This is a genomic window from Cedecea sp. Ae19-4, from assembly GCF_059801165.1.
On sequence record NZ_JBCHWG010000002.1, the window covers coordinates 399,399 to 630,084 of the forward strand.

Genomic DNA, 230,686 nt, shown 5'->3' on the forward strand with positions numbered 1-230,686 from the left:
GAAGTCGGCGACTTTGATATTTCCGTTGCGGCCTATCCGGAAGTCCATCCCGAAGCCAAAAGCGCCCAGGCGGATTTACTCAGCCTGCGCCGTAAAATTGAAGCCGGTGCTAACCGCGCGATTACTCAATTCTTCTTTGATGTTGAAAGCTATCTTCGCTTCCGCGATCGCTGCGCGGCCACAGGCATTGATGTCGAGATAATCCCGGGTATTCTGCCTGTCTCAAACTTCCGGCAGGCGAAGAAATTTGCCGATATGACTAACGTGCGTATTCCGTCGTGGATGGCACAAATGTTTGAAGGCCTGGATAACGATGCCGAAACCCGCCAGTTGGTGGGCGCGAACATTGCCATGGATATGGTGAAAATCCTGAGCCGGGAAGGCGTGAAGGATTTCCACTTCTACACGCTTAACCGGGCGGAAATGAGCTATGCGATCTGCCACACTTTAGGCGTTCGACCCAAGCTGTAGACATTGATTTCACATAAAAAAGCCCCGTTCAACTGTGAGCGGGGCTTTTTACTTTACGGGCTAAAAGCGTTACTGATTACTGCCGCTATCGCCGTAAGGCAGCGCATCGTAATCCCGCAGCGCATTTTTATCATACGGGTTACCAATCCAGCGGGTCGCTTCGACAAACTGCGGGCTGGTGATGGCCCGTGTTGCGTCGTAGCCGTCATAGCTTAAACCGGCTAAATCAGACCAGGTATGAATCAGTTCTGAGCTGCTGTATTTGCGGTTTATATCTCCCGAGAAGTCACGCGGGTGGGCCTGCTGCCAGGTCGGTGACGTCCAGACGATGAACGGGATGGTGTACATATGACGCGTAGGTTTGTTTTCGTTACGCCCCTGGGTCTGATGCGGCGGTGTGTCGTAAACCTCTTCCCCGTGGTCAGAGAAATAGAGCAGGAAGCCGTTAGGATCGCTGGCCTTGTAGTCTTTGATCAGCGTGGAAACCACGTGGTCATTAAACAGGTTGGCGTTATCGTAACTGTTGTAGGATTCTTGCTGATCTTTGGTTAATCCAGCCGGTAAATCGTCCGTTTTACCATCAAACTTGTTCCAGTTTTCCGGGTAGCGGAAGTCATACCGAATATGCGTGCCGAGCAGGTGCACAATAATGAATTTTTTCGGTGCAGGGTCGGCCAGAACCTCTTTAAACGGCGCGAGGACGTTCGTGTCGTATTCGCGCGCGCTCTGGGTACGCTGCTGGTTCATATAATATTGTTTGTCGGTCTGCTTCGAGAATACGGCCAGCATGGTGTTGCGTTCGGTCATGGTCTGCTGGTTAGTGATCCAGAAGGTTTTGTACCCGGCCTGCTTCATCAGGTTCATCAGCGAAGGCTTAGTCAGGTAGAGGTCCGGATCTTTCTCGTCTGCAAACGTCAGCGCCTGCTGCAGAATTTCAATGGTGTAAGGACGTGAAGTGACGACGTCATTAAACACCGTCATTTGCGGGTCAGTTTTATGCAGCTCATCCAGCTCTGGCGTTGTCTGGCGGTGGTAGCCGTACAGGCTCATGCGGCCACGCTGCGTTGACTCACCAATAACCAGTACCAAAGTGCGCGGCGCATTACCAGAGGCGTCTTTCAGGTTAGCCAACGGCGGCAGCGCATTGTTGGACGTTAGCAGGTTATTCAGGCTGTCCAACTGCTGGCGATATTCGGTATAGGCGACGATAAACTGCCAGGGGGCCGCAGGCTCAAGGCGATAAGAAATACTGGAGAAGGATTCGCCAAGGCTGCGTTTGTTGATAAGCCACTCTTTACCCACCGGATTGAGCACCAGGCCGAACAGGATGGCGAAGGAAACCAACCAGCGCCACGGGTTTGGAATATAAACCGGGCGCAGACGGGTCCAAAGAAAGATGGCACCCAGCGTATAGGCAACCGCAATGAGCAGCAGCTTCAGGCTGAAATACTGACTCAGGTATTCGCTGGCCTCGCTGGCGTTTGTTTCGAACATCACAAACAGAACGCTTTGCGAGAACTCCTGCCCGTAGACGACGTAGTAACCCAGGGCGGCGATTGAGGCTGCCCAAAGGATAACGCCAATAACGGCGGCAATAATGCGCGTACGCTGTGGAAACAGAAATACAGGAATAAACCACAGAGAGCTAAACAGTAAGGAGTCACGCAGCCCCGTTGTACCGCTGTAGCCTGTTGTTAAGATGGCAATCTGCAAAACCGAGGAAAAATACCAAAAGTAGAGTAAAACCCATCCAAGGGCTTTAATGCTGAACTTACGTTCAGACTGTTTCAATGTGAAGTGCATACTCTTGCCTGTGCTATTAAATTATCATTAACCGTAATGAGAAAACCTTAAGTAAGCCTTAGTTATGAACGCTACGATGGCTTGTACTCACGAAAAAAGTCACCCATTGCTGGGTGACTTTTGCGCACAATATAGAAAATGTGTCGGAATAATGACAGCGTAATTTCAGGCTTGTTCCGGGGATATTTATACGGCCAATGCTTTTGGTTTTTTGTTGTTTATTTGTTGAAGATGGCGGGGGCAACAAACGTGTTAAGTACGTTGAGTGCCGATGAGCGTTTTCACTAGTTAGAAATAAAAACCCCCGCGTTTGCGGGGGAAATGACGAAGCTAAAAAATCTTAGCCGGTATTACGCATCCCGGCGGCAACCCCGGCGATGGTGACCATCAGGGCTTGCTCTACGCGGGCATCAGGCGCTTCGCCTTTCTCTTCCGACTGGCGCGAGCGGTGCAGCAGTTCGGCCTGCAGGACGTTCAGCGGATCGGTATAGATATTACGCAGGGTAATCGACTCGGCAATCCACGGTAAATCTTCCATCAGGTGTGAGTCGTTGGCGATATCCAGCACGACTTTGATGTCGGCTTCCAGCTGGTCACGTAGCTGTTTGCCCAGTTTCCACAGCTCTGGCTTCACCAGGCGCTGATCGTAGTATTCCGCCAGCCAAAGGTCGGCTTTGGCAAACACCATCTCCAGCATGCCAAGGCGAGTGGAGAAGAACGGCCAGTCGCGGCACATTGTTTCCAGCTCGCTTTGCTTGCCTTCTTCCACGACCTTTTGCAGCGCCGCGCCTGCGCCCAGCCAGGCCGGCAGCATCAGGCGGTTTTGGGTCCAGGCGAAGATCCACGGGATCGCACGTAAAGATTCTACCCCGCCGTTTGGACGACGTTTAGCTGGGCGAGAGCCCAACGGCAGTTTGCCCAATTCCAGCTCCGGCGTGGCGGAACGGAAATACGGCACGAAGTCTGTGTTCTCGCGAATATAGCCGCGATACATCTCGCAGGACGTCGCAGAAAGTGAGTTCATGATCTGAATCCACTCTTTCTTCGGCTCTGGCGGCGGCAGCAGGTTAGCTTCAAGGATCGCGCTGGTGTAGAGCGACAGGCTGCTGATGGTGATTTCTGGCAGGCCGTATTTAAAGCGAATCATCTCACCTTGCTCGGTGACGCGCAGGCCACCTTTCAGGCTGCCTGGTGGCTGAGAAAGCAGAGCTGCGTGCGCTGGCGCACCGCCACGGCCAATGGAGCCGCCGCGCCCGTGGAATAACGTCAGGGCGATACCGGCTTTCTCACAGGTTTTGATCAGCGCATCTTGCGCTTCATATTGCGCCCAGGATGCGGCCATCACGCCAGCATCTTTCGCCGAGTCGGAATAGCCAATCATCACCATCTGTTTGCCCTGGATAAAGCCACGGTACCAGTCGATATTCAGCAACTGGGTCATGACGTCGTCGGCGTTATTCAGGTCGTCGAGGGTTTCAAACAGCGGCGCAACCGGCAGGGCGAAGGTACAGCCCGCTTCTTTCAGCAGTAGGTGAACGGCCAGCACGTCTGACGGCGTCTTGGCCATCGAAATAACGTAGGCAGCAATGGAACCGCGTGGCGCTTCGGCTACCACTTTGCAGGTTTCCAGCACTTCCTGAGTGTCAGCGCTTGGCTCCCACTGGCGAGGCAGCAGAGGGCGCTTGGAGTTCAGTTCGCGGATCAGGAAGGCTTGTTTATCAGCCTCTGACCAGCTTTCGTAGTCGCCGATGCCAAGATAGCGGGTCATTTCGCCCAGCGCTTCGCTGTGGCGCGTGCTTTCCTGGCGAATATCAATGCGTACCAGCGGCACGCCGAAGCATTTCACGCGGCGCAGGGTGTCCAGCAACTGCCCGTTAGCAATGATGCCCATGCCGCAGGCCTGCAGGGATTGATAACAGGCGTAGAGCGGATCCCAAAGCTGCTCGTTTTGAATGAGCAGACCTTCCGGCTTCGGCAGACGCTGGCCTTTCAGGCGGGCTTCAAGCCAGGCCTGGGTGGAGAGCAGCTGCTGGCGCAGGCCTTTCATGATGTGGCGGTAAGGTTCCTGGCCGGCATCCGGCCCTGCCAGTTCGCTAAGCTCCGCCGTGCATTCCACCATCGACAGCTCGGAAACCAGGACCGCGATATCGCGCAGGAACAGGTCGGTGGCTTTCCAGCGGCTGAGAAGCAGGACGTGACGGGTGATTTCGGACGTTACGTTCGGGTTGCCGTCGCGGTCGCCGCCCATCCAGGAGGTAAAGCGTACCGGGACGAAGTCCACCGGCAGTTTGTAATTCAGATTCTCTTCGAGCTGTTCGTTAAGCTCACGCAGGTAGTTTGGCACCCCTTCCCACAGACTGTTTTCTACCACCGCGAAGCCCCATTTGGCTTCGTCGACCGGGGAAGGGCGATGCTTACGAATTTCGTCGGTATGCCATGCCTGAGCAACCAGCTGACGCAGGCGGCGCATGATTTGGTTGCGCTCGTAGTCGGCGAGATCGCTGTGGTCGAGCTGCTTCAGACAGCTGTTCACTTCAACCAGTTTATGAATCAGGGTACGGCGAGTGATCTCGGTAGGGTGAGCGGTGAGCACCAGCTCCAGAGAGAGAGACTCAACGGCTGCCCGAATGTCTGCTTCGCTGATGCCCGGCTGACTTTTCAGTTTTTGCAGCGTTTTAGCGATGACTTCTGGGTTGCTGGCCGCTTCGCCCGTCGCGGAGATACTGTGGTACTGCTCTGCGGTGTTGGCAAGATTAAGAAACTGGCTAAAGGCGCGGGCGACGGGCAGCAGTTCATCATTTGAGAGGTTCTGCAGCGTGCTCAGCAGCTCCTGACGATTGGCTTCATTACCGGCGCGGGAGGACTTGGATAACTTACGGATCGTTTCTACGCGGTCGAGGATATTTTCTCCCAGCGCATCTTTGATGGTATCTCCGAGCAGTTTTCCGAGCATGCTGACATTACTTCGCAAAGCAGAATAGCGTTCGTTCATATGACTCCAGCCCAATCTATTATGTAACTTAATTTCACCCGTGAAGGTTCAACACCGCCTTTTATAAAGCCACGTCATAAACCATTCGTCAATTGCTACGAAATCGTTTCAGCAAACGAGGAAATGACGCGAATTTATGAAATTTAATTACCAACTTCGCATATAAGCATTTCTTATAGGAATACTGATTATTCCAGATTAAAAAGGGGGTAAAACCCCCTTTTACCGCGATTAATTAATGCCAACAAAAATGATGCACTACCTGAGTGATTAACTCCCGGGTTGGCTTGATGAAGCGGGTATCGATGTATTCATCCGGTTGGTGAGCCTGGTTGATGGAGCCAGGACCAAGCACCAGCGTTGGGCATACGGTCTGGATAAACGGTGCTTCGGTGCAGTAGTTCACCACTTCCGTTTGAGCGCCGAGCAGTTTCTCAACGACCTGCACGAGCTGGTGGTCCGGCGGGCATTCGTAGCCTGGGATCGGCGGATGAAGTTCAGAGACCGTCAGGCGACCAGGCCAGCGCTGGCTTACCGGTTCTAATGCTTCGGTCAGTAAACCGTTCAGATCGTTTAATGTCATACCCGGCAGCGGGCGAATGTCCATGTGAAGTTCGCAACATGCACAAATGCGGTTTGCCGCGTCGCCGCCGTTAATGTGCCCTAAGTTGAGGGTTGGATACGGCACGGTGAAGGCGTCATGGTGATAGCGATCTTTCAGCGTATTGCGCAGCGTGAGAATGTGGCCGATGGCATCATGCATCAGTTCAATGGCGTTAACGCCTCGCGCCGGATCGCTCGAGTGGCCGGACTGCCCCAGAATACGAATGGCGTTAGACAAGTGTCCTTTGTGCGCACGTACCGGCTGTAGCGATGTCGGTTCACCGATGATCGCACAGTCCGGGCGAAGCGAGGTTGTTTCAGCGAAATAGCGTGCACCTGCCATGGTGGTCTCTTCATCGGCGGTGGCCAATATGTAGAGCGGCTTTTTCAGGGTTGTCACATCCACGTCGCGCAGGGCATCCAGAATGAACGCGAAGAACCCTTTCATGTCGGCGGTACCCAGGCCGTAAAGCTTGTTGTCGTGCTCGGTCAGGGTAAACGGGTCCCGCGTCCAGCGGCCATCGTCGAACGGCACAGTATCGGTGTGCCCTGCCAGTAACAGGCCGCCAGCGCCCTGGCCGCTGCTCGCCAGCATATTGAATTTATTGCGAGTGCCTGGCACAGGCTGAATTTCGACGTTAAAACCGAGGTCGCGGAACCAGCCCGCCAGTAAATTGATTAAAGACTCATTGCTTTGATCCAGCGCGCTGTCGGTGGCGCTGATGGAAGGTGTCGCGATCAGGGCGCGGTAGATCTCGATAAAAGGCGGTAATTTCATCTTCACTGTTGACAGGCCTTAGGTTAGGATAGTATCAATATTCATGCATTAATTGTGAATAAAAATACAATAACGTTGAGCGTAAAGGAACAGTTAAGCGTTCCGGTGAATAAAAAACCACGCTAACGGACGTGGGTGAAAGCGTCAGGCTGGCACTCTGAGCAGACCGAAAAGACAAGGTGAACGACCCAGATGTTGAATACGCTGATTGTGGGTGCAAGCGGTTATGCAGGCGCAGAGCTTGTAAGCTATTTGAATCGCCATCCTAATATGAACATAACCGCTTTGACGGTTTCAGCGCAAAGTTCAGATGCAGGAAAATTGATATCTGATTTGCATCCGCAGTTAAAGGGCATTGTTGATCTGCCGCTGCAGGCGATGTCCGACATCAGCGAGTTCAGCGAGGGTGTGGATGTGGTGTTCCTCGCCACCGCCCACGAAGTCAGCCACGATCTGGCTCCGCAGTTCCTGGCGGCAGGCTGCGTGGTGATCGATCTCTCAGGCGCGTTCCGCGTTAACGACCCGGCGTTCTATGAACGTTATTACGGTTTTACCCATCAGCATCCTGAGCTGCTGGAAAAAGCGGTTTATGGCCTGGCCGAATGGCAGGGTGCTGCGCTCAAAGAGAGCAATTTAATTGCCGTGCCGGGCTGCTATCCGACGGCGTCTCAGCTGGCGCTGAAGCCGCTGATTGATGCCGATCTGCTGGATTTGAACCAGTGGCCGGTGATCAACGCCACCAGCGGCGTCAGCGGTGCCGGGCGCAAGGCCGCGATTTCCAACAGCTTCTGCGAAGTTAGCCTGCAGCCTTACGGCGTGTTTAATCATCGCCATCAACCAGAAATCGCTACCCATCTTGGCGCGTCGGTGATTTTCACCCCGCACCTCGGCAATTTCCCGCGTGGCATTTTGGCGACGATTACCTGTCGCCTGAAAGCTGGCGTTACGCAGCAGCAGATTGCGGAGACGTTTAGCCAGGCTTACGGCGACAAGCTGCTGGTTCGCCTGTACGAAAAAGGCGTTCCGGCGCTGAAAAATGTGGTTGGCCTGCCGTTCTGCGACATCGGCTTTGCCGTGCAGGATGAGCACCTGATTGTTGTTGCCACCGAGGATAACCTGCTGAAAGGTGCCGCGGCGCAGGCAGTACAGTGTCTTAATATTCGTTTTGGCTTCGCCGAAACGCAGTCCCTTATTTAACCGTCGGTCGGGTGAAATGATGAATCCTTTAATTATCAAATTGGGCGGCGTGCTGCTGGATAGCGAAGAGGCGTTGGAGCGCCTGTTTACCGCGCTGGTGAACTATCGCCAGTCCCATCAGCGTCCGCTGGTGATTGTTCACGGCGGCGGTTGCCTGGTGGATGAGCTGATGAAGAAGCTGGCGCTGCCGGTACAAAAGAAAAACGGCCTGCGTGTGACGCCTGCCGACCAGATTGACATTATTACCGGTGCGCTGGCGGGCACGGCCAACAAGACGCTGCTGGCCTGGGCGAAGAAGCATGGCATTAACGGCGTTGGCTTGAGCCTCGGTGACGGGGATAGCGTTACGGTGACTCAGCTTGACGAAGCGCTTGGTCACGTCGGCCTGGCTAAACCGGGTTCGCCAAAACTGATTAATACGCTGCTGGAAAACGGCTTCCTGCCGATTGTTAGCTCCATCGGTGTGACCACTGAAGGCGAGTTGATGAACGTCAATGCGGATCAGGCGGCAACGGCGCTGGCCGCAACGCTCGGCGCGGATTTGATTCTGTTGTCCGATGTGAGCGGTATCCTGGACGGTAAAGGTCAGCGCATCGCTGAGATGACGGCGGCCAAAGCCGAACAGCTGATTGAGCAAGGCATTATTACCGACGGCATGATTGTGAAAGTGAACGCGGCGCTGGATGCGGCCCGTACCCTGGGACGCCCGGTGGATATTGCCTCATGGCGCCACGCGGATCAGCTACCCTCTTTATTCAACGGTGTGGCTATCGGCACCCGGATTCTGGCATAGACAAAGAATAGTTTTAACAAGGACAAGACAATGCAAAATCACGGCATCAAAAAAATCGTTCTCGCATACTCTGGCGGCCTCGACACTTCAGCCATCATTCCATGGCTGAAAGAGAACTACGGCGGCTGCGAAGTGGTCGCCTGCGTGGTGGATATCGGTCAGGATCGTGAAGATCTGAAAGGCGTTGAGCAGAAAGCGCTGCGCTCCGGGGCGTCTGAGTGCTACGTGGTCGATGCACGTGAAGAGTTTATCAGCGACTATGTTTACCCTGTACTGCAGACCGGGGCGCTGTATGAAGGCAGCTATCTGCTCGGCACTTCTATGGCGCGTCCGCTGATCGCTAAAGCGCTGGTGGATGTGGCGAATAAAGTGGGCGCAGATGCGCTGTGCCACGGTGCAACCGGTAAAGGTAACGACCAGGTGCGTTTTGAATCTACCTGGGCCGCGCTGGCTCCTCATCTGAAGGTTGTTGCCCCGTGGCGTGAGTGGAACCTGCGTTCCCGTGAAGCGCTGCTCGATTACCTGAAAGAGCGTGATATCCCGACGACGGCCTCACTGGAAAAAATCTACAGCCGTGACGAAAACGCCTGGCACATTTCTACCGAAGGCGGCGTGCTGGAAAGCCCGTGGAATGCCCCGAACAAAGACTGTTGGGTGTGGACCGTTGACCCGCAGGAAGCGCCGGATCAGGCTGAACAGGTCACTGTGACCGTTAAGCACGGCAAAGTTGTGGCCGTGAACGGCGAAGCGATGAGCCCATTCAAGTGTCTGGAAACCCTGAACGCTATCGGGGCCAGGCACGGTATAGGCCGTATCGATATCGTTGAAAACCGTCTGGTGGGTATTAAGTCTCGTGGTTGCTATGAAACCCCAGGGGGCACCATTATGATGGCTGCTCTGCGTGGCGTTGAGCAGCTGGTGCTGGATCGTGACTCTTTCAAATGGCGTGAGCAGTTGGGTCTCGAAATGTCCTACGTCGTGTACGATGGCCGCTGGTTTGCACCTCTGCGTAAATCTCTGCAGGCATCTGCCGAGTCGCTGGCGGAAGAAGTGAACGGCGAAGTTGTGCTGCAGCTGTATAAAGGCCAGGTGACGGCGATTCAGAAAAAATCCCCGAACAGCCTCTACAGCGAAGAGTTTGCGACCTTTGGCGAAGATGAAGTTTACGATCACAGCCACGCGGGCGGCTTTATCCGTCTGTTCTCGCTCTCTTCCCGTATCCGTGCGCTGAACGAACTTAAGAAGTAATTTTTTACCCTCACGTGTTCCCAGGCCGGGAATGCGTGAGGGGCAAACGAATATCAATATGATGAATGGAGCATGATTATGGCACTTTGGGGTGGGCGTTTTACTCAGGCAGCCGATCAACGGTTTAAGCAATTCAATGACTCTTTACGCTTTGACTATCGCCTGGCTGAGCAAGACATCGTAGGTTCTGTCGCCTGGTCCAAAGCGTTGGTCACCGTGGGCGTGCTGACTGAAGCTGAGCAACAGCAGCTTGAGCAGGCCCTGAAAGTCTTGCTGGAAGAAGTGCAGGTTAACCCGCAGGCTATTCTGGAAAGCGACGCGGAAGATATTCACAGCTGGGTGGAAGGCAAGCTGATCGATAAAGTCGGTGCGCTGGGTAAAAAACTCCACACTGGCCGTAGCCGCAACGATCAGGTCGCCACCGACCTGAAGCTGTGGTGCAAAATGCAAATCAGCGAGCTGCTGGCTGCCACCCGCCAGGTACAGCAAGCATTAATTGAAACAGCCGAAGCCAATCAGGATGCGGTGATGCCGGGTTATACACACCTGCAGCGCGCGCAGCCGGTCACTTTTGCTCACTGGTGCCTGGCGTACGTCGAGATGCTGGCGCGCGATGAAAGCCGTTTGCAAAGCACTCTGCAGCGCCTGGACGTCAGCCCTCTGGGCAGCGGCGCGCTGGCAGGCACCGCCTATGAAATTGACCGCGAACAGCTTGCCGGCTGGTTAGGTTTTGCTTCCGCGACCCGCAATAGCCTCGACAGCGTTTCTGACCGCGATCATGTGCTGGAACTGCTGTCCAACGCTTCTATCGGCATGGTTCACCTGTCCCGTTTTGCAGAAGATCTGATCTTCTTCAACACCGGGGAGGCCGGTTTTGTTGAGCTGTCCGATCGCGTGACTTCTGGTTCCTCCCTGATGCCGCAGAAGAAAAACCCGGATGCGCTGGAGCTGATCCGCGGCAAGTGCGGCCGCGTGCAGGGCGCCCTGACCGGTATGATGATGACCCTCAAAGGCCTGCCGCTGGCGTATAACAAAGATATGCAGGAAGACAAAGAAGGCCTGTTCGACGCCCTCGATACCTGGCTTGATTGTCTGCATATGTCCGTGCTGGTGCTGGACGGCATTCAGGTTAAACGTCCTCGCTGCCAGGAAGCCGCTGAGCAAGGCTATGCCAACGCCACCGAGCTGGCGGATTACCTTGTTGCTAAAGGCGTGCCGTTCCGTGAAGCTCACCACATTGTCGGCGAGGCTGTCGTGGAAGCGATTAAACAAGGTAAAGCGCTGGAAGCCTTAACCCTGGCCGACCTGCAGAAATTCAGCGCGGTTATTGGCGACGACGTTTATCCGATTCTGTCGTTGCAATCCTGCCTCGACAAGCGCGCCGCGAAAGGCGGTGTTTCACCTAAGCAGGTTGCTCAGGCTATCGCCGACGCGAAACAGCGCCTGGTCTAATCCCCTCGAAATTTGAACAAAAAAAAAGCGGACATACTGTCCGCTAAAAGTTCACGTTGGCTTTAATAATTCGTCAGGTTCAGAGAACAGAGAGTCTCTGCAGCCGCGCGTCGTTCCGGGGTAAGTCAGAGCGATGCGCCTTGCTGTTGCTGGCTATTATTCACCAACATTGCTTGATAGGGATAATCGTTCGTTGCTATGCTATCTATCGCCATGAACTATCGTGGCGCAGGAGGATAGAGAATGAATATTCGAGATCTTGAATACCTGGTGGCGCTGGCCGAGCACCGCCATTTTCGTCGGGCAGCGGATGCCTGTCACGTTAGCCAGCCGACCCTGAGCGGCCAGATTCGCAAGCTGGAAGATGAACTGGGCGTTATGCTGCTGGAGCGTACCAGCCGTAAAGTGCTGTTCACCCAGGCGGGGTTGCTGCTGGTGGATCAGGCGCGGACGGTGCTGCGTGAAGTCAAAGTACTGAAAGAGATGGCAAGCCAGCAGGGCGAAGCCATGTCCGGCCCGCTGCATATTGGCCTGATCCCAACCGTGGGGCCTTACCTGCTCCCGCAAATTATTCCTATGCTGCATCAGACTTTCCCTAAGCTGGAAATGTATCTGCATGAAGCCCAGACCCATCAGCTGCTGGCGCAGCTCGACAGCGGCAAGCTGGACTGTGCCATTCTGGCGCTGGTAAAAGAGAGCGAAGCGTTTATCGAGGTGCCGCTGTTTGATGAGCCGATGGTGCTGGCGGTTTATCAGGATCACCCATGGGCGAACCGTGACCGTGTGCCGATGTCCGATCTGGCCGGTGAAAAGCTGCTGATGCTGGAAGACGGGCACTGCCTGCGCGATCAGGCTATGGGCTTTTGCTTTGAAGCGGGCGCGGATGAAGATACCCATTTCCGGGCAACAAGCTTAGAGACGCTGCGTAACATGGTGGCTGCAGGAAGTGGCATCACGCTTTTGCCAGCCCTGGCTGTGCCGCATGAACGCCAGCGAGACGGCGTAGTTTATCTGCCGTGTTATAAACCAGAACCGCGTCGTACCGTCGGCCTGGTTTATCGTCCGGGATCGCCGCTGCGCAGCCGCTATGAGCAGTTGGCAGAGGCCATCCGCACGCAGATGGATGGCCATTTCGACTCAGCGCTAAAACAGGCGATTTAAGCCGTTAAGCGCCGCTACCCGATAGGCTTCTGCCATTGTTGGGTAGTTAAAGGTGGTGTTAACGAAGTACTCAATGGTGTTACCGCCACCTTTCTGCTCCATAATCGCCTGGCCGATGTGAATGATTTCGGCCGCGCGCTCGCCAAAGCAGTGGATCCCCAGAATCTCTTTCGTCTCACGGTGGAACAGAATTTTCAGCGTCCCAACGTTCATACCCACGATTTGCGCCCGCGCGAGATGTTTAAACTGCGCCCGGCCCACTTCGTAAGGTACTTTCATCGAGGTTAGCTGTTGTTCCGTTTTGCCCACGGAGCTGATTTCTGGAATGGTGTAGATGCCGGTCGGAATGTCTTCGATCAGATGCCCCGTGGCTTCCCCTTTCACCAGCGCCTGAGCGGCGATACGGCCTTGATCGTAGGCTGCTGAAGCCAGGCTTGGATAACCGATCACGTCACCCACCGCGTAAATATGCGGCAGCGCGGTCTGGTACATGCTGTTGACCTTGATGAGTCCACGGCTGTCGGCTTCGAGCCCGATATTTTCCAGCGCCAGTGAATCTGTATTCCCGGTACGTCCGTTGGCGTAAAGCAGGCAATCCGCCTTCACTTTTTTGCCGGACTTCAGAGAGACAATCACGCCGTCGTCCACGCCTTCAATCTTCTCAAACTCTTCGTTGTGGCGAATAACCACGCCGCTGTTCCAGAAGTGATAGGAAAGTGAATCCGACATTTCCTGATCGAGGAAAGCCAGCAGGCGATCGCGAGTGTTGATCAGATCAACTTTGACGTTCATCCCGCGGAAGATCGATGCGTACTCACAGCCGATCACCCCGGCACCATAGATGATCACGTGGCGCGGTTCGTGATGCAGGCTGAGAATTGAGTCGCTGTCGTAGATACGTGGGTGGGTAAAATCAACTTCTGGCGGGCGGTAAGGGCGAGAACCGCAGGCAATGACAAACTTCTCGGCGGTGTAGGTTTCGACCGACCCATCGTGGCACAGAAGTTCGACAGTGTGCTCATCCACAAAGTGCGCATCGCCCTGCAGCATCTCGCAGCGGTTACGCTCGTAAAAGCCCTGGCGCATGCGGGTTTGCTGGTTAATCACGCTGTCGGCGTGGTTCAGGATGTCGGCAAAAGAGGAGCGAAGAAGGTGAGTGTGGTCGCTGTATAACGGGTTTTGATTGAATTCAATAATGCGGCTGACGGCGTGGCGGAGGGCTTTCGAAGGGATGGTGCCCCAATGGGTGCAACCGCCGCCGACATTGTGGTAGCGCTCAATCACCGCTACCCTGGCTCCTTGTTTCACCAGCCCCATGGCGGCACCTTCGCCTCCGGGACCGGAACCAATCACTATTGCGTCATAATCGTAGGTTTGTGGCATGGTAAGGCTTACCTGTTTTTATACATAAAGGCAACACGATGGTAACATCAACCAGGAATTTCCCCAATTCTCGTTGTGCTTTTTCCCGCCTGGGCAGGTCAATGTTCCGTAAACAATCATTCACAATACACTATAAAAGCGGTAGCTTGATTCTCTGATATAGTTCCAGCTCTGTTTGAAGGATTCAGGCAATATGATGGGTGTAAGAGCGCAACAAAAAGAGAGAACCAGGCGTTCTTTAGTCGAGGCAGCATTTAGCCAGCTAAGCGCCGAAAGAAGCTTTGCCAGCCTGAGCCTGCGTGAAGTTGCCCGCGAAGCCGGTATTGCGCCAACGTCATTTTATCGCCATTTCCGCGATGTTGATGAACTCGGTCTTACAATGGTAGACGAAAGTGGCCTGATGCTGCGGCAGTTAATGCGGCAGGCGCGGCAGCGCATCGCCAAAGGCGGCAGCGTGATCCGTACCTCAGTGTCAACGTTCATGGAGTTTATCGGCAATAACCCTAACGCTTTCCGCCTGTTGTTGCGTGAACGTTCAGGCACGTCTGCGGCGTTTCGTGCCGCGGTTGCCCGTGAAATTCAGCACTTCATTGCGGAACTTGCCGACTATTTAGAACTCGAAAATCGCATGCCTCGCAGCTTCACCGAAGCGCAGGCGGAAGCGATGGTCACGATTGTTTTTAGTGCAGGTGCCGAAGCGCTGGACGTTGATATTGAACAGCGTCGCCAGCTCGAAGAGCGACTGGTGTTGCAGCTACGTATGATCTCGAAAGGGGCTTACTACTGGTATCGCCGGGAACAAGAAAAAATGGCACTGGCTCATTTATCCGAAGAGTGAAGGAACGAGCAATGAAACAGTTACAAGATAGAGGTACGCTGGCGCTGGCGTTAATCGCTGGTCTGTCGATTAACGGATCTTTTGCCGCGCTGTTCAGCTCGGTTGTTCCGTTCTCGATATTTCCTATTATTGCTCTGGTGCTGGCGGTTTGTTGCCTGCATCAGCGCTATCAGAACCGTACGATGCCGGTTGGGTTACCGAGCCTTGCTGCAGCCTGTTTTGTGTTAGGTGTGTTGCTTTATAGTTCAGTGGTTCGCGTTGAATACCCGGCGATTGGCTCTAACTTTATCCCTTCGATTCTGTCGGTGGTTGTGCTGTTCTGGATTTTGTTTAAAGTTCGCTCCCGCAAATCAGAAGCGGCTGAGTAAGCCCGATAAATAGCAAAAAGGACGCCGAGGCGTCCTTTTTCTATTTGCGCGTGAGCAGTACGCCGCATTCCATGTGATGCGTGTACGGGAACTGGTCAAACAGCGCCAGACGGGTGATGCTGTGAGTCTGGGATAATGTTTCCAGGTTCTCGCACAGCGTCTGTGGATTGCAGGAGATATAAAGGATGTGCGGGTAGGCCTGAACCATTTTTACCGTGTCAGCATCCAGGCCGCTGCGCGGCGGATCGACAAAAATGGTTTCGCACTGATAGCTTTTGAGATCGATTCCCTGCAGGCGGTTAAACTCCCTTACGCCGTTCATCGCCTGGGTAAACTCTTCCGCCGCCATGCGGATAATCTGCACGTTATCAATATTGTTGGCTGCGATGTTGTACTGCGCCGCAGCCACGGACGGTTTAGCGATTTCGGTCGCCAGCACACGGTCGAAGTTGCGGGCCAGAGCCAGCGAGAAGTTGCCGTTCCCGCAGTAGAGTTCCAGCAGGTCGCCGCTTGAATTTTCTGTCGCGCTCAGCGCCCATTCCAGCATCTGAATATTCATGGCCGCGTTTGGCTGAGTGAAGCTGTTCTCAACCTGGCGGTAAATCATCTCTTTACCGGCAACCGGCAGGCGTTCGTCGATAAAATCCTGGTCCAGCTCAATCTTGGTTTTTGTTGCACGGCCAATCAAATGCACGTTAAAGCCGCGGGCGCGCAGGCTGTCGCGCAGCGCCTCGGCATGCTGCTGCCATTCATCATCCAGCTTGCGGTGGTAGAGCAAAGACACCACGGCCTGATTGCTCAGGGTAGTCAGGTAGTCAATCTGGAACAGCTTGTGGCGCAGGGCTGGAATATCGCGGACGCCATCCAGCATAGCTGGCATCAGGGCGTTAATCAGCTCGCTGGCCGCCGGGAAGCTGTTGACCCGGATACGGCTTTTAGTCTGCTGATCGAACATGATGTGATACAGGTCATCACCTTCATGCCAGATGCGGAACTCAGCTCGCATGCGGTAGTGACTTACCGGTGAGCGGAATACCTCCGGGGCCGGTGCGGCAAAAGGCGCCATCATGCCTTCGAGGCGAGTGACTTTTTCCGCCAGTTGCGCGTCGTACTGATCTGTCGGGAGGTGTTCAGGGGTCATGGCTAGCCATCCAGTCGGTCAATGAATACAAACTACGCGGCGATTGTAGGGATTCGCCCCGGGATGTCCAGCCCGATCGTGTTAAGAAGTTCAGCCGGAAGTCTGGACATCCGTATAAGCCTAACGGTAGCATGGCTTTTCCGGCCTCCTGAGAGTGAAAAGGGAACCCAGTGTGATTCTGGGGCTGACGCGCAGCGGTAAGGAACGGCAAGATGAACGCACTCAGCAGACACTGCTTTATTATATAAGCGGGAAGTCCTCATCTTATTTAAGCCCCCAAGCCCGAAGACCTGCCGGAACGACGTCGCAAGTGATATGGCTATCGCGTGCTATTTGCCATATCTGCGGCATCCTGGTCGAAAGCGGGTGCTTATATAAATGATGATAAAGAAGGTTTCGCTGTTGACGGCTCTGTCCGCAACGGCTTTTTCAGTTTGGGCGCAGGAAAGCAACACTGACAATACCCTGGTAGTGACTGCGAATCGTTTTCAGCAGCCGGTGAATAGCGTTCTGGCGCCGACTTCGGTGGTCACGCGTGAAGATATTGATCGCTGGCAGTCAAAAGATTTAAACGACGTGATGCGAAGATTGCCGGGCGTGGATATTGCTCAGAACGGCGGCCTTGGTCAGCTCTCCTCAGTGTTTATTCGCGGGACTAATTCCAGCCATGTGCTGGTGCTGATTGACGGCATCCGCCTTAATCAGGCCGGCGTGACCGGCTCTTCCGACCTCAGCCAGATTCCAGTCTCTCTTGTTCAGCGCGTAGAGTACATCCGTGGGCCTCGTTCAGCTGTCTATGGCTCTGATGCTATCGGCGGTGTCATCAACATTATCACCACCCGAGATAAAGACGGCACAACGCTGACGGCGGGAGTGGGCTCAAACGGCTACCAGAACTATGACGCCAGCACGCAGCAAAAGCTGGGGGATAGCACTCGCGTGACTCTGGCTGGCAACTATGAGTACACCAAAGGTTTTGACGTTGTGGCTGAGGGTAATACCGGCGGCCTGCGTCAGCCCGATCGCGACGGCTTTATGAGTAAATCTCTTTACGGAGCGCTTGAGCACAGCTTTTCTGAGCAATGGAGCGGCTTTGTGCGTGGCTACGGCTACGATAACCGTACGGCCTATGACGGCCTTTATAGCAGCTTTACGCCAAACCAACTGGTGGACACCCGTCAGCTCTACAGTCAGACATGGGACGCGGGACTGCGCTTTAATAACGATATCTTCCACTCACAGCTGATTTCCAGCTACGGCCATAGCAAAGATTACAATTTCGATCCGCGCCTCGGTCGCTACGACTCAAGCGCTACCCTGGATGAAATCAAGCAGTACAACCTGCAGTGGACTAACTCTGTTGATCTCGGCGCAGGAAATGTTGGGGCGGGCGTTGACTGGCAGAAGCAAAGCACTGAACCGGGTACTAACTATGTAACTGACGGCTACGACCAGCGTAATACCGGCGTCTATCTGACAGCGCTGCAAAAGCTGGGTGATTTCACCTTTGAAGGCGCCGCGCGTAACGATAACAACTCAGAGTTCGGTAATCACGGCACCTGGCAGAGTAGTGCGGCATGGGAATTTGTTGAGGGGTATCGCTTTATTGCCTCCTACGGTACGGCGTTTAAGGCGCCAAACCAGGGGCAGCTGTTTGGCTTCTACGGGAACAGAGATCTGAATCCAGAAGAAAGCCGTCAGTGGGAAGGCGCATTTGAAGGGTTAACTTCCGGTGTGAACTGGCGCGTTTCGGGTTACCGCAACCTTGTTGATAACCTGATCGACTTCAACAGCGGGACGAACAGCTATTACAACGTAGGCAAGGCCAATATCAAAGGCATTGAAGGGACGGCTTCCTTTGATACCGGGCCAGTGCAGCACAGCGTTAGCTATGACTATGTTGACGCTCGCAATGGCCTGACCGATGCACCGCTGGCGCGTCGCGCTAAGCAACAGGTGAAGTACCAGCTTGACTGGGCGCTCTACGATCTGGACTGGAGCGTAACTTATCATTACCTGGGCTCACGCTACGACACCGATTTCAATACCTATCAAACCGTGAAAATGGGCGGTGTCAGCCTGTGGGATGTTGCCTTGTCGTATCCAGTCACGTCACAGCTGACCGTTCGTGGTAGAATAGCTAACCTGTTCGATAAAGATTACGAGACGGTTTATGGCTACCATACTGCAGGACGGGAATACTACTTGTCTGGCAGCTACACCTTCTGATGCACATCCCACCGTGCTGGTTTTTGACTCCGGCGTTGGTGGGCTGTCCGTCTACAATGAGATTCGGCAGCTTCTGCCGGATCTTCATTACATCTACGCCTTCGATAACGTGGCGTTTCCATACGGCGAAAAGAGCGAAGAGTTTATCGTCGACCGGGTGGTCTCAATAGTGACTGCTGTCCAGCAGCATTATCCTTTATCCCTCGCTGTTATTGCCTGTAATACCGCAAGCACTGTTTCCCTCCCTGCTTTACGCGAAAAGTTCGACTTCCCTGTTGTTGGCGTTGTGCCTGCGATTAAACCGGCTGCGCGTTTGACGACAAATGGGGTTGTGGGTCTGTTGGCAACACGCGGCACGGTCAAGCGTCCTTATACCCACGAGCTTATCTCCCGATTTGCTACCGAATGCAAAATTGAGATGCTGGGGTCTGCCGAACTGGTGGAGTTGGCGGAGGCGAAGCTTCATGGTGAGCCTGTACCGCTGGACGAGCTGCGTAAAATCCTGCGGCCGTGGTTACGGATGTCGGAGCCGCCGGATACCGTTGTATTAGGCTGCACGCATTTCCCTTTATTACAGGAAGAACTGTTGGAAGTGTTACCTGAGGGGACGAGGCTGATCGATTCCGGTGCCGCGATTGCAAGGCGTACCGTTTGGTTACTGGAACATGAAGCGCCTGAAGCGGCGTCTGCAGATCCGAATATTGCCTATTGTATGGCATTCACGCCTGAAACTGCGCAATTAATGCCCGTTTTACAACGTTACGGCTTTGAAAGGCTCGAAAAACTGTCACTTTAGTGCCGTTTTGAGTAAAAAAACGACGCTTGAAAGTTTTTTTCAAATTAGGGGTTGTCAGGCTCTGAGAACTCCCTATAATGCGCCTCCACTGACACGGTGAAGCGGCTTCGAAAGCGGCTTCACAACCCGGTAGTCAGTCAGACGAAAGCGAAAATAAACGCTTGACTCTGAAAGAGGAAAGCGTATTATACGCCACCTCGAGTTAGCAAGCGAAAGCGACTGACTCACTGCTCTTTAACAATTTATCAGACAATCTGTGTGGGCACTCGCAGGATTGATATCTCAGCATCTTCGGATGCAAACAAATATCAAGTCTTGAAGAGTGACTACTGATTTTATAAACAGTTTTAATTCTTTGAGCATCAAACACTTTTAAATTGAAGAGTTTGATCATGGCTCAGATTGAACGCTGGCGGCAGGCCTAACACATGCAAGTCGAGCGGTAGCACGGGGAGCTTGCTCCTGGGTGACGAGCGGCGGACGGGTGAGTAATGTCTGGGGATCTGCCTGATGGAGGGGGATAACTACTGGAAACGGTAGCTAATACCGCATAACGTCGCAAGACCAAAGAGGGGGACCTTCGGGCCTCTTGCCATCAGATGAACCCAGATGGGATTAGCTAGTAGGTGGGGTAATGGCTCACCTAGGCGACGATCCCTAGCTGGTCTGAGAGGATGACCAGCCACACTGGAACTGAGACACGGTCCAGACTCCTACGGGAGGCAGCAGTGGGGAATATTGCACAATGGGCGCAAGCCTGATGCAGCCATGCCGCGTGTATGAAGAAGGCCTTCGGGTTGTAAAGTACTTTCAGCGAGGAGGAAGGCATTAAGGTTAATAACCTTGGTGATTGACGTTACTCGCAGAAGAAGCACCGGCTAACTCCGTGCCAGCAGCCGCGGTAATACGGAGGGTGCAAGCGTTAATCGGAATTACTGGGCGTAAAGCGCACGCAGGCGGTTTGTTAAGTCGGATGTGAAATCCCCGGGCTCAACCTGGGAACTGCATTCGAAACTGGCAAGCTTGAGTCTTGTAGAGGGGGGTAGAATTCCAGGTGTAGCGGTGAAATGCGTAGAGATCTGGAGGAATACCGGTGGCGAAGGCGGCCCCCTGGACAAAGACTGACGCTCAGGTGCGAAAGCGTGGGGAGCAAACAGGATTAGATACCCTGGTAGTCCACGCCGTAAACGATGTCGACTTGGAGGTTGTGCCCTTGAGGCGTGGCTTCCGGAGCTAACGCGTTAAGTCGACCGCCTGGGGAGTACGGCCGCAAGGTTAAAACTCAAATGAATTGACGGGGGCCCGCACAAGCGGTGGAGCATGTGGTTTAATTCGATGCAACGCGAAGAACCTTACCTACTCTTGACATCCAGAGAACTTTCCAGAGATGGATTGGTGCCTTCGGGAACTCTGAGACAGGTGCTGCATGGCTGTCGTCAGCTCGTGTTGTGAAATGTTGGGTTAAGTCCCGCAACGAGCGCAACCCTTATCCTTTGTTGCCAGCGGTTCGGCCGGGAACTCAAAGGAGACTGCCAGTGATAAACTGGAGGAAGGTGGGGATGACGTCAAGTCATCATGGCCCTTACGAGTAGGGCTACACACGTGCTACAATGGCGCATACAAAGAGAAGCGACCTCGCGAGAGCAAGCGGACCTCATAAAGTGCGTCGTAGTCCGGATTGGAGTCTGCAACTCGACTCCATGAAGTCGGAATCGCTAGTAATCGTAGATCAGAATGCTACGGTGAATACGTTCCCGGGCCTTGTACACACCGCCCGTCACACCATGGGAGTGGGTTGCAAAAGAAGTAGGTAGCTTAACCTTCGGGAGGGCGCTTACCACTTTGTGATTCATGACTGGGGTGAAGTCGTAACAAGGTAACCGTAGGGGAACCTGCGGTTGGATCACCTCCTTACCTAAAAGATACAACCCGCGTAGTGCTCACACAGATTGTCTGATAGATGTAGAGAAGCAAGGCGTCTTGCGATTGAGACTTCAGTGTCCCCTTCGTCTAGAGGCCCAGGACACCGCCCTTTCACGGCGGTAACAGGGGTTCGAATCCCCTAGGGGACGCCACTTGCTGGTATGTAAGTGAAAGTTGCGTGCCGAACTATCTCAAAGCTGACTTGAAAGAGTCATGTTTGAGATATTTGCTCTTTAACAATCCGGAACAAGCTGAAAATTGAAACGACATGTCGTCTTATTCTTCCGTAATAAAGAATGAGGTTAAGACATGTTCGAGTCTCTCAAATTTTCACAATATCGATTGTGTCTTACGAGACACCTTCGGGTTGTGAGGTTAAGCGACTAAGCGTACACGGTGGATGCCCTGGCAGTCAGAGGCGATGAAGGACGTGCTAATCTGCGATAAGCGTCGGTAAGGTGATATGAACCGTTATAGCCGGCGATTTCCGAATGGGGAAACCCAGTGTGATTCGTCACACTATCATTGCGTGAATACATAGCGTAATGAAGCGAACCGGGGGAACTGAAACATCTAAGTACCCCGAGGAAAAGAAATCAACCGAGATTCCCCCAGTAGCGGCGAGCGAACGGGGAGCAGCCCAGAACCTGAATCAGTTTGTGTGTTAGTGGAAGCGTCTGGAAAGTCGCAGGGTACAGGGTGATACTCCCGTACACTAAAATGCACATACTGTGAGTTCGAAGAGTAGGGCGGGACACGTGGTATCCTGTCTGAATATGGGGGGACCATCCTCCAAGGCTAAATACTCCTGACTGACCGATAGTGAACCAGTACCGTGAGGGAAAGGCGAAAAGAACCCCGGCGAGGGGAGTGAAAAAGAACCTGAAACCGTGTACGTACAAGCAGTGGGAGCCTCATTTATGGGGTGACTGCGTACCTTTTGTATAATGGGTCAGCGACTTATATTCTGTAGCAAGGTTAACCGTATAGGGGAGCCGCAGGGAAACCGAGTCTTAACTGGGCGTTAAGTTGCAGGGTATAGACCCGAAACCCGGTGATCTAGCCATGGGCAGGTTGAAGGTTGGGTAACACTAACTGGAGGACCGAACCGACTAATGTTGAAAAATTAGCGGATGACTTGTGGCTGGGGGTGAAAGGCCAATCAAACCGGGAGATAGCTGGTTCTCCCCGAAAGCTATTTAGGTAGCGCCTCGTGAACTCATCTTCGGGGGTAGAGCACTGTTTCGGCTAGGGGGCCATCCCGGCTTACCAACCCGATGCAAACTACGAATACCGAAGAATGTTATCACGGGAGACACACGGCGGGTGCTAACGTCCGTCGTGAAGAGGGAAACAACCCAGACCGCCAGCTAAGGTCCCAAAGTCATGGTTAAGTGGGAAACGATGTGGGAAGGCACAGACAGCCAGGATGTTGGCTTAGAAGCAGCCATCATTTAAAGAAAGCGTAATAGCTCACTGGTCGAGTCGGCCTGCGCGGAAGATGTAACGGGGCTAAACCATGCACCGAAGCTGCGGCAGCGACACTATGTGTTGTTGGGTAGGGGAGCGTTCTGTAAGCCGTCGAAGGTGAACTGTGAGGTTTGCTGGAGGTATCAGAAGTGCGAATGCTGACATAAGTAACGATAAAGCGGGTGAAAAGCCCGCTCGCCGGAAGACCAAGGGTTCCTGTCCAACGTTAATCGGGGCAGGGTGAGTCGACCCCTAAGGCGAGGCCGAAAGGCGTAGTCGATGGGAAACAGGTTAATATTCCTGTACTCGGTGTTACTGCGAAGGGGGGACGGAGAAGGCTATGTTAGCCGGGCGACGGTTGTCCCGGTTTAAGCATGTAGGCGGAGCGTTTAGGTAAATCCGGACGCTTATTAACGCTGAGGTGTGATGACGAGGCACTACGGTGCTGAAGTAACAAATGCCCTGCTTCCAGGAAAAGCCTCTAAGCATCAGGTAACATTGAATCGTACCCCAAACCGACACAGGTGGTCAGGTAGAGAATACCAAGGCGCTTGAGAGAACTCGGGTGAAGGAACTAGGCAAAATGGTGCCGTAACTTCGGGAGAAGGCACGCTGTCGGTAAGTGAAACCCCTCGCGGGTGGAGCTGAAGGCAGTCGAAGATACCAGCTGGCTGCAACTGTTTATTAAAAACACAGCACTGTGCAAACACGAAAGTGGACGTATACGGTGTGACGCCTGCCCGGTGCCGGAAGGTTAATTGATGGGGTTATCCGCAAGGAGAAGCTCTTGATCGAAGCCCCGGTAAACGGCGGCCGTAACTATAACGGTCCTAAGGTAGCGAAATTCCTTGTCGGGTAAGTTCCGACCTGCACGAATGGCGTAATGATGGCCAGGCTGTCTCCACCCGAGACTCAGTGAAATTGAAATCGCTGTGAAGATGCAGTGTACCCGCGGCAAGACGGAAAGACCCCGTGAACCTTTACTATAGCTTGACACTGAACATTGAGCCTTGATGTGTAGGATAGGTGGGAGGCTTTGAAGCGTGGACGCCAGTCTGCGTGGAGCCAACCTTGAAATACCACCCTTTAATGTTTGATGTTCTAACGTAGACCCGTGATCCGGGTTGCGGACAGTGTCTGGTGGGTAGTTTGACTGGGGCGGTCTCCTCCTAAAGCGTAACGGAGGAGCACGAAGGTTAGCTAATCACGGTCGGACATCGTGAGGTTAGTGCAAAGGCATAAGCTAGCTTGACTGCGAGAGTGACGGCTCGAGCAGGTGCGAAAGCAGGTCTTAGTGATCCGGTGGTTCTGAATGGAAGGGCCATCGCTCAACGGATAAAAGGTACTCCGGGGATAACAGGCTGATACCGCCCAAGAGTTCATATCGACGGCGGTGTTTGGCACCTCGATGTCGGCTCATCACATCCTGGGGCTGAAGTAGGTCCCAAGGGTATGGCTGTTCGCCATTTAAAGTGGTACGCGAGCTGGGTTTAGAACGTCGTGAGACAGTTCGGTCCCTATCTGCCGTGGGCGCTGGAGAATTGAGGGGGGCTGCTCCTAGTACGAGAGGACCGGAGTGGACGCATCACTGGTGTTCGGGTTGTCATGCCAATGGCATTGCCCGGTAGCTAAATGCGGAAAAGATAAGCGCTGAAAGCATCTAAGCGCGAAACTTGCCCCGAGATGAGTTCTCCCTGACCCTTTAAGGGTCCTGAAGGAACGTTGAAGACGACGACGTTGATAGGCTGGGTGTGTAAGCGTAGCGATACGTTGAGCTAACCAGTACTAATGATCCGTGAGGCTTAACCTTACAACACCGAAGGTGTTTTCAGAGACGAAAGATTTTCAGCTTAGTTCAGGATTAGATTGATGGTTATATAGAGATATAACGGTCAATAACAGAATTTGCCTGGCGGCCGTAGCGCGGTGGTCCCACCTGACCCCATGCCGAACTCAGAAGTGAAACGCCGTAGCGCCGATGGTAGTGTGGGGTCTCCCCATGCGAGAGTAGGGAACTGCCAGGCATCAAATTAAGCAGTAAACCGGGGCAACAAACCGGTGGTTGTAGAAAAATTCGGTGGAGCGGTAGTTCAGTCGGTTAGAATACCTGCCTGTCACGCAGGGGGTCGCGGGTTCGAGTCCCGTCCGTTCCGCCACTTATTAAAATTAAGCCTGCTCTTTAAGCAGGCTTAATAGTAGGAAAATTTAGGGGCGTAGCTCAGTTGGTAGAGCACCGGTCTCCAAAACCGGGTGTCGCGAGTTCGAGTCTCTCCGCCCCTGCCATATATAATCCTTTGCTTAGGCAAAGGATTTTTTTTGTCCAAAATTCCTCTCTTTTATATTCTTAGCTATTAAAAGCGCATTACTGCGCCTTTAATGGTGTCTTCAATAATTCTTTGATAACACTCTGTTTGTCCGTGTTTTGTAACCAGACAGCATACAATGGTCTGGAAAGCGTTGTGCTTTCGGGGACAGGCCAGATCCCGGGCTGTTCTTTTGCCCACTCAATCGGCAGGAAGGTGCAACCGTTAAGTTCAGAGATCAGCTTGCAGGCTATTTTTGCTGAACTGGTAGTTAATACCGGAATATCATCACTTCCAATGAGCTCGGCCTCATGTTGGTGAAAATCCGCACCCCACTCGATGCGTAAATAGTTGAGTGAAGCTTTACGGCTTTCCGCGGCAGGACCATAAAGCCCCATGCTGAAGTAACCTAGCAACTGGCTGGCAAATTCGTCCATTTTTGGCGCTTCAGTTGTGAGCAATAAATCCAGCTGGCGCTCATGAAGCTGTTTAACGAGTGACTGACGTTGTGCAATTCGTGCTTCGAACTGCAGGCCATTATGCTGTTGATAAAGCGCAATGAGCCATTCAGAAAGCATACATTCCCAAAGCGATGCGCTGGCACCAAGCGTGAGCTGATTATGCTGAGAAGTATGTGATACCTCTTTTTTCGCTGCTAACCACGTATTCATCAGGTTTTCTGCGTAGGGCAACAGGCGCTCCCCGGCAGTTGTCAGCCGTATGTTATTGCGGTGGCGGGTAAAAAGGTTTACACCAAGCTGATTTTCGAGCTGTCGGATGCGAAAGCTTACCGCAGACTGGGTCAAATAAAGTGCTTCTGCAGCGCGACCAAAGTGCCGTGTTCTGCTAACTTCCAGGAAGGTTTTAAGTAATTCGGTGTCCACGGCTTACTCCAAAAAATAATTTGTCGTTATGATTTAAATGTTTTGTTTTACACTCTGTCAAGCGTAACTAATACTCCGCGCCATAAATAGCTCGGCCAAGAAAATCAGGAGCGTGTAGGATGGCGGAAAGCTTTACGACGACTAATCGGTTTTTCGACAATAAACATTATCCACGTGGGTTTGCTCGTCATGGTGATTTCACCATCAAAGAGGCACAGCTGTTAGAACGTCATGGTTTTGCGTTCAATGAGCTGGATCTCGGTAAGCGCGAACCAGGCACTGAAGAAGAAGTGCAGTTTGTTGCCGTATGCCGTGGTGTGCGCGAGCCTGCTACTGAAGCGGAACGTGTCTGGAGCAAGTACATGTCGCGTATTAAGCGTCCAAAACGTTTTCATACCCTGTCTGGCGGTAAACCGCAGATGGATACGGTTGAAGACTACAGCGATAGTGATGATTAAAAAATGGGGCGAAAGCCCCGTTTTTTATTCTGTCAGTCTGTGCAAATGCAGGAGCAGCCGATCAATAGTTCGATAGCTCAGTGCTTCCTGGAGATGTGCCCGAGTAATACTCTCGCAATGCTCGATATCCGCGATGGTACGAGAGACTTTCAGAAGACGTTGCCATGCCCTGACCGACAGGCCCAGTTTGAGTAATGTTTCCTCCAGCCAAACTGCATCATTCGGCACAAGTTCACAGTGTTCGCGGATCTCATGATTGCTGAGTCGGGCATTCAGCTTGTTCTGCCGGGAGAGTTGCCTGTCGCGTGTCTCTATTACCCTTTCCCTTATTCTCTCGCTTTTTTCTTCCTGATGGTTCGTTTTACTCAGCATTCCTGCCGGGAGAAGCGGGATATCCACTGAGAGGTCGAAGCGGTCGAGAAAAGGGCCCGAGAGTCGATTCATATAGCGTAAAGTCTGCTGGGGCGTGGCACGGTTATGTTTGCCTTCATAGTGCCCCGTAGGACTGGGATTCATCGCCGCGATAAGCTGAAAATCCGCGGGGTAGGTGATTTTTGCCCGGGTGCGAGAGATATGAATCTCACCTGATTCAATAGGTTCCCTAAGCGAGTCCAGTACGCGGCGCTCAAACTCAGGTAATTCGTCCAGAAATAACACGCCGTTGTGCGCTAACGAAATTTCTCCTGGCTGCGGGATAGCCCCGCCGCCAACGACGGAAGTTAACGAGGCACTGTGATGGGGAGCCCTGAACGGACGCTGACGCCAATGGCGATGAAGATGCGAAGATTGTACCAGGCTCAGAATGGCAGCGCTCTGTAATGCTTCAACATCGTTCAAAGGAGGAAGGAGCGTATTGAGCCGGCTCGCCAGCATGGTTTTACCCGTTCCTGGTGGGCCTATCAGTAAGAGGTTATGCCCGCCAGCCGCCGCAATTTCCAGCGCTCGTTTTCCCTGATTTTGCCCAATAATCTCGTTCATGTCTTCCAGGCTATCAGCTTGCCACAGCGCAGGGCTAACCGGGGTGCGGAGGTCGTGTTTTCCTTCCAGCCAGGCGCATACCTCGGTCAGATGCGTGGCCACAAAGCAGCCCGGTTTAGCGATCAGGGCTACTTCTTCTTCATTTTCTGCGGCAACCACGACTTCTCGCCCCGCATTCAAAGCCTCCATAGCGGATGATATGGCCCCAGAAACCCCACGTAGCTCCCCGGTCAGCGCAAGCTCGCCGATAAACTCAAGCTGGGCCAGCTTGGGCGTATTTAGCTGCTCAGAGGCAACCAGCAGCGCCAGAGCAATCGGCAAATCGTATCTGCCACCTTCTTTAGGAAGATCTGCCGGAGCAAGGTTAATAGTGATTTTACGCGCTGGAAATGTGTAGCCGCTATTGATCAATGCGCTTCTGACTCGATCCCGGGCTTCTCTCACGGTAGTTTCAGGCAGGCCGACAAGCGTAAGCCCTGGTAAACCAGCACTGATATGCACTTCAACCGTAACCTGTGGGGCGTGAACGCCGAGTGCTGCTCTGGTATAGACAACCGACAGTGACATTTTTCCTCCGTGAAAAACTTCATTCTGCCGCGCCAATAAAAGATTAAATATTGTTCGTTTTATGCACCGGGAAGCACCTCCCTGACTTTTTTATCCGCTTTCTTTTTTACAGCTCTGGCTGCGAAGCCGATCGCAGAACAATAAATTTTTACTGGTATTACGCAGAAAATACCCTCAGCAGACCAGTTTTATGAATTATTTTCACTTTCTCGTTATGCACTGAAATTAAATAGTTTTTATGCTAATTAATTTCAACGACGATCTTTTCGTCATAAAAAAATATTGTGCTTTACGTCAACTCTGTGATAACTCTGTAGGCATTACTTCGAACTAGACGTTAGAACATACAAAAAATGACAGCCCTTCTACGAGTGATTAGCCTGGTCGTGATTAGCGTGGTGGTGATTATTATCCCACCGTGCGGGGCTGCACTTGGAGAAAGAAAGGCTTAAAAATCAAGCCTGAATCGAAAAGAACCCCCGCACCGAAAGGTCCGGGGGTTTTTTGTTGACTGAAGAATGTGAAGCGAGGAACAGAGTATGTGTTGCAGAATAAAATGCTGTTTCTCCGGTAATGAGACGGGGAACTAACTATGAATGGTGCACAGTGGGTAGTACATGCGTTGCGGGCGCAGGGTGTTGAAACAGTTTTCGGTTATCCTGGCGGCGCGATTATGCCGGTGTACGATGCGTTGTACGACGGTGGTGTGGAACATCTACTGTGTCGCCATGAGCAAGGTGCAGCCATGGCGGCTATTGGTTATGCCCGCTCAACGGGCAAAACCGGTGTGTGTATTGCCACTTCTGGCCCCGGTGCGACAAATCTGTTAACTGGCCTTGCTGACGCACTTTTAGATTCTGTTCCTGTGGTTGCCATCACCGGCCAGGTGGCTGCACCTTTGATCGGGACTGACGCTTTCCAGGAAGTTGACGTCCTCGGCCTGTCGCTTGCCTGCACCAAACACAGTTTCCTCGTCGAATCCCTTGATGAATTGCCGCGTGTCCTTGCCGAGGCATTTGAGATTGCTAATTCTGGCCGTCCAGGCCCCGTTCTGGTCGATATTCCAAAAGATATTCAGTTGGCTATTGGTGAGCCTGAGGCCTGGTTATCTGCCGTTGAAGATGATGCTGACCTACCGTTGGCTGAATTGCAGCAGGCCCGTGAAATGCTCGCTCAGGCCAAAAAGCCGATGCTTTACGTTGGCGGCGGCGTTGGGATGGCGCAGGCGGTTCCAGCGCTCCGTGAGTTTATTTCCGTCACGGGCATGCCTTCCACAGTCACTCTGAAAGGGCTGGGTGCCGTCCCGGCCGACCATGCGTTTTATACCGGTATGTTGGGAATGCACGGCACCAAGGCGGCGAACCTCGCCGTTCAGGAATGCGATCTGCTGTTGGCCGTTGGAGCCCGTTTCGATGACCGCGTCACCGGGAAGCTGAATACCTTTGCTCCGCACGCCAAAGTTATCCACATGGATATCGATCCTGCGGAGCTGAGCAAGCTGCGCCAGGCGCATGTCGCGTTGCAGGGGCCGCTGAATCAGCTTTTACCGGCCTTGCAACAGCCGTTGCACATTGCCTCCTGGCAGCAGCATGTCGCCGCCCTGAACGAAGAACACCAGTGGCGCTACGATCATCCGGGTCAGGCTATCTATGCCCCCTTGCTGCTGAAGCAGCTCTCCGAGCGCAAATCAGCAGAAGCCGTTGTGACCACCGACGTAGGCCAGCATCAGATGTGGACCGCACAGCACATGACCTTCACTCGCCCTGAGAACTTCATCACTTCCAGCGGGCTTGGCACGATGGGCTTTGGTTTACCCGCCGCCGTTGGTGCTCAGGTTGCAAGGCCGGAAGATACGGTTATTTGCGTCTCCGGCGATGGCTCTTTCATGATGAACGTTCAGGAGTTAGGCACCATCAAGCGCAAACAGTTGCCGGTCAAAATCCTGCTGCTCGATAACCAACGCCTGGGCATGGTGAGACAGTGGCAGCAGCTGTTTTTTGAAGAGCGCTACAGTGAAACCACCCTGACCGACAACCCTGATTTCCTCACGCTGGCCAGCGCCTTTGGCATTCCAGGTCAGCACATCACCCGTAAAGACCAGGTAGAAGCCGCGTTAGACGCCCTGCTGAACAGCGACGGCCCGTACATGCTTCACGTCTCGATCGATGAGTACGAAAACGTCTGGCCGTTGGTACCACCCGGTGCCAGTAACTCGCAAATGCTGGAGAAATTATCATGATGCAACATCAGCTCGCAGTGCAGGCTCGCTTCCGCCCGGAAACGTTAGAACGTGTTTTACGCGTAGTGCGCCATCGTGGATTCCAGATCTGCGCGATGAATATGGCCGCGGCGGGGAATACCGACAATATTAATATTGAATTGACCGTTGCTAGCCTGCGGCCAGTCGAATTACTGTTTACTCAATTAAGCAAGCTGGTTGACGTTGCCTGCGTTGAAATCCAGCCACAAACATCACAACAAATCCGCGCCTGAGCGTAAAAGGAAGAGAACAATGACGACCAAGAAAGCTGATTACATCTGGTTCAATGGCGAGATGACTCCGTGGGGAGAAGCGAAAGTTCACGTAATGTCCCACGCGCTGCACTACGGTACTTCGGTCTTCGAAGGCATCCGTTGCTACGACTCGCACAAAGGGCCAGTGGTGTTCCGTCATCGTGAACACATGCAGCGCTTGCGTGACTCAGCAAAAATCTATCGCTTCCCGGTATCGCAAAGCGTGGATGAGCTGATGGAAGCCTGCCGTGCGGTTATCCGTAAAAATAATCTCACCAGCGCTTACATTCGCCCTCTGGTCTTTGTTGGCGACGTAGGTATGGGCGTTAATCCGCCGGAAGGGTATACCACCGACGTGATCATTGCGGCTTTCCCGTGGGGCGCTTATCTGGGCGCTGAAGCGCTGGATCAGGGGATTGATGCAATGGTCTCTTCCTGGAATCGTGCGGCACCAAACACCATTCCTACCGCGGCCAAAGCGGGCGGTAACTACCTTTCTTCTCTGCTGGTCGGCAGCGAAGCACGCCGCCACGGCTATCAGGAAGGGATTGCGCTCGATGTGAACGGCTTCCTGTCTGAGGGCGCGGGTGAAAACCTGTTCGAAGTAAAAGACGGCGTGATCTACACCCCGCCATTTACCTCTTCAGCGCTGCCGGGGATTACCCGCGATGCAATCATCAAGCTGGCAAAAGACCTGGGCATTGAAGTCCGTGAGCAGGTGCTGTCGCGCGAATCTCTGTACCTGGCCGACGAAGTCTTTATGTCCGGTACCGCCGCTGAAATCACCCCGGTACGCAGCGTAGACCGCATTCAGGTGGGCGAAGGCCGCTGTGGCCCGGTCACCAAACGTATTCAACAGGCATTCTTTGGCCTGTTCACCGGCGAAACCGAAGACAAGTGGGGCTGGTTAGATCAGGTAAACCCGTAAGCCTTAAACAAAAATATAATCAGGCGGGCGGCAACTGACCGCCTGCTACCCGACAGACTGGAGTAAATAAAGCATGCCTAAGTATCGTTCCGCCACTACAACCCACGGCCGCAATATGGCGGGTGCCCGCGCGCTGTGGCGCGCAACGGGGATGACCGACGCCGATTTTGGCAAACCGATCATTGCGGTCGTCAACTCCTTTACCCAATTCGTACCGGGCCACGTTCACCTGCGCGACCTGGGTAAACTGGTTGCCGAGCAAATCGAAGCCTCCGGCGGCGTAGCGAAAGAGTTCAACACCATTGCGGTGGATGACGGTATCGCGATGGGGCACGGCGGTATGCTCTATTCCCTGCCGTCCCGCGAGCTGATTGCCGACTCGGTTGAGTACATGGTGAACGCCCACTGCGCCGATGCCATGGTTTGTATCTCCAACTGCGACAAAATCACCCCAGGGATGCTGATGGCCTCGCTGCGCCTGAACATTCCGGTGATCTTCGTCTCCGGCGGCCCGATGGAAGCCGGGAAAACTAAACTTTCCGACCAGATCATCAAGCTGGATCTGGTCGATGCGATGATTCAGGGTGCGGACCCGAAAGTTTCTGACGAGCAAAGCGAGCAGGTTGAACGCTCCGCGTGTCCAACGTGCGGCTCTTGTTCAGGTATGTTCACTGCCAACTCCATGAACTGCCTGACCGAGGCGCTAGGTCTGTCTCAGCCGGGTAACGGTTCACTGCTGGCGACGCACGCTGACCGCAAAGAGTTGTTCCTGAACGCGGGTAAACGCATTGTTGAACTGACCAAGCGCTATTACGAGCAGGATGATGCCACCGCGCTCCCGCGCAGCATCGCCAGCAAAGAGGCGTTCGAAAACGCCATGACGCTGGATATCGCCATGGGCGGCTCCACTAACACCGTTCTGCACCTGCTGGCCGCCGCGCAAGAAGCTAAAATCGACTTCACCATGACCGACATTGACCAGCTGTCCCGCAAGGTTCCACAGCTGTGTAAAGTCGCGCCAAGCACCCAGAAATACCATATGGAAGACGTGCACCGTGCGGGTGGCGTACTCGGGATCCTCGGCGAGCTGGATCGCGCCGGATTGTTGAACCGCGAAGTGAAAAACGTGCTTGGCCTTTCCCTGCCGCAGACGTTGGAACAATACGATGTCATGCTGACCAAAGACGAGGCGGTGAAAACGATGTTCCGCGCGGGTCCGGCGGGCATTCGTACTACCCAGGCTTTCTCGCAGAACTGCCGCTGGGACACGCTGGATGACGATCGCGCTAACGGTTGCATTCGCTCACTGGAAAATGCCTACAGCAAAGATGGCGGCCTGGCCGTTCTGTACGGCAACTTCGCGGAAAACGGCTGTATTGTTAAAACCGCTGGCGTGGATGAAGGTAGCCTGGTATTCCGCGGCCCGGCCAAAGTTTATGAAAGCCAGGACGATGCGGTAGAAGCCATCCTCGGCGGTAAAGTCGTTGCAGGTGACGTGGTTGTTATTCGCTACGAAGGACCAAAGGGCGGGCCAGGCATGCAGGAAATGCTCTACCCAACCACCTTCCTGAAATCTATGGGACTGGGTAAAGCCTGCGCGCTGGTCACCGACGGCCGTTTCTCCGGCGGGACCTCGGGTCTGTCGATCGGCCACGTTTCTCCTGAAGCCGCGAGCGGCGGCAATATCGCTCTGATTGAAGACGGCGACATGATTGCCATTGATATCCCTAATCGCGGTATTCAGCTGCAGCTCACCGATCAGGAAATGGCTGCACGTCGTGAAGCGCAGAAAGCTCGCGGTGAAGCGGCATGGACGCCTCGCAATCGTGAGCGCCAGGTTTCCTTCGCCCTGCGCGCCTACGCCAGCCTCGCCACCAGTGCGGATAAAGGCGCCGTGCGTGATAAAAGCAAGCTTGGAGGCTAATTATGGCTGAGTCACAACCGCTACCCGATGCCCCCGGCGGAGCAGAGTATCTGCGCGCGGTATTGCGCGCGCCGGTTTACGAAGTTGTGCAGGTAACGCCGCTGCAGAAAATGGAAAAGCTTTCGTCGCGCCTTGATAACGTCATTCTGGTTAAGCGTGAAGACCGTCAGCCTGTGCATAGCTTCAAGCTGCGCGGGGCTTACTCGATGATTGCGGGCTTGAACAGCGAGCAAAAAGCCAGTGGCGTGATCACCGCTTCTGCGGGAAATCACGCTCAGGGCGTCGCGCTTTCGTCCACGCGATTGGGTATTAAGTCGCTGATCGTTATGCCTGTGGCTACTGCGGATATCAAAGTCGATGCTGTGCGGGCCTTCGGAGGCGAAGTGTTGCTGCATGGCGCGAATTTCGATGAGGCAAAAGCCAAAGCCATCGAACTTTCTCAGCAGCAAGGTTTCACCTACGTGCCTCCGTTTGATCACCCGGCAGTCATCGCCGGGCAGGGTACGGTTGCGCTGGAATTGCTGCAGCAGGATGCGCACATCGATCGCGTATTCGTGCCGGTTGGCGGCGGTGGCCTGGCGGCTGGCGTAGCGGTTTTGATCAAGCAACTGATGCCGCAGATCAAAGTGATTGCGGTTGAAGCCGAAGATTCTGCCTGTCTCAAGGCGGCGCTGGATGCCGGGCACCCGGTTGAGCTGCCGCGCGTAGGGCTGTTTGCCGAAGGTGTTGCTGTTAAGCGCATCGGCGACGAAACCTTCCGCGTGTGCCAGGAATACCTGGACGACATCATCACCGTGGACAGCGATGCCATCTGCGCGGCGATGAAGGATTTGTTCGAAGACGTGCGTGCTGTCGCCGAGCCTTCCGGCGCGCTGGCGCTGGCGGGGATGAAAAAGTACATCCAGCAGCACAACATTCGTGGCGAACGCCTGGCGCATGTGCTGTCTGGCGCAAACGTGAATTTTCACGGGCTACGCTATGTCTCGGAGCGCTGTGAACTGGGCGAGCAGCGAGAAGCATTGCTGGCGGTCACTATTCCAGAGCAAAAAGGCAGTTTCCTGAAGTTTTGCCAGCTGCTGGGCGGTCGCTCGGTCACTGAGTTCAACTACCGTTACGCCAGCTCTGACGATGCCTGCATTTTTGTTGGGGTGCGACTGACTCGCGGACTGGAAGAGCGTAAAGAGATCATCGCTCAGCTCAGCGAAGGCGGCTACGGTGTGGTCGATCTCTCTGACGACGAAATGGCGAAGCTGCATGTTCGCTACATGGTGGGCGGCCGACCTTCGAAGCCGCTGCGCGAACGGTTGTACAGCTTTGAATTCCCGGAATCGCCGGGGGCGCTGCTGAAGTTCCTGAGCACGCTGGGAACGCACTGGAACATTTCTCTGTTCCACTACCGCAGCCACGGCACCGACTACGGGCGAGTTCTCGCGGCGTTTGAGTTGGGCGAAAATGAGCCGGACTTCGAAACCCGGCTCAATGAACTGGGTTACGAATGTCACGACGAAACCCAGAACCCGGCGTTCCGCTTCTTCCTGGCCGGTTAATGGCTGCCGGGTAAAAGCTTCCAGAACGCGCTGATAAGCGGCTCATTGAGCCGCTTTTTTTGTACGCAAACGCCCAGTTCAAACGGCGCTTTCTCATCGTTACGTTCCAGAACCAGCACGCGGTTGCGCACCGGTTCCGGGCTGTTTTCCAGCACGATTTCCGGGATCAGCGCGACGCCACATCCCAGCGCCACCATTGACACCATGGCTTCGTGGCCGGCGACGGTAGCGTAGATTACCGGGTTACTGATTTTCTGGCGGCGGAACCACAGTTCTATACGGCGCCGAACGGGCCCTTGCTCGGGCATGATAAACGGAATTTTGGCCCAGTCTGGCTCCGGTTGGCTTACCTGCGCTCTGACAGGGCAAGGCAAAGCGGGGGCGATCAAGGCCACGGATAAATTTTCCAGCATTGAGAAAGCCACGCCAGGCGGAAGGGACTCTGGTTTTCCGGCAATGGCGAGATCGGCTTCGTTGGAGTCGACTTTTTCTACCGCATCCGCGGCGTCGCCGGTGGTCAGCTTAATTTCAACGGAAGGATGTTCAGCCCGGAAGCGGTCCAGAATGGGCGGCAAATGGCTGTATGCGGCGGTCACCGAGCAAAACAGATGCAGCTCTCCGCTCAGGGAAGGACCTTGCTGGCCAAGCGTGTGGCGCATCTGCTGATATTGCAGCAGCGTGTGCTGGGCAAACAGCCGTAATTGCTCGCCGGCTTCAGTCAGCGTCACGGTGCGGTTATCACGCAAAAACAGAGGTTGCCCGAGGTCGTCCTCCAGACGCTGGATCTGGCGCGAAAGCGTGGAGGGACTGACGTGCATGGCGCGCGCGCTACGCCCAAAATGGCGGCTTTCAGCCAGGTGCAGAAAGGTTTTCAGATCGCGTAAATCCATGGTCATCAAGCCTCGTTTTTGCATTGCAATAATTGCAACGCGATGTTGTTAATATATCAATTTAAGCAACGCATTTCCTGTCATATAGTGGGTTCATTCTAGGCAGCACGACACGGCTGCAGAGCCCTTACAATAAGCACAACACGACACATACGGAGTTCTACGATGGCTAATTATTTCAACACTTTGAACCTGCGTCAGCAGTTAGCGCAGTTGGGTAAATGTCGCTTCATGGGGCGCGATGAATTCGCCGATGAAGCAAGCTACCTCAAAGGTAAAAAAGTCGTCATCGTCGGCTGCGGTGCTCAGGGTCTTAACCAGGGTCTGAACATGCGCGACTCCGGGCTGGATGTTTCCTATGCCCTGCGTGCGGAAGCTATCGCCGAGAAACGTGCATCCTGGCGTAAAGCGACCGAAAATGGCTTCAAAGTGGGTACTTATGAAGAGCTGATCCCACAGGCGGATCTGGTTGTTAACCTGACGCCAGACAAACAGCACTCTTCCGTTGTTCAGGCCGTACAGCCGATGATGAAAGACGGCGCGGCGCTGGGCTACTCCCACGGTTTCAACGTGGTTGAAGTCGGCGAAACCATTCGTAAAGACATCACCGTGGTGATGGTAGCACCTAAGTGCCCGGGCACCGAAGTGCGCGAAGAATACAAACGTGGTTTTGGTGTGCCAACGCTGATCGCAGTTCACCCTGAAAACGATCCGAAAGGCGAAGGTATGGCGATTGCCAAAGCCTGGGCTGCGGCCACCGGTGGCCACCGTGCGGGCGTGCTGGAGTCTTCCTTCGTTGCGGAAGTGAAATCTGACCTGATGGGCGAGCAAACTATCCTGTGCGGTATGCTGCAGGCCGGTTCTCTGCTGTGCTTCGACAAGCTGGTGGCTGAAGGTACTGATGCTGCATATGCAGAAAAACTGATTCAGTTCGGCTGGGAAACCATCACCGAAGCGCTGAAGCAGGGCGGGATCACGCTGATGATGGACCGTCTGTCCAACCCGGCAAAAATCCGCGCCAACGCGCTGTCCGAGCAGCTGAAAACCATTATGGCTCCGCTGTTCCAGAAACACATGGATGACATCATCTCCGGTGAGTTCTCCTCCGGCATGATGGCTGACTGGGCTAACGACGATAAGAAACTGCATACCTGGCGTGAAGAGACCGGCCAGACCGCTTTCGAAACTGCACCGCAGTTTGAAGGTAAGATTTCCGAGCAGGAATACTTCGACAAAGGCGTGGTAATGATTGCCATGGTGAAAGCAGGCGTTGAGCTGGCCTTCGAAACCATGGTTGACGCTGGCATCATCGAAGAGTCGGCATACTATGAGTCCCTGCACGAGCTGCCGCTGATTGCTAACACCATTGCTCGTAAGCGCCTGTACGAAATGAACGTGGTTATTTCTGATACCGCTGAGTACGGTAACTACCTGTTCTCCTACGCGGCCGTACCACTGCTGAAAGAGTTCATGACCACGCTGCAGCCGGGCGATCTGGGTAAAGAGATCCCAGCCGCTGCGGTAGACAACGCTCAACTTCGTGACGTCAATGAAGCCATTCGCAGCCACGAAATCGAAAAAGTGGGTCAAAAACTGCGTGGCTACATGACCGATATGAAACGCATCGCTGTTGCTGGCTAATGTGTTTTTGAAATGAAAAAGGCGCTTCGGCGCCTTTTTTTGTGCCTGTTATCTTGCCGCCTCTCTTTTTATGTAATATTGTAAGTTACATGAAAGCAAATAACTCCTTCTCAGCAACATTGCACATCCTGCTTCACCTGGAGCAGATGGACAAACCGCTCACATCGGAACAAATGGCCGCCTTTATCGACGGCAATCCGGCGTTTATTCGTAAAGTGCTCGCCGGTCTGCGCGAGAACAACATCGTCTGCTCAACCAAAGGTCACCACGGCGGCTGGAGACTATGCCGCCCGGCTAGCGAAGTGACGCTGCTGGATATTTATCTGGCGCTGGGATCGCCGGGTCTGTTTGCGCTAGGTAACCGCAATGAAAACCCGCAATGCCTGGTGGAGCAGGGGGTGAATCGAGTGATGTCCGAGACGTTTACCGCGGCTGAAGAGCTGGTACTGGCGCGGTTTAAAAGCCTGACATTACAAGATATCGGGAGCGAATTTATTAGCTATTTCAATGAAAAGGGGCATGAGGAATGATTTCAACCTTAACCACGGAACTGCCAGTTTGTCTGATGATCGCCCTGGCCGCCGCCAGCATTTCGATGACGATAACGCAAAATGAACTGTTTGCAGGGTTACGCGGCTGGACGGCGAAAAAGCATGCGATGCTGGGCCATCTCTTTCAATGTTTCTACTGCCTTAGCCACTGGGTCGTGTTTGCCGGAATGCTGATTTACCGTCCCTATTTGCTGCACAGCGGGATACCGGTGATCGACTGGATTATGACGGCGTTTATTACCCTCACGCTGACCACTTTCGTGAACGGCATTATTTTTAAAGTGTTCCAGATGGCGGTCGGCACGCACTTGCTGAAGCATGAAGCCCAGCAGACGCTGCAGTCGACAAAGTAAAGAAAAGGCCGGATATCCCGGCCTTTGGCTTAGTTACGGTACAACACCTTGATGATGTGGTAGCCGAACTGAGTGTGCAGCGGGCCGTAAGGCTCCAGCAGCGGGCAGGAAAAGACCACTTTATCGAACGCAGGAACCATCTGCCCCTGACGGAATTCACCTAAATGGCCGCCTTTTTTGCCGGATGGGCAGGTAGAGTGCTTCTTCGCCAGTTTTTCGAAGTCGCCACCGTTTTTAAGCTGCTCCAGAAGGTCCAGAGCCAGTTTTTCTTCCTTTACAAGGATATGCAGTGCTGCTGCGGTTTTTGCCATGATAGTGCCTTGAGTCATGTTGATTACGCTCGCTATACTACCACGCTGTTTTTGTCCCCTCCTGACTTTCATTGAGTGACCGTATGCGTTTAAACCCTGGCCAACAACAAGCCGTCGAATTTGTCACCGGACCCTGCCTGGTTTTGGCCGGGGCGGGCTCGGGTAAAACGCGCGTTATCACCAATAAAATTGCGCATCTGATTCGCGAAAGTGGCTATCAGGCGCGCCAAATCGCGGCGGTGACCTTTACCAATAAGGCCGCCCGCGAAATGAAAGAGCGCGTTTCGCAGACGCTGGGGCGCAAAGAGGCACGGGGGTTGATGATCTCGACTTTCCACACGCTTGGGCTGGAGATTATCAAGCGCGAGTACGCGGCGCTTGGTATGAAATCTAACTTCTCGCTGTTTGACGATACCGATCAGACCGCGCTGCTAAAAGAGCTAACTGAAGGCCTGTTAGAAAACGATAAGGTGCTGCTTCAACAGCTGATTTCAACCATCTCCAACTGGAAGAACGGGTTGTTGTCTCCGGCGCAGGCCGCCGCGCAGGCGAAGGGCGAAAGGGATCGTATTTTTGCCCATTGCTACGGCCTTTACGACACGCACCTGAAGTCCTGCAACGTGCTGGATTTTGACGATCTGATTTTGCTGCCAACGCTGCTGCTGCAGCGCAATGCAGAAGTCCGGGAGCGCTGGCAAAACCGTATTCGCTATCTGCTGGTAGATGAATATCAGGATACCAACACCAGCCAGTACGAGCTGGTGAAACTGTTGGTTGGCGCGCGGGCGCGCTTTACCGTTGTAGGCGACGATGACCAGTCTATCTATTCCTGGCGAGGGGCGAACCCGCAAAACCTGGTTCTACTGAGTAAAGATTTTCCGGCGCTGCAAGTCATCAAGCTTGAGCAGAACTACCGCTCATCCCGCCGGATTTTGAATGCGGCCAATATTCTGATCGCCAACAATCCGCACGTTTTTGAGAAGCGGCTTTTCTCTGAACTTGAACACGGCGCAGAATTGAAGGTCGTGACGGCTAATCATGAAGAGCATGAGGCCGAGCGCGTCACCGGCGAGCTTATCGCCCACCACTTTATTAATAAAACCAACTATAAAGATTACGCGATTCTGTACCGCGGCAACCACCAGTCGCGGGTGTTCGAAAAGATGCTGATGCAAAACCGCATCCCGTATCGTATCTCCGGCGGTACTTCATTTTTCTCTCGTCCGGAAATTAAAGATCTGCTCGCCTATTTGCGCGTGTTGACGAACCCGGATGATGACAGCGCATTTCTGCGTATTGTAAATACACCCAAGCGCGAAATTGGCCCGGCAACGCTGCAAAAGCTTGGCGAGTGGGCGATGCAGCGCAATAAAGGCCTGTTTACTGCCAGCTTCGATATGGGGTTAAGCCAGACGCTCAGCGGGCGCGGCCTTGATGCGTTGCAGCGTTTTACCCACTGGCTGCGGGACGTGGCAACGCTTGCCGAGCGCGAACCGGTGGCCGCCGTGCGAGACCTCATCCACGGCATCGACTACGAAAGCTGGCTGTACGAAACCTCGCCCAGCCCAAAAGCTGCCGAAATGCGGATGAAAAACGTTAACCAGCTTTTCAGCTGGATGACCGAGATGCTTGAAGGCAACGACCTGAATGAGCCGATGACGTTAATCCAGGTGGTGACGCGTTTTACCCTGCGTGACATGATGGAGCGTGGTGAAAGTGAAGAAGAGGCCGATCAGGTTCAGTTGATGACTCTACATGCTTCTAAGGGGCTGGAATTTCCCTACGTCTACCTTGTGGGCATGGAAGAAGGGATTTTGCCGCACCAAAGCAGCATCGACGAAGATAACGTGGATGAAGAGCGTCGTCTGGCTTACGTAGGGATTACCCGGGCGCAAAAAGAGCTGACGTTTACGCTTTGCCGGGAGCGCCGGCAGTATGGCGAGCTGATACGGCCTGAACCAAGCCGGTTCCTGATGGAGCTGCCACAGGACGATTTAAGCTGGGAAACTGAGCGGAAAGTGGTTTCTGCCGAAGAGCGGATGCAAAAAGGGCAGAGTAATGTGGCCAACATCCGCGAGATGCTGGCCAAAGCGCGTAAAAGCTAGATTAATTGACGCTGAGCGGCCAGTGAACGTAGCTCTGCCAGAGTTTTTCCTGTTCCAGCAGTTCGGCACCGAGAGGGTGACAGGCAAGCCAGGTGTCGGGCAATGCCAGATGCAGGGTTTCGCCGTCGGCCTGCAGTTTAATCTCGGGCAGGATATCGTCTCTGCGGCGGTTTGCGAAAATAATCGCCAGACGTAAAAGACGGCAGAGTCTTTCCGCCACGCGCGGCGGGACTGCGTTTTGCTGGTGGAGCGAAGAGAGATCGACGGGATTGGTCTGGTTAAGCAGCAGCGTTGCCAGCAATTTTTTCTGCGCGGGCGTGTAGCCCGGCAAATCCAGATTTCTCACCAGATAGGCCGCATGCTGCGGGGCATGTTTAAAATCGATGCTTAAGCCAATTTCATGCAACAGGGCGCTGCTCGCCAGCATCTGCTGACTGAGGGGATCCAGCCCCCACGGCTCTGCGATTTGTGAAGCAAAATTCTGCGCAAGCTGCTCCACGCGAGCCGCCTGGCTGGTATCTACCATAAAACGGCGCTGAACGTTACGTAGCGTTCTCTGGCGAATCTCCTGGTCCACCGCAAGATGCAGCATTCCATAGACCAAACCTTCACGCAGCGCGCCGCCTGCAAGCGTCATGCATTCAATATCAAGCTGTTGGAAGATGGCGATGAGAATGGCCAGGCCGCTTGGGAAAACCAGCGCGCGCTCAAGCGTAAGGCCTTCAATTTCCAACTCTTCCAGCCGGCCGCACTGAATCGCTCGCTGTTTTAGTTGTTGAAGTTTTGCCAGGGTAATGCGTTCATCCATCCCCTGCGCCATCATGATTTCTTGCAGCGCCTGCACGGTTCCAGACGCGCCAACACAAATCTTCCAGCCGTGGCTTTTAAGCTCGGCAATGACCGGGCTGAGCACTTCTGCAGCCGCCGTTTCTGCCGCGGCGAAGTTTTCCTGAGCGAGGTTTCTGTCGCTAAAGAAACGCTCCAGCCATGTGACACAGCCCATTGAGAGGCTGAATAACGAGGTTGTTTGCGCCCCGGTGCCCGTTACCAGCTCGGTACTTGCACCACCGATGTCAACGACCAGGCGGCGATCGTCGCCGCCTGTAGTGTGGGCAACGCCCTGATAAATCAGGCGGGCTTCTTCTTCACCGCGAATAACCTGCACCGGGCAACCCAGGATTTCCTGCGCCTTTTGCAAAAAAACATCGGCATTAACGGCGAGACGCAGCGTGGCCGTAGCCACGACGCGAATTTGATTCTGAGGGATATCCTGGAGTCGTTCGGCAAATAAGCGCAGGCATTGCCAGCCACGCTCCATGGCCTCCGGGGAGAGAACGCACTCGCTGTTGAGGCCAGCAGCGAGGCGAACTTTTCGCTTAATGCGGGTCAGGGTTTGTATGCTTCCTGCCACCTCACGCACAACCAACATATGAAAACTGTTAGAACCCAGATCAATTGCTGCATAGAGTGAGGCGGTACTTAGCATAGATTTTTAACCTGCGCGACGACGATTACCACGAGGAGCGCCACCGCGGCGTGGACCGTTGCCAGGGCGGCTACGGGTCAGACGTTTTGGCGGTGGGAACTCATTTAACAGTGCTTCAGCGTTATATTTGCTTACCGGAATGGCGTGGCCAATATAGGTTTCAATCGCCGACAGGTTCAGCGCGTAGTCTTCACATGCCAGGCTGATGGAATGACCGCTTGCTCCGGCACGACCGGTACGGCCGATGCGGTGAACGTAATCTTCACAGTCGTCCGGCAGATCGTAGTTAAATACGTGCGTCACAGCAGGGATGTGCAGACCGCGAGCTGCCACGTCTGTTGCGACCAGAATATCCAGATCGCCACGAGTAAACTCTTCCAGAATACGCAGGCGTTTTTTCTGCGCGACATCGCCGGTTAGCAAACCAACTCGGTGACCATCGGCAGCCAGATGGCCCCAGATATCTTCACAGCGATGTTTAGTGTTAGCGAAGATGATGGCACGGTCCGGCCATTCTTCTTCGAGTAGCGTTTGCAGCAGACGCATTTTCTCTTCGTTAGAAGGATAGAAAAGCTCTTCTTTAATGCGGTGGCCGGTTCTCTGCTCGGGCTCAACTTCCACATATTCCGCGTTGTTCATCTGCTCGAAAGCCAGTTCACGTACGCGGTAGGAAAGTGTGGCTGAGAACAGCATATTCAGGCGCTGGGTGACCGGCGGCATGCGGCGGAACAGCCAACGAATATCTTTAATAAAGCCGAGATCGTACATGCGATCCGCTTCATCCAGGACGACAACCTGAATCGCGCCCAGGTTAATGTGATTTTGTTTAGCGTAGTCAATCAGTCGGCCGGTGGTGCCGATCAAAATATCGACGCCGCTTTCCAGCACTTTCAGCTGTTTGTCATAGCCGTCGCCGCCATAGGCAAGGCCAAGCTTCAGGCCAGTCGCCTGAGCTAACGGTTCCGCATCAGAGTGAATCTGTACCGCTAACTCGCGGGTTGGCGCCATAATCAAGGCGCGCGGTTGATTCACCTGACGGTTCTCTGGATCCGGGTGAGAAAGTAAATAGTGGAACGTGGACGTCAGAAACGCCATCGTTTTGCCTGTACCGGTTTGCGCCTGCCCTGCAACGTCACGATTCGCCAGAGTCAGCGGAAGTGCCAGTGCCTGAATTGGGGTGCAGTTATGGAACCCTTTATTTTCAAGGGCTTCAATCACCTTAGGGTGCAGGGCGAAGTCGGAAAACTTCTTTTCGGTCAAATGTGTTTTGCTCATAGTGTGGTAGAATATCAGTTTACTATTGCTTTACGAAAGCACATCCGTTGAAATAAACCGGGTGAAATAAAGTCACCCCAAGTTGGTTAATGCTACACCAACAAGGTAGACATAATCCTGTGGAGTTGAACATGAGCGATAAAATTATTCACCTGACTGACGGCAGTTTCGACACGGACGTGCTTCAAGCTGAAGGGTTGATTCTGGTTGATTTCTGGGCAGAGTGGTGTGGTCCATGCAAAATGATCGCCCCGATTCTCGACGAGATCGCTGATGAATATCAGGGCAAAATCACCGTAGCTAAGCTGAACATCGACCAGAACCCGGGCACGGCACCGAAGTACGGCATCCGCGGTATCCCAACCCTGTTGCTGTTCAAAAATGGCGAAGTCGCTGCGACCAAAGTGGGTGCGCTGTCTAAAGGCCAGTTAAAAGAGTTCCTCGACGCCAATCTGGCATAATGGAATCTCAGCCGGTGCGTGCCGCACTTGCATTTTTTTGCGAGCTGCTGGACGCCCGGCGTCACACATGCTAAGTTACCTATGACTTCGCTTTAAACTTGCCCTTAAGTTTGAATCTTTGTATTACCTTAATGCTTCCCGTTCGCTGTCAAATCAACTCTCTTTTACAGCAATCACAACGGACGCATAACCGAATTCGGGCTTATCACCCATTCCGTCTCGTCGTTTCAGTTCTGCGTTTTTCCTATGACCAGGCAGCGATCAGACATGTGTGGTAGCCATTAAACAGGCATGGATGACCCTGCCATACCATTCACGAAACTAAGTTCGAGATTTACCCCGAGTTTAAGAACCCACCATTATGAATCTTACCGAATTAAAGAATACGCCGGTTTCTGAGCTGATTACTCTCGGCGAAAATATGGGGCTGGAAAACCAAGCCCGCATGCGCAAGCAGGACATCATTTTCTCCATCCTGAAGCAACACGCTAAGAGTGGCGAAGATATCTTTGGTGACGGTGTGCTGGAGATACTGCAGGATGGATTTGGTTTCCTCCGTTCCGCAGACAGCTCCTACCTCGCCGGTCCCGACGACATCTACGTTTCTCCCAGCCAAATCCGCCGTTTCAACCTCCGCACAGGGGATACCATCTCCGGTAAGATTCGTCCGCCAAAAGAAGGCGAACGCTACTTTGCGCTGCTGAAGGTTAACGAAGTTAACTACGATAAGCCGGAAAACGCCCGTAGCAAGATTCTGTTCGAAAACTTAACGCCTCTGCATGCAAACTCTCGTCTGCGTATGGAGCGTGGTAACGGTTCTACCGAAGACTTAACCGCACGTGTACTGGATCTGGCTTCGCCAATTGGTCGTGGCCAGCGTGGTCTGATCGTGGCACCGCCAAAAGCCGGTAAAACCATGCTGCTGCAGAACATCGCGCAGAGCATTGCCTATAACCACCCAGACTGTGTACTGATGGTGCTGCTGATCGACGAACGTCCAGAAGAAGTCACCGAGATGCAGCGTCTGGTTAAAGGTGAAGTTGTTGCTTCTACCTTTGATGAGCCGGCTTCTCGCCACGTTCAGGTTGCCGAAATGGTTATCGAGAAGGCGAAACGTCTGGTTGAACATAAGAAAGACGTTATCATTTTGCTCGATTCCATCACGCGTCTGGCTCGTGCCTACAACACCGTTGTTCCGGCATCGGGCAAAGTCCTGACAGGTGGTGTGGATGCGAACGCCCTGCATCGTCCAAAACGCTTCTTCGGTGCTGCACGTAATGTGGAAGAGGGCGGTAGCCTGACTATTATCGCCACCGCGCTTATCGATACCGGCTCTAAAATGGATGAAGTCATCTACGAAGAGTTTAAAGGCACCGGTAACATGGAACTGCATCTGTCCCGTAAGATCGCTGAAAAACGCGTCTTCCCGGCCATCGATTACAACCGTTCCGGTACGCGTAAAGAAGAGCTGCTTACCACGCAGGAAGAGCTGCAGAAAATGTGGATTCTCCGCAAAATCATTCATCCAATGGGTGAAATTGATGCCATGGAATTCCTCATCAATAAGCTGGCGATGACCAAAACAAACGATGACTTCTTCGACATGATGAAGCGCTCGTAAGCAACAAAAACTCGGGGAACGCCACGCTTAGTCGTGGCGTTTTTCGTTTCTGCTCTATACGATATGTACGCGGCTAATTCCTATAGCCAGCTTTATGATGGCAGTGGATACTGCGTCATCATCTTTGATTATTTTGTTTGCCTGTATTATTTGCTGCAGCTTCAGGGAGGAATTTGTGACTAATACCTGTCTTGCAGGGAGATTTAAATATGTTGTTGCGTCTGGTCTTCCATTTTTCCGAGAGCCTGCACTGTGAATCTACTCACCGCTGGAACTGACCTGATCCTCATTTTTTTATTCACTACTGCATTCCTTTTTTGTGCGCGCAAAGCTGCCCGCCGCGTTGGCCTGGTTGATAAACCCAATTTCCGTAAACGCCATCAGGGGACGGTCCCGCTGGTGGGCGGTATTTCCGTATTTGCCGGCGTTTGCTTTACTTTTTTGATCGGCAATTATTATATCCCGCATCTTTGGCTATACCTGTTATGTGCCGGCACGCTGGTACTGGTAGGTGCCCTGGACGATCGTTACGACATTAGCGTGAAAATTCGTGCTGCGGTGCAGGCAATTATTGCGATTGTCATGATGGTCATCGGCAATCTTTACCTTGGTAGCCTCGGCTATATTTTAGGCCCCTGGGAATTGGTGCTGGGGCCTTTTGGTTACTTCCTGACGCTGTTTGCGGTTTGGGCGGCAATCAACGCTTTCAACATGGTGGATGGCATTGATGGGTTGTTGGGGGGACTCTCTTCGGTTTCTTTTGCGGCCATGGGCATCATCCTTCTGCTGGATGGTCAGCACAGCCTGGCGATGTGGTGTTTCGCGATGATCGTTGCCATTTTGCCTTATATCATTTTGAACCTTGGCCTGTTGGGGCGGCGCTATAAAGTTTTTATGGGCGATGCCGGCAGTACGCTGCTCGGTTTTACGATTATCTGGATCCTGCTGGAAACCACCCAGGGTAAAACACATCCTATCAGCCCGGTCACCGCGTTATGGATTATCGCGATTCCGCTGATGGACATGATTGCGATTATGTATCGACGGTTGCGCAAAGGTATGAGCCCGTTCTCCGCGGATCGGCAGCATATTCATCATTTGATCATGCGGGCGGGATTTACCTCAAGGCAGGCTTTTGTGCTGATTACCCTGGCCGCAGCGCTGCTTGCTGGTATCGGCGTTGCCGGTGAATATGTGCACTTTGTTCCAGAATGGCTGATGTTGGCATTGTTCTTGCTAGCATTTGTGCTATACGATTTTTGTATTAAACGAGCCTGGAAAGTCGCTCGTTTTATCAGGCGCCATAAACGTCGCACTCGAAGAAACAACGTAAACATTTAGTCTGACTTGAATTGGGGAAGCGATGAAAGAGCATATGCCAGGTAATTACCCGGTGGTAGAGAACGAGCTGGATATCCGCGGCCTGTTCCGTACGCTGTGGCAGGGCAAATTCTGGATTATCGGAATTGCCTTTGTGTTTGCCCTTATTGCGCTGATTTACACCTTTTTAGCGAAACAAGAGTGGAGTGCAACGGCTATCACTGATCGTCCAACGGTCAATATGCTGGGGGGCTACTATTCTCAGCAACAGTTTCTGCGCAACCTCGATGTGAAAGCGAATATGGCGACGGCGGATCAGCCTTCGGTCATGGACGAAGCCTATAAAGAATTCGTTGTGCAGCTTTCTGCATATGATACCCGTAGGGATTTCTGGCTACAGACGGATTACTACAAGCAGCGTCAGGTCGGTAACAGTAAAGCGGATGCCGCGCTATTGGATGAGATTGTCGACAATATCCAGTACACCCCTGGTGACAGCGCGCGCAATATTAACGACAGCGTCAAACTGGTGGCTGAAACCGCTGCAGATGCCAACAATCTTTTACGGCAATACGTTGCTTTTGCAAGCCAGCGCGCGGCTAGCCACCTGAACGAAGAGTTGACCGGGGCCTGGGCGGCCCGTACCGTTCAGATGAAAGCGCAGGTTAAACGGCAGGAGGCTGTCGCGCACTCTATCTACGATCGCAAAGTAAAAAGCATTGAGCAGGCGTTGAAAATCGCTCAACAGCAAAATATCACCCGCAGCGAAACGAATGTTCCCGCAGAAGAACTTCCGGATTCAGAAATGTTCATGCTGGGCCGCCCTATGTTGCAGGCACGCCTGGAAAGCCTTCAGGCCGTGGGCCCTGATTTTGATATCGATTACGATCAAAACCGGGCGATGCTGAACACGCTGAATGTCGGACCAACCGTCGATACTCGTTTCCAAAACTATCGCTATTTACGCACGCCAGAAGAGCCAGTTAAGCGTGACAGCCCTCGTCGTGCATTCCTGCTGATTATGTGGGGTGCGGTTGGGGCACTGGTTGGTGCTGGAGTAGCTTTAGCTCGCCGTCCAAAGACCGCGTAGGCCCTTTATCTTGTGGAGGAGCGATGGAATGCCTCCACTTTATTCAACATAAGAGAATCACCGTGAAAGTATTAACCGTTTTTGGCACGCGCCCGGAAGCTATTAAAATGGCGCCGTTGGTGGATGCGTTGGCAAAAGACGCGTTTTTTGACGCGAAAGTATGTGTAACGGCACAGCATCGTGAGATGTTGGATCAGGTATTACATCTCTTTTCCATTACGCCAGACTATGACTTAAACATTATGAAACCGGGGCAGGGCTTGACGGAAATTACCTGCCGAATTCTGGAAGGGCTGAAGCCTATTTTGGAATCCTTTAAGCCGGACGTTGTTTTGGTTCATGGCGATACAACCACGACCGTTGCTGCAAGCCTTGCTGCCTTCTACCAGCGGATCCCTGTTGGACACGTTGAGGCGGGGTTACGTACCGGTGACCTTTACTCCCCGTGGCCGGAGGAAGCAAACCGTACATTAACTGGACATCTTGCTTCCTGGCATTTTGCACCGACGGAAAACTCGCGTCAGAACCTGCTGAAAGAAAATATCAGCGAACAAAAAATCTTCGTGACTGGCAATAGCGTTATTGATGCCTTGCTCTCAGTGCGAGATCGCGTCCTGACTCAGGAATCTGTACGCCAGGAAATAGAGGCGAAACATCCCTTCCTCGATGCCGGAAAAAAAATGATTCTGGTCACCGGACACCGTCGGGAAAGTTTCGGCGAAGGGTTTGAGCGTATCTGCCACGCGTTGGCAAAAATTGCCGCACAAAACAGCGATGTGCAAATCGTATATCCGGTTCATATGAATCCAAACGTCAGTGAGCCGGTAAGACGAATTTTGGGGCACGTTGATAACGTTGTTTTGATTGAGCCTCAGGAGTATCTGCCGTTTGTTTATCTCATGGATCGCGCCTGGCTTATTTTGACCGATTCCGGCGGGATTCAGGAAGAGGCACCCTCTCTTGGGAAGCCAGTGTTAGTCATGCGTGAAACCACTGAGCGTCCTGAAGCTGTTGCCGCCGGCACTGTGCGGCTGGTGGGGACTGATGAAGAGCGAATTGTGGCAGAGGTCACTCGACTGCTCAGCGATGAGCAAGAATACCAGGCGATGAGCCGTGCCCATAACCCTTACGGGGATGGAGAAGCCTGCCGCCGTATTTTGAATGCCTTAAAACAACATCAGGTGAGATCATGAGTTTTGCCACCATCTCTGTTATTGGCCTTGGTTACATAGGCCTGCCTACCGCTGCCGCGTTTGCCTCCAGCAAGCGAAAAGTCATCGGCGTGGACATTAACCAGCGGGCGGTGGACACCATTAATCGAGGTGAAATTCACATCGTTGAGCCTGATTTAGACAAAGTGGTGAAATCTGCCGTTGAGGGCGGATACCTGAGCGCTACCGTGCAGCCCGTCGAGGCCGATGCTTATCTGATTGCTGTGCCGACCCCTTTTAAGGGCGATCATGAACCCGACATGGTTTATGTGAAAGCGGCTGCAGAATCCATTGCGCCCGTACTTAAGAAAGGGGGGCTTGTCGTGCTGGAATCAACCTCTCCCGTTGGCGCGACGGAGCAAATGGCGGAATGGCTGGCTGCCCTGCGTCCAGATTTGAGCTTCCCTCAACAGGTAGGGGAGCTTGCGGATATCAATATCGCCTATTGCCCGGAACGCGTTTTACCGGGGCAGGTGATGGTTGAGCTTATCAAAAACGATCGCGTCGTTGGCGGTATGACGCCGGTATGTTCTGCCCGTGCAAGCGAGTTGTATAACATTTTCCTTAAAGGCGAATGTATTATCACCAACTCTCGCACAGCCGAAATGTGTAAACTGACGGAAAACAGCTTCCGCGATGTTAATATTGCTTTTGCTAACGAACTCTCGCTGATTTGTGCCGATCAGGGGATTAACGTCTGGGAACTTATCCGCCTGGCCAATCGCCATCCTCGCGTGAATGTGCTGCAGCCTGGGCCCGGCGTTGGCGGGCACTGTATTGCGGTCGATCCATGGTTTATCGTTTCGCAAAATCCGGAGCAGGCTCGTCTTATCCGCACCGCACGTGAAGTGAACGACGGCAAGCCGTTCTGGGTCATTAATCAGGTTAAAGCTGCGATAGCCGATTGCCTGGCTGAAACAGGCCGCCGCGCCAGCGAATTAACCATCGCCTGCTTCGGTCTTGCTTTCAAACCCAACATCGACGATTTACGTGAAAGTCCGGCAATGGAAATTGCCGAGATACTGGCCGAATGGCACAGCGGTAAAACGCTGGTGGTGGAACCCAATATCCACGAGTTACCAGGGAAGCTTGTCGGCCACTGTGAATTAACTTCGGCAGAGGTCGCGCTTGCACAGGCTGACGTGCTGGTGATGCTGGTTGATCATAAAGAATTTAAAGCTGTTCCTGCTGATAAGGTGCATCAGCCGTGGATTGTCGACACCAAAGGCGTCTGGCGGTAACGGATGATGAATCCAATTCACGGCACCCTGGCTCCTCTGGACTGGGAAAATCGTTTCTTTGACGTAAACAGCTGCGCGGTTCGCTTCTCTGAGGAAGCCCCTGCGCTGCAGGAAGATCAGTTAAATACCTGGTCGCGCGTCCAGGCAAAAATTCCCTCTCATCGTACCGACTGGCTGGATGGTCTGCAGCAGCTTGGCTTCCAGCTTGTCGAAGGTGAAGTGGATTTGGCCCTTTCTGTTGGCACGCAAAATGCAAATATTCCCGTCGATATCGCCCAGCCGAATGACATCCCTTCGCTTCGCCAGGCGGCTTCTCAGGTATTCACGCAAAGCCGCTTTCGTACGCCTTGGTATAAGGCCGGGGACAGCGGCCGTTTCTATGCGCAATGGATTGAAAACGCCGTCCTTGGCACGTTCGATCACCAGTGCCTGTTGCGGCAGAACGGCGATGAGCCCCAGGGCTTTGTGACGTTACGGCAGTTAAATGATGTCGAGGCCAGAATTGGCCTGCTTGCTGGACGAGGATTGGGCGAGGAACTGATGGCTGCTGCGCAAGACTGGTGTCGTCAGCGTGGTTTGCAAACCCTGCGGGTGGCAACTCAGGTGAGTAATACCCCCGCGCTGCGTCGCTACATTAAAAGCGGTGCCACCATAGAAAGCACCGCCTTCTGGTTATACAGGTGAAAAAATGATCCCATTTAACGCTCCGCCGGTCGTTGGTACTGAACTTGAATACATGCAGGCTGCTATGGGCAGCGGCAAACTGTGCGGAGACGGGGGATTTACTCGCCGCTGCCAGCAATGGATGGAGCAACGTTTTGGCAGCAAGAAAGTGCTGCTGACGCCGTCTTGTACAGCTTCGCTGGAGATGGCCGCTATCCTGCTGGATATCAAGCCTGGCGATGAAGTGATCATGCCGAGCTACACCTTTGTTTCGACGGCTAATGCCTTTGTGCTTCGAGGGGCCGTCATCGTCTTTGTGGACGTGCGCCCTGATACCATGAACATCGACGAAACAAAAATTGAAGCGGCAATTACTGAAAAAACGCGAGCTATCGTGCCGGTCCATTACGCAGGAGTGGCCTGTGAAATGGATACCATTATGGCCATCGCCAAAAAACATAACCTGTTTGTGGTGGAAGATGCCGCTCAGGGTGTGATGTCGACTTATAAAGGCCGCGCGCTGGGTGCAATTGGCCACATCGGGTGTTTCAGTTTTCATGAGACGAAAAACTATACCGCGGGCGGGGAAGGTGGCGCGACGCTCATTAACGACCCTGCTTTAATCGAGCGGGCAGAAATCATTCGTGAGAAAGGCACCAACCGCAGTCAGTTCTTCCGCGGTCAGGTGGATAAATACACCTGGCGTGATATTGGCTCAAGCTACCTAATGGCCGATCTGCAGGCGGCTTATCTTTGGGCGCAGCTTGAAGCGGCAGAACAGATTAACCAGCAGCGTCTGAAGCTGTGGCAAACCTATCACGACGCTCTTTTGCCGTTAGCAAAAGCCGGGCGTATCGAACTTCCGACTATTCCTCAAAATTGCGTGCAGAATGCCCATATGTTCTACATCAAGCTGCGCGATATTGAAGACCGCAGCGCGCTGATTTCCTACCTGAAAGAAGCGGAGATCCTGGCGGTGTTCCACTACATTCCGCTGCATACTTGCCCGGCCGGTGAGAAATTTGGTCGATTCCACGGGGAAGATCGCTTCACCACTCGTGAAAGTGAGCGTTTGCTTCGCCTGCCGCTTTTCTATAACTTGCCGCCAGTGAACCAACGCACCGTCATCAATACGCTGCAAAGCTACTTCGCCTGAGATGTCGTTAGCTAAAGCGTCACTGTGGACCGCCGGGTCCACGCTGGTAAAAATTGGTGCCGGTTTGCTGGTGGTCAAAATGCTGGCCGTTGCCTTTGGCCCTTCTGGGGTGGGGTTGGCCGGTAATTTTCGTCAGATGGTAACCGTGCTCGGCGTGCTTGCTGGTGCGGGTATTTTTAACGGTGTCACCAAATACGTTGCTGAACATCATGACAATCCGGAGCAGTTAAAGCGGGTACTTGGCACCTCCTCGGCGATGGTGTTGGGTTTTTCGTCGCTGCTGGCCGTGATTTTCGTTCTGGCCGCGGGACCGATAAGCCTTGGATTGTTTGGTCATGCGGACTACCAGAACCTGGTGCGTCTGGTGGCACTGGTCCAGATGGGCATTGCCTGGGCAAACCTGTCGCTGGCCATTATGAAGGGGTTTCGCGATGCGGCGGGTAACGCACTTGCGTTAATTGCAGGCAGCGTTATTGGCGTGCTGGCTTATTATGCTTGCTATCGCTTCGGCGGTTACCAGGGGGCGCTGTTAGGTCTCGCGTTGGTCCCCGCTCTGGTCGTCGTTCCTGCGGTGCTTATGCTGGTCAGGCGCGAACATGTTCCGCTGGGCTATTTGAGACCGAGCTGGGATAAGCTGCTGGCCAGCCATCTTGGCAAGTTTACGCTCATGGCGCTGATCACCTCAGTCACGCTTCCCGTGGCCTACGTGATGATGCGAAACCTGCTGGCGGAACATTACAGTTGGGACGAAGTCGGTATCTGGCAAGGGGTAAGCAGTATTTCAGATGCTTATCTGCAGTTTATTACGGCATCTTTTAGCGTTTACCTGTTGCCAACGCTTGCTCGTCTGAAAGAAAAAAGCGCCATCACGCGTGAAATTGTGCGCTCGCTAAAGTTTGTTCTGCCCGCCGTGGCAGCCGCAAGCCTGACAGTCTGGCTGCTGCGTGATTTCGCCATCTGGCTACTGTTTTCGCCAAAATTTATCGCCATGCGTGATTTGTTTGCCTGGCAGCTGGTGGGGGATGTGCTGAAGGTAGGCGCCTATGTGTTTGGCTATTTGGTTATCGCGAAGGCGTCACTGCGCTTTTATATTTTGACTGAAATCAGTCAGTTTATGCTGTTAACCGGCTTTTCGCGTTGGTTAATACCTGCTCATGGTGCGTTGGGCGCGGCTCAGGCTTATATGGCGACCTATATTGTTTATTTTGCGCTCTGCTGTGGCGTATTTCTTATTTATCGTAGACGAGCATGACAACACTGATTCACGTATTGGGATCTGATATCCCGCATCATAATCAGACGGTATTACGTTTTTTTAACGACGTTCTGGCCGCCACGACGCCTCATGCACGAGAATTTATCGTGGTTTCAGAGGATCGCTCTTTGTTGTCCGCTTTTCCGGCGCTGTCGATCTCTCTATGCCCTTCAAAGCAGGCTATTGCCGCAGAAATTGTGGCAAAAGCTCGAGCTAACCGACAGCAGCGTTTCTTTTTTCACGGGCAGTTTAACGGCAGTCTTTGGATTGCCTTGCTAACCGGGGGACTAAAGCCGGAGCAGGTGAACTGGCATATCTGGGGAGCCGATCTTTATGAGGTTTCACGCAGCATCAAATTTCGGCTTTTTTACCAGTTACGCCGTTTTGCCCAAGGCCTAGTTGGGCGCGTTTACGCCACGCGTGGGGATTTAAGCTATTTTCACCAGCGGCACCCACAGGTGCCTGGCGAGCTGCTGTATTTCCCAACGCGTATGGATCCTGGCCTCAATACAATGGCTGTTGATCGGCAACACAGCGGGAAGCTGACGTTACTCGTGGGCAACTCTGGTGACCGCAGCAACCAGCATGTTGATGTACTGAAGGCTATTCATCAGCAATTTGGCGACACGGTGCGCATTGTTGTGCCGATGGGATACCCGACAAATAACGAAGCTTATATTGCAGAAGTAAAGCAGGCTGGCAGCGGTTTATTTAGCCCGGAAAATTTTGACGTGCTGACGGAAAAAATCGAATTCAATGATTACCTCACTCTGCTGCGTCAGTGCGATCTCGGCTATTTTATCTTTGCACGCCAGCAGGGCATCGGCACGCTTTGCTTACTGATTCAGGCCGGGATCCCCTGCGTGCTGAACCGGAAAAATCCTTTCTGGCAAGACATGGTTGAGCAGCATATTCCGGTGCTCTTTACCGAGGATATCCTGGATGAGGCGACGGTGCGGGAAGCTCAGCGCCAGCTACGCTTACTGGATAAACAAAGCATCGCTTTCTTTAACCCTAACTATATCGATGGGTGGCATCGCGCGCTTAGCACCGCGGCTGGAGAGCAAAAATGAGTCTGACGCAATTTGGCGGGTTATTTGTTGTCTGGTTCCTGTCGGTCGGGTTTATCGGATTGTTGACGTATCAAGAGTTTCGCCGCGTGCGCTTTAACTTCAACGTCTTCTTTTCACTGCTTTACCTGTTGACCTTTTTCTTCGGCTTTCCGTTTACCTGTACCCTGGTGTTTCGTTTTGGGGTATCGGTGGTGCCCGCGGACGTGCTGTTGCAGGCTCAGCTCGCGGCGGCCTGTTTCTATGGCATTTACTATGTGACCTATAAAACGCGGCTTAGGGCGAAGGCAGGGCACATGGAGCGGCGTCCGCTATTTACCATGAATCGCGTTGAGACGAACCTGACGTGGCTGATGCTGGTGTTAGTGGCTTTGATCAGCGTCGGCATCTTCTTTGCCCATAACGGCTTCCTGTTGTTTAAGCTGCATTCTTACAGCCAAATTTTCTCCAGTGAAGTGTCAGGCGTAGCGCTTAAGCGCTTCTTCTATTTCTTTATACCAGCCATGCTGGTGGTGTACTTCCTGCGTCAGGACAGCCGGGCCTGGATCTTCTTCCTGGTCAGTACTGTGGGTTTCGGCCTGTTAACGTACATGATTGTCGGCGGGACGCGTGCCAACATCATCATCGCCTTCGCCATCTTCTTGTTTATCGGCATTATTCGCGGGTGGATCTCCCTCTGGATGCTGGCGGCGGCGGGTGTGCTAGGGATCGTCGGGATGTTCTGGCTGGCGCTTAAGCGCTACGGCCTGAACGTCAGCGGTGACGAAGCGTTTTATACCTTCCTTTATTTGACCCGAGATACGTTCTCTCCGTGGGAGAATCTGGGTCTCTTGCTGCAAAATTACGACAAGATTGAATTCCAGGGGCTCGCACCTATTATTCGGGATTTCTACGTATTTATCCCCAGTTGGGTCTGGCCAGATCGTCCTGGCACGGTGCTGAATACCGCGAACTATTTCACCTGGCAGGTACTGAACAACCATTCGGGACTGGCCATTTCCCCAACGCTGATAGGCTCGCTGGTGGTGATGGGCGGCGTGTGGTTTATCCCACTCGGGGCAGTTGTCGTCGGCTTGATTATCAAATGGTTTGACTGGCTGTATGAGCTGGCGAACAGAGAAAGTAATCGCTACAAAGCGGCAATAATCTATGCGTTCTGCTTCGGGGCGATTTTCAATATGATCGTTCTGGCTCGTGAGGGGCTGGACTCTTTTGTTTCACGCGTGGTGTTCTTCCTGGTCATTTTTGGCGCCTGCCTTGTCGTGACAAAATTACTTTATTGGCTATTTGAAAGCGCGGGGCTTATTCATCAGCGCTTGCGCCGCGTGTCCGCAGTCGACGCGCAAAATGCATGACAAGGATATTCATGAACAACTCTACTGAAGCCCCTTTTTATACTCTTCGTGGTCTTGACCTGTTGGGATGGCGAGATATGCAGCATGCGCTGGATTATCTCTATGCGGGGGGGCGATTGCGCCAGGGGACGTTAGTGGCGATTAATGCTGAAAAAGTGCTGACGGCAGAAGACGATGAGCAAGCTCGCGGCCTGATTGCGGCAGCGGAATACAAATACGCCGACGGCATCAGCGTCGTTCGCTCCATCCGGAAAAAATACCCTGAAGCTGTGGTTAATCGCGTAGCGGGGGCCGATCTGTGGGAAGCCTTGATGGTACGGGCGGGTCAGGAAGGGACCCCGGTATTTTTGGTGGGTGGCCAGCCCGACGTTCTTGCGCAGACCGAAGCTAAGCTCAGACAGCTTTGGCAGGTCAATATTGTCGGCAGCCAGGACGGTTATTTTACCGATGCGCAGCGGCCAGCCTTGTTTGAGCGCATTCGTGACAGTGGGGCTGAGCTTGTTACCGTCGCGATGGGCTCGCCACGTCAGGAGATCCTGATGCAGGCGTGTCGGAAGGTCCATCCCCATGCGCTTTATATGGGTGTGGGTGGAACATATGACGTATTTACCGGACGAGTAAAGCGGGCGCCTAAAGTCTGGCAAAACTTAGGTCTGGAATGGCTATACCGCCTGCTTTCACAGCCGACCCGCATTAAACGGCAACTCAGGCTGCTACGCTATCAGCGCTGGCATCTGACCGGTAAGCTTTAAACCTTTCAACGCGCTCATCCGGGCGCGTTTTGCTTTCCCTGCATGATTTTCAACCAGACTTATTCCAGTTTGTTACGCAGTTATTTGTAATTTTGTAAAAAATACGGAACCATTGCGCCCACTCGATGCAGTGCCGTAGTGATGTTGCGCCAGCAAATCTCTTGCCGACGCTGCATGGCCTGTTATTGACCCTGGCAACAACCAAACACAATAACCGGTAAAAACCGGAGTAAAGCAAACACAATACAGAGGATTTATGGCAGAGAAAAAAGCAGAGCTGCAGCGCGGGCTGGAAGCTCGACACATCGAACTTATCGCCCTGGGAGGGACCATTGGTGTTGGCCTGTTTATGGGCGCCGCCAGTACCCTCAAATGGGCCGGACCGTCGGTACTGCTGGCGTACATTATTGCGGGCCTGTTCGTGTTCTTTATTATGCGTTCAATGGGAGAAATGTTGTTCCTTGAACCCGTAGCCGGGTCGTTTGCCGTCTATGCGCACCGCTATATGAGCCCCTTTTTCGGCTATCTGACGGCCTGGTCTTACTGGTTTATGTGGATGGCGGTTGGCATCTCCGAAATTACAGCGATTGGTGTCTACGTCCAATACTGGTTCCCGGATCTTCCTCAGTGGCTGCCCGCCATTTTTGCCGTAGGGCTTGTGGCGCTGGCAAACCTTGCGGCAGTGCGCCTTTACGGGGAAATCGAGTTCTGGTTTGCAATGATTAAAGTGACAACCATCATCGTGATGATTGTCGTTGGCCTGGGCGTTATCTTTTTCGGTTTTGGAAATCATGGTCAGGCGACTGGCTTTAGCAACCTTACAGAGCACGGCGGCTTCTTTGCTGGCGGCTGGAAAGGATTCCTGACCGCGTTGTGTATTGTTGTGGCTTCCTATCAGGGCGTGGAGTTAATTGGTATTACCGCCGGCGAAGCTAAGAACCCGCAGGTCACCTTACGCAGTGCCGTAGGGAAAGTGCTGTGGCGTATTCTGATTTTCTATGTGGGCGCGATTTTCGTTATCGTCACTATTTTCCCATGGAACCAAATCGGCACTACAGGTAGCCCGTTTGTACTGACCTTCGCGAAAATAGGCATCACCGCGGCGGCAGGGATTATTAACTTTGTTGTTTTGACGGCGGCATTGTCTGGCTGTAACAGCGGTATGTACAGCTGTGGGCGTATGCTGTATGCCCTGGCGAAAAACCGCCAGCTCCCGGCCAAAATGGCGAAAGTTTCCCGTAGCGGCGTACCTGTCGTTGGGGTAGCTGTTTCTATCGGTATTCTGCTGCTCGGTTCTTGTCTGAATTACATCATTCCAAATCCGCAGCGCGTTTTCGTTTATGTCTACAGCGCCAGCGTATTACCGGGCATGGTGCCGTGGTTTGTGATCCTGATTAGCCAGATTCGCTTCCGTAAGGCGCACCGGGAAGCCATTGCCAGCCACCCGTTCCGATCTATTTTATTCCCGTGGGCTAACTACCTGACCATGGCGTTCCTGGCGTGTGTGCTTGTGGGGATGGGCTTGAATGAAGATACGCGAATGTCGCTGACGGTCGGCGTTGTTTTCCTGGCTGCGGTGACGTTGGTTTATAAGGTGTTTGGCCTGAATAAGCATGCCGTTAGTGAAAAACTGAACGGATAAGCATCAGGATGCACAAAGCATAACCAAACGCGCAGTTTTGCGAGTATTTTATTGAAATAAGCACTAGACAGCTGAGCACGAAGCCCGTATTATCCGACCCCGCAACGGCGCTACGCGCCCGTAGCTCAGCTGGATAGAGCGCTGCCCTCCGGAGGCAGAGGTCTCAGGTTCGAATCCTGTCGGGCGCACCATTTATTATAATGGCGCTAGAGCTGCGGTGGTATCATGTACCGCGTGAAAGTTTTACAGTGGTGGCTATAGCTCAGTTGGTAGAGCCCTGGATTGTGATTCCAGTTGTCGTGGGTTCGAGTCCCATTAGCCACCCCATTAATTTAGATGTATGCGAAGGTGGCGGAATTGGTAGACGCGCTAGCTTCAGGTGTTAGTGTTCTTACGGACGTGAGGGTTCAAGTCCCTCTCTTCGCACCACACCTAAATTAATAAGCAGTATTTCGGCGAGTAGCGCAGCTTGGTAGCGCAACTGGTTTGGGACCAGTGGGTCGGAGGTTCGAATCCTCTCTCGCCGACCAAATTTTAAAAGCCCTTCTGAAGAAGGGTTTTTTCTTTCAGCCCGGAGCCCTAATAAGCTTTTGATGTGTTGAAAGCAGCAGTAAAAGCAGTATTTCGGCGAGTAGCGCAGCTTGGTAGCGCAACTGGTTTGGGACCAGTGGGTCGGAGGTTCGAATCCTCTCTCGCCGACCACTTTAGAAAAGGCCAGCTTTCGAGCTGGCCTTTTTGCATCTGAAACTTACAGAGGATGAGAACCTTCGAAGGAGGTTTGAGCCGAGCGCAGCGAGACAACGTTGCTTCAGCAACGGCCCTTAGGGGAATAATCCTCTCTCGCCGACCACTTTAGAAAAGGCCAGCTTTCGAGCTGGCCTTTTTGCATTTGAAGCTTACAGAGGATGAGAACCTTCGAAGGAGGTTTGAGCCGAGCGTAGCGAGGCAACGTTGCTTCAGCAGCGGCCCGCAGGGGATGTCTCCCCTCGCAAATTCCCGCGGTCGCAAACCCACCCTTGTCATTCTGCCGCTGAAATTGTCGCCTGGGTGCGACAATCGAGTGATTTTGTGTCTTCAAATGGAGACATTTAATCTCATGTTTTTATTTGGTTTTTTTATTTAAGCCACAGTTTGTCTCCTGGAGGAGACAATTCATTTCTGCCGGTGCAGGCCGGCGGGAAAGCCCGGGGGAGAAAGCTTTGCGGTGCTAATACTATGAAAATACTAATTTTGGTAGTTGAGTCCGTTTCTGCATGCAAACCTGGCATGTATTGTGCAATAATACCTGCGTAGATGCTCATTCCACTTCTTATGTTTGCTTCGGCTTCATAAACCAAGGAATGACGCAGAGCCGATTACGGTGCTTATCGTCCACCGACAGATGTCGCCCCCACGGGGTCTCATCGAACACCCTGGACATAACGTTGAGTGAAGCACCACTTAGTTGTCAAACAGACCTGTTTTAACACCTGCCCTGTGGCAGGTGTTTTTTTTTGCGTGGGAAAAAGAAAAGGGCGGTAGAGCTCCGCCCTGATGATCAGCTGTTAGAGGGAGTTTGCAGCGTGAGCAACAGACCGTCACGACGCATGAGGGCGGCTTCTTCAGGCTTATGTAATTTGTCTAGAGAGTCTGCCAGCCAGGCGTAATCGTAGGCATCCGGGCGCTGTTTAATGGCCTCACGGAATGCATCACATGCCTGCTGCCATTCACCGTGTTTCATCAGCAGCTGGCCAAGCGTACTCTGCAGTAAAGGGCGATCGCCTTGCGTTTTGATCTGCTGGCGCAATGCTTTCTCTAACTGCTCTGGGTTACCTGACTTCAGACGCGGCATCAGCAATACCAGACGATCGTCATACTGGCGCTTCAGCCCGTCAAGGATGATCTCCTGGGCGGCGTCGTGATCATCGCACTCAATAAGATGCTCTGCCATGGCGACCTGCAGCGTGGTCTGGTGGCGCGTTTTACGGCTTTGATTACGCCACCAGGTTTTGAGGCCTTCGTTACCCTGTCCGGCCATCGCCTGATCCATAAGGCCGATCCACGCCTGCTGTTGCAGCGCATCGCGGTGGGCTTCATCCCCAATCTGCACTTTTTCCATGGCCGGCAGAATATCCAGCAGGGAACTCCATGCGCCGGTTCGCAGGTAAGCTTGCTCGGCCAGGCGAAGTACTTCAGGATGGCGCGGCGCAATTTCCAGAAGCTTATCAATGCCGTGGCGTGCGGCGTGGTTTTCATTGCGGGCAAGCTGCAGGCGAACGCGAGTGATTTCGACCGGGAGCTGATCGCTATCCGCCAGTTCGGCGGCACGCTCTAAATGCTGGTTTGCACGAATTTCATCCCCGCGTTGCTGGGCGGCTTCGGCAGCCAGCAAGTAATTAACCACCGGCTGTTCGGCGTGATCGGCATTCTTACTCATCAGCTTCTCAACCTGCTGATAATCGCCTTCGGCCAGTTTCAACAATGCGGCTTTGGTCTGTTTGCGGGCGCGGCTGCGTTTGCGGCCCAGGAACCACCCACGGGTACGGGCACCGGTACGGAAAATGCGGCGCAATACCCATTCGATGGCGAACAACACCAGCATGGTCAGGATCAGAATAATGACTAATCCGGTCACGCTGGTTTCAATGTTGTAGTTATCGGTCTGAATTAAAACATAGCCCTGATGGCCTGCCAGCATTGGGCCCAGCACGATGCCCGCAATCAGCAGCAGGAAGAGCAATAAGACTTTAATCATATTTATTCCCCCTGACTTACGGCAGGTGCCGGCTGAGCGGGGGCCGCTTCTGGCTGCGCATCATTGGCCGCAGGACTTGCCGGCTGAGCAAGCAAATTGCGAACCCGAGTCTGCATCAGCTTTTCAAGCAGGGCCTGGCTTTGCAGCGTTTGCGGAATATCCATATGAATACTTTGCTGGCTCAGGCCATCAAGCTCTTCAAGGAACGCTTTGGTGGCGGAATCATTGGTGTCGTAGTAGGCGCGAACCCACGTTGAAACGTTATCCAGCGCCTGCTTGTAAGTGTCTTCCTGATGGCGTGGCACCGCCTGCGCGGCGACTAGCAGGCGGGAGCGGATGTTTTCGCGCAGGTAGATATCCTGATTCGGCGCCAGGAGCGGAACCGCGGTTTCATCGCGGCGGCGGATAGTAATAAAGCTATCCATAAAGCTGTGCCAGCTTTTCACCAGATTTTGGCGCCATTCGGTAATCGTACCTGACAACTCGCTGCTGTCAGAATCCATCGGGGAATCATCGCTGTCGTTGTCGGCCAGACGCAAATTATCCAGGCCATTAGAGAGTTGATTGAGCTTGAGGATAATCCCGTCGTAGTCGACCTGTGTTACCGTAGACAGCGTAGAAATATCGTCTGTCAGTGCTCGGCGAGCGGTGATCAAACTTGGATCGTTCATATCTGCCAGGCTGGCGTCAGCGCTTTTCAATAGCGCAGCGGCCGTGGTGACATCCTGATCGCTCCACAGCTTGCGGCCGGCCAGTTTCACAAGGAAATCGGCCTGTGCCAGCAGCCAGGTTTTGGAATCGCTACCGGAAATAGTCGCGACTTTTTGCTGCACTTCGTCCAGATGACGTGCCAGCGCTGCCTGCTGTTTGCTGGCGTCGCTAAGTGCGGTCGTCTGCTGTTTTAGCGCCGCTTCAAATTCACTTTTTTGTTCTTCTTGCTGTTTTTGCAGGGCAATCAGCTGATTTGCCAGCGCATCGCTGGTGGCCGTCTGAGTGGACGCCTGATGCTTACCATAGCTATAAAGTCCGCCACCTAATGCCAGGGCAATGGCAATCGCGATGGCCCCCAGCGCAATACCGGCAATGCCGGAACGATTTTTCTTCGTCACGGGCTCGGCGTGTGATGGCGTCTCCGCCGCGGGTGTGGTTTCCTCAACTATGGCGGAGGAAGTATTTTGTTCCGTCATTGTGGCGTCCTGTTATTGTTAGGTGTGTTGTAACGCGCGAAGCAGCGCGTCATTGTCCGCATTCGCGGCGACCCGAATATTCTGCCAACCCAATGTCCTGGCAAGACTTGCCAAACGCTCGCTGACAACAAGTAACTCACAGCGAAGTAACCAGTTCTCGCGATACCAGTCAGGCGTAAGCGTATAAAGCTGCTGTAGCATTTCGCCGCTGGTCACGACCAGCGTTGAGATCCCCCGGGCGTGCCAACGGTGGGCTTCTTCTGTTCCATCGTAAATAATAGCGCTTCGCTGATAGCATTCGCAGAAGCTGACTTCTGCACCTCGCGCTTCCAGCGTTTCTCCCAACAGTTCACGCCCGCCATTACCACGTAAAATCAATGCGCGCTTACCAGCAACATTTTGTAATTCCGGTAATTGTAGCAAGATTTCGCTGGTTTCCCGATCTTGTGGGTAACGAATAGGAATATGGCTGACGGTATGGAAAGCCAGCGCTGTCGTTCTGCCGATGGCGAACCAACTGAGATTGCCCGGCCACGGGATGCCGTTACGGCGCAAAAGTGGGGCGGCATAGTCAATGACGTGCTGTGAGAGGACAAAGACCAGATCGCCTGGTGCGAGCGCCGCAAGCTGGGCCGGAAGCAGCGATAGTTGCCGGCCGGGCGAGAACTCGATAAGCGGGAAGCTGTAAGCCACCTGCCCGAGTGTGCGCAGTCGGCTCACTAACTCTTCCCCGGCTGGGGAGGGGCGGGTGACGAGGATCGTCATGCGGGAGCGTCTCCATCATAAACGTCGGCGAGGATTTCCCTTGCGCCGTTATTCAACAGCTCTTCAGCCAGTGAAACACCCATGGCCACGGCATCTTCTGGCTTACCTCGACGTTCACCACGAACCATAATGGAACCGTCCGGCGCGCCAACTAATGCGCGCAGCCAAAGCTCGTTATCTTTCAGCTCTGCATAGCTGCCGATCGGCACCTGACAGCCACCTTCAAGGCGCATATTCATCGCACGTTCGGCGCTCACGCGAACGGCGGTTTCATGGTGATTCAACGGTGCGAGCAGTGCTTTGGTGCGTTCATCGTCCAGGCGACATTCGATGCCGACGGCGCCCTGGCCGACTGCGGGTAAAGACACTTCCGGCGGTAAGGCGTAGCGAATGCGATCCTGCATCTCAAGGCGGTTTAGCCCGGCAACGGCAAGAATAATGGCATCGTATTCGCCTTTATCCAGTTTACCAAGGCGGGTGCCAAGATTGCCGCGCAGGGAACGAATCACCAGATCTGGACGCTGCTCGGCTATCTGACACTGACGGCGCAGGCTTGAGGTGCCCACAATGCTGCCGGCAGGCAACTCATCCAGCGTTTGATAATGATTGGAAACAAAAGCGTCGCGGGGATCGTCGCGCTCGCAGATGGTGACCAGCCCCAGACCTTCAGGGAATGCCACCGGCACATCTTTCAGGGAATGGACGGCGATGTCCGCGCGCCCGTCCAGCATTGCCAGCTCCAGCTCTTTAACGAACAGCCCTTTGCCGCCGACTTTGGCAAGCGGTGTATCCAGCAGGACGTCGCCACGGGTGACCATTGGCACCAGTTCAACGGTGAGTTGCGGGTGAAAAGCTTCAAGACGTTGCTTAACATAATGTGCTTGCCAGAGTGCAAGGGGACTTTGGCGAGTGGCAATTCTGAGTATATTGTCTAACATGCTTGTTACCGTAATTATCGTCCACTGACCATCCTACCACTCTTAGCGGAAGGCTGTCAGGTTCGGCGGTTTTTCCGGCAACAGAGGGACGTGATTCGTATTATGGAAGAAACAGCCTGTGGCCAGGGCATCTACCACTTTGGTAGCGCATCTTTCTTTACGGTCAACAGGCAAGGTGTTAAATTGATCACGTTTCCAGCAATTGCTGTCCCGATCGTTTATAATAATGGGGACAACAACCAGGAAACGGGTTTTTTCGTAATACTGAAACCATCAGGCGATACGTCTTGTACCTCTATATTGAGACACTTAAACAGAGACTGGATGCCATCAACCAACTGCGCGTAGATCGTGCGCTTGCTGCTATGGGGCCTGCCTTCCAACAGGTCTACAGTCTACTGCCAACGTTATTACATTATCATCACCCGCTGATGCCGGGTTACCTTGACGGTAACGTTCCCCGCGGCATTTGCCTCTACACGCCTGATGAAACCCAACGCCACTACCTGGACGAACTCGAACTGCAGCGCGGTATGCCGCCTCAGGAGACGCCAGCGGGCGAACTGCCGATCACCGGCCTCTATTCTATGGGCAGCACCTCCTCCGTGGGGCAGAGCTGCTCTTCTGACCTTGATATCTGGGTTTGCCACCAGGCCTGGCTCGATAACGACGAGCGCCAACTGCTGCAGCGCAAATGTAGCCTGCTGGAAAGCTGGGCGGCCTCCCTTGGCGTTGAGGTCAGTTTCTTCCTGATTGATGAAAACCGCTTCCGCCACAACGAAAGCGGCAGCCTGGGCGGCGAAGACTGCGGTTCTACCCAGCATATCTTGCTGCTGGACGAATTTTACCGTACTGCGGTACGTCTGGCCGGGAAGCGCATTCTGTGGAACATGGTGCCGGGCGATGAAGAAGAGCATTACGACGATTACGTGATGAGCCTCTATGCGCAGGGTGTCCTGACGCCGAACGAGTGGCTAGATCTCGGTGGATTAAGTTCACTGTCTGCTGAAGAGTACTTTGGCGCCAGCCTGTGGCAGCTCTATAAAAGCATCGACTCGCCGTATAAAGCCGTGCTGAAAACGCTGCTGCTGGAGGCGTACTCCTGGGAATATCCGAACACGCGCCTGCTGGCAAAAGACATTAAACAGCGCCTGCACGACGGCGAAATTGTCTCCTTTGGCCTCGATCCGTACTGCATGATGCTGGAACGCGTCACCGAGTACCTGACGCAAATCGAAGATCATGCGCGTCTGGACCTGGTTCGCCGCTGTTTCTATCTGAAAGTTTGCGAAAAACTTTCACGTGAGCGTGCCTGTGTTGGCTGGCGCCGCGAAGTCCTTAGTCAACTGGTGAAGAGCTGGGGCTGGGACGAAGCGCGTCTGGCGATGCTGGACAACCGTGCAAACTGGAAAATCGACCAGGTCCGCGAGGCGCACAACGAACTGCTCGACGCGATGATGCAAAGCTACCGCAATCTGATCCGCTTTGCGCGCCGCAACAATCTGAGTGTGTCCGCCAGTCCGCAGGACATCGGCGTGTTAACGCGTAAGCTGTACGCTGCGTTTGAAGCGCTGCCGGGCAAAGTCACGCTGGTAAACCCGCAGATTTCCCCCGATCTGTCTGAACCGAACCTGACCTTTATCCATGTGCCGCTTGGCCGTGCGAACCGCTCTGGCTGGTATCTCTACAACCGTGCGCCGAACATGGACTCTATCGTCAGCCATCAACCGCTGGAATATAACCGTTATCTTAATAAGCTGGTGGCGTGGGCCTACTTTAACGGCCTGCTGACCTCGCGTACCCGCCTGTTTATTAAGGGCAACGGTATTTGTGATTTACCGAAGCTGCAGGAGATGGTGGCGGATGTCTCCCATCACTTCCCGCTGCGGCTCCCGGCACCGACGCCAAAAGCGTTGTATAGCCCGTGCGAGATTCGCCATCTGGCGATTATCGTCAACCTTGAATATGACCCGACGGCCGCCTTCCGCAATCAGGTTGTGCATTTCGATTTCCGTAAGCTGGATGTGTTCAGCTTCGGCGAGCAGCAGCAGTGCCTGATTGGCAGCGTTGACCTGCTGTATCGCAACTCGTGGAACGAAGTGCGTACCCTGCACTTTAACGGCGAGCAGGCGATGATCGAGGCATTGAAAACCATTCTTGGGAAAATGCACCAGGACGCCGCACCGCCGGATAGCGTGGAAGTCTTCTGCTACAGCCAGCACCTGCGTGGCCTGATCCGCACTCGCGTACAGCAGTTGGTGTCTGAATGCATCGAGTTCCGCCTTTCCAGCACGCGCCAGGAGCCGGGCCGCTTTAAAGCGCTGCGCGTCTCCGGGCAGACATGGGGCCTGTTCTTCGAGCGTTTGAATGTCTCGGTACAAAAACTGGAAAACGCCGTTGAGTTTTATGGTGCCATCTCGCACAACAAGCTGCATGGCCTGTCGGTGCAGGTTGGCACTAACCAGGTACAGTTGCCGGCGGTCGTGGATGGCTTTGCCAGTGAAGGGATTATTCAGTTCTTCTTTGAAGAAGCCAGTGAAGACCAGGGCTTCAACATCTATATCCTGGATGAAAGCAACCGGGCGGAAGTTTATCATCATTGCGAAGGCAGCAAAGAAGAGCTGGTGCGCGACGTGAGCCGCTTCTACTCCTCGTCCCACGATCGTTTTACCTACGGCTCAAGCTTCATCAACTTCAACCTGCCGCAGTTCTATCAGATTGTGAAAACGGATGGGCGGGTGCAGGTCATTCCGTTCCGCACCCAGTCACTCACAACAGCCGCGCCGGTTAATCAGGACGACAACTCAGCGCCGCTGCTGCAGCAGTACCAGCCGTAATCAGCGGAAGCTAACCGCTTCACCTGCCTGCTGCGTGCTCGCTTCTTCCAGCAACTGCCAAAACTCTGCGCCGCTACGATCGCATATCCATTCGTCACCTTTCAGGTTGAAATGGTAGCCGCCGCTTTTGGTGGCCAGCCACACCTGATGCAAAGGTTCCTGGCGGTTGATAATGATTTTGCTGCCGTTTTCAAAGCTGATGGTCAGCACGCCACCGTTGATCTCACAATCAATATCGCTATCGCCGTCCCAGTCGTCCAGGCGCTCTTCAATCGTGCGCCACAGGTTATCGGCTAAAAGGTGAAATTCGCTGTCGTTCATGTCTGCTTCCTGTTGGGATTTCAGGGCAGTATAAGAGCATCGCCGGTAATTAGAAACTGCGGCTCAGGGATCATTCAGGGCCGTAATACTCATCCGTTTTATCTGTGCCACCTTTTGAAAGACAACCTGCGTCAGCGATGAGAAGGGGCCAGGTAGCAGCGATTATTTTCTTGCCCGATTTACTGCCAGGTGATTTTCAGCGGTCTGGGTGATGAAGAGTATTGCTTTTCAGGGTTCACCTGCGATGATAGACGGCAGAATAGTGAATCACAGGCTACCCGATAATGAAGAAGATTTTCTGCCCTCTAGCTTTGGCACTGACGCTCGTCAGCCTCACCGGCTGCGGCCTGAAGGGGCCTCTTTATTTCCCTCCGGCTGATAAAAAAGCGACGCCGACAACGCACAGCGCAACCCAAGAACAACCTGTCCAGACGGCACCCGTCCGCAACAGTCGCGGCATTGATGATGCGCCGACTCAGGTTGTTTACTAGCTAAATCGTGCTTTGTAACCGCGCTAATGGAGCAGAAGATGCAGTTCTCTAAAATGCATGGCCTTGGTAATGACTTTATGGTCGTCGACGCGGTGACGCAGAATGTTTATTTCTCTCCGGAGCTGATCCGTCGGCTTGCGGATCGTCATCTTGGCGTCGGCTTCGATCAGTTGCTGATCGTTGAGCCTCCCTACGATCCCGATCTCGACTTTCATTACCGGATCTTTAACGCCGATGGCAGTGAAGTTTCCCAGTGTGGTAACGGCGCGCGCTGTTTTGCCCGCTTTGTGCGCCTGAAAGGGCTGACCAATAAGCGTGAAATTCGCGTCAGTACCGCCAATGGCAGAATGGTACTGAGCGTGACGGAGGATGAGATGGTTCGCGTCAATATGGGCGAGCCTAACTTCGAACCGTCCCAGGTGCCGTTCCGGGCAAACAAAGCAGAAAAGACCTATATTATGCGTGCCGCCGAACAAACCATTATGTGCGGCGTCGTTTCAATGGGGAACCCGCATTGCGTTATTCAGGTCGATGACATCGAAACCGCCGCGGTTGAAAGCCTGGGCCCAGTGATGGAAAGCCATGAACGCTTCCCTGAGCGAGCCAACATCGGCTTCATGCAGGTGGTGAGCCGCGAACACATTCGCCTGCGCGTTTACGAACGCGGTGCGGGCGAAACTCAAGCCTGCGGCAGCGGCGCCTGTGGCGCAGTGGCGGTTGGAATTCAACAAGGATTACTGGCGGAGCAGGTACGCGTTGAGCTACCTGGCGGCCGTCTTGATATCGCCTGGAAAGGGCCAGGGTCACCGCTTTACATGACCGGCCCGGCGGCCCACGTCTATGATGGATTTATACATCTATGAAGAATGCCGAGGAACAGCAAGAAGCCCTTCTTGAGCTTAACGATGTCGCGGTTGCCGAATACTTACAGCGCAACCCTGATTTCTTTATTCGCAATGCCCACCAGGTGGAGAGCATGCAGGTTCCTCACCCGGTGCGCGGCAGCGTTTCGCTGGTGGAGTGGCATATGGCCCGCAGCCGTAACCACATCAACCACCTCGAAGAGAACATGACGCTGCTGATGGAGCAGGCGAGCGCCAACGAAGGTCTGTTCTATCGGCTACTGAAGCTTCAGGGGCGACTGGCTTCGGCTTCCAGCCTGCAGGAAATGCTGAACCGGCTGCATCGCTGGGCGCGGGACATGGGTCTTGCCGGGGCGAACATCCGGCTTTTTGCTGACCGCTGGCGTATCGGCGCTCCGTCAGACTTCACGCATCTCGCGCTGAACCGCCAGGCTTTTGAGCCGCTGCGTATTCAGCGTCTTGGCGAAAGCCAGCACTACCTCGGCCCGCTTAATGGCCCGGAACTTTTGTTGGTCTTGCCGCAGGCAAAAGCCATTGGTTCCGTTGCCCTGTCGCTGATGGGCAACGAGGGCGATCTTGGCGTTCTGTTGTTCAGCAGCCGCGACCCGCAACATTATCAACAGGGGCAGGGCACGCAGCTGCTGCACGAGCTGGCGCTGATGCTGCCAGACTTGCTGGAGCGTTGGATTGAACGGGCATGACCACTTCCGTATTAACATCTCACGTTGATGGTTTTCTGCGATACCTCAAGGTTGAGCGTCAGCTCAGCCCGCTCACTCTCCTGAACTACCAGCGCCAGCTCACGGCGATTATTCACATTGCCGAAGAGATGAAGCTCACCAGTTGGCAGCAATGCGATGCCGCCGCCGTGCGTTCACTGGCCGTGCGTAGCCGCAAGGCAGGCCTACAGGCCTCCAGCCTCGCGTTAAGACTTTCGGCACTACGCAGCTTTTTTGACTGGATGGTTAGCCAGGGAGAGCTGAAAGCGAATCCCGCCAAAGGCATCACCACGCCAAAAGCCGGTCGACATTTGCCTAAAAACATCGAAGTTGATGATGTGAACCATCTGCTGGATATCGATCTGAACGATCCGCTGGCCGTGCGCGATCGGGCAATGCTGGAAGTGATGTACGGCGCTGGCCTGCGTCTTTCCGAACTGGTGAACATGAACTGTGGTCATATAGATCTTTCTACCGGAGAGGTCTGGGTGATGGGGAAAGGGAGCAAAGAGCGCCGCGTACCCGTTGGCCGGAGCGCAGTGATCTGGGTTGAACACTGGCTGGATTTGCGCGAACTTTTTGGCCCGGACGACGATGCGTTATTTCTGGCGAAGACGGGAAAGCGAATATCCGCCCGCAATGTGCAAAAGCGGTTTGGCGAATGGGGTATCAAGCAGGGGCTAAGCAGCCATGTGCATCCCCATAAGCTGCGTCACTCGTTTGCTACCCACATGCTGGAATCCAGCGGCGATTTGCGCGCCGTTCAGGAACTGCTTGGGCACGCTAACCTGTCCACTACGCAAATCTATACCCATCTCGACTTTCAACATTTAGCCTCGGTGTATGATGCCGCGCATCCACGCGCCAAACGGGGGAAATCGTAATGCATTTTTACCGCCCGCTCGGGCAAATTGCTGCTCTGACATTCGATCTCGACGATACGCTTTATGATAACCATCCGGTGATCCTGCGCACCACTCAGGAGTCGCTGGCCTTTGTGCAGAATTATCACCCAAAGCTCAGCGCGTTTACTGCCCTGGATTTTCACCGCAGCCGTGAAGCGCTTCGCGTGAAAGAGCCGGACATTTATCATGATGTCACCGAATGGCGTCGCCGTGCCGTCGAGCAAATGATGCTGGATGCCGGACTTAGTGCGGAAGAGGCCTTTACCGGTGCCGGTGCCGCCATGGAGAACTTCGCAAAATGGCGCAGCCGCATCGACATCCCACAGGAAACGCACGACACGCTGGCAAAGCTTGCTAAAAAATGGCCGCTGGTGGCGATCACCAACGGTAACGCAGAGCCGCACCTCTTCGGGCTGGATAACTACTTCGAATTCATCCTGCGGGCCGGGCCGGACGGGCGGGCTAAACCTTTCAGCGATATGTATCATACCGCTGCGCAGCGTTTAGGTGTGCCGCTGGAGCATATCCTGCATGTCGGCGATGACCTGACCACCGATGTGGCCGGTGCCGTGCGCTGCGGAATGCAGGCCTGCTGGATTAACCTGCGCGAAGGCGACCTGATGCGGATAGATGACAGCCGTTTGTTGCCGCATCTGGAGATTTCGCGGTTGGCATCCCTCACCGCGCTGATATAATCAGCAGCAACTCTGTACAAATTTCCAGTAGTTGGCTGAGCCAACTCTTTCTCTTTTTCGGCGGTGCCAATGGACGTTTCTTACCTGCTCGACAGCCTCAACGACAAACAGCGCGAAGCGGTTGCCGCCACGCGCAGCAATATGCTGGTGCTGGCCGGGGCGGGCAGTGGTAAGACACGTGTGCTTGTGCACCGCATTGCGTGGTTGATGACGGTCGAAAACTGCTCGCCTTACTCGATCATGGCGGTGACCTTTACCAACAAAGCGGCGGCGGAAATGCGCCACCGCATCGGTCAACTGATGGGCACCAGCCAGGGCGGGATGTGGGTGGGTACCTTCCACGGCCTGGCACACCGTCTGCTGCGCGCGCACCATATGGACGCCAATCTGCCGCAGGACTTTCAAATCCTCGACAGCGAAGATCAACTGCGCCTGCTGAAGCGCCTGATTAAAGCGATGAACCTGGACGAGAAGCAGTGGCCGCCGCGCCAGGCGATGTGGTACATCAACGGCAAAAAAGACGAGGGCTTGCGTCCGCATCACGTTGAAAGCTACGGTAACCCAGTGGAGCAAACCTGGCAGAAGGTATACCAGGCCTATCAGGAAGCCTGCGACCGCGCCGGGCTGGTGGATTTTGCTGAGCTGTTGCTGCGCGCCCACGAACTGTGGCTGAACAAACCACATATCCTGAATCACTATCGCGAGCGTTTCACCAACATCCTGGTGGACGAATTCCAGGACACCAACAGCATTCAGTATGCGTGGATCCGCCTGCTGGCCGGGGACACCGGCAAAGTGATGATCGTCGGCGATGATGACCAGTCGATCTACGGCTGGCGCGGGGCGCAGGTTGAAAATATCCAGCGCTTCCTGAATGACTTCCCGGGGGCACAAACGATTCGTCTGGAGCAAAACTACCGCTCGACGAACAACATTCTGAACGCGGCCAACGCCCTGATTGCCAATAACTCTGGCCGCCTTGGTAAAGAGCTGTGGACCGACGGCAGCGACGGCGAACCTATCTCAATCTATTGCGCTTTCAACGAACTGGACGAAGCCCGTTTCGTGGTTAACCGCATTAAAACCTGGCAGGAAAACGGCGGTGCGCTGGAGCAATGTGCCATTCTGTACCGCAGTAACGCCCAGTCGCGCGTGCTGGAAGAGGCGCTGCTGCAGGGCAGTATGCCGTATCGTATTTACGGCGGGATGCGCTTCTTCGAACGTCAGGAAATCAAAGACGCGCTCTCCTATCTACGCCTGATGGCCAACCGCAACGACGATGCTGCCTTTGAACGCGTGGTGAATACGCCAACCCGCGGTATCGGTGACCGCACGCTCGACGTCGTGCGTCAGACCGCGCGTGACCAGCAGCTAACGCTGTGGCAATCTTGCCGCCTGCTGCTGCAGGAAAAAGCACTGGCTGGTCGTGCGGCCTCCGCGCTGCAGCGCTTTATGGAGCTGATTGACGCGCTCGCCCATGAAACTGCGGATATGCCGTTGCACGTCCAGACCGACCGGGTAATTAAAGATTCAGGCCTGTTCATCATGTATGAGCAGGAGAAAGGCGAGAAAGGCCAGACCCGAATTGAGAACTTAGAAGAGCTGGTGACGGCCACGCGCCAGTTCAGCTACAACGACGAAGACGAAGATCTGATGCCGCTGCAGGCGTTTCTCTCCCATGCCGCGCTGGAAGCGGGGGAAGGCCAGGCAGATACCTGGCAGGATGCCGTGCAACTCATGACGCTGCACTCGGCCAAAGGTCTGGAGTTCCCACAGGTATTTATCGTGGGGATGGAGGAAGGCATGTTCCCGAGCCAGATGTCCCTCGACGAGGGTGGGCGCCTGGAAGAAGAGCGCCGTCTGGCCTACGTGGGCGTAACCCGCGCAATGCAAAAGCTGACGCTGACCTATGCGGAAACGCGCCGCCTGTATGGGAAAGAAGCCTACCATCGTCCGTCTCGCTTTATCGGCGAGCTGCCCGAAAACTGCGTGGAAGAAGTTCGCCTGCGCGCAAGTATCAGCCGTCCGGTCAGCCATCAGCGGATGGGGACTCCTCTCGCCCAGAACGATTCTGGCTTTAGCCTGGGGCAGCGCGTGCGTCATCCTAAGTTCGGCGAAGGGACCATTGTGAACCTGGAAGGCAGCGGGGAGCACAGCCGCCTGCAGGTGGCATTCCAGGGGCAGGGAATCAAGTGGTTAGTTGCCGCTTATGCGCGCCTGGAAACCGTGTAACCTACAGAAACTAATTACAATTTTTAGTGCGTGGGCTACCCTTAATATGTCACTGGCATGAACTTGTTCAGCCGTGTCCCGTTGCGTGTTGACGCCATATTAGTGGTGGCGTAACATGCGCGCACGAATACGCTAAGAGGACACTCGCCTTGGACACACCCAGTAGATGCTGGCTCAATAACCTGTCATCCAGGTACAACTTCTAAGGCTATCCTCTGATGCTGATAGCCTTCGTGGTTGTCAGCGACCTCGTGTATTTTCATTCCGTCGCCCCTTGAGTCAGACTGTTTAATGGTCTGAAACCTCTATTGTTTCTGTCTGTGTGCCAACCGAATTGTCCCTGATCTTTTTTTGCATTGGGAGTCCCGGTCATGCTGAGCGCATTTCAACTGGAAAATAATCGCCTTGCCCGCATTGAGCTGGACGAGACGGATACCCTTGCCAATTCGGTATGGGTCGATCTCGTCGAGCCGGAAGAGAGCGAGCGAGAGCGAGTGCAAACGGAACTTGGTCAAAGCCTGGCAACCCGACCAGAGCTGGAAGACATCGAAGCGTCCGCGCGTTTTTTTGAGGACGAAGACGGCCTTCACATCCACTCCTTTTTCTTCTTTGAAGATGCCGATGACCACGCCGGTAACAGCACGGTCGCTTTTACCATTCGTGAAGGCCGCTTGTACACGCTGCGTGAACGTGAGCTACCTGCGTTTCGCCTTTACCGCATGCGCGCCCGCAATCAGTCCATGGCGGACGGCAACGCGTGGGAGCTGCTGCTGGATCTGTTTGAAACCAAAATCGAACAGCTGGCGGATGAAATCGAAAACATTTATAGCGATCTGGAACAGCTTAGCCGTGTGATCATGGAAGGGCATCAGGGCGACGAATACGACGCCGCGCTTTCGACGCTGGCGGAGCTGGAAGATATCGGCTGGAAGGTTCGTCTGTGCCTGATGGATACCCAGCGCGCGCTGAATTTCCTGGTGCGTAAGGCACGTTTGCCGGGCAGCCAGCTGGAGCAGGCTCGCGAAATCCTGCGAGATATCGAATCCCTGCTGCCGCATAACGAATCTCTGTTCCAGAAGGTGAACTTCCTGATGCAGGCGGCGATGGGCTTCATCAATATCGAGCAGAACCGCATCATCAAAATCTTCTCTGTGGTTTCGGTTGTTTTCCTGCCGCCAACGCTGGTGGCGTCCAGCTACGGGATGAACTTCGAGTTTATGCCTGAGCTGAAGTGGAGCTTTGGTTACCCCGGTGCGATCATCTTTATGATGCTCGCGGGCTTAGCGCCCTATCTCTATTTTAAGCGTAAGAACTGGCTTTAAACCGGTTGCGGCTTTCATCCTGAAGGCCGCATCTGTCGATAGCATTTATTATCTTGTCTCTGCGATTATCTTGAGGGGCAGTTGCTTCTCAGCTCTAGTACTGTGCGAATTGACCATTTATTTTCATGACTTATTTCGGGATTGTCACGAATGTGATCCATCAGGTAATTTCTACAGGAGTATTCCTTTTGATCATTAGTAGAGTTGACATAACTCTCCTGATAATCAAATGTGGCCGTGTCGTCCATCCCTCGGGCGAGTAACCAAATGATTAAATTTTCTGAGCCATATCTGAATATATAGCTTAATAGATCTATTTTACTGTTCCTCCAAACGTGATGATCTGAGCTCAACAGCTCGATATTTAGAAAGTTTTTATTTTCCTCAATCTTTTTCATGATTTTTTCATCTGCATGGCTTAAGACACTTGTTGCCAAAAGCAGATTTTCATTTTTAGTAGAATGATATGGGAGGGCGTAATTAATAAAGGTTATATTGCCGTAATCTATTGCGTTTATGATATCTTGCTCATCTATTTTTATGTAGTTAGTTAATTCTGGATGTTTTTTGATAAGGAAGTTAAAGCGCTCTACGAACCATGTATTTTTAGCTGAATAGCGGTTGTTTATTTCGGAAGTGATTTCTTCTACAAGATTATTTTTATCACTTTCATTGAGTTTATGATAATAATCAGCGTAGAGTAGGTTTAATAGTGCTGTGTTTGTATTTTCACGAAGTAATGCGTTTTTGTAAAAGATTATAAACTGAAATGGGACATATTTCGTCTCGGTGCTTCCAGCCATACAGTCCAGCATAAAGGTAAACGATTTTGCAGGATAAGTTTCAACCTCAGCCATTTCGTATAGATAATCAAAAGTGATACTATTATTTGAGCATTCATCATTAAATACTTGCTGAAGTTTTTTTATATTCCCTTGTTCCAACGCAGAAAAAATCATTGCGCGGTGATCTTGCTTTAATTTTTCTGAAAAGCAATAAAAATTATATACACAAAGTGATAATCTGAACAGTATTATGTACGTATAAATGTCAACTTTTTTGGGTAGGTTAATTAACAATGACAAAGAGGCTGGAAGGAAAGTTATCAGACTCATGGTGATAAAAAAAATCGTATGGGAGCTATAGGGCAAAATATTTGGTGAGAAAAAATAATAGAGTATGTTAACTATTATTAAAACATTGGCAGATAATATTATTTTGATGAATGTAATTTGTTCTTTTTTCTTAAGTGCGCCGTAAATAGTGATTGGTGTATAAATAAAAGGAGTTGTATAGATAATTGCTATAACTGCAAGGAATATATAAAAATCACTCGATGATGAAAACATCCATTGTCCTTAAATATTATTAATCCATTGATTTTTTACACTAACATGAATGCTTCTACGTCACTACTCCGTATATTGATTTGTGCCTGCTGCTTCACAGGCACATTACTAAAAAAATTGAGCCTATAACGGTTAGCGTATTTTATACCTTACGCAGACGCCGCTGGGTATAAATCGCATCGGCAATAAACAGCGCCAGCGCCGCCCAGATAAAGCCAAAAGTAATCAGCTTATCTTCAGTTACCACTTCGCCGTAGAACGTCACCGCCAGCAGGAACATCAGCGTCGGCCCCAGATACTGGAAGAAGCCCAGCGTGGAAAGGCGCAAGCGGGTCGCGGCGGCAGTAAAGCAAAGCAGCGGCACCGTGGTGATCACCCCGGCGGCAATAAGCATCAGGTTCAGCGTCCACGGGTTCATCCCCATATGGCTGGTGGCACTGTCGGCGATGCCAAACAGGTAAATGCCCGCGATCGGCAGCAGCCACAGCGTTTCAAACAGCATCCCGGTTTGTGCATCTACGGCAATCTTTTTGCGGATAAGGCCATAGAAAGCGAAGCTGAAGGCCAGACCCAGGCCGATGATCGGCAGCGAACCGAAAGTCCAGAGCTGAACCAGCACGCCACAGAAGGCCAGCAAGACAGCGACCCACTGCATCCGCCGGAAGCGTTCACCCAAAAAGAGCATCCCCAGCAGCACGTTCACCAGTGGATTAATAAAGTAACCCAGGCTGGCTTCCAGCATGTGCTGATTATTCACTGCCCAGATATAAAGCAGCCAGTTACCGCCAATCAACACGGCGCTTAACGCCAGCGCGAGGATCTTTTTACGGTTCTGGCAGGAGCGTTTCACCTGCGGCCACTGGCGGCAGACAGTGATCAGCGCCAGCATAAAGAAGAATGACCAGATAACGCGGTGGGTCAAAATTTCTGTCGCCGGTACGTAGTGAATCAGTTTGAAATATACCGGCGCGATGCCCCAGATAAAGTAGGCCGTCAGGGCAAGCAAGATCCCCTGACGTGTCTGTTTCGGATCCATGAAGAAAACTCAGCAAAAAAATAGTGAGCAAATAATAACAGGGTTTACATCCTTACCCTACCATGTAGGTAGCCGTTGCGCTGGCAATGTGCAGTTGGTCCTGGTTATGCAGCTCTACTCGCGCTACCGCAACTTTGTTACCGGCGCGCAACAGGCTGCTGCTGGCCGTGAAGCGCTCTCCGCGGCCCGGACGCAGATAATCCACGCGCAAATCGATGGTGCCCATTTTGGACAGACGTTGACGAAGCTCGTCTTCGGTGATGGTGTCGTGGCGAGTCAGCGTACTGCCTACGCAGACCAGGCCAGCCGCCACGTCCAGCGCGGAGGCAATAACGCCGCCGTGCAAGATGCTTTGTGCCCAGTTGCCCACCATCATCGGCTGATTATTAAAGCTCAGCTGGGCGAACGCTTTTTCATAGCGCTCCAGCTCCAGGCCAAGCGCGCGGTTAAACGGCATGTGATACACGAAGATTTCGCCCACCAGCTTGAGGGCGGCTTCTGTGGTCAATGCGGGGGAAGACATCGTTCATTCCTCGAACAAATAACGAATAAGTTAACAAAGTGTGTAGTTTATGCTTCTCAATTGTTGCTTTCCACTTTCAGAACCGTAGAGACGTGCTTTGGTCCATCCTGCGGTAAAATGTTTGGCAATAAATATTTAGACACTTTTTGTTATGGAGAACGGGACTAATGCTGAAACCTTTGGGGTGGGGAGTAGCCGCGATGCTGCCCTTGACCGCCTTCGCACAAGAAACCACCATCGATAAGATTCACGACAAGCCCGCGGTGCGAGGCAGCATCATTGCCAATCTGCTGCAGGAACACGACAACCCTTTCACGTTGTACCCGTACGACACGAATTACCTGCTGTACACCTGGACCAGCGATATGAACAAAGAGGCAATCAGCTCTTATGACTGGGCCAGCAATGCGCGCAAAGATGAGGTGAAGTTCCAGCTCAGCCTGGCCTTCCCGCTTTGGCGCGGAATTCTGGGGGATAACTCCGTGCTGGCCGCCTCCTATACCCAGAAATCCTGGTGGCAGCTTTCCAATCGCAATGAATCCTCCCCGTTTCGTGAAACCAACTATGAGCCTCAGCTATTCCTCGGTTTCGCAACGGAAGCAACGTTTGCGGGCTGGACATTGCGGGACGTCGAGTTTGGCTATAACCACGATTCAAACGGTCGTTCTGACCCAACCTCGCGCGGCTGGAACCGCCTGTACACCCGCCTGATGGCACAACACGGCGACTGGCAGGTGGAAGTCAAACCCTGGTACGTAGTGGGGAGCGTAGAGGACAACCCGGACATCACCAAATATATGGGCTACTACCAGCTTAAGGTGGGCTATGCGCTGGGCGATGCGATTTTCAGCGTGAAGGGGCAATACAACTGGAATAGTGGCTACGGTGGGGCAGAATTTGGCGTGAGTTACCCGATCTCGAAAAACGTTCGCTTCTATACCCAGGTCTATAGCGGCTACGGTGAATCGCTCATCGATTACAACTTTAACCAGACACGGGTTGGCGTAGGCGTTATGCTAAACGATCTTTTCTAAAGCATTGCAGTTTCTCTTCCAGGCGCTGAAAATGGCGCCTGAATTTTAGGTAGTGGGGATAGCGTGGCACAGGCGGAAGTAATCAATCAGGCGTCGCTGGCGAGACAGGTTCTGCAGGATATCTTTGGGTACCAACAGTTCCGTCCGGGTCAGGAAACCATCATCGACACGGTGCTGGAGGGGCGTGACTGCCTGGTAGTGATGCCAACCGGCGGTGGTAAATCCCTGTGCTATCAGATTCCTGCCCTGGTATTTGGCGGTCTGACCGTGGTGGTTTCCCCGCTGATTTCCCTGATGAAAGACCAGGTCGATCAGCTGCTGGCGAACGGCGTGGCGGCGGCCTGTCTTAACTCGACCCAAACCCGTGAACAGCAGCTGGAGGTGATGACCGGCTGCCGTACCGGGCAAATTCGTCTGCTGTATATCGCGCCTGAACGCCTGATGATGGACAATTTTATTGACCATCTCAGCAACTGGCAGCTTTCGATGGTGGCGGTGGACGAAGCCCACTGTATTTCGCAGTGGGGGCACGACTTCCGCCCGGAATATGCCGCCCTTGGTCAGCTTCGCGAAAGATTGCCTGCCGTCCCCTTTGTTGCATTAACGGCCACGGCGGACGACACCACCAGGCTCGATATCGTGCGCCTGTTGGGACTCCACGATCCGTTTATCCAAATCAGCAGCTTCGACCGGCCGAACATTCGCTACATGCTGATGGAGAAGTTTAAGCCGCTCGATCAGCTCACCCGCTATATTCAGGAACAGCGCGGTAAGTCCGGGATTATTTACTGCAACAGCCGGGCGAAAGTGGAAGACATTGCCGCCCGACTGCAAAGCAAAGGCATCAGCGCCGGCGCTTATCACGCGGGCCTGGAGCATCAGGTGCGCGGTGACGTGCAGGAGAAATTCCAGCGTGACGATCTGCAAATCGTGGTCGCGACCGTCGCTTTTGGCATGGGCATCAACAAGCCGAACGTGCGTTTTGTCGCCCACTTCGATATCCCCCGCAACATTGAATCTTACTATCAGGAAACGGGCCGCGCCGGGCGCGATGGCCTGCCTGCGGAAGCGATGCTGTTTTACGATCCGGCGGATATGGCCTGGCTGCGTAAATGCCTTGAAGAAAAAGCACCGGGACAGCTGCAGGATATCGAGCGCCATAAGCTCAACGCCATGGGTGCGTTTGCCGAAGCGCAAACCTGCCGCCGTCTCGTGCTGCTGAACTACTTCGGCGAAGGCCGCCAGCAGTCCTGCGGCAACTGTGATATCTGCCTCGACCCGCCTCGTCGCTATGACGGTCTGATGGACGCGCAAAAAGCGCTGTCCTGCATTTACCGCGTCGGCCAGCGCTTTGGGATGGGCTACGTGGTTGAGGTTCTACGGGGGGCCAACAACCAGCGAATTCGCGATCTCGGCCACGACAAACTGAAAATTTACGGCGAGGGCCGCGAGCACACGACGGAGCACTGGGTCAGCGTGATCCGCCAGCTCATTCACCTCGGCGTGGTGACGCAAAATATCGCCGCGCACTCAGCGCTGCAGCTCACGGAAGCGGCACGTCCTTACCTGCGTGGTGAAGAGCCGCTGATGCTGGCGGTGCCCCGTGTTGTCGCCATCAAGCCGCGCGCCAGTCAGAAAGTCTTTGGCGGTAATTACGATCGCAAGCTGTTCGCCAAACTAAGAAAACTGCGCAAATCCATCGCGGATGAAGAAAACATCCCGCCTTATGTGGTATTCAACGATGCGACGCTGATTGAAATGGCGGAACAGATGCCGCTGTCGCCCGGCGAGATGCTGGGCATTAACGGGGTGGGGACGCGCAAACTTGAGCGCTTTGGCCGCCCGTTTATGACGCTTATCCGCGACCACGTTGACGGCGTGGATGAAGAGTAGCCTGCCGCGAAGAAAAGTGGCAGGATAATGACTCTTCGAATTATCTGCACGCGAGCTATTCCCTATGTTAATGCTATTTCTGACCGTGGCGCTGGTGCACATCGTTGCCCTGATGAGCCCGGGGCCTGACTTTTTCTTTGTTTCCCAGACTGCCGTAAGCCGCTCTCGCAAAGAGGCGATGATGGGCGTGCTGGGGATCACCGCTGGCGTCATGGTTTGGGCAGGCGTGGCGCTGCTAGGCCTGCATCTTATCCTCGAAAAAATGGCCTGGCTGCATAACATCATCATGGTCGGCGGCGGGCTGTATCTATGCTGGATGGGCTATCAGATGCTGCGCGGCGCATTCAAGAAAGAAGTTAAAAGCGAAGAAGCGCCAAAAGTCGAGCTGGCGAGCGGTGGGAAGAGCTTTGTGAAAGGGCTGCTGACGAACCTGGCTAACCCGAAAGCGATTATCTACTTCGGCAGCGTGTTCTCGCTTTTTGTTGGCGACAACGTGGGCAGCGCCGAGCGCTGGGGCCTGTTTGTGCTGATCGCGATTGAAACCTTCGCCTGGTTCACTATCGTGGCGAGCCTGTTCGCCTTACCAAAAATGCGTCGCGGCTATCAGCGCCTCGCCAAATGGATAGACGGTATGGCTGGCGCTCTGTTCACCGGGTTTGGTATTCACCTGATCATCTCCCGATAATCAGGCTTGGCGCGCTCCCGCAAGCAGCGCGCCAACCAGCATAAACAGCGAGCCAAAGACCCGGTTCAGGGCTTTCATCTGGCGCGGCCCTTTAATCCAGGCGGCAATCCGTTTGGCCAGGGTCGCATAGCCAATCATCACAATAATATCGACGACGACTGTGGTAACACCGAGCACAACGTACTGCATCGCCTGGGGCTGATGCGGGACGATAAACTGCGGGAACAGCGCGGCCAGAAACACGATGCTCTTCGGGTTGGTCAGGTTAACAAACACCGCTCGCTTGAACAGTTTGCTGCGCGGTTGCGTGGTGGCCAGCGTGTTTAAGTCCAGTGCACCAGCGGCTCTCCATTGCTGGATGCCCAGCCAGATAAGATAGGCAACGCCCGCCCACTTCAGCACTTCAAAGGCCAGCAGCGAGCGTGAAAACAGGGCCCCAAGCCCAACGCCGACCAGCACAATATGCAGCGCCAGCCCGGTTTGCAGTCCGGTAATTGACGCTGCCGCACCGCGATAGCCGTGGCTGATAGCGGTAGTCATGGTATTGATGGCACCAGAGCCGGGGGAAAGGCTAAGAATTATTGTGGTTAGCAGATAGGTAAACCACCACTCGAAGGTCATGCGAAACTCCCTGAACGCGCGCTTTTATGCCACAATACGCTATTGTTGATAAGCGTGCCACGGGCCATAAAAAAACCACAGATACCTGATGCCGACCCCTATGTCTCAGCATAAAAATGGATGGTTAGAACGCGAAGGCGCATTTGCTGCTTTTGCCACGGGCCCACTGACGGACTTCTGGCGCAAGCGGGAAGAGCGCGAATTTACCGGCGTGGACGACGTGCCGGTTCGCTACGTTCGCTTCTGTTCACCGCAGCACGATCGCGTGATTGTGGTCTGCCCTGGTAGAATAGAAAGCTACGTGAAATATGCTGAGCTGGCGTATGACCTGTTCCACAGCGGGTTTGATGTGTTGATCATCGACCACCGCGGGCAGGGGCGTTCAGGACGCATGCTGTCGGACACCCACCGTGGCCACGTCGTCAACTTTAGTGACTATGTCGAAGATTTTGACCATTTTTACCAGCAGGAAGTGGCGTCAGGGCACTGGCGTAAACGCTACCTGTTGGCCCATTCGATGGGCGGCGCCATTGCCGCGTTATGGTTACAGCAAGCCCCGGGCGCTTTTGATGCGGTCGCGCTCTGCGCCCCGATGTTTGGTATTATCCTGCGCTGGCCGGAATGGATGGTGCGTCATATTCTTGACTGGGCCGAAGGGCATCCACGTATTCGGGAAGGATACGCCATTGGGACGGGCCGCTGGCGCGCACTGCCGTTTAGCGTTAACGTCCTGACCCACAGCGAAGAGCGGTACCGCCGCAGCCTGCGTTTTTATGCTGATGAGCCAGCATTACGGGTGGGCGGGCCAACGTTCCATTGGGTACGAGAAGGGATCCTCGCCGGAGAAAAGGTGTTAGCAGGAGCCACTGCCATCACCACGCCGATCTTTTTACTCCAGGCGGAAGAGGAGCGAGTGGTCGATAACCGCGCGCACCAGCAATTCTGCGAAATTATGGCCGCGGCGGGCCACCCTTGTGAGGGGGAAACACCTTACGTCATTGAAGGCGCGTATCACGAGATCCTGTTTGAGAAGGACGCTATGCGAGCCAGAGCATTGTCTGCCGTGCTTGAGTTTTTCGACCGGCATAACTAATTGAAAATATCTCTCCAGAGGCTGAATATCCCTATGTACCACGTCGTTGCTTCAGATTTAGATGGCACCTTGCTGTCTCCCGATCATTTCCTCTCCGCTTACGCGAAAGAAACGTTAAAACTGCTCACCGCTGAAGGCGTTAACTTTGTTTTTGCCACCGGCCGTCACCATATCGATGTGGCGCAAATTCGCGACAATCTTGAGATCAAGGCGTACATGATCACCTCGAACGGCGCTCGCGTGCACGATACCGACGGCAACCTGTTCTTCTCTCACGATCTCGACCACGACATCGCTCAGGACTTGTTTGGCGTGGTGCATAACAACCCGGACATCGTGACCAACGTCTACAAAGGCGACGAGTGGTTTATGAACCGCCACCGCCCGGAAGAGATGAAGTATTTCCAGGAAGCAAAATTCAGCTACACCCTGTTTGAACCGGGCCTGCTGGAAGCCGACGGCGTCAGCAAAGTATTCTTTACCTGCGACGATCACGACACGCTGCTGCCGCTGGAACAGGCGATCAACGCCCGCTGGGGTGACCGCGTGAACGTCAGCTTCTCGACGCTGACCTGCCTGGAAGTGATGGCGGGCGGTGTTTCCAAAGGGCACGCGCTGGAAGCGGTCTCGAAAGCGATGGGTTACGGCCTGAAGGATTGCATTGCCTTTGGCGACGGCATGAACGACGCCGAGATGCTGAGCATGGCCGGTAAGGGCTGCATCATGGGCAACGCTCACCAGCGCCTGAAAGATCTGTTGCCGGAGCTGGAAGTGATTGGCACCAACGGCGACAACGCCGTGCCGCATTATCTGCGTAAGCTGTTCCTCAAGACTGAGTGATCGGCAAATGACGAGTGGTTAATAAGTGCCCACTCGTCAACTAAATAGTTAAGCCGATGTAGCCTCCTCTCAGTACAATGGCGCAATCTTGTTCGTTGTGGATTGCTCATTGTGCCATTACTCATCATTACCACGATTCTGTGGGCCTTCTCGTTTAGCCTGATTGGGGAGTACCTCGCCGGGCATGTGGACAGCTATTTCTCGGTGCTGATGCGCGTTGGCCTGGCGGCGCTGGTGTTTCTGCCGTTCCTGCGTTTTAAAGGCTACCCGCTCAAAACCCTGCTGCTGTACATGCTGGTGGGCGCGCTACAGCTGGGCGTGATGTACCTCTTCAGCTTCCGCGCTTACCTCTATCTCACGGTATCCGAATTCCTGCTTTTCACGGTAATGACGCCGCTGTACGTCACGCTGATTTACGACCTGCTGAGCGGCAATAAACTGCGCTGGGGCTATGCGCTGAGTGCGGGGCTGGCGGTGATTGGCGCGGCGATTATTCGTTACGATAAAGTCAGCGATCACTTCTGGATCGGCCTGCTGCTGGTGCAGGGGGCGAACATCTGCTTCGCTATCGGCATGGTGGGCTACAAGCGCCTGATGGAAACGCACCCGATGCCGCAGCACTGCGCGTTTTCGTGGTTCTATCTGGGGGCGTTTATTGTCGCCGTTGTTGCCTGGTTTGCGCTTGGCAATCCGCAGAAACTCCCCACCACGACGCTACAGTGGGGGATTTTGGTCTGGCTTGGCGTTGTCGCTTCCGGGTTGGGTTATTTTATGTGGAACTACGGTGCAACTCAGGTGGACGCCGGCACGCTCGGCATCATGAACAACGTGCACGTCCCGGCCGGGCTGCTGGTGAATCTTGCCATCTGGCAGGAGCAGCCCCACTGGCCGAGCTTTATTATTGGGGGAACGGTGATAATGGCCTCGCTGTGGGTACATCGCCGATGGGTCGCTCCGCGTTCTTCACAAACGGTAAATGGTCGCAGGCGTGCTGGCGCGTCGAGCGAATAAAAGCCTCGGTCACCGGCTGGCGCTGTTCGCCGTCACGTACCGCGGCGTAGAGGCGGCTCCATAAACCTTCACCCAGGGTTCTGGTCACAATCAGGCCCTGGTGCTCAAAACTTTCCACCACCCAATGCGGCAGGGCGGCAATCCCCATTCGCGCCGATACCATCTGAATCAGCAGCAGCGTGTTATCGACGTTTTTCAGCGACGGGCTAACTCCTGCTGGTTGCAGGAAATGACGCCAGATATCCATACGCTCACGCTGTACCGGGTAAATAAGCAGCGTTTCAAGCGTTAAATCTTCAGGCTCAATGCTCTCTTTCTTCGCCAATGGGTGGTCGGTCGCCATCACCAGGCGCACTTCAAAATCAAACATCGGCGAATAATGTAGCCCGCTGCGCGGCAAAATATCCGATGTCAGAACGATATCCAGCTCGCCCTGCTGCAGCGCAGGCTGCGGATCAAACGTAACGCCGGATTTAAAGTCCATCTCCACCTGCGGCCAGTGCTGGCGGAAATTTTCCAGCGCAGGCGTCAGCCACTGAATGCAGCTGTGGCACTCAATCGCAATGCGCAGCCGGGTTTGATGCGGCTCATTGCAGGCCTGCAGGGCGCGGCCAATCTGCGGCAACACTTGTTCCGCCAGCTGCAGCAGGATCTCCCCCTGCGGCGTAAAGCGAAGTGGCTGACTTTTACGGATAAACAGGCGGAAGCCGAGCCGCTGCTCCAGATCGCTGAACTGGTGAGAGAGGGCCGACTGAGTCTGATGCAGGGCGGCAGCAGCGGCGGCCAGCGAACCGCTGTGTCGTAACGCTTGCAGCGTCCGCAGGTGTTTAATCTCGATCATGAAAGTCCTTCACTTCGGCATGAACAAATTGCGCTTGAGGATTATACAGTACCTGCTGATTATAGAAGTGTAAACATCTGGATGGCTAAATACATCGCACCGAATAGAGGAAAGACCATGACAATCCATAATCACACCCTGGGGTTCCCTCGCGTCGGCCTTAAGCGCGAGTTGAAAAAAGCACAAGAAAGCTACTGGGCAGGGAATACCTCCCGCGAAGAATTACTGGCGGTTGGCCGCGAACTGCGTGCCCGCCACTGGGACCAACAAAAACAAGCCGGCGTCGAATTACTGCCGGTGGGCGATTTCGCCTGGTACGACCATGTTCTGACCACCAGCCTGCTGCTCGGTAACGTACCGGCTCGTCATCAGAACAAAGACGGCAGCGTCGATATCGATACGCTGTTTCGCATCGGCCGTGGCCGGGCACCAACCGGCGAGCCTGCTGCTGCCGCAGAAATGACCAAATGGTTCAATACCAACTACCACTACATGGTGCCGGAATTTACTAAGGGGCAGCAGTTCAAACTGACCTGGACTCAGCTGCTGGAAGAAGTCGACGAGGCGCTTGCGCTGGGCCATAAGGTGAAACCTGTCCTGCTTGGGCCAGTGACTTACCTGTGGCTGGGCAAAGTGAAAGGCGAACAGTTTGATCGCCTGAGCCTGTTGAAAGATATTTTGCCGGTCTACCAGCAGGTGCTGGCCGAATTGGCGAAGCGTGGCGTTGAGTGGGTACAAATCGATGAGCCTGCGCTGGTGCTGGAGCTGCCAAAAGCATGGCTGGATGCCTTCAAACCCGCTTACGACGCGCTGACCGGCCAGGTGAAGCTGCTGCTTACCACCTACTTCGAAGGCGTGGGGCCAAACCTGAACACCATCACCGCGCTGCCGGTGCAGGGTCTGCACGTTGATTTTGTACATGGCAAAGATGACGTGAATGACATCCATAAGAAACTGCCTGCAAACTGGTTGTTGTCGGCGGGTGTTATCAACGGCCGTAACGTCTGGCGTGCCGATCTGACGGAGAAATATGCTCAGTTAAAAGACCTGGTGGGTCAACGTGAGCTGTGGGTGGCATCTTCCTGCTCCCTGCTGCATAGCCCAATTGACCTGAGCGTAGAAACTCGCCTGGATGCCGAAGTTAAAAGCTGGTTTGCTTTTGCCCTGCAGAAGTGTGCTGAGCTGTCCTTACTGACTGAAGCATTAAACAGTGGGAATACCGCCAAAATTGCTGAATGGAGCGCCCCGATTCAGGCTCGTCGTCAGTCCAAACGTGTACACAATGCCGCTGTCAGCGAGCGTCTGGCTAAAATTACCGCCCAGGACAGCCAGCGCCAGAATGCTTACACTGCCCGTGCAGCAGCCCAGCGTGAACGCTTCAACCTGCCGGCCTGGCCAACAACGACCATTGGCTCCTTCCCGCAAACAACTGAAATTCGCGGCCTGCGCCTGGACTTCAAAAAAGGCAAGCTGGACGCGAGCAACTATCGCACCGGTATCGCCGAACACATTAAGCAGGCGATTGTTGAGCAGGAACGTCTGGGCCTTGACGTGTTGGTGCATGGCGAAGCTGAGCGTAACGACATGGTTGAGTATTTCGGCGAACATCTGGATGGCTTCGTCTTTACTCAGAACGGCTGGGTGCAGAGCTACGGTTCCCGCTGCGTGAAACCCCCGATTGTTATCGGTGATATCAGCCGTCCGGAGCCGATCACCGTTGAGTGGGCCAAATACGCGCAGTCCCTGACCGACAAACCGGTTAAAGGCATGCTGACCGGTCCGGTGACGATTCTTTGCTGGTCCTTCCCGCGTGAAGATGTTTCCCGGGAGACTATCGCGAAGCAGATTGCGCTGGCCCTGCGTGACGAAGTAGCGGATCTGGAAGCCGCAGGTATCGGTATCATCCAGATTGATGAACCCGCCCTGCGTGAAGGTTTGCCGCTGCGCCAGTCCGACTGGCAGGCTTATCTGGAGTGGGGCGTGGAGGCCTTCCGTCTGAACGCCGCCGTGGTGCGAGATGACACCCAAATCCATACCCACATGTGCTACTGCGAGTTCAACGACATCATGGACTCCATTGCGGCGCTGGATGCGGACGTGATCACCATCGAAACTTCCCGTTCCGATATGGATCTGCTGGAGGCGTTTAAAGAGTTCGAATACCCGAATGAAATCGGGCCGGGCGTGTACGACATCCACTCTCCAAACGTTCCGGATGTGCAATGGATTGAAGCCCTGCTCAAGAAAGCGGCGGAATCTGTTCCGGCAGAGCGCCTGTGGGTTAACCCGGACTGCGGCCTGAAAACCCGTGGCTGGCCAGAAACCCGTGCGGCGCTGGCAAACATGGTGCAAGCGGCCCAGAATCTGCGCGAGGCTTAATACTAAAACGGAGGTGAGAGCCTCCGTTTTTCACACAGTTAAAATCACGCCCTCATCTCCCTGTTCGCTAATGCATGCTAATGCCAGGAATAATGCCCTTACTCTTTTCTGAAAGTCGTATTTATCCAACATTCACCTTGTCACGCTGAATTTTTTCTTGAGAAGCTTACTGCGCAGTTTGTCTTTTTTTGTGAAATAAAAGGATACTTATGAAGCAGCTAAGCGGTGAAAGCTGGGTTAGTCGATTCCAGGGAAGTAGTGACACGCAAACCCTGAGTCCAATATTCCGGGCAAATGTTAATAATTTTCTAAAAAGCCTTGAAGATGCTGGCGTCAGGGTAACTATTTCGGCGACGTTACGTCCGCCGGAAAGGGCATATTTAATGCACTGGTCCTGGAAGCTGGCACGAGGCATAGTTGAACCCGCCAATATTCCTGAAAAATCGGGTGTGGAAATTGAATGGGTGCATAATGGTGCGAACGGAAAGGCTGACAGAAATAAAAGCATTAATGCGGCAAAAGCGATGGTCCGGGCTTATGGCATGTCCAATCTCAACGTTGCTCCGGCGTTAAGGAGCCGACATACGGAAGGCAATGCTATTGATATGACGCTGTCGTGGATGGGTAACCTGGAAATTAAAGATAATAAAGGTGAGACTGTTATTATCAAAACAATGCCCCGTGATGGCATGAATGCTCAATTACATGAAGTAGGGAAAAGCTTTGATGTGATAAAGTATCACGGCGGTGCTAACGATAAACCTCATTGGTCAACGGATGGTCGATAAAATGAATAAAAGCCTAATTTTCTGTGCGCTATTCTTTTTGGTTTCCTGCGCTCAGGCTGCGGATAAATATCCAAAAGACGTTACTGAGTTTCTAATAAATGCAGATGACTGCCAGCATTTATCTGGTGAATGGGATTCGAGCTTGCCAAAAGAGCAGCAAAAGGATATTGAAAAACAGGTTAATGTTATCTGTGGTAAAGCAAAATCGCAGCAGGGTGCTTTGAGAATTCGCTACCATAATGAAAAAAGTATTCTTGATGTGATTAACGAATACGATTTTTAGATGTCAGGGATATAACGGGCCGTGACGGACGGCCCGTTATGTTATGCAGTCCGGGGTAACCGACCGGCTTTACTTCCTTACTCCGTACCGTTTAAACCACGCCAGCATCCTTTCCCAGCCATCTTTGGCCGACGCTTCATGGTAGCTCGGGCGGTAGTCAGCGTTAAAAGCGTGCCCGGCTTCCGGGTAGACAATAATTTCCGCCCTGGCATTGGCCGCTCTTAGTGCCTGGCGCATGGTCTCAACGCTTTCCTGAGAAATCCCGGTATCCTGACCACCATAAAGGCCTAGCACTGGCGCATTAAGATTGACGGCGATATCTACCGGGTGGTGATGAGAGTTCAACGTTTTCTCACCCGTCAGCTTGCCGTACCAGGCGACGGCCGCTTTCAGCTGTGGATTGTGCGCCGCATAAAGCCAGGCAATTCGCCCGCCCCAGCAAAAACCGGTGACCATCAGGCGATGCGCATCGCCGCCGTTGCGTGAAGCCCAACTGGCCACATGATCAAGGTCGCCCAGCACCTGGTTATCCGGCACTTTTGAGACCAGGCCGCTTAACAACGTGGGGATATCGGCAAAATCTCCCGGTTCTCCCTGGCGAAAATAAAGCTCCGGGGCGATGGCCAGATAGCCTTCAAGCGCCAGTCGACGGCAGAGATCGCGGATATGTTCGTGAACGCCAAATATCTCCTGAATGACAATCACGACCGGCAGCGGGCCATCGGCATTTTTGGGCCTGGCGTGGTAAGCCGGCATATTGTCGCCCTGGCTTGGAATTGACGTTTCCCCAGAAAGAATAGTGTCGTCCGGCGTTAGCAAAGCGGTGGGGGCGATGGGGGATGCCGCCGGTGCGAAACCTTCGCCCGGTGTGTTATGTGTTGTTTGCTTTTGTTTCATGGTTTTCTCCGAACCAGCATTAGCGCAGTGTGATAACTATAGCCAGGATTAGTAGCAAATCTGGCGGGCAAAAAACGCCGTCAAAGTTCAAAAAATAGCCCGATTGACGCTTAATTGTGATGCTGATCGCATATGAATATACAAATAATGTAACTTGTTTCATCCAAAGTGAGCGTCATCACGAAATTATGCTCAGGGGTTCTGTAAAGTGTCGCTTTGCTTCTCCTGAAACCTACTCAACAGAGGAGTCTGTTATGTCCAAGTCTGATGTTTTCCATCTCGGCCTCACTAAAAATGACCTGCAAGGGGCTACGCTTGCCATCGTCCCTGGCGATCCTGAGCGTGTGGAAAAAATCGCCGCGCTGATGGACAAGCCGGTTAAGCTGGCTTCCCACCGTGAATTCACTTCCTGGCGTGCTGAACTCGACGGCAAGCCGGTTATCATCTGTTCTACCGGTATCGGCGGCCCATCTACCTCTATTGCCGTTGAAGAACTGGCACAGCTTGGCATTCGCACTTTCCTGCGCGTCGGGACTACCGGGGCGATTCAGCCGAACATCAACGTCGGCGATGTGCTCGTGACCACCGCATCTGTTCGCCTGGATGGTGCCAGCCTGCACTTCGCGCCAATGGAATACCCGGCTGTGGCAGACTTCGCATGTACTACCGCGCTGGTTGAAGCGGCAAAAGCCGTGGGCGCAACGACGCACATCGGCGTGACGGCATCCTCCGACACCTTCTACCCTGGTCAGGAGCGTTACGACACGCTCTCCGGCCGCGTAGTTAGCCGCTTCAAAGGCTCAATGAAAGAGTGGCAGGAAATGGGCGTGATGAACTATGAAATGGAATCCGCCACGCTGCTGACCATGTGCTCCAGCCAGGGTCTGCGTGCGGGTATGGTTGCCGGGGTCATCGTGAACCGTACTCAGCAAGAGATCCCTAACGCGGAAACCATGAAGAAAACGGAAAGTCACGCGGTGAAAATCGTGGTCGAGGCGGCGCGTCGCCTGCTGTAGTTTTGCTTTTCCGATCATAAGGCCGGCGCTCGCCGGCTTTTTTTATGCTTTGCGCGCTCCCTTCCGGAAAATCCCTTTTCATCTGGACATTTATACAGCAGAATTTTATTTTGCCGATGTTGGTATCGTTTTGGGGGAAGCATGGATATTTCACTGTTGTTTGGGCTGGGCATCGGGTTGGTGGGCTTGCTGACCGGCTGGCTTGTCGCCAGTCTGCGTGCGGCGCAGCGGTTGGCGGCTTTGCATGAAGAACAGCGTGAAATCTACGGTGAGCTTACAGCCGCGCGGCAGGAGCTTCAGCAAAACCAGCACTGGCGAGATGAGTGCGACCAGCTTAACCGTGAGGTCCGTGCTCAAATGGAAATTAACAGCGGGCAGGAAGCAGATATTCGTGAGCTGACCACGTTGCTCGAGCAAACCCGGCTCAATGCTGAAGACAAGCATCGCCAAATGCTTAACAGCGAGCAGCGCCTGAACGAGCAGTTTGAGAATCTGGCCCACCGTATTTTTGAGCAAAGCGGGCGTAAGGTTGAAGAGCAGAACCGCCAAAGCCTTAACGTGTTGCTTTCCCCACTTCGTGAACAGCTCGATGGCTTCCGACGCCAGGTCCAGGAGAGTTTTGGCCAGGAAGCACGCGAACGGCATACGTTGACGCACGAAATCCGTAACCTTCAGCAGCTCAATGCACAAATGGCGCAAGAGGCGCTCAATCTCACCAAAGCACTGAAGGGCGACAACAAAACCCAGGGTAACTGGGGGGAAGTGGTGTTAACTCGGGTATTGGAAGCTTCTGGCCTGCGTGAAGGGCATGAATACCAGACTCAGGTGAACATCCAGCTTGAAAACAACAGTCGTATGCAGCCGGATGTTATCGTCCGCCTGCCTCAGGGCAAAGACGTTGTTATTGATGCAAAAATGACGCTGGTGGCCTATGAGCGTTACTTCAATGGTGAAGATGAACTCACGCGTGAAAGTGCGCTGAATGAGCACATCACCGCTATCCGCAGCCATATTCGCCTGCTGGGGCGCAAAGATTACCAACAGCTACCGGGGCTACGTTCGCTGGACTATGTGTTGATGTTTATTCCCGTTGAGCCCGCTTTCCTGCTGGCTATCGACAGGCAGCCTGAACTGATTAGCGAAGCGCTGAAAAATAACATTATGCTGGTGAGCCCGACGACGCTGCTGGTGGCGCTGCGCACTATTGCCAATCTGTGGCGCTATGAACATCAAAGCCGTAACGCCCAGCAAATCGCCGACAGGGCGGGGCGCCTGTACGATAAAATGCGCCTGTTCGTGGATGATATGTCTGCGATTGGGCAAAGTCTCGATAAGGCGCAGGATAACTACCGGCAGGCGATGAAAAAACTTTCATCCGGCCGTGGGAATATCCTGGTTCAGGCGGATGCGTTTCGCGGACTTGGCGTAGAAGTCAAACGTGAGATGAATCCAGATCTGGTCGAGCGCGCTCGTCAGGAAGATGAGGATGATTCGGCTCGACTGGGCCATGCGGGCGAAGAACCTGAGGCTGAATTCGATACTTTGTCTTCATCGCGCACGGGTGAAGAGCGTTAAACTGAGGCTGAGTAGCACGGTTGAATCATAGGGCTTTCACGCCCATTCTGTTACACTTCCCGAACATTTTCTTTATTAAGCAGGCATTGAGATGGTTGATGAATCCCAGGAGTCCGGATCCCAGGAAACAACGCACTTTGGCTTCCGTACCGTAGCTAAAGAGCAAAAGGTCGATATGGTGGCGAACGTGTTCCACTCTGTTGCGGCGAAATACGACGTAATGAACGACCTGATGTCTTTTGGTATCCACAGATTGTGGAAACGCTACACGATAGACTGCAGTGGCGTACGTCGTGGCCAGCGCGTGCTGGATCTTGCGGGCGGTACGGGCGATCTGACGGCGAAATTCTCTCGCCTGGTTGGTGAGACCGGTGAAGTCGTATTGGCCGATATTAACGATTCGATGCTGAAAATGGGGCGTGAAAAGCTGCGCAATATCGGCATTGTGGGGAACGTCAGATACGTGCAGGCTAACGCCGAAGCGCTGCCATTCCCGGACAACACCTTTGACTGCATCACCATCTCCTTTGGCCTGCGTAACGTCACGGATAAAGACGCTGCATTGCGCTCTATGTTCCGCGTTCTCAAACCCGGTGGCCGCCTGCTGGTGCTTGAGTTCTCCAAACCAGCTTTCGAGCCGCTGAACAAAGCCTACGACGCGTATTCGTTCCACATTCTGCCGCGCATCGGTGAAATGGTCGCTCAGGACGGCGAAAGCTATCGCTACCTGGCAGAATCCATTCGCATGCACCCGGATCAGGAAACGCTGAAAGGCATGATGGAAGAAGCCGGGTTTGAAAACACCACCTATTACAATATGACCGGTGGGATTGTCGCCCTGCACCGTGGCTATAAATTCTAACAGGGAGCCGCGATGCCATTTATGTCGCTGATGACTGCCGGAATTGAAGGTGTGCTGAACACTTTCCTCTGGCGCGATCGTAGCCTGAAATCCGCGCGTCAACGCCTGCAGGGCAAGACGTTGCGCGTTAGCCTGAAAGAATTTTCAGCGCCGCTGGTGCTGGTGTTCAGTGAACAACAGCTGGACGTACTGAGCCAGTGGGAAGGTGAGGCGGATTGTAGCGTCACAACCCATATCGGCGTGCTGCCGAAACTGCGCGATCGCCAGCAACTTACCGCTCTGATTCGCAGCGGTGAACTTGACGTGGCAGGTGACATTCAGGTTGTACAAAATCTGGCATCGCTGATGGATCTCGCGGAGTTTGATCCTGCGGAACTGCTGGCTCCGTATATAGGCGATATTGCCTCTGAAGGTATCAGTAAGTTTGCGCGTCATGGCGGAAAGCTGCTGAAAAAAGGACTGATCCGCAATCAGCAGTATCTGGGAGAAGCGCTCACCGAAGAGTGGCGCGTTGCGCCTGGCTCACTTGAAGTGGCCTGGTTTGCAGAGGAAACCGAAGCGCTGGCACGCTCGGCGGACGCACTCAGCAAACGGCTGGATAAGCTGGAGGGCAAATGACGCCAGGAGAAATTCGCCGCCTTTATTTCATTGTCCGTACCTTTCTGAGCTATGGCCTTGATGAACTGATTCCCAAAATGCGCATTACGCTGCCGTTACGTTTGTGGCGGCGTTGCCTGTTCTGGATGCCGAATCGTCACCGTGATAAGCCTTTGGGAGAACGTCTACGCCTTGCGCTGCAGGAGCTCGGTCCCGTTTGGATCAAGTTTGGTCAGATGCTTTCTACCCGTCGCGATCTGTTCCCACCGATCATTGCTGACCAACTGGCTATGTTGCAGGACAGAGTTGCGCCTTTTGACGGTGCGTTGGCGAAGAAACAGATTGAACTGGCGATGGGCGGCATTCCCGTTGAAAGTTGGTTCGACGATTTTGACATCAAGCCTCTGGCCTCTGCCTCCATTGCTCAGGTGCATACCGCACGCCTGAAAGAGAGCGGCAAAGAGGTCGTGATTAAGGTCATTCGGCCTGATATCCTGCCGGTGATCAAAGCCGATATGAAGCTTATCTATCGCCTCGCCCGTTGGGTGCCGCGTTTGCTGCCGGATGGCCGTCGTCTCCGCCCGCTGGAAGTGGTGCGTGAATACGAAAAAACGCTGATCGATGAGTTAAACCTGCTGCGTGAAGCGGCGAACGCCATCCAACTGCGGCGTAACTTCGAAAATAGCCCGATGCTGTATGTGCCGGAGGTTTATTCGGACTACTGCACCGAGAACATGATGGTGATGGAGCGGATTTACGGGGTTCCGGTCTCTGACACCGTTGCGCTCGAAGCTCAGGGCACCAACATGAAGCTGCTTGCCGAACGTGGCGTGCAGGTCTTCTTTACGCAGGTCTTCCGCGACAGCTTCTTCCATGCGGACATGCATCCGGGCAACATTTTCGTGAGCTACGACCACCCGGAAGATCCGCAATACATTGGTATCGACTGCGGTATCGTGGGCTCGCTGAACAAAGACGATAAGCGCTATCTGGCAGAAAACTTTATTGCCTTCTTCAACCGGGATTATCGCAAGGTAGCCGAGCTGCATGTGGACTCTGGCTGGGTGCCGGCAGATACGAATGTCGAAGAGTTCGAGTTTGCGATTCGCACCGTGTGTGAACCTATTTTTGAGAAGCCGCTGGCGGAGATCTCCTTTGGCCATGTGCTGCTTAACCTGTTCAATACCGCGCGTCGTTTCAACATGGAAGTTCAGCCGCAGTTAGTTTTACTGCAGAAGACCCTTTTATACGTCGAAGGCGTCGGTAGGCAGCTTTATCCGCAGCTGGATCTTTGGAAAACGGCGAAACCTTTCCTGGAAAGCTGGATCAAAGATCAGGTTGGTATTCCTGCTCTGGTACGTGCTTTCAAGGAAAAAGCGCCTTTTTGGGTGGAAAAAATGCCGGAATTGCCGGAACTGGTGTACAACAGTTTGCGCCAGGGCAAGCAATTACAGCTTAGCGTTGATAAAATTCAGCGCGACCTGCAACTTCATCACCTGCGGCAGGGACAGTCGCGTTACCTGTTCGGCATCGGTGCCACGCTTATATTGAGCGGGACGCTGCTGCTGATCAACAAACCTGAGTGGGACTTTATGCCTGCCTGGTTGATGGCGGGGGGAATCGTTGTCTGGCTGATTGGCTGGCGGCGCTCTGCCTGAACTTTAATCGGAATTAACGGGTGATTGCCGTATAATAGCGGTTCTCATTGCCTTAACATCTTTATTCAGGAGTAGGTATGGGCATCAGTTGGCCACAATTGCTAATCATTGTTGTTATCGTTGTTTTATTGTTTGGCACCAAGAAGCTGGGCTCTTTAGGTTCAGATCTTGGCGCGTCTATTAAGGGCTTTAAGAAAGCCATGAGCGACGACGACGGCAAAGAAAAAGAAAATGGTGAGAAGGATGCTGATTTCACAGCGAAATCCCTCTCTGAAAAACCGAGCGACGTGAAAAAAGACGAAGCGAAAAGCAACGATAAAGAGCAGGTATAAACCGTGTTCGACATTGGTTTTGGCGAACTGCTGCTGGTGTTTGTGATTGGCCTGATTGTTCTGGGTCCGCAGCGCTTGCCGGTGGCGGTAAAAACAGTTGTTGGCTGGGTGCGCGCGCTGCGTTCTCTGGCTACCACGGTGCAGAACGAACTCGCTCAGGAACTGAAGCTGCAGGAACTGCAGGACAGCCTGAAAAAGGTCGAGAAAGCCAGTATGGATAATTTGACGCCTGAACTGAAGGCGTCAATGGACGAACTGCGCCAGGCCGCTGAGTCGATGAAGCGTTCTTATACCCAGCACGATCCTGAAAAGAACAGCGACGAAGCGAATACCATCCATAACCCGTTGGTTAAGGATGAACAGCTAAGTCATGACGGTGCCACGCCAGCCAATGCGGCACATCAGGCGGCTGCGCCTGATGCCGTACCTTCAGAGACGGTGACACCGGCACCCGTGGCGGTCGAAAACGTCGTCGAATCTGCTGTCGAGCCTCAGGTGAAGCCTTTGCCCGAGGCTGCACCCGTTGTCACCCCAACGCAACTTCCAGGTGAAAAATCGTAACTATGGCTGTTGAAGATACCCAACCGCTCATTAGCCATCTGATCGAGCTGCGTAAGCGCCTGCTGAACAGCATGATCGCCGTGCTGGTGATTTTCCTGGCGCTGGTCTATTTCGCCAATGACATCTATCAGGTGGTTTCCGCCCCGCTGATCAAACATATGCCGTTGGGCTCAACGATGATTGCGACCGATGTCGCATCACCGTTCTTTACCCCGATAAAATTAACCATTTACGTTTCGGTGTTCCTGGCCGCGCCGGTCATTCTGTACCAGATCTGGGCTTTTGTTGCCCCTGCATTGTACAAGCATGAGCGTAAGCTGGTGATGCCGCTGCTGTTCTCCAGCACGCTGCTTTTTTATATCGGCATTGCCTTTGCGTATTTTGTGGTCTTCCCGCTTGCATTTGGTTTCCTGACAAAAACTGCGCCAATAGGGGTGGTTGTCTCGACGGACATCACGAAATATCTCGACTTTGTGATGTCGCTGTTCATGGCCTTTGGCGTAGCGTTTGAGGTGCCCGTCGCCATTATCCTGCTGTGCTGGATGGGGGTGACAACACCGGAATCATTGAAACAGAAGCGCCCTTATATTCTGGTGGGGGCTTTTGTTGTCGGCATGCTGTTAACGCCGCCGGATGTTTTCTCGCAAACCCTTCTGGCGGTGCCAATGTACTGCCTGTTTGAGGTTGGTGTCTTCTTCTCCCGCTTCTACGTCGGAAAAGGGCGTAATGGCGATGAAGATGATGAGCCTGAATCTGAAGAGACGCGCTCGGAAAAAGAGCAGTAATGAAATAACCGCCCTCAGGGGCGGTTGTCGTTTGGAGGGAGAGATGTTTGATATTGGCGTGAATTTAACCAGTTCTCAATTCGCAAAAGATCACGAGGATGTGGTCGCTCGCGCATGGCAGGCTGGCCTGAGTGGCATGATGTTGACCGGTACCAACCTCCATGAAAGTGAACAAGCGTTACGCCTGGCGCAGCAGCATGAAAACTGCTGGTCCACCGCCGGAGTGCATCCCCATGATGCCAGCCAGTGGAATGACGAAACTGCGGGTGCCATCCGCCGTTTAGCGGCGGCCCCGCAGGTCGTCGCTATCGGCGAATGCGGTCTGGATTTTAACCGTAACTTTTCTACTCCTGCAGAGCAGGAACGCGCTTTCACCGCGCAGTTGGCGCTGGCCGCGGAGCTGATGATGCCGGTATTTTTACACTGCCGGGATGCACATGAACGTTTTCTTGCGCTACTTGACCCCTGGTTGGATCAACTGCCCGGCGTGGTGCTGCACTGCTTTACCGGAACTGAAGAGGAAGCCCGCGATTGCCTGCTTCGCGGACTGTTTATCGGCATTACCGGCTGGGTTTGCGACGAGCGCCGTGGCCTGGCACTAAGAGAGTTACTTCCGGTTATCCCCGCTCAGCAACTGCTGCTGGAAACCGATGCGCCCTATTTGTTGCCCCGGGATCTACAACCAAAACCTGCGTCCCGCCGCAACGAACCCTGTTATCTGCCCCATATCCTGAATAAGGTCGCCGAATGGCGCGGTGAAGACCCGGCCTGGCTTGCGCAGGTAACAGATGACAATGCTCGTCGGTTATTCCGACTGGGTTTTAATCAGGAGAAAGTTAAATGAGCTATGCATTTCCCGGTACGTTTCCCGGGCGTCGTATGCGCCGCGTACGTCGTCATGACTTCAGCCGTCGTCTTGTGGCTGAAAACCAGCTGACGGTAAACGACCTTATTTACCCTGTGTTTGTCATGGAAGGCCACAACCAGCAGCAGGAAGTGCAGTCTATGCCGGGGGTTTATCGTATGACTATCGATCAACTGCTGAAAGAGGCAGAGGCGGTCGCGAAGCTGGGCGTCCCTGTGCTCTCTTTGTTCCCGGTCATTGAAAGCGACGGGAAATCGCTGCATGCGGAAGAAGCCTATAACCCAAATGGCCTGGTACAGCGCGCTGTGCGTGCGCTGAAAGATGCTGTGCCTGAGCTTGGGTTGCTGACTGACGTTGCCCTGGACCCTTACACCACTCACGGGCAGGACGGTGTCATTGACGCTGATGGCTATGTGATCAACGACGTCACTCGCGAGATTCTGGTTCGTCAGGCCCTTTCCCATGCTGAAGCCGGGGCCGAAATTGTCGCGCCTAGCGATATGATGGATGGACGTATTGGCGCTATCCGGGACCGGTTAGAAGCTGATGGCTTCGTGAATACCCAGATCATGTCCTATGCCGCAAAATATGCTTCCTGCTACTACGGCCCGTTCCGGGATGCCATTGGCTCTTCCGGTAACCTGAAGGGCGGCAATAAGAAGACTTACCAGATGGATCCGGCTAACAGCGACGAAGCTTTGCAGGAAGTGGCGCAAGATCTGCAGGAAGGGGCCGACATGGTGATGGTGAAACCTGGGATGCCTTATCTCGACGTTGTGCGCCGCGTGAAAGACACCTTTGGGGTGCCAACATTTGCCTACCAGGTATCCGGTGAATATGCCATGCATATGGCTGCGATTCAGAACGGCTGGCTGGCCGAAAAACCGGCCATTATGGAATCTTTGATGTGCTTTAAGCGTGCTGGCGCGGATGGCGTGCTGACGTATTTCTCAAAACGTGTTGCCCAATGGCTGCACGATGAGCAGATGCAGCGCTAGTTGCGATTCAGGAAGAAAGAGGCCAGCATTTGCTGGCCTCTTTGCATTAAACCTTGCGGAAGTCGGTATTCCTGATGCTTTGCTGCACCTGCTTATTCAGTAAATTCAGCAGCAACATTGAGCGAGCTTCACCGTCTGGTTCAGCGAAGATGGCTTCTAATCCCTTGAAGGCCCCTTCGGTAATCACCACGCTATCGCCGGGATACGGCGTTTCTGGGTCGAGGATATTCTCTATTTGATAGTGCATCAGTTCATGAATCACTGTTTCCGGAACCGTTGCCGGCTGCGCGCCGAAGCGAACAAAATGGCTGACGCCACGGGTGGAATTCACCGTGGTGGTATGGATGGATTCTGGATCGAACTCGACAAACAGGTAATTAGGGAACAGAGGCTCGCTGACCGCAGCTCTTTTACCACGCACCATTTTTTCCAGCGTGATCATTGGTGTAAGACAATTAACTTCCTGGCGCTCAAGATGCTCTTTGGCGCGCAGTAATTGACCACGTTTACAGTAAAGAAGATACCAGGATTGCATAATTTCTCTTTTCGCCCGCTTCAGCGCGTCAGAATAACAAAACGTCCTTCGCAGAGATACACAGCTTCAGTATAACCTGTCCGGGGGCGGCCGGCAGGCGGCCAGTTTCACGCTAATTTAACAAAAATACAGCATGGTGGCGGTGAAGTCCGTATAATGACGCCCAAATCCGACGTCACGATAAATTGCATGAAATACCACGACCTACGCGAATTTCTTGCGCTGCTTGAGCAGCAGGGCGAACTCAAACGTATCGCATTGCCTGTCGATCCGAATCTGGAAATGACCGAAATTGCCGATCGCACGCTGCGAGCCGGTGGCCCGGCTTTGCTGTTTGAAAACCCGAAAGGCTACACCATGCCGGTGCTATGTAACCTGTTTGGAACGCCGAAACGCGTAGCGATGGGCATGGGGCAGGAGGACGTTACTGCCCTGCGTGAAGTCGGGAAACTGCTGGCTTTCCTTAAAGAACCGGAGCCGCCAAAAGGCTTCCGCGACCTGTTTGATAAGCTGCCGCAGTTCAAACAAGTTCTGAATATGCCGACTAAACGTCTGCGTAATGCACCTTGCCAGGAGCAGGTTTGGGAAGGGGATGAGGTCGATCTTAATCGCATTCCGATCATGCGCTGCTGGCCGGAAGACATCGCCCCGCTGATTACCTGGGGGTTAACGGTCACCCGTGGTCCGCATAAAGAGCGCCAGAATCTGGGGATTTACCGCCAGCAGCTGATCGGCAAAAACAAGCTGATTATGCGCTGGTTGTCTCATCGCGGCGGTGCGCTGGACTTCCAGGAATGGTGTGAGGCTCACCCGGGTGAGCGCTTCCCTGTCTCCGTAGCGCTTGGCGCAGATCCCGCAACCATTCTTGGGGCGGTGACGCCGGTGCCGGATACGCTTTCCGAATATGCTTTTGCCGGGCTGCTGCGCGGGACCAAAACCGAGGTCGTGAAATGTATCTCCAACGATCTTGAAGTTCCTGCAGGTGCAGAAATTGTGCTGGAAGGTTACATTGAGCCGGGTGAAATGGCACCGGAAGGCCCGTATGGCGACCATACGGGGTACTACAACGAAGTGGATAGCTTCCCGGTATTCACCGTAACCCACGTCACCCAGCGGCAGGATGCGATTTACCATTCCACCTACACTGGCCGCCCGCCGGATGAGCCTGCGGTGCTGGGTGTGGCGCTTAATGAAGTGCTGGTACCCATCCTGCAAAAGCAATTTCCGGAGATTATTGATTTCTATCTCCCGCCGGAAGGGTGTTCATACCGACTCGCGGTAGTGACGATTAAAAAACAGTATGCCGGACATGCCAAGCGAGTCATGATGGGGGTTTGGTCGTTCCTGCGTCAGTTCATGTACACCAAGTTTGTTATTGTGTGTGATGACGACGTCAATGCACGCGACTGGAACGATGTTATCTGGGCGATCACTACGCGTATGGATCCGTCCCGTGATACGGTGCTGGTGGATAACACGCCGATAGACTATCTGGATTTTGCCTCCCCGGTTTCCGGGCTAGGCTCTAAAATGGGACTGGACGCCACCAATAAATGGCCGGGCGAAACCCAGCGTGAATGGGGGCGCCCAATCAAGAAAGATGTTGAGGTATGTGCGCGTATTGATGCAATCTGGGATGAACTGGCTATTTTTGATAACGACAAAGGCGCCTGAGTGGCGACCTTTACGGTTTAGCATTATTGACCCGACAGAGGGGACGCATGACAACCTTAAGCTGTAAAGTGACCTCGGTAGAAGCGATAACCGACACGGTATATCGCGTTCGATTGCTGCCGGAAGGCGATTTCTCATTCCAGGCCGGGCAGTATTTGATGGTGGTGATGGATGAGCGGGATAAGCGCCCGTTCTCTATGGCTTCCACGCCGAGCGAGCGTGAGTTCATTGAGTTACATATTGGTGCCTCTGAGCTCAACCTCTATGCCATGGCGGTAATGGACCGTATTCTGAAAGGGCAAGAAATTGTGGTTGATATGCCACACGGTGATGCGTGGCTGCGCGAAGATGAAGACCGTCCTCTTATCCTGATTGCCGGCGGCACGGGGTTCTCTTACGTTCGTTCTATTCTGCTGACGGCGCTGGCGCGTAACCCAGAGCGTGAAATTGCAATCTATTGGGGCGGCCGTGAAGAGAAGCATCTTTACGACCTGGCCGAGCTGGAAGGGCTGACCCTGCAGCATCCTAATCTGCGTGTTGAAGCCGTGGTTGAGCAGCCGGAAGAAGGCTGGCGTGGCCGGAGCGGGACTGTACTCACCGCCGTTATGCAGGATCACGCTTCACTGAGCGGGCACGATATCTATATCGCAGGTCGTTTCGAAATGGCGAAAATTGCCCGTGAACTGTTCTGCAACGAGCGCGGGGCGCTGGTTGAACATATGTTCGGCGACGCTTTCTCCTTTATTTAAGGCCGTTCGTCGTCAGAATAAGCCACCGCATCGTCGGTGGTTTTTTTTATCTTTCAGATATAAAAAACCCGCCCCTGACAGGCGGGAAACACGGCAACTAAACTCAGTTTCGTTTTTTATTAAACGCGTTCAAATACGGTCGCGATGCCCTGACCCAGGCCAATACACATGGTAGCCAGGCCAAACTGCGCGTCGCGACGCTCCATCAGGTTGATAAGCGTGGTGCTGATACGCGAGCCGGAGCAGCCCAACGGGTGGCCCAGCGCGATCGCGCCACCGTTCAGGTTGATCTTTTCGTCGATCTTATCCATCAGCCCCAGATCTTTAATGCACGGCAGGATCTGGGCGGCAAACGCTTCGTTCATCTCAAACAGGTCGATATCCTGAGCGGTCAGGCCCGCTTTTTTCAGCGCTAGTCGGGATGCAGGCACCGGGCCGTAACCCATAATAGACGGGTCGCAGCCGACGACGGCCATCGAGCGAACGCGTGCGCGAATTTTCAGGCCCAGCTCTTTGGCGCGAGTTTCGCTCATCAGCAGCATCGCGGATGCCCCATCGGACAGCGCCGAAGATGTGCCTGCGGTGACGGTGCCATTGACCGGATCAAAAGCAGGTTTCAGCGCCGCCAGCCCTTCAACCGTGGTTTCCGGGCGAATCACTTCATCGTAGTCGTAACGCTTCAGAACGCCGTCGGCATCGTGACCGCTGGTCGGCATAATTTCCGCTTTGAAGTGCCCGGCTTCTGTGGCAGCCCAGGCGCGCTGATGGGAACGCGCGGCAAACTGATCCTGCATTTCACGGCTGATGCCGTGTAAACGGGAAAGCATTTCAGCCGTCAGGCCCATCATGCCCGCAGCTTTTGCTACGTTGCGGCTGAGGCCAGGGTGGAAATCAATCCCGTGGGTCATCGGTACGTGGCCCATATGTTCCACGCCGCCGATCAGGCAAGCATGCGCGTCGCCGGTTTGAATCATGCGTGCTGCATCGTGCAGCGCCTGCATGGAGGAACCGCACAGGCGGTTCACCGTGGTGGCTGGCACTGAATGAGGAATTTCCGCCAGAAGCGATGCATTGCGGGCAATATTGAAACCCTGCTCAAGCGTCTGCTGGACGCAGCCCCAGTAGATATCGTCCAGCGCTGCGGCTTCGAGTGCCGGGTTACGGGACAGGATACTGCGCATCAGATGCGCCGACAGATCCTCAGCGCGAACGTTGCGGAACGCGCCTCCTTTCGAGCGGCCCATCGGCGTACGGATGGCATCAACAATAACAACCTTTTCCATGTTCACTCCTCAGGCGCTTTTCAGGTCACTGGTCGGGCGGGCTGGCTCGACCGGGGGATAGTACGGCTCGTTGCGTGATGCTTTGGCCTGAAGGCCTTCAGGCACGACGTACAGCGGGCCTAGGTTTTGGTACTGCTGCGCCATGTCGAAATACTTCGCGCTGCCCAGGGTGTCCAGCCAGCGGAACGCGCCGCCGTGGAACGGAGGGAAACCGAGGCCGTAAACCAGCGCCATATCGGCTTCTGCCGGGCTGGCAATCACGCCTTCTTCGAGGCAGCGAACCACTTCGTTGATCATTGGGATCATCATGCGGGCGATAATTTCTTCGTCGCTGAAGCTGCGCTTAGGCTGGCTCACGTCTGCCAGCAGGCGATCAACAGCTTCGTCCTGGTCTTTGCGCGGTTTGCCTTTGCTGTCTTCTTTAAAACGATAGAAGCCCTGCTGGGTTTTCTGGCCGTAGCGTCCGGCATCAAACAGAACGTCGATTGCGTCGCGGTAATCTTTGTTCATACGCTGCGGGAAGCCGGCGGCCATGACCGCCTGTGCGTGATGGGCGGTATCAATTCCGACCACGTCCAGCAGGTAAGCCGGGCCCATCGGCCAGCCGAACTGTTTTTCCATCACTTTGTCGATCTGGCGGAAATCCGCGCCGTCGCGCAGCAACTGGCTAAAGCCTGCAAAGTAGGGGAACAGCACGCGGTTGACGAAGAAGCCCGGGCAGTCATTGACCACGATAGGGGTTTTACCCATTTTGCTTGCCCATGCCACCACTTTGGCGAGGGTGGCGTCTGAGGTTTTTTCTCCGCGAATGACTTCAACCAGCGGCATGCGATGCACCGGGTTGAAGAAGTGCATCCCACAGAAGTTTTCCGGGCGTTTCAGCCCGCTTGCCAGTTCGCTAATCGGGATGGTTGAGGTGTTGGAAGCCAGCACGGCATCAGGGCGAACCTTATCTTCGGTTTCTGCCAGCACCGCTTTTTTCACTTTCGGATTTTCAACTACGGCTTCAACGACAACGTCTACACGATCGAACCCTGCGTATTCCAGCGTTGGCTGAATGGTTGAAATCACCTGTGCCAGCTTCATGCCGTCAATTTTGCCGCGCTCAAGCTGTTTGTTCAGCAGCTTGCTGGCTTCATTAATGCCCAGCGCCAGCGACTTCTCGTTAATGTCTTTCATTAATACCGGCACGCCTTTCCAGGCGGACTGATAAGCAATGCCGCCGCCCATAATACCCGCGCCGAGTACGGCCGCGTGTTTAGGCGTTTCGATATCTTTGGTGAGTTTTTTCGCTTTGCCTTTGACAAACTGATCGTTCAGGAAGATGCCGACCAGCGCGCGGGCTTCATTGGAACGAGCCAGCGGCACAAAGCTTTGGGTTTCCAGCTTCAGGGCTTCATCGCGGCCAAGACCGGCGGCAGCTTCAATGGTTTTTACCGCAGTCATTGGCGCTGGGTAATGCTTCCCGGCGATCTGCGCCACCATGCCTTTAGCAATGGTGAAGCTCATACCGGCTTCGATTTTGCTTAAACGTAACGGCTCAAGTTTCGGGGCGCGCTTTGCCTGCCAGTCCAGCTCGCCTTTGATCGCCTGGCGGAGGACTGCCAGTGCGCCGTCACGCAGTTTTTCGGTTTTTACCACACCATCAACCAGGCCAAGTTTTTGCGCTTCTGCTGCGCCAACGTCTTTGCCCGCGGTGATAATTTCAAGCGCGCTATCGGCACCCAATAAACGCGGCAGACGAACGGAACCGCCAAAGCCCGGCATAATGCCTAGCTTAGTTTCCGGCAGGCCAATACGGGTATCCGGCGTCGCCAGGCGGTAATCGGTTGCCAGTACACATTCGCATCCGCCGCCCAACGCGTAACCATTCACCGCGGCGATGGTTGGGACGGGCAAGTCTTCCAGGCGGTTAAACACGCTGTTGGCAAATTGCAGCCAGTGGGTCAGCTGTTCGGCAGGGACCAGGAACAGCGACAGGAATTCGGTAATGTCGGCGCCAACGATGAAGGCAGATTTGCTGGAACTCAGCAGCAGGCCTTTGAGGTTAGGCTGTTTTTCAAGTACGGCCAGCGCTTCGCCGAGGCTGGCGACGGTCGCTGTATCCAGCTTGTTGACGGAGCCGGGGGCATCAAAAACCAGTTCGGCGATGCCGTCTTCCAGCCAGTCGAGATGTAGGGTTTCACCTTGGTAGAGCATGTCAGTCTCCTGAATCCAGCAATGGGATCTGGTCGTACCAGATGAAGCGGAGTGTGGAATTGATGTTAATGAAATGCAAATTTCTCTTTAAATATTTGCAAACTCGATCACAGGCGGCGGAAATAACTCGGCGGTTTGTCCGGTATGCTAAGATGCGATGCTAACAGAGACAAAAACAGAAGGATAAATTATGGAATCACTGGCCGCGCTGTATAAAGATCATGTGGCAACGCTACAGGAGCGTACCCGCAACGTTCTGGCGCGTTTTAACCTTGATGCATTACTTATTCACTCCGGGGAGCTGTTCAATGTCTTCCTCGATGATCATGCCTATCCGTTTAAAGTAAACCCGCAGTTCAAAGCCTGGGTGCCGGTGACCCAGGTACCTAACTGCTGGCTGCTGGTGGATGGCGTGAATAAGCCGAAGCTGTGGTTCTATCTGCCGGTGGATTACTGGCACAACGTGGAGCCGCTGCCGGAATCCTTCTGGACCGACGATATTGAAGTGATTGCGCTGCCAAAAGCCGACGGTATCGGCAGCCAGCTGCCTGCCGCACGCAGCAATATTGGCTACATTGGCCCGGTGCCAGAGCGTGCATTACAGCTGGATATCACGCCAGCCAACATCAACCCGAAAGGGGTTATCGACTATCTGCATTATTATCGCGCTTATAAAACGGACTACGAGCTGTCCTGCATGCGCGAAGCACAGAAAACGGCAGTCGTCGGCCATCGCGCTGCGCACGAAGCGTTCCTGTCCGGCATGAGCGAATTCGATATTAACATCGCTTACCTGACGGCGACCGGACACCGCGATACCGATGTGCCGTATGGCAATATCGTGGCGCTCAATGAGCATGCTTCGGTGCTGCACTACACTAAGCTGGATCATCGCGTACCTGCCGAAATTCGGAGCTTCCTGCTGGACGCTGGCGCTGAATATAACGGCTATGCCGCCGACCTGACGCGGACCTGGACGACCCAAAGCGACAGCGATTTCGCTCATCTGATTAAAGACGTGAACGAAGAGCAACTGGCGCTGATCGACACTATGAAGTCAGGTGTGCGCTATACCGATTACCACATCCAGTTCCATCAGCGTCTGGCTAAGCTGCTGCGTCGCCACAAGCTTGTCAACGACATCAGTGAAGAGGCGATGCTGGAAGCCGGGATCACTACCCCGTTCATGCCGCACGGCATCGGGCATCCGCTTGGGTTGCAGGTTCACGATGTAGCCGGGTTTATGCAGGACGATACCGGGACGCATCTGGCTGCACCTTCGCAGCATCCTTATCTGCGCTGTACCCGCGTGCTGGAACCTCGCATGGTGCTGACCATTGAGCCCGGTTTGTACTTTATCGAATCGCTGCTGGCACCGTGGCGTGAAGGGCAGTACAGCAAACACTTCGACTGGAAGCGTATTGAGGCGCTGAAGCCGTTTGGCGGCATCCGCATTGAAGATAACGTCGTTATCTATGAAAACAGCATCGAAAACATGACGCGTAACCTGAAGCTCGCGTAATGGAAAGTTGGCCAATCCCTGCCGAGCCCGTCACGGTCAGCGAGGAGATCAAGAAAAGCCGCTTTATTACCTTTGTCGCCCATACGGATGGGGTAATAGCGGCTAAAGCATTTGTTGAGAAAATCCGGGCTGAACACCCGGACGCTCGTCACCATTGCTGGGCGTGGGTTGCTGGCGCGCCGGATGACTCGCAGCAGCTAGGTTTCTCGGATGATGGTGAGCCTGCAGGCACCGCAGGGAAACCCATGCTTGCCCAACTGATGGGAAAAGGTATTGGTGAAATCACTGCGGTGGTGGTGCGCTACTACGGTGGGGTGAAGCTGGGTACTGGTGGCCTGGTGAAAGCCTATGGCGGCGGCGTACAGCTGGCGTTAAACCAGCTTTCTACAGTGCTCAAAGTGCCGTTAACCGAATATACTTTGCATTGCGACTATTCGCAGCTGGCGGGTGTGGAAGCGCTACTCAAGCAAAGCGATGGTCTTATTGTGGAAAGCGACTTCCGGGCCATCGTTGCTATGCGCGTAGCGTTGCCGCAAACCCAGGTGGCTGCCTTCAACGCCAGGCTGAGTGACTTTAGCCGCGGTGCGTTGCATTTATTGCCGTTTGAACAATAATCCCACCTCGTTATTTATAGATATTTAAGGAAGCGGCTGAAATGCATTTTCGCGCCATTACCCGAATCGTTGGCCTGTTGGTTATCCTCTTTTCCGGAACCATGATACTCCCCGGCTTAGTGGCTCTAATCTATCGAGACGGTGCCGGCCGCGCCTTTACCCAAACCTTTTTTGTTGCGCTGGCGATAGGTTCTTTACTGTGGTGGCCAAATCGCCGTGAGAAAAGGGATCTCAAACCGAAGGAAGGCTTCCTGATCGTTGTGCTGTTCTGGACTGTGCTGGGCAGCGTGGGTGCGCTGCCGTTTGTCTTTGCCGAGCGGCCGAATCTGACTGTAACAGACGCCTTTTTTGAATCCTTTTCTGGCCTGACAACGACCGGCGCGACAACGCTGGTGGGGCTGGACTCTTTACCTCATGCGATTCTTTTCTATCGGCAAATGCTGCAATGGTTCGGCGGGATGGGGATCATCGTCCTGGCGGTGGCCATCTTGCCTATTCTTGGCGTCGGTGGGTTGCAACTGTATCGGGCAGAAATGCCGGGGCCGCTTAAAGATAATAAAATGCGCCCGCGTATCGCCGAAACGGCAAAGACGCTGTGGCTCATTTATGTCCTGCTGACGATTGCTTGCGCGCTGGCGCTTTGGTTCGCGGGGATGCCGGCGTTTGATGCTATCGGACATAGCTTCTCTACTATTGCGATTGGTGGCTTCTCGACACATGATGCGAGCGTGGGCTACTTCAATAGCCCAACCATCAATACCATTATTGCTATCTTCCTGCTGATCTCTGGCTGTAACTACAGTCTGCACTTCTCCCTGCTGAGCGGGCGTAGCCTCAAAGTGTACTGGCGCGATCCGGAATTTCGGATGTTTATCGGTGTACAGCTCTCGCTGGTTCTGGTCTGTACTCTGGTGCTTTGGTTCCATAATACCTACCAGTCAGCCTGGCAGACTTTGAACCAGGCTTTCTTCCAGGTCGTGTCGATGGCGACCACCGCGGGCTTTACCACGGACAGCATCGCTCGCTGGCCGCTATTCTTGCCGGTTTTGCTGCTCTGCTCTGCCTTCATCGGCGGCTGCGCCGGATCTACCGGCGGTGGCCTGAAAGTGATTCGTATCCTGCTGCTGTTTAAACAAGGTAACCGCGAGCTGAAACGCCTGGTACACCCGAATGCCGTTTACAGCATCAAGCTTGGGAACCGGGCCTTGCCGGAACGAATTCTTGAAGCCGTATGGGGATTCTTCTCTGCTTATGCGCTGGTGTTTATCGTCAGTATGCTGGCTATCATCGCGACCGGCGTCGATGACTTCTCTGCTTTTGCCTCTGTTGCTGCAACGCTTAATAACCTAGGCCCGGGCCTTGGCGTCGTTGCCGACAACTTTGCCAGCATGAATCCCGTGGCCAAATGGATCCTGATCGTGAATATGCTGTTTGGCCGCCTTGAAGTATTTACCCTGCTAGTACTGTTCACGCCTACTTTCTGGCGCGAGTAACCGGAGCCTGTGTGAAAACCTTAATTCTGTTTTCGACCCGAGATGGTCAAACTCGTGAGATTGCTTCTTATATCTCTTCTGAACTGAAAGAGCTGGGCGTGGAGAGCGATGTGGTCAATCTCCATCGCTGCGAGGAACTTGCCTGGGCTAATTACGACCGGGTGATCATTGGTGCTTCTATTCGCTACGGACATTTCCATGCCTCTGTTGAGGCGTTCGTGAAAAAGTATCAGCTGCAGCTGAAGGAGCGCGCGAGTGCATTTTTCGCGGTCAATCTTGTTGCCCGTAAACCAGAGAAGCGTTCGCCGCAGACGAACCCTTATACCCGCAAGTTTTTGCTTAACTCGGTTTGGCAGCCCGACCATTGTGCCGTGTTTGCCGGTGCATTGCGTTACCCGCGTTATGGCTGGCTGGACCGCTTCATGATCCGCTTAATTATGAAAATGACCGGCGGTGAAACGGATACAAGTAAAGAAGTGGTTTATACCGATTGGCCGCAGGTAGCCCGATTTGCCCGTGAAATTGCACAGTTAAGCACCAAATAGCGTTGTAAATAAGCGGGTTGGCGAAAAAGAATGCGGTCAGAAAGTTTTTTTAAATAAACGCTTGTCACCGCCGAAGAACTCCCTATAATGCGCCTCCACTGACACGGAACAACGGCTTGCAAAGCGGCGTGTCAGGCGGAGTGAAGCGAAAAATAAATGCTTGACTACGCAGCGGGAAAGCGTAATATGCACAGCCCGCGCTACTGAGAAAGTAGCACTGCTCTTTAACAATTTATCAGACAATCTGTGTGGGCACTCGCAGGATTGATATCTCAGCATCTTCGGATGCAAACAAATATCAAGTCTTGAAGAGTGACTACTGATTTTATAAACAGTTTTAATTCTTTGAGCATCAAACACTTTTAAATTGAAGAGTTTGATCATGGCTCAGATTGAACGCTGGCGGCAGGCCTAACACATGCAAGTCGAGCGGTAGCACGGGGAGCTTGCTCCTGGGTGACGAGCGGCGGACGGGTGAGTAATGTCTGGGGATCTGCCTGATGGAGGGGGATAACTACTGGAAACGGTAGCTAATACCGCATAACGTCGCAAGACCAAAGAGGGGGACCTTCGGGCCTCTTGCCATCAGATGAACCCAGATGGGATTAGCTAGTAGGTGGGGTAATGGCTCACCTAGGCGACGATCCCTAGCTGGTCTGAGAGGATGACCAGCCACACTGGAACTGAGACACGGTCCAGACTCCTACGGGAGGCAGCAGTGGGGAATATTGCACAATGGGCGCAAGCCTGATGCAGCCATGCCGCGTGTATGAAGAAGGCCTTCGGGTTGTAAAGTACTTTCAGCGAGGAGGAAGGCATTAAGGTTAATAACCTTGGTGATTGACGTTACTCGCAGAAGAAGCACCGGCTAACTCCGTGCCAGCAGCCGCGGTAATACGGAGGGTGCAAGCGTTAATCGGAATTACTGGGCGTAAAGCGCACGCAGGCGGTTTGTTAAGTCGGATGTGAAATCCCCGGGCTCAACCTGGGAACTGCATTCGAAACTGGCAAGCTTGAGTCTTGTAGAGGGGGGTAGAATTCCAGGTGTAGCGGTGAAATGCGTAGAGATCTGGAGGAATACCGGTGGCGAAGGCGGCCCCCTGGACAAAGACTGACGCTCAGGTGCGAAAGCGTGGGGAGCAAACAGGATTAGATACCCTGGTAGTCCACGCCGTAAACGATGTCGACTTGGAGGTTGTGCCCTTGAGGCGTGGCTTCCGGAGCTAACGCGTTAAGTCGACCGCCTGGGGAGTACGGCCGCAAGGTTAAAACTCAAATGAATTGACGGGGGCCCGCACAAGCGGTGGAGCATGTGGTTTAATTCGATGCAACGCGAAGAACCTTACCTACTCTTGACATCCAGAGAACTTTCCAGAGATGGATTGGTGCCTTCGGGAACTCTGAGACAGGTGCTGCATGGCTGTCGTCAGCTCGTGTTGTGAAATGTTGGGTTAAGTCCCGCAACGAGCGCAACCCTTATCCTTTGTTGCCAGCGGTTCGGCCGGGAACTCAAAGGAGACTGCCAGTGATAAACTGGAGGAAGGTGGGGATGACGTCAAGTCATCATGGCCCTTACGAGTAGGGCTACACACGTGCTACAATGGCGCATACAAAGAGAAGCGACCTCGCGAGAGCAAGCGGACCTCATAAAGTGCGTCGTAGTCCGGATTGGAGTCTGCAACTCGACTCCATGAAGTCGGAATCGCTAGTAATCGTAGATCAGAATGCTACGGTGAATACGTTCCCGGGCCTTGTACACACCGCCCGTCACACCATGGGAGTGGGTTGCAAAAGAAGTAGGTAGCTTAACCTTCGGGAGGGCGCTTACCACTTTGTGATTCATGACTGGGGTGAAGTCGTAACAAGGTAACCGTAGGGGAACCTGCGGTTGGATCACCTCCTTACCTAATAGATACAACCCGCGTAGTGCTCACACAGATTGTCTGATAGAAAACGAGCAGTAAAACCTTATAGGCTTGTAGCTCAGGTGGTTAGAGCGCACCCCTGATAAGGGTGAGGTCGGTGGTTCAAGTCCACTCAGGCCTACCAAATTTTCCCCTGTTCTGCGTTGCACCTCAGACTCGCATACCTCAGTATGCGTCGCTAAGTTGCGCCTTGACCAGATGAAAATCATGGTAATCAAAGGTTTTACGAAATCGATGGGGCTATAGCTCAGCTGGGAGAGCGCCTGCCTTGCACGCAGGAGGTCAGCGGTTCGATCCCGCTTAGCTCCACCATCATTTCATGCACCAAAACTTACTTCAGAGTGTACCGGTGACGGTGTACTGCGAAGTATTTGCTCTTTAACAATCCGGAACAAGCTGAAAATTGAAACGACATGTCGTCTCATTCTTCCGTAATAAAGAATGAGGTTAAGACATGTTCGAGTCTCTCAAATTTTCACAATATCGATTGTGTCTTACGAGACATCTTCGGGTTGTGAGGTTAAGCGACTAAGCGTACACGGTGGATGCCCTGGCAGTCAGAGGCGATGAAGGACGTGCTAATCTGCGATAAGCGTCGGTAAGGTGATATGAACCGTTATAGCCGGCGATTTCCGAATGGGGAAACCCAGTGTGATTCGTCACACTATCATTACGTGAATACATAGCGTAATGAAGCGAACCGGGGGAACTGAAACATCTAAGTACCCCGAGGAAAAGAAATCAACCGAGATTCCCCCAGTAGCGGCGAGCGAACGGGGAGCAGCCCAGAACCTGAATCAGTTTGTGTGTTAGTGGAAGCGTCTGGAAAGTCGCAGGGTACAGGGTGATACTCCCGTACACTAAAATGCACATACTGTGAGTTCGAAGAGTAGGGCGGGACACGTGGTATCCTGTCTGAATATGGGGGGACCATCCTCCAAGGCTAAATACTCCTGACTGACCGATAGTGAACCAGTACCGTGAGGGAAAGGCGAAAAGAACCCCGGCGAGGGGAGTGAAAAAGAACCTGAAACCGTGTACGTACAAGCAGTGGGAGCCTCATTTATGGGGTGACTGCGTACCTTTTGTATAATGGGTCAGCGACTTATATTCTGTAGCAAGGTTAACCGTATAGGGGAGCCGCAGGGAAACCGAGTCTTAACTGGGCGTTAAGTTGCAGGGTATAGACCCGAAACCCGGTGATCTAGCCATGGGCAGGTTGAAGGTTGGGTAACACTAACTGGAGGACCGAACCGACTAATGTTGAAAAATTAGCGGATGACTTGTGGCTGGGGGTGAAAGGCCAATCAAACCGGGAGATAGCTGGTTCTCCCCGAAAGCTATTTAGGTAGCGCCTCGTGAACTCATCTTCGGGGGTAGAGCACTGTTTCGGCTAGGGGGCCATCCCGGCTTACCAACCCGATGCAAACTACGAATACCGAAGAATGTTATCACGGGAGACACACGGCGGGTGCTAACGTCCGTCGTGAAGAGGGAAACAACCCAGACCGCCAGCTAAGGTCCCAAAGTCATGGTTAAGTGGGAAACGATGTGGGAAGGCACAGACAGCCAGGATGTTGGCTTAGAAGCAGCCATCATTTAAAGAAAGCGTAATAGCTCACTGGTCGAGTCGGCCTGCGCGGAAGATGTAACGGGGCTAAACCATGCACCGAAGCTGCGGCAGCGACACTATGTGTTGTTGGGTAGGGGAGCGTTCTGTAAGCCGTCGAAGGTGAACTGTGAGGTTTGCTGGAGGTATCAGAAGTGCGAATGCTGACATAAGTAACGATAAAGCGGGTGAAAAGCCCGCTCGCCGGAAGACCAAGGGTTCCTGTCCAACGTTAATCGGGGCAGGGTGAGTCGACCCCTAAGGCGAGGCCGAAAGGCGTAGTCGATGGGAAACAGGTTAATATTCCTGTACTCGGTGTTACTGCGAAGGGGGGACGGAGAAGGCTATGTTAGCCGGGCGACGGTTGTCCCGGTTTAAGCATGTAGGCGGAGCGTTTAGGTAAATCCGGACGCTTATTAACGCTGAGGTGTGATGACGAGGCACTACGGTGCTGAAGTAACAAATGCCCTGCTTCCAGGAAAAGCCTCTAAGCATCAGGTAACATTGAATCGTACCCCAAACCGACACAGGTGGTCAGGTAGAGAATACCAAGGCGCTTGAGAGAACTCGGGTGAAGGAACTAGGCAAAATGGTGCCGTAACTTCGGGAGAAGGCACGCTGTCGGTAAGTGAAACCCCTCGCGGGTGGAGCTGAAGGCAGTCGAAGATACCAGCTGGCTGCAACTGTTTATTAAAAACACAGCACTGTGCAAACACGAAAGTGGACGTATACGGTGTGACGCCTGCCCGGTGCCGGAAGGTTAATTGATGGGGTTATCCGCAAGGAGAAGCTCTTGATCGAAGCCCCGGTAAACGGCGGCCGTAACTATAACGGTCCTAAGGTAGCGAAATTCCTTGTCGGGTAAGTTCCGACCTGCACGAATGGCGTAATGATGGCCAGGCTGTCTCCACCCGAGACTCAGTGAAATTGAAATCGCTGTGAAGATGCAGTGTACCCGCGGCAAGACGGAAAGACCCCGTGAACCTTTACTATAGCTTGACACTGAACATTGAGCCTTGATGTGTAGGATAGGTGGGAGGCTTTGAAGCGTGGACGCCAGTCTGCGTGGAGCCAACCTTGAAATACCACCCTTTAATGTTTGATGTTCTAACGTAGACCCGTGATCCGGGTTGCGGACAGTGTCTGGTGGGTAGTTTGACTGGGGCGGTCTCCTCCTAAAGCGTAACGGAGGAGCACGAAGGTTAGCTAATCACGGTCGGACATCGTGAGGTTAGTGCAAAGGCATAAGCTAGCTTGACTGCGAGAGTGACGGCTCGAGCAGGTGCGAAAGCAGGTCTTAGTGATCCGGTGGTTCTGAATGGAAGGGCCATCGCTCAACGGATAAAAGGTACTCCGGGGATAACAGGCTGATACCGCCCAAGAGTTCATATCGACGGCGGTGTTTGGCACCTCGATGTCGGCTCATCACATCCTGGGGCTGAAGTAGGTCCCAAGGGTATGGCTGTTCGCCATTTAAAGTGGTACGCGAGCTGGGTTTAGAACGTCGTGAGACAGTTCGGTCCCTATCTGCCGTGGGCGCTGGAGAATTGAGGGGGGCTGCTCCTAGTACGAGAGGACCGGAGTGGACGCATCACTGGTGTTCGGGTTGTCATGCCAATGGCATTGCCCGGTAGCTAAATGCGGAAAAGATAAGCGCTGAAAGCATCTAAGCGCGAAACTTGCCCCGAGATGAGTTCTCCCTGACCCTTTAAGGGTCCTGAAGGAACGTTGAAGACGACGACGTTGATAGGCTGGGTGTGTAAGCGTAGCGATACGTTGAGCTAACCAGTACTAATGATCCGTGAGGCTTAACCTTACAACACCGAAGGTGTTTTGAGAGACGAAAGATTTTCAGCTTAGTTCAGGATTAGATTGATGGTTATATGGAAATATAACGGTCAATAACAGAATTTGCCTGGCGGCCGTAGCGCGGTGGTCCCACCTGACCCCATGCCGAACTCAGAAGTGAAACGCCGTAGCGCCGATGGTAGTGTGGGGTCTCCCCATGCGAGAGTAGGGAACTGCCAGGCATCAAATAAAACAGAAAACCTCAGCCTGATGGCTGGGGTTTTTTGTTTATATGGTATCAGGCCATTCCCTGCACGAGCATGGACATGCGACAAACGTGTCGGGAACACGTTTGAACGCCGCGTGCGGCGGCCCCGGAGGGGCGAGTATCAGGATGATACGCGTATTGTAGGGAACAGGCAGGCATCAAATAAAAGCGAAAGGCTTAGTCGAAAGACTGGGCCTTTTTGCTGTGCGCGTTCTACTGAGACAGACAAGCCATTCTCAACAGGATCGGGTAAACTATTCTGGTTTATATTCCGGAAAATGGCTGACATGAACTCCTCTCTTAAACCCTTCAATACTTTCGGTATTCAGGCAACTGCGGCACATATTGTTATCGCTGAATCTGTACAACAGCTTACTGAAGCGTGGGCAGAATCGACGCAGGCTCATCAGCCGGTACTTATCCTTGGGGAAGGGAGTAATGTTCTTTTCCTCGAAAACTTCGAAGGCACGGTCATTATCAATCGTATTAAAGGGATTGAAATTGCTGAGACGGATGATGCCTGGTTGCTCCATGTCGGTGCTGGTGAAAACTGGCATCACCTCGTGGAATATACTCTCCAACAAGGCATGCCAGGTCTGGAAAACCTTGCTCTGATACCGGGCTGTGCTGGCTCATCGCCCATTCAAAACATTGGTGCATATGGTGTTGAAATTAAACAGGTATGTAACTATGTCGATTGCGTTGAGCTAAGTAATGGCCAGGCATTGCGTTTAACAAACGCAGAATGCCGCTTTGGCTACCGGGACAGCATCTTTAAACATGACTACCAGGACCGCTTTGCAATTGTAGCCGTTGGCTATCGCTTGCCTAAAGCCTGGAGGCCGGTTCTCAGCTACGGCGACCTGAGTAAACTGGATCCGTCGACCGTTACGCCCCAGCAGGTTTTTGAAAGCGTCTGCAATATGAGGAGCTCGAAGCTGCCCGATCCAAAAGTGAATGGTAATGCCGGCAGTTTCTTCAAAAACCCCGTTATTAGCGCGGAACAGGCAGAAAAATTGATTTCTTGTGGCGCGAACGTCCCCCATTACCCTCAGCCAGACGGCAGCGTTAAACTTGCAGCAGGTTGGCTGATCGATCAATGTCAGTTGAAGGGATACCGCATTGGTGGAGCCGCGATTCATCGGCAACAGGCTTTGGTCATCATTAACGAAGAAAATGCCAGCAGCGCAGATATTGTTGCCCTTGCACACTACGTACGCCAACAGGTTGGTGAAAAGTTTGATGTCTGGCTTGAACCAGAAGTTCGCTTTATGGCGAGCAAAGGGGAAGTCAGTGCCGTGGAGACTGTCGCGTGAAAGACAATCGGGTTCCGTTAACGTTAATTAGTATTCTGGCAGACGGTGAGTTTCATTCAGGTGAGCAACTGGGTGAGCAGTTAGGGATGAGTCGTGCGGCTATTAATAAGCATGTACAGACTCTGCGAGACTGGGGGATTGATGTATTCACCGTGCCAGGGAAAGGATATAGTTTGCCGGAGCCTATCCAGTTACTGGATGAAGGTTTTATTACGTCACAAATAGCTGACGGGAGCGTGGCTGTCCTTCCGGTGATTGATTCCACCAACCAATACCTGCTTGATCGCCTCAATTCCCTTCAATCTGGTGATTCCTGCATAGCCGAATATCAGCAGGCCGGGCGTGGAAGACGAGGCCGTCAGTGGTTCTCGCCCTTTGGAGCAAATCTCTATTTGTCCATGTACTGGCGTCTGGAACAGGGGCCAGCTGCGGCAATTGGACTCAGTCTGGTTATTGGCATTGTGATGGCGGAAGTATTACAACGCCTTGGCGCTGAAGACGTCAGGGTAAAATGGCCAAACGACCTCTATCTGAACGACCGCAAGCTCGCCGGTATTTTGGTTGAACTCACCGGGAAAACGGGAGATGCCGCGCAAATCGTTATCGGTGCTGGGATTAATCTTGCGATGCGTAATGTTGCTACAGATGTGATTAATCAGGGATGGATCAACCTCCAGGAAGCTGGCATCCGTATTGACAGGAATACGCTAGCGGTCACTCTAATCCAGGAGTTACGTACGGCACTACAGCTGTTTGAGCAGGAAAGTTTATTACCGTTCCTGCCTCGTTGGGAAAAACTGGATAACTTCATCAATCGACCGGTAAAACTCATTATTGGGGAACGAGAGGTCCATGGAATATCTCGAGGCATTAATGAGCAGGGTGGATTATTGTTGGAGCAGGACGGAGTAATAAAAGCTTGGGTTGGCGGTGAGATTTCTCTGCGCGGCGCAAATTAAAGAGAGGGGGAATTCCCCCTCATCTTATTATTTTCTCAGTTTGACACAATCAACAGCATGATTAGCACTTTTTGTCATAATCAAGCTTGCGCGATCGCGAGTTGGTAATATGTTTTGTTTTAAATTCAATAAATTAATTTCATTCCATAGCTGCGTTGCAATATTTATGGCTTCATCTTTAGAGAGCTTTGCATAGCTGTGGAAATAAGAGTTTGGATCGGTGAATGCACCTTCACGGAATTTTAAGAACCGATTTATATACCAATTCTGTAATAGCTCTTCCGGCGCATCTACATATATAGAAAAATCTACGAAGTCAGAAACAAATACATGATGTGGATCGTGGGGATAATCCATTCCGCTTTGCAGAACGTTTAACCCTTCCAGAATCAAGATATCCGGCTGGGCAACGGTCTTATCGCCGTCGGGGATCACGTCGTACACCAAATGTGAGTACACCGGCGCCGTCACGTTGGTTGCACCCGATTTGATGTCGGAGACAAATTTCACCAGACGATGCATATCATAGGATTGCGGGAAGCCTTTCTTCTTCATCAAATTGCGCTCTTTAAGCACTTTATTTGGATGAAGGAAGCCGTCGGTGGTGATCAGTTCAACTTGACGGTGCTCAGGCCAACGGCTGAGTAGCGCCTGCAGCACACGCGCTGTCGTGCTCTTTCCGACAGCCACACTTCCCGCAATACTGATGATGTAGGGAATACGTTGGCCATTGGTGCCAAGGAACTGCTCGAGTACCGCCTGGCGCCGCAGGTTTGAACTGATATAGAAATTGAGCAGACGAGACAGCGGCAGGTAAATCTCCGCCACCTCTTCCAGGGAAAGGTCTTCGTTAATGCCTTTTAACCGGGCGATTTCCCCTTCGGTTAACGTCATGGGAACAGAGTCGCGCAATGCTGCCCATTGGCTCCGGTCAAATTGTAGATAAGGGGTTGTTGCCAACATTTGCTCTTTATTACTCATAAGCATGCTTCTGCCTGTAATTCAGGACAAAATTTACGCGCTACATTCTCGAACGCAAGTAATCAGACGTTGTGTATAAAAAGTATGCCGCGTATTTAACTTTTCAACAGTGGGCAGGAGGGTAACACCTGAATGAAGAGAACGATAAGAAAAAATCAACAACAGTGATGTATTACGGCGGGTACATCACGTTGCGCTTACAGTGAAAGAAGGGGCTGCGAGCCATTTTAGAGGGGCAGTCTTATTTCTGATGATTATTATTTGTCATTCAGGCATCGTCAGGCGCCTACTCCCAGGAAAAACGGATGCCGGGAACGATGAAAATTTGCTCTCAATTGGTGCTTTAGCCACCATATTCTCGAGATCTAGCGCAAAATGTGAGCGGTAGTGCATTTTATGCGATTTTTTTGTTGCATGAGCGGCGCTCTCTTCCTAGAATGCGCGCTACTTGATGCCGGCTTAGCTCAGTAGGTAGAGCAACTGACTTGTAATCAGTAGGTCACCAGTTCGATTCCGGTAGCCGGCACCATCAAGTACCCCAGGTGGGGTTCCCGAGCGGCCAAAGGGAGCAGACTGTAAATCTGCCGTCATCGACTTCGAAGGTTCGAATCCTTCCCCCACCACCATATTCGGCAACGCATTGCGAAGCCCGGTGCGATAAACGAACAGTTTGTCGACCCGAATACTGAGAGGCCTTCTCTCATATTCACTACAGAAAGATTCAGGTAGCCGAGTTCCAGGATGCGGGCATCGTATAATGGCTATTACCTCAGCCTTCCAAGCTGATGATGTGGGTTCGATTCCCACTGCCCGCTCCAACAAGATGTGCTGATATAGCTCAGTTGGTAGAGCGCACCCTTGGTAAGGGTGAGGTCGGCAGTTCGAATCTGCCTATCAGCACCACTTCTTTATCTCCTCCCTGTTTCTCTTCTGTTAATGCATTCAGCTAATTCAGGCATATGCCTGGTTGATGTGGTGATATCACCGATTTATCCGTGTCTTAGAGGGACAATCGATGTCTAAAGAAAAGTTTGAACGTACAAAACCGCACGTTAACGTCGGTACTATCGGCCACGTTGACCATGGTAAAACAACGCTGACCGCTGCAATCACTACCGTTCTGGCTAAAACCTACGGTGGTTCTGCTCGTGCATTCGACCAGATCGATAACGCACCAGAAGAAAAAGCTCGTGGTATCACCATCAACACCTCCCACGTTGAGTACGATACCCCGACTCGTCACTACGCGCACGTTGACTGCCCAGGGCACGCCGACTACGTGAAAAACATGATCACCGGTGCTGCTCAGATGGACGGCGCTATCCTGGTTGTTGCTGCGACTGACGGCCCTATGCCTCAGACCCGTGAGCACATCCTGCTGGGTCGTCAGGTTGGCGTTCCTTACATCATCGTGTTCCTGAACAAATGCGACATGGTTGATGACGAAGAGCTGCTGGAGCTGGTTGAAATGGAAGTGCGTGAACTTCTGTCTCAGTACGACTTCCCAGGCGATGACACCCCAATCATCCGTGGTTCTGCTCTGAAAGCGCTGGAAGGCGAAGCTGAGTGGGAAGCTAAAATCGTTGAACTGGCTGGCTTCCTGGATTCTTACATCCCAGAACCAGTACGTGCAATCGACCTGCCGTTCCTGCTGCCAATCGAAGACGTATTCTCCATCTCCGGTCGTGGTACCGTTGTTACCGGTCGTGTAGAACGCGGTATCGTTAAAGTAGGTGAAGAAGTTGAAATCGTTGGTATCAAAGATACTGCGAAATCTACCTGTACCGGCGTTGAAATGTTCCGCAAACTGCTGGACGAAGGCCGTGCTGGTGAGAACGTAGGTGTTCTGCTGCGTGGTATCAAACGTGAAGAAATCGAACGTGGTCAGGTACTGGCTAAGCCAGGCTCAATCAAGCCGCACACCAAGTTCGAATCTGAAGTGTACATCCTGTCCAAAGACGAAGGCGGTCGTCATACTCCGTTCTTCAAAGGCTACCGTCCACAGTTCTACTTCCGTACTACTGACGTGACCGGTACCATCGAACTGCCAGAAGGCGTAGAGATGGTAATGCCAGGCGACAACATCAAAATGGTTGTTACCCTGATCCACCCAATCGCGATGGATGACGGTCTGCGTTTCGCAATCCGTGAAGGTGGTCGTACCGTTGGTGCAGGCGTTGTAGCTAAAGTTATCGCTTAATCGCTGATAACATTTGACGCAATGCACAAGAAGAGGGCATCATTTGATGCCCTTTTTGTACGCTTTCGAACCAGAACCTGGCTCATCAGTGATTTTTTACCGATAATCATTGCTGAGACAGGCTCTGAAGATGGCGTTTATGCCGGGTAGTGTCTGAAAAGAGCCATTCGGTTTGGTTTGCCTCGCAGTGGCGGGGCAAAAGTGTTTGTCTGATTTATTGTGACAGGTTGGTTTATGAGTGCGAATACCGAAGCTCAAGGGAGCGGGCGTGGCCTCGAAGCGATGAAGTGGCTGGCAGTAGTCGTTTTGCTGCTCGTGGCAATCGTGGGCAACTACATTTATCGTGATATCACTCTGCCGCTTCGAGCACTGGCTGTGGTCATTTTGATTGCAGCCGCAGGTGGTGTTGCGCTGCTGACGGTAAAAGGCAAAGCAACCGTAGCGTTTGCTCGTGAAGCAAGAACGGAAGTACGTAAGGTTATTTGGCCTACTCGCCAGGAAACTCTGCACACCACTTTAATCGTGGCAGCGGTTACCGCTGTGATGTCACTGATTCTGTGGGGGCTGGATGGTATTCTGGTCCGCCTGGTATCTTTTATTACTGGCCTGAGGTTCTGAGATGTCTGAAGCCCCTAAAAAGCGTTGGTACGTCGTTCAGGCGTTTTCTGGTTTTGAAGGTCGTGTAGCCACGTCGCTGCGCGAACATATCAAACTCCATAATATGGAAGAGCTGTTTGGCGAAGTGATGGTTCCAACCGAAGAGGTTGTTGAAATCCGCGGTGGCCAACGCCGTAAGAGCGAACGTAAATTCTTCCCAGGTTACGTTCTGGTCCAGATGGTGATGAACGACGCGAGCTGGCACCTGGTGCGTAGCGTTCCGCGCGTGATGGGTTTCATCGGCGGGACTTCCGATCGTCCAGCCCCAATCAGCGATAAAGAAGTTGATGCGATCATGAACCGCCTGCAGCAGGTGGGTGACAAGCCGCGTCCGAAAACGCTGTTTGAACCAGGTGAAATGGTTCGTGTTAATGACGGTCCGTTTGCGGACTTCAACGGTGTTGTGGAAGAAGTGGATTACGAGAAGAGCCGCCTGAAGGTTTCCGTTTCCATCTTTGGTCGTGCGACGCCGGTTGAGCTGGATTTTGCTCAGGTGGAAAAAGCCTGATAATTTGATCGTTTAAGCAGCGATTATTCATTGCACAGGGCGCGAAATTGGCATACAATTTCGCGCCTTTTGTTTTTATGTGTCCAGTACACGTAAGACGTTTATTCACGGGGAGCCTTCTTGAGGCGCTATTACCCAATCAGAGGATTTTAGAATGGCTAAGAAAGTACAAGCCTACGTCAAGCTGCAGGTTGCAGCTGGTATGGCGAACCCAAGTCCACCAGTTGGTCCAGCTCTGGGTCAGCAGGGTGTGAACATCATGGAATTCTGTAAAGCGTTCAACGCAAAAACTGAATCCCTGGAAAAAGGTCTGCCAATTCCGGTTGTTATTACCGTTTACGCTGACCGTTCTTTCACTTTCGTTACCAAAACCCCTCCAGCAGCAGTTCTGCTGAAGAAAGCGGCTGGTATCAAGTCTGGTTCCGGTAAGCCGAACAAAGACAAAGTGGGTAAAGTTTCCCGCGCTCAGCTGCAGGAAATCGCGCAGACCAAAGCTGCCGACATGACTGGTTCCGACATTGAAGCGATGACTCGCTCCATTGAAGGTACTGCACGTTCCATGGGCCTGGTAGTGGAGGACTAAGAAATGGCTAAACTGACCAAGCGCATGTCCGTGATCCGTGACAAAGTTGATGCTACCAAACAGTACGACATCAACGAAGCTATCGCTCTGCTGAAAGAACTGGCTACCGCTAAGTTCGTTGAAAGCGTTGACGTTGCTGTTAACCTGGGCATCGATGCTCGTAAATCTGACCAGAACGTTCGTGGTGCAACTGTACTGCCACACGGTACTGGCCGTTCCGTTCGCGTAGCCGTATTTGCTCAGGGCCCTAACGCTGAAGCAGCTAAAGCTGCTGGCGCAGAGCTGGTAGGTATGGAAGATCTGGCTGACCAGATCAAGAAAGGCGAAATGAACTTCGACGTTGTTATCGCATCTCCAGATGCAATGCGCGTTGTTGGCCAGCTGGGTCAGGTTCTGGGTCCACGCGGCCTGATGCCAAACCCGAAAGTTGGTACCGTAACTCCTAACGTTGCTGAAGCAGTTAAAAATGCTAAAGCAGGTCAGGTTCGTTACCGTAACGACAAAAACGGCATCATCCACACCACCATCGGTAAAGTGGACTTTGACGCTGACAAACTGAAAGAAAACCTGGAATCTCTGCTGGTTGCGCTGAAAAAAGCAAAACCATCTCAGGCAAAAGGCGTGTACATCAAGAAAGTTAGCATCTCCACCACCATGGGTGCAGGTGTTGCGGTTGACCAGGCTGGTCTGAACGCAGCGGCGAACTAATAATCGCCTTTACGCGGGCGAAAGATTAGTCTATTATCTTACGCCCGTTGTTCTGTTTAGGCAGAACACAAAGAATTTTCGGTTGGAGCCTGGCCTTATCCAGGCCTCCGTCCAAGACCGCAGGTGTTTCGCAAGAGACTTAATTGCCTGCGTAGACGGTGACAGAACCTGAAGAATATTTTTAGATAGTCTTTAGCTTGTTTCTGCTCACCGTATGTAGACGCACTTTTCCATTTTGGTTAAGTGCGAAGTGAGTTTCGGGACGTTTCGTCCCGGCTAAAACCCAGGAGCAAAAGCTAATGGCTTTAAATCTTCAAGACAAACAAGCGATTGTTGCTGAAGTCAGCGAAGTAGCCAAAGGCGCGCTGTCTGCAGTAGTTGCGGATTCCCGTGGCGTTACTGTAGACAAAATGACCGAACTGCGTAAAGCAGGTCGCGAAGCCGGCGTTTACATGCGTGTTGTTCGCAACACCCTGCTGCGCCGTGTTGTTGAAGGTACTCAGTTTGAGTGCCTGAAAGACGCGTTCGTTGGTCCGACCCTGATTGCATATTCTATGGAACACCCGGGCGCTGCTGCTCGTCTGTTCAAAGAGTTCGCTAAAGCGAATGCAAAATTTGAGGTCAAAGCCGCTGCCTTTGAAGGTGAGCTGATCCCGGCGTCGCAAATCGACCGCCTGGCAACTCTGCCGACCTACGAAGAAGCAATTGCACGCCTGATGGCAACCATGAAAGAAGCTTCGGCTGGCAAACTGGTTCGTACTCTGGCTGCTGTACGCGATGCGAAAGAAGCTGCTTAATCGCAGTTTTCTTTATCAAGTATTCGCTTACGTATAAACTTATTCTGATATTCAGGAACAATTTAAATGTCTATCACTAAAGATCAAATCATTGAAGCAGTATCCGCTATGTCCGTAATGGACGTTGTAGAACTGATCTCTGCAATGGAAGAAAAATTCGGTGTTTCTGCTGCTGCTGCTGTAGCTGTTGCTGCTGGCCCAGCTGAAGCTGCTGAAGAAAAAACTGAGTTCGACGTTATTCTGAAATCTGCTGGCGCTAACAAAGTTGCCGTAATCAAAGCAGTTCGTGGCGCAACTGGCCTGGGTCTGAAAGAAGCTAAAGACCTGGCAGAAACCCCGAATGCCGTTCTGAAAGAAGGCATCAGCAAAGACGACGCAGAAGCTCTGAAAAAATCTCTGGAAGAAGCTGGCGCAGAAGTTGAAGTTAAATAAGCCAACCTTTCCGGTTGCAGCCTAAGTCATTAGGCTGATGGCTGGTGACTTTTTAGTCACCAGCCTTTTTGCGCTGTAGGGTGCCAGTAGTGTTTCACACTGTTTGACTGCTGGTTTCCATTCAATGCATGTTTCTATCGACGCCTTAATATACTGCGACTTTCTACGCCGGGAGTTCCGGGGTAAAGCGCAATGAAATGGTTTAAGAGTGATAGAAACAGGTATTGCGGGGAGTGTTCCACTTTCCGGTCCACAAAATAGTGTTGCATAAACTGCCCCTTTCGACGGGCAGATGGGTCGACTTGTCAGCGAGCTGAGGAACCCTAATGGTTTACTCCTATACCGAGAAAAAACGTATTCGTAAGGATTTTGGAAAGCGTCCACAAGTACTGGACATTCCTTATCTCCTTTCTATCCAGCTTGACTCGTTCCAGAAGTTTATCGAGCAAGATCCCGAAGGACAGTACGGCCTGGAAGCTGCTTTCCGCTCCGTATTCCCGATCGCAAGCTACAGCGGCAACTCCGAGCTGCAGTATGTGAGCTATCGCCTGGGCGAACCTGTATTTGACGTTAAAGAATGTCAAATCCGTGGCGTGACGTATTCTGCTCCGCTACGTGTGAAACTGCGTCTGGTGATCTACGAGCGCGAAGCGCCGGAAGGCACCGTTAAAGACATCAAAGAACAAGAAGTGTACATGGGCGAGATTCCGCTCATGACCGACAACGGGACTTTCGTTATCAACGGTACTGAGCGCGTTATCGTTTCTCAGCTTCACCGTAGCCCGGGTGTGTTCTTCGACAGTGACAAAGGTAAGACCCACTCTTCAGGGAAGGTGCTGTATAACGCACGTATCATCCCTTACCGTGGTTCCTGGCTGGACTTCGAATTCGACCCGAAAGATAACCTGTTCGTGCGTATTGACCGTCGCCGCAAACTGCCTGCGACCATCATTCTGCGCGCACTGAACTACACCACTGAGCAGATCCTTGACCTGTTCTTTGAGAAAGTTAATTTCGAAATCCGTGACAACAAGCTGCAGATGGAGCTGGTACCGGAGCGCCTGCGTGGCGAAACCGCCTCCTTCGACATCGAAGCTGACGGCAAAGTGTACGTTGAAAAAGGCCGCCGTATCACCGCGCGGCACATTCGCCAGCTGGAAAAAGACGATATCAAACATATCGAAGTTCCTGTTGAGTACATTGCCGGTAAAGTTGCGGCTAAAGACTACGTTGATGCTTCTACCGGCGAACTGATTTGCCCGGCGAACATGGAACTGTCTTTGGATCTGCTGGCCAAACTGAGCCAGTCAGGCCACAAGCGTATCGAAACGCTGTTCACCAACGACCTGGATCACGGCCCGTACATTTCTGAAACCGTACGCGTCGACCCAACCAACGACCGCCTGAGCGCGCTGGTTGAGATCTACCGCATGATGCGTCCTGGTGAGCCACCAACACGCGAAGCAGCCGAAAGCCTGTTTGAGAATCTGTTCTTCTCTGAAGACCGCTACGATCTGTCTGCGGTAGGTCGTATGAAGTTCAACCGTTCTCTGCTGCGTGAAGAGATTGAAGGTTCCGGTATCCTGAGCAACGACGACATCATCGAAGTGATGAAGAAGCTCATCGATATCCGTAACGGCAAAGGCGAAGTGGATGACATCGACCACCTCGGCAACCGTCGTATCCGTTCCGTAGGCGAAATGGCGGAAAACCAATTCCGTGTTGGCCTGGTGCGTGTTGAGCGTGCGGTGAAAGAGCGTCTGTCTCTGGGCGATCTGGATACCCTGATGCCTCAGGACATGATCAACGCCAAGCCAATCTCTGCGGCAGTGAAAGAGTTCTTCGGTTCCAGCCAGCTGTCTCAGTTCATGGACCAGAACAACCCGCTGTCCGAGATTACGCACAAACGTCGTATCTCCGCGTTGGGCCCAGGCGGTCTGACCCGTGAGCGCGCGGGCTTCGAAGTACGTGACGTACACCCAACCCACTACGGTCGTGTGTGTCCAATCGAAACCCCTGAAGGTCCAAACATCGGCCTGATCAACTCCCTGTCCGTGTACGCACAGACTAACGAATACGGCTTCCTTGAGACTCCGTATCGTCGCGTGGTTGACGGTGTTGTGACCGACGAAATTCATTACCTGTCTGCTATCGAAGAAGGTAACTACGTCATCGCTCAGGCGAACACTAACCTGAACGAAGAAGGCCGTTTCGTAGACGACCTCGTTACCTGCCGTAGCAAAGGCGAATCCAGCTTGTTCAGCAACGACCAGGTTGACTACATGGACGTTTCCACCCAGCAGGTGGTTTCCGTCGGTGCGTCCCTGATCCCGTTCCTGGAACACGATGACGCCAACCGTGCATTGATGGGTGCGAACATGCAACGTCAGGCGGTTCCAACTCTGCGTGCTGATAAGCCGCTGGTTGGTACCGGTATGGAACGTGCTGTAGCCGTTGACTCCGGTGTTACTGCCGTAGCTAAACGTGGCGGTACCGTTCAGTACGTTGATGCATCCCGTATCGTTATCAAAGTTAACGAAGACGAGATGTACCCAGGCGAAGCGGGTATCGACATCTACAACCTGACCAAGTACACCCGTTCTAACCAGAACACCTGCATCAACCAGATGCCTTGTGTGTCCCTAGGTGAGCCGATCGAACGTGGCGACGTGCTGGCAGACGGTCCGTCTACCGACCTCGGTGAACTGGCGCTTGGCCAGAACATGCGCGTAGCGTTCATGCCCTGGAACGGTTACAACTTCGAAGACTCCATCCTCGTATCCGAGCGTGTTGTTCAGGAAGACCGTTTCACCACCATCCACATTCAGGAACTGGCTTGTGTGTCTCGCGACACCAAACTGGGGCCAGAAGAGATCACCGCTGACATCCCTAACGTGGGTGAAGCTGCGCTCTCCAAACTGGATGAATCCGGTATCGTGTACATCGGTGCTGAAGTGACCGGCGGTGATATTCTGGTTGGTAAGGTAACGCCGAAAGGTGAAACCCAGCTGACGCCAGAAGAGAAACTGCTGCGCGCAATCTTCGGTGAGAAAGCGTCTGACGTTAAAGACTCTTCCCTGCGCGTACCAAACGGTGTTTCCGGTACTGTTATCGACGTTCAGGTCTTCACCCGCGATGGTGTGGAAAAAGACAAACGTGCGCTGGAAATCGAAGAGATGCAGCTGAAGCAGGCTAAGAAAGACCTGTCTGAAGAACTGCAGATCCTCGAAGCGGGTCTGTTCAGCCGTATCTATGCTGTGCTGGTTTCCGGTGGTGTTGAAGCTGACAAGCTCGACAAACTGCCACGTGACCGCTGGCTGGAACTGGGCCTGACCGACGAAGAGAAGCAAAACCAGCTGGAGCAGCTGGCAGAGCAGTACGACGAGCTGAAGCACGAGTTTGAGAAGAAACTCGAAGCTAAGCGCCGCAAAATCACTCAGGGCGATGACCTGGCACCTGGCGTGCTGAAAATCGTGAAAGTGTATCTGGCCGTTAAACGTCAGATTCAACCTGGTGACAAGATGGCAGGTCGTCACGGGAACAAAGGTGTTATCTCCAAGATCAACCCGATCGAAGATATGCCATACGATGAAAACGGCACGCCGGTAGACATCGTACTGAACCCGCTGGGCGTACCATCTCGTATGAACATCGGTCAGATCCTGGAAACCCACCTGGGTATGGCTGCGAAAGGCATTGGCGAGAAGATCAACGCCATGCTGAAACAGCAGCAGGAAGTCGCGAAACTGCGCGAATTCATCCAGAAAGCGTATGACTTGGGTACAGACGTTCGTCAGAAGGTTGATCTGAATACCTTCACCGACGAAGAAGTTCTGCGTCTGGCTGAAAACCTGAAAAAAGGTATGCCGATTGCTACTCCGGTATTCGACGGTGCAAAAGAGTCGGAAATCAAAGAACTGCTGCAACTCGGCGGTCTGCCATCTTCTGGTCAGATTACCCTGTTCGACGGCCGTACCGGTGAACAGTTTGAGCGTCAGGTAACCGTAGGTTACATGTACATGCTGAAACTGAACCACCTGGTTGATGACAAGATGCACGCGCGTTCTACCGGTTCTTACAGCCTGGTTACTCAGCAGCCGCTGGGTGGTAAGGCTCAGTTCGGTGGTCAGCGCTTCGGTGAGATGGAAGTGTGGGCGCTTGAAGCATATGGCGCTGCATATACCCTGCAGGAAATGCTGACCGTTAAGTCTGATGACGTGAACGGCCGTACCAAGATGTATAAGAACATCGTGGATGGCAACCATCAGATGGAACCGGGCATGCCGGAATCCTTCAACGTTCTGTTGAAAGAGATCCGTTCGCTGGGTATCAACATCGAGCTGGAAGACGAGTAATCGTTGCTCAAAAGGTCCAGGGTGCCCGGCTAACGCCGGGCATCACAGAGTGCTAACTCCGACGGGAGCAAATCCGTGAAAGACTTATTAAAGTTTCTGAAAGCGCAAACTAAAACCGAAGAGTTTGATGCGATCAAAATTGCTCTGGCATCGCCAGACATGATCCGTTCATGGTCTTTCGGTGAAGTTAAAAAGCCGGAAACCATCAACTACCGTACGTTCAAACCTGAGCGTGACGGTCTGTTCTGCGCCCGTATTTTTGGGCCAGTGAAAGACTACGAGTGCCTGTGCGGTAAGTACAAGCGCCTGAAGCACCGTGGTGTCATTTGTGAGAAGTGTGGCGTAGAAGTTACCCAGACTAAAGTTCGTCGTGAGCGTATGGGTCACATCGAACTGGCTTCTCCAACTGCCCACATTTGGTTCCTGAAGTCTCTGCCATCTCGTATCGGCCTGCTGCTGGATATGCCGCTGCGTGATATCGAGCGCGTGCTGTACTTTGAATCTTATGTTGTTATCGAAGGCGGGATGACCAACCTCGAGCGCCGTCAGATCCTGACTGAAGAGCAGTATCTGGATGCGCTGGAAGAGTTCGGCGACGAATTCGATGCGAAGATGGGTGCGGAAGCTATTCAGGCCCTGCTGAAGAGCATGGATCTGGAGCAAGAGTGTGAAACTCTGCGCGAAGAGCTGAACGAAACCAACTCCGAAACCAAACGTAAAAAGCTGACCAAGCGTATCAAGCTGCTGGAAGCGTTCGTTCAGTCTGGTAACAAACCAGAGTGGATGATCCTGACCGTTCTGCCGGTTCTGCCGCCAGATCTGCGTCCGCTGGTACCGCTGGATGGTGGTCGTTTCGCAACCTCAGATCTGAACGATCTGTACCGTCGCGTGATCAACCGTAACAACCGTCTGAAACGTCTGCTTGATCTGGCGGCTCCTGACATCATCGTACGTAACGAAAAACGTATGCTGCAGGAAGCGGTAGATGCCCTGCTGGATAACGGCCGTCGCGGTCGTGCCATCACTGGCTCTAACAAACGTCCTCTGAAATCTTTGGCCGACATGATCAAAGGTAAGCAGGGTCGTTTCCGTCAGAACCTGCTGGGTAAACGTGTTGACTACTCCGGTCGTTCTGTAATCACCGTAGGTCCATACCTGCGTCTGCATCAGTGCGGTCTGCCGAAGAAAATGGCACTGGAGCTGTTCAAACCGTTCATCTACGGCAAGCTGGAACTGCGTGGCCTCGCGACCACCATCAAAGCTGCTAAGAAAATGGTTGAGCGTGAAGAAGCTGTCGTTTGGGATATCCTGGACGAAGTTATCCGCGAACACCCGGTACTGCTGAACCGTGCACCAACCCTGCACCGTTTGGGTATCCAGGCATTTGAACCTGTTCTGATCGAAGGTAAAGCTATCCAGCTGCACCCGCTGGTTTGTGCGGCATATAACGCCGACTTCGATGGTGACCAGATGGCAGTACACGTTCCACTGACGCTTGAAGCTCAGCTGGAAGCGCGTGCGCTGATGATGTCTACCAACAACATCCTGTCTCCAGCGAACGGCGAGCCAATCATCGTTCCTTCTCAGGACGTTGTATTGGGTCTGTACTACATGACCCGTGACTGTGTTAACGCCAAAGGCGAAGGCATGGTGCTGACTGGCCCTAAAGAAGCTGAGCGTATTTATCGCGCTGGCCTGGCCTCTCTGCATGCGCGCGTTAAAGTGCGTATCACCGAATACGAAAAAGATGCTCAGGGCACATTCGTTGCGAAAACCAGCCTGATCGACACCACCATTGGTCGTGCGATTCTGTGGATGATCGTACCGAAAGGTCTGCCTTTCTCCATCGTCAACCAGGCGCTGGGTAAAAAGGCCATCTCTAAGATGCTGAACACCTGTTACCGTATTCTGGGCCTGAAACCGACCGTTATTTTTGCGGACCAGACGATGTACACCGGCTTTGCTTACGCAGCGCGTTCAGGTGCATCCGTTGGTATCGATGACATGGTCATCCCGGAGAAAAAATACGAGATCATCAGCGAAGCGGAAGCTGAAGTTGCTGAGATCCAGGAACAGTTCCAGTCCGGTCTGGTTACCGCTGGCGAACGCTATAACAAAGTTATCGATATCTGGGCTGCGGCGAACGATCGTGTATCCAAAGCGATGATGGATAACCTGCAAACCGAAACCGTGATTAACCGTGACGGCGTCGAAGAGCAGCAGGTTTCCTTCAACAGCATCTACATGATGGCCGACTCCGGTGCTCGTGGTTCTGCAGCACAGATTCGTCAGCTGGCCGGTATGCGTGGCCTGATGGCTAAGCCAGATGGCTCCATCATCGAAACGCCAATCACCGCGAACTTCCGTGAAGGTCTGAACGTACTCCAGTACTTCATCTCCACTCACGGTGCTCGTAAAGGTCTGGCGGATACCGCACTGAAAACGGCGAACTCCGGTTACCTGACTCGTCGTCTGGTAGACGTTGCCCAGGATCTGGTCGTCACTGAAGACGACTGTGGCACCCTGGAAGGCATCACCATGACGCCAGTAATCGAAGGTGGCGACGTTAAAGAGCCGCTGCGCGATCGCGTACTGGGTCGTGTGACAGCTGAAGATATTCTGAAGCCTGGCACTGCGGACATTCTGGTTCCACGCAACACGCTGCTGCACGAACAGTGGTGTGATCTGCTGGAAGCTAACTCTGTTGACAGCGTGAAAGTCCGTTCCGTAGTAGGTTGCGAAACTGACTTTGGCGTGTGTGCTCACTGCTACGGTCGCGACCTGGCACGTGGTCACATCATCAACAAAGGTGAAGCTATCGGGGTTATCGCGGCACAGTCCATCGGTGAACCTGGTACACAGCTGACGATGCGTACGTTCCACATCGGTGGTGCGGCATCCCGTTCTGCTGCTGAATCCAGCATTCAGGTTAAGAACAAAGGTAGCATCAAACTCAGCAACGCTAAGTCGGTTGTGAACTCCAGCGGTAAACTGGTTATCACTTCTCGTAACACCGAGCTGAAACTGATCGACGAATTCGGTCGTACCAAAGAGAGCTATAAAGTGCCTTACGGTGCTGTGATGGCGAAAGGTGATGGCGAGCAGGTTGCCGGCGGTGAAACCGTAGCAAACTGGGATCCACACACCATGCCGGTTATCTCGGAAGTGAGTGGTTTCATTCGCTTTACCGACATGATCGACGGCCAGACCATTACTCGTCAGACCGACGAGCTGACCGGTCTGTCCTCTCTGGTCGTTCTGGATTCTGCTGAGCGTACTGCGGGTGGTAAAGATCTGCGTCCTGCTCTGAAAATCGTTGATGCTAAAGGCAACGACGTTCTGATCCCTGGCACCGATATGCCGGCTCAGTACTTCCTGCCGGGTAAAGCGATTGTTCAGCTGGAAGATGGTATTCAGATCAGCTCCGGTGACGCCCTGGCGCGTATTCCACAGGAATCCAGCGGTACCAAGGATATTACCGGTGGTCTGCCACGCGTTGCTGACCTGTTCGAAGCCCGTCGTCCGAAAGAGCCGGCAATCCTGGCTGAAATCAGCGGCATCATTTCCTTCGGTAAAGAAACCAAAGGGAAACGTCGTCTGGTTATTACCCCGGTAGACGGTAGCGAGCCATACGAAGAGATGATTCCGAAATGGCGTCAGCTTAACGTGTTCGAAGGCGAGCGTGTTGAACGTGGTGATGTTGTTTCCGATGGTCCAGAGTCTCCGCACGACATCCTGCGTCTGCGTGGCGTGTACGCTGTAACTCGTTACATCACTAACGAAGTACAGGACGTTTACCGTCTGCAAGGCGTTAAGATTAACGATAAACACATCGAAGTTATCGTTCGTCAGATGCTGCGTAAAGCCACCATCGTTAACGCAGGCAGCTCCGACTTCCTGGAAGGCGAGCAGGCTGAATACTCCCGCATTAAGATCGCTAACCGCGAACTGGATGCGAACGGCAAGATCAACGTGACCTTTGCACGCGATCTGCTGGGTATCACCAAAGCCTCTCTGGCAACCGAGTCCTTCATCTCCGCGGCATCGTTCCAGGAGACCACTCGAGTGCTGACCGAAGCAGCCGTTGCGGGCAAACGCGACGAACTGCGCGGCCTGAAAGAGAACGTCATCGTGGGTCGTCTGATCCCGGCCGGTACCGGTTATGCGTACCACCAGGATCGTATGCGTCGCCGTGCAGCGGGTGAAATCCCTGCGGCACCTCAGGTGACTGCTGAAGATGCTTCTGCCAGCCTGGCAGAACTGCTGAACGCAGGCCTGGGCGGTAACGACGAGTAATCGTGCGATACGCCTGAAATAAAAAACCCGCTTCGGCGGGTTTTTTTATGCCTGAAACTGACTAAATGCTCAATTGTTGACGATGTGCCCAGGAATAGACAAAAACAAATGCCCGCGATGCGGGCATTTTAGGGTCGGGCAAAGAGGGCTTATTTCACCAGCGGCAGGCGTCGGTAAAGCTCAATCATATCGGTAGCCAGATCCTGAATGACCATGGCGTTCATCAGGTGGTCCTGAGAGTGAACGGTAATCAGGTTTACCGGCAGTTTGCCGGAGCCTTCATCCAGGCCAATCAGCTGGGTCTGGATTTTATGGGCGTGTTTCACGAATTCGTGTGACTCTTCCATTGCCTTCTCGGCACCCTCAAAGTCACCTTTACGTGCCAGCTGCAGAGCAGTCAGGGCCTGGCTACGTGCGCTGCCGGCGTTGACCAGCAGTTCCATAATAATTGACTCTAAATCTTCCACATCTTACTCCATCATTTTCAGGGCTTTATCAAGCACCACGTCGCCTTTCATCAAACCGTAATCCATCATGTCGATAACGGCGACTTTTTTACCCAGAGGATCGGCAAGGGCCTGAAGTTTGGCCTGCTCATATTTCACCTGCGGACCAAGCAGAACGATGTCGGCGCGTTCGATGTTCTCTTTAAACTCTGCCACGGGCACAGCCTTGATTGAGACCTCGATGCCTTTCTTTTGTGCGGCATCAACCATACGTTGAACCAGAATGCTGGTCGACATACCTGCAGCACAACACAACACGATATTTTTCATAGTTCGCTCTCAATGTCCGAAGGATACAGAGATATTTATCCGTCAGAGGGGGAGGCAACAACCGCTTTAACCCGATTGTGTGTCAGGTATCACAAAAGAAACCGTAGAAAACTGAAACCGGTTACATTTTTGCTTTTTCTCGAAGAATCAAGACGGCAGTTGTGAAGGCGGAGCGGCATGAGGAAGCGTTTGCTGCCGCTCCGGTCAGTCATCTGCGCTGACCGGAGGACAGTATTTGAACGGCAGAGAAGCGACAACGACCGATCGATGTTCTTTCGGTAAACACCGAAACTTATCCATCCCCTTGCCGTGCGTTACATCAGGATTGCGCGTTTCTTCCCAGAAAGTGATCCCAGTCCTTCCAGACTGGCTGCAAACCTGACTGACGGAGTACGGCAGCAACTTCCTGCGGCGTTCGGCCATCGTGTGGGGCAAACTGCTCAAGTTCCGGGTGATTATCGGCATAGCCGCCGGGCTGTGTTTTCGAAAACGCGCTGACGTTGTTAATCGCCAATGGGATCACGTGGTCGCGGAACCACGGCGATTCTCGGGTAGAAAGCGACAATTCCACGTCCGGCGCAAGCAGGCGGAACGCACAGATCGTCTGCACCAACTGTTGCTCAGTCATGATTGAGGCTGGTTCTACGCCGCCGGTGCACGGGCGCAGGCGCGGGAAGGAGACAGAATATCGGCTTTGCCAGTAGCGCTGCTGTAGCCAGAGCAGATGTTCAGCCACCATAAAACAGTCGGTGCGCCAGCTGCCCGACAGCCCAATCAGCGCGCCAAGGCCGATTTTATCGATACCCGCGCGGCCCAGCCTGTCGGGCGTTTCCAGCCGCCAGAAGAAATCCTGCTTGTTACCTTTCAGGTGGTGCTGGGCGTAGGTCGCCGGGTGATAGGTTTCCTGGTACACCATCACGCCATCAAGTCCGAGGGTTTTGAGTTCGGCATACTCATGCTCGTCCAGCGGCTGGACTTCCATGTGCAGTGAACTAAAGCGGCTGCGGATAGCCGGCAGATGCTGGCGGAAATAATCCATGCCGACTTTGGTCTGGTGCTCGCCGGTCACCAGCAAAAGGTGTTCGAACCCCAGGGCACGGATAGCCGCGCATTCCCGCTCAATCTCCGCTTCATCCAGCGTTTTGCGCTTAAGTTTGTTGCTCATGGAAAAGCCGCAGTAAGTACAGTCGTTGGCGCACAGGTTAGAGAGATAGAGCGGCACGTAAAAACTGACCGTGTTGCCGAAGCGCTGACGCGTAAGCTGCTGCGCCCGCTGAGCAAGAGGCTCCAGGTAACGGCTGGCGGCAGGGGAGAGCAAAGCCATCAAGTCTTCTCGCGTCAGGCGGGCGGCGTTAATCGCGCGTTCGACATCTGCCGCCGTTTTACCGTTAATTTTGAGGGAGATATCGTCCCAGTCCAGCTGACGCCAGCGGTCGGTAAAGGTTTCTGCCATCAGGCATTCTCCTCGCTAAACTGAAGGAAACTGGTCAGCGGGCTGGAAGCCTGAGCCTGCTGGTGGCGAGATCCTAACCCGGCCTGTGCCGCAAGGCTTCCGGCTTCCACGGCCAGGCGAAACGCCTGTGCCATTTGTACCGGGTCACGGGCGACCGCTATGGCGGTATTGACCAGCAGGGCAGAAGCCCCCATTTCCAACGCTTCGGCTGCATGGCTTGGGGCACCGATCCCCGCATCGACAACAACCGGCACGCGGGATTGCTCAATGATGATTTCCAGCAGCGCGCGGGTTTGCAGACCCTGATTTGAGCCGATGGGCGCGCCGAGCGGCATCACGGCCGCACAGCCAGCTTCCTCGAGGCGTTTGCAGAGCACGGGGTCGGCGCCGCAGTAAGGCAGCACCACAAATCCTTGTTTGACCAGCGTTTCGGCGGCCTTCAGCGTTTCAATCGGGTCAGGAAGTAAATAGCGGGCATCAGGATGAATTTCCAGCTTAACCCAGTTTGTTCCCAGCGCTTCGCGGGCAAGCTGGGCTGCAAAAATAGCTTCTTCTGCCGTTTTCGCCCCGGAAGTATTGGGCAGCAGATGCACGCCCGCCTGCTGGAGTGGCTGAAGAATGTCATCACTATGGCCACGTAAATCCACGCGTTTCATCGCCATGGTAACAAGCTGTGAGCCAGAAGCGCGAATCGCGTCGATCATCATCTGGCTGGAGGAGAATTTTCCGGTGCCGGTGAACAGGCGGGAGGAAAAGGTTTTATCGGCAATCTGTAACATGTCAGCCCCCGGCAATTGCCTGAAACAGCAGAATGGTATCGCCCTCGCGCAGCAGATAATTGCTCCACTGTTCACGTGGGATGATAGTTTGATTAACGGCCAGTGCCGCGCCAACTTTGCCCTGATCAAGCTGGGCCAAAAGGGCTGCGAGCGTCAGGCCGGCCGTACATTCCAGATATTCATCGTTAAACTGAATGCGCATCGCGACCTCCGCAGACTGGGCAGGTGGCTGATTTTTGCATCGCCAGAGTGCGCCAGCTATGTTGCCGGGCGTCAAACAGGCGCAAAGCGCCAGCAGCAGGCGTCATGCCGGTAAGTAATTTAATGGCCTCCAGCGCCTGAAGAGTGCCCATCACGCCCACGACCGGGCCGATGACGCCGGAGGTGCGGCAGTTGCGTTCAGGTTCACTCTCGTCAGGCCAGACGCAGCGGTAGCAGCCATGCTCCCAGGGCGGTGTCAGGACCATCATCTGGCCGCCAAAACCGACGGCGCTTGCGGTGATAAGCGGCGTATTCCCGGCCACGCAGGCGGCGTTAACCGCCTGGCGGGTTGCCATATTGTCGCTACAGTCCAGCACCACGTCGGCTTCGTGCACGGCTTCTGTCAAAGAATCCCCCGTCAGCCTCTCTGTCAGCGAAACAATTTTTACGCCTGGGTTAAGGCGCTGCAAATGCTGGTGGGCCGCCGAAGATTTCGGGCGCTCAATATCTTCTGAGGTGAACAGGATCTGGCGCTGGAGATTGCTGATATGCACCCTGTCATCGTCCGCGACGATAAGCTTGCCTACGCCAGCGGCGGCGAGATACAGCGCGGCAGGTGAACCTAAGCCGCCCAGACCGACGACCAGCGCCGTGCTGGACAGCAGTTTTTCCTGCCCTTCAATCGCCACGTCTTCCAGCAGTAGCTGGCGGCTATAGCGCATAAAATCCGCGTCATTCATCGCCAGTTCCCGCCAGGTCGAGTAGCTTCGCCGTGGCGATGCGCCAGTCGGGAGCCTGTGTAATGGCGCTGACGACGGCGACGCTGCCCACGCCGGTGGCTAAGACGGCAGGTACGCGATCGATGCTTATTCCGCCGATGGCGACGGTGGAGTAATCACCCAGCGTCTGAATATGTTCTGCCAGCTTATTCAGCCCTTGAGGGGAAGAGGGCATCTGCTTGGTTTGGGTAGGGAAGACATGGCCCAGCGCGATGTAGGACGGGTTTGCACTTAAGGCGCGATCCATTTCCATGTTGTCGTGGGTTGAAAGCCCCAGACGCAGTCCGGCTTCGCTTATCGCCGCCAGGTTGGCGACATCCATATCTTCCTGGCCGAGGTGTACGCCGTAGGCACCGTGTTGGATGGCCAGTCGCCAGTAATCGTTAATGAACAGGCGAGCGTTGTAGCGTTCGCCCAGCGCAATGGCTGCGATGACGTCGGCTTCAACGTCTGCATCGCGTTTGTCTTTAATGCGGAGCTGGATGGTCTTGACGCCTGCCCCGAGGAGACGTTCGATCCATTCCACGCTGTCGACGACCGGATAAAGGCCCAGTTGGCGTGAGGTGGCAGGGAAAGTGAGTCTGGACATTATGCTTCCTCTTGTCTGAGATAAATTTCGCCGCCCCGGGCGCGAAAGTGCTGGGACATATCTTCCATGCCAGCATCTCTCGCCTGTTTTGCGGCGTAATCGCGCACTTCCTGGGTGATTTTCATGGAGCAAAACTTAGGGCCGCACATGGAACAGAAATGCGCGACTTTGCCGGATTCCTGCGGCAACGTTTCATCGTGGTAAGCGCGAGCGGTGAAGGGGTCGAGCGCCAGGTTGAATTGGTCTTCCCAGCGGAATTCAAAGCGTGCTTTGGACATCGCGTTGTCGCGTATTTGTGCGCCGGGATGCCCTTTGGCCAGGTCCGCGGCGTGAGCGGCAATTTTGTAGGTAATTAGTCCCTGCTTAACATCCTCTTTGTTCGGCAGGCCGAGGTGCTCCTTCGGGGTGACGTAGCAAAGCATCGCGCAGCCAAACCAGCCGATCATGGCGGCGCCAATGCCGGAGGTGAAGTGGTCATAGCCTGGTGCGATGTCGGTTGTGAGCGGGCCAAGGGTATAGAAAGGCGCTTCGTGACAATGCTCCAGTTCTTCGGTCATGTTGCGGCGAATCATCTGCATCGGCACATGCCCCGGGCCTTCAATCATCACCTGAACGTCGTACTCCCAGGCAATTTTGGTCAGCTCGCCCAGCGTATGCAGTTCGGCAAACTGCGCTTCGTCGTTGGCATCCTGAATGGAACCCGGGCGTAAGCCATCGCCCAGAGAAAGGGAAACGTCATAGGCGGCGCAAATTTCGCAGATTTCACGGAAGTGCTGATACAGGAAGTTTTCCTGATGATGGGACAGGCACCACTTCGCCATAATCGATCCACCGCGCGACACGATCCCGGTCAGGCGCTGCGCGGTCATCGGGACGTAGCGAAGCAGCACGCCCGCATGAATGGTGAAGTAATCCACGCCTTGCTCTGCCTGCTCCAGCAGCGTGTCGCGGAACATCTCCCAGCTCAGGTCTTCGGCGATACCGTTCGCCTTCTCCAGCGCCTGGTAGATGGGCACCGTGCCGATGGGCACCGGGCTGTTGCGCAGGATCCATTCCCGCGTTTCATGAATGTAGCGGCCGGTGGAGAGGTCCATCACCGTGTCTGCCCCCCAGCGAGTGGCCCACACCAGCTTCTCCACCTCCTCTTCAATAGAAGACGTGACTGCCGAGTTGCCGATATTGGCATTGATCTTCACCAGGAAATTGCGGCCGATAATCATCGGCTCTGATTCCGGGTGGTTGATATTGGCGGGAATAATCGCTCGCCCGAAGGCGACTTCATCGCGGACGAACTCCGGCGTGATGTTTTCCGGCAGGCGGGCCCCAAACCCTTCGCCGGGATGCTGGTGGCGCAGGACGGCATCACGAATACGCTCGCGCCCCATATTTTCGCGAATGGCGATGAATTCCATCTCCGGGGTGACAAGGCCTTTGCGGGCGTAATGCAACTGGGTGACGCATTGCCCGGCTATTGCCCGGCGAGGTTTGGACTGAGTTTCAAAGCGCAACTCGTCCAGGCCGTCGTCGGCAAGACGCGCTTTTGTGTAAGCGGAGCTGCGGTCACCCAGCGTTTCGCTGTCGCCGCGGTCGTCGATCCAGGCGCTGCGTAGGGGATTTAGCCCGTTTAACACGTTTATGGCGATGTCGGGATCGCCATAGGGGCCGGAGGTATCGTAGACGGGAACCGCCTCGTTCGGCTGATATTGCGGGGCATCTTTGCTCCCGCCGGTGAGCGTTGGGCTGAGTTGGATTTCGCGCATCGGGATGCGGATATCTTCACGTGACCCGATCAGATAGATGCGTCGGGAGTTGGGGAAGGCGGTGCCTTCAAGCGTGTTGATGAAGTGTTGGGCGGCGGCGCGCTGTTCGCGGCGGCCAGGTTTTTTTTCAGATGCAGACATAGCTCATTCCAGGTTTAGTCAGGATATGGCTTGTCAGGACAACGGAAGGAGTAATGGATATGGGCCGCCCGAGAACGGGTGTACCCAAAGACAGAATTACTCTTGTTCCCTTCGCAGGTTCTAACCTGATCAGGTTCCGCGGATCCCGAATTAACGGTCTCAGCCGGTGCATAACGCACTCGGCACTCCGACAAGAATGATCCCACCTTGCGGTGGGAAAGTTGTAAATTACTCGTTAATAGCTAACAACTCAAGCTGGACTTGCCAGCCCGGCAGGATCGCTGGCGCTGCCGTCGAGGTTGTTATCAATAGCCAGGAGGACTAGTTTATCTTCAAGGGTGAAGCGGGACTCCAGGCACTCGCCAATCTCCGACAGCGCCTGCTGAAACTCGACCCAGCTGTCGCGGTCGATGGCGTTTTCCAGATGGGAATCGTAGAGGTCCATGATTTGCTGGGTGTTGGCTTCCAGTTGAGGGTAGAGCTGAGCTGCGCTTAGCAGCGGGCTACTGCCTTCCAGGTTGCTGATGATTCGCTCGTAGATACTGAAATGACCGGAAGAGAGGTAATCCACCAGGCCGTGGCAAAAATTGTCTAACGCTTTTTCGTCGAGCGCGGTGTGCGATTCCTTGTTAGGCTTGATCCCGACCATGTTGTAATAGGCGACCAACAGGTGCTTACGGGCCTGCAGCCAATGGTCGACTAACTCATTACTACCACCAACGCGCTCAGTCAGATTGGCTAACTGGTTCAGCATGATTGAGACTCCGTGAGTTAAAAGATTGAACGCAAACTAACCCAAAAAAGTAAAAACTAATTGTTTATATCAGTGAACACGGGGATGTGCACCAGGTTATGGAACGTGTTATTCAAAACTTAGATCATGGTTGGTGGATAGTCAGCCATGAGCAAAAAATATGGTTGCCGCAGGGTGACTTACCTCACGGCAGCGCGGAGGAATTTCAACTCGTAGGCAGCCGCGCCCTGGATATCGGTGAGTGGGAAGGTGAGCCCGTGTGGCTGATTCGTGAAAACCGCCGCTCGGACATGGGCTCGCTGCGCCAGCTCCTGGATCGCGATGTGGGCCTGTTCCAGCTGGCCGGGCGCGGCGTCCAACTGGCCGAGTTTTATCGCTCGCATAAGTATTGCGGTTACTGCGGCCATGAAATGCACTTCAGCAAAAGCGAATGGGCAATGCTCTGCGGGCACTGCCGGGAACGCTATTACCCGCAAATTGCCCCCTGCATTATTGTCGCTATTCGTAAGGACGATCATATCCTGCTGGCTCAGCACACGCGCCACCGCAACGGCGTCTACACCGTGCTGGCCGGGTTTGTCGAAGTGGGCGAAACGCTGGAGCAGGCGGTGGCTCGCGAAGTCATGGAAGAGAGCAGCATTCAGGTGAAAAACCTGCGCTACGTGACTTCCCAGCCCTGGCCGTTCCCGCAGTCGCTGATGACCGCATTTATGGCGGATTATCACAGCGGTGAAATCAAGATTGACCCGAAAGAGCTGCTGGATGCGGGCTGGTATCGCTATGACCAGCTGCCGCTGTTACCGCCGCCGGGTACCGTGGCGCGCCGCTTAATTGAAGATACCGTCGCCCTGTGTCGCGCGGACTATGAATGATAGACTGCGGCGATACAGCTAAAGGAAAGGTAAACATGACTGAACTGAAGAACGATCGTTACCTGCGCGCCCTGCAGCGCTTGCCGGTAGATGTCACCCCTGTGTGGATGATGCGCCAGGCAGGGCGTTATCTACCTGAATATAAGGCGACGCGCGCTCAGGCGGGTGACTTTATGTCGCTGTGCAAAAACGCCGAGCTGGCCTGCGAAGTCACTCTGCAACCATTGCGCCGTTACGCGCTGGATGCGGCGATCCTCTTTTCGGACATTCTGACCATCCCGGATGCGATGGGGCTTGGGCTTTACTTTGAAGCGGGGGAAGGCCCGCGCTTTAGCTCCCCGATTCAAAGCCTGGCCGACGTTCAAAAGCTGCCGATTCCCGATCCGGAAGGTGAGCTGGCATACGTGATGAACGCGGTGCGCACCATTCGCCGTGAACTGAAGGGCGAAGTACCGCTGATTGGCTTCTCCGGCAGCCCATGGACGCTGGCCACTTATATGGTGGAAGGCGGCAGCAGCAAAGCCTTCACCGTGATTAAGAAAATGATGTTTGCCGACCCGAAAGCGCTGCACCTGCTGCTGGATAAGCTGGCGCAGAGCGTGACGCTCTACCTGAATGCGCAAATTCGTGCGGGCGCGCAGTCGGTAATGATCTTTGACACCTGGGGTGGCGTGCTGAGCGGGCGCGATTACAAAGAATTCTCGCTCTACTACATGCACAAAATTGTCGATGGCCTGCTGCGTGAAAACGATGGCCGCCGTGTACCGGTGACGCTGTTCACCAAAGGCGGCGGGCAGTGGCTTGAAGCGATGGCGGCAACCGGCTGCGACGCACTGGGCCTCGACTGGACAACGGACATTGCAGATGCACGTCGTCGCGTAGGCCATAAAGTCGCGCTGCAGGGCAACATGGACCCTTCCATGCTCTACGCTCAGCCGGCACGTATCGAAGAAGAAGTTGCCACCATTCTGGCTGGTTTCGGGCAGGGGGAAGGGCACGTCTTTAACCTTGGGCACGGCATTCACCAGGACGTTCCACCAGAGCATGCAGGCGTCTTTGTGGAAGCCGTGCATCGCCTGTCCGCGCAATACCACCAGGCTTAAGGTAGCAAGAGATGGATCTCACCATACTGCGAGAGCAACAGCTGGATCTGGCCTCAAAGGTGATCCGCGAAGATCGTCTTGACCAGGATCCGCCGCGGTTGATCGCCGGGGCCGATGTGGGGTTTGAACAAGGCGGAGACGTCACCCGCGCGGCCATCGTTTTGTTGAGCTACCCGTCTCTTGAGTTGGTTGAATATCAGGTGGCAAGAATTGCCACCACCATGCCTTATATCCCCGGCTTTTTATCCTTCCGCGAATATCCCGCGCTGCTTGAGGCGTGGGGTATGCTTTCGCAGAAGCCCGATTTGGTGTTTGTGGACGGACACGGCATCTCGCATCCCCGTCGTTTAGGGGTTGCCAGCCATTTTGGGCTGCTGGTGGATGTGCCGACGATTGGCGTGGCGAAAAAGCGGCTGTGCGGGAAGTTTGAACCGCTGGGGGACGAGCCCGACGCTCGTGCGCCGTTGATGGACAAAGGCGAGCAGCTGGCCTGGGTCTGGCGCAGTAAAAAACGCTGTAATCCTTTGTTTATTTCTACCGGGCACCGCATAAGCCTCGACGGCGCATTAAAGTGGGTGGAGCGCTGCATGGCCGGCTACCGTTTGCCGGAGCCAACCCGTTGGGCCGATGCCGTTGCTTCCGGGCGCCCGGCTTTTAAGCGCCTGCAAGCAATCGGCAGGTGATTCAGGTAAACTGCCGCTAATTTTCCGTCTTTGAGACATCGTCATGTTACAGAACCCTATTCATTTACGCCTGGAGAAGCTGGAAAGCTGGCAGCACGTCACTTTTATGGCTTCTTTGTGCGAGCGTATGTACCCGAACTACGCCATGTTTTGCCAGCAAACTGGCTTTGGCGATCCTCAGCTTTATCGCAAGATCCTGGACCTGGTTTGGGAAACCCAAACGGTGAAAGACGCCAAAGTGAACTTTGATAGTCAGTTAGAGAAACTTGAAGAGGCAATTCCTGCGGCTGACGACTATGATATTTACGGTGTCTATCCGGCGATTGACGCGTGCGTGGCGTTGAGTGAGCTTATTCACTCGCGTCTCTCGGGTGAAACGCTGGAGCACGCAATCGAAGTCAGTAAATGTTCAATCACTTCGGTGGCGATGCTGGAAATGACTCAGGCCGGTCGTGAAATGACCGACGAGGAGTTGAGAGCAAACCCGGCGGTAGAAGAAGAATGGGACATTCAGTGGGAGATTTTCCGGCTGCTGGCGGACTGCGAAGAACGCGATATTGAGCTCATTAAAGGGCTTCGTGCTGACCTCCGTGAGGCCGGCATCAGTAATATCGGTATAAATTTGCAGCAGTAAGACAGTAAAACGTGACATACAGTCTGATTTGTCCTCCCTGGAGGCTTCCAATTAACCCCCCGTCTGGTCTACATTTGTGGGGCGAATAAAAGTGGCTATCGGTGCGTGTATGCAGGAGAGTGCTTTTTAGGCATTTCCGTCGCACTCGATGCTTAGCAAGCGATAAACACATTGTAAGGATAACTTATGAACAAGACTCAACTGATTGATGTAATTGCTGACAAGGCTGACCTGTCTAAAGCACAGGCTAAAGCTGCTCTGGAATCCACTCTGGCTGCAATTACTGAGTCTCTGAAAGAAGGTGATGCTGTACAACTGGTTGGTTTCGGTACCTTCAAAGTGAACCACCGTGCTGAGCGCACTGGCCGCAACCCGCAGACCGGTAAAGAAATCAAAATTGCTGCTGCTAACGTGCCGGCATTTGTTTCTGGTAAAGCACTGAAAGACGCGGTTAAGTAAGTTAACGCGTGTCAGTGAACAGTTTTAACAGAGGGGCGTTTACGCCCCTTTTGTCCGTCTGGCGTCCGCTGCTGGCGCTGGCGGGTGTTCTGGTGCTCACGGCATGCAGCAGTAACAAACTCCCTCCTTTTACCGCTACCGGCTATGTTGCCGACCAGGGCGTGGTGCGCATCTGGCGAAAAGACAACGCCGATGAATCTACCCATATCCTTACCGCGTTTAGCCCGTGGCAGCACGGCGCCACCACCACCGGGGAATACCGCTGGCAGGGCGACAAACTGACCTTTATCGAACTCAATATTCAGGGTAAGCAGCCGGAGCATGTCAAAGTCCGCTTTGACGACCACGGCGACTTGAGCTTTATGCAGCGGGAAGTGAATAGCCAGAAGCAGCAGCTTTCTAACGATCAGGTGGCTTTGTACCAGTTCAACGCCAATCGTATTCGTGAGACTAGCGAAGCGCTGCGCATCGGCCACGTTGTGCTGCGCCAGGGGCGCTGGCACCAGAACGGCACGGTAACGACCTGCGAAGGCGAAACGTTATCGCCAAAGCTTGATAGCGCCTCCCTGAGCCATATAGCGCGCCGTCAGAGCAACTCCTCCCTTGACGTCAGTATTGCCTGGCTTGAAGCCCCGGAAGGTTCACAGCTGCTGCTGGTGGCGAACCAGAACTTCTGCAGTTGGCAGCCTAAGCCTGGCGATTTCTAGGTATAAAAAAACCGCCACGCGGGCGGTTTAGTGTGTACTGTCGGGATTACTTCGCGTTTTCACGCGCAATGGCGCGATAACCGATATCCGAGCGGCTGAAACTGCCTTCCCAATGAATCTCTTTTTTCAGCTCCAGCGCGCGCTGTTGCGCTTTGGCTACCGTTTCGCCCAACGCAGTCACGCATAACACGCGCCCGCCGTTGGTGAGCACACGGTCATCTTCGCTGAGCTTAGTCCCGGCGTGGAACACCTTGCCATCGGCCACTTCTTCCAGTGGCAGACCATGGATAACGTCGCCGTTACGATAGTCGGCCGGATAACCGCCCGCCGCCAGCACGATCCCTAGAGCCGGACGTTCGTCCCACTTAGAATCTTTCTCATCCAGCTTGCCATCACAGGCAGCGAGGCACAGCTCGACCAGATCTGACTGCATACGCAGCATGATGGGCTGAGTTTCTGGATCGCCGAAGCGGCAATTGAACTCAATCACCTTCGGATTACCCTGCTTGTCGATCATCAATCCGGCATACAGGAAGCCCGTGTAGGTATTCCCTTCGGCAGCCATACCGCGCACGGTTGGCCAAATCACGCGTTCCATGGTGCGCTGATGCACTTCGTCAGTCACAACCGGAGCGGGAGAGTAAGCACCCATGCCGCCGGTGTTTGGGCCAGTATCGCCGTCGCCAACGCGTTTATGATCCTGGCTGGTGGCCATCGGCAGAACGTGCTCGCCATCTACCATCACAATAAAGCTGGCTTCTTCGCCATCGAGGAACTCTTCAATAACAATACGGTGACCTGCATCGCCAAACGCGTTCCCCGCCAGCATGTCATTGACGGCAGCTTCCGCTTCTTCCAGCGTCATCGCCACAATAACGCCTTTCCCTGCGGCCAGGCCGTCGGCCTTGATCACGATCGGCGCGCCTTTCTCTCGCAGGTAAGCCAGCGCAGGCTCAACTTCGGTAAAGTTCTGGTATTCCGCCGTCGGGATATTGTGGCGAGCCAGGAAGTCTTTGGTAAAAGCCTTCGAGCCTTCCAGCTGTGCAGCCCCTTCGGTAGGCCCGAAGATTTTCAGGCCAGCGGCGCGGAAGGCATCCACCACGCCAATCACCAGCGGCGCTTCCGGACCGACGATGGTTAAGTCGATGTTTTCGTTCTGCGCAAAGCTAAGCAAAGCTGGAATATCTGTCGCGCTGATAGCAACGTTCTGCAGCGCTGGCTCCAGCGCGGTACCTGCGTTACCTGGTGCAACAAATACAGTACGTACTAAAGGGGACTGAGCCGCTTTCCAGGCCAGCGCGTGCTCGCGCCCGCCGTTACCAATAACTAAAACTTTCATCTATAAACGCTCCGGTAATTAATGGCGGAAGTGGCGCATATCGGTGAAGATCATTGCGATCCCATGCTGGTCGGCGGCGGCAATGACTTCATCATCACGAATGGAACCGCCCGGCTGGATCACACAGCTCACGCCAGCTTCGGCGGCGGCATCAATCCCATCGCGGAATGGGAAGAAAGCATCAGATGCCATAGCAGAACCTTTTACTTCCAGGCCTTCATCGCTGGCTTTGATACCGGCAATTTTTGCGGAATAGACGCGGCTCATCTGGCCTGCGCCTATGCCGATGGTCATATTGTCACGGGCATAAACGATGGCGTTGGATTTAACGAACTTCGCCACTTTCCAGCAGAACAGCGCGTCATGCAGTTCTTGCTCGGTCGGCTGACGTTTAGTGACTACGCGCAGATCGCCTGCTGTCACCATACCCAAATCACGATCCTGAACCAGTAGGCCGCCATTGACGCGTTTGAAATCGAGGCCAGCCGTGCGTTTCTGCCACTGGCCGCAAACCAGGACGCGAACGTTCTGTTTGGCCGCGGTGATCTTCAGCGCTTCTTCGCTGGCGGAAGGGGCGATAATGACCTCGACGAACTGGCGAGAAATAATGGCCTGTGCGGTTTCTGCATCCAGCTCACGGTTGAAAGCGATGATGCCGCCGAAGGCAGAGGTTGGATCGGTTTTATAAGCCAGATTGTAGGCTTCGAGTACGGAACCGCTGACGGCCACGCCGCAAGGGTTGGCGTGTTTAACGATAACGCAGGCTGGTTCGTCGAACTCTTTCACGCATTCCAGCGCCGCATCGGTATCCGCGATGTTGTTATAGGAGAGCGCTTTGCCCTGAACCTGGGCCGCGGTTGCCACGGATGCTTCTTTGATTTCTTCTTCTATATAGAAGGCGGCCTGCTGGTGGCTGTTTTCGCCATAACGCATATCCTGCTTCTTAATGAAGTTCAGGTTCAGCGTGCGTGGGAACCGCCCGGCAGGATCTTTGCTTTCGCCGTGATAGGCCGGGACCAGGCTACCGAAGTAGTTAGCGATCATACTGTCGTAGGCCGCAGTGTGTTCGAAAGCTTTGATCGCCAGATCGAAACGGGTTTCCAGCGTCAGGGATCCTTCGTTGGCGTCCAGCTCGGCAACGATCGCCTGGTAGTCGCTGCTCTTTACTACGATCGCCACATCTTTATGGTTCTTGGCTGCGGAGCGAACCATGGTTGGCCCGCCAATGTCGATGTTCTCAACCGCATCTTCTAAAGAGCAGCCTTCGCGGGCAACGGTCTGGGCAAATGGATAAAGGTTAACGACGACCATATCAATAGGAGAGATGGCGTGCTCCGCCATGATGGCATCGTCCTGACCGCGACGGCCCAGAATGCCGCCGTGAACTTTCGGGTGCAGCGTTTTGACGCGTCCGTCCATCATCTCCGGGAAACCGGTGTAGTCGGAGACTTCGGTTACCGGCAGGTTTGCTTCTGCCAGCAGGCGGGCGGTTCCGCCGGTGGACAGCAGCTCCACTCCACGTTGGGAGAGGGCCTGAGCGAATTCGACGATACCGGCTTTGTCAGAAACACTGAGCAGTGCGCGGCGTACAGGACGACGTTGTGACATGGTTTTATCCCTTGGCTTTGGTTCGCATATAGAAGAGCGTTAGCTGAATTTTAGTCTTCACCTTAGTTCTGGCGGCGCAGAAAAGGGAAATTAAGGAAAAGAAGAGACGAAAACTCAGCTAACGCCCCCATCGGGGGTGTCCATTTTATCGCGGTGCATTGTAGCGAAAACGTTTGCGTCGCGCTCGCGAATTTTAAGTTCAAATCCGGATTGTGGATAAGTCTGTGTGCAAAAGGGTATAAGGCGGGGTTTTGCTGTGGAATGCAGCAGTCAGTCATTTTTCTGTCATTTTAGTGTTGCAGCGCCGGGAGAACTCCCTATAATGCGCCTCCATCGACACGGAACATGTGAACAACATCACAGAGTAACGGCGGCGATGAGAGTGAAAAATCCTGAAATTAAGGATTGACTCTGAAAGAGGAAAGCGTATTATACGCCACCTCGAGTTAGCAAGCGAAAGCGACTGACTCACTGCTCTTTAACAATTTATCAGACAATCTGTGTGGGCACTCGCAGGATTGGTATCTCAGCATCTCCGGATGCAAACAAATATCAAGTCTTGAAGAGTGACTACTGATTTTATAAACAGTTTTAATTCTTTGAGCATCAAACACTTTTAAATTGAAGAGTTTGATCATGGCTCAGATTGAACGCTGGCGGCAGGCCTAACACATGCAAGTCGAGCGGTAGCACAGGGAGCTTGCTCCTGGGTGACGAGCGGCGGACGGGTGAGTAATGTCTGGGGATCTGCCTGATGGAGGGGGATAACTACTGGAAACGGTAGCTAATACCGCATAACGTCGCAAGACCAAAGAGGGGGACCTTCGGGCCTCTTGCCATCAGATGAACCCAGATGGGATTAGCTAGTAGGTGGGGTAATGGCTCACCTAGGCGACGATCCCTAGCTGGTCTGAGAGGATGACCAGCCACACTGGAACTGAGACACGGTCCAGACTCCTACGGGAGGCAGCAGTGGGGAATATTGCACAATGGGCGCAAGCCTGATGCAGCCATGCCGCGTGTATGAAGAAGGCCTTCGGGTTGTAAAGTACTTTCAGCGAGGAGGAAGGCATTAAGGTTAATAACCTTGGTGATTGACGTTACTCGCAGAAGAAGCACCGGCTAACTCCGTGCCAGCAGCCGCGGTAATACGGAGGGTGCAAGCGTTAATCGGAATTACTGGGCGTAAAGCGCACGCAGGCGGTTTGTTAAGTCGGATGTGAAATCCCCGGGCTCAACCTGGGAACTGCATTCGAAACTGGCAAGCTTGAGTCTTGTAGAGGGGGGTAGAATTCCAGGTGTAGCGGTGAAATGCGTAGAGATCTGGAGGAATACCGGTGGCGAAGGCGGCCCCCTGGACAAAGACTGACGCTCAGGTGCGAAAGCGTGGGGAGCAAACAGGATTAGATACCCTGGTAGTCCACGCCGTAAACGATGTCGACTTGGAGGTTGTGCCCTTGAGGCGTGGCTTCCGGAGCTAACGCGTTAAGTCGACCGCCTGGGGAGTACGGCCGCAAGGTTAAAACTCAAATGAATTGACGGGGGCCCGCACAAGCGGTGGAGCATGTGGTTTAATTCGATGCAACGCGAAGAACCTTACCTACTCTTGACATCCAGAGAACTTTCCAGAGATGGATTGGTGCCTTCGGGAACTCTGAGACAGGTGCTGCATGGCTGTCGTCAGCTCGTGTTGTGAAATGTTGGGTTAAGTCCCGCAACGAGCGCAACCCTTATCCTTTGTTGCCAGCGGTTCGGCCGGGAACTCAAAGGAGACTGCCAGTGATAAACTGGAGGAAGGTGGGGATGACGTCAAGTCATCATGGCCCTTACGAGTAGGGCTACACACGTGCTACAATGGCGCATACAAAGAGAAGCGACCTCGCGAGAGCAAGCGGACCTCATAAAGTGCGTCGTAGTCCGGATTGGAGTCTGCAACTCGACTCCATGAAGTCGGAATCGCTAGTAATCGTAGATCAGAATGCTACGGTGAATACGTTCCCGGGCCTTGTACACACCGCCCGTCACACCATGGGAGTGGGTTGCAAAAGAAGTAGGTAGCTTAACCTTCGGGAGGGCGCTTACCACTTTGTGATTCATGACTGGGGTGAAGTCGTAACAAGGTAACCGTAGGGGAACCTGCGGTTGGATCACCTCCTTACCTAAAAGATACAACCCGCGTAGTGCTCACACAGATTGTCTGATAGATGTAGAGAAGCAAGGCGTCTTGCGATTGAGACTTCAGTGTCCCCTTCGTCTAGAGGCCCAGGACACCGCCCTTTCACGGCGGTAACAGGGGTTCGAATCCCCTAGGGGACGCCACTTGCTGGTATGTAAGTGAAAGTTGCGTGCCGAACTATCTCAAAGCTGACTTGAAAGAGTCATGTTTGAGATATTTGCTCTTTAACAATCCGGAACAAGCTGAAAATTGAAACGACATGTCGTCTTATTCTTCCGTAATAAAGAATGAGGTTAAGACATGTTCGAGTCTCTCAAATTTTCACAATATCGATTGTGTCTTACGAGACACCTTCGGGTTGTGAGGTTAAGCGACTAAGCGTACACGGTGGATGCCCTGGCAGTCAGAGGCGATGAAGGACGTGCTAATCTGCGATAAGCGTCGGTAAGGTGATATGAACCGTTATAGCCGGCGATTTCCGAATGGGGAAACCCAGTGTGATTCGTCACACTATCATTGCGTGAATACATAGCGTAATGAAGCGAACCGGGGGAACTGAAACATCTAAGTACCCCGAGGAAAAGAAATCAACCGAGATTCCCCCAGTAGCGGCGAGCGAACGGGGAGCAGCCCAGAACCTGAATCAGTTTGTGTGTTAGTGGAAGCGTCTGGAAAGTCGCAGGGTACAGGGTGATACTCCCGTACACTAAAATGCACATACTGTGAGTTCGAAGAGTAGGGCGGGACACGTGGTATCCTGTCTGAATATGGGGGGACCATCCTCCAAGGCTAAATACTCCTGACTGACCGATAGTGAACCAGTACCGTGAGGGAAAGGCGAAAAGAACCCCGGCGAGGGGAGTGAAAAAGAACCTGAAACCGTGTACGTACAAGCAGTGGGAGCCTCATTTATGGGGTGACTGCGTACCTTTTGTATAATGGGTCAGCGACTTATATTCTGTAGCAAGGTTAACCGTATAGGGGAGCCGCAGGGAAACCGAGTCTTAACTGGGCGTTAAGTTGCAGGGTATAGACCCGAAACCCGGTGATCTAGCCATGGGCAGGTTGAAGGTTGGGTAACACTAACTGGAGGACCGAACCGACTAATGTTGAAAAATTAGCGGATGACTTGTGGCTGGGGGTGAAAGGCCAATCAAACCGGGAGATAGCTGGTTCTCCCCGAAAGCTATTTAGGTAGCGCCTCGTGAACTCATCTTCGGGGGTAGAGCACTGTTTCGGCTAGGGGGCCATCCCGGCTTACCAACCCGATGCAAACTACGAATACCGAAGAATGTTATCACGGGAGACACACGGCGGGTGCTAACGTCCGTCGTGAAGAGGGAAACAACCCAGACCGCCAGCTAAGGTCCCAAAGTCATGGTTAAGTGGGAAACGATGTGGGAAGGCACAGACAGCCAGGATGTTGGCTTAGAAGCAGCCATCATTTAAAGAAAGCGTAATAGCTCACTGGTCGAGTCGGCCTGCGCGGAAGATGTAACGGGGCTAAACCATGCACCGAAGCTGCGGCAGCGACACTATGTGTTGTTGGGTAGGGGAGCGTTCTGTAAGCCGTCGAAGGTGAACTGTGAGGTTTGCTGGAGGTATCAGAAGTGCGAATGCTGACATAAGTAACGATAAAGCGGGTGAAAAGCCCGCTCGCCGGAAGACCAAGGGTTCCTGTCCAACGTTAATCGGGGCAGGGTGAGTCGACCCCTAAGGCGAGGCCGAAAGGCGTAGTCGATGGGAAACAGGTTAATATTCCTGTACTCGGTGTTACTGCGAAGGGGGGACGGAGAAGGCTATGTTAGCCGGGCGACGGTTGTCCCGGTTTAAGCATGTAGGCGGAGCGTTTAGGTAAATCCGGACGCTTATTAACGCTGAGGTGTGATGACGAGGCACTACGGTGCTGAAGTAACAAATGCCCTGCTTCCAGGAAAAGCCTCTAAGCATCAGGTAACATTGAATCGTACCCCAAACCGACACAGGTGGTCAGGTAGAGAATACCAAGGCGCTTGAGAGAACTCGGGTGAAGGAACTAGGCAAAATGGTGCCGTAACTTCGGGAGAAGGCACGCTGTCGGTAAGTGAAACCCCTCGCGGGTGGAGCTGAAGGCAGTCGAAGATACCAGCTGGCTGCAACTGTTTATTAAAAACACAGCACTGTGCAAACACGAAAGTGGACGTATACGGTGTGACGCCTGCCCGGTGCCGGAAGGTTAATTGATGGGGTTATCCGCAAGGAGAAGCTCTTGATCGAAGCCCCGGTAAACGGCGGCCGTAACTATAACGGTCCTAAGGTAGCGAAATTCCTTGTCGGGTAAGTTCCGACCTGCACGAATGGCGTAATGATGGCCAGGCTGTCTCCACCCGAGACTCAGTGAAATTGAAATCGCTGTGAAGATGCAGTGTACCCGCGGCAAGACGGAAAGACCCCGTGAACCTTTACTATAGCTTGACACTGAACATTGAGCCTTGATGTGTAGGATAGGTGGGAGGCTTTGAAGCGTGGACGCCAGTCTGCGTGGAGCCAACCTTGAAATACCACCCTTTAATGTTTGATGTTCTAACGTAGACCCGTGATCCGGGTTGCGGACAGTGTCTGGTGGGTAGTTTGACTGGGGCGGTCTCCTCCTAAAGCGTAACGGAGGAGCACGAAGGTTAGCTAATCACGGTCGGACATCGTGAGGTTAGTGCAAAGGCATAAGCTAGCTTGACTGCGAGAGTGACGGCTCGAGCAGGTGCGAAAGCAGGTCTTAGTGATCCGGTGGTTCTGAATGGAAGGGCCATCGCTCAACGGATAAAAGGTACTCCGGGGATAACAGGCTGATACCGCCCAAGAGTTCATATCGACGGCGGTGTTTGGCACCTCGATGTCGGCTCATCACATCCTGGGGCTGAAGTAGGTCCCAAGGGTATGGCTGTTCGCCATTTAAAGTGGTACGCGAGCTGGGTTTAGAACGTCGTGAGACAGTTCGGTCCCTATCTGCCGTGGGCGCTGGAGAATTGAGGGGGGCTGCTCCTAGTACGAGAGGACCGGAGTGGACGCATCACTGGTGTTCGGGTTGTCATGCCAATGGCATTGCCCGGTAGCTAAATGCGGAAAAGATAAGCGCTGAAAGCATCTAAGCGCGAAACTTGCCCCGAGATGAGTTCTCCCTGACCCTTTAAGGGTCCTGAAGGAACGTTGAAGACGACGACGTTGATAGGCTGGGTGTGTAAGCGTAGTGATACGTTGAGCTAACCAGTACTAATGATCCGTGAGGCTTAACCTTACAACACCGAAGGTGTTTTGAGAGACGAAAGATTTTCAGCTTAGTTCAGGATTAGATTGATGGTTATATGGAAATATAACGGTCAATAACAGAATTTGCCTGGCGGCCGTAGCGCGGTGGTCCCACCTGACCCCATGCCGAACTCAGAAGTGAAACGCCGTAGCGCCGATGGTAGTGTGGGGTCTCCCCATGCGAGAGTAGGGAACTGCCAGGCATCAAATAAAACAGAAAACCCCAGCCTGATGGCTGGGGTTTTTTGTTTATGTGGTATCAGGCCATTCCCTGCACGAGCATGGGCATGCGACAAACGTGTCGGGAACACGTTTGAACGCCGCGTGCATCGGCCCCGGAGGGGCGAGTATCAGGATGATACGCGTATTGTAGGGAACTGCCAGGCATCAAATCAGCATTAACCCCGACCGAAAGGCCGGGGTTTTTTGCTTTTTGTACCCTTCATATTTTTATCTTTCTACGACAGAGTTATTCACTGAGTTCCTGTCTTCAATCCAGCGTAAGCATCTGCTCTTGGCTATCACTCTTAAATGAAACATTTTCACCTTTTCGCTTCTGACTCGACATTGAATCATAAACTCGGTATCGTCAGGTGTCTGGATGTCTAAACGTTTAAACGTATGCTTTGAGGATATAAGGTTATGCCGATTCGGGTGCAGGACGAGCTACCAGCCGTCAATTTCCTGCGTGAAGAAAACGTCTTTGTGATGACGACATCGCGCGCCAGCAATCAGGAAATACGTCCGTTAAAGGTACTGATCCTGAATCTGATGCCGAAGAAAATTGAGACGGAAAACCAGTTCCTGCGGCTGCTCTCCAACTCTCCACTGCAGGTGGATATCCAGCTGCTGCGTATCGACAGCCGTGAATCTCGCCATACGCCTGGCGAGCACCTCAATAACTTTTACTGTAATTTTGATGACATTAAACACGACAACTATGACGGATTGATCGTCACCGGCGCTCCGCTTGGACTGGTTGAATTTAATGATGTGGCTTACTGGCCGCAGATCCAGCAGGTGCTGGAATGGGCCAAAGATCATGTTACCTCGACGCTGTTTGTCTGCTGGGCCGTCCAGGCCGCGCTGAATATTTTATACGGTATTCCAAAACAAACTCGAGATGAAAAACTTTCTGGCGTCTACGAGCACAATGTTACTCAGCCTCATGCTTTACTGACGCGCGGCTTTGATGATTCATTCCTGGCGCCTCATTCTCGTTATGCCGACTTCCCTGCGCAGCTGATCCGGGATTACACCGATCTGGAGATCTTTGCCGAAACAGAACAGGGCGATGCCTACCTGTTTGGCAGCAGGGATAAGCGCATCGCGTTCGTAACCGGTCACCCGGAATATGATGCGCTGACGCTGTCCGGCGAGTACTTCCGCGATGTCGATGCGGGGCTTCAGCCAGAGGTGCCGTATAACTACTTCCCAGGAGACGATCCGGCGAAGAAACCTCACGCGACCTGGCGCAGCCATGGCAATCTGCTGTTCACTAACTGGCTGAACTACTACGTCTACCAGATTACGCCATTCGACCTTCGCCACATGAACCCGACGCTCGATTAAGCGTTTCAGCTTCCCATTCCAGGCGCCTTCGGCGCCTTTTTTCTATTCTGAAAATCACTTCCCGCCTTGATTAAACTTTAATCTCATAAATATCAATATGATAAATCAATTTAAAATCAAAAATGGAAATTGTTTTTGATTTTAAAAAATCATCAAGTAGTCTTAATTCTGTTGCATGAAAACTGCACAGCCGTGCGCGATTCATTTTTGGCCGTCTCGACGGGATAAGACGAAGGAGTAACCGAATGACACAACAGACAGTTAGCGAAGAGCTGGCCTTTAGCCAGCCGTTTGGCGAGCAAGAGAAGCAGATCCTCACCCCGGAAGCCGTAGAATTCCTCGGCGAGCTGGTGAGCCGCTTTACTCCACAGCGCAACAAGCTGCTGGCATCTCGCATTGCTGAACAGCAGGCCATCGACGGTGGAAAGCTTCCTGATTTCAATTCGGAAACAGATTCCATTCGTAAGAGTGATTGGCAGATTCGTGGTATTCCGCAGGATCTGCTCGACCGCAGGGTAGAAATTACCGGTCCGGTTGAGCGAAAAATGGTGATCAACGCGCTGAATGCTAACGTAAAAGTCTTTATGGCCGACTTCGAAGATTCCCTGGCGCCGAGCTGGAGCAAAGTCATTGACGGGCAAATCAACCTGCGCGATGCGATAAACGGCACCATCAGCTGGACAAACGAAGCGGGAAAAATCTATCAGCTGAAGCCAGACCCGGCGGTACTGGTTTGCCGCGTGCGCGGCCTGCATCTGCCTGAAAAACACGTGACCTGGCGCGGGGAAGCGATCCCTGGCAGCCTGTTCGACTTCGGGCTCTATTTCCTCCACAACGTGGATGCCCTTCTGGCTAAAGGCAGCGGCCCTTATTTCTATCTGCCCAAAACCCAGTCATGGCAGGAAGCGGCCTGGTGGAGCGAAGTCTTCAGCTTCACGGAAGATCGCTTCGATCTGCCACGTGGCACCATTAAAGCGACTTTATTGATAGAAACGCTGCCAGCGGTCTTCCAGATGGATGAGATCCTGCACGCCCTGAAAGATCACATCGTGGGCCTGAACTGTGGTCGCTGGGATTACATCTTCAGCTACATCAAAACCCTAAAAAACCACCCGGATCGCGTCCTGCCGGACAGGCAGTCCGTGACGATGGATAAACCTTTCCTGAACGCTTACTCGCGGCTGCTGATCAAGACCTGTCATCGTCGCGGTGCATTTGCAATGGGCGGCATGGCGGCCTTTATCCCGAGCAAAGACAGCGCTCGCAATGAATGGGTACTGAACAAAGTCAAAGCGGACAAAGAGATGGAGGCCAATAACGGCCATGATGGTACCTGGATTGCGCATCCGGGCCTTGCGGACACGGTTGTTGAGGTGTTTGGCAAAGCGCTGGGTGAACGCCAGAACCAGCTGGACATCAGCCGCAGCGAAGATGCCCCCATCACCGCGGCGCAGTTGCTTGAGCCTTGCCCTGGCGAGCGCACCGAAGAAGGTATGCGCGCCAACATCCGCGTTGCGGTGCAGTACATCGAGGCGTGGATCTCCGGCAACGGCTGCGTACCGATTTACGGGCTGATGGAGGATGCTGCGACCGCTGAAATTTCCCGTACTTCCATCTGGCAATGGATCCATCACCAAAAGACGCTAAGCAACGGCCAGACCGTGACGAAAGCGCTGTTCCGCCAGATGCTTGCCGAAGAGATGTTGGTGATTCAGGACGAGCTGGGCGACCAGCGTTTTAGCCAGGGACGCTTCGATGAAGCTGCGCGGCTGATGGAACAAATTACCACCTCAGAAGAGTTAATCGACTTCCTGACGCTGCCGGGCTACCGCCTGCTTGCCTGAACCTAACCCTATAAAAATGGAGCATCTGAAATGAAAACCTCTCGTAGCCAACAGATTCAACAAGTACAACAAGACTGGACACAGCCGCGTTGGGAAGGCATTAAGCGTACCTATAGCGCAGAAGACGTCGTGAAACTGCGCGGTTCGCTGACCCCGGAGTGTACTCTGGCGCAGCACGGAGCGGCTAAACTCTGGCGCCTGCTGCACGGCGAGTCGAAAAAAGGCTACGTAAACAGTCTGGGGGCGTTAACCGGCGGCCAGGCTTTACAGCAGGCGAAAGCGGGTATCGAAGCCATCTACCTCTCCGGCTGGCAGGTTGCGGCGGACGCTAACCTGGCGTCCAGCATGTACCCGGATCAGTCGCTCTACCCGGCGAACTCTGTCCCTGCGGTTGTCGATCGGATCAACAACAGCTTCCAGCGTGCGGATCAGATCCAGTGGGCATCCAATATTGAACCGGGCGATCCACGCCACATTGACTACTTCCTGCCTATCGTTGCCGATGCAGAAGCCGGTTTTGGCGGCGTGCTGAACGCCTTCGAACTGATGAAGTCGATGATTCAGGCGGGTGCCGCTGCGGTGCACTTTGAAGACCAGCTGGCTTCCGTGAAGAAATGCGGCCACATGGGCGGCAAAGTCCTGGTCCCAACTCAGGAAGCTATCCAGAAGCTGACCGCTGCTCGTCTGGCGGCTGATGTGATGGGGGTTCCAACGCTGCTGATCGCCCGTACCGATGCTGATGCGGCAGATCTGATCACCTCCGACTGCGACGAATACGACCGCGAATTCATCACCGGTGAGCGCACGCAGGAAGGTTTCTACCGTACACGCGCTGGCATTGAGCAGGCTATCAGCCGCGGCCTGGCCTACGCGCCTTATGCCGACCTGGTCTGGTGTGAAACCTCTAAACCCGACCTGGACCAGGCCCGCCGTTTCGCGGAAGCCATCCATGCGCGCTTCCCAGGCAAACTGCTGGCCTATAACTGTTCGCCGTCGTTTAACTGGAAGAAAAACCTCGATGACAAAACCATCGCGTCCTTCCAGCAAGAACTGTCGGACATGGGTTACAAATACCAGTTCATCACCCTGGCGGGGATCCACAGCATGTGGTTCAACATGTTCGATCTGGCGCACTCTTATGCGCAGGGGGAGGGCATGCGCCACTATGTTGAGAAGGTACAGCAGCCTGAATTTGCCGCCGCTTCTGAAGGCTACACCTTCGTTTCTCACCAGCAGGAAGTGGGCACCGGCTACTTTGACCGCATAACCACCGTCATCCAGGGCGGCGCTTCTTCCGTCACGGCGCTGACAGGTTCGACGGAAGAAGAGCAGTTCTGAACAAACTTTATTTTCCCCCTCTCCTTTGGGAGAGGGCCGGGGTGAGGGGAGAAATAAATGTCACACAGGCTGGAGCTGCTAATTGCCCACACCATCCTGCAGGGGTTTGACGCGCAATACGGTCGATTTCTGGAGGTCACCGCGGGTGCCCAGCAGCGCTTTGAACAGGCCGACTGGCACGCCGTTCAACAGGCGATGAAAAGCCGCATCAACCTGTACGATCACCACGTAGGTCTCGTCGTAGAACAGCTTCGCTGCATTACCGGCGGGCAGAACACCGACGCGGCCTTTTTACTGCGTGTGAAAGAGCAATACACCCGGCTACTGCCGGATTACCCGCGTTTTGAAATTGCCGAAAGCTTTTTTAATTCTGTCTATTGTCGGCTCTTCGACCACCGCTCGCTTACTCCCGAGCGGCTTTTTATCTTCAGCTCCCAGGCAGGCAAACAGCTTCGGCCGCTGCCTCGCCCACTGGCAAAAACTTTTTTCCCGGAGCAAGGCTGGACGACGTTGCTCACGACCTTGCTCTCCGATCTCCCGCTGCGCCTGCCCTGGCAGGATATTGCGCGGGATGTGGGGTTTATCCTCGCCCATCTGCATGAAACCTTCGGCGCAGAAACATTGCGGACGGCCACGCTGGAAGTGGCTAATGAACTGTTTTACCGCAATAAAGCCGCCTGGCTGGTTGGCAAACTGGTTCTGCCGGGAGGAAAAATTCCCTTTTTATTGCCGATCCATCGCACCGATGATGGCCGGTTAATGGTAGACACCTGCCTGACCAGCTCCCCCGAAGCCAGTATCGTTTTCGGCTTTGCGCGTTCCTATTTCATGGTTTATGCCCCTTTCCCCGCCGCGCTCGTGGAGTGGCTACGCGAGATTCTACCGGGAAAAACTACCGCCGAACTGTACATGGCGATTGGCTGCCAGAAGCACGGCAAAACCGAAAGCTATCGCGAATATCTGACCTACATTCACAGCACGGCCGAGCAGTTTATTGAGGCACCCGGCATACGCGGCATGGTGATGCTGGTGTTCACGCTGCCGGGCTTCGATCGCGTTTTTAAAGTGATAAAAGACAAATTCGCGCCGCAAAAAGAAGTCACCGCCGAAAGGGTCCGTGCCTGCTACCAACTGGTAAAAGAGCATGACCGCGTGGGGCGCATGGCGGATACGCAGGAGTTTGAAAACTTCGTGCTGGATAAGCGGCAGATAAGTGCCGACCTCATGTCGCTGCTGCTTGAAGAAGTGCCTGAAAAACTGACCGATCTTGGCGACCGCATTGCCATCAGCCATCTCTACATTGAGCGGCGAATGGTGCCGCTTAACTTGTGGCTGGAGCAGGTAGAAGGCCAGCAGTTAAGGGATGCGGTGGAAGAGTACGGCAATGCCATTCGTCAACTGGCGGCAGCCAATATCTTCCCTGGCGACATGCTATTTAAAAACTTTGGCGTGACGCGTCACGGGCGGGTGGTGTTCTACGATTACGATGAAATTTGCTACATGACCGAGGTGAATTTCCGGGATATTCCGCCGCCGCGTTACCCGGAAGATGAACTCTCTTCGGAGCCGTGGTACAGCATCTCGCCGGGAGATGTTTTCCCGGAAGAGTTCCGGCACTATCTTTGTGCAGACAAACGCATTCGCCCGTTATTCGATGAAATGCACGCCGACCTGTTCCGCGCCGACTTTTGGCGCGCTTTGCAAACCCGCATCCGCGATGGCTATGTAGAAGATGTTTATGCTTATCGCCGCCGCCAGCGCTTCAGCCAGCGGTTTGGGGAAGTGAGGCGAGCGGGCTAGCGCCCGCCGCCGTAAGCCAGAGTAATGTCCTTCGCGGCTTTGATCACCAGCGCACCCAGCTCCGTCACGCGGTCATCGGTGATGCGCGAAATCGGGCCAGAAATAGAGATCGCCGCGAATGCCTCATGGTGTTCATCGTAGATGCACGAAGCCACGCAGCGCAGCCCCAGGGCATGCTCTTCATCGTCAAATGAATAACCGCGCTTGCGGGTTTGCGCTAAATCTTCTTTTAAATGCAGCGGCGAAGTCAGCGTGGCTGGCGTGTAGCTGTGCAGACCTTTGCGGTGCAGCAGGCCCGTCAGTTCGTCGTCGTTTAGCTGAGCCAGAAACGCCTTGCCCGCGCCGGATGCGTGCATCGGCAGCTTGCCGCCAATAGGTGCTGACATACGCATCAGCTGCGTGCACTGAACCTGGTCGATAATAATTGCCTGGTGATCGCTCTTGTCGAGTACCGCGAGGTTGACGGTTTCACCGGAGGCTTCCATCAGTTTGCGCAGAATAGGGTGCACAATGGCTAGCAGATTGCGGCTTTGCAGGAAGCTGCTGCCGACGACAAATGCGTGCGCGCCAATCGTCCAGTGGCCAAGATCGCCCACCTGATGCACAAAGCCTAACTGCTGCATTGTGGTGAGCAGGCGATGGGTGGTGGAATTGGGCAAACCAGCCTGCTGGGCAAGCTCGGTGAGCGCCACGCTACCGTCAGATTCGGCAATCCACTCCAGCAGCTTAAGGCCGCGGGTCAGGGACTGCACTTGCCCGGTGGCAGCCGGAGCCGCAGCGGCGGCGGTGCGGGGTTTCTTACCTCGTTTAGCGGGGACTGTAGCAACCATACCGGACTCCTTTTCGTATCGTGGAAATCATTTTCGTTTTATTTGGCGAATTTGCAACCGCTACTCAGACTGATCGGAGGAGTGATGCTGAACATCTCTCATGTTCCCGATATGCGGCTTTTACGACCCTATAGATTGTGCAAGTATGGGATGGCATATCCGTCAGGCAGGGAAAACAGGTGGGAGTGAGGTGTGAGCAACAACGTAGAGAAGCTGAAGCAACAACTGAGTGAGCGCATTCTGGTGCTGGACGGCGGTATGGGGACCATGATCCAAAGCTACCGCCTTGATGAGAGTGATTTCCGCGGCGAGCGTTTTGCCGACTGGCCGTGTGACCTTAAAGGCAACAATGACCTGCTGGTGCTCAGCAAACCGGAAATTATCGCCGCGATTCACTATGCCTACTTTGAAGCTGGCGCCGACATCGTCGAAACCAACACCTTTAACTCCACCACCATTGCAATGGCGGATTACCAAATGGAGTCGCTGTCGGCGGAAATTAACTACGAAGCCGCTAAGCTGGCGCGTGCCTGTGCCGACGAATGGACGGCCCGTACGCCGGAAAAACCGCGTTACGTCGCCGGTGTGCTTGGCCCGACCAACCGCACGGCATCAATTTCTCCAGACGTGAACGACCCGGCCTTCCGCAACATCACCTTTGATCAGCTGGTCGCCGCTTACCGTGAATCGACCAAAGCGCTGGTGGAGGGTGGGGCCGATCTGATCATGATCGAGACGGTCTTCGACACCCTGAATGCCAAAGCCGCCATCTTCGCCGTAAAGGCCGAGTTTGAAGCGCTTGGCGTTGATCTGCCGATCATGATTTCCGGCACCATTACCGATGCGTCAGGTCGTACGCTTTCCGGTCAGACGACGGAAGCTTTCTATAACTCCCTGCGCCACGCCGACGCGCTCTCTTTCGGACTTAACTGCGCGCTGGGGCCGGACGAACTGCGACAGTACGTGGCTGAACTGTCACGCATTGCCGAGTGCTACGTGACGGCTCACCCTAATGCTGGTCTGCCAAACGCTTTTGGTGAATACGACCTTGATGCGGACGTGATGGCGCAGCAGATTGGGGAATGGGCGCAGGCCGGATTCCTGAACATTGTCGGCGGCTGTTGCGGGACGACGCCTGCGCATATCGCCGCAATGAGCGCGGCGGTAGCAGGCGTTGCGCCGCGTAAACTCCCCGATCTGCCGGTTGCCTGTCGCCTCGCCGGGCTTGAGCCGCTGAATATCGGCGCGGATAGCCTGTTCGTTAACGTCGGGGAACGCACCAACGTTACCGGCTCGGCAAAGTTTAAGCGTCTGATCAAAGAAGAGAAATACAGCGAAGCGCTGGACGTGGCGCTGCAGCAGGTGGCCAGCGGCGCGCAGATTATCGACATCAACATGGACGAGGGAATGCTCGACGCCGAAGCGGCGATGGTGCGTTTCCTGAACCTGATTGCCGGTGAGCCGGATATCGCCCGGGTGCCCATCATGATCGACTCCTCGAAATGGGAGGTGATCGAGAAAGGGCTGAAGTGCATTCAGGGCAAAGGCATCGTTAACTCTATTTCCATGAAAGAAGGCACTGAGCCGTTTATCCATCATGCGAAGCTGGTACGCCGCTACGGCGCGGCGATGGTGGTGATGGCGTTCGATGAAGTGGGCCAGGCCGATACGCGAGAGCGTAAAATCGAGATTTGCCGCCGGGCCTATAAAATTCTTACCGAAGAGGTAGGCTTCCCACCGGAAGACATCATCTTTGACCCGAACATCTTCGCGGTGGCGACCGGCATCGAAGAACATAACAACTACGCCCAGGATTTTATCGGCGCCTGCGAAGATATTAAGCGCGAGCTGCCCCATGCGATGATCTCCGGCGGCGTGTCTAACGTCTCCTTCTCTTTCCGCGGCAACGAGCCGGTGCGCGAGGCCATCCACGCGGTATTCCTTTACTACGCAATTCGCAATGGCATGGACATGGGGATCGTCAACGCCGGGCAACTGGCGATATACGACGATCTTCCGGCTGAACTGCGGGATGCCGTCGAAGACGTCATTCTCAACCGCCGCGACGACAGCACCGAACGTCTGCTGGAGCTGGCCGAAAAATATCGCGGCAGCAAAAGCGATGACGGCGCCAATGCTCAACTGGCGGAGTGGCGTAGCTGGGACGTAGTGAAACGTCTCGAGTATTCGCTGGTGAAAGGCATCACCGAGTTTATCGAAGCGGATACCGAAGAGGCCCGCCAGCAGTCGACTCGCCCAATAGAAGTGATTGAAGGCCCGCTGATGGCGGGAATGAACGTGGTGGGGGATTTGTTCGGCGAAGGTAAAATGTTCCTGCCGCAGGTGGTGAAATCGGCTCGCGTGATGAAGCAGGCGGTGGCTTACCTTGAGCCGTACATCGAAGCCAGCAAAGAGCAGGGCAGCAGCAACGGTAAAATCGTGCTGGCGACCGTCAAAGGCGACGTCCATGACATCGGCAAGAACATCGTCGGCGTAGTGCTGCAATGTAACAACTACGAGATTATCGATCTTGGCGTGATGGTGCCCGGCGAGAAAATTTTGAAAACCGCCCGTGAAGTGGGGGCCGATATCATTGGCCTGTCCGGGCTTATCACCCCGTCGCTGGACGAAATGGTCAACGTGGCCAAAGAGATGGAGCGGCAGGGCTTTACGCTGCCGCTGCTGATCGGCGGGGCAACTACGTCAAAAGCCCACACGGCGGTGAAAATAGAGCAGAACTACAGCGGGCCAACCGTCTACGTGCAGAACGCCTCGCGCACCGTCGGCGTGGTTTCTGCTCTGCTTTCAGAAACCCAGCGCGATGAATTTGTCGCCCGCACCCGCAAAGAATACGAAGTTGTTCGTACGCAGCACGCGCGTAAAAAAACGCGCACGCCGCCGGTTACGCTGGAAGTCGCGCGGGATAACGATCTGCCTTTCGACTGGGAAAACTACACGCCTCCGGTTCCGCACCGGCTGGGCGTGCAGGAAGTGACCGCCAGCATTGAAACGCTGAGGAACTACATCGACTGGACGCCGTTCTTCATGACCTGGTCGCTGGCCGGAAAATATCCGCGCATTCTGGAAGATGAGGTTGTTGGCGAGGAGGCAAAACGGCTGTTTAAAGACGCTAACGACATGCTGGATATGCTCCACCGGACGAAAACAATGACGCCGCGCGGCGTGGTCGGCCTGTTCCCGGCGAATCGCGTGGGGGACGACGTGGAGATTTATGCCGATGAAACACGCTCTCAGGTGAAAGGCTTCAGCCGCCATCTGCGCCAGCAAACGGAAAAGAACGGCTTCCCGAACTACTGCATTGCCGATTTTGTGGCGCCTAAACACAGCGGTAAAGCCGACTACATCGGTGCTTTTGCGGTCACCGGCGGTATTGAAGAAGACGCGCTGGCGGGTGCCTACGATGCGCAGCACGATGATTACAACAAAATCATGGTGAAAGCGGTTGCCGACCGCCTGGCCGAAGCTTTTGCTGAATATCTGCACGAGCGCGTGCGTAAAGTTTACTGGGGCTACGCGGCCACGGAAAACCTCAGCAACGAGGAACTGATTCGCGAGAATTACCAAGGCATTCGCCCGGCACCGGGCTACCCGGCCTGCCCGGAGCACACGGAAAAAGCGGCCATCTGGGCGCTGCTGGACGTCGAAAACGTGATTGGCATGAAGCTCACCGAGTCTTACGCCATGTGGCCCGGTGCGTCGGTTTCCGGCTGGTACTTCAGCCACCCGGACAGCAAGTACTTCGCCGTCGCGCAAATTCAGCGCGACCAGGTCGAAGATTACGCCCGACGCAAAGGCATGCCGGTCAGCGAGGTCGAACGCTGGCTTGCGCCGAACCTCGGGTACGACGCCGACTGACTCACAAACCTGTTATCTTTCCTTACAACTTACAAGGCGCTCTGGGGGCGCCTTGTCTCTTTATTGAAGTTAAACCCTTATACTGAAGGATGGTGGCTATTTTTGCTTCGGGAACCCTAAAAACGATAAGGAGAACAAGAATCCGTGTTGACGTTGTTACACCTGCTGTCCGCCGTTTCGCTGCTGGTCTGGGGTACGCACATTGTGCGCACCGGTATCATGCGCGTTTACGGTGCCAACCTGCGCAGTGTGCTTAGCCACAGCGTAGAAAAGAAACCGCTCGCCTTCTGCGCCGGGATAGGCGTGACCGCGCTGGTGCAGAGCAGTAATGCCACCACCATGCTGGTGACCTCGTTCGTTGCCCAGGATTTGGTGGCGCTCGCCCCTGCGCTGGTGATTGTGCTGGGAGCTGATGTCGGTACAGCGCTAATGGCGCGTATCCTGACCTTCGATCTTTCGTGGCTTTCTCCGCTGCTGATTTTCATCGGCGTAATCTTCTTCCTCAGCCGCAAGCAGACTCGCGCCGGGCAGCTTGGCCGCGTGGGGATTGGCCTGGGTCTTATTCTGCTGGCGCTCGAGCTGATTGTGGGAGCCGTTACGCCGATTACCCAGGCGAACGGCGTCCAGGTGATCTTCGCTTCCCTGACCGGCGACATCATGCTCGACGCGCTGATTGGCGCGATGTTTGCCATTATCAGCTATTCGAGCTTGGCTGCCGTCCTGTTGACGGCCACGCTGACCTCAACCGGCGTGATCTCGTTTGATGTGGCGCTGTGTCTGGTCATCGGGGCTAACCTCGGTTCCGGCCTGCTGGCAATGATCAATAACAGCGCTGCGAATGCTGCCGCTCGTCGTGTGGCGTTGGGCAGCCTGCTGTTCAAGCTGGTGGGCAGCCTGCTGGTGCTGCCGTTTGTGCATGTCCTGGCCCGGCTGATGCATCACCTGCCGTTGCCGGAGTCTGAACTGGTTATCTACTTCCACGTGTTCTACAACCTGATTCGTTGCCTGGTGATGGTGCCGTTTGCCGAGCCAATGGCACGCTTCTGCCGCCGGGTGATCAGCGAAGCGCCGGAAGTCGACGCCCGAATGAAGCCGAAGCACCTCGATCCTACGGCGCTGGATACTCCCGCGCTGGGGTTATCTAACGCCGCGCGGGAAACCCTGAGAATGGGCGACGTGCTGGAGCAGATGCTGGAAACCTGGAGCAAGGTGATGCACGGCGAGCCGCGCCAGGAAAAAGAGCTGCGCAAGCTAGCTGACGACGTGGACGTGCTGTATACCGCCATCAAACTTTACCTTGCGCAGATGCCGAAGGAAGATCTGGCGGAAATGGAGTCGCGCCGCTGGGCGGAAATCATCGAAATGTCGCTGAACCTGGAGCAGGCGGCGGACATCATCGAACGTATGGGCAGCGAGGTGGCGGATAAATCTCTCGCCGCGCGCCGGGCCTTCTCGCCGGACGGCCTGACCGAGCTGGATAACCTGCTCCAGCAGTTGATCAGCAACCTGCAGCTGAGCCTGTCGGTGTTCTTCTCGAGCGACCTGGGCAGTGCCCGCCGGCTGCGCCGGAACAAACACCGCTTCCGCATCATGAACCGCCGCTACTCCCATGCCCACGTTGATCGCCTGCACCAGCAGAACGTGCAGAGCATCGAGACCAGCTCGCTGCACCTCGGGCTGCTGGGGGACATGAAGCGCCTGAACTCGTTGTTCTGTTCCGTTGCCTACAGCGTGCTGGACCAACCGGACGATGACGACGAGCGGGATGAATATTGATCGTCAACCCGGCATCGCTCTATAATTGCATAATGTATGCGCATTACAATGGGGGTTAATATGCGTGTTGAAAGTGCAGCCGCTAAAAAATCGGTGAATGTCACGCTAGCGCCGGAGATTCTGGATGAGGCCCGTAGGCTGAAACTAAATATCTCGGCGGTACTGACCGAGGCATTAATCGAGAAATTTCGCGAAAACGCTCGGGCTGAGTGGCTCAAGGATAATCAGGAAAAGATTGCCGCGCTTAATGAGTTTGTTGAGGAGCACGGCTCGTTCAGTGATTTTCAGAGGAGCTTCTGATGGAACAGTTTCACGCCTACGAAAATACTGGCGCAGGGAAGAAAACGTATCCTTATCTCATCAATATGCAGCACCCCATTGCTGATGCCTTAAAGCATGTCCTGGTCATTCCCGTTATTGAACGCGAATTACTGGGTGCCATGCCTCCAGAAAAAATCTGCCCCATCGTGACGATTGAGGGGCAGCCTTGCGTGGCGATGACTCACATGATGGCAGGTATTCCGCTTAAAGAACTCGGTGCTTCAGTCGCGGATTTGACGCATTACAGAGATGAGCTGTGTGGCGCCGTTGATTTTATGATTCAGGTTTACTAACAAGCCCATTTTGCGGTTCGCAACGCCCTGCGGGTAAGGTATAGTCCTGGGTTTTCGGAGGAGCCATGCTGACTAATTCATCTATTCGTCTTAACAAATACATCAGCGAGAGCGGGATCTGCTCACGCCGTGACGCCGATCGCTACATCGAACAGGGCAACGTTTTTATTAACGGCAAACGCGCCAAAATTGGCGATCAGGTTTTTGCCGGCGACAGCGTGAAGGTGAATGGTCAGCTCATCGAACCCCGCAACGAAGAAGACCTGGTGCTCATTGCGCTGAATAAGCCGGTGGGAATTGTAAGCACCACGGAAGACGGCGAGAAAGACAACATCGTGGACTATGTGAACCACAGCAAGCGCGTGTTCCCCATTGGCCGCCTGGACAAAGATTCTCAGGGGCTGATTTTCCTCACCAACCACGGCGACCTGGTGAACAAAATTCTGCGTGCCGGGAACGACCATGAGAAAGAGTACGTGGTCACGGTGAACAAGCCGGTTACCGACGAGTTTATTCGTGGTATGGGGGCAGGCGTGCCAATTCTGGGCACCGTCACCAAGAAATGCAAAGTTAAAAAAGAAGCGCCGTTTGCGTTTCGCATCACCCTGGTTCAGGGGCTGAACCGCCAGATTCGCCGCATGTGTGAACACTTTGGCTATGAAGTGACGAAGCTGGAACGTACGCGCATCATGAACGTTAATCTCACTGGGATCCCGCTTGGGGAATGGCGCGACCTGACGGATGATGAACTGATTGAGCTGTTTAAGCTGATTGAGGATTCGTCCTCTGAGGCGAAGCCGGCTAAAAAAGCGAAGCCAAAAGCGGCCAGCCCGGCGGCGAAAAAACCGTTGGTAAGTGGCCCGAAAAGCTCAGCCAAAACGCCCGCTGAGCTTGCCTCGCGTAAACGCTTTGCTTCTCCAGGCCGGAAGAAAAAGGGCCGTTAAACTAGCGTTTGCCTCGCGTATGGTTGTTGGCTGACCATGAATAAGTCGTCGTCGTATCCGGCTTTAAGGCATTTTGTTTCTTCAGCTGGCGAGCTTTCTTAGCCGCCAGCGCTCGTTCCGCCATCAGCTTGTCGATGTACTCTTTTTTTACCTGATTAGTCTCTGAGTTGGTCAACGTACGACCGTGGGCAATGCGGGCGCGATCCAGCAGCGTTTTTAGCTCACGCTGTTCGCTTTCCGTCATGTCTTGCTGTGTCAGTCTGGCTGTAGCCATCGTTGCAATCTCCCAGGAAAGGACTCTCAGTGTAAAACAAACCCACCGCGCCGACGAGACAAAAAAGCCTGCATCAGCAGGCTTTTAGCGATTATTTTTTGCCGTCTGGCTTCGGCGTTATCGCTTTGCCGGACCAATACCCGGCCAGCAGAGAGCCGGACAGATTGTGCCAGACGGAGAACAGCGCGCCAGGCAGCGCTGCGAGCGGCGAGAAGTAAATTTTACCCAACGTGGCCGCAAGACCGGAGTTCTGCATTCCCACTTCGATGGCCAGCGTCCGACAGGTCGACTCGTCAAACCCAAACAGACGTCCGCCCCAGTAACCGCCGAGCAGGCCAATGGTGTTATGCAGAATCACCGAGACAATCACCACCAGGCCAACGGAAGCGATGTGTGACGCCGAGCCTGCCACAACTGCGCTAATGATGGCGAGAATACAAAGCATGGAAAATGCAGGCAGCCAGGGCTCCACGCGCTTCACCAGGCGTGGGAACAGATGATGCACAATCAGGCCAAGGCCAATCGGGATGATGACGATTTGCAGAATACTGACCAGCATGCCCATCACATCGACTTTAATGTCGGCGTCGACATAGAGACGGGTGAGCAGCGGCGTGGCAAATACGCCGACCAGTGTAGAAACAGAAGATATTGTTACGGAGAGCGCAACATCACCTTTGGCCAAGTAAATCATGACGTTGGACGCCGTGCCGCTGGCTACGCTGCCGACCAGCACCATCCCGGCTGACAGGTCGGGCGGCATATGGAACAACATTGCCAGCAGCCACGCCGCCAGCGGCATCACCAGGTAATGCAGAAAAATGCCTGCAGCTACCGGGGCCGGGCGCGACAGCACGCGTTTAAAGTCTTCAAGCCGCAGGTGGACGCCCATGCCAAACATAATGAGCATCAGCAGCGTGCTGACCCACGGGCCAATCGGGATAAAGGTTGAGGGGGTATAATACGCAGCGACGGAGAGCAGCAGCGCCCAAAGCGGGAACAGCCGGGTTAGGGTGGCGATCATAGCGATGTCCTTGCAGAGTTTGTGTTGTTTTATGGTTATAAAAAAAGCCGGGTGCGAGCCCGGCTTTCTGTATTCATGGCATGGATTGAACGGTTATTCAAACAGGTTGCGGTGCAGTTTCTGCACGACCTGCTCTGCATCGTCGCCAGGCACCAGGAAGCACAGGTTGTAGCTGGAAGCGCCGTAGCAAATCATGCGGATGTTGAACGGGTCGAGCACGCCGAACACTTCTTTGCCTACGCCACAGGCCTGGGACAGTTTATTGCCTATGATGGCCACCAGCGCCAGGTTCTCTTCGACTTCCACGCGGCACAGCGATGAAAGCTCGGTGAGCAGCGCGGTGGTCAGCAGGCTGTCGCCAGTGGAGGTAGAGCCGGTGGTGTCCATGGTCAACGCCACGCTCACTTCGGAGGTGGTGATCAGATCCACGGAAATATTATGGCGAGCCAGAATGCTGAACACTTCCGCCAGGAAACCACGGGAATGGAGCATATGCAGGCTGTGCAGCGTCAGCAGCGTTTGCTTGCGACGTACCGCAAGGGCGCGGAAGAGCGGTGGATTTTCCGTTTTTTTGCATACCAAAGTTCCGCCAGCAGCAGGATCTTTGCTGGAGCCAACGAACACCGGAATGTCGCAGCGCACGGCGGGCAGCAGCGTGGCCGGGTGCAGGACTTTCGCGCCAAAGGTCGCCATTTCAGCGGCTTCTTCAAAGGCGATGCGGTCAATGCGTTTTGCCGCAGGTACCATACGCGGATCGGTGGTGTAGATGCCCGGCACGTCGGTCCAGATATCTACGCGCGCGGCATTTAACGCTTCACCAAGCAGCGCGGCGGTATAGTCGCTGCCGCCGCGGCCAAGCGTGGTCGTTCGGCCTTTTTCTTCGCTCCCAATAAAGCCCTGAGTGATCACCAGGGATTCCGCGAGGCGCGGCAGCATCTGCTGGCTTGCCAGTTCCGCCAGCGCGGCGATATCCGGTTCGGCACGGCCGAAGCGGTCGTTGGTGCGCATGACTTTACGAATGTCGAACCACTGCGCTTCCACCTGACGTTCTCGCAGGATTTCCACAAATAGCAGGGTGGACATTAGTTCGCCGTGGCTGACCAGTTCATCGGTCAGCGCGGTGGAGGTCGCCAGAGAGGCGGCTTCCGCAAGGGTCGTGATGTTTTCAAGCAGGCGGTCGATTTCTTCGCGAATAACGTCCGGATTCGCCAGACGCTCAACGATGTTGTACTGGATTTTGCGGATGGCATCGAGCTTGACGAAGCGCTCGGTCGCTTCGAGGCCTTCAGCCAGAGCAACCAGCAGGTTAGTCACGCCAGCGGAGGCGGAAAGCACCACCACGCGGACGTGGCTATCGGCCAGCACCACATCGGCGCTGCGGTTCATCGCGTCGAAATCGGCGACGCTGGTCCCACCAAATTTGGCGACTACGGTTTGAGACATAACTACCTCGTGTCAGGGGCCATTAACTGGCAAAAAAGTATTCAGCCTTGGCACAAGGGAAGAGCGGTAAACGGGTGGGCGCAGAGCAGGAGAACTACGATATCACCCAGAAGTGCTCCACCTTGTCTATCCAGCTTTGGAGCCGGATATGAAACGCTCGACTGCGAACGTTTCTGGTGACAACCCAGAGGATTCAGCCCCTGCAGCCGACAATAAGCGTGACCAGCCGCTTCATCATCTCGGCGTTGCTCCCCCTCACGTATCGTCCTTGTTACTGGTTTCTCGGATACGATTTTCTGGGCAACGCGCCTCTTCTGGCCTGCGCACGCGCAGGTAGCGCCTAATAAATAAAGCTTCGGCGAAGGCATGTCAACTGCGGGGTTATGCGGATTTTTCATGTTAAATCGGTAATCAGGAATTTAACTTATAAGAGGGTATTTTTGCCGCTTTTTAGGGGGTTACGGGAAACCCTCGGTTAATGGCATAAAATCAATCACAATTTTTGCCTGCAGGCGCTACAATCGACCGAAGTCACAATTCTCAAATCAGAAGAGTATTGCTATGAAAAACATCAACCCGAAGCAGACCTCTGCCTGGCAGGCACTCCAGAAACATTACGATGAGATGAAAGACGTTACGCTTTCCGACCTGTTCGCGAAAGATAACGACCGCTTCAGCAAGTTCTCCGCAACTTTCGATGACCTGATGCTGGTGGACTTCTCCAAAAACCGCATCACCACCGAAACCCTCGAAAAACTGCAGGCGCTGGCGAAAGAAACCGATCTGCAGAGCGCGATCAAATCCATGTTCGCCGGCGAGAAAATCAACCGCACCGAAGACCGCGCCGTGCTGCACGTTGCGCTGCGTAACCGCAGCAACACGCCTATCGTGGTCGATGGCAAAGACGTAATGCCGGAAGTGAACGCGGTGCTTGAGAAGATGAAAGCCTTCTCTGAAAGTATCATCAGCGGGAACTGGAAAGGCTACACCGGTAAAGCCATCACCGACGTGGTTAACATCGGTATCGGCGGCTCTGACCTCGGCCCATTCATGGTTACCGAAGCGCTGCGTCCATACAAAAATCACCTCAACATGCACTTTGTGTCCAACGTTGACGGTACCCACATTGCCGAAGTGCTGAAGAAAGTTAACCCGGACACCACGCTGTTCCTGGTGGCCTCTAAAACCTTCACCACTCAGGAAACGATGACTAACGCCCACAGCGCGCGTGACTGGTTCCTGCGTGCCGCTGGCGATGAAAAGCACGTGGCAAAACACTTCGCTGCGCTGTCCACCAACGGGAAAGCCGTCGGTGAGTTTGGTATCGACACCGCAAACATGTTCGAATTCTGGGACTGGGTTGGCGGCCGCTACTCTCTGTGGTCCGCGATTGGCCTGTCCATCATTCTGTCCGTGGGCTTCGACAACTTTGTTGAGCTGCTGTCCGGCGCGCACGCGATGGACAAACACTTCTCCACCACGCCTGCCGAGCAAAACCTGCCGGTTCTGCTGGCGCTGATCGGCATCTGGTACAACAATTTCTTCGGTGCTGAAACTGAAGCGATTCTGCCATACGACCAGTACATGCATCGCTTTGCCGCCTACTTCCAGCAGGGCAACATGGAGTCCAACGGTAAGTACGTTGACCGCAACGGCAACGCCGTGGACTACCAGACTGGCCCAATTATCTGGGGTGAGCCGGGTACCAACGGGCAGCACGCGTTCTACCAGCTGATCCACCAGGGGACCAAAATGGTGCCTTGCGACTTCATCGCACCGGCTATCAGCCATAACGCGCTGTCGGATCACCATCCAAAACTGCTGTCTAACTTCTTCGCACAGACCGAAGCGCTGGCGTTCGGGAAATCCCGTGAAGTGGTTGAGCAGGAATACCGTGAGCAGGGTAAAGATCCGGCCACGCTGGACCACGTTGTGCCGTTCAAAGTGTTCGAAGGCAACCGCCCAACCAACTCCATCCTGCTGCGCGAAATTACCCCGTTCAGCCTGGGCGCGCTGATTGCACTTTACGAACACAAAATCTTCACCCAGGGCGCGATCCTGAACATCTTCACCTTCGACCAGTGGGGCGTGGAGCTGGGCAAACAGCTGGCTAACCGCATCCTGCCAGAGCTGGGTGACGACAAACAAATCGCCAGCCACGACAGCTCAACCAACGGCCTGATTAACCGCTATAAAGCATGGCGTGATTAATTAAACCGCGTGATGAAAATATGCCAGCCTCGTGCTGGCATATTTTTTATAAGAGTTATCCCCTTGTCGTCATAATTTTCGATATTGCCACCCTGAGGTTAATCCTAAAAATGATTTTCCCGCCGCTTTGTCAGGGCTTTAATTTAAGATTATATTGAATTGATATTTCCAATGCCTCTTGGTAAATAATTGTTTTTATTTGAATAACTTTCATTTAAATATAACTCAATTCTTGATTTTTACTCTTTTTCTTAAAGTTCATCCCTTATTTTCTGCAGGCTAATTCATCACATTGTGTTGTGTATACTCGATCGCGCCTGAAACCTTTTCAGGTAAATCTCCATTCATTCAATGAAGGGAAATTGTAATGAGAAAAACCCTTTATGGCGCTTTAGCCATATTTACGCTGGCTGCCGCCGGCGCGGCGAATGCTGACCCTGTAGCTGTGGGTGATGCGGCCGGCGCGCAGGCGACGTCTGTGTCTGCAGGCAGTTCTGCTGCAACCAGCGCCAGCACTGTTGGGTCTGCGGTTGGTGTGGCATTAGCCGCAACCGGTGGCGGCGACGGTTCAAACACCGGAACCACCACAACCACGACGACCAGCACCACCACCCGTTAACGTCTGGGTGTTTTTAACCATAACCACACTTCGGTGTGGTTATTTTAAATCGGGGAATTACCGTGCAGCGACTCGCAATACTCTTTGTCTGTCTGTTACTCCAGGCGTGCTCAGCGACCACCAGAGGGCTTGGCACCTCGCTTTGGAACAGTATTGCCGGAGGTGGGGGCGTGCAGCTTACCGACGATGAAATTGCCGAGATGCGCTACGCGAGCCAGTACATGAGCATCAACAACGGCCCGCAGCTGTTTGTGGTGCTGGCCTATAACGAAGACGGCCAGCAGAAGTGGGTGACGCAGGACAGATCGGTCATCGTCACGCAGAACGGCCGCATTGTGAAAACCTCCGGGCTGGGCGACAACCTGACGGAAGTGACCAACCTGTCCCGTGACCCGCTGGCGAACGTGAAACAGATTAAGGATGGCGCGAGCTGGACCCGGCAGATGGCCTGGACTGAACGCCAGCAGGTTCGCTACGCCACCGCAACGTCCACCTTTGAATTTGACGGCACCGAGACGGTGAAGCTTGGCAGTAGCGTGACCAAAGTACGCGTCCTGGAAGAAGAGGTAACCGCGCTCGGGAAAAGCTGGACGAACCGCTATTGGGTGGACGATGAAGGCCAAATCCGCAAATCAAAACAGTACCTTGGCCCCGGCTACTGGCCCATTACCACGCTTCTTGTGAAGGCGGCAAAACAATGAAAAAACTCCCCTTTACGTTTATGGCTCTGCTTTTTGCCAGCGCCTTTACACACGCAGAAAGTACCGTGACGGTCTATACCCAACCGCAAACGCAGCCGCGGGTGATTAAAGATGCCGCCAGGCTGGCGGATTTGGTGACTAACCCTGCGTTAAGCCGCACCTGGTGGCCTGCGGCGGTGATTAGCACCCGGCAGGCAAGCGCCGCAGAAGAGCAAAAACACCAGCAGCTTCTGGCGCGCCTGGCTGAAGTGGCGGCGGACGAAGGCGGAGACGACGGGGCGGCAATCAACGGACTGCGCCAGCAGCTCAGCGCTATGCATGTGACCGGGCGGCAGTTTGTCAATCTGGACCCCGACTGGGTTCGCCTTCGCCCACAATCAAACGTGCCGCTTCAGGGGGAATACAGCCTTTGGGCCGGCCCGCAGCCCACAACCATCACCCTGGTGGGATTAGTCAGTTCGCCCGGCGTGAAACCTTTTACCCCCGGACGCAGCGTGGATGACTATCTGGACGACGTCAGCCTGTTGAGCGGGGCCGAAAGAAGTTATGCCTGGGTGATTTACCCGGACGGCAAAATCGAAAAAGCGCCAGTTGCTTACTGGAATAAACGCCATAGAGAACCGTCGCCAGGTAGCCTTATCTTTGTGGGATTCTCTGACCGCCTTTTCAGCGCCACCTTTGATGAGCTGAACCAGCAGATTCTTAATACCCTGACCCATCGGATACCGGATTAATGAAAAAACGTTACCTGTATAGCCTGATTGCGCTGGCGGTGACTTCCGCCTGCCGCGCCGAAACGTATCCGGCACCCGTTGGCCCTTCGCAGGCAGACTTTGGCGGCGCGGGTCTGCTGCAAACGCCGACGGCGCGCATGGCGCCTGAGGGCGAATTTAATCTCAACTACCGCGACAACGATCAGTACCGCTTCTACTCCGCCTCCATGCAGCTTTTCCCCTGGATGGAGGCCACGCTGCGCTACACCGACGTGCGCACACGTCACTACAGTAGCGTGAAGGCTTTCTCGGGTGACCAGACCTATAAAGACAAAGCGTTTGACGTGAAATTCCGCCTGTGGGAAGAGGGCTACTGGCTGCCTCAGGTCTCTGCCGGTATTCGTGACCTGGGCGGCACCGGGCTGTTTGACGGTGAATATGTAGTGGCGAGCAAAGCCTGGGGGCCGTTCGACTTCAGCCTTGGCATGGGCTGGGGGTATTTAGGCACCAGCGGCAACATCAAAAACCCGCTCTGTGAATACAGCGACAAATACTGCCACCGGGATAACAGCTACCAAATGGCGGGCTCCTTCAACTTTAGCGGCATGTTCCACGGCCCGACGTCGCTGTTTGGCGGCGTAGAGTACCAGACGCCGTGGCAGCCACTCAGGCTGAAGGTTGAATATGAGGGCAACAACTACAGCCATGAGTTTGCGGGGAAAATAGACCAGCGCAGCAGCGTTAACGTCGGCGCTATCTACCGGGTGACCGACTGGGCCGACGTGAACATGAGCTACGAGCGCGGCAACACCTTTATGTTTGGCGTGACGCTCCGCACCAATTTCAATGACCTCAAGCCGGGGTACAACGATTCCCGTCGTCCTGAGTATCAGCCGCACCCGCAGGACGAAATTCTGCAGCACAACGTGGTGGCCAATCAGCTGACCGACCTGAAATACAACGCCGGGCTGATCAACCCGAACATTCAGGTCAAAGGGGATACGCTCTACGTCACGGGCGAGCAGGTGAAATATCGCAATTCCCGCGAAGGCATCGAACGCGCCAACCGCATCGTGATGAATGACCTGCCGGATAATATTCGCACCATCCGCATTACCGAAAGCCGGATTAATATGCCGCAGGTTACCACTGAAACGGACGTGGCCAGCCTGCGTCGGCACCTTGAGGGGGAACCGCTGGGGCAGGAAACGACGCTGGTACAAAAACGCGTTGAGCCGGTGGTGCCAGAAAGCACCGAACAGGGATACTACATCGAGAAGTCGCGCTTTAATTATTCAATTGATCCGATTCTCAACCAGTCTATCGGTGGCCCGGAAAGCTTCTATATGTATCAGGTCGGGGTGATGGGGAACGTCGATTACTGGCTGACGGATCACCTGTTAACCAGCGGCAGCCTGTTTGCCAACGTCGCCAATAACTACGACAAATTTAACTACACCAATCCGCCAATGGATTCTACGCTGCCGCGCGTGCGTACCCACGTTCGCGAATATGTAGAAAACGATGTGTACATCAACAACCTGCAGGCCAACTACTTCCAGTACTTTGGGCATGGGATTTACGGCCAGGTTTATGCGGGCTATCTGGAAACCATGTACGGCGGGGCGGGGGCCGAGCTGCTTTACCGTCCGGTGGACAGCAACTGGGCGATCGGCGTCAACGGCAACTACGTCAAACAGCGTGACTGGCGCAGTTCGCAGGACATGATGAAATTTACCGACTACAGCGCGAAGACCGGGCATATCACCGGCTACTGGACGCCGCCGTTTGCTCAGGATGTGCTGGTTAAGCTCAGTATCGGCCAGTATCTGGCGCAGGATAAAGGCGGCACGCTGGAGATTTCCAAACACTTTGACAGCGGGATCGTGGTGGGCACCTACGCCACCATCACCAACGTGTCGAAGAAAGAGTACGGCGAGGGGGACTTCACCAAAGGTTTCTACATCAATGTGCCGCTGGATATCTTCTCGGCTTACCCAACCCGCAGCCGGGCGCAGGTGACCTGGACACCGCTGACGCGTGACGGCGGGCAGATGCTGGGCCGTAAGTTTGACCTGTATGGGGTGACCAGCGACCGCAGCGAAAATTTCCGCTAACGAAGGTAAGTAAATAAACTAGATCAAGATCACATTTTAGACGTATAACAGCCTCTCAAGACCACAATAAAAATGAGAGGCCGTTATGCCTGCGACACCGCGTTTTTCCTGGATTTCTACCGTCATGCAGACGGTGCTTAATCTGGGGCTGTTAGCCCTTGGGCTGATTTTGATTATCTTCCTCGGCAAAGAGACCATTCACCTGGCCACCGTATTGTTTGCGCCGGGAGATGACGCCAGCTCGTATCTGTTTATCGAGGGGCTGGTGGTTTACTTCCTCTATTTCGAGTTTATCGCGCTGATTGTGAAGTATTTTCAGTCGGGCTATCACTTCCCGCTGCGCTACTTTATCTACATCGGCATTACCGCAGTTGTGCGCCTGATTATCATTGACCACAGTTCGCCGCTGGACGTGCTGATCTACTCGGCCGCGATTCTGGTGTTGGTGATTACGCTTTGGTTGTGTAACAGCCAGCGCCTGAAGCGGGAATAAAAAAGGGCGGCCCTTGGGCCGCCTGAATAAAGAGCTAAGGTCAAAGTGAGGGTTGCAGTGGTATGGCATAAAGATGAAGCAAATGACTTCAGGGATAAACGTTAACCTTTCACCCCGCCAGCGGTCAGGCCGCTCACCAGCCAGCGCTGGGCCAGCAGGAACACAACGGTAATCGGTATCGCGGAGAGCACCGCCGCGGCGGCAAAATCGCCCCACAGGTAATTCTGCGGGTTAAGGTATTGCTGCATCCCCACGGCCAGCGTGTAGCTGTCCACGTCGCGCAGCAGCAGCGAAGCCACCGGCACCTCGGTAATCGCGGCAATAAACGACAGAATAAAGACCACGGCCAGAATCGGTACCGACAGCGGCAGCAGCACCAGACGGAATGCCTGCCACGGCGTCGCGCCATCCAGCGCGGCGGCCTCTTCCAGCGAGCCATCAATCGTTTCGAAATAGCCCTTAATCGTCCAGACGTGTAGCGCTATCCCGCCTAAATACGCAAAGATCACCCCACCGTGCGTGTTCAGACCAATAAACGGAATGTACTGGCCCAGACGATCAAACAGGGCATACAGCGCCACCAGAGACAGCACCGCCGGGAACATCTGGAAAATCAGCATCCCTTTCAGCAGCGTGGCTTTGCCGGGGAAACGCATACGGGCAAAAGCGTAGGCGCAGGTTGTAGAAAGGGTAACGATACCTATCGCCGTGATCCCGGCAATTTTTATCGAGTTCCACAGCCAGAGCAGCACCGGGAACGGTGGCGGCGTGACGCGACCGTCCGCGTGCTCAACGCTAAAGCCAAGCGCCAGCTTCCAGTGTTCCCATGAAACCTGGTCCGGGATCAGGCTCCCGGTGGCAAAGTTACCCGGACGCAGCGAGATGGCGATGACCATCAGCAGCGGGAACATGATTGCCGCGATAAACAGCAGCAGCAGAAAGTGCGTGAGAAACAGACGCAGCTTTTGAGATTTGGGTTGCACCATGGCCATCGTCGGTCTCCTTAATCAAACTTCATGCGGGTAGCTTTCAGGTTCACAATCGCAAGGCCGCCCACCAGCAGGAAGATAAGCGTTGCGATAGCTGCAGCCAGGCCAAAGTCCTGACCGCCGCCGCCTTCAAAGGCGATGCGGTAGGTGTAGCTCACCAGCAGGTCGGTATAACCCGCTGGTGTGGTCGTCCCGAGTCTGTCCGGGCCGCCGTTGGTCAGCAGCTGAATCAGAACGAAGTTGTTAAAGTTAAAGGCGAAGCTGGCAATCATCAGCGGCGTGAGCGGCTTAATCAGCAGCGGGAGCGTGATTTTAAAGAAGTTCTGGAACGGGCCCGCGCCGTCCATTGCCGACGCCTCATAAAGATCGTCAGGAATCGCTTTCAGCAGCCCCATGCACAGAATCATCATGTAGGGATAACCCAGCCAGGTATTGACGAGGATGATCATTGAGCGAGCGGTGGTTGGGTCGCTGAACCAGGCGGGCTTAATGCCGAACAGTGCGCTCAGCATCATATTGATTTCGCCAAAGCTTTGGTTGAATAAGCCTTTGAAAATCAAAATGGAAATAAACGAAGGCACGGCGTAGGGCAGAATTAACAACAGGCGATAAGCCGCCTTGCCTTTGAGCGCTTCCCACTGCACTACGCAGGCCAGCACCATCCCCACCGCGACGGTAAGAATCACCGTCAGCACCGAGAAAATCACCGTCCAGACGAAGATAGCCAGGAACGGTTTTTGGATCCCGTCATCGTGAAAAACGCGCAGGAAATTTTTCCAGCCGATAGTGACCGTATAGCCCGGGCTTAGCTGTTCTCCGGCCCAGCTGCCGTCGGCGTTTACCGACTCGTAAAAACCAATATGGTCGTTCGGGGCGTATTTTACGCTGGTCTGGTTATTGGTCAGCTCGCCGTTTTCTGCCAGAGTGTAGAGCGGGCGGGTGCCAGAGAATTGGCGCAGGGAGCTCATCACCACCTTGCTTTCATCCGGCAACACGGCGGTTATCTGGCTCAGCGCCTGGCGGTTTTGGGTGATCACGCGCAGGTTGCCGCGCTCTCCTGTTGGCAACGCATCGGCTTCTTTCAGCTGGATTTTTTGTTCACCACCAAAGGTAAACTTGTCCGAGACATAGTTTTTCCCGCTTTCCCCGTCGGTGAGCGCTAACGTCCATTCATTGCCGTCTGGGTAAAGGCCAAAGTTGAACGTTTTGCCTGCCTGATACTGGCGGTCCATCAGCACCTGCTGCGCGCGTTCAAACGTCAGCTGGTTGGTGCTGCTGTAGTTGGTAAAAGCGATAGCGATAGTGCAGATCAGCGGGAAGAGGACGAACAGCCCCATGCCGGCCATGCCGGGATAAACGTAGCGCCAGGCGTATGCCTTACGGTTAGCAAAAATATAGAGGCCAAGTGAGCTTAAAATCAGCGTCATTATGGCGAACAGGTACTCCCCCTGGGCGTACATTAAAACCACAAGATAGCCAACCAGCAGGCCTAATGCCCCGATGAGTGACCATTTCAGTCCCTCGCTTTGCCACCAGCGGCTCTTTTTAACTGCATCCATGGGGTGTTCCTCTACAGCGTGTTATTTCCCCTCACCCTAACCCTCTCCCCAGGGGGGAGAGGGGACAGAAAGGGCCTGTTTTCTCACTCCAGCGGGGGAGCGGGCTCAATCCGAATTCCGTCTCCCCAGTGGGAGAGAACCGGGTTCAGTCCAATTCCCCCTCTCCCCTATGGGGAGAGGGCCGGGGTGAGGGGCAAGATTTACTTAGTGATACGTCCCTGAGCATCCTTTAGCGCCGCATCAACGGTCTGGCGGCCGCTAACGGCGTTGATAACCGCGGTGCGTACGGCATACCAGAAGGCAGACATCTGAGGAATATTAGGCATAATCTCGCCCTTCTGGGCGTTATTCATGGTGGCGGCAATACGTGGATCTTTCGCCAACTGCTCCTGGAACGATTTCAGCGCCACGGCACCGAGCGGTTTGTCCCTGTTCACATCCGCCAGACCCTGGTCGGTCAACAGGTAGTTCTCAAGGAACTCTTTCGCCAGTTCTTTATTCGGGCTGGCGGCGTTGATACCGGCGCTCAGGACGCCGACAAACGGTTTAGACGGCTTGCCTTTAAAGGTAGGCAGCAGCGTCACGCCGTAGTTGATTTTGCTCTTGTCGATGTTAGCCCAGGCCCACGGGCCGTTGATCGTCATCGCCGTGTCGCCTTTGTTAAACGCGGCTTCGGCAATGGAGTAGTCGGTGTCGGCGTTCATCTGCTTGTTCTTGATCATATCGACCAGGAAGCTCAGGCCGGCTTTCGCCCCCGCGCTGTCTACGCCCACATCCTTCACATCATATTTGCCGTTTTCGAACTTGAAGGCATACCCGCCGTCTGCCGCAATTAGCGGCCAGGTGAAGTACGGTTCCTGCAGGTTGAACATCAGCGCGCTCTTACCTTTGGCCTTCAGCTCTTTATCCAGGGCGGGGATCTCCTCCCAGGTTTTCGGCGGGTTTGGAACCAGGTCTTTGTTATAAATCAGCGACAGCGCCTCTACCGCAATCGGGTAAGCGATGAATTTGCCGTTGTAACGTACGGCGTCCCAGGTAAACGGATAGAGTTTGTCCTGGAAGGCTTTGTCTGGGGTGATTTCGGCCAAAAGGCCGGACTGCGCATAGCCACCGAAGCGGTCGTGAGCCCAGAAGATAATGTCCGGGCCATCGCCGGTTGCCGCCACCTGTGGGAATTTTTCTTCAAGCTTATCAGGATGTTCAATGGTGACTTTAATACCGGTATCTTTCTCAAACTTCTTACCGACTTCGGCCAGGCCGTTGTAGCCCTTATCGCCGTTAATCCAGATGACCAGTTTGCCTTCTTCGATTTTTGCCAGTGCAGAGGCGGAAAGCATCATCGTTGCCAGGGCTGACAAAGCGAGAACGCGGGCGCCGGTTTTCATTTTCATGTTCCCATCCTTTTGAGTGGTGGTGTGCGCTTCATAGGGGAGTGCAGATTCACGGTGCTAAGTCTGCGGAGATGGCAAGCGCTTCTCATCCTCCTTTGCTCTACGCCCCTGGGCAGTTATCTGTGATCTGCTTTGCATAACTCAGCGTTATGTGTCCTGGCGCACATAAAAACGCAGCGAAAACTGAAGCCGCGATCACGAAAATCCCTTGTGCCGCCTGCAACCGGTTGCAGATACCACGCTCTCATCCTCCCGCCTCCTCCCCCATAAAAAAGCCATAGGGCGGAGGATTTACCAAATGTAGCTATCCCTCATAGTCGGACACATCTTGAATCACCTGTCCGACGGCAGGCGGCAGTAATGAGGGAGTGGTAATGGCGAGCGTGCAGCTACGGAACGTAACAAAAGCCTGGGGTGACGTGGTGGTGTCGAAAGACATCAATCTCGACATCAATGAGGGAGAATTCGTGGTTTTTGTCGGGCCATCTGGCTGCGGTAAATCAACGCTGCTGCGAATGATCGCAGGCCTTGAAACCATCACCAGCGGCGAGCTGCTGATTGGTGAAAAACGGATGAATGACACCCCACCCGCCGAGCGTGGCGTGGGCATGGTCTTTCAGTCATACGCCCTCTATCCCCATCTCTCCGTCGCCGAAAACATGTCCTTTGGCCTGAAGCTTGCCGGGGCAAAAAAAGACGAGATCAACCAGCGCGTGAATCAGGTTTCCGAAACCTTACAGCTCGCGCATTTGTTGGAGCGCCGCCCTAAGGCGCTGTCCGGTGGGCAACGTCAGCGCGTCGCGATTGGCCGAACCCTGGTGGCGGAGCCGCGAGTGTTCCTGCTGGATGAGCCGCTTTCCAACCTGGATGCCGCGCTGCGCGTGCAGATGCGCATTGAGATCTCCCGCCTGCACAAGCGCCTGGGCCGCACGATGATTTACGTGACCCACGACCAGATTGAAGCGATGACCCTGGCCGACAAAATCGTCGTGCTGGATGCCGGCCGGATTGCGCAGGTCGGGAAACCGCTAGAACTGTATCACTACCCGGCAGACCGCTTTGTGGCGGGCTTTATCGGGTCGCCAAAAATGAACTTCCTGCCGGTAAAAGTGACCGCGACGGCCATTGATCAGGTGCAGGTGGAATTGCCTAACCGTCAGCATGTCTGGCTGCCGGTGGAAAGCCGCAACGTTCAGGTGGGGGCCAATATGTCACTTGGCATTCGCCCGGAACACCTGCTGCCGAGCGACATTGCTGATGTCACCCTTGAAGGGGAAGTGCAGGTCGTTGAGCAGTTGGGACATGAGACTCAGATTCACATCCAAATCCCCGCCATTCGTCAAAACCTGGTTTACCGCCAGAACGACGTGGTGTTGGTAAAAGAGGGTGCCACATTCGCTATTGGCCTGCCGCCAGAGCGCTGTCATCTGTTCCGAGAAGATGGCACCGCATGTCGTCGGTTGCATCAAGAGCCCGGCGTTTAAGCATTCCCATAAAAAAGAAAAGCAATGATCTCAGGAGATAGAATGATGATTACTCTGCGCAAACTCCCACTGGCGGTCGCCGTGATTGCAGGCATCGTGTCTGCACAGGCCGGCGCCGTTGACTTCAAGGGCTATGCACGTTCTGGTATTGGCTGGACAGGCAGCGGCGGCGAGCAGCAGTGTTTTAAAGCGACAGGTGCCGGTTCTAAATACCGTCTGGGTAACGAATGTGAAACTTATGCTGAAGTTGAGTTAGGTCAGCAAGTTTGGCAAGAAGGTGAAAAAAGCTTCTACGTTGACACCATGATTGGCTATGCCACCAGCCAGCTGAACGACGTTGAAGACACCGACGGCGGCCCGCGTGTACGCCAGATGAACGTCGTGGGTAAAAACCTGATCGACGCGCTGCCGGGCGCGAACATTTGGGCAGGTAAGCGTTATTACAAACGCCATGACGTGCACATGATCGACTTCTACTACTGGGATATCTCAGGCCCTGGCGGCGGTATCGAAGATATCGATCTGGGCTTCGGTAAACTCTCCCTGGCCGCAACCCGTAACGGTGAAGCCGGTGGTTCAGAGGCCTTTATCAACGGTTCTACCAAAAATAAAGACCTGGCGAACGATATCTTTGATATTCGTTTAGGCCAGATGCAAGTTAACCCGGGCGGTTCTCTGGAAGTTGGTTTTGACTACGGCCGTGCAAACACCACCAAGCACTACGATTTTGTTGAGCAGGATGCGACTAAAAATGGTTGGTTGGGAACCGTAGAGCATACCCAGACCTTCCTCGGCACCAGCCTGAACAAATTTGTGGTGCAGTACGGCACCAACGCCATGGCGCAGACCAACGGTACCGGTCGTCCGGATACTTCCAGAAACAACGATGGCAAAATGCTGCGCGTCATTGACCACGGGGCTATCGACTTCAACGATACCTGGGGCCTGATGTATGTGGGTATGTACCAGGATATCAACCGCGATGATAACAACGGCACCAAATGGTGGACCGTGGGCGTTCGTCCTATGTACAAATGGACGCCAATCATGAGCACCTTGATGGAAGTTGGCTACGACAACGTGAAGTCTCAGCTGACCGACAAGAGCAACAATCAGTACAAAATCACCCTGGCGCAACAGTGGCAGGCGGGGAACAGCATCTGGTCTCGTCCGGCTATTCGCGTCTTCGCGACCTACGCCAAGTGGGATGAGAAGTGGGGTTACTCTTCCAGTGACGCCAGCGATGCTAACTACGTAGCTGGCACGCCATCCGGCATTGCTTTCAGCGATACCAGCGCCCGTACCTTTAGCCGTGGCAACGATAGCGAAGTGACCTTCGGTATTCAGATGGAAGCCTGGTGGTAAGTTAACCCACTGCGCGGGTGCTTAGCGCCCGCCAGTTTCACATGCCTGACCCGTCTCTTTTTTGCCTGAAGGAGGCGGGTTCGCTTCGAGGATAAAACAATGAAAAAACATCTTCTTGCGCTTTGCCTGCTTCCCGTTCTGGGCCTATCGTCCGTGCCGGCTTCTTTTGCCGCCAACACGGCGATTAACCCACAGAATGTCTCTACCGCACCGTCTATTCCTGCGGACAAATTACAAAGCCTGCCATGGGTTCCGTTGATACCTCCCGTCAGCCAGGACGTGGTGCTGAGCGCCTCTTCGGCCAGCATTAATGTCGGAGAGCTCACCGGGAGTGTGGCCGCCTTCGTGCTGCCAGCGGATCAGGGCTCACTGGAAATCACGTTGTCCAGCGTGGTTAAAGACCTGAGCGTTTATGCGCCAAACGTTCTGATTCTCGACGGGCAGATGCAGCCTTCTGCTTTCTTCCCGAGCAGTTACTTCCAGTACCAGAAACCGGGCATGACCTCCGGCAACCGTCTGGAAAACGTCATGAAGTTGACTCCGATGATGGGGCAAAAACAGATCTACATGCTGGTGTACACCACGAAACACGATCTGACGGAAACGACCCGCATGATCAACCCGGCGAAGCTTTATGCTGAAGGGGCAAGCAACGCCATTCCTGATGTGGCCGATCCGATTGCTAGCCACAGTGGGCAAGGTACCCTGACGGTGAAGCTGAAAACCGAACAAAACAGCGGCAACATCATGATCGGTAAGATCTTTGGTGGATCCGATACCAAACCTGTTGTGGTCGGTAACGTAGCGCCACTGACGGCCTACTCTGCACCGGCCGCTGCACCAGCACCAGCACCAGTGGCAGCGCCAGCTCCGGCGCCTGCCGCGAAAAGCGAGCCAATGCTCAATGATACGGAAAGCTATTTTAACCGCGCCATTAAACAGGCGGTGGATAAAGGCGACATTGATAAAGCCCTGAAACTGCTGAATGAAGCCGAGCGTCTGGGTTCCACCTCCGCCCGTAAAACTTTTATCAGCAGTGTAAAAGGCAAGGGGTAACCATTTCCCCACGTTGCTGATGCTTGAAGTATTGGTGCGCTCAGGCGCACCTTTTTTCTATAGCCTAAAAACTTTAAGTTGCTGTTGCTCAATTGTTGCGGTATTTGCCGCGTGTGTTGCCATTGTCTGCCCGCACAGAGATGTTCTGCGTTACAATGCCATCAGGTTATGTATCGGAGAGTATTCCCATGTCCGACGCGCTGTCGCCGTTGCGCGCCCTGAATTTCTACACGGAGGTCCCGCAAGGGCTTAGCTCCGCTTATCTCGACTGGTTATTGCTGGAAGATTCGATGACTAAACGCTTCGAACAGCACTGCCAAAAAGTCACCGTCCGCATCGTGCGCGAAGGTTTTGTCCCTGCTGGCAATGATTTGCCCGAAGCCGATTTATTACCTGCCTCTGCGCGTTACTGGCTGCGGGAAATTATCCTCTGCGGGGATGACGAACCCTGGCTGCTGGGGCGCACCGTGGTGCCTGAAAGCACGCTTGATGGCCCTGAGCTGGCTTTGCAAAAGCTTGGCGATACGCCGCTCGGGCGCTACCTTTTTAGTTCATCAACCCTGACGCGTGACTATATTGAGATTGGCCGCAGCGCCGAACTGTGGGGACGTCGTTCCCGACTGAGACTTTCCGGTAAGCCTTTGTTGCTGACCGAACTGTTCCTGCCGGCATCTCCGCTGTACGAAGAGGAAAAATAATGGAGTGGAGTCTTAAGCAGGGAAAACTGCTGGCTTATCACCGGTTAATGCGTACCGATAAGCCCATTGGCGCTTTGTTGCTGCTATGGCCCACGCTGTGGGCGCTGTGGGTGGCCACCCCGGGCTTACCCTCGCTGCTGAATCTGGTTGTTTTTATCGCTGGCGTCTGGCTGATGCGCGCCGCGGGCTGCGTGGTGAACGATTATGCCGACCGTAAATTTGATGGTCACGTAAAGCGTACCGCGCAGCGCCCGCTGCCCAGTGGCGCAGTTTCTGAGAAAGAAGCGAAGGCGCTGTTCGCGGTGCTGGTGGGCCTGGCTTTCCTGCTGGTGCTGACGCTCAACACCATGACGATCTTGCTGTCCGTGGCCGGCCTTGCGCTGGCATGGGTGTATCCGTTTATGAAGCGCTACACCCATTTGCCTCAGGTGGTGCTGGGTGCGGCTTTTGGCTGGTCCATTCCTATGGCATTTGCCGCCGCCAGCGAATCGGTGCCGTTAAGCTGCTGGCTGATGTTCTTCGCTAACATTTGCTGGACCGTGGCGTACGACACGCAGTATGCGATGGTCGACCGCGACGACGACCTGAAGATTGGCATTAAGTCGACGGCGATCCTGTTTGGCCGCAACGATAAGCTGATCATCGGCCTGCTGCAAATCGCCACCATGCTGTTGATGGGCGTTGTGGGCTGGCTCAATGGGCTGGGTGGCACGTTCTACTGGTCAATTTTGCTGGCGGGCGGGCTGTTTGTGCACCAGCAGAAGCTGATCGCCAAACGCGAGCGCGAAGGCTGCTTTAAAGCGTTTATGAACAATAACTATGTCGGGCTGGTGCTGTTCCTGGGCCTGGCGTTGAGCTACCTGCATTTCTGAGTCAGTCTTCAGGTAATAAAAAAGGCGGGTTAATCACCCGCCTTTTTCGTTTCTGCTGAATTAAGAAACCGCGTCCTGGGAAGCGGAGCTCTCAATCGTCAGACGTACGTCCGAGGTCACAAGATCGGCCAGCATCTGGTAAACCTTGATGGTTTCGGTCGCGTCTGCATCACCGGTATCGCTGATATAGCCTTCATCGCGCAGGGTAAGCACCAGCGAGGTAAAGACCGCTTTATCAAAGAATTCCGGGGCGTTAATGCCGTGCAGAACGGACAGTCGCTGCGCCACCGTGCGGCTTTCGCGTTCCAGCGTTCCGCGGTTGATCGACGGGTTGGCGCTCAACTGCCAGAAGGTGATGGCATACCGCTGGATTGTCTCGCGCACCCCCGCCGCCAGAAGCTGCAGAGTGCGTGAGCGGTGAGGGTTAATCTGCACTTCGTCACCGACAACCATGACCAGATCCTGACGCTCCATCTCCGCGATCAGCGCATCAATTTCTCTGCCCAGCTCGCTTTTTTCCCAACGCAGGAACAGCTCGGCTTTCAGCATCGGGTAAACAACTTCTATCTGACGCAGCAGCTCTGCGCGCGAGATGTGGCGATGCTGAGTGATGATGGACGCCATCAGCGACGGCAGCACCAGCATGTGCATGATGTTGTTGCGGTAATAGGTCATCAGCACGGCCTGCTCGCGCGGCAGAATGATGATGTCACCGATGGTGTCTTTCTCCACCTCGAACTTGTTCATCTGCAGCGCGTGGTCGATCAGCGCGTCAGCGGAAACCGTTGGTGCGGTGGCATCCGGAGAATACGGCACGTTACGCAGCAGGTTCAGGTAGCAGTCGAGCTGTTCGGTAAGCTGTTCACGGGTCAGCGAACGCTGGCGTGAAGCAAGCAGCGCGGTACAGCACAGGTTCATGGCGTTAGCGGCCCCTGCGTTGTTGATACGCACCATGATATCGGCAGCGATATCATTCACCGTTGGCGTCAGCCAGGCCGGGCGAATTGCTTCTATCGGATCGATAGAGTCTTTCCATTCCGGAACATGCTGGTTCAGGTAGGTCATCAGCGGCAGCGGTTCGCCGAAGTTAACGTAACCCTGGCCGAGGTTGCGCAGCTTACTCAGGCCGCGCACCATCTGCATGAAGCTCTCTTTTTCTTTGGTCGCACCGCGTAGCTCTTTCGCGTAAGTGCCCACTTCCATGACGTGCTCGTACCCGATGTAAATCGGCACCAGAGTGATCGGGCGGGTGCCGCCACGTAGCATGGCCTGAATGGTCATCGACAGCGTGCCAGTCTTAGGATCCAGCAAACGACCGGTACGGGAGCGGCCACCCTCGACAAAGTATTCAACGGAATAGCCGCGGCTGAACAGCTCGCCCAGATATTCGCGGAATACCGTGGAGTAAAGCTTGTTGCCCTTGAAGGTACGGCGAATAAAGAACGCGCCCAGGCGGCGGAAAATCGGGCCGGCTGGCCAGAAGTTCAGGTTGATCCCGGCGGCAATGTGCGGCGGAACCAGCCCCTGGTGATAAAGCACGTAGGAAAGCAGCAAATAGTCCATGTGGCTGCGGTGGCAGGGCACATAGACGATTTCGTGGCCATCATGGGCAAGCTGACGCACGCGTTCGGCGTTATGCACGTTAATGCCCTGATAGAGGCGGTTCCAGGTTAAACCTAAAACGCGGTCCGTCAGACGTACGGCTTCGTAGGAGAAGTTCGCGGCAATCTCTTCCATCAGCGCGACGGCATTTTGCTGCGCTTTTTCGTGGGAGATTTTCTTGCTGCGGGCTTCATCTTCTACCGCGCGGGCAATCGCTTTTGACGCCAGCAGCTTGTTGAAGAGATCCTGGCGGACCGGCAGGCGCGGGCCAACGGCGGCCAGGCGCTGGCGGGCAAAGTGAGTGCGCGCCACGCGAGCCAATTTTTGGGCAATAATCTTGTCCGTGCCGTGTTCGGTTGCCATGCGGCGAAGCGAAACCGGCGGCGAGAAACGCACGAAGCTATCGCGACCCAGCCAGGAAACCGCAAAGAATTTCTGGACGCCGTTCAGCGTGCGTAAAGGCGGGTTGATTTCCCCTTTTTCGCGCCCTGGCGAGCGGCCGAACATCACGGAAACCGGCACCATCTGTACATCGAGATCGGGATTGCTGCGGTGCAGATCCAGATAATCGTGGAACAGTTTTACCGACTCTTCTTTTGGCGTGTAATAGGTGAAGACGCGCGGCCCGCCGTGGATAAACACGTAGCGCGGCAGCAGTACGCCGTCAATTTCCAGAGGTTCCAGCGGGTCGGGCAGATCGTGATCCAGACATTGGGCACGCAGCGTCAGTAAGTCTGCCTTAGAATTGTAGGGCAGGACGTACATGATGGGGCGTGAAGGGTCCAGACCGAGTTCGGTTTGGGGATCCGCCGGGATAGACTTGCTCTTTACCAGAACGCTTAATGGTAAATTCAGTAATTTGTAGTAAATTCTTGGCCAGCCTGACATAAATGATGTAAAGCCTCAGGTTAATAATGCAAATGCGCCGCAAGGATATCAGAAACTCTGGGGAATTTCTGTGGCGCTGCGATTTAGACTCAGTGAGCATTGACGCTCAATATTTAAAAAGGTTTCCTTGAATGGCGAATAATACCACCGGCATCACCCGCATTATTAAGGCTGCAGGCTACTCGTGGAAGGGGTTGCGTGCGGCCTGGATCAACGAAGCCGCCTTTCGTCAGGAGGGCGTAGCGGCGGTCATCGCTATCATCATCGCCTGCTGGCTGGACGTGGACCCCATCACGCGTATTTTACTGATTGGCTCGGTTGTTTTGGTGATGATTGTCGAAATCCTCAACAGCGCCATTGAAGCGCTGGTTGACCGTGTCGGCACCGAGTACCACGAGCTTTCAGGGCGAGCCAAAGATATGGGTTCCGCCGCCGTATTGATAGCGATTATCCTTGCGGTTGCAACCTGGGCCACCTTGCTTTGGTCACATTTGCGATAGCCCTTCCAGAACAGTTTAAGTCGCTGGTTTTTTGCTTAATTTGTGGTTTCAAAATCGCCCGGGGCTGTATATACTCACAGCATAACTGTATAAACACCCAGGGGGCGGAATGAAAGCACTAACTACCAGGCAGCAAGAGGTGTTTGATCTCATTCGGGATCATATCAACCAGACCGGCATGCCACCTACGCGCGCCGAAATTGCACAACGTCTGGGGTTCCGTTCTCCAAACGCCGCGGAAGAGCATCTAAAAGCGCTGGCACGTAAAGGTGCCATCGAGATTGTTTCTGGTGCATCACGCGGCATTCGTCTGCTGGTTGAAGAAGAAAATGGCCTGCCGCTGGTGGGCCGTGTTGCCGCCGGTGAGCCGCTGCTGGCGCAACAGCACATCGAAGGCCACTACCAGGTTGACCCTTCTCTGTTCAAGCCGAATGCCGATTTCCTGCTGCGCGTCAGCGGCATGTCGATGAAAGATATCGGCATCATGGACGGTGATTTATTAGCCGTTCACAAAACCCAGGACGTGCGTAATGGCCAGGTCGTTGTCGCGCGTATCGACGATGAAGTGACCGTAAAACGCCTGAAAAAGCAGGGCAATACCGTGCACCTGCTGCCGGAAAACAGCGAATTCCAGCCTATTGTGGTCGATCTTCGCGAGCAGAATTTTAGCATTGAAGGCCTGGCCGTCGGGGTGATCCGCAACGGTGAATGGCTGTAACACCTCTTCCGGTGGTGCGGTAACTCTGCCGTGCCACCTGCCTTAAACACCTCTCTTTTTTCCTCTGGATCATTCCCATGCGATTCTTTTCGTCAACGGATGGTGCGCTGTGGCGGCTTGCGCTGCCGATGATTTTTTCCAATATCACCGTTCCGTTACTGGGCCTGGTCGATACGGCGGTCATTGGCCATCTTGATAGCCCGACCTATCTTGGCGGGGTGGCTATCGGCGCCACGGCGACCAGTTTCCTCTTTATGCTGCTGCTTTTTCTGCGCATGAGCACCACCGGGTTAACGGCACAGGCGTTTGGTGCGAACGATCCACAGCGGCTGGCGCGCGCACTGGTTCAACCCCTGATGCTGGCGATGATAGCCGGGCTGGCTATCGTGGTCCTGCGTTATCCACTGATCAACCTTGCGCTGCACGTTGTTGGCGGCAATGACGAGGTGTTGGATCAGGCAAGGCGGTTCCTGGAGATCCGCTGGCTTAGCGCCCCGGCCTCACTGGCTAACCTCGTGCTGTTAGGCTGGTTGTTGGGCGTTCAGTATGCGCGGGCGCCGGTCATCCTGTTGGTCGTCGGCAATTTGATTAATATCGTGCTCGACCTCTGGCTGGTGATGGGGCTGCACATGAACGTGCAGGGGGCGGCGCTGGCCACGGCGGTGTCCGAATATGCGACGTTTATCATCGGCCTGGTGATGGTGCGGAAGGTACTGAAGCTGCGGGGCATCAGTTGGGCTCGTCTCAAAACGGCCTGGCAAGGGGACTTACGCAAGCTGCTGGCCCTCAACCGCGATATCATGCTGCGTTCGCTGCTGCTGCAAATTTGCTTTGCTTCAATCACCATTTTTGGTGCGCGTCTCGGCAGCGAAATTGTTGCCGTTAACGCCGTGCTGATGACGCTGTTGACCTTTACCGCCTATGCGCTGGACGGTTTTGCTTACGCCGTAGAAGCCCATTCAGGGCAGGCTTACGGGGCGCGTAACCGTGGGCAGTTGCTCGAAGTTTGGGGGGCTGCGTGCAGGCAGGCGGGGCTGGTTGCGATAGCATTTGCCGCTATTTATGCTTTTGCTGGGGAGCAAATTGTCGCGCTGCTTACCTCCCTGCCGGAGCTTCGTGTTCTGGCAAATCATTACCTTGCCTGGCAGGTTGTTTTGCCGGTCGTGGGCGTTTGGTGTTACCTGCTGGACGGTATGTTTATCGGCGCGACGCGGGGTGCCGAAATGCGTAACAGCATGGCGGTTGCGGCGCTGGGCTTTGGCGTGACGATGTTTACGCTGCCTTTGTGGGGTAACCACGCCCTGTGGCTGTCTCTGGCGGTGTTTCTGGCCTTGCGTGGCCTGTCGCTGGGCGTCATCTGGCGGCGCCACTGGCGTAATAACACCTGGTTCGCTACATCGGGCGGCCATTGATCGAACCTCCTGGCCTTCGTTAACCCTGCTCCTGTCGTGCTGATTTCTCGTTTCTAAGACGAGGAATCAGCGTTCCATCGCTTTTAAGAATGGTTAAAGATTCTGAGTTTTAAATGTAACTCGGAATCCTTGTCTACAATTACCTTTACATCCAGCAGACAGTGGGTGTGTTCCAGAAAGTCAGCATCCTGCAGCCCGGATGCGAAAATCTAAACCGAACGATGAGGAGATGATGATGAATAAGGACGAAATCGGCGGTAACTGGAAGCAGTTCAAAGGTACGATCAAAGAGAAATGGGGTAAGCTGACCGATGACGATATGACCGTCATCGAAGGGAAGCGTGACCAGCTGGTGGGTAAAATCCAGGAACGCTATGGCTACGCCAAAGACCAGGCAGAGAAAGAAGTGAAGGACTGGGAGTCCGGGAGCAATTACCGCTGGTAATCTGGCGGACCCTCAAATGTGCTAATCAGTAAGTAAGACCAATCCTGCCCGGGTACAGGGATGTACCACTCCCTCTTAACGCTTTTTCTTCGGCTGCACTGAATGATCGTGATCGCAGGCGCCGTGGTGGCTACAGGCTTCAACTTCCGAGCAATCAGCGCACAATCCGTGGGCTTCAATCACGTTATGGCGCAGGGCAAACCCCATTTTGGACGCCAGTTTCTGCATAATATCTTCCACACCCTGAGCGGCCTGCTCTTTTACGGCCCCACATCTGTCGCAGATAAACATGGCGGAAGAGTGGGTTGGATGATCGATAAAATTACACAGCACGTAACTGTTGTTGGATTCCACGCGGTGCACAAAACCCTGCTCCAGCAGAAAATCCAGCGCGCGATAAACCGTTGGAGGCTTAGCCTGTGGCTCGCTAACGCGCAGGAGATCCAGCAGATCATAAGCGCTGATGGCCCCGGTTTGCTCGGCCATCAGGCGCAAAACCTCGAGACGCTGTGGCGTCAGGCGTACATTGCGTTGCAGGCAGAGCTTTTCAGCCTGAGCTAACACGTTTTGCGAAGTTGTGGTATCCATCAGCCTCTCCCGGTCATTGACGCAATACTTTACCATAATGCGGATAAAACGCCGAATCCTGGTACATACTGACCCTATCTACCCAGGAGGAAGTGATGCAAAAACCTGATTGTATTCGTCACTGGCGCGAGCTGGAAGGCGAGGATGACGCAACTTACCCGGACAGCGCGGAGCTGTTTTCTATTGGCGCTCCTCTGGCCCGTAATTTCGGTTTAAACCGCCTTGGGATTCACCATGAGCGTATTCCTCCCGGCCGCAGAACCTCTTATCCCCACGCGGAAAGCAGCGAAGAAGAGTTTGCGTATGTGCTCGAAGGGCACCCCGAAGTGTGGATCAACGGTCATCTTTGGGCGCTCGAGCCGGGCGATAGCGTGGGATTTCCTGCCGGAACCGGCATTTGCCATACCTTTATTAATAATACCGAACAGGATGTGCGGCTATTAGTCGTAGGTGAAGCGAATAAAGCCGAAAATAAAATTTATTACCCGCTAAATCAGTCTTATGCCGTGCAGCGGCAGGACCGTTGGATAGATCATCCGCCTCAATTCTTTGGCCCGCACAACGGTCTTCCTTCACGAAAGCCGAAGGGTAAACTATAAATTAATTAGCATGGAACAATAAGACGTTAACCCTAAGGATATATCTGGGATCCTGATGGTTCAAATATCCATCTTTTTATCGCGCTATTCACAGCAATAGTCTGCCTCTGTTCAGTCATAACTGTCAGGGGCGAATTACTTCATCTGACAATCAGACAGGCGTGCTGTGAATGAATAAAATAAAATCTTCGGTGGCGACACTCGCCGCAACCTTCTTTATTGCCCATCAGGCCGGGGCAGCAGGGACCTGGTCCGAAGCGCGAAACGATGCGATGGGGGGCACCGGCGTGGCTTCGGCTAATTATGGCAGCGGCGTATTAATCAACCCGGCGCTATTAGCCCGGTCCAAACCAGACGACAATATTACCGTTATTTTACCGTCTGTCGGGGCGCAAATAACGGATAAAGACAACCTTCAGGATCGCATCGACGGCATCAGCGACAAAGTTGATAACTATAAACAATCTATTGGGTCGTTGACGCTGCGGGATATTCTTTTTAATCCGAACGGAACGTTAAATCAGTTTCGCAGCGCAGCAGGAGATTTAGCAGGGGAACTCGAAGATTTGCGGGGCGATACGGCAAGGGCCAAAGCCGCCGCGGGGATTGCGGTTAGCATCCCAAATGACACTCTCTCCGTGGCTTTCGTCACTAAAGCTTACGCCCGAGCGAAAGTCAGCTCTGATATCGATCAGAACGACATCAATTACCTGCGAAGTATCCAAAACTCCAGTGCGGTAGCGGGAGAGGTGGCGTTTGATGCGCTGCAAAATGGTTCCGGTCAGATTACCCGTAACCTGAACTCGACCGCTTCCGGTCGCGCGGCCATTGTTTCTGATTATGGGATTGCTCTTGCCCACAAGTTTGACGTTAGCGGCGTGCCGGTGTCAGTTGGCGTCACGCCTAAGCTGCAGAAGACCTGGTTGTATAACTACACCACGTCCATTTACGACTATCGCAGCGGCGACTGGAAGAACAGTCAGTACCGCAACGATGACACTGGATTCAACCTTGACGCAGGCGTGGCGGCCGATTTTGGCGAGAACTGGACAGTCGGCCTGAGCGGCCAGAACCTGGTGTCCCGCGATATCGACACGAAAGATATTCGCATCACTAACGGACGTACCGGCGAAGTACGGAACTACAAAGATACCTGGCAAATCAGCCCGCTGGTGACCGCCGGGGTAGCCTGGCATAACGAGCTGGTGACCCTGAGCGCGGACGGCGATCTGACCGAAACCAAAGGCTTTAAAAGCGAAGCCAACTCTCAGTATGTGGGTGTTGGCGCTGAGGTGAGGCCGCTTTCCTGGCTGGCGTTGCGTGCCGGCTATCGTGCGGATGTGAAAAGCAATGACAGCAACGTCTTTACCGGCGGGGTGGGGTTCGCGGCAGGCAAACACGTCAATATCGATTTGATGGGCCTGTACGGCGAAGACCAAACCTGGGGCGCGGGGGCGCAGTTGAGCGTGGCCTTCTGATGCTGAATGCCGGGGCAGCCTGATGCCCCGGCGCTGCTTTATGCTATAGTAACGACCCTTTTTTAATCGTAGCCTGCGTAAACGTATGTCCTCACAAAGCAACCAGACTCCTTTCCAGCCGCACCGTTTCTCCATTGCGCCGATGCTCGACTGGACCGATCGCCACTGCCGCTATTTCCTGCGTCAGCTGTCCCGCCACACGCTGCTGTACACCGAAATGGTGACCACCGGGGCGATCATCCACGGTAAAGGGGACTATCTGGCCTATAGCGAAGAAGAACATCCGATTGCGCTGCAGCTTGGCGGCAGTGATCCTCAGGCGCTGGCACACTGTGCGAAACTCGCCGAAGCGCGCGGCTACGATGAAATTAACCTGAACGTGGGCTGCCCGTCTGACCGGGTGCAGAACGGGCGCTTTGGTGCTTGCCTGATGGGTGAAGCGCAGCTGGTTGCCGATTGTATTAAAGCGATGCGCGATGTGGTTTCTATTCCGGTGACGGTAAAAACCCGCATCGGCATTGATGATCAGGACAGCTACGAATTTCTCTGCGATTTCATTGGCACGGTGGCAGGCAAGGGCGAATGCGAGATGTTTATCATCCACGCGCGTAAAGCCTGGCTCTCTGGCCTGAGCCCAAAAGAAAACCGTGAAATTCCACCGCTGGATTACCCGCGCGTGTACCAGCTCAAGCGTGATTTCCCGCAGCTCACCATGGCGATTAACGGCGGGATTAAGACGCTGGAAGAAGCGAAAACCCACCTCGAGCATCTCGATGGCGTGATGGTCGGGCGCGAGGCTTACCAAAACCCGGGCTTGCTGAAGACGGTTGACCGCGAAATTTTCGGGGCAGATGTTGCGGACAGCGATCCCGTTGCCGTGGTGCGAGCGATGTATCCATACATTGAACGCGAACTGGCAAACGGCACCTACCTGGGCCATGTAACTCGGCATATGCTTGGTTTATTCCAGGGAATACCGGGCGCGCGTCAGTGGCGCCGTTACTTAAGCGAAAACGCTCATAAAGCCGGGGCAGGCATTGAAGTGGTTGAACACGCGCTGTCTTTGGTTGCCGATAAGCGCCAGCTTTAGCCTTAAGGCCACCGGGAGAATTCAGGTATTGCGGAGCCGATCACAAGCCTGAACTTAATCCCGGTGGCGTCATTTCTTTTACTTATTAAATCTGCGACTATTCTTTTGCAGTAACAAGAATTCATCGCGCTGTACCCTACATACAGCACGAACAAAAAAGAAAGGGCTTCCTCCGGGAAGCCCTAATTCTTTCTGAATTTTAAAAGGGTTACGGAATTAACAGGCTTGAACCCTGCGTGGCACGGCTCTCCAGCGTCTGGTGTGCAAGCACCGCATCCTTCAGCGCAAATTTCTGGTTTTCCGCGACATCCACCTTAATCGCGCCGCTGGCGATCAGCGAAAACAACTCGTGGCAGGCTTCATCGAACTCGGCGCGGGTGGTGAGATAGCCGTTCAGAGAAGGGCGAGTCACGTACAGCGATCCCTTCTGGTTCAGAATGCCCAGGTTCACGCCGGTCACAGGCCCGGAAGAGTTACCAAAGCTCACCATCAGCCCACGGCGCTGCAGGCAATCCAGCGACGCTTCCCAGGTCTCTTTCCCGACGGAGTCATACACGACTGCCACTTTCTTGCCGCCGGTCAGCTCTTTGACGCGCTCAGAGATATTTTCGTGCTGATAGTTGATGGTTTGCCACGCCCCGGCCTGCAAAGCGCGATCGGCCTTTTGTGCTGAACCGACGGTACCAATCAGTTTGGCGCCCAGCGCTTTCGCCCACTGGCAGGCAATTAAGCCCACGCCGCCCGCCGCCGCGTGGAACAGGAAGGTTTCATTGGCTTTAATTTCGTAGGTTTTACGCAGCAGGTAAAACACGGTCAGGCCTTTCAGGAAAGAAGCTGCTGCCTGTTCGAAAGAGATAGCATCCGGGATTTTAGCGACTTTATCGGCTGGCGCATTGTGAACGCTGCTGTATGCGCCCAGGCCAGACTGCGCGTAAACAACGCGATCGCCAACCTTCAGGTGAGTGACTTTGCTGCCGACCTTGCTGACAACGCCAGCCGCTTCGGTACCCAGCCCGCTCGGGAGCGCCGGTGGCGGATAGAGCCCGCTGCGGATATAGGTATCAATGTAGTTAATACCTATCGCTTTATTCTCAACCTGAACTTCGTTCTCCTCCGGATCTTTCGGCGTAAACTCAAAGGCTTTCAATACTTCTGGCCCGCCGTGTTGGCTAAATTCGATGCGCGTTGCCATGGAAACTCCTTGTGTCGAAGAGTGACAAGAATGGTTATACTTCCCGGTCTCTCACTATGAATTTGGTAGCTCCCTCACTATGGCAGGAAATAAACCCTTCAACAAACCGAAAGAACCCCGCGACCGTCAGGTAGAAGGGCTGAAGATGCCGCCGCACTCGCTTGAGGCGGAGCAGTCGGTGTTGGGCGGTTTAATGCTGGATAACGAACGCTGGGACAACGTCGCCGAGCGCGTGGTCGCTAACGACTTCTTCAGCCGTCCGCACCGCATGATCTTTACCGAAATGCAGCGCCTGCTCGAAATGAGCAAACCCATCGACCTGATTACGCTTTCTGAATCCCTGGAGCTCCAGGGGCAGCTCGAGAGCGTCGGTGGTTTTGCTTATCTCGCGGAACTCTCTAAAAACACGCCAAGTGCGGCGAACATCAGTGCTTACGCGGATATCGTGCGCGAACGTGCGGTTGTGCGTGAAATGATTGCGGTCGCCAATGAAATTGCCGATGCCGGCTACGACCCGCAGGGGCGCACCAGTGAAGATTTGCTGGATCTGGCAGAATCCCGCGTTTTCCAGATTGCCGAAAACCGCGCTAACAAAGATGAAGGCCCGAAAAGCATCGACCAGATCCTGGAAGCCACGGTTTCCCGAATTGAGTCCCTCTACCAGACGCCGCACGACGGCGTCACGGGGGTGGATACCGGCTACCAGGATCTGAACAAGAAAACAGCGGGCCTCCAGCGCTCTGACCTGATTATCGTGGCCGCTCGTCCGTCGATGGGTAAAACCACTTTTGCGATGAACCTGTGCGAAAACGCCGCCATGCTGCAGGACAAACCGGTACTGATTTTCAGCCTCGAAATGCCCGGCGAGCAGATCATGATGCGTATGCTGGCGTCGCTGTCGCGCGTGGACCAGACCCGAATCCGTACCGGCCAGCTGGACGATGAGGACTGGGCGCGTATCTCCAGCACCATGGGCATTTTGCTCGAGAAGCGCAACATGTACATTGATGACTCTTCTGGCCTGACGCCAACCGAAGTGCGCTCCCGTGCCCGCCGTATCTACCGTGAGCATGAAGGTTTAAGCATGATCATGATTGACTACCTGCAGCTGATGCGCGTGCCGTCGCTGTCCGACAACCGTACGCTGGAGATCGCCGAGATTTCCCGCTCGCTCAAGGCGCTGGCAAAAGAACTTCAGGTTCCGGTGGTGGCGCTGTCGCAGCTTAACCGCTCCCTGGAACAGCGCGCCGACAAACGCCCGGTCAACTCTGACCTGCGTGAATCTGGGTCCATCGAGCAGGATGCCGACTTGATCATGTTTATCTATCGCGACGAGGTTTACCACGAAAACAGCGACCTGAAAGGTATCGCGGAAATCATCATCGGTAAGCAGCGTAACGGCCCGATCGGTACCGTACGCCTGACCTTTAACGGCCAGTGGTCACGCTTCGATAACTATGCCGGGCCGCAGTACGACGAAGAATAAAAATCCTCGTCATCCTTCAAGCCACAGCGGCGTGGGCTGCACTCATACCCGAACCACTTACTTTAGTAAGCTCATTGGGCTGAGTTATTTTGCCGCCTTGCTGTGACCTGAATGATTTAGAGGATGGGTAGCATTTAATCCAAACACTGAGCAAGGAACGAACATGCAAGCGGCAACCGTCGTCATTAACCGCCGCGCTCTGCGACACAACCTGCAACGCCTCCGCGAACTGGCTCCGAACAGTCGCCTGGTGGCAGTCGTGAAAGCAAACGCCTATGGGCATGGTCTGCTGGAGACCGCCCGCACCTTAGAAAACGCCGATGCCTTCGGCGTGGCCCGCCTCGAAGAAGCCCTGCGCCTGCGGGAAGGTGGCATCACTAAACCCGTTCTGCTGCTGGAAGGGTTCTTCAATCCTGAAGACTTGCCGACGATTGCCGCCCAGAACTTCCAGACGGCGATCCACAGCATTCAACAGCTGGAAGCGCTAGAGCAGGCCGATCTCAGCCAGCCCATCACCGTCTGGATGAAGCTGGACACCGGGATGCACCGCCTCGGCGTGCGCCCGGAAGAGGCCGAAGCTTTCTATCAGCGCCTGGCCGCCTGCAAAAACGTCAGCCAGCCGGTAAACGTGGTGAGCCACTTTGCCCGTGCCGATGAGCCGGAGTCCGACGCCACCCCGCGCCAGCTCGATATCTTTAATTCTTTCACTGCAGGCAAGCCGGGGCAGCGCTCTATCGCCGCCTCGGGCGGCATTCTGCTGTGGCCCGACTCGCATATGGACTGGGTTCGCCCCGGCATCATCCTGTACGGCGTTTCGCCGCTGGAACAAAAGCCGTGGGGTGAAGACTTTGGTTTCCAGCCGGTGATGTCTTTAACCTCAAGCCTGATCGCGGTTCGCGGCCATAAAGCCGGGGAGCCGGTCGGCTACGGTGGGACCTGGACTGCCGAGCGTGACACCTGCCTTGGCGTGGTGGCTATGGGCTACGGTGACGGCTACCCGCGCAGCGCGCCGTCCGGCACGCCGGTGCTGATCAATGGTCGCCAAGTGCCCATTGTGGGGCGCGTTGCCATGGACATGATTTGCGTTGATTTAGGCCCGGATGCCGCCGATAAACCGGGCGATAGTGCAGTGCTGTGGGGGGAAGGTTTGCCGGTCGAACGCATCGCCGAATATTCGAATGTAAGTGCTTACGAACTTATCACTCGCCTGACTTCAAGGGTAACAATGAAGTATCTGGACTGAGTGTCCTCGCCTGGTTTACAGTGGAAATCCGCGAACTGTAAACCAGGAGAACCTCACCGTGTTTCAAAAAGTTGACGCCTATGCTGGCGACCCGATCCTTTCCCTCATGGAACGCTTTAAAGTCGATCCGCGCAGCGACAAGGTCAACCTCAGCATCGGCCTCTATTACAATGAAGACGGGGTGATCCCGCAGTTACAGGCCGTGGCAGAAGCAGAAGCTCGCCTGAACGCGCACGCTCACGGCGCCTCTCTCTATTTACCGATGGAAGGCATGAACAGCTATCGTAGCGCCATCGCGCCGCTGCTGTTTGGTGCTAACCACCCGGCGCTGGTGGAAGGTCGCATTGCCACCGTGCAAACGCTCGGGGGGTCCGGTGCCTTAAAAATTGGCGCTGACTTCCTGAAAACCTATTTCCCTGATTCACAGGTATGGGTCAGCGATCCAACCTGGGAAAACCACGTCGCCATCTTTGAAGGCGCGGGTTTCACCGTGAATACTTACCCGTGGTTCGACAGCGCAACCAACGGCGTGCGCTTTGAGGCGCTGCTGGAAAAACTGAATACGCTGCCTGAACTTAGCATCGTGCTGCTGCACCCTTGCTGCCACAACCCAACCGGCTCGGATCTCACCGACAGCCAGTGGGATGCCGTCACGGAAATTCTTAAAGCACGCAACCTGATCCCGTTCCTCGACATCGCCTATCAGGGCTTTGGCGCGGGTATGGAGCAGGATGCCTATGCCATCCGCGCCATCGCCTCCTCCGGGCAGCCGATGCTGGTCAGCAATTCCTTCTCTAAAATCTTCTCTCTCTATGGCGAACGCGTGGGCGGGCTTTCCGTAGTTTGCGAAGACAGTGATGTCGCAGGGCGAGTGCTGGGTCAGCTCAAAGCTACCGTGCGCCGCAACTACTCCAGCCCGCCGAACTTTGGGGCGCAGGTTGTGGCGACCGTTCTGAATGACGAGAAGCTGAAAGCGAGCTGGATTGCGGAAGTGGAAACCATGCGCGTGCGTATTCTGGAAATGCGCCAGGTGCTGGTGGAAGTGCTGACTAAAGCTGTGCCGGGGCGCAACTTTGATTACCTGGTGAAACAGCGCGGCATGTTTAGCTACACCGGGCTAAGCGCGGCTCAGGCCGACCGCCTGCGTGATGAGTTTGGCATTTACCTGCTCACCAGCGGTCGTATCTGCGTTGCCGGGCTTAATCACAGCAACGTTCAGCGCGTGGCGCAAGCGTTCGCTGCAGTGATGTAAGTGCTCGCTAACTTTATTTAGTTACCGCATGTTCTCTTTTTCCTCTCCCGTTTGGGAGAGGAAATTCCTGCTCTATTCTGTGACCCTGCCTATTTTCTCTGACATAAAACTGAAAAAAAACTTTGTCGATCGGTCCCCGGCAGGTATGGTCGGAAGGCTTTATGGCAAGGCTGCTCATTTTAACAACGATTAAAAACAGAAAATAAAGGGAAAACAATGCGTAAGATCGCCCTGGCACTCAGTGCCGTCTGCCTGCTGGCAGGCTTCAATCATGCCGCTTTGGCAACCGAATCCGCCCCCGCTCCGCTGAATCCTGGCGTCACCGTGGCGCAACTGGCGCAACAGGTGCCAATCCACTGGGTTTCCGTGGCACAAATTGAAAATAGCCTGCTTGGCCGCGCGCCTATCGCCGTCGGGTTTGATATTGACGATACCGTGCTGTTTTCCAGCCCGGGCTTTTATCGCGGGCAAAAAGAGTTCTCGCCGGGTAAGCAGGACTACCTGAAAAACCCGGCTTTTTGGGAAAAGATGAACAACGGCTGGGATGACTTCAGCATGCCTAAAGAGGTGGCAAAAAGCCTGATCACCATGCACCTCAAGCGCGGCGACAGCGTGTACTTTGTGACCGGACGCAGCCAGACCAAAACCGAAACCGTCACCAAAACCCTGCAAAACGACTTCCTGATCCCGGAGCCGAGCGTCAATCCGGTGATCTTTGCCGGCGATAAAGAAGGCCAGAACACCAAAACGCAGTGGCTGAAAGAGAAGAAAATCAAAATCTTCTACGGCGATTCAGACAACGACATCACCGCGGCTCAGGACGTCGGCGCGCGCGGCATTCGTATCCTGCGAGCCTCCAACTCCAGCTACCAGCCGCTGCCGAAAGCAGGCTCGTTTGGCGAAGAGGTTATCGTCAACTCCGAATACTGATCCCGGCCAGAAAAGCGGCAGCTAACATAAATTGTCTGCCGTTTTTTTAATCAATTCCCTCGTCTGTTATCCGCTTTTGGCGCACACTTAATGCTGCCGCGAATGCTTCCGGTAAACGTTCAGGACGAGGAAATGAAGATGACCCATTCGGATCTTTTAGAGTACTGCATGAAAAAACCCGGCGCAGAGCAGAGCGTGCACAGCGACTGGAAGGCCACGCAAATCAAAGTCGGCGATGTGCTGTTTGCCATGGTGCATGCGGAGAACCAGCGCCCGGCAGTCTCCCTCAAAGCCACGCCCGATCTGGCAGACCTTCTGCGCCAGCAGCATCAGGACGTCTTCCCCAGCGCCCATTTGAATAAGGCGCACTGGAGCACGCTTTACCTGGACGGCTCGCTGCCCGGTTCGCAAATTTATTATCTGGTGGATGCTTCGTATCAGCAGGCGGTGGCATTGCTGCCTGAGCAGGTCAGGCAGCAATTGTCGGTTTGACTACTTCAGCAATGGCTTGAGGAAACGCGCGGTATGAGAAGCTTCGCAGGTGGCGACGGTTTCCGGCGTGCCGGAGACCAGGATCTCGCCGCCGCCGCTGCCGCCTTCCGGCCCTAAGTCCACAATCCAGTCTGCGGTTTTAATCACGTCGAGGTTGTGTTCAATCACCACAATGGTATTGCCCTGATCCCTGAGCTGATGCAGCACTTCCAGCAGTTGCTGGATATCCGCAAAGTGCAGGCCGGTGGTCGGCTCATCGAGGATATACAGCGTCTGGCCGGTGCCGCGCTTAGACAGCTCACGCGCCAGCTTAACGCGCTGTGCTTCACCGCCTGACAGCGTGGTCGCCGACTGGCCAAGCCGAATGTAGGACAGGCCCACGTCGATCAGCGTTTGCAGCTTACGTGCCAGCGCCGGAACGGCGTCGAAGAATTCGCGGGCATCTTCAATGGTCATATCCAGCACTTCGTGAATGCTTTTGCCTTTGTACTTAATCTCCAGCGTTTCACGGTTATAGCGTTTGCCTTTGCACTGGTCGCACGGCACGTAGATATCCGGCAGGAAGTGCATTTCGACTTTGATTACGCCGTCGCCCTGGCAGGCTTCGCAGCGCCCGCCGCGAACGTTGAAGCTAAAGCGCCCCGGCGTATAGCCGCGCGAGCGCGCTTCCGGTACGCCAGCAAACAGCTCGCGCACGGGGGTGAACACGCCGGTGTAGGTCGCCGGGTTGGAACGAGGTGTGCGGCCAATCGGGCTTTGGTCAATGTCGATGACCTTATCGAAGTGTTCCAGGCCCTGAACTTCACGGTACGGTGCCGGTTCGGCGATTGTCGCCCCGTTTAGCTGACGTTGGGCAATCGGGAACAGCGTGTCGTTAATCAGCGTCGACTTGCCGGAGCCGGATACCCCGGTAATACAGGTAAACAACCCCACCGGCAGCGTCAGCGTGACGTCCTTCAGGTTGTTCCCCTTCGCGCCGGAGAGCTTGAGCACTTTTGACGGATCGGCAGCAACGCGCTGTTTCGGCACCGCAATCTCGCGTTTGCCGCTGAGGAACTGCCCGGTCAGGGATTCCGGCACCGCAATAATATCCTTCATGGTGCCTTCCGCGACCACCTGGCCGCCGTGCACGCCCGCGCCTGGACCAATATCGATAATATGGTCGGCGGCGCGAATGGCGTCTTCGTCGTGCTCAACCACAATCACCGTGTTGCCGAGGTTACGCAGGTGAATCAGCGTTTCCAGCAGGCGCTCGTTATCGCGCTGGTGCAGGCCGATGGACGGCTCATCCAGCACGTACATCACGCCAACCAACCCGGCGCCAATCTGGCTTGCCAGACGAATACGTTGGGCTTCACCACCGGACAGCGTTTCTGCCGAACGGGAGAGAGAAAGGTAGTTCAGGCCGACGTTCACCAGGAACTTCAGGCGATCGCCGATCTCTTTCAGCACTTTTTCCGCGATTTGCGCCCGCTGGCCGCTGAGCTTCATGTTCTGGAAGAATTCCATCGCATGGCCGATGCTCATATCAGAAATCGTTGGCAGCGCGGTATTTTCTACAAATACATGGCGCGCTTCACGGCGCAGGCGCGTCCCTTCGCAGCTGGTGCAGGGGCGGTTGCTGATGAATTTCGCCAGCTCTTCGCGCACGGCGGAAGATTCGGTTTCTTTGTAGCGACGCTCCATGTTGTGCAGCACGCCTTCGAACGGATGGCGGCGCACGGAGGTGTCCCCGCGGTCGTTCATGTACTTGAATTCGATTGTTTCTTTGCCCGAGCCGTGCAGCACAACTTTCTTCACCGCGTCGCTCAGCTCGTTCCACGGGGCTTCCACGTCGAACTTATAGTGATCGGCCAGCGAGCGCAGCATGGTGAAGTAATAGAAGTTACGGCGGTCCCAGCCACGGATAGCGCCACCGGCCAGCGACAGCTCGCCGTTTTGCACCACGCGATCGGGATCGAAATATTGCTGTACGCCCAGGCCGTCGCAGGTCGGGCAGGCACCGGCCGGGTTGTTAAAGGAGAACAGGCGCGGTTCCAGCTCGCGCATGCTGTAGCCGCAGACCGGGCAGGCAAAGTTGGCGGAGAACAGCAGCTCTTCCGCTTTTTCATCGTCCATGTCGGCGACAACGGCAGACCCGCCGGACAGCTCCAGCGCGGTTTCAAACGACTCGGCCAGGCGCTGGGCGATGTCTTCACGTACCTTAAAGCGGTCGACGACCACTTCAATGGTGTGCTTTTTCTGTAGCTCCAATTTTGGCGGATCGGACAGGTCGCAGACTTCGCCGTCGATGCGCGCCCGGATATAGCCCTGGCTGGCCAGGTTTTCCAGCGTTTTGGCGTGTTCGCCTTTGCGATCTTTAATGATCGGCGCGAGTAGCATCAGGCGCTTGCCTTCCGGCTGCGCAAGCACGTTATCCACCATCTGGCTGACGGTTTGGGCCGCGAGCGGGATGTCGTGATCCGGGCAGCGCGGTTCGCCTACGCGGGCGTAAAGCAGACGCAGGTAGTCATGGATTTCCGTGATGGTGCCGACGGTGGAACGCGGGTTATGGGACGTGGATTTCTGTTCAATAGAAATCGCAGGAGACAACCCTTCGATATGGTCGACGTCCGGCTTCTCCATCAGCGACAGGAACTGACGCGCGTAAGCCGAAAGGGACTCAACGTAGCGACGCTGCCCTTCCGCGTACAGGGTGTCGAATGCCAGCGAGGATTTGCCTGAACCCGAAAGCCCGGTGACAACAATCAGTTTGTCGCGCGGGATGACGAGGTTGATATTTTTGAGATTGTGGGTGCGGGCGCCCCGAACTTCGATCTTATCCATTCACCTTTCCCGGAATAATGACTGCATGCGCCTGGTATGTATAGAGGTACAACCGACGGCCAGAAACGGCTAATTATGACACAATAAAACCTGAATGAATATCCAGTGTTTTAATGAAACGAGCTATACTTAGCCGACATTCTGGAATGTCCCTCGCAGCTATAAACATTGTGGGTGGCATAGTGTAGAATCCCCGGTTTAGACTATTTAAAAACGTTTCAGGAGACACGAACATGGCCAGCAGAGGCGTAAACAAGGTGATTCTCGTTGGGAATCTGGGTCAGGACCCGGAAGTACGCTACATGCCAAATGGGGGCGCTGTCGCCAACATTACACTGGCCACGTCAGAGTCCTGGCGTGATAAGCAAACCGGCGAAACCAAAGAAAAAACCGAGTGGCACCGCGTGGTGCTGTTCGGCAAACTGGCCGAAGTGGCCGGTGAATACCTGCGTAAAGGCTCTCAGGTTTACATCGAAGGCGCACTGCAAACCCGTAAATGGACCGACCAGGCTGGTGTAGAAAAATACACTACCGAAGTTGTGGTTAACGTGGGCGGCACCATGCAGATGCTCGGCGGCCGTCAGGGCGGCGGCGCTCCGGCAGGCGGCAACGGCGGCCAGCAGCAGGGCGGTTGGGGTCAGCCTCAGCAGCCACAGGGCGGCAACCAGTTCAGCGGCGGCGCACAGTCTCGTCCGCAGCAGCAGAGCGCGCCAGCGCCATCTAACGAACCGCCAATGGATTTCGACGACGATATCCCGTTCTGATCCCCTCAGGGTGTAACCCTGTACGTGACGAACAAATAAAACCCTGCCTCGCAGGGTTTTTTTCTATTATGGCGGCATGAAATCTGCCGGACAGGCGGCCCTCGGATAAGGAAGATACCGTGACATTTTTAGGTTTTGTCAGTGAGAGAGCGTGTCGGCGTCAGGCGGACGCCACGCCATGGCTGCCTTCATTTAGCTTTTATGAAAAGCATCTCTCCCCGCCTATTGAAGGTTCGCCTGAAGCCATTATTCAGGCCGTTCTGGCGCTGAATATGGAAGACGATCCGGTTATCCGTCGGCTACTCCGTTTGCGCCAGCTCCCTCGCCGCCTGCGCCGGGCGTTGTTTAAGTCAGAGAGCACGGAACCAGCCGATACCTTCGGGTTTGGCTCTTTCACTCTGCTGCATCAAAGCAGCCAGGAAGTCTCTTTTGGTTTGGCCGGGCGTTTCTGGCGACCGTTGCTTGACGTCGAGTCTCTGAAAGATGCCGAAGCCTTCAAGCATTTTGCTGACTCACGCGCGGCTAAGCTGGTCTTGCGCTTTGATGTCACGCCTGAGAACAACGGCTCGGCGGTATTACGTACCGAAACCTTTGTCTATTGCCCAACGCCGCGCGTGAAAGCCCTGTTCGCTCTCTATTGGATGCTCATTCGTCCGGCCAGCGGCTGGATCAGGCGGCGCACGCTACTCTCTATCCAGCGAAAGCTGGCGGCCGTTTTGCCAGGCAGCCAGCAGTAAGAACAACATCGCGGCCATTGTTGAGACTCCCACTATCAATAGCCAGGTGCTGAGATAGCCAAAGGTATCGATATAGGCACCCATCACGGCATACATGGGCATCAGGCCAAAACTCCGCATGGTTGAAAGTACTCCGCTGATTCGCCCCCGATGGCTGCTCGGCGAGTTGTTCGCCAGGTAAACAGATTCTTTCGTGATAAGCAGCACTTCACCTGCGGTCAGGAAGCTCCAGGCAATAAACTGCACCCCCGCGGATTTGTCTGCCAGGACTAACAGGTAACCCAGTGCAAACAAGAATCCGGCCAGCGCCAGACTTTTCATATCATCCGTTCTGGCGGTCAGCCGGATGATTAATGGCGTGATGATCACCACCAGAATGCTGGCGTAGGTCATCAACTGACCATATAAAATGGGGCCCTGCTTGCCAAAAATATGGCTTAAATAAAGCGGGGTGGTCATGGTTAATTGCTGTAATGAAAGCCAGAGTAAGGTACAAAGTACGCCGAAGATAAGTAAATGAGGTCGCTGTTTAAATACTTGCCATACCGAGCCTTCAGTTGCTTTTTCAAGATCAGAATATCCAGTTTCCTCAAAGCGTTCAGGCTTTTCTTTGTTTCTGACACCAAATAAAACAATCAATACACCAATAATGCCCGCGATGCCATTTCCCCAAAATATCCAGTCCGTATGGTTCCAGAAGAGATAGCCTGCCAGAACCGGGCCTATACCTGAACCCAGATTGTAAGTGAGGTAGCTTAAAGACATAACCGCATTTCTATTGGCCGGGGTTGAAAGATCGGCCACAAGGGCATTACTTGCCGGTAGAGCAATACCGAAAAAGAGATAGCTCATGAATAACATAGCAGGCACGGCAATGTGCCAGTCGGCGAAAAAACCGCTGATAATTAAAACCAAAGAGCCAAAAACTTCGCCCCACAGCATGATTTTTTTATGCCCAAAGGTGTCAGATAACTTTCCTCCAACAAGATTACCTAGCAAATATAGTCCAGTCACACCCATTGCCAGGCTTCCGGCAACCGTAGTTGAATAGCCCAGTTTTTGCGTTAACAGCAAGATCATAAAAGGAATAATAAAATTGCCTAAGCCAAGCACAAATTTTGCTAACGCAATAAAATAAATATCTTTTGGTAGGCCAAGATATAGTCTTAACGGTGCACTAATTTTCATGTAATGAACGACTTCCTTTATAATTATTTTATCGCGCTATTATGCTGTAATTTGTATTAAAAATACCCTGCCAACATTAGTTGGCCGCTCAGATGCAAGGCGTTCCCGATGACAGACACTAATCACAGGTCAGGCAATGACAGACAAAATTGATGGCGTTCTGCGCCCCGAGCACATTATCCCGTTCCCTGATTCCATCAGCGATGAAGCGCAGGCCGCTCTGCGCCGCCAGGTTGATGAGCATGGCATGCCCCACAACGCGCGCTTTGCGATGCCATCCCACACCGACGGTGAAGCCTGGAAACAGATTCAGGCCACTTCGGCGGCCTGGTATGCCGAAGCCATGAAATCCCGGCCAGCGAGCGATGAGCCGGACCCACAAACACTGCAGATTGAGCAGGCTACGGTGCATATTGCCACGCCAGGCGCGCTGGCTTCGGAACATCACGTTCTGGTGGATCTGCACGGCGGGGCGTTTACCTTTGGCGGGGGGGAAGCCTGCAAGGCCAGTGCCAGCACCCAGGCTGTGCAGTATGGGCTTCGTTGCTATAGCGTCGATTACCGAATGCCGCCCGAGCATCCTTATCCGGCTGCGCTGGATGATTGCCTGGCCATATACCGTTACCTGCTCGAGCAATATGCCCCGGAAAATATCGTGATTGCCGGGCGTTCGGCTGGTGGGAATCTCGCCGCTGCGATGGTGCTGCGGGCGCTTGATGAAGGCTTGCCGTTGCCAGGCGCCTTAGTGCTGCTGTCCCCGGAGGCAGATCTGACCGAGTCCGGCGACAGCTTCCAGGTGAACCAACTTGTGGATGTGGTACTGCCGGGATCGTTGAGGGAAAACAACCTGCTTTATGCCGCGGGGGCTGGGTTAACGCATCCTTATCTTTCGCCGCTGTTTGGCGATTTTACCCGTGGTTTCCCGGCAACAATGATTCAAAGCGGCACGCGGGATTTATTCCTGTCGAATGCGGTGAGGCTGCACCGGGTGTTGAGAAAAGCGAACGTTGAAGCCGAGCTGCACGTCTTTGAGGCGATGCCGCACGGTGGATTTATGGGAACGCCTGAAGACAGAGAGCTGGTGGAAGAAGTGGCGAAATTTATTCGCCGCCAGCTCAGGCTGGAGAACTCAAAGCAATAAAAAAGCCGGCGGCGAGGGATCGCGACCGGCTTTTATTCATTCGCAAAAAATTACGCGTTAAGCAGCGGCTCTGCGGTTTTCTCCACCAGCGCCAGCAGGACTTTGACATCCTCCAGGGTGACGGTTGGGTTCAGCAGGGTCAGCTTCAGGCAGGTCACGCCGTTATGCTCGGTCACGCCAACGTTCGCGCGGCCAGACTCCAGCAGCGCATCACCGATTTTCTGGTTCAGCAGCGCGATTTCCGCATCGCTGCGGCCAGCCAGGCTTGCCGGACGGAAGCGGAACAGCACGCTCGCCAGCTGAGGCTGCATCACCAGCTCCAGAGAAGCGTGGTCAGCCACATAGGCCGACACATTCTTCGCCATGGTCACACCATGATCGATGATTTCAGCGTACTGTTTCTGGCCCAGCGCTTCGAGGCCCATCCACAGCTTCAGAGCGTCAAAGCGGCGGGTGGTCTGCAGCGACTTGGACACCAGGTTCGGTACGCCTTGCTCTTCGTCGAACTCGGAGTTCAGGTATGCCGCCTGGTAGCGCATCAGCTCGTAGTGGCGAGCATCTTTCAGCAGGAACGCGCCGCAGCTGATGGTCTGGAAGAACTGCTTGTGGAAGTCCAGGGTAACGGAATCCACCAGCTCCAGGCCGTTCAGGTAATCACGATACTTCTCGGACAGCAGCAGTGCGCCGCCCCAGGCTGCATCAACGTGTACCCAAATCTGGTGCTCTGCGGCCAGCTTCGCGATGTCGCTCAGCGGGTCGATAGCGCCTGCATCGGTCGTACCGGCAGTGGCGACGATAGCCATGATCTGCTCGCCGTTCGCTTGCGCCTGGGCGATTTTAGCCGCCAGGTCGGTAACGTCCATGCGGGCAAACTCATCGGTTTTCACCAGCGTGACTGACTGGTAGCCCATGCCCATCAGCGCCATGTTTTTCTGCACGGAGAAGTGGGCATTTTCAGAGCACAGTACTCTGATTTTGCGGATATCACCGGTCAGGCCGTCCTGCTGGACAGAGTGGCCCTGGCGCGCAAAGTAAGCGTCACGCGCCAGCATCAGGCCCATCAGGTTGCTCTGGGTCCCGCCGCTGGTGAACACGCCCGCGTCGCCAGGCTGATAACCGACCTGCGCGCGCAGCCATTCGATCAGCTTCATCTCAATGATGGTCGCCGACGGGCTTTGGTCCCAGGAGTCCATGCTCTGGTTGGTGGCGTTGATCAGCACTTCTGCGGCCTGGCTAACCACCAGGCTTGGGCAGTGCAGGTGCGCCACGCACTGCGGGTGATGCACCAGCAGGCTGTCTTTTAAGAAATACTCAATCGCGCGTTCAATCGCGACCTGGTTGCCCAGGCCCTGAGGATTGAAGTCGAGCTGAATGCGTTCTTTCAGCTCGGCGACGGTTTTGCCCTGGTACATCTGGGGCTGCTGCAGCCATTCCACTACGGCCTGGCTGGTCTGGGCGATCGCCTGCTGGTATTCCTCAATGCTCTGGGCAGAGGAGGCCAGAATCGGGTTAGATCGGGACATATTTATTACTCCAGTCAGACAGCTTTTGCGCCAGCGGCTAACAAGGCTTTTTCAAATTTACTCAGGAAGATTTCCAACTCGTCGTCGCTGATCAGCAGGGACGGCAGCAGGCGCAGCACGCAGCCGTTACGGCCACCGCGCTCCAGAATCAGGCCCGCTTCGAAGCATTTTTTCTGAATCAGAGCAGACAGCGCGCCGTCAGCCGGGTAGCAACCCATGTGATCCTGTGCTTCTTCTGGCTTCACGATCTCAATGCCGAGCATCAGGCCCAGGCCGCGAACGTGGCCGATAGCCGGGTAGCGTTTCTGCAGATCGTACAGTTTGCCTTTCAGCCATTCGCCCTGAGCGGCAACTTTGTCTGCGACTTTGTTGTCTTTCAGGTACTTCAGGGTGGTCAGGCCGGTGGCCATTGCCAGCTGGTTGCCGCGGAAGGTGCCGGTGTGGTGGCCAGGTTCCCAGGCATCGATCTCTTTTCTCAGGCCCAATACGGCCAGCGGCAGACCGCCGCCAACGGCTTTGGACATCACGATGATGTCTGGCTCAATGCCAGCGTGTTCGTAGGCGAACAGCTTGCCGGTACGGGCAAAGCCAGCCTGAACTTCATCGATGATCAGCACGATGCCGTGCTCTTTGGTTACTTTGCGGATGCGCTGCAGCCACTCGGCAGGCGCCGGGTTCACGCCGCCTTCGCCCTGAACCGCTTCGAGGATCACGGCCGCAGGTTTGCGCACGCCGCTTTCAACGTCGTTGATCAGGTTGTCGAAGTAATAGGTCAGCGCTTTCACGCCCGCGTCGCCGCCAATGCCCAGCGGGCAGCGGTATTCGTGCGGGTATGGCAGGAACTGTACTTCCGGCATCAGGCCGTTGATGGCCGCTTTCGGAGACAGGTTGCCGGTCACGGACAGCGCGCCGTGGGTCATCCCGTGGTAGCCGCCGGAGAAGCTGATTACGCCGCTGCGGCCAGTGTGTTTCTTCGCCAGCTTGATAGCGGCTTCTACTGCGTCCGCGCCGGATGGGCCGCAGAACTGCAGGCAGTACTCTTTACCCTGGCTCGGCAGTAAAGAGAGCAGGTATTCTGAGAACTCGTCTTTTAACGGCGTAGTCAGATCCAAAGTATGTAACGGCAAGCCGCTGGTAATGACGTTTTGGATGCTTTGCAGGATGTCAGGATGGTTGTGGCCAAGCGCCAACGTGCCCGCACCGGCCAGACAGTCAAGGTAGCGGTTACCTTCCACGTCGATGATCCAGGCGCCCTGGGCTTTGGCTATAGCGAACGGTAATTTGCGCGGGTAACTTCTGACATTCGATTCGAATTCAGCCTGTCGTGCCAAATAGGTTTCGTTGGTAGCGTTTGCAGATTTTGCATCTAAAGTATCAATACGGACTTTATCCGTCATCATATCTCTCCTACAACCGTCGGCATGAGCGCAGCGGCTGAATTAAGTAAACAATACTCGTCATGCTTCAAGTTGAAACTCGAATTATCCAGAGTATAGGTATCGGTTAGGGTGCATAAAACGCCGCCAATATATGGCTTTTTACCCCCCCGCTCAATCATTTATTTTTATCGATTTTTTTAATTTAAAATCAATGAATTGAAGACTCTTTTGACGGGTATCCAGACATCCGATCTCTCAACTATTGGCAATGGCAGGAAAAAAAGCCCCCTGAAAGGCCTAATTTTGCGTATTAAAACGGTCTGGACAGACCAGGTTTTGCTGGATAGAAATAATTAACAACAAAAAATTACCCCAGGACATTGATTGGCAACTGGGGTTGCACTTTTTGCCCGTAAATCTGGCGCTTGTTCAGCTTCAACGGCAAAAAACGCCCACCTGTTTTTCAATAATGTCTGCCAGGCAATCCCGAATCGGATTAGGTTCAGATGAGGCTCTTGGTAGACAAATGCCTAATGAAGGGAGAGCGGGAAGCGTCTGGACAACCGGGAGATCGGCTGGTTTGCCTACCTGCGTTCTTGGCGTCACGCCTAACCCGGCTCGCGCCGCTGCCCATAGGCCGTTCAGACTGCTGCTGGTAAAGGCTATCCGCCAGGGGATCCCTGCGCAATCCAGTGCCTCAATGGCGTGACGGCGTAAAATACAGGGAGCATCAAAAACCACTAAAGGTAGCGGCTGCCCATTGGCGAGGCATGCCTCTACCTGCTCGGGGATGCCCATCCAGTGCAGCGGAATTTTACCGATCTCATTCTCTGCGGAGGCCGATGGCGTTTGCCAGAGTAAGGCCAAATCCAGCTGCGAATGGTTGAGGGCGGACTCCAGCTCTGCGTTTCGTGCGATACGTGCCTCAAGAATGACGGCAGGGTGGGCGCGACTAAATGACCCAAGAACATCGGTTAACAAGCCCTCACCAAAATCCTCCTGAAACCCTACCCGTAAGAGCCCACTCAGCTGTGTGTCGCCCACCGCAGCCATTGCGGCATCATTCAGCTCCAGCAGGCGTTTCGCATAACTCAACACAATTTCGCCGGTTGGTGTCAGCGCCAGGCCCCGGCCTGATTTTTTGACGACCGGCGTTCCGACCTGATCTTCCAGTTTCTTTAACTGGGCGCTGACCGCTGAGGTCGATCGCCCCAGCCGGTCCGCTGCCCGGGCAAAGCTGCCGAGCGCCATGCCGGTCACAAAGGTGCGGAGAACGTCGAGATCTAAATTCGTCATAGTTATTGTCCTGAAAATCAGGATTATTGGTTAAAAAATATCTGATTTTTAGAATGATACTTAATGAGTATGCTCAGGTTGTCAACAACAGCCGGGAGGCTTCATGGGCGAAACATCACACGACTTTCAACGGGTTTTGAGCCGGGCGCCAAAACTTGCCAGCATGAGCAACGACTTGTTATTCATGGATATCTGGGAAAGAGCGGAACTGAATAAACGCGATCGCAGCCTGATCACCGTGGCGGCGCTGCTGGCGCTGTACCGGCTTGAACAGTTGCCTATTCATCTCGAATTAGCGCGCAAAAATGGCGTCAGCGATGAGGAGTTAAGCGAGCTGATCACCCATCTGGCTTTTTATGCGGGCTGGCCTGCCGCCCACAGTGCGCTAAAGGTACTGGATAAGCTGATCGTCGGATGTCGTCGGGAGGAGCAATAAATGCCGGTACTTCATGTCACCTTATTAAAAGGAAAAACGGAGGCCTGGCTGGCGGCGGTTTCATCCAGCATACAGCGGGCGCTGGTGGAGGCATTTGATGTGCCGGAGGCAGATCTGTTTCAGGTTTTTCATGAGCAAGATAAATCAGCGCTGCGGTTTGATCGTCACTATATGGCGGGGCCGCGCAGCAATGACTGGCTTCTGATTGAGATAACGGCCGGTAAGCCACGAAGTATTGAGATGAAGCAGCGTTTTTACCGGGTCATTACCGATCAACTTGCCGAGTCACCGGGCATTCAGCCCAACGACGTTATGGTCGTCATTCGCCATAACAAGGCTGAGGACTGGTCGTTTGGTGGGGGCAAGGCGAGTTTGCTCGCGGAGTAAGATCTACCCCTTAAAAGCGCTGGGCGCGGGGAAATGATCGCTGTATATTTTCATACACAACGATCATAAGGACTCTCGCCGTGAACCGATTTACCCGCCGCCTGACGCTGGGCGCACTATTAGTACTTTCCCCGCTCGGCGCGCTGGCGAACCGCACGCTCACCGACCAGCTTGGCCGCCAGGTCACGATCCCCGACGAGGTTAACCGCGTCGTGGTGCTTCAGCACCAAACGCTCAACCTGCTGGTGCAAATGAACGCCACCGACAAAGTGGTTGGCATTCTGGCGAACTGGAAGCAACAGCTTGGCAGCGGCTACGCGCGCCTGGCACCGGAGCTTGAGCATAAGGCCCAGTTAGGGGATTTAACCAGCGTGGACACCGAAAAGCTGGTGGCGCTGCACCCTCAGGTGGTGTTCGTCACCAACTATGCGCCGCAGGAGATGATCGACAGCATTAGCAAACTCGGCATCCCGGTGATTGCGATTTCTCTGCGGCACGATACACCGGGCGAGCAGGGCAAACTGAACCCGTCGATGCAGGACGAAGAGCAAGCCTATAATCTCGGCCTGAAAGAAGGCATCGAACTGATTGGTGAAGTGGTTAATAAAGAGAAGCAGGCCAAAGCGCTGATCGACGCCACTTTTGCCGAGCGCAAGCTGGTCAGCGACCGCCTGAAAGACATCCCGGCAGACCAGCGGGTGCGGGCTTATATGGCCAATCCTGACCTGACCACCTACGGATCCGGGAAATATACCGGCCTGATGATGGCCCACGCGGGCGCGTTGAACGTGGCGGCGTCGACCGTGAAAGGTTTCAAGCAGGTGTCGATGGAGCAGGTGATCGCTTGGGATCCGCAGGTGATCTTCGTGCAGGATCGTTACCCCAAAGTGGTGGATGAGATCGTCAGCAAGCCCGAGTGGCAGCCGATCGACGCGGTGAAAAGCCATCAGGTCTGGCTGATGCCGGAATACGCCAAAGCCTGGGGCTACCCGATGCCGGAAGCGATGGCGATCGGCGAGCTGTGGATGGCGAAAAAACTGTATCCCGCCAGATTCAAAGACATCGACATGAAGAAAGTGGCCGACAGCTGGTATCAGCGTTTTTACCGCACCCACTATGAAGGCGTTGAGTAATGACGCTGCAAATTCTGGCGGCGGGAAGCCTGCGGCGAGTCTGGCAGCCGCTTATGGCCCAGTTTGAGCAGGAAACTAGCTTGCCGACAGAGACGCAATTTGGGCCTGCGGGCCTGCTAAGAGCCCGTATAGAAGCCGGTGAAAACTGTTCGCTGTTTGCGTCGGCAAACATGGCGCACCCGCACACGCTGCTGGAGCGGGGCAAAGCTCGGGCGGTTCACCGGTTTGCCGGGAACGCCCTTTGCCTGACGGCGGCGGCGCACTGCGTTGATGAGCAGAGTACCTGGCTAACGCTATTGAGCAATCCGGCCTTACGCATTGGCACGTCCACGCCGGGCAGCGATCCTTCCGGGGATTATACATGGCAGTTCTTTGGCAGATTTGAAGCTGAATTTGGCATCGCCCTGCAGCCGCGAGCCTTAGCTCTGGTTGGCGGACCGGACACGCAGGCCGTGCCCGACGGCAGGCTTGCGGCGCAGTGGCTTATTGCCAGCGGGCAGGCCGATCTGATGATTGGTTACCGAAGCTATGCCGCAGCGCTGCAGGTCCATCGTGAACTGCGGGTGTTCGAGATCCCGGCGTCCTACAATATTCAGGCCGATTATGGGCTGGCGGTATGCGACGAACGGGCGGAGCCGCTGCGGGCGTTCCTGGTCTCGGACGCTGCGCGGCAAATACTGCGGGATTACGGCTTTGTCGTCTGAAAGTAAAAAACCGCCGATGAAGGCGGTTTTTTTAATACTTCTCAGCCTGTTAAGGCATCATCGTCGGCCATTCGGGCGGCATTCTGGCGATGATCTCGACCAGCCCCGTTTTAAACGACGCCCAGATAATCGGGAAGTCGCCGAGCGTCAGGCCCAATAAACCCATGGCAAACCAGCAGGATGCGGCAATCCCCAGCCCGCTGCTGATTATGGCTAAAGCCCGGTAATCCGAGCGGCGAAACTGAATATTCAGGCTGCTTGCCAAAAACATCAAAACCGCACTAAGCAGCGGCCAGCGTATGAGCATCACGCCGGTGGTGATTGTTGCCATGGACCTTGTTCCTCAAAAAGCTGCAATTTATTTTTCTGTTGCACTGATAGTGTGAAGTGTATCACTTTTGTGTGTTTAATCACCAGCGCTGTGATGGTTTTTTGCGCGGTTTTGAGGCCTGGTCGGCGGGGGTTTTTAGGAAAACCAGGACGTGGAAGGCGTGAACATTTTGTTTATCTGACGTTTACCACAATTTCGTTTAAATAATCATTCCCTGCTGCTTTAACCCCAGAAAAACTCATATTAACGCGGTGGGTTAAATCTTAAGCTAAACAGCATCCCGGTTCCTCTTATCTCTTTGTTGCGCAAATTAATTTCCGCAGAGTTAACGGCTGAAGGCTATTGCTAAAGCAGGCTTTATGATGCAACGTAATCGGTGGTCATCAGGTTGTTCTAATAAAGTATAAAAACAGGCGCATAAAAGCAGAGACGTGTGAGCATCATGGTGAAACGGATTTATCTTAAGGCGTTGCGTACCTCAGGTTTTGTCCTGATCGTTTGCCTGCCGATAATGCTGGCAATTTATTTTGCCCATGTTCGCGCCACCAGTGACACCCAGCAGCACCTGCACTCTTTTGGCAAACTGGTGATGGAAAAAACGGAAATCGTCATCAGCCATGTTAATGAGGCGCGCAGCGAGGCGGAACGTTTTTCCGGGGAAATATGCAGTCCTCGGCATATGGCAAATATGCTGGATATTGTGCGCGGTAAACTTTTTGTCGCCGATTTAATTTACGTCAGCGGCGATAAGCTGCTGTGCTCGACCAGCTATAAGCCGTTAAAAGCGCTGCCAGCGCCGCTCCCTTCTTATACCCGTAAACCGGACGTCGCGATTTATTATTATCTGGATACGCCGTTTTATGCCGGGCATAAAATGACCTACATGCAGCGTGGGCATTATATGGCGGTGATTAACCCGCTCACCTGGTCAGAAGTTTTGTCCGAAGATGACTCGCTGATTTATGGCGTCTACGACACCGTCACCCGCAGTTTTTTCTCTTTAAGTCCGGGGGCCGACAGCGACCTTCTGCACAGTTTTATTCTGCGTAAAGAGAAAGCGTTTACCGAGGATAACCGTTTTTACGCCGTCGACCAGTCGGCTAAAAGACCGATTGCGGTGATTGTTTCCACGTCAGAAACCTTGTTTAACCGCCAGTGGTATCACCAGCTGACGCTGACGCTTCCGTTAGGCGTTATTTGCAGCCTGCTGATATTAATTATGTGGTCCCGAACCCGTCAGCAATTAAATTCCCCGCGGCGGATGCTTTTAAGAGCGCTGGCCAGAAAACAGCTCAAACTTCACTATCAGCCCATTATTGATATTCAAAATGGCTATTGCGTGGGGGCAGAAGCGCTGCTGCGGTGGGTGAATTTTAATGGACAAACCATCAGCCCCGGGACGTTTATTCCGCTGGCAGAATCTGAAGGCCTGATTCACAAAATATCGGACTATGTGGTTGATGCCGTATTTAAAGATTTTGGTGAATTTCTTGCCGACCATCCCGGCCTCTATATTTCGATTAATCTTTCAGCATCTGATTTTCACTCTTCACGCTTAATCACCGTACTTTCAGAACGGATTAAAACCTACAACATTCGTCCGGGGCAGATAAAAATCGAAGTGACCGAGCGAGGGTTTATTGACGTTGAAAAAACCAGGCCGTTTATCCAGGAGTTTCGCAACGCGGGCTTTAAAGTCGCCATTGATGACTTTGGCACCGGGTATTCGAATCTGCACAATCTGCAGTACCTGAACGTCGATATTTTAAAAATCGACAAAAGCTTTATTGATTCCCTCGCCAGCGAGCGGGCCAGCCACTTGCTGGTGGAACACATCATTGAAATTGCCCACAGCCTGAAGTTAACGACGATTGCCGAAGGGGTTGAAACCGAAGCGCAGGTGGCGTGGCTGGTGGATCACGGCGTGGAGTATTGCCAGGGCTGGTATTTTGCGAAGGCACTGCCTCCGCAAGAGTTTATCGCCTGGCTCTATACGCCAGGCGGGATCCCCGTACGCAAGGCCTCAGTGGCTCGCGAGCCACTGCTTTAAAGGAACAACCCATTCTGGGTTAGGGCGGAAAAATGCCCCGTGCTGCTGGCCGGTAGAGATTTTTATCTCTTTATAATGAACGATCCCCGGACTGTGGTTCACAATCGTCTGGCAGGAACCCACTTCATCCGAGGCTTCATAAATGGAGAGCACGTTCCCGTACAGGCGATTGCGGGCGTCATCCTGAATGGAATGAGTACATCCCGCCAGAATGGCAACGTTGAGCGCCTTATTCTGCAGTTTGCTTGCCGCCAGAATGGTAATTTCGCCGCCGCGTGAGAAGCCGACAAGCGTAATATTCTTAGCCGGAACGCCTTTTGCAATCAGCGTGTTCACATCCTGCTTTAGCTTTTCGGCATACTGATCTGGCTGAGTATCTTTGGCTCTGTGATAAGCAATCAGGTTGTAGCCATCATCGCTGAGCTTCTCTTTCACCGCCGGGAAATCGTAAACGCCCCACTGCGGTTTATTTGGATTAATCGGCCGGTCAATATTTCCCTCTAACACTTTCCCGTGCGTGTAAAAAACGTATTTCTGTTTCGGATTAACGCTGTCAGGGAACGCGGTATAAATGGTTGCCGCCTGAGCGGCCATTGAGGCAAGCCCGATGGCCAAAATGGCAAAACTTAACTTTTTCACTCCAACTCCTGTTGGTTTTCTTAGGCCTGATGGCGGTAATCCGTTGGGGTACGGTCAAACTCACGGCGGAACACGCGGGAGAAGGTTTGCTGCGAGACATACCCGTAGTCCATCGCGATATCAAAAATAGGGCGCTGGGTAGTGCGTAGCGCGGTGGCAGCCATCAACAGGCGGCGCTGGCGGATGTACTCACCCAGCGTCTGGTGCATGACGGTGCGGAACATTCGCTGCAAGTACCACTTTGAATAACCTGATTTTTTCGCCACCACGTCGATGTTCAGCGGCTGGTCAATATGTTCATCAATCCATTCAGTCAACGTATAAATGATGTCCTGGTGAGCCATGAGTCGTCCTCATTTCCGGGTTAGCTAGTTTCATTGGCAGGGAGTATAATTCCTCAAGTTAACTTGAGGTAAAGAGCATTATGGAAAAGAAATTGCCCCGAATAAAAACGCTGTTAACGCCCGGTGAAGTGGCAAAGCGCAGCGGCGTGGCCGTCTCCGCGCTTCACTTTTACGAAAGCAAAGGTCTGATTAAAAGTACGAGAAATGCAGGCAATCAGCGGCGTTATCAGCGTGATGTGTTGCGAACGGTGGCGATAATAAAAATTGCGCAGCGCATTGGCATTCCGTTGAGCACCGTCGGGGATGCGTTCGGCGTGCTGCCCGACGGCCATTCAATCAACAAAAACGACTGGAAGAAGCTGTCATCGCAATGGCGCGAAGAGCTGAACCACCGCATTGCCACGCTGACCGCGCTGCGTGACGAACTGAATGGTTGCATTGGCTGTGGCTGTTTATCCGGGGCGCAATGCCCACTGCGTAACCCTGGAGACAAGCTGGGCGAGCAGGGGACCGGCGCAAGGCTGTTGGAAGATTGAAAATTATCTTTCAAACATAAAACTAAAGCGCCACAAGGGTGCTCAAGACGGCTAACAAAGAGGGAAAAAGCGTGGTTTTTCCCTCTTTGTTGTTATTAGCCGAAAATCAATGAATTGATTGTCCCGGTTTATTAATGGCGTCTTCAGTAGCGGCATTGCTTAACAGGGATCATCCGTTGCCATATAAAACTAAAGCGCCACAAGGGCGCTTTAGTTGTTTTCCGGTCTTTGTCTTTCGCTCTATCCCGTTCTGGCAGGAGGGTTTCCCCCGACGTCGGCACCCCTCGATAACGCTTACACATAGCTACGTACACACTTCACTGACTTTGGAGGTTCCGGTCTGCACCGACAATTTAAGTGTAGGTCTGTCCCTTCACTTTGCAAGGTCAATTGTTCTTTTTTTGTTCATTTTTTTGACATGTGATCCGTGCAGGGCTTTCCTATAGTTATTCCATCTGGCTAAACAGAGGGTTATCTCATGCTCACGGTCCATCACCTCAATAACTCCCGTTCCCAGCGCGTACTCTGGATGCTGGAAGAACTGGCGCAGCCCTACCAGATCGTACGTTACCAGCGGGAGCCCTCCATGCTTGCCCCGGAAGCGCTAAAAAAAATCCATCCGCTGGGCAAATCCCCGGTGGTGGAAGATAGCGGCCATATCCTGGCGGAATCAGGTGCCATTCTTGAGTACCTGCAGGAAACCTACGACAGCGAAAACCACCTGAAGCCGCAGGACATTAACGACAAAATCCAGTACCGCTTTTGGCTGCATTACGCCGAAGGATCGCTGATGCCGCTGCTGTTAATGAAGCTGGTGTTTGGTAGCCTCGGCAAAGCCCCGGTACCCTGGCCGCTGCGCCCGGTGGGCAAAGCGCTGGGGCAGGGCGTGCAGAAAGCCTGGCTGAATAAGCAACTCACCACCCATGCCCGTTTTATTGAGGATCACCTGAGCCAGCTCCCGTGGTTCGCCGGGCAACAGTTCAGCGCGGCAGATATTCAGATGAGTTTCCCGGTGGCCGCGTTGCTGGCGAGAGGTGAAGTCAACGACATGCCGCACACCCAGGGGTGGATGAAAAATGTGCAAACGCGCCCCGCCTGGCAGCGAGCATTAAATCAAGGCGGCCCTTTTGAAATCCCTGGGGCGTGATCGCCGCAAAAGTAAAGCGAGAGAAAACCAGCCTAACTTTTTTGCGTTTTTGTTGCGAAATTGCGCATTGACGATAACGTTTGCGCACCCTAAGGCGAATAATTCATCAGCTGAGCATATTTTCCGCGAAAATCGCAAAAGTTAAGTTGAAAATCCCGTCAGGAAGGCAGGATAATCGTTTGCCTTAATTCTGTAACACCGATTTGTCCGTGTGGAGTTAAACGATTGCTTTTTTGTGACACCCCTTTGTCACAATCGTAGCGCAGGGAGACAACGTTTAACTGGCAGCGGGTTGTCCACCACCCGGGCAAACGTCATTCTAAAAATCTCAGGGGATTTTTCACTATGTCTACACCTTCTCCGCGCGCCGGCGGTTCGCTCGACGCCTGGTTCAAAATCTCTGCACGCGGCAGCACCGTGCGTCAGGAAGTTGTCGCCGGTTTCACAACCTTCCTTGCTATGGTTTACTCGGTGATCGTTGTGCCGGGAATGCTCGGCAAAGCCGGGTTCCCACCGGCTGCGGTCTTTGTGGCTACCTGCCTGGTGGCAGGCGTGGGCTCCATCGTGATGGGCCTGTGGGCGAACCTGCCGCTGGCCATCGGCTGCGCTATCTCGCTGACCGCCTTCACCGCCTTTAGCCTGGTGCTCGGCCAGCACATCAGCGTGCCGGTCGCCCTTGGCGCGGTATTCCTGATGGGCGTTCTGTTCACCCTTATCTCTGCCACCGGCATTCGTAGCTGGATTTTGCGCAATTTGCCGATGGGCGTGGCGCACGGCACCGGGATCGGTATCGGCCTGTTCCTGCTGTTGATTGCCGCGAACGGCGTCGGCCTGGTGATTAAAAACCCGCTGGATGGGCTGCCGGTTGCGCTGGGGCATTTCGCCAGCTTCCCTGTGATCATGTCGCTGATTGGCCTGGCGGTGATCATTGGTCTGGAAAAACTGAAGGTGCCGGGCGGCATTCTGCTGACCATTATCGGCGTGTCCATTGTCGGCCTGATCTTCGACCCGAACGTGCATTTCTCCGGCGTTTTCGCCATGCCGTCGCTGAGCGATGACAAAGGCAACTCGCTGATTGGCAGCCTGGATATCATGGGCGCGCTGAACCCGATTATTCTGCCGAGCGTGCTGGCGCTGGTGATGACCGCCGTGTTTGACGCCACCGGCACTATCCGCGCGGTAGCCGGTCAGGCAAACCTGCTGGACAAAGACGGCCAGATCATTGACGGCGGCAAAGCGCTGACCACCGACTCCCTGAGCAGCGTGTTCTCCGGCCTGGTGGGCGCAGCCCCGGCGGCGGTTTACATCGAATCTGCAGCGGGTACCGCGGCAGGCGGCAAAACCGGCCTGACAGCCATCACCGTTGGCGTGCTGTTCCTGCTGATCCTGTTCCTGTCGCCGCTCTCTTACCTGGTACCGGCATATGCCACGGCACCTGCGCTGATGTATGTTGGCCTGCTGATGCTGAGCAACGTTGCCAAAATTGACTTTGCGGACTTCGTGGATGCGATGGCCGGGCTGATTACCGCGGTATTCATCGTGCTGACCTGCAACATCGTCACCGGGATCATGATCGGCTTTGCTTCTCTGGTGATTGGCCGCGTAGTATCCGGTGAATGGCGCAAGCTGAACATCGGCACCGTCGTTATTGCCGTTGCGCTGGTGGCGTTCTACGCTGGCGGCTGGGCTATCTGATTTTCAATTCGTGCGGGTTGCGCTCTGTAACCCGCCGCTTTCACCCACTTCGGGCATTTCCGGTTCCAATGTGATGCAAAAAGTTGTTTTATTATAAAAACAACCGCTAAGAGTGACGCTTCAAATCACACATCACGTTCAGGGAAAACATGGAAATTTTCTTCACAATCTTGATTATGACCCTGGTGGTCTCCCTCTCTGGGGTGGTAACACGTATGTTGCCGTTTCAGATCCCACTGCCGTTAATGCAAATCGCCATCGGGGCGCTGCTTGCCTGGCCGCACTTTGGCTTACACGTTGAATTCGACCCTGAGCTATTCCTGGTCCTGTTTATTCCGCCGCTGCTGTTTGCCGACGGCTGGAAAACGCCCACTCATGAATTTCTCCATCATGGCCGCGAAATTATTGGCCTGGCGCTGGTGCTGGTACTGGTCACCGTGGTTGGCATCGGCTTCCTGATTTACTTCCTGGTGCCGGGTATTCCGTTGGTGCCTGCTTTTGCGCTGGCTGCCGTGCTGTCACCGACGGATGCCGTGGCGCTGTCCGGGATTGTCGGCGAAGGGCGGATTCCGAAGAAGATCATGGGGATATTGCAGGGCGAAGCGTTGATGAACGACGCCTCTGGCCTGGTTTCCCTGAAGCTTGCGGTGGCGGTCGCCGTGGGGGCGATGGCCTTTAGCGTCGGCGGGGCTTCACTGGAGTTCTTCAAGGTTGCCATTGGCGGCCTGCTGGCGGGGATTGCGGTCAGCTGGCTGTACGGCAAATCGCTGCGCCTGATGAGCCGCTGGAGCGGGGACGAACCCGCCACCCAAATCCTGCTGCTGCTTCTGCTGCCGTTCGCCTCTTACCTGATTGCTGAACACATCGGCGTTTCCGGCATTCTGGCGGCGGTAGCCGCGGGGATGACCATTACCCGTTCCGGCGTGCTGCGTAGCGCCCCGCTGACCATGCGCCTGCGCGCGAACAGCGTCTGGGCGATGCTGGAGTTTGTGTTCAACGGCATGGTCTTCCTGCTGCTGGGCCTGCAGCTGCCGGGCATTCTCGAAACATCCGTTGCGGCGGCTAATGCCGATCCGAATGTTGAGCTGTGGATGCTGTTCCTCGACGTGGCGATGATCTATTTCGCCCTGATTGCGGTGCGTTTCCTGTGGCTGTGGTCGATGAAGCGCCTCAGCCTGCGCTTTTTGAAAAAGCGCCCGCTGGAGTTTGGCTCTTTCACCACCCGCGAGCTGGGTATTGCCTCTTTTGCCGGCGTGCGCGGGGCCATCACCCTGGCCGGTGTGCTTTCTATTCCGCTGCTGCTGAACGATGGCACGCCTTTTCCGGCACGCTATGAGCTGATTTTCCTCTCCGCAGGCGTGATCCTGTTCTCGCTGTTTGCCGGGGTCATCATGCTGCCGATTCTGCTGCGAAACGTTGAGGTTGGGGATAAATCTCTGTCGCGCAAAGAGGAGCGGCTGGCCCGGTCCGCCACGGCCGAAGTAGCGATTGTCGCTATCCAGAAAATGGAGGAGCGCCTGGCCGCGGACAGCGAAGAGAACATCGACGACCAGCTACTGAAAGAGGTGAGTTCGCGGGTTATCGGGAATTTACGCCGCCGCGCAGACGGACGTAATGATGTAGAAAGCAGCGAGCTTGAAGAGAACCTTGAGCGCCGCTTCCGCCTGACGGCGCTGCGTTCAGAGCGCGCTGAGCTTTACCATCTGCGCGCCACCCAGCAAATCAGCAATGAGACCCTGCAAAAACTCCTGCACGATCTCGACCTGCTGGAAGCGCTGCTGATCGAAAAAGAGTAATCCCGCTAGTTCTGGCCGGTTTCCACTGCCGGCCAGAACTCTCTGCAGCAATCAATCCACGCCTGCGCGCTCTGCGAAATATACACCCCTTCACGCCAAATCATCCCTAACTGCCAGCTCAGGTTGCTGTTCAGCGGCAGCCACATCAGCGTGGTGTGGTCGAGCTTGCGGCAAATCGGCTCCGGCAACACGGCAATCCCCACGCCGCCCTGTACCATCGCCGCCAGGAAATCCCACTGCCCGCTGCGCACCGCAATGCGCGGGGTAAAACCGTGGTCGGCAAACAGCTGCATCAGCTGGCGGCTAAGGGAGAAATCTTCGTTGTAGATAAGCAGCGGGTGCTCGGCGAGCTCCGCCGGGTCAACGCTGGTGCGGCCAATCCACGGGCCGGAGCGGGGCACCAGCACGCAGAGCGGATGGCGAAACAGCGGCATAACCGTCAGCGCGTCTTCATCTTCTACGGGGATGGCCGTTACCGCCAAATCCAGATCGCCGTTAAGCACCGCCTGCTGCACCGTCAGGCCGCCGAATTCGGAAATCTTGAACTCCACGCCGGGGTAGCGGTGCTGATACACGCCTATCGGGCCGGTCATCAGCGTACCAACCATCGGCGGAATACCGAGGCGCAGCACGCCGTTGGTGAGCTGCTTGATGTCGCTCAGCTCGGCCTCAAGCTGGCGAAACTCGGCGAGGATGGCCAGCCCGCGCTGGAATACTACCTGGCCGGTGTCGGTCAGCAGCAGGCGGCGGCCGTCGCGGATCAGCAGCGTGCAGTTCAGCTCATCCTCGAGGTTGCGCAGCATTTTGCTGATGGTGGGCTGCGTGACGAACATCTTCTCCGCCGCCCGGGTGAAGCTCTGCTGGCGGACGACTTCAACGAAATAACGCAGCGTTCTGATGTCCATAACTATTCCTGTTAACTATACCTGCAATGATTTTAATTCATTTCAGTAGCGATGAACCGCTCTCTATAATCGGGGCTGGTATTTTTTCTGGAGCACCGATCATGGCATTGGCGTTAGGCCGTTTTACGCCTGCTGTAATGCATAGCCTGCGTGTCCCCGTGCAGGTTGCGCTGTACGCCGGACTTTTTGTTTTTGCCGAACAGTTGGTGACGTGGGGGCATCTGCCGCTGCCCGCGAACCTGGTGGGGATGTTGCTCCTGCTGGCGCTGATTGTGTGCCGCATTGTGCCGCTGAAATGGGTCAGGGAAGGGTCGAAATGGCTGCTGGCCGAGATGCTGCTGTTTTTCGTCCCGGCGGTTGTGGCCGTGGTGAACTACTCGCAGCTGTTGATGGTGGAGGGCTGGCGTATTTTTGCCGTGATAGCGGTCAGCACCGTGCTGGTGCTCGGCAGCACGGCCTTTGTGGTGGAAAAAGTCTACCGCTTTGAACTGGCTCGCGAAGCCCGCAGGCAGTCCCGCAATGACTAACTTCCAGCTCAGCGTGCTGTGCCTTGTGGTCACGCTGGTTTTCTACTTCGCCAATAAACGCCTGTATCGCCGTTTTCGCAAACTGCCGCTGATGCCGCTGGTCTTTACGCCGGTGCTGCTGGTGGGGATGCTCGTCTTCGGCCATATCTCCTACAGCAACTACATGGGAGAGGCGCACTGGCTGCTGTGGCTGCTTGGGCCTGCCACCATTGCTTTTGCGGTGCCGGTGTATGACAACCTTCGGGTGATAAAACGCCACTGGATGTCGCTTTCTGCGGGCGTGCTGACGGCGATGGTGGTGGCGGTAACCAGCTCGATTTGGCTGGCCCGCTTATTTACCCTGCCGGACGGCATTCAGCGCAGCCTGGCCGTGCGCTCAATTACCACGCCTTTTGCCCTGGCGGCCGCGAAGCCCATCGGCGGCGAGCCTGAACTGGTGGCGCTGTTTGTGGTGATCACCGGCGTGTTCGGCATGGCGGTGGGGGACGTGCTGTTTCTGCGCCTGTCGATCAGGGAAGGGATAGCCAAAGGCGCGGGGTTCGGCGCGGCTTCTCACGGCGCGGGTACCGCTCGCTCTTATGAGCTGGGGCCGCAGGAAGGGGTGATTGCCAGCCTGGTGATGATGCTGTCCGGCGTGGTGACGGTTTTGGTCGCACCGCTGGTCAGTTGGCTGATGTTTTAACCTACCGGGGCAGAGATAGCCCCGGTAAGCACTTACTAACTAGTGAGCCCGCCCCTGATCGATGCCGATACCGGTTTGAGAACGAATAAACTGCGCGCGGAACTTCTCCCGCTCCAGCTTACCTTCCGGCGTATTATCGGTAATCGAGAACAGCCAGATGCCGACAAACGCAATCAGAATAGAGAACAGCGCCGGGTATTCATACGGGAAGACCGCTTTTTCATGGCCGAGGATCTGCACCCAGATAGTCGGGCCCAGAATCATCAGCACCACCGCCGTCAGCAGGCCGAGCCAGCCGCCAATCATTGCGCCGCGCGTGGTCAGCTTCGACCAGTACATCGACAGCAGGATAATCGGGAAGTTACAGCTCGCGGCAATGGAGAATGCCAGCCCCACCATGAAAGCAATGTTCTGTTTTTCAAACAGAATACCCAGCAGGATAGCCACCACGCCCAGCACCAGAACGGTGATTTTCGACACTTTCAGCTCATCGCGTTCGGACGCGCCTTTGCGGAAGACGTTGGCGTAAAGGTCGTGAGATACCGCCGAAGCGCCCGCCAGCGTTAACCCGGCTACAACCGCGAGGATGGTGGCGAAGGCAACCGCAGAGATAAAGCCGAGGAACAGGTTCCCGCCCACCGCGTCGGCAAGATGAACCGCCGCCATATTGTTGCCGCCAATCAGCGCGCCCGCCGCGTCTTTAAACGCTGGGTTAGCACCTACTAACATAATGGCGCCAAAACCGATGATAAAGGTCAGAATGTAGAAGTAACCCATGAAGCCGGTGGCGTAAAACACGCTTTTACGCGCTTCGCGGGCGTCGCTCACGGTGAAGAAGCGCATCAGAATATGCGGCAGGCCAGCGGTGCCAAACATCAGGCCGAGGCCCAGAGACAGCGCAGAAATAGGGTCTTTCACCAGCCCGCCAGGGCTCATGATCGCCGCGCCTTTAGGGTGAACCGCCATTGCCTCATTGAACAGGTTGTTGAAGCTGAAGCCGACGTGCTTCATCACCATAAACGCCATGAAACTTGCGCCGAACAGCAGCAGCACGGCCTTGATGATTTGCACCCAGGTCGTCGCCAGCATGCCGCCAAACAGCACGTACATCACCATCAGCACACCCACCAGCACCACGGCGACGTGGTAGTTCAGGCCGAACAGCAGCTCGATGAGCTTCCCGGCGCCAACCATCTGGGCAATCAGATAAAGGGCGACCACCACCAGCGACCCGCAGGCCGACAGCGTGCGGATTGGCCCCTGCTTGAGGCGATACGACGCCACATCGGCAAAGGTATAGCGGCCCAGGTTACGCAGGCGCTCGGCAATCAGGAACAGGATAATCGGCCAGCCGACCAGGAAACCCAGGGAGTAGATCAGGCCGTCGTAGCCGGAGGTGTACACCAGCGCGGAAATTCCGAGGAACGAGGCCGCCGACATGAAGTCACCGGCAATCGCAAGGCCATTCTGGAAACCGGTAATGTTGCCGCCCGCGGTGTAATAGTCGCTGCGGGAGCGAACGCGCTTGGACGCCCAGTAAGTGATATACAGCGTCAGCGCGACGAAAATCAGGAACATGATGATCGCCTGCCAGTTGGTTGGCTGGCGCTGCACGTCGCCGGTTATGGCATCGGCGGCAAAGGCACCGGCCGGCAGCAGAGCGGCAAAGACCGTAAGAAAACGCTTCATTTAACCCCCACTTCACGCAGCACTTCGTTATTCAGGCGGTCAAATTCGCCGTTAGCACGCCAGACATAAATTCCGGTGAGCAGGAAGGAAATAACGATCACGCCGATGCCAATAGGGATGCCCCGCGTGACGCTGGTGCCGTCATGCAGCGGGGTGCCAAGCCACGCCGGTGCGAAGGCAATCAGCAAAATAAAACCAACGTAAATCACTAACATAATCAGTGACAGAAGGGCGGCAAACCGTTGCCTTTTGGAAACCAACTCCCTGAAATGCGCACTGCTTTCTATCCGCTGATAAATGGTGTCATTCATCACAGAATCTCCAGAGGTTTTTGTAGGTTTTTTTATTCCCTCTCCCCAGTGGGGAGAGGGGTAGAACAAGGTTACGAAGGTATGGATAAAGCCTGTTTTTCTTCCAGCAGTTTTTCTACTACGCCCGGGTCGGCGAGGGTGGAGGTATCACCCAGGTTGCTGGTGTCGCCGGAGGCAATCTTGCGCAAAATACGGCGCATGATCTTACCGGAGCGGGTTTTCGGCAGCGAATCGGTCCAGTGCAGAACGTCCGGCGTGGCAAGCGGGCCAATCTCTTTCCGCACCCAATTGCGCACCTCGGCGTACAGCTCCGGCGTCGGCTCTTCGCCGTGGTTCAGCGTCACGTAGGCGTAAATCGCCTGGCCTTTAATGTTGTGCGGAATCCCCACCACCGCGGCTTCGGCAATCTTCGGATGCGACACCAGCGCTGATTCAATCTCGGCGGTACCCAGGCGATGGCCGGACACGTTCAGCACGTCATCTACGCGGCCGGTGATCCAGTAATAACCGTCTTCGTCACGGCGCGCGCCGTCGCCGCTGAAGTACATGTTTTTGAAAGTGGAGAAGTAAGTCTGCTCGAAGCGCTCGTGATCCCCGAACAGCGTGCGTGCCTGGCCTGGCCAGGAATCGGTAATGGTCAGGTTGCCTTCGGTAGCACCCAGCTGCGGATTGCCTTCGTTATCGACCAACGCGGGCTGAACGCCAAAGAACGGCTGAGTCGCGGAGCCCGCTTTCAGCTCGGTCGCGCCGGGCAGCGGGGTGATCATAAAGCCACCGGTTTCCGTCTGCCACCAGGTGTCCATCACCGGGCATTTCTCATTGCCGATGTGCTTCCAGTACCACTCCCAGGCTTCCGGGTTGATGGGCTCGCCCACGGAACCAAGAATACGCAGCGAAGTGCGGTCGGTACCTTCGGTGGCTTTATCCCCTTCGGCCATCAGCGCACGAATGGCGGTTGGCGCGGTGTAGAGAATATTCACCTTATGTTTGTCGACCACCTGCGCCATGCGGTTTGGCTTCGGCCAGTTAGGCACGCCCTCAAACATCAGCGTGATCGCGCCGCAGGCCAGCGGGCCGTAAAGCAGGTAGCTGTGCCCGGTCACCCAGCCCACGTCGGCGGTACACCAGTAGACATCGCCCGGATGGTAGTCGAAGACATATTTAAAGGTGGTCGCGGCATACACCAGATAGCCGCCGGTGGTGTGCAGCACGCCTTTTGGCTTACCGGTGGAGCCGGAGGTATAGAGGATGAACAGCGGATCTTCAGCGTTCATTTCCACCGGCTGGTGCTGGTCGCTGGCTTTCTCTGTCAGCTCGTGCCACCACAGGTCGCGATTCTGGTGCCAGTTGATTTTGCCGCCGGTGCGCTTCAGGACAATAACGTGCTCAACGGTTTTCACATTTGGGTTTTTAAGCGCGTCATCCACGTTCTTTTTCAGCGGAATTGAGCGCCCGGCGCGCACGCCTTCATTGGCGGTGATCACCAGGCGAGAGCTGGAGTCGATGATGCGTCCGGCTACGGCTTCCGGCGAGAAACCGCCAAAGATCACGGAATGCACGGCGCCAATGCGCGCGCAGGCCAGCATGGCAACGGCGGCTTCCGGCACCATTGGCATATAAATCGCGACAACATCGCCTTTCTTAATGCCCAGTTCAACCAAAGTGTTGGCAAAACGGCAGACATCGCGATGCAGCTCGCGATAAGTGATGTTTTTGCTCTGGGTCGCGTCATCTCCTTCCCAGATAATGGCGGTTTGATCGCCCCGTTCTTTTAGGTGCCGGTCGAGGCAGTTTGCGGCTAAATTAAGCGTCCCGTCCTCATACCACTTGATAGAGATGTTTCCCGGCGCAAAAGAGGTGTTTTTCACCTTTTGGTACGGTTTGATCCAGTCGAGAATTTTCCCTTGTTCGCCCCAAAACGCATCCGGGTCCTGTATCGACTGTTGATACATGGCCTGGTACTGCTCCGGGTTTATCAGGCAACGGTCCGCAATGTTTGCGGGAATAGCGTGTTTGTGTACTTGGCTCATGGCTTTTTTTCTCCTTTAGGATGTTAATAATATGTCACACAAACGTTAATAGTAGGGGTATTGGCAGCTTTGTTTACTTTTTGGGCGGCAGATCACGCATTAAAATAATTGCACAAAAATTGTTCAAACAGATGAATCATAAGAAATAATTA

Annotated in this window: 190 protein-coding genes, 15 tRNA genes, 9 rRNA genes, 2 other RNA genes and 3 riboswitches (1 of these 219 running past the window's edge); of the genes, 157 read left to right on the forward strand and 59 right to left on the reverse strand. The window is 54.2% G+C overall.

What is annotated here, in order from left to right:
* Positions 1-471, forward strand: partial view of a methylenetetrahydrofolate reductase gene (gene metF / locus AAIE02_RS14660; protein WP_008457556.1) — the 3' portion only. It extends 420 nt beyond the left edge of the window; only the last 471 of its 891 coding nucleotides appear in the window; the start codon falls outside the window, past its left edge; it ends in the stop codon at positions 469-471.
* Positions 472-540: 69 nt separating this feature from the next.
* Here the strand turns inward: metF and AAIE02_RS14665 are convergent, their stop codons facing one another.
* The 3 genes from AAIE02_RS14665 to argE form a co-directional block, all read right to left on the reverse strand.
* Positions 541-2,274 (reverse strand): phosphoethanolamine transferase CptA, encoded by a 1,734-nt coding sequence (locus tag AAIE02_RS14665; RefSeq protein ID WP_336983486.1) that lies wholly within the window; start codon positions 2,272-2,274, stop codon positions 541-543.
* Positions 2,275-2,614: 340 nt separating this feature from the next.
* A complete protein-coding gene (ppc, locus tag AAIE02_RS14670; RefSeq protein WP_166879269.1) occupies positions 2,615-5,266 on the reverse strand; it encodes a phosphoenolpyruvate carboxylase in 2,652 nt (883 codons plus the stop codon).
* A 235-nt stretch (positions 5,267-5,501) separates the two neighbouring features.
* Complete coding sequence (gene argE, locus AAIE02_RS14675) at positions 5,502-6,653, reverse strand: acetylornithine deacetylase (RefSeq protein ID WP_034808745.1); 1,152 nt, start codon at positions 6,651-6,653, stop codon at positions 5,502-5,504.
* Positions 6,654-6,839: 186 nt separating this feature from the next.
* On the opposite strand from argE, the gene argC reads away from it, so the two are divergent.
* From argC to oxyR, 5 genes are all read left to right on the forward strand, one after another.
* Positions 6,840-7,844 (forward strand): N-acetyl-gamma-glutamyl-phosphate reductase, encoded by a 1,005-nt coding sequence (gene argC / locus AAIE02_RS14680; protein WP_498532820.1) that lies wholly within the window; start codon positions 6,840-6,842, stop codon positions 7,842-7,844.
* A 16-nt stretch (positions 7,845-7,860) separates the two neighbouring features.
* Positions 7,861-8,637, forward strand: coding sequence for an acetylglutamate kinase (argB, locus tag AAIE02_RS14685; RefSeq protein ID WP_156107012.1), 777 nt, complete (start codon positions 7,861-7,863; stop codon positions 8,635-8,637).
* Between the two features lie 30 nt (positions 8,638-8,667).
* Entirely contained in the window at positions 8,668-9,885 is a 1,218-nt protein-coding gene (locus AAIE02_RS14690; RefSeq protein ID WP_336709064.1) for an argininosuccinate synthase, read from the forward strand.
* Between the two features lie 78 nt (positions 9,886-9,963).
* Positions 9,964-11,337 (forward strand): argininosuccinate lyase, encoded by a 1,374-nt coding sequence (gene argH / locus AAIE02_RS14695; RefSeq protein ID WP_008457569.1) that lies wholly within the window; start codon positions 9,964-9,966, stop codon positions 11,335-11,337.
* 243 nt (positions 11,338-11,580) lie between these two features.
* Positions 11,581-12,498: a DNA-binding transcriptional regulator OxyR gene (oxyR, locus tag AAIE02_RS14700; protein ID WP_008457571.1), complete on the forward strand. Its 918-nt coding sequence runs from the start codon at positions 11,581-11,583 to the stop codon at positions 12,496-12,498.
* On the opposite strand, the gene sthA is transcribed toward oxyR, so the two are convergent.
* On the reverse strand, positions 12,481-13,881 hold the full coding sequence (gene sthA / locus AAIE02_RS14705) for a Si-specific NAD(P)(+) transhydrogenase (protein WP_008457573.1): 1,401 nt from the start codon (positions 13,879-13,881) through the stop codon (positions 12,481-12,483). The two genes, oxyR and sthA, sit on opposite strands and share 18 nt — an antisense overlap.
* Before the next feature lie 196 nt (positions 13,882-14,077).
* Here sthA and fabR point away from each other — a divergent pair, with 196 nt between their 5' ends.
* Together fabR and AAIE02_RS14715 are read left to right on the forward strand one after the other, a co-directional pair.
* A complete protein-coding gene (gene fabR, locus AAIE02_RS14710; protein WP_039289193.1) occupies positions 14,078-14,719 on the forward strand; it encodes an HTH-type transcriptional repressor FabR in 642 nt (213 codons plus the stop codon).
* Between the two features lie 11 nt (positions 14,720-14,730).
* On the forward strand, positions 14,731-15,087 hold the full coding sequence (locus tag AAIE02_RS14715; RefSeq protein ID WP_008457577.1) for a YijD family membrane protein: 357 nt from the start codon (positions 14,731-14,733) through the stop codon (positions 15,085-15,087).
* A gap of 40 nt (positions 15,088-15,127) precedes the next feature.
* On the opposite strand, the gene trmA is transcribed toward AAIE02_RS14715, so the two are convergent.
* The gene (gene trmA, locus AAIE02_RS14720; protein WP_008457579.1) at positions 15,128-16,228 is read right to left on the reverse strand and encodes a tRNA (uridine(54)-C5)-methyltransferase TrmA; all 1,101 of its coding nucleotides are present in this window, start codon (positions 16,226-16,228) and stop codon (positions 15,128-15,130) included.
* Between the two features lie 124 nt (positions 16,229-16,352).
* Positions 16,353-16,540, forward strand: a riboswitch (cobalamin riboswitch).
* Between the two features lie 69 nt (positions 16,541-16,609).
* Between trmA and btuB the strand changes: the two genes are divergently transcribed.
* The 8 genes from btuB to AAIE02_RS14760 all read left to right on the forward strand — a co-directional run bounded on the left by btuB (position 16,610) and on the right by AAIE02_RS14760 (position 24,929).
* Positions 16,610-18,457 (forward strand): TonB-dependent vitamin B12 receptor BtuB, encoded by a 1,848-nt coding sequence (btuB, locus tag AAIE02_RS14725; protein WP_498532984.1) that lies wholly within the window; start codon positions 16,610-16,612, stop codon positions 18,455-18,457.
* Positions 18,402-19,253, forward strand: a complete 852-nt coding sequence (murI, locus tag AAIE02_RS14730; RefSeq protein WP_336983488.1) for a glutamate racemase — start codon at positions 18,402-18,404, stop codon at positions 19,251-19,253. The genes btuB and murI overlap by 56 nt, the downstream gene beginning before the upstream one ends.
* Before the next feature lie 374 nt (positions 19,254-19,627).
* A 16S ribosomal RNA gene (locus AAIE02_RS14735) occupies positions 19,628-21,167 on the forward strand.
* An 85-nt stretch (positions 21,168-21,252) separates the two neighbouring features.
* Positions 21,253-21,328, forward strand: a tRNA-Glu gene (locus tag AAIE02_RS14740).
* Between the two features lie 221 nt (positions 21,329-21,549).
* Positions 21,550-24,456: ribosomal RNA gene (locus AAIE02_RS14745) — 23S ribosomal RNA — on the forward strand.
* Between the two features lie 98 nt (positions 24,457-24,554).
* Positions 24,555-24,670 (forward strand): 5S ribosomal RNA (rrf, locus tag AAIE02_RS14750).
* Together the 16S, 23S and 5S rRNA genes with 3 tRNA genes alongside form the textbook arrangement of a ribosomal RNA operon.
* A gap of 55 nt (positions 24,671-24,725) precedes the next feature.
* A tRNA-Asp gene (locus AAIE02_RS14755) sits at positions 24,726-24,802 on the forward strand.
* A 51-nt stretch (positions 24,803-24,853) separates the two neighbouring features.
* Positions 24,854-24,929 (forward strand) — tRNA-Trp (locus tag AAIE02_RS14760).
* Positions 24,930-25,008: 79 nt separating this feature from the next.
* Here the strand turns inward: AAIE02_RS14760 and hdfR are convergent.
* Entirely contained in the window at positions 25,009-25,833 is an 825-nt protein-coding gene (hdfR, locus tag AAIE02_RS14765) for an HTH-type transcriptional regulator HdfR (protein ID WP_008455597.1), read from the reverse strand.
* Between the two features lie 119 nt (positions 25,834-25,952).
* Here hdfR and AAIE02_RS14770 point away from each other — a divergent pair, with 119 nt between their 5' ends.
* Positions 25,953-26,291 (forward strand): MaoP family protein, encoded by a 339-nt coding sequence (locus tag AAIE02_RS14770; protein ID WP_008455591.1) that lies wholly within the window; start codon positions 25,953-25,955, stop codon positions 26,289-26,291.
* A gap of 24 nt (positions 26,292-26,315) precedes the next feature.
* On the opposite strand, the gene AAIE02_RS14775 is transcribed toward AAIE02_RS14770, so the two are convergent.
* The gene (locus AAIE02_RS14775; RefSeq protein ID WP_498532821.1) at positions 26,316-27,836 is read right to left on the reverse strand and encodes a YifB family Mg chelatase-like AAA ATPase; all 1,521 of its coding nucleotides are present in this window, start codon (positions 27,834-27,836) and stop codon (positions 26,316-26,318) included.
* A gap of 353 nt (positions 27,837-28,189) precedes the next feature.
* On the opposite strand from AAIE02_RS14775, the gene ilvL reads away from it, so the two are divergent.
* From ilvL to ilvA, 6 genes are all read left to right on the forward strand, one after another.
* The gene (ilvL, locus tag AAIE02_RS14780; protein ID WP_071530467.1) at positions 28,190-28,288 is read left to right on the forward strand and encodes an ilv operon leader peptide; all 99 of its coding nucleotides are present in this window, start codon (positions 28,190-28,192) and stop codon (positions 28,286-28,288) included.
* Positions 28,289-28,428: 140 nt separating this feature from the next.
* The gene (gene ilvG, locus AAIE02_RS14785; protein ID WP_498532822.1) at positions 28,429-30,075 is read left to right on the forward strand and encodes an acetolactate synthase 2 catalytic subunit; all 1,647 of its coding nucleotides are present in this window, start codon (positions 28,429-28,431) and stop codon (positions 30,073-30,075) included.
* The gene (gene ilvM / locus AAIE02_RS14790; protein WP_008455586.1) at positions 30,072-30,329 is read left to right on the forward strand and encodes an acetolactate synthase 2 small subunit; all 258 of its coding nucleotides are present in this window, start codon (positions 30,072-30,074) and stop codon (positions 30,327-30,329) included. The genes ilvG and ilvM overlap by 4 nt, the downstream gene beginning before the upstream one ends.
* 19 nt (positions 30,330-30,348) lie before the next feature.
* The gene (locus AAIE02_RS14795; RefSeq protein ID WP_039289201.1) at positions 30,349-31,278 is read left to right on the forward strand and encodes a branched-chain amino acid transaminase; all 930 of its coding nucleotides are present in this window, start codon (positions 30,349-30,351) and stop codon (positions 31,276-31,278) included.
* Between the two features lie 73 nt (positions 31,279-31,351).
* Entirely contained in the window at positions 31,352-33,202 is a 1,851-nt protein-coding gene (gene ilvD, locus AAIE02_RS14800; RefSeq protein ID WP_498532823.1) for a dihydroxy-acid dehydratase, read from the forward strand.
* Between the two features lie 2 nt (positions 33,203-33,204).
* Positions 33,205-34,749 carry a threonine ammonia-lyase, biosynthetic gene (gene ilvA, locus AAIE02_RS14805; RefSeq protein ID WP_008455579.1) on the forward strand — a complete coding sequence of 515 codons (1,545 nt, stop codon included), beginning with the start codon at positions 33,205-33,207 and terminating at the stop codon, positions 34,747-34,749.
* Here ilvA and ilvY read toward each other — a convergent pair.
* The gene (gene ilvY, locus AAIE02_RS14810; protein WP_008455578.1) at positions 34,746-35,639 is read right to left on the reverse strand and encodes an HTH-type transcriptional activator IlvY; all 894 of its coding nucleotides are present in this window, start codon (positions 35,637-35,639) and stop codon (positions 34,746-34,748) included. The two genes, ilvA and ilvY, sit on opposite strands and share 4 nt — an antisense overlap.
* Before the next feature lie 165 nt (positions 35,640-35,804).
* On the opposite strand from ilvY, the gene ilvC reads away from it, so the two are divergent.
* The 3 genes from ilvC to AAIE02_RS14825 all read left to right on the forward strand — a co-directional run bounded on the left by ilvC (position 35,805) and on the right by AAIE02_RS14825 (position 38,184).
* Entirely contained in the window at positions 35,805-37,280 is a 1,476-nt protein-coding gene (gene ilvC / locus AAIE02_RS14815) for a ketol-acid reductoisomerase (RefSeq protein WP_008455576.1), read from the forward strand.
* 89 nt (positions 37,281-37,369) lie between these two features.
* Positions 37,370-37,810, forward strand: a complete 441-nt coding sequence (locus tag AAIE02_RS14820) for an Rrf2 family transcriptional regulator (RefSeq protein WP_498532824.1) — start codon at positions 37,370-37,372, stop codon at positions 37,808-37,810.
* On the forward strand, positions 37,807-38,184 hold the full coding sequence (locus AAIE02_RS14825; RefSeq protein ID WP_498532825.1) for a DUF1360 domain-containing protein: 378 nt from the start codon (positions 37,807-37,809) through the stop codon (positions 38,182-38,184). Before AAIE02_RS14820 ends, AAIE02_RS14825 begins: the two co-directional genes overlap by 4 nt.
* A gap of 29 nt (positions 38,185-38,213) precedes the next feature.
* Here AAIE02_RS14825 and ppiC read toward each other — a convergent pair whose 3' ends face one another.
* The gene (ppiC, locus tag AAIE02_RS14830; protein WP_008455569.1) at positions 38,214-38,495 is read right to left on the reverse strand and encodes a peptidylprolyl isomerase PpiC; all 282 of its coding nucleotides are present in this window, start codon (positions 38,493-38,495) and stop codon (positions 38,214-38,216) included.
* Positions 38,496-38,578: 83 nt separating this feature from the next.
* On the opposite strand from ppiC, the gene rep reads away from it, so the two are divergent.
* Positions 38,579-40,600, forward strand: coding sequence for a DNA helicase Rep (gene rep, locus AAIE02_RS14835; RefSeq protein WP_008455567.1), 2,022 nt, complete (start codon positions 38,579-38,581; stop codon positions 40,598-40,600).
* Between the two features lies 1 nt (position 40,601).
* Here the strand turns inward: rep and gppA are convergent, their stop codons facing one another.
* A complete protein-coding gene (gppA, locus tag AAIE02_RS14840) occupies positions 40,602-42,086 on the reverse strand; it encodes a guanosine-5'-triphosphate,3'-diphosphate diphosphatase (protein ID WP_166995845.1) in 1,485 nt (494 codons plus the stop codon).
* Between the two features lie 6 nt (positions 42,087-42,092).
* On the reverse strand, positions 42,093-43,361 hold the full coding sequence (gene rhlB, locus AAIE02_RS14845; protein ID WP_498532826.1) for an ATP-dependent RNA helicase RhlB: 1,269 nt from the start codon (positions 43,359-43,361) through the stop codon (positions 42,093-42,095).
* Between the two features lie 131 nt (positions 43,362-43,492).
* Between rhlB and trxA the strand changes: the two genes are divergently transcribed.
* The 20 genes from trxA (at position 43,493) to AAIE02_RS14945 (ending at position 59,210) form a co-directional block, all read left to right on the forward strand.
* The gene (gene trxA, locus AAIE02_RS14850) at positions 43,493-43,822 is read left to right on the forward strand and encodes a thioredoxin TrxA (protein WP_008455560.1); all 330 of its coding nucleotides are present in this window, start codon (positions 43,493-43,495) and stop codon (positions 43,820-43,822) included.
* Between the two features lie 361 nt (positions 43,823-44,183).
* A complete protein-coding gene (gene rho / locus AAIE02_RS14855) occupies positions 44,184-45,443 on the forward strand; it encodes a transcription termination factor Rho (RefSeq protein ID WP_008455558.1) in 1,260 nt (419 codons plus the stop codon).
* A 252-nt stretch (positions 45,444-45,695) separates the two neighbouring features.
* Complete coding sequence (wecA, locus tag AAIE02_RS14860) at positions 45,696-46,784, forward strand: UDP-N-acetylglucosamine--undecaprenyl-phosphate N-acetylglucosaminephosphotransferase (RefSeq protein WP_166995847.1); 1,089 nt, start codon at positions 45,696-45,698, stop codon at positions 46,782-46,784.
* 22 nt (positions 46,785-46,806) lie between these two features.
* Positions 46,807-47,853 (forward strand): ECA polysaccharide chain length modulation protein, encoded by a 1,047-nt coding sequence (gene wzzE, locus AAIE02_RS14865; RefSeq protein WP_008455554.1) that lies wholly within the window; start codon positions 46,807-46,809, stop codon positions 47,851-47,853.
* Between the two features lie 62 nt (positions 47,854-47,915).
* Positions 47,916-49,046: a non-hydrolyzing UDP-N-acetylglucosamine 2-epimerase gene (gene wecB / locus AAIE02_RS14870; protein ID WP_166879562.1), complete on the forward strand. Its 1,131-nt coding sequence runs from the start codon at positions 47,916-47,918 to the stop codon at positions 49,044-49,046.
* Positions 49,043-50,305 carry a UDP-N-acetyl-D-mannosamine dehydrogenase gene (gene wecC, locus AAIE02_RS14875; protein ID WP_336983782.1) on the forward strand — a complete coding sequence of 421 codons (1,263 nt, stop codon included), beginning with the start codon at positions 49,043-49,045 and terminating at the stop codon, positions 50,303-50,305. Before wecB ends, wecC begins: the two co-directional genes overlap by 4 nt.
* Positions 50,306-50,311: 6 nt before the next feature.
* Positions 50,312-50,989 carry a dTDP-4-amino-4,6-dideoxy-D-galactose acyltransferase gene (gene rffC, locus AAIE02_RS14880; protein ID WP_336983788.1) on the forward strand — a complete coding sequence of 226 codons (678 nt, stop codon included), beginning with the start codon at positions 50,312-50,314 and terminating at the stop codon, positions 50,987-50,989.
* 4 nt (positions 50,990-50,993) lie between these two features.
* Positions 50,994-52,124, forward strand: a complete 1,131-nt coding sequence (gene rffA / locus AAIE02_RS14885) for a dTDP-4-amino-4,6-dideoxygalactose transaminase (protein WP_008455546.1) — start codon at positions 50,994-50,996, stop codon at positions 52,122-52,124.
* A 1-nt stretch (position 52,125) separates the two neighbouring features.
* Entirely contained in the window at positions 52,126-53,376 is a 1,251-nt protein-coding gene (gene wzxE / locus AAIE02_RS14890; protein ID WP_336983780.1) for a lipid III flippase WzxE, read from the forward strand.
* Positions 53,373-54,452 carry a TDP-N-acetylfucosamine:lipid II N-acetylfucosaminyltransferase gene (locus AAIE02_RS14895; protein ID WP_336983779.1) on the forward strand — a complete coding sequence of 360 codons (1,080 nt, stop codon included), beginning with the start codon at positions 53,373-53,375 and terminating at the stop codon, positions 54,450-54,452. Before wzxE ends, AAIE02_RS14895 begins: the two co-directional genes overlap by 4 nt.
* Positions 54,449-55,804, forward strand: coding sequence for an ECA oligosaccharide polymerase (gene wzyE, locus AAIE02_RS14900; RefSeq protein WP_498532827.1), 1,356 nt, complete (start codon positions 54,449-54,451; stop codon positions 55,802-55,804). Before AAIE02_RS14895 ends, wzyE begins: the two co-directional genes overlap by 4 nt.
* An 11-nt stretch (positions 55,805-55,815) precedes the next feature.
* Positions 55,816-56,556 (forward strand): lipopolysaccharide N-acetylmannosaminouronosyltransferase, encoded by a 741-nt coding sequence (wecG, locus tag AAIE02_RS14905; protein ID WP_498532828.1) that lies wholly within the window; start codon positions 55,816-55,818, stop codon positions 56,554-56,556.
* Positions 56,557-56,812: 256 nt separating this feature from the next.
* Entirely contained in the window at positions 56,813-58,198 is a 1,386-nt protein-coding gene (gene thrP, locus AAIE02_RS14910; RefSeq protein ID WP_008455535.1) for a bifunctional threonine/serine APC transporter ThrP, read from the forward strand.
* A gap of 114 nt (positions 58,199-58,312) precedes the next feature.
* Positions 58,313-58,389 (forward strand) — tRNA-Arg (locus tag AAIE02_RS14915).
* A 60-nt stretch (positions 58,390-58,449) separates the two neighbouring features.
* A tRNA-His gene (locus AAIE02_RS14920) sits at positions 58,450-58,525 on the forward strand.
* 15 nt (positions 58,526-58,540) lie between these two features.
* Positions 58,541-58,627: transfer RNA gene (locus tag AAIE02_RS14925), tRNA-Leu, on the forward strand.
* Positions 58,628-58,651: 24 nt separating this feature from the next.
* Positions 58,652-58,728, forward strand: a tRNA-Pro gene (locus AAIE02_RS14930).
* A gap of 95 nt (positions 58,729-58,823) precedes the next feature.
* Positions 58,824-58,900: transfer RNA gene (locus tag AAIE02_RS14935), tRNA-Pro, on the forward strand.
* Between the two features lie 34 nt (positions 58,901-58,934).
* Positions 58,935-59,048, forward strand: a non-coding RNA gene (locus tag AAIE02_RS14940) — RtT sRNA.
* Between the two features lie 34 nt (positions 59,049-59,082).
* Positions 59,083-59,210, forward strand: a non-coding RNA gene (locus AAIE02_RS14945) — RtT sRNA.
* Between the two features lie 525 nt (positions 59,211-59,735).
* Here AAIE02_RS14945 and hemY read toward each other — a convergent pair.
* The 4 genes from hemY to hemC are packed head-to-tail and all read right to left on the reverse strand — an operon-like array spanning position 59,736 to position 63,822.
* Positions 59,736-60,932, reverse strand: coding sequence for a protoheme IX biogenesis protein HemY (gene hemY, locus AAIE02_RS14950; RefSeq protein ID WP_336983777.1), 1,197 nt, complete (start codon positions 60,930-60,932; stop codon positions 59,736-59,738).
* 2 nt (positions 60,933-60,934) lie between these two features.
* Positions 60,935-62,119 carry a uroporphyrinogen-III C-methyltransferase gene (gene hemX / locus AAIE02_RS14955; protein ID WP_336983776.1) on the reverse strand — a complete coding sequence of 395 codons (1,185 nt, stop codon included), beginning with the start codon at positions 62,117-62,119 and terminating at the stop codon, positions 60,935-60,937.
* A gap of 18 nt (positions 62,120-62,137) precedes the next feature.
* A complete protein-coding gene (hemD, locus tag AAIE02_RS14960; RefSeq protein ID WP_166995868.1) occupies positions 62,138-62,884 on the reverse strand; it encodes a uroporphyrinogen-III synthase in 747 nt (248 codons plus the stop codon).
* On the reverse strand, positions 62,881-63,822 hold the full coding sequence (gene hemC / locus AAIE02_RS14965) for a hydroxymethylbilane synthase (RefSeq protein ID WP_008455526.1): 942 nt from the start codon (positions 63,820-63,822) through the stop codon (positions 62,881-62,883). Before hemC ends, hemD begins: the two co-directional genes overlap by 4 nt.
* Before the next feature lie 287 nt (positions 63,823-64,109).
* Here hemC and cyaA point away from each other — a divergent pair, with 287 nt between their 5' ends.
* Positions 64,110-66,659, forward strand: a complete 2,550-nt coding sequence (gene cyaA / locus AAIE02_RS14970; RefSeq protein WP_008455525.1) for a class I adenylate cyclase — start codon at positions 64,110-64,112, stop codon at positions 66,657-66,659.
* On the opposite strand, the gene cyaY is transcribed toward cyaA, so the two are convergent.
* A complete protein-coding gene (cyaY, locus tag AAIE02_RS14975; RefSeq protein ID WP_008455522.1) occupies positions 66,660-66,980 on the reverse strand; it encodes an iron donor protein CyaY in 321 nt (106 codons plus the stop codon).
* Between the two features lie 284 nt (positions 66,981-67,264).
* Here cyaY and lptM point away from each other — a divergent pair, with 284 nt between their 5' ends.
* The 8 genes from lptM (at position 67,265) to corA (ending at position 74,207) form a co-directional block, all read left to right on the forward strand.
* Entirely contained in the window at positions 67,265-67,471 is a 207-nt protein-coding gene (lptM, locus tag AAIE02_RS14980) for an LPS translocon maturation chaperone LptM (RefSeq protein WP_498532829.1), read from the forward strand.
* A 38-nt stretch (positions 67,472-67,509) separates the two neighbouring features.
* On the forward strand, positions 67,510-68,334 hold the full coding sequence (dapF, locus tag AAIE02_RS14985) for a diaminopimelate epimerase (RefSeq protein WP_061277805.1): 825 nt from the start codon (positions 67,510-67,512) through the stop codon (positions 68,332-68,334).
* A complete protein-coding gene (locus AAIE02_RS14990; RefSeq protein WP_008455517.1) occupies positions 68,331-69,035 on the forward strand; it encodes a DUF484 domain-containing protein in 705 nt (234 codons plus the stop codon). Before dapF ends, AAIE02_RS14990 begins: the two co-directional genes overlap by 4 nt.
* Positions 69,032-69,937 carry a tyrosine recombinase XerC gene (gene xerC, locus AAIE02_RS14995; protein WP_498532830.1) on the forward strand — a complete coding sequence of 302 codons (906 nt, stop codon included), beginning with the start codon at positions 69,032-69,034 and terminating at the stop codon, positions 69,935-69,937. Before AAIE02_RS14990 ends, xerC begins: the two co-directional genes overlap by 4 nt.
* A complete protein-coding gene (gene yigB, locus AAIE02_RS15000; RefSeq protein WP_498532831.1) occupies positions 69,937-70,653 on the forward strand; it encodes a 5-amino-6-(5-phospho-D-ribitylamino)uracil phosphatase YigB in 717 nt (238 codons plus the stop codon). The genes xerC and yigB overlap by 1 nt, the downstream gene beginning before the upstream one ends.
* Positions 70,654-70,722: 69 nt before the next feature.
* The gene (uvrD, locus tag AAIE02_RS15005; protein ID WP_008455510.1) at positions 70,723-72,885 is read left to right on the forward strand and encodes a DNA helicase II; all 2,163 of its coding nucleotides are present in this window, start codon (positions 70,723-70,725) and stop codon (positions 72,883-72,885) included.
* 149 nt (positions 72,886-73,034) lie between these two features.
* Positions 73,035-73,091: a YsgD/CorL family protein gene (gene ysgD, locus AAIE02_RS15010; protein ID WP_353591484.1), complete on the forward strand. Its 57-nt coding sequence runs from the start codon at positions 73,035-73,037 to the stop codon at positions 73,089-73,091.
* 165 nt (positions 73,092-73,256) lie between these two features.
* Entirely contained in the window at positions 73,257-74,207 is a 951-nt protein-coding gene (gene corA / locus AAIE02_RS15015; protein ID WP_039289228.1) for a magnesium/cobalt transporter CorA, read from the forward strand.
* Between the two features lie 65 nt (positions 74,208-74,272).
* Here the strand turns inward: corA and AAIE02_RS15020 are convergent, their stop codons facing one another.
* The 3 genes from AAIE02_RS15020 to yigI form a co-directional block, all read right to left on the reverse strand.
* Positions 74,273-75,556 carry a hypothetical protein gene (locus AAIE02_RS15020; RefSeq protein ID WP_498532832.1) on the reverse strand — a complete coding sequence of 428 codons (1,284 nt, stop codon included), beginning with the start codon at positions 75,554-75,556 and terminating at the stop codon, positions 74,273-74,275.
* 142 nt (positions 75,557-75,698) lie between these two features.
* Positions 75,699-76,592, reverse strand: a complete 894-nt coding sequence (gene rarD / locus AAIE02_RS15025; RefSeq protein ID WP_008455504.1) for an EamA family transporter RarD — start codon at positions 76,590-76,592, stop codon at positions 75,699-75,701.
* Positions 76,593-76,644: 52 nt separating this feature from the next.
* The gene (gene yigI, locus AAIE02_RS15030; RefSeq protein ID WP_498532833.1) at positions 76,645-77,115 is read right to left on the reverse strand and encodes an acyl-CoA thioesterase YigI; all 471 of its coding nucleotides are present in this window, start codon (positions 77,113-77,115) and stop codon (positions 76,645-76,647) included.
* Positions 77,116-77,282: 167 nt separating this feature from the next.
* Here yigI and pldA point away from each other — a divergent pair, with 167 nt between their 5' ends.
* The 3 genes from pldA (at position 77,283) to rhtC (ending at position 80,727) form a co-directional block, all read left to right on the forward strand.
* Positions 77,283-78,149: a phospholipase A gene (pldA, locus tag AAIE02_RS15035; protein ID WP_034807964.1), complete on the forward strand. Its 867-nt coding sequence runs from the start codon at positions 77,283-77,285 to the stop codon at positions 78,147-78,149.
* A gap of 63 nt (positions 78,150-78,212) precedes the next feature.
* The gene (gene recQ / locus AAIE02_RS15040) at positions 78,213-80,042 is read left to right on the forward strand and encodes an ATP-dependent DNA helicase RecQ (RefSeq protein WP_498532834.1); all 1,830 of its coding nucleotides are present in this window, start codon (positions 78,213-78,215) and stop codon (positions 80,040-80,042) included.
* 64 nt (positions 80,043-80,106) lie between these two features.
* Entirely contained in the window at positions 80,107-80,727 is a 621-nt protein-coding gene (gene rhtC / locus AAIE02_RS15045) for a threonine export protein RhtC (RefSeq protein WP_166879511.1), read from the forward strand.
* Here the strand turns inward: rhtC and rhtB are convergent, their stop codons facing one another.
* Complete coding sequence (gene rhtB / locus AAIE02_RS15050; protein ID WP_008455495.1) at positions 80,728-81,348, reverse strand: homoserine/homoserine lactone efflux protein; 621 nt, start codon at positions 81,346-81,348, stop codon at positions 80,728-80,730. It abuts the gene before it with no gap.
* Between the two features lie 100 nt (positions 81,349-81,448).
* Between rhtB and pldB the strand changes: the two genes are divergently transcribed.
* The 3 genes from pldB (at position 81,449) to AAIE02_RS15065 (ending at position 84,292) form a co-directional block, all read left to right on the forward strand.
* Complete coding sequence (gene pldB / locus AAIE02_RS15055; protein WP_166995885.1) at positions 81,449-82,441, forward strand: lysophospholipase L2; 993 nt, start codon at positions 81,449-81,451, stop codon at positions 82,439-82,441.
* 33 nt (positions 82,442-82,474) lie between these two features.
* Positions 82,475-83,281, forward strand: coding sequence for a sugar/pyridoxal phosphate phosphatase YigL (yigL, locus tag AAIE02_RS15060; protein ID WP_008455489.1), 807 nt, complete (start codon positions 82,475-82,477; stop codon positions 83,279-83,281).
* A 111-nt stretch (positions 83,282-83,392) separates the two neighbouring features.
* Positions 83,393-84,292 carry a carboxylate/amino acid/amine transporter gene (locus AAIE02_RS15065; RefSeq protein WP_166879503.1) on the forward strand — a complete coding sequence of 300 codons (900 nt, stop codon included), beginning with the start codon at positions 83,393-83,395 and terminating at the stop codon, positions 84,290-84,292.
* On the opposite strand, the gene metR is transcribed toward AAIE02_RS15065, so the two are convergent.
* Complete coding sequence (metR, locus tag AAIE02_RS15070; RefSeq protein WP_008455485.1) at positions 84,180-85,133, reverse strand: HTH-type transcriptional regulator MetR; 954 nt, start codon at positions 85,131-85,133, stop codon at positions 84,180-84,182. The two genes, AAIE02_RS15065 and metR, sit on opposite strands and share 113 nt — an antisense overlap.
* Before the next feature lie 117 nt (positions 85,134-85,250).
* On the opposite strand from metR, the gene metE reads away from it, so the two are divergent.
* From metE to AAIE02_RS15085, 3 genes are all read left to right on the forward strand, one after another.
* A complete protein-coding gene (metE, locus tag AAIE02_RS15075; protein WP_498532835.1) occupies positions 85,251-87,512 on the forward strand; it encodes a 5-methyltetrahydropteroyltriglutamate--homocysteine S-methyltransferase in 2,262 nt (753 codons plus the stop codon).
* Between the two features lie 209 nt (positions 87,513-87,721).
* Positions 87,722-88,300 (forward strand): peptidoglycan-binding domain-containing protein, encoded by a 579-nt coding sequence (locus AAIE02_RS15080; protein ID WP_498532836.1) that lies wholly within the window; start codon positions 87,722-87,724, stop codon positions 88,298-88,300.
* Between the two features lies 1 nt (position 88,301).
* The gene (locus tag AAIE02_RS15085) at positions 88,302-88,583 is read left to right on the forward strand and encodes a hypothetical protein (protein WP_336983885.1); all 282 of its coding nucleotides are present in this window, start codon (positions 88,302-88,304) and stop codon (positions 88,581-88,583) included.
* A 69-nt stretch (positions 88,584-88,652) separates the two neighbouring features.
* On the opposite strand, the gene AAIE02_RS15090 is transcribed toward AAIE02_RS15085, so the two are convergent.
* Positions 88,653-89,480: a dienelactone hydrolase family protein gene (locus AAIE02_RS15090; protein ID WP_312746720.1), complete on the reverse strand. Its 828-nt coding sequence runs from the start codon at positions 89,478-89,480 to the stop codon at positions 88,653-88,655.
* 254 nt (positions 89,481-89,734) lie between these two features.
* On the opposite strand from AAIE02_RS15090, the gene udp reads away from it, so the two are divergent.
* From udp to hemB, 10 genes are all read left to right on the forward strand, one after another.
* Positions 89,735-90,496 (forward strand): uridine phosphorylase, encoded by a 762-nt coding sequence (udp, locus tag AAIE02_RS15095; RefSeq protein WP_008455474.1) that lies wholly within the window; start codon positions 89,735-89,737, stop codon positions 90,494-90,496.
* Between the two features lie 141 nt (positions 90,497-90,637).
* Positions 90,638-92,071 carry a DNA recombination protein RmuC gene (rmuC, locus tag AAIE02_RS15100; RefSeq protein WP_008455472.1) on the forward strand — a complete coding sequence of 478 codons (1,434 nt, stop codon included), beginning with the start codon at positions 90,638-90,640 and terminating at the stop codon, positions 92,069-92,071.
* Between the two features lie 91 nt (positions 92,072-92,162).
* Complete coding sequence (gene ubiE, locus AAIE02_RS15105) at positions 92,163-92,933, forward strand: bifunctional demethylmenaquinone methyltransferase/2-methoxy-6-polyprenyl-1,4-benzoquinol methylase UbiE (RefSeq protein ID WP_008455469.1); 771 nt, start codon at positions 92,163-92,165, stop codon at positions 92,931-92,933.
* Between the two features lie 12 nt (positions 92,934-92,945).
* Positions 92,946-93,551, forward strand: a complete 606-nt coding sequence (gene ubiJ, locus AAIE02_RS15110; RefSeq protein WP_166995899.1) for a ubiquinone biosynthesis protein UbiJ — start codon at positions 92,946-92,948, stop codon at positions 93,549-93,551.
* On the forward strand, positions 93,548-95,188 hold the full coding sequence (gene ubiB, locus AAIE02_RS15115; RefSeq protein WP_498532837.1) for a ubiquinone biosynthesis regulatory protein kinase UbiB: 1,641 nt from the start codon (positions 93,548-93,550) through the stop codon (positions 95,186-95,188). Before ubiJ ends, ubiB begins: the two co-directional genes overlap by 4 nt.
* A 77-nt stretch (positions 95,189-95,265) precedes the next feature.
* On the forward strand, positions 95,266-95,520 hold the full coding sequence (gene tatA / locus AAIE02_RS15120) for a twin-arginine translocase TatA/TatE family subunit (RefSeq protein WP_008455463.1): 255 nt from the start codon (positions 95,266-95,268) through the stop codon (positions 95,518-95,520).
* A 3-nt stretch (positions 95,521-95,523) separates the two neighbouring features.
* The gene (tatB, locus tag AAIE02_RS15125; protein ID WP_336709208.1) at positions 95,524-96,081 is read left to right on the forward strand and encodes a Sec-independent protein translocase protein TatB; all 558 of its coding nucleotides are present in this window, start codon (positions 95,524-95,526) and stop codon (positions 96,079-96,081) included.
* 2 nt (positions 96,082-96,083) lie between these two features.
* A complete protein-coding gene (gene tatC / locus AAIE02_RS15130) occupies positions 96,084-96,866 on the forward strand; it encodes a Sec-independent protein translocase subunit TatC (RefSeq protein ID WP_008455457.1) in 783 nt (260 codons plus the stop codon).
* Positions 96,867-96,909: 43 nt separating this feature from the next.
* On the forward strand, positions 96,910-97,710 hold the full coding sequence (gene tatD, locus AAIE02_RS15135; protein ID WP_336709206.1) for a 3'-5' ssDNA/RNA exonuclease TatD: 801 nt from the start codon (positions 96,910-96,912) through the stop codon (positions 97,708-97,710).
* The gene (gene hemB, locus AAIE02_RS15140; protein ID WP_498532838.1) at positions 97,707-98,729 is read left to right on the forward strand and encodes a porphobilinogen synthase; all 1,023 of its coding nucleotides are present in this window, start codon (positions 97,707-97,709) and stop codon (positions 98,727-98,729) included. The genes tatD and hemB overlap by 4 nt, the downstream gene beginning before the upstream one ends.
* A gap of 46 nt (positions 98,730-98,775) precedes the next feature.
* Here hemB and rfaH read toward each other — a convergent pair whose 3' ends face one another.
* Positions 98,776-99,264, reverse strand: a complete 489-nt coding sequence (rfaH, locus tag AAIE02_RS15145; RefSeq protein WP_008455452.1) for a transcription/translation regulatory transformer protein RfaH — start codon at positions 99,262-99,264, stop codon at positions 98,776-98,778.
* A gap of 180 nt (positions 99,265-99,444) precedes the next feature.
* Between rfaH and ubiD the strand changes: the two genes are divergently transcribed.
* Both ubiD and fre read left to right on the forward strand, forming a co-directional pair.
* Positions 99,445-100,938 carry a 4-hydroxy-3-polyprenylbenzoate decarboxylase gene (gene ubiD / locus AAIE02_RS15150; protein ID WP_498532985.1) on the forward strand — a complete coding sequence of 498 codons (1,494 nt, stop codon included), beginning with the start codon at positions 99,445-99,447 and terminating at the stop codon, positions 100,936-100,938.
* A 47-nt stretch (positions 100,939-100,985) separates the two neighbouring features.
* Positions 100,986-101,687 (forward strand): NAD(P)H-flavin reductase, encoded by a 702-nt coding sequence (fre, locus tag AAIE02_RS15155; RefSeq protein WP_008455448.1) that lies wholly within the window; start codon positions 100,986-100,988, stop codon positions 101,685-101,687.
* 119 nt (positions 101,688-101,806) lie between these two features.
* On the opposite strand, the gene fadA is transcribed toward fre, so the two are convergent.
* Together fadA and fadB are read right to left on the reverse strand one after the other, a co-directional pair.
* Positions 101,807-102,970, reverse strand: coding sequence for an acetyl-CoA C-acyltransferase FadA (gene fadA / locus AAIE02_RS15160; protein ID WP_008455446.1), 1,164 nt, complete (start codon positions 102,968-102,970; stop codon positions 101,807-101,809).
* Between the two features lie 9 nt (positions 102,971-102,979).
* Entirely contained in the window at positions 102,980-105,169 is a 2,190-nt protein-coding gene (gene fadB, locus AAIE02_RS15165) for a fatty acid oxidation complex subunit alpha FadB (protein WP_498532839.1), read from the reverse strand.
* 190 nt (positions 105,170-105,359) lie between these two features.
* Here fadB and pepQ point away from each other — a divergent pair, with 190 nt between their 5' ends.
* The 11 genes from pepQ to birA all read left to right on the forward strand — a co-directional run bounded on the left by pepQ (position 105,360) and on the right by birA (position 117,208).
* Positions 105,360-106,691 (forward strand): Xaa-Pro dipeptidase, encoded by a 1,332-nt coding sequence (gene pepQ, locus AAIE02_RS15170; RefSeq protein WP_166995906.1) that lies wholly within the window; start codon positions 105,360-105,362, stop codon positions 106,689-106,691.
* Entirely contained in the window at positions 106,691-107,305 is a 615-nt protein-coding gene (locus AAIE02_RS15175) for an IMPACT family protein (protein WP_498532840.1), read from the forward strand. Before pepQ ends, AAIE02_RS15175 begins: the two co-directional genes overlap by 1 nt.
* A 41-nt stretch (positions 107,306-107,346) precedes the next feature.
* Complete coding sequence (trkH, locus tag AAIE02_RS15180; RefSeq protein ID WP_008455438.1) at positions 107,347-108,798, forward strand: Trk system potassium transporter TrkH; 1,452 nt, start codon at positions 107,347-107,349, stop codon at positions 108,796-108,798.
* A gap of 11 nt (positions 108,799-108,809) precedes the next feature.
* The gene (gene hemG / locus AAIE02_RS15185) at positions 108,810-109,343 is read left to right on the forward strand and encodes a menaquinone-dependent protoporphyrinogen IX dehydrogenase (RefSeq protein WP_166879461.1); all 534 of its coding nucleotides are present in this window, start codon (positions 108,810-108,812) and stop codon (positions 109,341-109,343) included.
* A 364-nt stretch (positions 109,344-109,707) separates the two neighbouring features.
* Positions 109,708-111,247 (forward strand): 16S ribosomal RNA (locus AAIE02_RS15190).
* 68 nt (positions 111,248-111,315) lie between these two features.
* Positions 111,316-111,392: transfer RNA gene (locus AAIE02_RS15195), tRNA-Ile, on the forward strand.
* A gap of 112 nt (positions 111,393-111,504) precedes the next feature.
* A tRNA-Ala gene (locus AAIE02_RS15200) sits at positions 111,505-111,580 on the forward strand.
* Positions 111,581-111,786: 206 nt separating this feature from the next.
* Positions 111,787-114,693 (forward strand): 23S ribosomal RNA (locus AAIE02_RS15205).
* Positions 114,694-114,791: 98 nt separating this feature from the next.
* Positions 114,792-114,907: ribosomal RNA gene (rrf, locus tag AAIE02_RS15210) — 5S ribosomal RNA — on the forward strand.
* A gap of 313 nt (positions 114,908-115,220) precedes the next feature.
* Positions 115,221-116,249 carry a UDP-N-acetylmuramate dehydrogenase gene (gene murB, locus AAIE02_RS15215; protein WP_166996029.1) on the forward strand — a complete coding sequence of 343 codons (1,029 nt, stop codon included), beginning with the start codon at positions 115,221-115,223 and terminating at the stop codon, positions 116,247-116,249.
* Complete coding sequence (gene birA, locus AAIE02_RS15220; RefSeq protein WP_336709911.1) at positions 116,246-117,208, forward strand: bifunctional biotin--[acetyl-CoA-carboxylase] ligase/biotin operon repressor BirA; 963 nt, start codon at positions 116,246-116,248, stop codon at positions 117,206-117,208. The genes murB and birA overlap by 4 nt, the downstream gene beginning before the upstream one ends.
* A gap of 27 nt (positions 117,209-117,235) precedes the next feature.
* Here birA and coaA read toward each other — a convergent pair whose 3' ends face one another.
* On the reverse strand, positions 117,236-118,189 hold the full coding sequence (gene coaA, locus AAIE02_RS15225; RefSeq protein ID WP_034808670.1) for a type I pantothenate kinase: 954 nt from the start codon (positions 118,187-118,189) through the stop codon (positions 117,236-117,238).
* 453 nt (positions 118,190-118,642) lie between these two features.
* Between coaA and AAIE02_RS15230 the strand changes: the two genes are divergently transcribed.
* The 13 genes from AAIE02_RS15230 to rpoC all read left to right on the forward strand — a co-directional run bounded on the left by AAIE02_RS15230 (position 118,643) and on the right by rpoC (position 132,725).
* Positions 118,643-118,718, forward strand: a tRNA-Thr gene (locus tag AAIE02_RS15230).
* Between the two features lie 12 nt (positions 118,719-118,730).
* Positions 118,731-118,815: transfer RNA gene (locus AAIE02_RS15235), tRNA-Tyr, on the forward strand.
* Between the two features lie 117 nt (positions 118,816-118,932).
* Positions 118,933-119,007 (forward strand) — tRNA-Gly (locus AAIE02_RS15240).
* A gap of 9 nt (positions 119,008-119,016) precedes the next feature.
* Positions 119,017-119,092 (forward strand) — tRNA-Thr (locus AAIE02_RS15245).
* Positions 119,093-119,204: 112 nt separating this feature from the next.
* A complete protein-coding gene (gene tuf, locus AAIE02_RS15250; RefSeq protein WP_038476797.1) occupies positions 119,205-120,389 on the forward strand; it encodes an elongation factor Tu in 1,185 nt (394 codons plus the stop codon).
* 234 nt (positions 120,390-120,623) lie between these two features.
* Complete coding sequence (gene secE, locus AAIE02_RS15255; RefSeq protein WP_008460146.1) at positions 120,624-121,007, forward strand: preprotein translocase subunit SecE; 384 nt, start codon at positions 120,624-120,626, stop codon at positions 121,005-121,007.
* 1 nt (position 121,008) lies between these two features.
* The gene (gene nusG, locus AAIE02_RS15260) at positions 121,009-121,554 is read left to right on the forward strand and encodes a transcription termination/antitermination protein NusG (RefSeq protein ID WP_003862341.1); all 546 of its coding nucleotides are present in this window, start codon (positions 121,009-121,011) and stop codon (positions 121,552-121,554) included.
* Between the two features lie 154 nt (positions 121,555-121,708).
* On the forward strand, positions 121,709-122,137 hold the full coding sequence (gene rplK / locus AAIE02_RS15265) for a 50S ribosomal protein L11 (RefSeq protein ID WP_008460147.1): 429 nt from the start codon (positions 121,709-121,711) through the stop codon (positions 122,135-122,137).
* 3 nt (positions 122,138-122,140) lie between these two features.
* Positions 122,141-122,845 (forward strand): 50S ribosomal protein L1, encoded by a 705-nt coding sequence (rplA, locus tag AAIE02_RS15270; protein WP_039289255.1) that lies wholly within the window; start codon positions 122,141-122,143, stop codon positions 122,843-122,845.
* A 299-nt stretch (positions 122,846-123,144) separates the two neighbouring features.
* Positions 123,145-123,642, forward strand: coding sequence for a 50S ribosomal protein L10 (rplJ, locus tag AAIE02_RS15275; RefSeq protein WP_002438625.1), 498 nt, complete (start codon positions 123,145-123,147; stop codon positions 123,640-123,642).
* A 66-nt stretch (positions 123,643-123,708) separates the two neighbouring features.
* Entirely contained in the window at positions 123,709-124,074 is a 366-nt protein-coding gene (rplL, locus tag AAIE02_RS15280) for a 50S ribosomal protein L7/L12 (RefSeq protein WP_008460150.1), read from the forward strand.
* A 326-nt stretch (positions 124,075-124,400) separates the two neighbouring features.
* On the forward strand, positions 124,401-128,429 hold the full coding sequence (rpoB, locus tag AAIE02_RS15285) for a DNA-directed RNA polymerase subunit beta (protein ID WP_039299356.1): 4,029 nt from the start codon (positions 124,401-124,403) through the stop codon (positions 128,427-128,429).
* A gap of 75 nt (positions 128,430-128,504) precedes the next feature.
* Entirely contained in the window at positions 128,505-132,725 is a 4,221-nt protein-coding gene (gene rpoC / locus AAIE02_RS15290) for a DNA-directed RNA polymerase subunit beta' (protein WP_039299359.1), read from the forward strand.
* A gap of 149 nt (positions 132,726-132,874) precedes the next feature.
* Here the strand turns inward: rpoC and AAIE02_RS15295 are convergent, their stop codons facing one another.
* From AAIE02_RS15295 to AAIE02_RS15335, 9 genes are all read right to left on the reverse strand, one after another.
* Complete coding sequence (locus AAIE02_RS15295; protein ID WP_008460153.1) at positions 132,875-133,192, reverse strand: PTS lactose/cellobiose transporter subunit IIA; 318 nt, start codon at positions 133,190-133,192, stop codon at positions 132,875-132,877.
* A gap of 3 nt (positions 133,193-133,195) precedes the next feature.
* Positions 133,196-133,501: a PTS sugar transporter subunit IIB gene (locus tag AAIE02_RS15300; protein ID WP_008460154.1), complete on the reverse strand. Its 306-nt coding sequence runs from the start codon at positions 133,499-133,501 to the stop codon at positions 133,196-133,198.
* A 319-nt stretch (positions 133,502-133,820) separates the two neighbouring features.
* Positions 133,821-134,954: a 2-iminoacetate synthase ThiH gene (gene thiH / locus AAIE02_RS15305; RefSeq protein ID WP_498532841.1), complete on the reverse strand. Its 1,134-nt coding sequence runs from the start codon at positions 134,952-134,954 to the stop codon at positions 133,821-133,823.
* The gene (gene thiG / locus AAIE02_RS15310; protein ID WP_498532842.1) at positions 134,954-135,733 is read right to left on the reverse strand and encodes a thiazole synthase; all 780 of its coding nucleotides are present in this window, start codon (positions 135,731-135,733) and stop codon (positions 134,954-134,956) included. The genes thiH and thiG overlap by 1 nt, the downstream gene beginning before the upstream one ends.
* 1 nt (position 135,734) lies before the next feature.
* Entirely contained in the window at positions 135,735-135,935 is a 201-nt protein-coding gene (gene thiS / locus AAIE02_RS15315; RefSeq protein WP_166879763.1) for a sulfur carrier protein ThiS, read from the reverse strand.
* The gene (locus AAIE02_RS15320; protein WP_166995979.1) at positions 135,919-136,674 is read right to left on the reverse strand and encodes a HesA/MoeB/ThiF family protein; all 756 of its coding nucleotides are present in this window, start codon (positions 136,672-136,674) and stop codon (positions 135,919-135,921) included. Before AAIE02_RS15320 ends, thiS begins: the two co-directional genes overlap by 17 nt.
* Positions 136,667-137,302, reverse strand: a complete 636-nt coding sequence (thiE, locus tag AAIE02_RS15325) for a thiamine phosphate synthase (protein ID WP_498532843.1) — start codon at positions 137,300-137,302, stop codon at positions 136,667-136,669. Before thiE ends, AAIE02_RS15320 begins: the two co-directional genes overlap by 8 nt.
* Positions 137,302-139,203 carry a phosphomethylpyrimidine synthase ThiC gene (gene thiC, locus AAIE02_RS15330; RefSeq protein ID WP_498532844.1) on the reverse strand — a complete coding sequence of 634 codons (1,902 nt, stop codon included), beginning with the start codon at positions 139,201-139,203 and terminating at the stop codon, positions 137,302-137,304. The genes thiE and thiC overlap by 1 nt, the downstream gene beginning before the upstream one ends.
* Positions 139,204-139,292: 89 nt before the next feature.
* Positions 139,293-139,403, reverse strand: a riboswitch (TPP riboswitch).
* A 50-nt stretch (positions 139,404-139,453) separates the two neighbouring features.
* A complete protein-coding gene (locus AAIE02_RS15335) occupies positions 139,454-139,957 on the reverse strand; it encodes an Rsd/AlgQ family anti-sigma factor (RefSeq protein WP_008460161.1) in 504 nt (167 codons plus the stop codon).
* Positions 139,958-140,055: 98 nt separating this feature from the next.
* On the opposite strand from AAIE02_RS15335, the gene nudC reads away from it, so the two are divergent.
* The 6 genes from nudC (at position 140,056) to AAIE02_RS15365 (ending at position 144,415) form a co-directional block, all read left to right on the forward strand.
* Positions 140,056-140,829 carry an NAD(+) diphosphatase gene (nudC, locus tag AAIE02_RS15340; protein ID WP_008460162.1) on the forward strand — a complete coding sequence of 258 codons (774 nt, stop codon included), beginning with the start codon at positions 140,056-140,058 and terminating at the stop codon, positions 140,827-140,829.
* Between the two features lie 35 nt (positions 140,830-140,864).
* Positions 140,865-141,932 (forward strand): uroporphyrinogen decarboxylase, encoded by a 1,068-nt coding sequence (gene hemE / locus AAIE02_RS15345; protein WP_498532845.1) that lies wholly within the window; start codon positions 140,865-140,867, stop codon positions 141,930-141,932.
* A gap of 11 nt (positions 141,933-141,943) precedes the next feature.
* The gene (gene nfi / locus AAIE02_RS15350) at positions 141,944-142,615 is read left to right on the forward strand and encodes a deoxyribonuclease V (protein ID WP_008460164.1); all 672 of its coding nucleotides are present in this window, start codon (positions 141,944-141,946) and stop codon (positions 142,613-142,615) included.
* Positions 142,616-142,658: 43 nt separating this feature from the next.
* Entirely contained in the window at positions 142,659-143,249 is a 591-nt protein-coding gene (locus tag AAIE02_RS15355; protein ID WP_008460165.1) for a YjaG family protein, read from the forward strand.
* Positions 143,250-143,435: 186 nt separating this feature from the next.
* Positions 143,436-143,708 (forward strand): nucleoid-associated protein HU-alpha, encoded by a 273-nt coding sequence (hupA, locus tag AAIE02_RS15360; RefSeq protein WP_002884342.1) that lies wholly within the window; start codon positions 143,436-143,438, stop codon positions 143,706-143,708.
* Between the two features lie 14 nt (positions 143,709-143,722).
* A complete protein-coding gene (locus tag AAIE02_RS15365; protein WP_213717002.1) occupies positions 143,723-144,415 on the forward strand; it encodes a DUF1481 domain-containing protein in 693 nt (230 codons plus the stop codon).
* A gap of 46 nt (positions 144,416-144,461) precedes the next feature.
* Here the strand turns inward: AAIE02_RS15365 and purD are convergent, their stop codons facing one another.
* Both purD and purH read right to left on the reverse strand, forming a co-directional pair.
* Positions 144,462-145,754, reverse strand: coding sequence for a phosphoribosylamine--glycine ligase (purD, locus tag AAIE02_RS15370; RefSeq protein ID WP_166879778.1), 1,293 nt, complete (start codon positions 145,752-145,754; stop codon positions 144,462-144,464).
* An 18-nt stretch (positions 145,755-145,772) separates the two neighbouring features.
* Positions 145,773-147,362 carry a bifunctional phosphoribosylaminoimidazolecarboxamide formyltransferase/IMP cyclohydrolase gene (purH, locus tag AAIE02_RS15375; protein WP_498532846.1) on the reverse strand — a complete coding sequence of 530 codons (1,590 nt, stop codon included), beginning with the start codon at positions 147,360-147,362 and terminating at the stop codon, positions 145,773-145,775.
* A 618-nt stretch (positions 147,363-147,980) separates the two neighbouring features.
* On the opposite strand from purH, the gene AAIE02_RS15380 reads away from it, so the two are divergent.
* The 8 genes from AAIE02_RS15380 to aceK all read left to right on the forward strand — a co-directional run bounded on the left by AAIE02_RS15380 (position 147,981) and on the right by aceK (position 159,374).
* A 16S ribosomal RNA gene (locus AAIE02_RS15380) occupies positions 147,981-149,520 on the forward strand.
* A gap of 85 nt (positions 149,521-149,605) precedes the next feature.
* Positions 149,606-149,681: transfer RNA gene (locus AAIE02_RS15385), tRNA-Glu, on the forward strand.
* 221 nt (positions 149,682-149,902) lie between these two features.
* Positions 149,903-152,809, forward strand: a 23S ribosomal RNA gene (locus AAIE02_RS15390).
* Between the two features lie 98 nt (positions 152,810-152,907).
* Positions 152,908-153,023 (forward strand): 5S ribosomal RNA (rrf, locus tag AAIE02_RS15395).
* Between the two features lie 439 nt (positions 153,024-153,462).
* Positions 153,463-154,392 carry a homoserine O-acetyltransferase MetA gene (metA, locus tag AAIE02_RS15400; RefSeq protein WP_008455894.1) on the forward strand — a complete coding sequence of 310 codons (930 nt, stop codon included), beginning with the start codon at positions 153,463-153,465 and terminating at the stop codon, positions 154,390-154,392.
* A gap of 245 nt (positions 154,393-154,637) precedes the next feature.
* Positions 154,638-156,236 carry a malate synthase A gene (aceB, locus tag AAIE02_RS15405; RefSeq protein WP_166993015.1) on the forward strand — a complete coding sequence of 533 codons (1,599 nt, stop codon included), beginning with the start codon at positions 154,638-154,640 and terminating at the stop codon, positions 156,234-156,236.
* 30 nt (positions 156,237-156,266) lie between these two features.
* Positions 156,267-157,574 (forward strand): isocitrate lyase, encoded by a 1,308-nt coding sequence (gene aceA, locus AAIE02_RS15410; protein ID WP_498532847.1) that lies wholly within the window; start codon positions 156,267-156,269, stop codon positions 157,572-157,574.
* A 57-nt stretch (positions 157,575-157,631) separates the two neighbouring features.
* Entirely contained in the window at positions 157,632-159,374 is a 1,743-nt protein-coding gene (gene aceK, locus AAIE02_RS15415; protein WP_498532848.1) for a bifunctional isocitrate dehydrogenase kinase/phosphatase, read from the forward strand.
* Here the strand turns inward: aceK and iclR are convergent.
* Positions 159,371-160,204, reverse strand: a complete 834-nt coding sequence (iclR, locus tag AAIE02_RS15420) for a glyoxylate bypass operon transcriptional repressor IclR (RefSeq protein WP_008455884.1) — start codon at positions 160,202-160,204, stop codon at positions 159,371-159,373. The genes aceK and iclR overlap by 4 nt on opposite strands.
* 192 nt (positions 160,205-160,396) lie before the next feature.
* On the opposite strand from iclR, the gene metH reads away from it, so the two are divergent.
* The 5 genes from metH (at position 160,397) to rluF (ending at position 167,414) form a co-directional block, all read left to right on the forward strand.
* Positions 160,397-164,080: a methionine synthase gene (metH, locus tag AAIE02_RS15425; protein WP_498532849.1), complete on the forward strand. Its 3,684-nt coding sequence runs from the start codon at positions 160,397-160,399 to the stop codon at positions 164,078-164,080.
* Between the two features lie 144 nt (positions 164,081-164,224).
* The gene (locus AAIE02_RS15430; RefSeq protein WP_008455880.1) at positions 164,225-165,856 is read left to right on the forward strand and encodes a Na/Pi cotransporter family protein; all 1,632 of its coding nucleotides are present in this window, start codon (positions 164,225-164,227) and stop codon (positions 165,854-165,856) included.
* A gap of 36 nt (positions 165,857-165,892) precedes the next feature.
* Complete coding sequence (locus AAIE02_RS15435) at positions 165,893-166,156, forward strand: type II toxin-antitoxin system CcdA family antitoxin (protein WP_008455878.1); 264 nt, start codon at positions 165,893-165,895, stop codon at positions 166,154-166,156.
* Positions 166,156-166,470 (forward strand): CcdB family protein, encoded by a 315-nt coding sequence (locus AAIE02_RS15440; RefSeq protein WP_166993031.1) that lies wholly within the window; start codon positions 166,156-166,158, stop codon positions 166,468-166,470. The genes AAIE02_RS15435 and AAIE02_RS15440 overlap by 1 nt, the downstream gene beginning before the upstream one ends.
* Before the next feature lie 65 nt (positions 166,471-166,535).
* Positions 166,536-167,414 carry a 23S rRNA pseudouridine(2604) synthase RluF gene (gene rluF / locus AAIE02_RS15445; protein WP_008455873.1) on the forward strand — a complete coding sequence of 293 codons (879 nt, stop codon included), beginning with the start codon at positions 166,536-166,538 and terminating at the stop codon, positions 167,412-167,414.
* A gap of 1 nt (position 167,415) precedes the next feature.
* On the opposite strand, the gene AAIE02_RS15450 is transcribed toward rluF, so the two are convergent.
* From AAIE02_RS15450 to lysC, 3 genes are all read right to left on the reverse strand, one after another.
* A complete protein-coding gene (locus tag AAIE02_RS15450) occupies positions 167,416-167,688 on the reverse strand; it encodes a YjbD family protein (RefSeq protein WP_008455871.1) in 273 nt (90 codons plus the stop codon).
* A 91-nt stretch (positions 167,689-167,779) separates the two neighbouring features.
* Positions 167,780-168,712 (reverse strand): ketopantoate/pantoate/pantothenate transporter PanS, encoded by a 933-nt coding sequence (panS, locus tag AAIE02_RS15455; protein WP_498532850.1) that lies wholly within the window; start codon positions 168,710-168,712, stop codon positions 167,780-167,782.
* Positions 168,713-168,805: 93 nt separating this feature from the next.
* The gene (gene lysC / locus AAIE02_RS15460; protein ID WP_008455866.1) at positions 168,806-170,155 is read right to left on the reverse strand and encodes a lysine-sensitive aspartokinase 3; all 1,350 of its coding nucleotides are present in this window, start codon (positions 170,153-170,155) and stop codon (positions 168,806-168,808) included.
* A 102-nt stretch (positions 170,156-170,257) separates the two neighbouring features.
* Positions 170,258-170,477: riboswitch (Lysine riboswitch) on the reverse strand.
* Positions 170,478-170,716: 239 nt separating this feature from the next.
* On the opposite strand from lysC, the gene pgi reads away from it, so the two are divergent.
* The 6 genes from pgi to psiE all read left to right on the forward strand — a co-directional run bounded on the left by pgi (position 170,717) and on the right by psiE (position 177,009).
* On the forward strand, positions 170,717-172,366 hold the full coding sequence (gene pgi, locus AAIE02_RS15465; RefSeq protein ID WP_498532851.1) for a glucose-6-phosphate isomerase: 1,650 nt from the start codon (positions 170,717-170,719) through the stop codon (positions 172,364-172,366).
* A 367-nt stretch (positions 172,367-172,733) separates the two neighbouring features.
* A complete protein-coding gene (gene yjbE, locus AAIE02_RS15470; protein WP_008455862.1) occupies positions 172,734-172,985 on the forward strand; it encodes an exopolysaccharide production protein YjbE in 252 nt (83 codons plus the stop codon).
* 62 nt (positions 172,986-173,047) lie between these two features.
* Positions 173,048-173,686: a YjbF family lipoprotein gene (locus AAIE02_RS15475; protein ID WP_498532852.1), complete on the forward strand. Its 639-nt coding sequence runs from the start codon at positions 173,048-173,050 to the stop codon at positions 173,684-173,686.
* Complete coding sequence (locus AAIE02_RS15480; RefSeq protein ID WP_166993044.1) at positions 173,683-174,420, forward strand: capsule biosynthesis GfcC D2 domain-containing protein; 738 nt, start codon at positions 173,683-173,685, stop codon at positions 174,418-174,420. The genes AAIE02_RS15475 and AAIE02_RS15480 overlap by 4 nt, the downstream gene beginning before the upstream one ends.
* On the forward strand, positions 174,420-176,516 hold the full coding sequence (locus AAIE02_RS15485) for a YjbH domain-containing protein (RefSeq protein ID WP_008455859.1): 2,097 nt from the start codon (positions 174,420-174,422) through the stop codon (positions 176,514-176,516). Before AAIE02_RS15480 ends, AAIE02_RS15485 begins: the two co-directional genes overlap by 1 nt.
* Positions 176,517-176,601: 85 nt before the next feature.
* Positions 176,602-177,009 carry a phosphate-starvation-inducible protein PsiE gene (psiE, locus tag AAIE02_RS15490; RefSeq protein WP_008455857.1) on the forward strand — a complete coding sequence of 136 codons (408 nt, stop codon included), beginning with the start codon at positions 176,602-176,604 and terminating at the stop codon, positions 177,007-177,009.
* Positions 177,010-177,110: 101 nt separating this feature from the next.
* Here psiE and malG read toward each other — a convergent pair whose 3' ends face one another.
* The 3 genes from malG to malE all read right to left on the reverse strand — a co-directional run bounded on the left by malG (position 177,111) and on the right by malE (position 180,948).
* Complete coding sequence (malG, locus tag AAIE02_RS15495) at positions 177,111-178,001, reverse strand: maltose ABC transporter permease MalG (protein WP_008455854.1); 891 nt, start codon at positions 177,999-178,001, stop codon at positions 177,111-177,113.
* Positions 178,002-178,012: 11 nt separating this feature from the next.
* Positions 178,013-179,557, reverse strand: coding sequence for a maltose ABC transporter permease MalF (gene malF / locus AAIE02_RS15500; protein ID WP_498532853.1), 1,545 nt, complete (start codon positions 179,555-179,557; stop codon positions 178,013-178,015).
* Positions 179,558-179,757: 200 nt separating this feature from the next.
* On the reverse strand, positions 179,758-180,948 hold the full coding sequence (malE, locus tag AAIE02_RS15505; RefSeq protein WP_498532854.1) for a maltose/maltodextrin ABC transporter substrate-binding protein MalE: 1,191 nt from the start codon (positions 180,946-180,948) through the stop codon (positions 179,758-179,760).
* A 374-nt stretch (positions 180,949-181,322) separates the two neighbouring features.
* Between malE and malK the strand changes: the two genes are divergently transcribed.
* The 5 genes from malK to ubiA all read left to right on the forward strand — a co-directional run bounded on the left by malK (position 181,323) and on the right by ubiA (position 186,423).
* Positions 181,323-182,432: a maltose/maltodextrin ABC transporter ATP-binding protein MalK gene (gene malK / locus AAIE02_RS15510; protein WP_008455848.1), complete on the forward strand. Its 1,110-nt coding sequence runs from the start codon at positions 181,323-181,325 to the stop codon at positions 182,430-182,432.
* 42 nt (positions 182,433-182,474) lie between these two features.
* A complete protein-coding gene (locus AAIE02_RS15515; RefSeq protein WP_336709054.1) occupies positions 182,475-183,797 on the forward strand; it encodes a maltoporin in 1,323 nt (440 codons plus the stop codon).
* Between the two features lie 99 nt (positions 183,798-183,896).
* Entirely contained in the window at positions 183,897-184,853 is a 957-nt protein-coding gene (gene malM / locus AAIE02_RS15520) for a maltose operon protein MalM (RefSeq protein WP_498532855.1), read from the forward strand.
* A gap of 188 nt (positions 184,854-185,041) precedes the next feature.
* Positions 185,042-185,551, forward strand: coding sequence for a chorismate lyase (gene ubiC / locus AAIE02_RS15525; protein ID WP_008455844.1), 510 nt, complete (start codon positions 185,042-185,044; stop codon positions 185,549-185,551).
* Entirely contained in the window at positions 185,551-186,423 is an 873-nt protein-coding gene (ubiA, locus tag AAIE02_RS15530; protein WP_498532856.1) for a 4-hydroxybenzoate octaprenyltransferase, read from the forward strand. Before ubiC ends, ubiA begins: the two co-directional genes overlap by 1 nt.
* A gap of 60 nt (positions 186,424-186,483) precedes the next feature.
* Here ubiA and plsB read toward each other — a convergent pair whose 3' ends face one another.
* Positions 186,484-188,913, reverse strand: coding sequence for a glycerol-3-phosphate 1-O-acyltransferase PlsB (plsB, locus tag AAIE02_RS15535; protein WP_008455842.1), 2,430 nt, complete (start codon positions 188,911-188,913; stop codon positions 186,484-186,486).
* A 131-nt stretch (positions 188,914-189,044) separates the two neighbouring features.
* Between plsB and AAIE02_RS15540 the strand changes: the two genes are divergently transcribed.
* The 4 genes from AAIE02_RS15540 to AAIE02_RS15555 all read left to right on the forward strand — a co-directional run bounded on the left by AAIE02_RS15540 (position 189,045) and on the right by AAIE02_RS15555 (position 191,988).
* Positions 189,045-189,413 carry a diacylglycerol kinase gene (locus tag AAIE02_RS15540; protein ID WP_008455840.1) on the forward strand — a complete coding sequence of 123 codons (369 nt, stop codon included), beginning with the start codon at positions 189,045-189,047 and terminating at the stop codon, positions 189,411-189,413.
* Positions 189,414-189,522: 109 nt separating this feature from the next.
* Positions 189,523-190,131, forward strand: a complete 609-nt coding sequence (gene lexA, locus AAIE02_RS15545) for a transcriptional repressor LexA (protein WP_008455837.1) — start codon at positions 189,523-189,525, stop codon at positions 190,129-190,131.
* A 77-nt stretch (positions 190,132-190,208) separates the two neighbouring features.
* On the forward strand, positions 190,209-191,543 hold the full coding sequence (gene dinF / locus AAIE02_RS15550) for an MATE family efflux transporter DinF (RefSeq protein WP_498532857.1): 1,335 nt from the start codon (positions 190,209-190,211) through the stop codon (positions 191,541-191,543).
* A gap of 235 nt (positions 191,544-191,778) precedes the next feature.
* Positions 191,779-191,988, forward strand: a complete 210-nt coding sequence (locus AAIE02_RS15555; RefSeq protein WP_008455833.1) for a CsbD family protein — start codon at positions 191,779-191,781, stop codon at positions 191,986-191,988.
* Between the two features lie 75 nt (positions 191,989-192,063).
* On the opposite strand, the gene zur is transcribed toward AAIE02_RS15555, so the two are convergent.
* Positions 192,064-192,576, reverse strand: a complete 513-nt coding sequence (gene zur, locus AAIE02_RS15560) for a zinc uptake transcriptional repressor Zur (protein ID WP_008455832.1) — start codon at positions 192,574-192,576, stop codon at positions 192,064-192,066.
* 95 nt (positions 192,577-192,671) lie between these two features.
* Between zur and AAIE02_RS15565 the strand changes: the two genes are divergently transcribed.
* The 3 genes from AAIE02_RS15565 to dusA all read left to right on the forward strand — a co-directional run bounded on the left by AAIE02_RS15565 (position 192,672) and on the right by dusA (position 195,743).
* The gene (locus AAIE02_RS15565) at positions 192,672-193,175 is read left to right on the forward strand and encodes a cupin domain-containing protein (protein WP_498532858.1); all 504 of its coding nucleotides are present in this window, start codon (positions 192,672-192,674) and stop codon (positions 193,173-193,175) included.
* Positions 193,176-193,345: 170 nt separating this feature from the next.
* Positions 193,346-194,653 (forward strand): conjugal transfer protein TraF, encoded by a 1,308-nt coding sequence (locus AAIE02_RS15570; protein ID WP_336983318.1) that lies wholly within the window; start codon positions 193,346-193,348, stop codon positions 194,651-194,653.
* Between the two features lie 85 nt (positions 194,654-194,738).
* Entirely contained in the window at positions 194,739-195,743 is a 1,005-nt protein-coding gene (gene dusA / locus AAIE02_RS15575) for a tRNA dihydrouridine(20/20a) synthase DusA (RefSeq protein ID WP_166993065.1), read from the forward strand.
* A gap of 208 nt (positions 195,744-195,951) precedes the next feature.
* Here the strand turns inward: dusA and AAIE02_RS15580 are convergent, their stop codons facing one another.
* On the reverse strand, positions 195,952-196,935 hold the full coding sequence (locus AAIE02_RS15580) for a quinone oxidoreductase (protein ID WP_498532859.1): 984 nt from the start codon (positions 196,933-196,935) through the stop codon (positions 195,952-195,954).
* A gap of 79 nt (positions 196,936-197,014) precedes the next feature.
* On the opposite strand from AAIE02_RS15580, the gene dnaB reads away from it, so the two are divergent.
* From dnaB to AAIE02_RS15605, 5 genes are all read left to right on the forward strand, one after another.
* Complete coding sequence (dnaB, locus tag AAIE02_RS15585; RefSeq protein ID WP_008455821.1) at positions 197,015-198,421, forward strand: replicative DNA helicase; 1,407 nt, start codon at positions 197,015-197,017, stop codon at positions 198,419-198,421.
* Positions 198,422-198,584: 163 nt separating this feature from the next.
* Positions 198,585-199,664, forward strand: coding sequence for an alanine racemase (gene alr, locus AAIE02_RS15590; protein ID WP_336983321.1), 1,080 nt, complete (start codon positions 198,585-198,587; stop codon positions 199,662-199,664).
* Between the two features lie 58 nt (positions 199,665-199,722).
* On the forward strand, positions 199,723-200,916 hold the full coding sequence (locus tag AAIE02_RS15595; protein WP_498532860.1) for an amino acid aminotransferase: 1,194 nt from the start codon (positions 199,723-199,725) through the stop codon (positions 200,914-200,916).
* 216 nt (positions 200,917-201,132) lie between these two features.
* Positions 201,133-201,846 (forward strand): acid phosphatase AphA, encoded by a 714-nt coding sequence (gene aphA / locus AAIE02_RS15600; protein WP_008455816.1) that lies wholly within the window; start codon positions 201,133-201,135, stop codon positions 201,844-201,846.
* 138 nt (positions 201,847-201,984) lie between these two features.
* Positions 201,985-202,338 carry an MmcQ/YjbR family DNA-binding protein gene (locus tag AAIE02_RS15605; protein WP_166993077.1) on the forward strand — a complete coding sequence of 118 codons (354 nt, stop codon included), beginning with the start codon at positions 201,985-201,987 and terminating at the stop codon, positions 202,336-202,338.
* Here the strand turns inward: AAIE02_RS15605 and uvrA are convergent, their stop codons facing one another.
* Complete coding sequence (gene uvrA / locus AAIE02_RS15610) at positions 202,339-205,164, reverse strand: excinuclease ABC subunit UvrA (protein ID WP_008455814.1); 2,826 nt, start codon at positions 205,162-205,164, stop codon at positions 202,339-202,341.
* A 233-nt stretch (positions 205,165-205,397) separates the two neighbouring features.
* Between uvrA and ssb1 the strand changes: the two genes are divergently transcribed.
* Both ssb1 and AAIE02_RS15620 read left to right on the forward strand, forming a co-directional pair.
* Positions 205,398-205,928: a single-stranded DNA-binding protein SSB1 gene (ssb1, locus tag AAIE02_RS15615; RefSeq protein ID WP_008455813.1), complete on the forward strand. Its 531-nt coding sequence runs from the start codon at positions 205,398-205,400 to the stop codon at positions 205,926-205,928.
* Positions 205,929-206,047: 119 nt separating this feature from the next.
* The gene (locus tag AAIE02_RS15620) at positions 206,048-206,665 is read left to right on the forward strand and encodes a hypothetical protein (RefSeq protein WP_498532861.1); all 618 of its coding nucleotides are present in this window, start codon (positions 206,048-206,050) and stop codon (positions 206,663-206,665) included.
* Here AAIE02_RS15620 and AAIE02_RS15625 read toward each other — a convergent pair.
* Positions 206,612-207,853: an MFS transporter gene (locus tag AAIE02_RS15625; RefSeq protein ID WP_498532862.1), complete on the reverse strand. Its 1,242-nt coding sequence runs from the start codon at positions 207,851-207,853 to the stop codon at positions 206,612-206,614. The genes AAIE02_RS15620 and AAIE02_RS15625 overlap by 54 nt on opposite strands.
* A gap of 136 nt (positions 207,854-207,989) precedes the next feature.
* Between AAIE02_RS15625 and AAIE02_RS15630 the strand changes: the two genes are divergently transcribed.
* A complete protein-coding gene (locus AAIE02_RS15630) occupies positions 207,990-208,994 on the forward strand; it encodes an alpha/beta hydrolase (protein ID WP_498532863.1) in 1,005 nt (334 codons plus the stop codon).
* Between the two features lie 50 nt (positions 208,995-209,044).
* Here the strand turns inward: AAIE02_RS15630 and AAIE02_RS15635 are convergent, their stop codons facing one another.
* From AAIE02_RS15635 to AAIE02_RS15645, 3 genes are all read right to left on the reverse strand, one after another.
* Entirely contained in the window at positions 209,045-210,517 is a 1,473-nt protein-coding gene (locus AAIE02_RS15635; RefSeq protein ID WP_498532864.1) for a pyridoxal phosphate-dependent decarboxylase family protein, read from the reverse strand.
* A 14-nt stretch (positions 210,518-210,531) separates the two neighbouring features.
* Complete coding sequence (locus tag AAIE02_RS15640; protein ID WP_008455804.1) at positions 210,532-211,917, reverse strand: diaminobutyrate--2-oxoglutarate transaminase; 1,386 nt, start codon at positions 211,915-211,917, stop codon at positions 210,532-210,534.
* 414 nt (positions 211,918-212,331) lie between these two features.
* Positions 212,332-213,192 carry a LysR substrate-binding domain-containing protein gene (locus AAIE02_RS15645; RefSeq protein ID WP_336983326.1) on the reverse strand — a complete coding sequence of 287 codons (861 nt, stop codon included), beginning with the start codon at positions 213,190-213,192 and terminating at the stop codon, positions 212,332-212,334.
* Positions 213,193-213,295: 103 nt separating this feature from the next.
* On the opposite strand from AAIE02_RS15645, the gene AAIE02_RS15650 reads away from it, so the two are divergent.
* The 4 genes from AAIE02_RS15650 (at position 213,296) to modA (ending at position 215,852) form a co-directional block, all read left to right on the forward strand.
* Positions 213,296-213,628, forward strand: a complete 333-nt coding sequence (locus AAIE02_RS15650) for a carboxymuconolactone decarboxylase family protein (RefSeq protein ID WP_498532865.1) — start codon at positions 213,296-213,298, stop codon at positions 213,626-213,628.
* Positions 213,629-214,015, forward strand: coding sequence for a tautomerase family protein (locus AAIE02_RS15655; protein ID WP_008455800.1), 387 nt, complete (start codon positions 213,629-213,631; stop codon positions 214,013-214,015).
* 80 nt (positions 214,016-214,095) lie between these two features.
* Entirely contained in the window at positions 214,096-215,148 is a 1,053-nt protein-coding gene (locus AAIE02_RS15660; RefSeq protein ID WP_498532866.1) for an ABC transporter substrate-binding protein, read from the forward strand.
* On the forward strand, positions 215,148-215,852 hold the full coding sequence (gene modA, locus AAIE02_RS15665) for a molybdate ABC transporter substrate-binding protein (RefSeq protein WP_498532867.1): 705 nt from the start codon (positions 215,148-215,150) through the stop codon (positions 215,850-215,852). The genes AAIE02_RS15660 and modA overlap by 1 nt, the downstream gene beginning before the upstream one ends.
* 49 nt (positions 215,853-215,901) lie before the next feature.
* Here the strand turns inward: modA and AAIE02_RS15670 are convergent, their stop codons facing one another.
* Positions 215,902-216,183 carry a YjcB family protein gene (locus AAIE02_RS15670; protein WP_008455794.1) on the reverse strand — a complete coding sequence of 94 codons (282 nt, stop codon included), beginning with the start codon at positions 216,181-216,183 and terminating at the stop codon, positions 215,902-215,904.
* Positions 216,184-216,625: 442 nt separating this feature from the next.
* On the opposite strand from AAIE02_RS15670, the gene pdeC reads away from it, so the two are divergent.
* On the forward strand, positions 216,626-218,233 hold the full coding sequence (pdeC, locus tag AAIE02_RS15675; protein ID WP_498532868.1) for a cyclic di-3',5'-guanosine monophosphate phosphodiesterase PdeC: 1,608 nt from the start codon (positions 216,626-216,628) through the stop codon (positions 218,231-218,233).
* On the opposite strand, the gene AAIE02_RS15680 is transcribed toward pdeC, so the two are convergent.
* Positions 218,207-218,872: an alpha/beta hydrolase gene (locus AAIE02_RS15680; protein WP_498532869.1), complete on the reverse strand. Its 666-nt coding sequence runs from the start codon at positions 218,870-218,872 to the stop codon at positions 218,207-218,209. The genes pdeC and AAIE02_RS15680 overlap by 27 nt on opposite strands.
* Before the next feature lie 20 nt (positions 218,873-218,892).
* Positions 218,893-219,216, reverse strand: a complete 324-nt coding sequence (soxS, locus tag AAIE02_RS15685; protein WP_008455787.1) for a superoxide response transcriptional regulator SoxS — start codon at positions 219,214-219,216, stop codon at positions 218,893-218,895.
* An 80-nt stretch (positions 219,217-219,296) separates the two neighbouring features.
* Between soxS and soxR the strand changes: the two genes are divergently transcribed.
* The 4 genes from soxR to AAIE02_RS15705 all read left to right on the forward strand — a co-directional run bounded on the left by soxR (position 219,297) and on the right by AAIE02_RS15705 (position 224,390).
* The gene (gene soxR, locus AAIE02_RS15690; RefSeq protein WP_008455786.1) at positions 219,297-219,752 is read left to right on the forward strand and encodes a redox-sensitive transcriptional activator SoxR; all 456 of its coding nucleotides are present in this window, start codon (positions 219,297-219,299) and stop codon (positions 219,750-219,752) included.
* Between the two features lie 478 nt (positions 219,753-220,230).
* Positions 220,231-220,899: a glutathione S-transferase family protein gene (locus AAIE02_RS15695; protein ID WP_498532870.1), complete on the forward strand. Its 669-nt coding sequence runs from the start codon at positions 220,231-220,233 to the stop codon at positions 220,897-220,899.
* A 345-nt stretch (positions 220,900-221,244) separates the two neighbouring features.
* On the forward strand, positions 221,245-222,594 hold the full coding sequence (ghxP, locus tag AAIE02_RS15700; RefSeq protein ID WP_166993107.1) for a guanine/hypoxanthine transporter GhxP: 1,350 nt from the start codon (positions 221,245-221,247) through the stop codon (positions 222,592-222,594).
* A 149-nt stretch (positions 222,595-222,743) separates the two neighbouring features.
* Entirely contained in the window at positions 222,744-224,390 is a 1,647-nt protein-coding gene (locus AAIE02_RS15705; protein ID WP_008455781.1) for a Na+/H+ antiporter, read from the forward strand.
* Positions 224,391-224,395: 5 nt separating this feature from the next.
* Here AAIE02_RS15705 and AAIE02_RS15710 read toward each other — a convergent pair whose 3' ends face one another.
* Positions 224,396-225,295, reverse strand: coding sequence for a LysR family transcriptional regulator (locus tag AAIE02_RS15710; RefSeq protein WP_008455780.1), 900 nt, complete (start codon positions 225,293-225,295; stop codon positions 224,396-224,398).
* Positions 225,296-225,396: 101 nt separating this feature from the next.
* Between AAIE02_RS15710 and AAIE02_RS15715 the strand changes: the two genes are divergently transcribed.
* Both AAIE02_RS15715 and AAIE02_RS15720 read left to right on the forward strand, forming a co-directional pair.
* Positions 225,397-225,822, forward strand: a complete 426-nt coding sequence (locus tag AAIE02_RS15715; protein ID WP_166877540.1) for a CidA/LrgA family protein — start codon at positions 225,397-225,399, stop codon at positions 225,820-225,822.
* A complete protein-coding gene (locus AAIE02_RS15720; RefSeq protein ID WP_008455777.1) occupies positions 225,815-226,504 on the forward strand; it encodes an LrgB family protein in 690 nt (229 codons plus the stop codon). The genes AAIE02_RS15715 and AAIE02_RS15720 overlap by 8 nt, the downstream gene beginning before the upstream one ends.
* 39 nt (positions 226,505-226,543) lie before the next feature.
* Here AAIE02_RS15720 and actP read toward each other — a convergent pair whose 3' ends face one another.
* The 3 genes from actP to acs form a co-directional block, all read right to left on the reverse strand.
* The gene (gene actP / locus AAIE02_RS15725) at positions 226,544-228,193 is read right to left on the reverse strand and encodes a cation/acetate symporter ActP (RefSeq protein ID WP_336709044.1); all 1,650 of its coding nucleotides are present in this window, start codon (positions 228,191-228,193) and stop codon (positions 226,544-226,546) included.
* Entirely contained in the window at positions 228,190-228,504 is a 315-nt protein-coding gene (locus AAIE02_RS15730; RefSeq protein WP_008455772.1) for a DUF485 domain-containing protein, read from the reverse strand. The genes actP and AAIE02_RS15730 overlap by 4 nt, the downstream gene beginning before the upstream one ends.
* Positions 228,505-228,575: 71 nt before the next feature.
* Positions 228,576-230,534, reverse strand: coding sequence for an acetate--CoA ligase (gene acs, locus AAIE02_RS15735; RefSeq protein WP_498532871.1), 1,959 nt, complete (start codon positions 230,532-230,534; stop codon positions 228,576-228,578).
* Positions 230,535-230,686 lie beyond the last annotated feature (152 nt).

Coding starts and splice junctions, on each gene's coding strand:
- AAIE02_RS14665 (WP_336983486.1), bottom strand. CDS start 2,274: ATGCACTTCACATTGAAACAGTCTGAACGTAAGTTCAGCATTAAAGCC.
- ppc (WP_166879269.1), bottom strand. CDS start 5,266: ATGAACGAACGCTATTCTGCTTTGCGAAGTAATGTCAGCATGCTCGGA.
- argC (WP_498532820.1), top strand. CDS start 6,840: ATGTTGAATACGCTGATTGTGGGTGCAAGCGGTTATGCAGGCGCAGAG.
- argB (WP_156107012.1), top strand. CDS start 7,861: ATGATGAATCCTTTAATTATCAAATTGGGCGGCGTGCTGCTGGATAGC.
- AAIE02_RS14690 (WP_336709064.1), top strand. CDS start 8,668: ATGCAAAATCACGGCATCAAAAAAATCGTTCTCGCATACTCTGGCGGC.
- argH (WP_008457569.1), top strand. CDS start 9,964: ATGGCACTTTGGGGTGGGCGTTTTACTCAGGCAGCCGATCAACGGTTT.
- oxyR (WP_008457571.1), top strand. CDS start 11,581: ATGAATATTCGAGATCTTGAATACCTGGTGGCGCTGGCCGAGCACCGC.
- sthA (WP_008457573.1), bottom strand. CDS start 13,881: ATGCCACAAACCTACGATTATGACGCAATAGTGATTGGTTCCGGTCCC.
- fabR (WP_039289193.1), top strand. CDS start 14,078: ATGGGTGTAAGAGCGCAACAAAAAGAGAGAACCAGGCGTTCTTTAGTC.
- AAIE02_RS14715 (WP_008457577.1), top strand. CDS start 14,731: ATGAAACAGTTACAAGATAGAGGTACGCTGGCGCTGGCGTTAATCGCT.
- trmA (WP_008457579.1), bottom strand. CDS start 16,228: ATGACCCCTGAACACCTCCCGACAGATCAGTACGACGCGCAACTGGCG.
- btuB (WP_498532984.1), top strand. CDS start 16,610: ATGATAAAGAAGGTTTCGCTGTTGACGGCTCTGTCCGCAACGGCTTTT.
- murI (WP_336983488.1), top strand. CDS start 18,402: ATGGCTACCATACTGCAGGACGGGAATACTACTTGTCTGGCAGCTACA.
- AAIE02_RS14770 (WP_008455591.1), top strand. CDS start 25,953: ATGGCGGAAAGCTTTACGACGACTAATCGGTTTTTCGACAATAAACAT.
- AAIE02_RS14775 (WP_498532821.1), bottom strand. CDS start 27,836: ATGTCACTGTCGGTTGTCTATACCAGAGCAGCACTCGGCGTTCACGCC.
- ilvL (WP_071530467.1), top strand. CDS start 28,190: ATGACAGCCCTTCTACGAGTGATTAGCCTGGTCGTGATTAGCGTGGTG.
- ilvG (WP_498532822.1), top strand. CDS start 28,429: ATGAATGGTGCACAGTGGGTAGTACATGCGTTGCGGGCGCAGGGTGTT.
- ilvM (WP_008455586.1), top strand. CDS start 30,072: ATGATGCAACATCAGCTCGCAGTGCAGGCTCGCTTCCGCCCGGAAACG.
- AAIE02_RS14795 (WP_039289201.1), top strand. CDS start 30,349: ATGACGACCAAGAAAGCTGATTACATCTGGTTCAATGGCGAGATGACT.
- ilvD (WP_498532823.1), top strand. CDS start 31,352: ATGCCTAAGTATCGTTCCGCCACTACAACCCACGGCCGCAATATGGCG.
- ilvA (WP_008455579.1), top strand. CDS start 33,205: ATGGCTGAGTCACAACCGCTACCCGATGCCCCCGGCGGAGCAGAGTAT.
- ilvY (WP_008455578.1), bottom strand. CDS start 35,639: ATGGATTTACGCGATCTGAAAACCTTTCTGCACCTGGCTGAAAGCCGC.
- ilvC (WP_008455576.1), top strand. CDS start 35,805: ATGGCTAATTATTTCAACACTTTGAACCTGCGTCAGCAGTTAGCGCAG.
- AAIE02_RS14820 (WP_498532824.1), top strand. CDS start 37,370: ATGAAAGCAAATAACTCCTTCTCAGCAACATTGCACATCCTGCTTCAC.
- AAIE02_RS14825 (WP_498532825.1), top strand. CDS start 37,807: ATGATTTCAACCTTAACCACGGAACTGCCAGTTTGTCTGATGATCGCC.
- ppiC (WP_008455569.1), bottom strand. CDS start 38,495: ATGGCAAAAACCGCAGCAGCACTGCATATCCTTGTAAAGGAAGAAAAA.
- rep (WP_008455567.1), top strand. CDS start 38,579: ATGCGTTTAAACCCTGGCCAACAACAAGCCGTCGAATTTGTCACCGGA.
- gppA (WP_166995845.1), bottom strand. CDS start 42,086: ATGCTAAGTACCGCCTCACTCTATGCAGCAATTGATCTGGGTTCTAAC.
- rhlB (WP_498532826.1), bottom strand. CDS start 43,361: ATGAGCAAAACACATTTGACCGAAAAGAAGTTTTCCGACTTCGCCCTG.
- trxA (WP_008455560.1), top strand. CDS start 43,493: ATGAGCGATAAAATTATTCACCTGACTGACGGCAGTTTCGACACGGAC.
- rho (WP_008455558.1), top strand. CDS start 44,184: ATGAATCTTACCGAATTAAAGAATACGCCGGTTTCTGAGCTGATTACT.
- wzzE (WP_008455554.1), top strand. CDS start 46,807: ATGAAAGAGCATATGCCAGGTAATTACCCGGTGGTAGAGAACGAGCTG.
- wecC (WP_336983782.1), top strand. CDS start 49,043: ATGAGTTTTGCCACCATCTCTGTTATTGGCCTTGGTTACATAGGCCTG.
- rffC (WP_336983788.1), top strand. CDS start 50,312: ATGAATCCAATTCACGGCACCCTGGCTCCTCTGGACTGGGAAAATCGT.
- rffA (WP_008455546.1), top strand. CDS start 50,994: ATGATCCCATTTAACGCTCCGCCGGTCGTTGGTACTGAACTTGAATAC.
- wzxE (WP_336983780.1), top strand. CDS start 52,126: ATGTCGTTAGCTAAAGCGTCACTGTGGACCGCCGGGTCCACGCTGGTA.
- AAIE02_RS14895 (WP_336983779.1), top strand. CDS start 53,373: ATGACAACACTGATTCACGTATTGGGATCTGATATCCCGCATCATAAT.
- wzyE (WP_498532827.1), top strand. CDS start 54,449: ATGAGTCTGACGCAATTTGGCGGGTTATTTGTTGTCTGGTTCCTGTCG.
- wecG (WP_498532828.1), top strand. CDS start 55,816: ATGAACAACTCTACTGAAGCCCCTTTTTATACTCTTCGTGGTCTTGAC.
- thrP (WP_008455535.1), top strand. CDS start 56,813: ATGGCAGAGAAAAAAGCAGAGCTGCAGCGCGGGCTGGAAGCTCGACAC.
- hemY (WP_336983777.1), bottom strand. CDS start 60,932: ATGATTAAAGTCTTATTGCTCTTCCTGCTGCTGATTGCGGGCATCGTG.
- hemX (WP_336983776.1), bottom strand. CDS start 62,119: ATGACGGAACAAAATACTTCCTCCGCCATAGTTGAGGAAACCACACCC.
- hemD (WP_166995868.1), bottom strand. CDS start 62,884: ATGACGATCCTCGTCACCCGCCCCTCCCCAGCCGGGGAAGAGTTAGTG.
- hemC (WP_008455526.1), bottom strand. CDS start 63,822: ATGTTAGACAATATACTCAGAATTGCCACTCGCCAAAGTCCCCTTGCA.
- cyaY (WP_008455522.1), bottom strand. CDS start 66,980: ATGAACGACAGCGAATTTCACCTTTTAGCCGATAACCTGTGGCGCACG.
- lptM (WP_498532829.1), top strand. CDS start 67,265: ATGAAGAAGATTTTCTGCCCTCTAGCTTTGGCACTGACGCTCGTCAGC.
- dapF (WP_061277805.1), top strand. CDS start 67,510: ATGCAGTTCTCTAAAATGCATGGCCTTGGTAATGACTTTATGGTCGTC.
- AAIE02_RS14990 (WP_008455517.1), top strand. CDS start 68,331: ATGAAGAATGCCGAGGAACAGCAAGAAGCCCTTCTTGAGCTTAACGAT.
- xerC (WP_498532830.1), top strand. CDS start 69,032: ATGACCACTTCCGTATTAACATCTCACGTTGATGGTTTTCTGCGATAC.
- yigB (WP_498532831.1), top strand. CDS start 69,937: ATGCATTTTTACCGCCCGCTCGGGCAAATTGCTGCTCTGACATTCGAT.
- uvrD (WP_008455510.1), top strand. CDS start 70,723: ATGGACGTTTCTTACCTGCTCGACAGCCTCAACGACAAACAGCGCGAA.
- corA (WP_039289228.1), top strand. CDS start 73,257: ATGCTGAGCGCATTTCAACTGGAAAATAATCGCCTTGCCCGCATTGAG.
- AAIE02_RS15020 (WP_498532832.1), bottom strand. CDS start 75,556: ATGTTTTCATCATCGAGTGATTTTTATATATTCCTTGCAGTTATAGCA.
- rarD (WP_008455504.1), bottom strand. CDS start 76,592: ATGGATCCGAAACAGACACGTCAGGGGATCTTGCTTGCCCTGACGGCC.
- yigI (WP_498532833.1), bottom strand. CDS start 77,115: ATGTCTTCCCCCGCATTGACCACAGAAGCCGCCCTCAAGCTGGTGGGC.
- pldA (WP_034807964.1), top strand. CDS start 77,283: ATGCTGAAACCTTTGGGGTGGGGAGTAGCCGCGATGCTGCCCTTGACC.
- rhtC (WP_166879511.1), top strand. CDS start 80,107: ATGTTAATGCTATTTCTGACCGTGGCGCTGGTGCACATCGTTGCCCTG.
- rhtB (WP_008455495.1), bottom strand. CDS start 81,348: ATGACCTTCGAGTGGTGGTTTACCTATCTGCTAACCACAATAATTCTT.
- pldB (WP_166995885.1), top strand. CDS start 81,449: ATGTCTCAGCATAAAAATGGATGGTTAGAACGCGAAGGCGCATTTGCT.
- yigL (WP_008455489.1), top strand. CDS start 82,475: ATGTACCACGTCGTTGCTTCAGATTTAGATGGCACCTTGCTGTCTCCC.
- metR (WP_008455485.1), bottom strand. CDS start 85,133: ATGATCGAGATTAAACACCTGCGGACGCTGCAAGCGTTACGACACAGC.
- metE (WP_498532835.1), top strand. CDS start 85,251: ATGACAATCCATAATCACACCCTGGGGTTCCCTCGCGTCGGCCTTAAG.
- AAIE02_RS15080 (WP_498532836.1), top strand. CDS start 87,722: ATGAAGCAGCTAAGCGGTGAAAGCTGGGTTAGTCGATTCCAGGGAAGT.
- AAIE02_RS15085 (WP_336983885.1), top strand. CDS start 88,302: ATGAATAAAAGCCTAATTTTCTGTGCGCTATTCTTTTTGGTTTCCTGC.
- AAIE02_RS15090 (WP_312746720.1), bottom strand. CDS start 89,480: ATGAAACAAAAGCAAACAACACATAACACACCGGGCGAAGGTTTCGCA.
- udp (WP_008455474.1), top strand. CDS start 89,735: ATGTCCAAGTCTGATGTTTTCCATCTCGGCCTCACTAAAAATGACCTG.
- rmuC (WP_008455472.1), top strand. CDS start 90,638: ATGGATATTTCACTGTTGTTTGGGCTGGGCATCGGGTTGGTGGGCTTG.
- ubiE (WP_008455469.1), top strand. CDS start 92,163: ATGGTTGATGAATCCCAGGAGTCCGGATCCCAGGAAACAACGCACTTT.
- ubiJ (WP_166995899.1), top strand. CDS start 92,946: ATGCCATTTATGTCGCTGATGACTGCCGGAATTGAAGGTGTGCTGAAC.
- ubiB (WP_498532837.1), top strand. CDS start 93,548: ATGACGCCAGGAGAAATTCGCCGCCTTTATTTCATTGTCCGTACCTTT.
- tatA (WP_008455463.1), top strand. CDS start 95,266: ATGGGCATCAGTTGGCCACAATTGCTAATCATTGTTGTTATCGTTGTT.
- tatC (WP_008455457.1), top strand. CDS start 96,084: ATGGCTGTTGAAGATACCCAACCGCTCATTAGCCATCTGATCGAGCTG.
- tatD (WP_336709206.1), top strand. CDS start 96,910: ATGTTTGATATTGGCGTGAATTTAACCAGTTCTCAATTCGCAAAAGAT.
- hemB (WP_498532838.1), top strand. CDS start 97,707: ATGAGCTATGCATTTCCCGGTACGTTTCCCGGGCGTCGTATGCGCCGC.
- rfaH (WP_008455452.1), bottom strand. CDS start 99,264: ATGCAATCCTGGTATCTTCTTTACTGTAAACGTGGTCAATTACTGCGC.
- fre (WP_008455448.1), top strand. CDS start 100,986: ATGACAACCTTAAGCTGTAAAGTGACCTCGGTAGAAGCGATAACCGAC.
- fadA (WP_008455446.1), bottom strand. CDS start 102,970: ATGGAAAAGGTTGTTATTGTTGATGCCATCCGTACGCCGATGGGCCGC.
- fadB (WP_498532839.1), bottom strand. CDS start 105,169: ATGCTCTACCAAGGTGAAACCCTACATCTCGACTGGCTGGAAGACGGC.
- pepQ (WP_166995906.1), top strand. CDS start 105,360: ATGGAATCACTGGCCGCGCTGTATAAAGATCATGTGGCAACGCTACAG.
- AAIE02_RS15175 (WP_498532840.1), top strand. CDS start 106,691: ATGGAAAGTTGGCCAATCCCTGCCGAGCCCGTCACGGTCAGCGAGGAG.
- trkH (WP_008455438.1), top strand. CDS start 107,347: ATGCATTTTCGCGCCATTACCCGAATCGTTGGCCTGTTGGTTATCCTC.
- murB (WP_166996029.1), top strand. CDS start 115,221: ATGAACTCCTCTCTTAAACCCTTCAATACTTTCGGTATTCAGGCAACT.
- coaA (WP_034808670.1), bottom strand. CDS start 118,189: ATGAGTAATAAAGAGCAAATGTTGGCAACAACCCCTTATCTACAATTT.
- tuf (WP_038476797.1), top strand. CDS start 119,205: ATGTCTAAAGAAAAGTTTGAACGTACAAAACCGCACGTTAACGTCGGT.
- secE (WP_008460146.1), top strand. CDS start 120,624: ATGAGTGCGAATACCGAAGCTCAAGGGAGCGGGCGTGGCCTCGAAGCG.
- nusG (WP_003862341.1), top strand. CDS start 121,009: ATGTCTGAAGCCCCTAAAAAGCGTTGGTACGTCGTTCAGGCGTTTTCT.
- rplK (WP_008460147.1), top strand. CDS start 121,709: ATGGCTAAGAAAGTACAAGCCTACGTCAAGCTGCAGGTTGCAGCTGGT.
- rplA (WP_039289255.1), top strand. CDS start 122,141: ATGGCTAAACTGACCAAGCGCATGTCCGTGATCCGTGACAAAGTTGAT.
- rplJ (WP_002438625.1), top strand. CDS start 123,145: ATGGCTTTAAATCTTCAAGACAAACAAGCGATTGTTGCTGAAGTCAGC.
- rplL (WP_008460150.1), top strand. CDS start 123,709: ATGTCTATCACTAAAGATCAAATCATTGAAGCAGTATCCGCTATGTCC.
- rpoB (WP_039299356.1), top strand. CDS start 124,401: ATGGTTTACTCCTATACCGAGAAAAAACGTATTCGTAAGGATTTTGGA.
- AAIE02_RS15300 (WP_008460154.1), bottom strand. CDS start 133,501: ATGAAAAATATCGTGTTGTGTTGTGCTGCAGGTATGTCGACCAGCATT.
- thiH (WP_498532841.1), bottom strand. CDS start 134,954: ATGGCAGAAACCTTTACCGACCGCTGGCGTCAGCTGGACTGGGACGAT.
- thiG (WP_498532842.1), bottom strand. CDS start 135,733: ATGTTACAGATTGCCGATAAAACCTTTTCCTCCCGCCTGTTCACCGGC.
- thiS (WP_166879763.1), bottom strand. CDS start 135,935: ATGCGCATTCAGTTTAACGATGAATATCTGGAATGTACGGCCGGCCTG.
- AAIE02_RS15320 (WP_166995979.1), bottom strand. CDS start 136,674: ATGAATGACGCGGATTTTATGCGCTATAGCCGCCAGCTACTGCTGGAA.
- thiE (WP_498532843.1), bottom strand. CDS start 137,302: ATGTCCAGACTCACTTTCCCTGCCACCTCACGCCAACTGGGCCTTTAT.
- thiC (WP_498532844.1), bottom strand. CDS start 139,203: ATGTCTGCATCTGAAAAAAAACCTGGCCGCCGCGAACAGCGCGCCGCC.
- AAIE02_RS15335 (WP_008460161.1), bottom strand. CDS start 139,957: ATGCTGAACCAGTTAGCCAATCTGACTGAGCGCGTTGGTGGTAGTAAT.
- nudC (WP_008460162.1), top strand. CDS start 140,056: ATGGAACGTGTTATTCAAAACTTAGATCATGGTTGGTGGATAGTCAGC.
- hemE (WP_498532845.1), top strand. CDS start 140,865: ATGACTGAACTGAAGAACGATCGTTACCTGCGCGCCCTGCAGCGCTTG.
- nfi (WP_008460164.1), top strand. CDS start 141,944: ATGGATCTCACCATACTGCGAGAGCAACAGCTGGATCTGGCCTCAAAG.
- AAIE02_RS15355 (WP_008460165.1), top strand. CDS start 142,659: ATGTTACAGAACCCTATTCATTTACGCCTGGAGAAGCTGGAAAGCTGG.
- hupA (WP_002884342.1), top strand. CDS start 143,436: ATGAACAAGACTCAACTGATTGATGTAATTGCTGACAAGGCTGACCTG.
- purD (WP_166879778.1), bottom strand. CDS start 145,754: ATGAAAGTTTTAGTTATTGGTAACGGCGGGCGCGAGCACGCGCTGGCC.
- purH (WP_498532846.1), bottom strand. CDS start 147,362: ATGTCACAACGTCGTCCTGTACGCCGCGCACTGCTCAGTGTTTCTGAC.
- metA (WP_008455894.1), top strand. CDS start 153,463: ATGCCGATTCGGGTGCAGGACGAGCTACCAGCCGTCAATTTCCTGCGT.
- aceB (WP_166993015.1), top strand. CDS start 154,638: ATGACACAACAGACAGTTAGCGAAGAGCTGGCCTTTAGCCAGCCGTTT.
- aceA (WP_498532847.1), top strand. CDS start 156,267: ATGAAAACCTCTCGTAGCCAACAGATTCAACAAGTACAACAAGACTGG.
- aceK (WP_498532848.1), top strand. CDS start 157,632: ATGTCACACAGGCTGGAGCTGCTAATTGCCCACACCATCCTGCAGGGG.
- iclR (WP_008455884.1), bottom strand. CDS start 160,204: ATGGTTGCTACAGTCCCCGCTAAACGAGGTAAGAAACCCCGCACCGCC.
- AAIE02_RS15435 (WP_008455878.1), top strand. CDS start 165,893: ATGCGCATTACAATGGGGGTTAATATGCGTGTTGAAAGTGCAGCCGCT.
- AAIE02_RS15440 (WP_166993031.1), top strand. CDS start 166,156: ATGGAACAGTTTCACGCCTACGAAAATACTGGCGCAGGGAAGAAAACG.
- rluF (WP_008455873.1), top strand. CDS start 166,536: ATGCTGACTAATTCATCTATTCGTCTTAACAAATACATCAGCGAGAGC.
- AAIE02_RS15450 (WP_008455871.1), bottom strand. CDS start 167,688: ATGGCTACAGCCAGACTGACACAGCAAGACATGACGGAAAGCGAACAG.
- panS (WP_498532850.1), bottom strand. CDS start 168,712: ATGATCGCCACCCTAACCCGGCTGTTCCCGCTTTGGGCGCTGCTGCTC.
- lysC (WP_008455866.1), bottom strand. CDS start 170,155: ATGTCTCAAACCGTAGTCGCCAAATTTGGTGGGACCAGCGTCGCCGAT.
- pgi (WP_498532851.1), top strand. CDS start 170,717: ATGAAAAACATCAACCCGAAGCAGACCTCTGCCTGGCAGGCACTCCAG.
- yjbE (WP_008455862.1), top strand. CDS start 172,734: ATGAGAAAAACCCTTTATGGCGCTTTAGCCATATTTACGCTGGCTGCC.
- AAIE02_RS15480 (WP_166993044.1), top strand. CDS start 173,683: ATGAAAAAACTCCCCTTTACGTTTATGGCTCTGCTTTTTGCCAGCGCC.
- AAIE02_RS15485 (WP_008455859.1), top strand. CDS start 174,420: ATGAAAAAACGTTACCTGTATAGCCTGATTGCGCTGGCGGTGACTTCC.
- psiE (WP_008455857.1), top strand. CDS start 176,602: ATGCCTGCGACACCGCGTTTTTCCTGGATTTCTACCGTCATGCAGACG.
- malG (WP_008455854.1), bottom strand. CDS start 178,001: ATGGCCATGGTGCAACCCAAATCTCAAAAGCTGCGTCTGTTTCTCACG.
- malF (WP_498532853.1), bottom strand. CDS start 179,557: ATGGATGCAGTTAAAAAGAGCCGCTGGTGGCAAAGCGAGGGACTGAAA.
- malE (WP_498532854.1), bottom strand. CDS start 180,948: ATGAAAATGAAAACCGGCGCCCGCGTTCTCGCTTTGTCAGCCCTGGCA.
- malK (WP_008455848.1), top strand. CDS start 181,323: ATGGCGAGCGTGCAGCTACGGAACGTAACAAAAGCCTGGGGTGACGTG.
- AAIE02_RS15515 (WP_336709054.1), top strand. CDS start 182,475: ATGATGATTACTCTGCGCAAACTCCCACTGGCGGTCGCCGTGATTGCA.
- malM (WP_498532855.1), top strand. CDS start 183,897: ATGAAAAAACATCTTCTTGCGCTTTGCCTGCTTCCCGTTCTGGGCCTA.
- ubiC (WP_008455844.1), top strand. CDS start 185,042: ATGTCCGACGCGCTGTCGCCGTTGCGCGCCCTGAATTTCTACACGGAG.
- ubiA (WP_498532856.1), top strand. CDS start 185,551: ATGGAGTGGAGTCTTAAGCAGGGAAAACTGCTGGCTTATCACCGGTTA.
- plsB (WP_008455842.1), bottom strand. CDS start 188,913: ATGTCAGGCTGGCCAAGAATTTACTACAAATTACTGAATTTACCATTA.
- AAIE02_RS15540 (WP_008455840.1), top strand. CDS start 189,045: ATGGCGAATAATACCACCGGCATCACCCGCATTATTAAGGCTGCAGGC.
- lexA (WP_008455837.1), top strand. CDS start 189,523: ATGAAAGCACTAACTACCAGGCAGCAAGAGGTGTTTGATCTCATTCGG.
- dinF (WP_498532857.1), top strand. CDS start 190,209: ATGCGATTCTTTTCGTCAACGGATGGTGCGCTGTGGCGGCTTGCGCTG.
- AAIE02_RS15555 (WP_008455833.1), top strand. CDS start 191,779: ATGAATAAGGACGAAATCGGCGGTAACTGGAAGCAGTTCAAAGGTACG.
- zur (WP_008455832.1), bottom strand. CDS start 192,576: ATGGATACCACAACTTCGCAAAACGTGTTAGCTCAGGCTGAAAAGCTC.
- AAIE02_RS15565 (WP_498532858.1), top strand. CDS start 192,672: ATGCAAAAACCTGATTGTATTCGTCACTGGCGCGAGCTGGAAGGCGAG.
- AAIE02_RS15570 (WP_336983318.1), top strand. CDS start 193,346: ATGAATAAAATAAAATCTTCGGTGGCGACACTCGCCGCAACCTTCTTT.
- dusA (WP_166993065.1), top strand. CDS start 194,739: ATGTCCTCACAAAGCAACCAGACTCCTTTCCAGCCGCACCGTTTCTCC.
- AAIE02_RS15580 (WP_498532859.1), bottom strand. CDS start 196,935: ATGGCAACGCGCATCGAATTTAGCCAACACGGCGGGCCAGAAGTATTG.
- dnaB (WP_008455821.1), top strand. CDS start 197,015: ATGGCAGGAAATAAACCCTTCAACAAACCGAAAGAACCCCGCGACCGT.
- alr (WP_336983321.1), top strand. CDS start 198,585: ATGCAAGCGGCAACCGTCGTCATTAACCGCCGCGCTCTGCGACACAAC.
- aphA (WP_008455816.1), top strand. CDS start 201,133: ATGCGTAAGATCGCCCTGGCACTCAGTGCCGTCTGCCTGCTGGCAGGC.
- AAIE02_RS15605 (WP_166993077.1), top strand. CDS start 201,985: ATGACCCATTCGGATCTTTTAGAGTACTGCATGAAAAAACCCGGCGCA.
- uvrA (WP_008455814.1), bottom strand. CDS start 205,164: ATGGATAAGATCGAAGTTCGGGGCGCCCGCACCCACAATCTCAAAAAT.
- ssb1 (WP_008455813.1), top strand. CDS start 205,398: ATGGCCAGCAGAGGCGTAAACAAGGTGATTCTCGTTGGGAATCTGGGT.
- AAIE02_RS15625 (WP_498532862.1), bottom strand. CDS start 207,853: ATGAAAATTAGTGCACCGTTAAGACTATATCTTGGCCTACCAAAAGAT.
- AAIE02_RS15630 (WP_498532863.1), top strand. CDS start 207,990: ATGACAGACAAAATTGATGGCGTTCTGCGCCCCGAGCACATTATCCCG.
- AAIE02_RS15635 (WP_498532864.1), bottom strand. CDS start 210,517: ATGTCCCGATCTAACCCGATTCTGGCCTCCTCTGCCCAGAGCATTGAG.
- AAIE02_RS15640 (WP_008455804.1), bottom strand. CDS start 211,917: ATGATGACGGATAAAGTCCGTATTGATACTTTAGATGCAAAATCTGCA.
- AAIE02_RS15645 (WP_336983326.1), bottom strand. CDS start 213,192: ATGACGAATTTAGATCTCGACGTTCTCCGCACCTTTGTGACCGGCATG.
- AAIE02_RS15650 (WP_498532865.1), top strand. CDS start 213,296: ATGGGCGAAACATCACACGACTTTCAACGGGTTTTGAGCCGGGCGCCA.
- AAIE02_RS15655 (WP_008455800.1), top strand. CDS start 213,629: ATGCCGGTACTTCATGTCACCTTATTAAAAGGAAAAACGGAGGCCTGG.
- modA (WP_498532867.1), top strand. CDS start 215,148: ATGACGCTGCAAATTCTGGCGGCGGGAAGCCTGCGGCGAGTCTGGCAG.
- AAIE02_RS15670 (WP_008455794.1), bottom strand. CDS start 216,183: ATGGCAACAATCACCACCGGCGTGATGCTCATACGCTGGCCGCTGCTT.
- pdeC (WP_498532868.1), top strand. CDS start 216,626: ATGGTGAAACGGATTTATCTTAAGGCGTTGCGTACCTCAGGTTTTGTC.
- soxS (WP_008455787.1), bottom strand. CDS start 219,216: ATGGCTCACCAGGACATCATTTATACGTTGACTGAATGGATTGATGAA.
- soxR (WP_008455786.1), top strand. CDS start 219,297: ATGGAAAAGAAATTGCCCCGAATAAAAACGCTGTTAACGCCCGGTGAA.
- AAIE02_RS15695 (WP_498532870.1), top strand. CDS start 220,231: ATGCTCACGGTCCATCACCTCAATAACTCCCGTTCCCAGCGCGTACTC.
- ghxP (WP_166993107.1), top strand. CDS start 221,245: ATGTCTACACCTTCTCCGCGCGCCGGCGGTTCGCTCGACGCCTGGTTC.
- AAIE02_RS15705 (WP_008455781.1), top strand. CDS start 222,744: ATGGAAATTTTCTTCACAATCTTGATTATGACCCTGGTGGTCTCCCTC.
- AAIE02_RS15710 (WP_008455780.1), bottom strand. CDS start 225,295: ATGGACATCAGAACGCTGCGTTATTTCGTTGAAGTCGTCCGCCAGCAG.
- AAIE02_RS15715 (WP_166877540.1), top strand. CDS start 225,397: ATGGCATTGGCGTTAGGCCGTTTTACGCCTGCTGTAATGCATAGCCTG.
- AAIE02_RS15720 (WP_008455777.1), top strand. CDS start 225,815: ATGACTAACTTCCAGCTCAGCGTGCTGTGCCTTGTGGTCACGCTGGTT.
- actP (WP_336709044.1), bottom strand. CDS start 228,193: ATGAAGCGTTTTCTTACGGTCTTTGCCGCTCTGCTGCCGGCCGGTGCC.
- AAIE02_RS15730 (WP_008455772.1), bottom strand. CDS start 228,504: ATGAATGACACCATTTATCAGCGGATAGAAAGCAGTGCGCATTTCAGG.
- acs (WP_498532871.1), bottom strand. CDS start 230,534: ATGAGCCAAGTACACAAACACGCTATTCCCGCAAACATTGCGGACCGT.